The organism is Rheinheimera maricola (assembly GCF_016918075.2).
Taxonomy (GTDB): domain Bacteria; phylum Pseudomonadota; class Gammaproteobacteria; order Enterobacterales; family Alteromonadaceae; genus Alishewanella; species Alishewanella maricola_A.
In genome coordinates this window covers 230,687-436,006 of sequence record NZ_JAERPS020000004.1, presented here as the reverse complement: position 1 = coordinate 436,006, position 205,320 = coordinate 230,687, and the positions used below count along the sequence as shown (strand labels likewise).

Genomic DNA, 205,320 nt, shown 5'->3' with positions numbered 1-205,320 from the left:
ACGAAACACATAATGGTCCGGCAGCAACAATAAGGCAGTGGCATTGTCCCAATTGGCGTCTTCAGCAAACCAACTTGGATCGGTATGGCCGTGCGGACTAACGATCGGCAAGTCTTTAATTTGCTGATATAAACGCCGGGCGATATCGCGCACCACTGGATCTGACGGAAATAACCGGTCCGGGTGCAGTTCTAAGCGACGACTCTGTGCCATATTCAAGTCCTGTTATAAAAAGTGTTTAAATTCAATACGTTTATTTTTAAAGCGTGACGCCATTTTTCCAAATGGCAATTTCGCGGTTATCCGACTGCTCATTGCGCGTGGCTTTGCCTGAAGCGACATCCACCAGATAACGGAAAAAATCATGGCTAAACTGCTCGGCATTCTGACCTTTTTGCAACAGGCCGCCGGCGTCATAGTCGATCCACTGCGGCTTGCGCGCCGCCAGCGAAGAATTCGACGAAATTTTCACCGTCGGTGCCGGAAAGCCCAGCGGCGTGCCACGGCCGGTGGTAAACAGCAATAAGGTAGCGCCGGCAGCCGTTAAAGCAGTGGACGACACCGCGTCATTACCCGGCCCTTCAAGCAGGGTTAAGCCACTTTGGCTGGCCATATCACCATAACGGATCACCTGATTAACCACCGCTGAGCCACCTTTTTGAATAGCGCCAAGCGATTTTTCTTCCAGTGTGGTTAAACCACCGTCTTTATTGCCCGGGCTGGGGTTTTCATACACCGGTTGTTTGTTGTCGATAAAGTACTGCTTAAAGTCATTCACCAAGGTAACAATATCGCCAAACACCTGCTCGTTTTGCGCCCGCGCCATAAACACCTGCTCGGCACCAAACATTTCCGGCGTTTCGGTCAGTACCACTTTGCCGTTACCGGCAGCGACTAAATCGGCAATGCGGCCGACCAGCGGATTAGCGGTTAAACCGCTTAAGCCGTCAGAGCCACCGCATTTCATCCCCATTACCAAATCGGATACCGGGCACGGTGTGCGTTTATCAGTGCGCATCTGTGCGACTAACTCATCTACCGCCGCCAGCCCCTGCTCTATCTCATCTTCTACCTGTTGAGCATTAAACGAGCGGATGCGGCTTAAATCGACACCCGGGCTGGCGGCCAGCAACTTGCTTAGCTGATTGTTCTCGCAGCCCAGGCCCATTACTAATACGGCGCCGGCATTGGGGTGCTGAATAAGCCCGGCCAGTAAGCGGCGGGTGTGGTCTAAATCATCGCCCAACTGCGAGCAGCCAAACGGATGGGTAAAAGCATGGATACCGTCAATCTCATCGCCATAACGCTGGCGTGCCTGTTCGGCCACCCGCATGGCGGCACGGTTAACACAACCGACGGTGTTGATGATCCACAGCTCGTTGCGGGTGCCTACTTTGCCGTTAGCACGGCGATAGCCCATAAATTCTGTCGGTAAGCCAGCCGGAAACGCCAACGGCTGCGCCTGACAACCGCTGTAACGGTAGTCGACCTGGCCGCTTAACAGCGTAGCCAGATTATGCGAGTGAATATGCTCACCGGCTTTAATATCAGCCGTCGCCGCACCGATGGCAAAGCCGTATTTAATTACCGGCTGGCCCTTGGTGATATTTGTTAGTGCCACTTTATGCCCGGCCGGTATTGCCTGCTGAGCGCTTAGCTGCGCAAACGGCTCAGGCAAGGCAACACCTTGCGCCAGCGGTTGCAATGCCACCACTACGTTGTCACGCGGGTGTACCTGCAACACCTGCAGCTGCTCGCCGATATCTGCCGGTGTATCCAGTTTGGTACTGCAACCGGGTTTTTGCTCTGTGCTCATATTCAGCCTTCCTGCACCTTGTCTAGCGGTGGCAAACTGGGGTTAAAAAAACAGTCATAATGTTAATGCTTCACCATTTAAGGTTAGATCGACCGCATCAATCTGCGCCACATTCTCCAGCACCCCAAGGCTGCCGGTTTGGTTAAACTGCACATGGTGCAAGCTAACACCGCTGATTGGCGCGCGCTCAAAACCACGCAGTAAAAAGGCCCGCTGGGCTTTTTGTACGCGTAAATTACTGATATGCAAATTCTTAACCTGCGGCAGGTGGGCCCCGGCATCGCCTTCTTCGTAGAAGAAGTTAATCACGATAGCGTCTTTTACTTCGCCGATATCAATATCGCGGATAGAGATATTCTCAATTAGGCCACCGCGCACCGAATTGGTTTTAATGCGAACACCGCGCTCTAAATCCGGGCTGCTCATGCGGCAGCGGCGGGCAAAAATATTGCGTGCCCCACCGGATATCTCACTGCCTAGCACCACACCACCGTGGCCGGCGCGCATCATACAATCCTGGATCACCACATTTTGTACCGGTGTTGCCAAACGGCGGCCATCGTTATTGCGGCCGGATTTCAGCGCAATACAATCATCGCCGGTATCAAACAGGCAGTTTTCAATTAATACCCGGTTGCTGGACTCCGGGTTACAACCATCGGAATTTGGCCCATGGCTAACGCAGTTTACCCCGCGCACAATTACATCTTCGGACAGCACCGGGTTAATCAGCCAAAACGGCGAGTTACGAATGGTAATGCCTTCAATTAATACCCGCTTACAACGATACGGCTGAATAAACGGTGGGCGTAAATAGTTTTGCTCAAACACGCGTTCTGCGACCGGCACGCCGGCTTCCGCCATAGCAAACAGTGGGTTGCGGGTATTGGCCTGATCGGTTTTCGCGTCCAGCTGCCAAGGCGTATGTTTCCATTGGCCCTTCCACGGCCACCACTGGGTATTGCTGCCGTTGCCTTCCAGAATACCTTCACCGGTTATGGCGATGTTTTCCTGCTCAAAGGCATAAATCAGCGGCGAGTAGCCCATCAACTCTACGCCTTCCCAACGGGTAAATACCGCCGGCAGGTAGCGCTGTGGTTCAGGGTAAAACGACAGTACGGCAGCGTTTTGCAGATGCAGGTTTACGTTAGATTTTAAATGCACCGGCCCGGTGTTAAAGCGCCCGGCCGGCACCACTACGCGGCCACCACCAGCTGCCGCGCAGGCTGCAATAGCTGCACTGATGGCCGTGCTACTGTCAAAGTCTGCAGCAGCTTTGGCACCAAACTCAGTAATAATAAAATCCTGTTTGGCAAACGCCGTTGGCGCGATGCTGGCGATAATTGCATCAGCTTTTTGCCATAACACAGCATCAGCAGCATCACTGGCAGAAGTTGTTAAAGCAGACAGCGACGAGCAGCCATTTAACGACCATAACGACAAGCCCATTCCCGCCAGGCCTAAGGTTTTTAAATGCTGTCGTCTTAATCTGTCTGTCATAGATTTCTCCGCTGCTGCCGGCCGCTACCTTTCCGCGTGCATCTGCTTTACTTCGCAATTGTTACTATAATAACCAATTTGCCACCGGTGGCAAGTAATTCGACAAACTTTTTGCCAACGGTGGCAGAAAATTTTACCAGTGAAATTTTTTTGTCTGCATCAGGCCTGACAAGTTAGTTGCTGTTGCCTGGCACTCTGGCAGTAGACTCACGAACTACCAGCGTTGGTGCTACCTTGGCTGCCACATTGGTCGCTGCTTTATCGTTGTTTTCTATCGACATAATCAGCTTGCTGGTGGCCAATAACGCCATTTGCCGCACCGGCCGTTTAATGGTTGTTAGCGCCGGTATTACCCTGGACGCCAGCATATTGTCATCAAAGCCGGCCACCGATAATTGCTCCGGCACTTTAATGCCCAGGCTATGCGCCACTTTAAGCACCCCAGCAGCCATTTGATCGTTATTGGCAAAAATAGCTGTTGGTCTGGTTTCGACCTGCAGTAATTGGCGTGCACACTCGATACCGGTTTCAAAGGTATTATTGCCTTCAATAATCCAGTCTGGCCGCAATTTAATGCCGTAGGCCGATAAGCCAAGCTGAAAACCTTCCATCCGCTCTGTTGATGATTTATAGCGCTGCGGCCCACTGATAAAGGCGATATGCTCATGCCCGAGCTGAGCAAAATAGCGCGCCATCTCGGCTGCGGCAGCGCGGTCGTCCGATACCACGATATGTTTGGCCTCATCTAACGCCACTGAGCTTAAACGCACATAAGCGCTGCCCGAGTCTTTTAGTGCCAGTGCCAGGGTTTCTGATTCTGACACCGGCGGCAGTACGATAACGCCATCTAGTTTAGAGCGCTGCATAAAGCGCAAACAGTCTTGCACCAGGGTTTCACTGCGATAACGACACGGATGCACTACCAGCTCGTAACCAAGGTTAGAGCACACCTCCAGCACACCGCGTTGTACGTCATCCAGATACAAGGCATCGGGGTTATCGTAAATTAACCCCAACAAATAAGAACGGCTGGATGCCAGGCCGCGCGCCTGAGTATTGGGCGAGTACTTTAATTCGCTAATCACTTTTTCTACCCGGGTGCGGGTAGTTTCACCGACACTAAGTGAGCCGTTAATCACCCGCGATACCGTGCGCTTAGACACACCGGCAATACGGGCTACATCATTTATCGTGGCTTGTTTTTGCATAAGTCTCATCTTATTGACCACGCGCACTATTAGCGACCAACTGTGGCCGGTAGGTACTAAGCGCAATATCAATCGCCGTTTGCTTTACACTGGCGATAAGATCGGTTTGCACCTTTTTGGCGAACAACTGCAGCGGGCCGGTAATGCCAACAGCGGCGACGACGCTACCCTGACTGTTCCGCACCGGCACTGCCAGGCAACGCACATCATCGTGGTATTCCATTTCGTCGCTAGCATAACCGCGCGCTAGTATGCGCTGCAACTCTGTTGTTAACTCATTCGGTTGTACCAGGCTATGTGAGGTGCGCTGCTTGAATAAGCCGGCAGTCGCCAAGCTGTGTATTTGGTCAAAATGATGAAACGCCAGAAACACTTTGCCGGCAGCAGAGCAGTTAAAATCGGCAATTGTGCCTGGCCTGGCGGCCAAGCGCAGCGGGTTTGGGCTGTCACATACCTCTACCAGCAGAGCGCCTTTGGCATGCGGTAGCGCCAAATGCGCACTTAAGCCGGTGCTCAGCGCCAACTGTTGCAACATTGGCAACGCCTGTTGCTGCAAACGTTGTGAACTTAGCAGGCTTAAACCCATTTTAAACAGCTGCGCCCCAACCAAATAACGCTTACCCTGTTTTTCCAGCACCTGCTCCTGGCACAGGGTTTGTAAAATACGAAACGCCGTGGTGCGCGGCACTGCTAAGCGCTGCTCCAGTTCGGTTAAACTCAGGCCCTGGTCCGACTCTGTCACCAGTGACAGAATACGACAAGCATTGGCCAGATTAGGGATCACGTAGCTTACCATCGGTTAACTCCTGAGTTTACCATCTGTTGAAAAATAAGCTGGTTAAAAACCAAATTGCTTTGGCAGCCATTCACTGATTGCCGGCACATAAGTTACCAGCATCAACACCACAAACATTGCCAGATACAGCGGCATTAATGGCCGTATAATCGACTCAAGCTTGGTTTTGGCAATAGCACAACTGACAAACAACACACTTCCTACAGGCGGCGACACCAGGCCGATGGATAAATTCAACACCATCATAATGCCGAAATGCAGTGGGCTCATGCCCAGCTCTACCGCTACCGGTAAAAAAATCGGCGTAAAAATAAGCACTGCCGGCGTCATATCCATAAAGGCACCTACCAGCAATAAGATCAAATTAATCATCAACAAGATCAGCAAAGGGTTGTCGCTAAGTGCCAGCATAGCGGCACTAATGGTTTGTGGAATTTGCTCGTAGGACAAAATCCACGACATGGCTGAAGAGGTGGCGATTAAGGCCATAACGATGGCGGTAGTTTCCGCCGACTTCATTAAAATGCCCGCTAACTCAGTGGTTTTTACTTCCCGGTAAATACCTACAGCTAAAATTAGCGAATACACGACGGCGATAGCACCGGCTTCAGTGGCAGTAAAAACACCGCTGACAATACCGCCAATTACCAGAAATATCATAAACAGGCTGGGCAGTGCTGCCGCCACTTTTTGCACTACCAGCTTTAACGGTAAACGCGCGCCAACCGGGTAGCCTTTTAGTTTGGCGTAGCCAGCACAAACCAGCATTAGCGAAACTCCCAACAAAATACCCGGCACATACCCGGCTATAAACAGTGCCGCTATGGATACGCCGCCACTGGCAATGGCATAGACAATTAAAATGTTACTCGGCGGAATAAGCATGCCGGTAGTGGCAGCCGCGGCCGTAACAGCAGCGCTGTAGTTAACGTCATAGCCCTGCTTTTTCATCTCTGGCAGCATAAAACTGCCAATAGCCGAGGTAGCCGCCACGGCAGAGCCGGATATAGCACCGAAGAACATACAGGACACCACATTCACCAACGCCAGACCACCAGGCAGCATACCTACCAGCGCCATGGCGCATTCAATTAAGCGTTTAGCGATGCCGCCACGGCCCATAATTAAACCCGACAACACAAAAAACGGGATCGCCAATAAAGCAAAGCTGTTAATACCACCTGCCATGCGCTGCGCCATCGTGGTCACCGCTGGCATAACATCAACGCTGAGCAACATCGTTGCCAGCGTGGCTAAACCAATACAAAATGAAATAGGTACGTTTAGCAGCAACAAGCCAAAAAATACCAGTAACAGAACCAGAATCGCCATTTCCATCAGTGCATCCCCTCAACCGGCTGCATCGGTTTATTTATCAGCATAAAATACAGCTGGCACACGCCATAAAACGCGATCAGTAGCCCCGATAGCGGCAGCGCAACATAGATATACGCCATCTTAATATTCAGCGCGGCCGACATTTGGTTCAGCTCCCAGGTGAGCGCCACCAGATTGCCACCACCGACTACCATCACGGCGATAGCAAAAATCACCACTGCAGCGGTCAGCACCATCGCCAACCGGCGCCGTATTGCCGGGTTAAACTTCTGCGTTACGATATCCAGCCCCAGATGCACGCCGGTGCGATAGGCAAAAGCGGCACCCACCATGCCAATCCAAATTAGCAAGGTGCGCGATAATTCTTCAGTAATGGAACTAGGGGCATTTAACACAAAACGTGATACCACCTGCCAGCTCACCACCAAGACGATGGCGGCCATTAACGCGGCGAGAAACCATTTCAGTATGCTGTCTACCCAATGCACTAACTTAGTCATGGCTTGGCTCCATTTGCGCAGCTACATCGGCAATTTGCTGCAATAAAGGCCCGATATCGCTTTGTTTAAGGCTCTGATGAAACGGGGCTACCGCATCGCGAAACGGCTGTTTGTCAGGGTAAATTACCGTAACACCGGCGGCTTTTACCGCCGCTAAGGCATCATCGGATACCTGCTGCCAGGCGGCGCGCTGATAAGCGATTGAATCATTTGCTGCCTGCTGCAGCCATTGTTGCTGCTGCGGGGTTAAATCCTGCCACACCGGCAGACTCATAATCAGCACATCCGGCACGGCGGTGTGCTCATCCAGGGTGTAGTATTTGCTTAGCTCATAATGGCGCGATAAGTAAAAACTGGGCGGGTTGTTCTCGGCGCCATCCACAACGCCCTGCTGCAAGGCAGTATACAGCTCGCCCCAATCTACCGGCGTGGCGGCGCCACCTAAGGCTTCCACCATTTTTACGGCAGTTTGGCTGGCCAGCACGCGAAATTTTTTACCGCGTAAATCTGCCGGCGTGTGAATTTCGGTATTGGTAGAGTAAAAACTGCGACTACCGGCATCATAGTAGCCCAAGCCATGCAGGCGGGCCGGTTGCAGCGCCATTAGCAGCTCTGTGCCAGCCTTACCGTTTAATACCTGCCATAAATGCGCATTGTTGTTAAAAATATACGGCACGCTAAAAACGCGCATTTGCGGTACAAAGCTTTCTACCGAACTGGCTGACACCTTGGTCATGGCCAGGCTGCCAATTTGCAACAACTCAATCAGCTCGCGCTCGTTACCCAGCTGGCCGCCACTGTATATCTCTATTTGCATACTGCCATCAGAATAATGCGCGAGGCGCTCGCCCATTAACACCATGGCTTTGTGCACCACATGTTGCTGATCCAACGTATGCGCTAAGCGTAAGGTGGTCACTTCCTGCTGCGGCTTGCAGCCCGTTAGCGCAGTAACCGTCAGCATAAGCAGGCAGCAGGCCCGCCAGGTAATAGTTTTCATAACGCGTCCTATCCTGTTGCCGTTACTTCATTGCGCTGGCAGGGAATTTGTCCATATCGTGATAATCCAGGTTTTCACCGGCCATGCCCCAAATAAAGGCATAATTGCTGGTGCCACAGCCACTGTGAATAGACCACGCCGGCGACACCACTGCCTGCTCGTTAGCCACCCAAATATGCCGTGTTTGCTGCGGTTGGCCCATAAAGTGACAAACGCGCTGATCGTCAGCGAGGTTAAAATAAAAATAGGCTTCCATCCGCCGGTCATGCTGATGCGCCGGCATAGTGTTCCATACGCTACCCGGTTTAAGTACCGTCAGCCCCATCTGCAACTGACAGGTTTGCACCACGTCATTAATCATCAACTGGTGAATAGCACGCTCGTTCGAGGTTTCCAACGCGCCCATTTGCAGCACGGTGCAGTTATCCATCGTCAGGTGTTTGGTAGGATATGCATGGTGCGCCGGAGCGGAATTCAGATAAAATTTGGCCGGTTTTGCACTATCAGTACTGTGAAAGCTAACCTCACGCGCGCCCATACCAACATACAATGCCTCAGTGTTTTTCAGCTCGTAGTCGCTGCCATCCACACTGACTTTGCCGCTACCACCTACGTTAATAATGCCCAGCTCACGGCGCTGCAAAAAATACTCTGCTTTAAGTGGCTCCGGCGCCTCAAGCTTTACTGCCGCTTTTACCGGCACCGCACTACCCACTATTACCCGCTCGTAATGGGTGTAACACAGTACCAGCTTGTCGGCCTGCATCAGGTTATCTACCAAAAAATGCTGACGCAGCTGGTCAGTGTCGTAATGCTTTACGTCATCCGGGTGAGTGGGATAACGGCTGTCAAATAAAACTGTCATAAAAACCTCAATTGAAAAATTCCGTGGTAAAAATAAGCGCGCTTAGCGCGCCAGCCAGCCGCCATCAACTGCCAGCACATGGCCATTAACGTAGTTAGCCGCATTGGATGCCAAAAACACCGCCGCACCGGCTAAATCTTCCGGCTCGCCCCAACGCCCTGCCGGAATACGGGCCGTAATGGCGGCGTTACGCGCGGTATCCGCTTGCAACGCCGCGGTGTTGTCGGTGCTAAAATAACCCGGCGCAATGGCATTAACCTGAATATTATGCTGCGCCCATTCGTTGGCTAATGCTTTGGTTACGCCGGCAATGGCGTGTTTACTGGCGGTATAAGCCGGCACCGTAATGCCGCCGCTATACGATAGCATTGAGGCGATATTAATAATTTTGCCTTGTTTGCGTTTAATCATCTCTGCGCCCAGACGCTGACTGAGCAAAAACGCCGCATCAAGGTTTACTGCCATCACCTTGTGCCATTCGTTCATTGGAAACTGATGCGCCGGCGCACGAAAAATAGTACCGCCACAATTTACTAAAATATGCACCGGCCCCAGTGCCAGCGCCTGTTCAGCCAGTTGCTCTACTGCCGCTTCATCACTTAAATCAGCAGCCAGAGCGCTGGCTTTGCCGCCGGCGTTGTTAATGGCGGTCACGGTATCATTGCTGCCGCTTGCCGACGAACTGGCACACAGCACTGAAGCACCTGCCTGTGCCAGGGCTACGGCGATTGCCCGGCCTAAACCGCGGCTCGCGCCGGTGACTAAAGCGGTTTGTCCGGCCAGTGAAAATAAGCTTGCCATTGGGCTCTCCTGTTAGCTGGTTTTGCTTGTTGTAGCTTTGAAACTGTTCAAATATGGAACAATTTAAAAATTCAAAATCAACAACAAACCTTAAATATTAGTGACTTAAGTCAAGTTTACATAATTCAGTTACAAATTATACCGATTTAAACTCTATCAATAATTGACAGCTTTTAGTTGATGGTGTTAGCTTTTTGCCATCGGTGGCACAAAATTGCAAGTTTTTTTTGCCACCGGTAGACAAAGGATATAAGCTGAATACAAAACAAGCAAATCGACAGGGAGCAGACTGACATTGCTCCGACAAAATAGCTAAAGCCGGGCATGACTCCGGCTAAGATAACAAGTCAATTCAGGACGAGGTGAACACAGATGGCTTATCGCAACACGCAATTTCGCCCAACTAAACTGGTACGGGCGCTTACCCTGGCCGGTTTAGCAACCATTCTCGGTACAGTACCGGCTTTGCAGGCGCAACAGGCTGAGCAGCAAACACCGGCACAAGTGCAGGAAGAAGATATCGAAGTGATCACCGTTACCGGTGGTTTTCGCGGTAGTTTGGCCAGCGCGCTAAACCAGAAGCGTTTTGAAACTGGCTCTACCGACACCATTAAAGCTGAAGATATTGCCGACTTCCCTGATTTAAACTTAGCCGAATCATTGCAGCGTATTCCGGGTGTGGCTATCAGCCGCGTTGCCGGTGAAGGCCGGCAAATTTCGGTACGCGGCTTAGGCCCGGATTTTACCCGGGTGCGTATCAACGGCATGGAAGCACAGTCTACCAGTGGTGGTACTGATGCAATTGGTGGTGCAAACCGTGGCCGAGGCTTTGACTTTAATACCTTTTCATCCGATTTATTCAGCGAGCTTACCGTGCGTAAAACGGCGTCAGCTAACGTGGAAGAAGGTTCATTGGGTGCCACGGTAGACTTGCGCACTGCGCGGCCGTTTGACTACGACGGCTTCACTTTTGCGGCTAATGTGCAGGCTGGCTACAATGATCTGTCTGAAGAGGTTGACCCAAAAGCGTCTTTCCTGGTAAGCAATATTTTTGCTGACGGCAAATTTGGCACGCTGTTTTCATTGGCGATGTCGGAGCGTAATGTGAAAGACGACGGCGCAAGTACCGTACGTTGGGATAACGTAAATGACTTTGGCAGTTATCAGGGTGCCGCTGATGCACCAGAACTGGCGGGCATTAACAATGGTTTTCGTCCCCGCTTACCACGCTACGATTCTTACACCCACAACGTAAAACGCACCGGCGCTGCGGCGGCGTTTGAGTTTAGGCCGAGCCCGGAAACCCGCTTTAACCTTGATATTTTATATTCGAAAGACGATTCAACCCGCAATGAAATTTTTACCCAGGGCATACTTAACGGTAACAGCCAGGCTGCACGGATGAACGTACTGGATTACGAAGTTGACGATAGCAATACCGTAACTTACGCCGCCTTTGAAAATGCCACCGTACGCAATGAAAACCGATACGACGAGCTGGGTACGGAGTTTTTACAGTTCAGTTTAAGTGGCCAGCATCAGCTTACGGACAACCTTAAGATCGATGGCATGATTGGCCGCGCAACCTCAGAATTTGATAATCCAATCCAAACCACTGTGGTAATGGAAAAAACCGGCGTTGATTTCAGCTACGACTATCGCGGCGCAAAACGCCAGGCACCAGAATTGCTATTTGGCGCAGGCGTGTTTGATGCATCAGGCTGGAGCACTAACAGCGTACGTTTACGTCCGCTAGGCGCTGAAAACACCTTTGACAACGCTGCACTTAATCTGGAATATGTTTTAAGTGAAGCCCTGACACTGCGCAGTGGCTTGCATTACAAAACCTTTGAATTTGAAACCTACGAAGCAAGGCGCTCAAGTGAAAATGCCGGCGGCGTAGTAATGACACCTGATTTAATCATGAGTTACAACTCCGGCCTGGGATCACAAGGTGCCTGGCTGGTGCCGGATCTGGCTGCAATTGACGCTGCTTATGACATCTACAGCAATTCAGGCGATTTTGTCGTAAGTTCAGATTTTCGCCGTGTAGATAACTACACCGCAGAAGAAAAAACCCTGGGAGCCTATCTGCAGCTAGCGTTTGAAACTGAGGTTGGCGATACCACCATCCGTGGAGATGTTGGTGGCCGCTATGTGAAGACTGATCAATCCTCGACTGCTTGGGCAACTCTGGGAGGCAGCAGCGAACAAATTACCGCTGAGCATGAATACAAAGAGTTTTTACCATCGTTAAACCTGGTATTTGAACCACTTGATGATGTTATTATCCGCTTTGGTTATGCCGAAGTTATGTCCCGCGCCGGTATAGGCAGCATCAGACCAAACGTGTCGGTATCTGTTTCCGGTGGTGCTCGCGCTATCAGTGGCGGTAACCCGACGCTGGAGCCAACCAAAGCCAAAACCTATGACTTAGGCTTAGAACTGTACTTTGACAATGAGTCTTTGTTAGGTGTGGCGGTTTTCCGCAAAGATATTGACAGCTATGTACAAGGCTTACGCGAAACCAAGCTATTTACTGAAACCGGCTTACCGATTCAGGCCGCTATCGATGCTTGTAATGCTGGTCCGGGTTACGGCCCGGATTGTAACGAGAACATTGAATGGCAAACCAATACGCCATTAAATGCGCCAGGTGGCAACCTGTACGGCTTTGAAGTGCAATACCAAATGCCATTCAGCTTCCTGCCAGAGGGCTGGGATCGCTTCGGCTTTATCGGTAACTACACTTATGTAAAAGCCCAGATGGACTACATCAACGCTGATGGGCAAATCCTGGCAACCCGCGATTTGCAAGGCTTATCAGAATCAACCCGCAGTGCAACCTTGTACTACGAGGATGACAAGTTCAGTGCCCGGGTTTCATTAACTGACCGTACTGACTATCTGACTAACGCTATCGGCCGTAACAACAATGATATGGAAGGCACAAACGCCACCCGTAATATCGATGCGTCAATGTCATATCAACTGACAGAGAAATGGAAAGTTAGCTTTGAAGCGCTTAACCTGACCGACGAAGTGGACGATCAATGGGTAGACTCAAGCGGTAACCGCTTAACCTACTACCACGCTACCGGCCGCCAGTACTACTTAGGCGCCCAGTACAAGTTCTGATCTAAGTGATGATTAAGCCACCGCTATGCTCTGGCATAGCGGTGTTATTTTTCCAGCAAAACGCAGAGCCACGGAAGGCCCGTTTTATGTAGCATGGAGCTACGAACTGTAATAACAGGTATTTTATGGCCCGTATCCTTTTTGGCAAGACCGTGTTAAGCCTGAGCATAGCCGCTGTTGTCAGCGCCTGCTCGCCACAACCTGAGGCTGAAGCACCTCAGGCAGCCACTAGCGACAACTACATTGCCAGCCTAAGTGTCGCTAATCCCTCTGCCTTTGCGCGTAACGAGCAAACGCTGCTGTTACCCTTTAGTGATCTTGGCGTAACAGCAGACCAGGCAAACGCGCTGGTAGCCGTGGAGGGTAACAATACCGTGCCATCACATCTGATAGACCACAACGGAGATGGTGCCAAAGATAGTTTATTATTACAGTTTGATTTGGCTGCTGCAGCCACGCAGCAGTTACAGATTATAAATGATAGCGCGCGGTTTAATGCGCAACAGCTGGCCAAACGTACCCAGGCTGAAATCTCGCATAAAACCGGCGGCCAGTGGCAGGATAGTAAATATATTGGTGGCGAGTTTCAAAACGTGACTGAACTGACCCCACCACCGCAGTATACCGACCATTCCGAATGGATCCGTTATGAAGGTCCGGGCATAGAATCTGATAAAGTTGGTTACCGTATTTATCTGGATTGGCGCAACGGCTTTGATGTATTTGGTAATAAAACCGGCAAGCCGGTATTGCATCAGGTCGGGCTGGATGGTTATAAGTCGTACCATGAAATGGCCGACTGGGGCATGGATTTACTTAAAGTTGGTAAATCGCTGGGTGCCGGTGGTTTTGGCTATTGGGATGGCGAAAAAGTACAGCTGGTATCCAAACTCAGCGGCCATACCGCTAAAGTGATTGAAAACGGCGCGTTGTATTCTGCATTGCAAATTCAGTATAAAGATTGGCAAATTGCCGGCAAAACCACGCAATTAACCGCTAATCTGTCGATGACCGCTGGCAGCCGTTTAGTACATACCCGCTTAGCCAGCAGCGAAGCACTAGATAACTTCGCTATTGGTCTGGTTAAGTTACCTAATACCAAACTGTTACAGGGCAAGCTGGATATTCCTGGCCACAGCTGGACGTATTTAGCCACCTGGGGCGAACAAACCCTGACCGGCGGTAACGACAAGCTCGGCATGGCGCTATTGTTTAAACGCGGCACCAATAAGCAGCTAACTGGCGATGACAACAGCCATGTTGCAGTTATGCAGCCGTCTGGCACAGAATTGGAATATTATTTTCTCTCGGCCTGGCACGGTGAACCGGGCGGCATTACAACCGAAGCTGAATTTGTTGCTTATCTTGAGCAGCAAGTGGAAAAACTGACGCTGACGCCCAGGCTAACGCTTAAAACCGCGTTATCACAACAGCAAAAAACCGGCGAGCTGACAGCAAAAGCTGCACTGGATTGGAGTGAACGCCTGGCCGCCAGCGAAATGACCCGACAAACGCCGTTTTATGCCTATGGCGGTTGGGATTTTGAGCGCCAGCGCCCCAGCAAGTGGGAATACACCACCGGCCTGCAGCTGCAAGCCTATGATGACTTGCTTAAATTACGGCCAAACCCACAGTGGCAGCAGGTGCTGAGCGATGTTATCGACTCCTTTATTACCCCGGAGGGCGATATCCGCACCTACAAAATCAGCAACTACAATATCGATAGTTTAAACAGCGGCAATATGCTGTTGCGCGAATATCAGCGTGACCCCAAACCTCACTACAAGCAGGCATTGGATTTACTGCGTAAACAGCTGACTGAGCACCCGCGTACCAGTGAGGGCGCCTTCTGGCATAAAAAAATATACCCGCATCAGCTGTGGTTAGACGGCGTTTATATGGGCATGCCGTTTCTGGCCAATTACAGTAAAGCCTTTGAGCAAGGCCATGCCTTTGATGAAGTGGTAAAAGAATTTACCATCAGCCGCGCCAAACTGCGCGATCCCAACACCGGCCTGTATTATCACGCTTGGGACGAAGCCCGTGAGCAAGATTGGGCAGATAAAGACAGCGGCCTGGCAAGTCAGTTCTGGGGCCGCGGCTTAGGCTGGTTGGCGATGGCACTGGTAGATGTGCTGGAAATTATCCCACAACAGCAAACCGAATTGCGTCAGCCGTTACTGGATATGGCAGCTGAGCTGGCCGATGCACTGGTAAAGGTGCAGGATGCGCAAACCGGTACCTGGTATCAAATTTTGGATAAACCTGACGCCCCGGGTAATTATTTAGAGTCGTCAGCCAGCAGCATGTTTACTTACTTTTTTGCTAAAGGCGTAAATAACGGTTATTTGGATGCCAGCTATAAAGCTACCGCAGTAAAAGCCTATAAGGGCCTGATAGATGAATTTATTCTGCTGCATCCGGATAACAGCATTAGCTTAGTGAATACCTGCCAGGTAGCCGGTTTAGGTTTTGGCCGCGACGGCAGCTATGAATACTATATGAGCGAGCCGGTGTTTCGTAACGACGCTAAAGCCAACGGCCCCTTTATTATGGCCGGAGTGCAAATGGCAAAACTGCTTACTACTAACTAAGTTTTCTTCCTGTGTATTAGGCCGGCAGTAGCTGGCCATTTTTTTAGGTACCCAATGAAACAGTTTATTTACCTGCTCGCTATTCTGCTGTCTCCAGTGTGCGTCAGTGACGTGATCACACTCAAGGTAGCACAAAGCGGCGGTGCGCCGTTTCGCAGTATTCAGCAAGCGATTAACAGCCTGCCGGATAACGATAAGCAGGCTATTATCCAGATTGGCCCGGGTGTCTATGCCGAGAAGATTTATCTGACCCGCAATAAAGTCGCGCTGATTGGCGCAGGGGCTGACAACACCGAAATTCGCGAGGCCGAACTGCGCACTAACTGGCTAAAACAGCACCCCAGTGATTGGGGTGCTGCAGTGGTGAATATCCGCGCCAGTGATATAGCACTGCTGAATATCAGCATTGTAAACAGCTATGGCGAACTGACCGGTGATAACGAACATCAATTCGCCGTGCGCGGCTTTGAGCAAGCCACGCGTATTATCACCGCCAATTGCCGTATTATTGCCGGCGGGGCCGATACCCTAAGCCTGTGGAATAAAACCGACGGCATGTATTACCACGATAACTGCTACTTTGAAGGCCATACCGATATGGTGTGCCCGCGCGGTTGGGCGTTTTTCAGTAACTCGACCTTTATGAATAAAAAGACCTACGCTACTTTGTGGCATGACGGTGAGTTAAAAGAGCAGCAAAAAATGGTGGTGCGCGACTCGCACTTTGACGGCGTGCCGGGCTTTATGCTGGGCCGGCGCCACTACGACGCGCAGTTTTTCCTGATCAATAACCAGTACAGCGGTAATATGGCCGACAAGCCGATATTCCGCCACACCTACCCGATAGAACCACAGCGCGACCGCGCCAATTTGTGGGGCGATCGCTATTACTTTAGCCATACAGATAATAAGCAGGTTATTTATCCATGGCTGCAAACTCACTTGCCTGTTGGTGTAACAGCAGAGCAGATCACTGCCAAGTGGATCTTTGCCGGCCGCTGGGATCCGCAGCTGCAACTAAAAACCCTGCTGAAACTAAATGAGGAAAATCAATGAAGCTTTTGGTCTCGCTATTTTTTTGCCTAGCCTTTACTCAAGCTCAGGCTGATGAGCTAAAGCCGCTAAAGTTACATCTGGTAGGCGACTCCACTATGTCTGACAAAGCCAACCTGGCCTACCCTGAACGCGGCTGGGGCCAGCTGTTGCCGCAGTTTTTATTGCCACAACTTACAGTCGTAAACCATGCCGCCAATGGTCGCAGCACCCGGCGTTTTCTCGACGAAGGCCGCTGGCAGTTGCTGTTAAGTGAGCTTGGCAAGGGCGATTATGTACTGATCCAGTTTGGCCATAACGACTCGAAACAATCCGATCCGGCGCGCTATGCCGCCTTTGACAGTGACTATCAAAGGTTTTTAAAACAATTTATCACCGATGTGCGTGAGCGTGGCGCCACGCCAATGCTGGCCAGCTCGATTTGCCGGCGCAACTTCGCTGCAGATGGCAGCTTAACACGTGATCTGGCCGACTACGCTAACGCCGCCTACGACGTGGCCAAAGAGACCAACGTCAGCTTCTTCGACTTGCAGCAGCTCAGCTGTGATTTTTGGCAGCAGCAGGGCCAAGACGGCAGCCAGCCATATTTTATTCAGGTACCCGCCGGGCTTTATCAGAAGTTTCCCGACGGCAAGGTGGACAACACCCACCTGACATTGCAGGGTGCCAGCAGAATTGCCCAGCTTTTTGTGCAGGGGCTAAAAAAGCAGCAACATCCACTTACCGCTTATATCTACCGCGAGCTATTGTAAAAAAACCGGCGTAAAGCCGGCTTTCTCTGTAGTCGAAGGGTAAAGCTTAGTCCGGTGCTTTAGACACACCTACCATGGCTGGGCGCAATAAGCGGCCGTTTAACTCGTAACCTTTTTGCATTACGAAGGTAACGGTGTTCGGCGCTACGTCAGCAGAGGGCTGTATACTCATGGCTTGATGCAACTCTGGGTTAAATGGCTGGCCTTGAGGGTCTACCTGGTTAACACCAAATTTTGCCACGGTATCGAGGAAACTTTTTAGTGTCAGCTCAACCCCTTCAATAATACCTTTTAGCGCTTCATCTTCACGGTCAATAAAACCCAATGCCCGCTCCAGATTGTCGACTACCGGCAATAGATCACCGGCAAATTTTTCCAGGGCAAATTTATGCGCTTTTTCCACGTCCATACTGGCGCGGCGGCGTACATTTTCTGATTCAGCTTTAATGCGCAACATCATATCTTGTTGCTCTGCAACCTGGCTTTTTGCCGCGGCTAATTCCGCTTCCAGTTTAGCGATAATGGCCTGCTCACCCGACAATTCTACGGTATCGGCGTGCTCATTTTGTTGCTGAGGTTGCTCAGTGCTGTTGTCGTTTGGCTGTTGTTGCTCAGTCATGCGTTACTACTCCAAAATTAACTAGGTGTATTATGGGGATGCTTGGCGCCGATTCAAGTTTAAATTTAATTGTCGTGCGCACGCCTCCACTAACGGAATTAATCTGGCGTAGTTCATCCGCCGCGGCCCTAGCAGGGCAATAAAGCGTTTTGGCTGCAATTGATAACGCTGCACTATTACACTAACGTTGGCCAATTCTACAAAACCAGACTCTTTACCCAGCAACAATTTAGGCTGGTCGTCCAGCGTAACGGTGTGCAACAACCGCAACAGCCCTTCGGGTTGCTCCAACATCTGCATCACCTGTTGCAGGGCCGGGTTTTGTTGATACTCCGGTGTCAGCAGCAGTTGATGCTGGCCGTATATTAATGGTTGGTGTTGCTGCAGTTCATCTAAACTAATTTGCCCCAACACCTTTTGCAGCAGTTGCTGACATAAACCTGCTTCACCACGTATCACGCCTGCCAGCCGCTCAATACCATCCTGCCACTGCCCGCCGCCGCCCAAAGCCGCATTTAACAGGCACAATACTTTACTTAGCGTACTACCATCAATCGCCGTTTCACAATGCAATACCCGGTGCAAAATATCACCGTCTTCATCAATTACCACCAGCAACAATCGATCACTGGCCAGACGCACCAAGTCAATTTGCCGCACAATACGGCCATCAGCTTTAGGCGCGCTGACAATAGCAACAAAGCCGGTAAGGTTAGTTAGCAACTGCCCTGCTTGCTGACATAACAGCGACACCGGCAGCTGAGGCGTTAACTTACGTTGCAGCTCATTCTGCCAAAAGCCGGTTAATGGCTGCAGCTGTAGCATTTTGTCGATAAACAACCGTATGCCAGCCGTGGTCGGAATGCGCCCGGCAGAAGTATGCGGCGAACGAATGAGCCCCTGCTGCTCCAGCGCCATCATGGTATTGCGCACCGTGGCTGAGCTTACTGCCAACTGAGCATTATCGGCCAGTAGCTTAGAGGATACCGGTTGCCCGTCCAGCAGATACTGCTCTACGATCAACTTCAATATCAGCTCGGGCCGGCTCAGGGTTAATGTCATACGCCATACTCAATTTATTATTGTGGTTTGATATGGGGGCATTAGTGTGCAATTCAAGCAAAATGCACAGCTAGTGTCTTGCGCGCGCTACCGCTATACTGCCTTAACGTTTTGAAAGGAAACTGCTATGCCACATGCTTTTCACACTGTGGGCCTTATTGGAAAACCACACCATCAAGGCGCAAACAATACCCTGCTGGCCTTGTATCACTTTTTACAGCAGCAAGGACTAAAGGTCTATGTGGAAGAGCGCGTTGGCCAGTCACTGCCACTACCCGATGTCGAAGTATTGGATTTGGTCGAGCTGGGCAAAAAATGTGATCTGGCAATAGTAGTAGGTGGCGACGGCAATATGCTTGGTGCCGCCAGGGTACTGGCCCGGTTTGACGTTGCTGTACTGGGCGTGAACCGTGGCAATCTGGGGTTTCTAACTGATTTAGCACCAGAGAGTTTTCAACAGCCGTTAAGCGAGGTGCTGGCAGGCAACTTTGTCACAGAAAAGCGTAACTTGCTGGAAATCAGCGTACAACGCAATGGCTTAATTAAAAGCAGCAATAGTGCCGTAAACGAAGCCGTGCTACACGCCGACAAAGTAGCGCATATGATAGAGTTTGAAGCCTACATCAACGACGAATTTGTTTACAGCCAACGCTCAGATGGCTTAATTATCAGCACGCCGACCGGCTCCACCGCTTACTCGTTATCGGGTGGCGGTCCCATTTTAACGCCGGATCTGGATGCGGTTACTCTGGTACCCATGTTTCCCCATACCTTAAGCAGCCGGCCGTTAGTGGTGTCGGGTAGCAGCGAAATCCGGCTGAAAGTAGCCAGCACCAACGACGCACACCTGCAAATTAGTTGCGACAGCCATGTTATTCTGGCCGTAATGCCGGGTGATGAGATATACATCCGCAAACACCCCACGCCACTGCGGCTGGTGCACCCGCCGGGTTACAGCTACTTTCATGTGCTGCGCAATAAGTTAGGCTGGGGTAGCAAACTTTATTAACGGCCTGCTTGCTAAGTAGCCAATACCTGTATAAAGTTACTGTATAAATAAACACTGTTATTTTTACCAGTAAACATAACCTATTCAGGTTTGGAGTCTTGCATGCTGTGTCATCTGCATATTAGTAACTTTGCCATAGTACGCGCGCTGGAAATCGATTGGGCCAGCGGCATGTCTACTATTACCGGTGAAACCGGCGCCGGTAAATCTATCGCCATTGATGCGTTGTCTTTGTGCTTAGGTGAACGTGCCGATGCGGGTGTAGTGCGACCCGGTGCGGACAAAGCCGATATTGTCGCCAGCTTTGATATCAGTGCGCTAAAAGCAGCGCAACAGTGGCTGACAGAGCAAGACCTGGCAATGGGTAGCGAGTGTATAGTGCGCCGCGTGGTAAGTAATGAAGGCCGCTCTCGCGGTTATATCAATGGTGTTCAGGTGCCGGCGCAGCAACTCAAAGCGCTGGGGCAGCACCTACTTAGCATTCATGGCCAGCACGCGCACCAGCAATTACTCAAACACGATTATCAACGCCAACTGCTAGATGCCTTTGCTGCTAATAACCCGGTACTAGAGACAACTCGCAGCGCCTGGCGTAATTGGCAGCAGCTACAACGCGAATACAGTGAGCTGCAACAGTCACAGCAACAACGTGATGCACAGCGTCAGTTGTTGGAATACCAAGTCGCTGAGCTGGACAACTTTGCGCCACAAGATAATGAGTATCCGCAGTTAGAAGCTGAACATAGCCGTCTTAGCCACGGTAATACACTGCTTAGCCAAAGTCAGCATTGCCTGCAAATGCTATACGATGATGAACAGCAAAATATCTATCAGGCACTGTCGGTTGCCGCGGCACAAGTAGAGCAATTGTCTGCTCTTGATCCGGCGCTAAGCAACATAAGCCAGATGCTGCAGGATGCATTAGTACAAACCGAAGAAGCCAGTCGCGAGCTGCGCCGTTATGCCGATAAAGTAGAGCTGGACCCGGAGCGATTAGCCCAGGTAGATGAGCGCCTTAGCCAATGGCTAAATTTAGCCCGTAAACATCAGGTGGTGTTTGAACAGCTGCCCACACAGCATCAACAATTATCTGCCCAACTGGCGGCCCTTACCGGCAACGATAAACGCCTGTTGCAACTGGCTGCAGACATTGAACAAGCCAAACAACAGTACTTAAACCAGGCCGGCCAACTTAGCCAGCAACGCCAACAAGCCGCACAGCTGTTAAGCGACAAGATAAGCCATAGCATGCACGAACTAAGCATGGCTAACGCTCGATTTGCCATAGTATTAAACCAATTGAATACAGAGCAAGCCAGTGCAAACGGTATCGATACCATTGAATTTCAGGTATCGACCAACCCCGGCCAACCCCTGCAGCCCTTGCATAAAGTGGCATCTGGTGGTGAGTTGTCTCGTATCAGCCTGGCAATACAGGTAATACTGGCTGATAAAATCACCACGCCGACACTGATTTTCGACGAAGTAGACGTCGGTATCAGTGGTCCGGTGGCGGCCGGTGTAGGTCGCTTGCTACGCCAGCTGGGTGAAACCACACAAATTATCTGTGTAACCCACCTGCCCCAAGTGGCCAGCCTGGGCCACCAGCAACTGTATGTCGAAAAATATACCGACGGTCAGGCCACTGAAACTCGTATGCGCCAGCTAACTGATGAAGAACGTATCAGTGAAATTGCCCGTTTACTGGCCGGTGAAAACATCAGCGCCAGCGCGCTGGCAAATGCCCGCGAACTTTTATGTGCCCCTGCAGTCTGAAAGAAGGTTTTTCAGCAGGCTCGTCATAAGGTATGATGAGCCCATTCAGGTAAAGCAGAAGCAACAGATGAAAGCAGTAATTAAAATAGTCGTATTGGCCATTGGCCTGGCCAGCCTTAGTGCATGCAGCAGCTGGGTGTATCGTATTGACATCCCACAGGGTAACTTTCTCGAACAAAAAGACATTAACAAATTACGGGTGGCGATGACCAAAGAGCAGGTGCGTTATGTTTTGGGATCACCGGTAGCCGACAATGCCTTTGACAATGATACCTGGCACTATTTTTATGCCCTTAGAGGCGGCCGTGGCACTAACTTTGAAAAACAACTGATTGTTGAGTTCAAAGATGACAAGTTGCAGGATATTAAAGGTGATTTTGAGAAATCAGCCGACTTTAATACCCCACTGGATATCTAGCTAAGACGGTTAAGTTAAAAAAACCAGCATACCGCTGGTTTTTTTCATTCTGCTGCCGTTTTCACTTCGTGAGGACGGCCACCGGTTACTTTGTCTGCCCGACCTTCTTCTTTTGCTTTTTCGGCGCGCCGACGGCGTAAATCTTTTGGATCGGCAATCAGCGGCCGATAAATTTCAATTCGATCGCCCGTTTTTACCTTATCATCAAGTTTTACTGGCCGGCTCCAGACACCTACTTTTTGCACACTAAGATCAATATCGCTAAATTGCTGCAAAATACCCGATAATTCAATTATTTGCTGCACAGTGTCGTGCATGTCTACCGACACCGTAAGCAAGCTCTGCCGCTCTGGTAACGCATAAGCGACCTCTACAGTGATCCGTTCAGACATGTTGCTCTCCGTACACTTGTTTTGCCCTTTGGGTAAAGGCCTGCACCATTGAAGCGGCAAGTTCGGCAAATATTTTACCAAAGGCAAATTGAATTAACTTATTGGAAAACTCAAATTCTAATTTCAGCATCACTTTGCAGGCAGTATCACTTAGCGGTTGAAACTCCCAACCACCTTGTAATTGCTTAAATGGGCCATCGACCAGTTGCATGGCAATACGCTGATTAGCATACAAGGTGTTGCGGGTGGTAAAAGTATGGCCGATACCGGCCTTGGAAACCGTAAGCGATGCCACCATCTCTGTTTCAGACCGGCTGACAATGCGGGCAGAGCTGCAACCGGGCAGAAATTGTGGGTAGTCAGGTACGGCGTTGACTAAGTCAAACATCTGCTGCGCGCTGTAAAAAACCAACGCACTGCGCTCAATTTGTGGCATACTCTATCCCCTTTAAATCCGCCGCCGATTGTAACAGAATAACGCGCTGCAACAAGGCTTGAGCCACCGCTGACCAATAAAACAGAGCTGCGACAAATAACACATTATGAGTAAAAAACAAGTTAGTAAAAACAAAAACGGCACCATAGCGCAGAACAGAAAAGCACGGCACGAGTACTTTCTGGAAGACCGCTATGAAGCCGGTATGGCGCTGCAGGGCTGGGAGCTAAAAAGTATCCGCGAGGGTAAAGTTAACCTGTCTGACTCTTATGTCATCCTGCACAATGGTGAAGCTTTCTTGCTTGGCGCACAAATTCAGCCGCTAAACAGCGCATCAAGCCATGTGGTGTGCGACCCCGAGCGCAGCCGCAAGTTATTGCTGCACAAGCGCGAGCTGGATAAATTGATCGGCTTAAAAGAGCGTGACGGTTTTACCCTTATTGCTACGGCCATGTATTGGAAAGCCTGCTGGGTAAAGCTGGAGTTTCACCTGGCCAAAGGTAAGAAGACCTTTGATAAACGTGACGATATTAAAGATAGAGACTGGTCACGCGAAAAAGAACGCATGATGAAACACTCTAAACGCTAAATCAGGGCTTGAACTTTTTGTCGCGCAGCACCATCTTAAGTTGTGCGACATTAAAAACGGTGAAGGTGCAATGCTTGCTTGTGTAACAAGCCTCAGCTGCGTACAATAGCTAAACACTATGGTGTGTAAGTGTTCCATACAGAATTCGGGGCTGATTCTGGATTCGACGGGATTCACGAACTCCTAGGTGCATGCCGAGGTGCGGTAGGCCTCGTAAAAAAACCGCAAAAAACTAGTCGCAAACGACGAAAACTACGCAATCGCTGCTTAATAGGCAGTAGATAGCTCTTCCCCTCACGCATGTCTGTAAGCTGAGACTCTGGAAGATCACCCCTAACAGAATCGCGTCGCGTCTTCGCCTGGAGACAAAACGTTAAAACCAATCAGGCTCGCCCGACGATAGCCTGCCATTCGGCGCTCAGAGGGTTAACTAAATGAATGTGCTAAGCATGTAGTACCGAAGATGTAGGTTTTTCGGACGCGGGTTCAACTCCCGCCAGCTCCACCAAATGACGGACTCAGCCAGTCCCAAACAGGCCACTAACCCAGCGTAACTGCTGGGTTTTTTATTGCTCGCTATTCCCATCTGGTCTACTATCTTCCTACAGATACCCCTGAAATATTAGGGTATCTTTACGGGGTACCAGTATCATCACTCTGACCGGTACCCCAAAACCGATACCCCAAGGCAAATAGGTGCTAATTTATCGGAGGTTAGAACATGCCGTTATCCGCCACCCAGGTAGACAAAGCCAAACCGCTTGAGAAAGATTATAAACTGTCAGACGGCAGCGGCCTTTATCTCTTGGTAAAGCCCAGCGGGGCTAAATACTGGCGCATGAAGTACCGTTTTGCCAACAAAGAGCGGCTATTAGCAATCGGCGTTTACCCTGATATAAGCCTAAAAGATGCACGCTTAGCGCGAGATGAAGCCCGCCGCCAACTGGCGCAAGGTATCGACCCCAGTGCAGAGAAGCAGGCCCGCAAGCTTGCCAGCAACCAATCGGCAGCAAATAGCTTTGAAGTGATCGCCCGTGAATGGCTGGCCGTGAAAATGTACGACAAGAGCGAAAGCCACCGCGACCGCACCAGCTCAGCGCTGGAAAAAGACTTATTCCCCTATATTGGCCGCAAACCAATTGCCGAACTAACCCCGCTCGATCTATTGGCCGCTTTAAGGCGCATAGAGAAACGTGGCGCTATCGAGACGGCACACAGAGCTAAGCAAACCGCCGGTCAAATTATCCGCTATGCCATTGCAACAGGTCGCGCTGAACGTGACATTAGTGCTGATCTAAAGGGCGCATTAAAGAACCCGGTGACAAAGCATTTTCCGGCCATAACTGAGCCGGCAGAAGTGGGCAGGCTGTTGTTGGCAATAGACGGTTACAACGGAACTAATATTGTAAAAGCAGCACTGCAGCTATCCCCGCTGTTATTTTGCCGCCCAGGTGAACTAAGGCACTTGGAATGGGCAGAAATTGACTTTGATAACGCCCGCATTGAGATCCCCGCCGAAAAAATGAAGATGCGGGAAGCGCACATTATCCCGCTCAGTAAACAGGCACAGTCAATACTTGAAGAATTGCACCCGCTGACCGGCCATCTAAAGTATGTTTTCCCTTCACCCAGGGGCCAGAGCCGCCCGCTATCAGAAAATGGCGTCAGAACGGCGCTACGGGCGCTGGGTTATGACAACGACACTTTAACGCCGCATGGCTTTAGGGCAATGGCCCGGACGCTACTGGATGAGGTTTTAGGTTATCGCATTGAATGGATAGAGCAGCAGCTAGCACACGCAGTTAAGGACGCGAACGGCAGAGCATACAACAGAACCAAGCACTTACCCCAGCGAACTGACATGATGCAGCGCTGGGCAGAATATCTGGACACGCTGCGCTTAAGTGCCAGCAGTACAAACGTAATCCCGGCTAAGTTCGGAAGCAGAGCTTAAGGTTCTAATTAAATAGATGGGTGGAAAAATGCAGCTGCTTAAATTGCCGGAAGTACTACAAATTGTAAGAGTAGGAAAAACAACCTGGTACACGATGATCAAACAAAACGAAGCCCCCGCGCCAATAAGTTTAGGGGCAAGGTCTGTGGCTTGGGACAGTAACGACATAGAAAATTGGATTAACAAAAGAAAGGCTATGAGCCAGAAGAATTGATTAAGGAGTCAACATGAACACGCCGCAAACACCAAAAGATAGTTTAGCAGTAACCGAATACACAGTGAGAAGGTTGATCAACAACACCCAGCCGGGTACTAAAATTGCTGGCCCTTTCAGTTCCGAGGGCGAAGCGTGCGAGCATCTAGCACAACACCCTGGATCAGCTGTTTTTATTGAAACTTGGTTGCAATAGACAGGTATAACAATGACAGCTAAGAGCAAAGGGCGGCCACTCCCGCCCCTTTTACCACTGGAATATTGCAAGCTTGATAGAGCCGCGAGAATGCTAAGCTGTGAAGTTGAAGATATTTTGCACTGGGGAGCAATTGGCGCTATTAGGCTGTATCTAATGGTTGATGAAAATAGATATGCTGAAATTGGTGACCATGCCAACTTTATCGCTGACGTTGAGAAAGTACTTGTCTCAGGGGGCGGACGGCCATTCCAAAAAAGCTACAGAATTACCCCTTTTTTGGATGCCATAGTGACAAAAAACAATCCGACAGAACCCGAAGTTCTATTGGCTGGTTTGTGCCAAATACACCGCCAGTTCATCGAGTTTGCATACAATCAGCCACTCGACATTCCATTAAATGAGTGGGTTTGCATAATTCACGGCGATTGGGCAACACAGTATTATGCACTTTGGCACAACGAAGCATTAACTCCTGCTGACTTGTACTTAACAAAAGACGAGCTAAGTGTCTTATATAATGCAATTAACACAGGTCAAACGCTGAAAAGCAAATATAACGATACTGATATAGCTAACAGCATTGCGCAGAACAATGAGTTAATTAGCACAATTAAGCCTGAGCGCAATAGCCCTGGCAGAGCCAAAGCAGTAACTGCCCTGACTGAGCTGGTTCTTAAACTTGCCGGCGAAAGCGACGATTTAATTAATAACCCTCATAAGCTACATAGACGAATTAATGAGCTAATGCTTGAGCATAAAGCTAATGAATGTGGCGGATACGACCTTGGTATTACCGATATAGCATATAGAGATTTAATCGGAGCAGGCAGAGCAGCACTGAAGAAAGGTGGCAAATAATCGAAGTTAACTATTGATCGAAGTTAACAGCATATTCCTCTTAGCTTCGAGACTAATCACCAGCCATTCCACGAACATACCCCCGAAAGCTAAACAATGCCAAAGGGGTGTCAAATGAATTCAGAAATATCTAAACAACGATTAATCCGCCGCTCGGAAGTGTTATCCCGGGTTGGCCTTTCACGTTCCAGCATTTACAGACGAATGACAGACGGAGAATTTCCCCGCCCTATCGATATAGGCGGCGGCCGGGTTGCTTGGTTGGAAAGTGATATTGATGGCTGGATAAACCAACGATTAGCCGAAGCCGGCCGAGCAGCTTAAGGGGGACTTATGACTGACACAAAAAAGGCTGCCCCGGCAGGCAGCCCCATCGATACAGCTTATTGCGGACAAGAGTTTACAAAAATTATAAGCAGAACTGCAACTACCAAACCAGCCAGTCAGATTGAACGTGTACTGCTGGCGCTGTTATACAACGGTAGTCTTAATTGCCAGGAAGCAGAGCATCCACCTGTTAATGCTAGGCACCTGAATAGCGTGATAAGTGAACTATCGAACAGGCATGATCTTGAAGTTGATAGGGAACGTGAACAAGTTAAAGGCTATTGCGGCGTTAATTGCTACCTTACACGCTACAGATTGCCATTTGACCAACTAATTAGCGCTAAAGCCATGGTAAATCAGCTGCGAGCGAGAAGAAAAGCAGCACCAGTTAACTGGGAAAAGCTGTGTTCTACACCACTGGAAAAGCTCCTTAAATCGGCTTAAGGGGTTCTAATGAGCAGAAAAGCAACGGATTGGGCTTGGCGCTTTAAGGCGTCATGCTCAACGGTGAAGCTTGTCCTATTGGCCCTAGCTGATCGCGCTGGCGAAGATTGCGAGTGTTACCCCAGTGTAGAGCGCATAGAAGCTGATACCGGTTTGAACCGTAAAACCGTTATTAAAGCCACTAGGGAATTAGAACAAGCTGGCGCAATTTTAGACACCGGCAAGCGAAAGGGAGCAACCCAACGGGTTAAGGTTTACCGGCTTAACCTTTCATCTGAAACAGTGCCAAAAACGGAATCATTCCAAAAACGGAATCATTCCAAAAACGGTACTTTGAACGATACCAAAAACGGTACTTTGAACAGTACCAAAAACGGTACTCAGAACCAGTCAGTAGAACCAGTCATTGAACCATTAATAGATCAACCGATGGTTGATCCTGTTAATTCGGCCAAAAAATGGTTTGAAATACTATGGAAAGAATACGCAGCTTTAACCGGCGGAGCGGCAGCAATCGGCAGCAAGAAAAAAGCCCTCGCTGCCTGGCTGAAGTTAACCAGGGGCCACGATGAAGCCAAACTAAGATACCAGCTCAACGTCTGCTTAGCCTTTCAGGAAATGCGCCGGGCCAACCCGAACATCTTGGGCAGCAATCAGCACTGCACAACATATCTTAATCAGGAGGTTTGGCTTTCTGATGATAAATGGCTGACTGACTTTAACCAGCAATTCCAGCAACAGTTAGAAAACGAACAATTAAATAGGGCAGCAGATGGAAGCATTAATTAATTTTCAAGCTGAACAGGCAGTGATAGGAGGTGTATTACATGACAGTGGCAGCGAAAACGCCCTTTATGCTATTGAAACTTGTAAGCCAGATGATTTTAGCGTCAGGGAAACTCAAATAGCCTGGCGAGCGATACAGGCGCTTTCAGCACGCGGACGTTATGCAGATATAATAACCGTTACTGAGCTAATCCAAACCAGAGAGCCAGCTTACGAGATCACATATCTGGGCGAATGCTACAAAAACACACCCAGCCAGGCCAACTTAAAAGCCTATGCGAACATAGTTAAAGAGTATGGCCAGCTCCGCCGGGCGGCTGGCGCCTTAAACTCAGCATTAGCCGTTTTACACAACAAAAGCCACGAACCAGCAGAGCGGATCAACTTGGTACTGTCTGAGGTGGGCAGCATTGGCGCAGATGAAACAGATCAGCAGATAACCAACCTAAAAGATCATCAAGCAGCTTTGCTGCAACACCTGGAAGAAATCACCAAAAAAGGCGGAAACATAACAGGGCTTAGCACTGGCTTTGAAAATCTGGATTACATGACAGGCGGTTTAAGAAATGGCGATCTTGTCATAGTGGCCGCCCGCCCATCTATGGGCAAAACAACGCTTGTGCTTAATATGCTTGAGCGTATAGCTATCACTAACAACGCGCCACAATGGGCCTTGTTCTTTAGCCTGGAAATGCCAGCACAGCAGATACTACAAAAGGTTTACGCCAGCATAAGCAGTACACCACTTGCCAAGATACTTAACGCTAGCGTGATGGAGGACAACAACGGATTCGCTCGGATCGGTAACGCTATGGAGCTCATGAAACAATCACGGCTAATGGTTGACGATAAAGGCGGCCAGCACTTAACACAGATACAAGCTCGGGCTAAGCGTATGGCAATCAAGCAAGGAAGCAACCCCGCTGTCATCGTTGTTGATTATCTGCAACTAATAAGGGCAGAGGGTGAAAGCCAAACGATCCGTATTGGTAACGTAAGCGCAGGGCTTAAAAACCTGGCAAAGCTAATGAATTGCCCGGTAGTGGCCCTGAGCCAACTTAACCGCAACCTGACCGGTAAACCAACCCTGGTGAACCTAAGAGACAGCGGCAGCATTGAACAAGATGCAGATATGGTGATCTTTCTACATGATGAGGATTACGAGGGCCAGCGAGACGAACACAGCCTTACAGAAATCATTTTTGCAAAAAACCGGATGGGCAAAACGGGCAGCACATTTTTACAGCCAGAGCTGCATCTGAGCCGTTTCACCGATACCAAACGCTTGCCGGCTCCCAAGGAGCACCAACCAGCCAAACCACTAAAAAAACTGTATCAACTGGATTAGTACTATGAATAAATGGGTTTTACTGCAACCAGGAGAACACCCACCAGCGCTTAATCCGGAGCAGTTCATTTACCTGGCCATGGCTCAGGGTGGAATACTGCGCGTTATGTATCGCTTTATTAGCAACATTAAAGGCAATATAGCCGGCTATCGTGTTGACGATAATCAAACACCACCGGCCACACTATTGCAGAACCTATCACCGGCAGAACTACCTTACTGGGTGAAGTTACGCCAGCACCTAAGGGCCAAACCAGCACGATATAGCAGCAATGTTAATCTGCACTAATGGCCCTACAAAGCTGCTAACAGCTGAATGGTGCAATCACTATGCAGGCATTGAAAAAGCACTAATGCCCCACAAGCCGCACCAATTAAGGACTTCTTAAAATCTGGCACTTTCAGCATAAGAAAGTGCCAAGTAGGCATACCGCAGGCATTGACGATATTTATTAAACACTAAACCAGTATAATTAAAGAGGTAGCGTTTAATCTGGAATTGTAATACTTGAACATTTTAAAGCGGCTCCAACCACAGGCCATATAGCCTGATTTTACAGGCCACGGAATAACACACCAAAAAGGCACAGGCCAGAAATTATAAGGCATACAGAGCATTTCGGCGTTTTACATGGTGGAAACCGCCAAATCAGTTAAGTGATAACTTTTATCAGTCTTATCGATGGGCTATCGATGCTGGCCAGGCTACTGTAGCAGCACCCACTACCCTACCAGCAGCCACACACACCACCATAAGCCCAGCAGTAAGGCTGTAAGGGCGCTTATCATGCCCTACTAACGCTAATCAATTAGTGATTGAACTGACCAAAACACAGCAGCAATCTAAGGCGGCTAGCGCTGGCTCTAACAAATTAAATTGAGAGGGCACCACATGCCTTAGCATTAAAGTTTTAAAACGATTCTGGTTAATTTCAGGCTGATGTAGCCGCAAACCAGCGGAAACAGGCACCGGGAGGGGGGGATCAAATCTCTACTGGTTCAACCAGATGTACCGCCCATTAAGTCAAATTTTTACACCCGCGAAATTAAAAGTTTAAACTCAAACAACTGATAAAAATTTAAATATTCCAGAGAAACCCCATATATTCCCATGCTGACAACTAACTGTAAAATAAGCGAAAAATGGCCGGAGAAGTGCTTTTTTTCATACTGATTTACGTCTATTCTTGCCGGTAATTTGAGCGGAGGCACTATGCTGCAAAAAGGCAGAAAGCAATTAAATAAGTTACCTGGTGAAGCTGATAGCCGGGTCTACCTTGCAAAAATGAGAGCAGCCGCGGAGCTCGGCGATATTAACGCTATGGGTTGGCTTGTTTTTCTTTCTCAGAATAACAAGCAGGCAAAACAAGCATGACACCGAGAGCATCAATCAAAAGCGTAAGAGACTATGAGCATTTTTTGAGGTCGAGAGGGTTCAGCAAAAAAGAGGCTATTTTGCTGGCAACGGCCTACAGGTTAATAAACAAAAATGAAGCTGGCCGCAGGGCTTCGTAGGTACCGCAACAAACCTTAATTGCTAAGTAGCGGCCAGCGCTCCAAATGCAAGCTTAGCAAAGTTGCAAGGCAGGAACCAACGGCGGGAAGCTGGGCCGGTTCCACAATTAACGCTCTGCGTGATGCTGCAGCGTTTGCTTTTAGGAATGTGCGCGATGCAATAGGCCTGAAAGATTGAACAAACAAACCAATCATCAATTTTTTAGGAAACTAACATGAAACAAACAAATTCATTTACTGGTTTTATGCCAGCACAGCTACTAAGCAAATCTGCTGGCAACGATGATGTGTCATCAATTGCACAAAAAATTCATGACAAAGTGTCTGACATAAAGGAGAAACAGTCAGAACTTGAAACACGGCTTGATCAGATGGAAAAAAAAGCGGGACGCCCAGGCGCAACCGGTACCAAAGGCAGTAAATCAGCGGCCACCGAAGCGTTAAGCAAGTATATCCGCAAAGGTGACTTCACCGGCCTAGACGAGTTAAACACAAAGGCTATGGCAACCAATTCCGAACCTGATGGCGGGTATGCTGTGCCAGAAGTTATTGCTCAGGAATTGGAAAAACTGGAATACCAGGCATCTGCAGTTATGCGACTGGCTACCGTAGTCGAAGCGGAAACTGGCACTTACAAAAAGCTGGTAAACCTGCGTGGCACTGGCGCTGGTTGGGTTGGTGAAACTGATGACCGCCCGAACACCGGTACACCTCAACTTGCTTCTGTAGACATCAAGCTGGGTGAACTGTACGCCAACCCACAAGCAACCCAGCAGATGATCGATGACGCGGCATTTAATGTTGATCAGTTTATTACTGAGGAAGTTGGCGAAAAATTCTCTGACCAACTTGGCGAAGCGCTGATCAATGGCGATGGCACCAACAAGCCTAAAGGTATTCTGACCTACCCAAACACCAACGAGAAAGACAAAGTACGCGCGTTTGGTACTTTGCAATTCGTTGAGACAGTAGCAGCCGGCCTAATTAACTTTGATGACGTTAAGGCGTTGCGCTCTGCGTTAAATGCAAAATATCGCACCGGTGCGGCATTCGTGATGAATGACACCACAGCGTTAATTTTAAGTCTTTTAAAAGACGGTAACGGGCGATACATGTGGCAAGACGCAGTATCAGCTGGCGAACCACCAACGCTTTTCGGTTACCCGGTGGAAATTGACGAGAACATGCCAGACATTGCCGCTGGATCAGTTCCGGTTATGTTCGGCAATCTGCAACGGGGTTACCATATCCCGCGCCGGTTTGATATCCGCATGTTACGGGATCCATATACCAGCAAGCCATACGTTAACTTTTACACAACGCAGCGGATCGGCGGCGGCGTAGTTAACAGTGAGTGCATTAAGCTGTTAAAGATCAAAGCCGCTTAATGTTTTTGATTTATTAAGGCCGGTTCTGTAACTGGCCTTTTTTTATGGTGGAACTGCGAATGGCTAGAACTATGATCCACGGCGGCCAGCTGGTTAGAGCGGTAAGGCGCCATCTGGGGTTAACACAGGAAGAAGTCTGAACAGTAACCGAGATTAGCCCGCGGACTTATCAGCGCTGGGAATCACGTTTATCAGAGCCCGGCTTGAGCACTGTTTGTTATATTTGCCAGACCGCTTTCAATATGTCGCTTTTTGATGCCTGGGAAATTGCAGATAAAGCCCTATGAAAATAAAAGATGTTAGACGGTTACTGCAAGACTGGGGGAGCTACTGGGCCAAAATGGAAACCCCGATTGGTTTTTGCCGGGTATCAATTACTGCATCTTTAACCGAATCCGCAAAAACTGGAATATGGGCCGCTGGTGAACGCAAAGGTAGCACCTCCAGTAGTGACAATATTCGCCCCCCAGCATGGGTAGTTCAAATTGATAAAGCCGCTGAACGGTTACCCCCGGCCCAGCGCAGGGCGTTGAACATAGAATATATAAAACGCAGAAAATTGAACACGACTGAGAAGCTAGCACTTCACCATGCCGAGCTTGAAATAATGGCAGTACTTTGAGCTCACCCACAACCAAAATACACACCTAAAGCCCGAAATAGGCAGAACAAGAAAAAAAATATAAAAATATTTTTGCACTGTAACAGAGGTAAAAATGGGGTACTTTTGGGGGTTCATCAAAAACAACCAAACAGCAAAAACCCTATATATCATAAGCATATAGCGCTAGTTCAATAGACGCCAGCCCACCAAATAGCAAAAGGCCAGCAGCAATGCTGGCCTTTTGTTTTTCTGCTGCTGCCACTTTGTCGTTTACTTAAACCGCTGGCTTAGTGGTTACAAATTCTTAATTTTTTATCAGCCGGTTAACCTAACGTTCTGTTATGGTGTGCTATAGCCTTACTTTAACTTACGCACTTGTGCGCCGGATAGCAGCGGAGTATTTAATGAAACCTGTAATCTTATTAACCGGGCTGTGTGTACTGGCGCTGGCCGGCTGCGCTACCAAACCGGTGCAGCCTGAAGCTGTGCCGGTTGACGTTGCGCCGGTTGAGGCATTGCAACCAACAGCAAAGCCTGCAGAGTTGTCGGCGGCAGAGCAGCTTAGTAGTGGCCAAAGCACTACTATTGAAACCTCCCAGGGCAGCATTGAGATTACGCCTACGGTAGTGGATATGGCCGAGCGTGATAACGCCGAAGCTGTCGCTGAAGACAGCGCAGCGCAATACCATGATCCGTTGCAAGGCTGGAACCGCGCCATGTTCGGTTTTAATCATCAGGCCTATACCTATGCCTTATTCCCGCTGGTTAAAGGCTATGAATATGTTCTGCCTGCTGCGGTACGCAGTAAGGTTGGTAATGCCTTTGATAACATTCGTGAACCACTTAGCCTGCTAAATAACCTGGCGGCTGGCGAAGTTAAAGATGCCGGTACCAACCTGGGCCGCTTTTTAATTAACAGCACGGTTGGCTTGCTGGGACTATTTGACCCCGCCACCGCCTGGTTTGAACTACCGGCAGCGAAACAATCACTGGCAGACACGCTGGCAAGCTACAGCGTTGGCCCAGGGCCTTATCTGGTGCTGCCGATATTGGGGCAAAATAATGTACGCGGCTCAACGTCGGTAGTTAGTGAAGTACTGCTAGATCCGCTGCGGCACGTTAGCTCGCCGCCGGATACCTACTATCTGCAGGGTGTCGATGCGATTGACAGCTTTACTGACCGCGTTAGGGTTTACGAAACGCTGTATCAGCAGGCGGAAGACCCCTACTTATATTTTCGTAATCAGTTTATCCAGGGAGTAAAGCGTGATGACGCTTTCAACCAGCAGCCAAAATAACACCGGCATTAGCCTGTGGCTGGCACAACGCATTGTTCATGCTCGCTTTGCGATATTACTGCTATTTAGCTTGCTGCTCGTAGCCGCCGCTTTTTATGCACCGCAGTTTCGAATTGATGCCTCAGCCGACACACTGCTGGTAAAGAACAACGCGTTATATATTAAAACCCAACAGGCTAATCAGCGTTTTTCGCCGGACGAATTTATCTTAGTGGCGTATAAGCCACATAACGGCGAGCTGTTCAGCAGCGCAACCTTTGCCGATTTAACCGCTCTTAGCACGCAATACAGCAAGCTGGAACGGGTGCAAAGTGTTACCTCAATGCTAAACGTTCCGCTGATTAGCGATGCGTCAGCGCTGACAACAGACGTTGATGTAGCGGCTCTGACCTGGCAGAAACAGCAATATTCACCAGCTCAAATGCGGCAATTGCTTAACGACCACCCTATATTTACCGATTTGCTGCTAAACCAGCAGCAAACTGCTGCCGCCATTCAAATTGTGTTTACGCCAGATGCACAACTTGTTGCCCTGGAGCGCGACATGCTGGCGATAGAGCAATACACCCTGCAACGTGAACTGAGCGCCGAAGAACAAGCAACACTGGCGCAACTGCAGCAACAAGCTGATCCGCTACGTCAGGCGTTGGTTAAGCAGCGCCAGCAGGAAATTGCCCAGATAGAGCAAATTAACCAACAAGTACAGCCACGCGCCGACACATTTAGCGGCGGTGGCTATGTGGTGGCACAGCATTTGGTGAATATTATCAGCAGTGATTTAACCCTGTTTGGCAGCGCCATCGCCATTATTATCGCCCTGTTGTTACTGTTGCTTTACCGCAGCCTGCGCTGGGTGCTGTTTCCTTTGCTCAGTTGCACCGTAAGCGTGTGGCTTACCCTTGGCCTGTTTGCGCTGCTGGATATTCGCGCTACCGTTATTTCCGCTAATTTTATTGCTTTACAGCTTATTTTAACCCTGGCGGTGATGATCCATCTTATCGGCACTTATCGCGATGTCGCCCGCAACAATAGCGCTGCAAGCCAACAGCAGCGCATTATTATGACGTTACAGCAAAAATTGGCGCCGTGCTTTTATGCTGCAGCCACTACCTCAATCGGCTTTGGCTCGTTAATTTTTAGCGGTATTCAGCCGGTGGTCGACTTTGGTTATATGATGTTAATAGCCATGCTAATTAGCATCAGCGTTAGCCTGTTGCTATTTCCAGCGTTGCTTAGCCTGCTTAGTAACAAGCCGGAAACAGCCGACTACGCCATATTCAGCCGTGCATTGCAGGCTGTCCGGCGGCTGGCTCAACGTGCACCACTGCGCATGGTGTTTGCCTGCCTGCTGCTGTTTGCGCTGCTGCTACCCGGCCTGGCACGTCTTAATGTTGAAAACAGCTTTATTGATTATTTTGCCAAAGATACACAGGTGTATCGCGAGCTGAAGTTTATTGATCAAGAGTTTGGTGGTTCTACCCCCCTGGACATTGTTATTACTCTTGACCCGGCGCAAGCTAAAACGGATTTACTGCTTAGCGCCGCCCAGTTTAATCAGCTGCATGTCGCCCATGCCGCAGTAGCCGCCTTTCCGGCCACCGGTAATGTGACATCATTGGTTAACTTTACAACTTTGGCCACTCAGCTGAACGATGGCAAGCCGCTGACAGAGTATGAATTAAATTCCATTTACCAGCTGCTGGATGAAAAAGTGGTAAACCAATTGGTTGGCGCCTACCTGGCCGCAGATCCGCTGCAGGTTCGCATCGCCACGCGTATTCAGGACACCACCGAAGGGCTTAACCGCGAATTATTAATGCAGCAGCTGCAGCAGGATTTACAGGCTGTTGGCCTAGCCGCTGAGGATTACAGCCTGACCAATCTGTTTGTGCTGTATCAAGATATTTTATCGCGGCTGTTTGACTCGCAAATTATGACCTTAGGTTTGGTTTACCTGGCGATGGCGGTTATTTTGCTGCTGATCTTTCGCTCAATAAGAATTGCGCTTATCGCCTTAGTACCAAATGTGTGCACTACGCTGGGCATATTGGGGCTTATCGGTTGGTTAGCTATTCCGTTGGATATTATGACCATTACCATCGCTGCTATTGCGATGGGTATCGCCATCGATGACACCATTCACTTTGTACACAGCTATTTGCAGGCACCGGCACAGCAAGCGTTGCAGCAAGCATTTGGGCACACCGGCCTGGCTATGCTGTTTACTTCTGTGCTCGTGGCTGCCGGCTTTGCCGTATTTGGTTTTTCCAGTTTCTTACCCAGCGTGTATTTTGGCTTACTAACTGCCGCAGCCATGCTAATGGCGCTGGCCGCCGATTTAACCCTATTACCGGCGTTACTTAGCCGTTTCATTAAACCTGCTAAGCAAGCAACTTAATGCAAAAGGCCGGCTTAAAGCCGGCCTGAAACTGAAAATAGCGCCAGGCTATTGCTTATCGACACACCGTTACACGCTTACGTGTAAGCGAACCTCGACATTGCCACGGGTGGCGTTTGAATACGGACACACCTGATGTGCTTTTGCCACTAAGTCATCGGCAGCAGCGTTGTCCATGCCCGGCAGGCTAACAAACAAATCCACATCCAGGCCAAAACCACCTTCTATTTTACCGATACCCACTTCCGCACGCAGGCTAAGGTCAGATGGCAGGCTAACTTTTGCAGCCCCAGCAACAAACTTCAGTGCGCCGATAAAACAGGCCGAATAACCAGCAGCAAATAACTGCTCAGGGTTGGTGGCACCGCCTGCCCCGCCCAGCTCTTTCGGTGCTGACAGCTTAACGTCTAATAAGCCATCGTTGGACTTAGCTGCACCATCACGGCCGCCGGTTGACGTTACTACTGCTTTATAAAGAATATCCATGGTTATTTCCTCGGTTAAGGTTGCTTGCTGTTAGTAGACAACAGCATAGTAAAGCCCTTTTATCTTGCGCGCAAGATTGTTGCATATAACTTTATTGCCTGAAATATAATTTCCTGTGCTATAACGCAGCCGGCTAATTTTGGTACACTTGGCTAAAATTGCCGGAAGAATACAGATGAACAAAACCTTGCCGCTGGAAGAGCAGCTGTGCTTTGCACTGTACAGTGCCTCAAACGCTGTGGTGCGGCTGTACCGACCGTTGCTGCAACCGCTTGATTTAACTTATCCACAATATATTGTGATGCTGGCTTTATGGCAGCAAGACAACGTTAGCCTGGGAGCCTTAGGCAACAAAACCCTGTTTGACAGTGGTACCTTAACGCCACTAGTAAAAAAGTTGGAACAAAAAGGCTGGCTAAAACGAATAGCATCTAATCATGATGAGCGAGTGAAGCAGGTAGTACTGACGGCTGCCGGTAAAGCATTTGAAACTGAAGTCTTAGCAGTTATGCCAGCATTACGCTGTCAAATTTCACTTAACAATGAACGCTTGGTGCAACTGCGCACCTTGGCACGTCAAGTTCAGCTGGACATTCAGCAACTTGAAACCTGCGGCAAAATGTAGCGCTGCAACTCCTGCGGCGCAAAGCGGATAGAAAACCTCAAAACACATCGATTAACACTTGGTTACACCCGTTAATTTTTTAATTTTTTTACCTTTTTTAAATCATAGTCTTAGTTTAAGTTGGCGCATTAAACTTATAAATTCATCATACTGACATTTGACGTAAGGCATAATCAATTGCATAGTAAATCCGGTCTTTTGGCCCTGCAATGGAATTGTCAGCACTTAACCTTATGGAAAGCGACTTTTACGCGCACTCTGCAATCAGAATAATAATAAGATCTTAGTTTGCGCAGACAATGAATTTTGGGGCAACATTATGAGTTCTCTCGTTGCGGTATCAGATATCGCTTTTCTCCATTCTGCACCATTACAGCCCGTTGCATCGCAATCAGTCGAACATTATTGCCCGCTACAGTATTTCCCTGACTTTTATCAGGCCAGATTGCCGCGTACAGCAGAGCAATACAATGATACCTTCCGTTTGCGGCATCAGGTTTATTGTGAAGAATTGAGTTATGAACCAGTACGCGCAGACAAACTGGAGCGTGATCAATTTGACCTGCGTGCTATTCACTGCGCTATCACGCAAAATGCGTCAAACAAACTGGCAGGCACGGTTAGGTTAATTACTTCAGCAGCACCAGACCAACTGCTGCCGGTGGAATCCTATTTTGGCACTAACTTTACTAATCCGGCGTTAGCACCATCAAACTTTCCACGGCATAATATTTGCGAAATATCCCGCCTGGCAGTGCCAAAGGATATCAGACGTAGCCAGCTAATAGAGGTGTCAGAGCGACATCCGGGGTTGCCGGCTGTTGAAAGCCAGTGCCGCAAATTAGTGTCTGTTGCGTTGTATTTGCTTGCTACATTGATGTGCGTACGCGACGACCGTTATCATGCCTATGTCATGATAGAACCCTCCTTGGCCAGAGTATTAAAACGCGTGGGGATCCATTTTATACAGATTGGTGATGCTATTGATTTTAATGGCAGCCGCGCACCTTACTATGTTGATATGCGCACTACAAAATCCACCCTTAAAGCCGACTACCTGGCACTGCGCAATGCGTTAGACAGCCAGTTATTTGATGCCAATGAAGAGTACGAGAATATTGGCTTGCAACGCGCGGTTGGCTAACACCTTCTCTTTAACCTGTCGGCGGCAAGCAGCATGGACTCACTAACTCAAGCCGCTCTGGGAGCGACTGTTGCCATTGCTGTTATGGGTAATGCTGATGGCTCTCGCTTGAAAACAGCATTTGCCGGAGCCGTGTTGGGCACACTGCCTGATTTGGATGTCATCATTGATTACGGTGATGTTGTCAGCAATATGGTGTTACACCGCACAGAAAGCCATGCCTTGTTGTATCAAACCTTGTTATCGCCTGTATTGGCCTGGCTGGCCGCCCTGTTTTGCCAGCAACGGACACATTACTGGCGTTGGTTACTTGCGAGCTGGTTAATACTAGTAACACACACTGCAATAGACGCCATGACTATCTACGGCACCCAGTTTGGTTTGCCATTTACCAATACGCCTTTTGCCGTTGGCAGTATGTTTATTATCGACCCGCTGTATACCCTGCCGCTGCTGCTTGGGCTGGGCATGTATATCAGCCGCCATCAGCGCGGCTTTGTTTTTAATAATGCCATGTTGGCTGTATCTACAGCCTACTTACTCTGGTCGGTCATGGCGCAGTGGCATGTTAGTAACTTGGTGCATCGTAGTTTGCAACAACAACAGTTGCAGTATCATCAAGTGTTGGTGACACCAGCACCATTGAATACCGTGCTTTGGCGCATTGTAGTGCAAACAGAACAGGGCTATGCCGAGGGCTTTTATTCCCTGCTGGATGACTCAGATAGCATAAGGTTACATCACATAATACGCGATGAAACGCTCAAACAGCGCCATGCCGCTTTGAAACCCGTGCAACAATTAGCCTGGTTTAGCCGCGGCTTTTATTCATTGCAACAACAAGGTGACCAGCTGCTATTAACCGACTTGCGCATGGGACAGGAAGGTAGCTATGCCTTTGAGTTTGTTGTTGACCCTGACAACCTCACTACGCCACAGCAACTGCCAATGCGCCGCGATATGGCTACGGCACTGCCCTGGCTTTGGCAGCGCATTCAGGGCAAATCGGTGCCGTCGCCTTGGCTGCAAACTAACCAATAACCTTATAACCCGACCAATCCGGACGCATTGGCTGACTCTGGCCGGAAGGTGTTAAATGCACATACCAGCCCTGTAGTTGCTCAATGGCAACGCATTCATCCAGCTCTAGTAAGTCATCTTTATGCGGGCTGTCGGCATCGGTTAGTAGCATACGCTTGGCCTTGGCTTTGGCGTCCTGCGCCGAGCTTGCTACACAAAGCATAAAGTCATGCTGTTCAGCAATTTTATCCGGGTAGTAACCACCAAAATTAACAAAAAACAGTTTATCAGCACATTGTGCCGCTGTGCGTTGTAAGCTGACAGCAAAACCATCAATGTGCGTGATCTGCATATAACTATCAATATGCAAACCTTTAACCGTGCCAAACCATTGTTGGCACAATAAGGCGTGTGTATCTTCAATCTTATCAGCGGCTACAAAGCGGATATCGTGTAGCTCAATATTTGCACCCGGCGCTGTGCCACCAAGGTAAACCAAAAATAACTGCATTTCTTTCTCCAGAGAACATTAGCGCGAGCAACATAATGATGTTTATTATTTGTTGCAACCACTTTCACAGCAGCAATAAGCCGGCGGTACAGCCCAGCCGCGGCACACTACAACCTCACAGTGAGGCCATCGGCAACGGCCTTTCGATAAGCCAGGATACCGGGTATCGCGGCCAAAAATGCCGCCAGTAGTATTACGGCTCCCGCCCAGTACAGGGTAGCCATGCTGATAATATTTAATCGGATAAACAGACCAAACTCTGCCGCCAGGGTATCCTGCAGCAAATATAATCCTAACCACAACAGCGCTGCAGCAGATATCATCGACATTAGCGTGATCAATAAAACTTCTAGTTGCACCAATACGAATAGATACCAGGGATGTGCACCCGCGGCCCGTAAAATGGCCATCTCGCGTTGCCGCTCTTTCATCGACGCTAGCAAGGTGGTAATCATGCCCACCAAAGCGGCTAACAGCACCAGTAAGCTTATTAGCAACAACAGGTTCTCTACCATGCCCAGCATTTGCCACAGCTCTGCCAGCGCCACACCGGGTAAAATAGCCGTTAACGGTTCCTGTTTAAATTCGTTAATTTGCCTCTGCACGGTAAAGGTAGCCATACGCGATTTTAAGCCCAGCATAAAAGCAGTAATCGATTTTGGCGTTAAATCCTGATTAAGGGTTTGCTCAGCGCTTAGCTGCCGCCCGGGTATCGGCGCGCCTTGCTGCCAATCCAGGTGAATAGCTTCTATTGCCTGCAAGCTAACATGCACAGTTTGGTCAACCGGTGTGCCTGTGCGTGCTAATATGCCTACCACCGTAAACGGCTTGTCTTTGTGCTGACTAAAACTGACCGCACCCACGCCATGCGAAAGCTCAATTTGCTCACCTAATCGATAGCCCAGTTTACTGGCAACCTCGGCGCCCAATACTGTCTCAAATACGCCGTTAAACGGCTGCCCGGCTGCAAAGTTCAGTAGTTGGCTATTGGCATAGCGATAGTACTGAAAATAATCGCCAGTAGTGCCCATTACCCGATAGCCCCGATGCGAGTCTCCCAGTGACAATGGGATACTCCAGGCAATTTGTGGATGTTTGATAATACGTTCATAGCTGGGCCAGCTAATGTTGGCCGTGGCATTGCCGATACGAAATACCGAATACAACAGCAGATTGAGCTGCCCAGAGCGGGCACCAACAATTAAATCAGTGCCGGATACGGTGCTGGTAAAACTACTTTTTGCCTCGGTACGTAAATGGTCAATACCTAGCAGCAAAGCGATGCTAATGGTTAACGACAACCAGGTCATCAACACGGTCCCCCGGCGGTTCCATAAACTTAGTCGGGCAAGCTTCATCAGCATGGTTGTGCTCCTAGCTCTAACCGTTGCATATCCAGTTGCAGGTTAAAATACTGCAACAAACTTTGATCGTGGCTAACAAAAATGACGGTGCAACCGTTAGCATCGGCTTCAGCCAGCATCACACGCATAAAGGCGTCACGGTTTTCACTATCCAGTGCCGAGGTGGGTTCATCGGCAATTAACAATGTTGGTTGTGGTAACAATGCCCGGGCAATGGCCACCCGCTGCTGCTGGCCCACACTAAGCGCGTTGGCGGCTTGTCGATGCAAATTATCCGCCAGCCCCAACCGGCGCAGCAACGCTATTGCCCGCGGCATGCTGTCTGCCTTGCATTGGCCAGCAAAATGGCTGCTTAACAGGGTATTGTCCAGCACTGACAAATACGGAATAAGGTTTAGCTGCTGAAACACCACGCCTATTTGCTGCGCCCGCAGCGTATCTCGCTTTCCGCTGCTTAACTGGTGCAATGGCTGGCCGTTAATATACAACTCGCCACTGATCGGCTGCGCGATACCACTAAGTAGATTAAGCAACGTGGTTTTACCGCTACCCGAGGCGCCACGCACAAATAAATGCTCGCCAACCTTTAACGTAAGTGCCGGCAGATTAAGTTGCCAACCCGCAGCCTGGTAGTAGAATCGCAGTTGTTTGAGTTCAATAGCAGGAATTTTCGGCTTGTCAGTCACAGGCGATCTCAGTGTCATGTTATGATATTGACGTTTTTGCCATTATGCCAATTTAGGGGAGCAAGCTCCAATGCTACGGACGTTATCTGTTGCTTTATATCTGACACTGGTCGCAACACTGTCAGCACTATTATTTTCTGCCACACTCGCCGCCAGTGAAGTCAAAACCATTGAATGGACCGACTTAATGCCGGAAGAAGATTTAAAGCTGCTGGAACAGATGCCTGAAGTGCAGCACGATTACAGCCAACCATCGCCGTTTGATGATGACTATAAAGGCGATGATCCGGCAGCGCAGCAATGGCAGCAAATTATGAACTCTGCCAAAGTGGTAGAAAAATACAATAACACCAAGGTGAGGGTACCGGGCTTTGTTGTACCGCTGGAGTTTGACGCCGAGCAAAATGTCACCAGCTTCTTTTTAGTGCCGTATTTTGGCGCTTGTATTCACGTACCGCCACCGCCACCCAACCAAATGATTTTTGTCAATGGCGCTAAAGATTTGAAAGCGGATATGATTTACTCACCGTTCTGGATCAGCGGCACCCTAACAACAGATGTGATGACACATGATTTGGGCCAGGCCGCCTACAGCCTGAAGGTCGACAACATAGAAGAATATACCTATTAATACTACGGCAGCTAAGGCTGCCGTTTTTTTGCGCTAACGCAAGCGCACTGTGCTATTGGTCAAGGTTGTTCGCGCTGCGCCTTGTTGGCCATTAACAATCCACTGCACATCGATTTTTTCCAGCGCCGGCACCAGGTTGAAAACCGGCAGTTGCAGCTCAGTTAGCCGCGCCGGACGCTGACATAACAGCTGGTAATTGGCATAAAAATCGGCGTGGCCTTTGTTAGCCTGCATTTCTGTTAAGTCGGTACTGGCTTCAGCTACTACCAGCTCACAATTGGCATCGGCATTTAGCGTAAACCAACCGCCCTGATTAAACACCGCAATGGCCGCGGCGACTTCCTGATGTTGCTCTGCGGTGTTGGGTTTGTGCTCAAAACCAACAATACTTTGTGCAGCCGCTTGAAACGCCAGCTGCATTTCGTTGCCCTCGAGTATCAGTGTTAACACCGCGTGCCCGTGCACATGCGCACCCAACGTCGGCATATCATCATCGTCGCGATCATGTTCGTGGTCGTGCTGATAGTTATGATCATGCTGATGTTCCGGCTCAACTGCCGCTTGCGCATGCTCTGCCTGTTGCGCCGCCACCACCGCAGTGTTTAAGCCGGCGGCGATCAGTATGCAGGCCAATAAAGATAACTTCATAGCGTAAAGTCCTTCATCCTGTTATTTATGTGACAACATAACACAAAGCAGTTTCTGTCTGCTACGGTCTGATCGTCGCAGCGCTGCCCTGCGTAAAGCTCATATTATGAAAAAATCACGATTACTATGGCTAAACTTATTGTTATTTTGGGTGACCAACTCAGCCCTGCCCTTGCCGCCTTACGTCAGGTAAGCACCGACGATGTGATCCTGCTGGCAGAGGTTGGCAGCGAGGCAAGCTATGTAGCGCATCATAAACACAAAATTATACTTATTTTTAGTGCTATGCGTCATTTCTCGACAGTACTGCAGCAACAGGGCTTGCAAGTGTGCTACCTGCGTTTTGCTGAACACTCCGGCATAGAGAGCATGACAGATGCTGTGAATTATACCCTGCAGCAATATCCGACACTTGATGGCATTACTGTTACTCACTGTGGTGAATACCGCTTGCAGCAAGAAATAAACAGCTGGCAACAACAGTTTTCTCTGCCGCTGAGTATTTTGGACGATGATCGGTTTATTTGTGATGCGCCACGTTTCGCTGCCTGGGCGAAAGATAAAAAGCAGTTACGCATGGAGTACTTCTACCGCGATATGCGCCGCTATACCGGCTTACTAATGCAAGGCGATACACCTGAAGGCGGCAAATGGAATTATGACGCGGAGAACCGTAAAGCCTGCCCGGCTGATTTAGAACAAATTCCGCCACTGCGCTTTGCACCTGACGCTATAACAGCTGAAGTTGTCTGCCTGGTTGAACAGCATTTCCCTGACAATATGGGCAGTAGCGATAACTTTTGTTATGCCGTTACAGGCAAAGATGCTCGGCGGGCTTTTTTGCATTTTGTGCAACAGCAACTGCCGGTGTTTGGTGACTATCAGGACGCAATGCTGCTGAACCAGCCGTTTATATTTCACAGTTTATGTTCCATGTATTTAAACTGTGGCTTGTTAGATGTGCGCTGGATGTGTAACAAAGTACAGCAAGCGTATCAGCAGGGTTTGGTGCCACTGAATGCGGCCGAGGGCTTTATCCGCCAATTGATAGGCTGGCGCGAGTATGTCCGCGGCCTGTATTGGTTACTAATGCCAGACTATAAACAACGCAATGGCTTACAGGCAAAGCGCGATTTACCCGGGTTTTACTGGCACGGGAAAACGCAAATGCGTTGCATGCAGCAAGCTGTGCAACACACCATAGAACATGCTTACTCGCATCATATTCAACGTTTAATGATCACCGGCAATTTCGCGTTGTTGGCGGGTTTATCGGTTAAGCAAGTCACAGATTGGTATCTGGCTGTTTATGCTGACGCCTATGAATGGGTAGAGCTGCCTAACACCCTTGGCATGGCACTGTTTGCCGATGGCGGCGTATTAGCCTCTAAACCCTACGCCGCCAGCGGGGCTTATATTAACCGCATGAGTAACTACTGCAAAAACTGCGCTTACAATGTTAAGCATACCACCGAAGCAGATGCCTGCCCGTTTAATGCACTGTACTGGGATTTCCTCAACCGTAACCAACAACAACTGGCGGCCAATCCCAGGCTTGCATTGCCGTTTGCTAACTGGCATAAGCGCAGCGACAGTGATAAAGCCGCTATATTGGCAAAAGCCGCCGCCACACTACAACAGCTGGAGCAGCTATGAGTGTCAGTTTGATTTTATTAAATGGTACCCTGAGGCTGCATGACAATCCGTTACTTCATGCCGCCAGCGGCCGCAAAGCTGCTGTAGTTATATTAAATAAAGCGGCTTTTTTCGGCCGGCAATATGGTTTGGTACGCGCTAACCTGCAGCGCTTACAGCAGCAGCTGGCACTGATAAACGAGCTGAAAGCCGCATTGGCATCGCAGCAAATTGGCCTGATAACCTTGTTCGGTAACACCGTGGACTGCATCAGCCAACTAGCCGTGCAGTTACAGGCATCAGCATTATATTGTGCGGAGCCGGTAGCGGCCTATGAATGCAGCGCCATACAGCAACTGGCTGGGCGCATTAACGTCGTGCAACTTGACTGCAACTCATTGCTGGGCGACAGATTGCGGCCGGACTTGCACGACTTACCGCACAGCTTTACACCTTTTCGTAAACAACGCGAGCCGCTGCTGGCGGTAAGTAAACCGACAACCAGCTTGTTAAACGCGGCTGACTGGCTCAGTCCCGCTGCGACAGAGCTCTGCAACAGCGTATTCTCTGAGCGGTTGCAGCAATATCAACCGCTGCCACAAAGCGCCCCTGTCGGGGAGTCGGCAGCATTGGCTAGGCTTGAATATTTTATCTGGCAAGGCCAACATATTTTGCATTACAAGGACACCCGCAATCAGCTGCTTGGCACTGACTATGCCAGCTTTCTCTCTGCCTACCTTGCACAAGGCAGCTTATCGGTACGTTGGCTGTGGCAGCAAATTATCGCCTTTGAAACTCAGGTCGCGGCTAATGAGTCCACCTACTGGCTTAAGTTTGAATTGCTGTGGCGGGAGTTTTTCCGCTGGCAAAGTCGAAAATATGCCAACCGTTGGTTTAGCAAAGGCGCCATTAAAGGCCCGCTTAATTTCTCGCCCCCTAACCTTAGCCTTGCACAACAAACTGCATTTAATCGTTGGTGCCAAGCAAACACGGGAGTAGATTTTGTTGACGCGAATATGCAGTTGCTCAACCAGACCGGTTTAATGAGCAACCGAGGCAGGCAAAATGTAGCTAGCTTTTTGATCCACGATCTGGGTATCGACTGGCGCTTGGGTGCGGCGTATTTCGAGCAACGGCTGCTCGATTATGACTGCGCCAGTAATTGGGGAAACTGGGCCTATATTGCTGGTACCGGCAACAGCAGTGAGCGAAAATTTAACCTGCAAAAACAGGCTCAATTATACGACGCAGACGGCAGCTTTGTCCGAGCCATGCAACTGACAACAAATTCGTGAAAACTGCAGCATGACAGCGCTGGTCTGGTTTAAACGTGACTTACGCATTAGTGATCATCAGCCGCTGATCCAAGCGGTAAAAACCGGCGCCGTACTGCCAGTTTATATTGTTGAACCTGATTACTGGCAACAAAACGATGTATCACTGCGTCACTGGCAGTTTATTGCTCCCGCGCTGCAGCAGCTAAACCAACAGCTAACGGCGTTGGGGCAGCCACTTTTGGTACTCAAAGGCCCGGCAACACAGGTACTGCGACAGCTGTGCCAACAATTTAATGTAAGTACCGTATACAGCCATGAAGAAACCGGCAATCTGTGGACGTATCAACGCGACATGGCGGTAAAACGCTTACTGCACGAACTGCATGTTCCGTGGCGGCAGTATCGCCAATTTGCCGTGTTTCGCGGCTTAGCAGATCGCGACAACTGGTTTGAACTGGCAGACAGCTGGTTAAAATCGGCACCGATGCCTGCGGTTAAGCACTTGCCGTTTATTTGCTCCCCACAGCGGAACCTGACAGAACTGGCGCCCAGCCGTCACTTTGACTTACCACTTTGCACCAGGTTACAACCGGCGTTTGCCGCCGAAGATACCTTTGCCAGCTTTATTGGCCAGCGCTGCGACAACTACCGCCAACACATTTCCCTGGCGGCAAAGGCCGCGCATAGCTGCTCCAGGTTGAGTCCCTATATCAGTTATGGCCAGCTCAGTTTGCGCCAGCTACAACAACAAAGTTATCTCGCGATAAAGCATGCTAAAGGCCCGCGCAGACAACAAGGACTGCAGGCTTTTTTTAGCCGGCTGCGCTGGCATTGTCACTTTATACAAAAGCTGGAAGATGAGCCGGCAATTGAGTTTTTTAACATGCATCGTGGTTTTGACGGCCTGCGCGAAGCTGATTTTAAGCCACAGCTGTTTGATGCCTGGCGCAGTGGCACCACTGGCTATCCACTAATTGATGCCGCGATGCGCAGTTTGCTGGCTACCGGCTGGCTACACTTTCGCGCCCGCGCCATGCTGGTGGCTTTTGCCAGTTATCATTTATGGCTGCATTGGCGACCTCTGGCGCTGCATCTGGCACAGTGTTTTGTCGATTATGAACCCGGCATTCATTACCCACAAATTCAGATGCAGGCAGGTACCACCGGTATTAATCCAAACCGGATGTATAATCCGGTTAAGCAAAGTCAGCAAAAAGACGCCGATGGCAGCTTTATCCGCCAGTGGTTACCTGAGCTGCGCCAAGTGCCGGATAGCTGGTTGCATACCCCCTGGCTAATGCCCTTATCGTTGCAACAGCGCTATGGTTGCCGGATAGCTTTGGACTATCCTGCGCCGGTGGTAGATTTGCAGCACGCCCAGCAGCAAGCCCGCGCCAGACTAAGCCATTGGCTAAAACAGCATGACAAACTGCGCTGGCAACAACAAAAACAGGCTGTGGTGGTGCGCCATGCCAGCCGCAAAAGACCGGTAGCACGTAAGATTTCTGCGGATAAGCATCAGCTGTGTTTTGACGGGTTTTAGGCTGCAGGGCTTTGCAAGGTTGGCGGTGCTTGGTGTTCCAGCCACTGCACACTATGCCAGACTGCCTGCATGGCCATATCAAGAAAGGCTTTATCAATACGCTGCCAGGTGTCGTCTGGGGTGTGGTAGTGCGGGTGCTCTTGGCCGCCAAAAAACAGACAAGCCACCCCTGCACGATGGAATGGGCCATGATCACTGGCATTTAGCCAATCGTAACGTGGGTTATCGCGCACCATACGGCCGGGGCCTCGATGATGTAAAAACTGCAGTTTGCTAAATGCCGGCTCAAGCGCGGCAATCAATTGCGGATATCGTTTAGCACCGGTTAAATATAGCCTGCCACGCCGATCTGGCCGGCCAAGCATATCAAGATTCAGGTTCAACACGATATTGCTCAGCGGCACCGGTGCTGCGGCAACAAAAGCTTTGCTGCCATAGAGACCATTTTCCTCGGCATCGGTGGCCAGAAAAATATAGGAATAGACCGGACAATTTTGACGCAACTTGGCCGCCAACGCTAGCATCACCGCGACACCGGACCCATTGTCGTCCGCACCATGAAATATTTTCCTGCCCTGCTTACCAAGGTGGTCATAATGCGCCGTTACGACAACATAGTGCTCTGGGTAACGGCAACCACGTAAATAACCCAACACATTACTACCGGCTTTTTTATCACCGAAACCATAATTAAACACCTGCTGATAACCTTGGCTAAACGCTTTAAGCTGCAACTGGGTATAGCGCTGAATAATAAATTGCCGTGCAAGCTCAGCTCCTGCTGAACCAGTTTTGCGCCCCTGCATAGCGGCTGAACTTAACGTTTCGATATCGGTCATTAAACTGGCTTGTGCTTGAGTCAGCCAAAGACAACAGCAAAACGCCCACAGGCGTATAACGTTAGTTAGGTGCCACACTTAGCTTTGATGCCTCGAGTTTTGCAAAGTAACGCTGCTGAATGTCTCTGCTGCTTGCCAGCTCAGCAATATGAGAAAGGCAGACAAAGATGGCTTGGTTTCAAGCGCACTACTACAGCCGGTTACTACAGCTAGCACCAGGCAAATGCCGGCATATTGGCTACGTTTTATCATCCTTACCACACCATACTAACGTTTGGATCCTTTAGTGGTTATATCGCATCCTCGTCTTCTTCGCCAGTACGGATACGGATCACCCGTTCAACTTCAAACACAAAAATCTTGCCGTCGCCAATACGCCCGGTTTGCGCCGTTTTCATAATAGCTTCAATACAACGCTCTACCTGCTCATCTGGCACCACGATTTCCAACTTTACCTTCGGCAGAAAATCCACCATATACTCAGCGCCACGATACAACTCAGTGTGGCCTTTTTGCCGGCCAAAACCTTTAACTTCGGTGACTGTCATACCGGTTATATTAATATCTGCCAATGCCTCGCGCACATCATCCAGTTTGAATGGCTTTATAATTGCTTCAATTTTTTTCATCTTCATTCCCGTCGATTAGGCTGCTGAGTTATTGGCAGTATAATACAAGCACCTTGGTGGTTCAGCTGTTAATACGCAATAATCACTTGATCCATCAAGGGTAAAGCGCGGTAAGATAGCTACATATTGTCAGCAGAGGACAAATTAGTATGAACGCAGCACAGATCATTGCCGAAATGCGGGTTTTACCAAAAATTGATCCGGCATTCGAAATTCGTCGCCGGGTAGATTTTATTAAGCAGCGCCTTAACGCCGCTGGCATGAAAACACTGGTGCTTGGCATAAGTGGCGGTATCGACTCCACCACTTGTGGCCGGCTGGCACAACTGGCGATAAACGAGCTGAATCAAACTGGTAACGGTTATCAGTTTATTGCTGTGCGTTTACCCTACGCCAGCCAAAAGGATGAAGCTGAAGCGCAAATGGCACTCGATTTCATTCAGCCAACCCAAGCTTTGTCAGTAAATGTGCAAAGTGGTGCCGATGCGATCCACCAGGCAACCTGGAGTGCATTGGCAGCGCAAGGTTTAGCTAACGCTATAGACACACAAGTTGATTTTGCTAAAGGTAACGTAAAGGCCCGTAGCCGCATGGTGGTGCAATATCATATTGCCGCTCTGCTCGGTGGCTTGGTGCTGGGTACAGACCACTCGGCTGAGAATATTACTGGCTTTTATACCAAATGGGGCGACGGAGCCTGTGATTTGGCACCGCTGTTTGGTTTGAGTAAACGTCAGGTACGCTTATTGGGTAAAACCCTGGGTGCCCCGGATTTACTGGTCGGTAAAGTACCTACTGCAGATTTAGAATGCCTGGCGCCGCAAAAAGCCGATGAAGCGGCACTGGGGTTGAGCTATGAGCAAATAGACGACTTTCTGGAAGGTAAACCTGTGCCGACAGATATCAGCGAAAAGTTGATTGGCATATACCTGAGAACACAACATAAACGCCAGCCTATTCCGACAATCTACGAATAACCCAGGAAAAACCATTTATTTTACATTTTATCAATAAATGCTACACTTCTTGCAGGACTTACTCTGCAAGGAGCTGTTTATGCTGCCAAAATCTACCGCCGGCTTTAATTTACCTGAGCTAATGATTACGCTGGCTATTTTGCTGATCTTTTGCACTATAGCCTTGCCGGCTATGGCAGATTTTATTGACCGGCAGCGCGCAAATGCCTATGTCAGACAATTTAGCCAGCATCTGGCGTATGCCCGGGTAGCTGCCACCAGTAGCAACTTGCCGGTGCAGCTCTGCCCTGTGTCGGGTAGCCAATGTGAGCATCAGTGGAATTTACATCCAATACAGTTATCTGTACTGCAACCAAATAACGCGCCGCCAGTACTGCTGCGTGAAATTCCGCAGGTGCATTCTAAACACAAACTGACATATCATCGCCAAGCACTGACATTCCGGCGTGATGGCAGCTTAAACGGTTTTGAGAATGGTACCTTTTACTATTGTGGTAAGGACGGCAGCCAATGGCACTACCAGCTTACCTTGAATCAGGCTGGGCGTAACAGATTGACAGAAGTTTCAGCACCTTGTCCGCTATAATCACTTCCAACATTCAGCGGGATCAACAGAGGCGGCACTACGCTGACCAAATTGATTAAGGCTAAAGTAAGTACAGGCGGTGTCGGCTTGCTGCAGGCCTAAAGCCTCTGCTTTAATTTCAAAAGCCTGCAAACTATTAGATAGCGATATAGTTAAGGCATAACGGCCGGACGGGCTTAATGCGGCATGCCCCAACATAGTAAAGTCATTGCTATAAACACCGTGATCAGCACGATACTGCTCTTGTGCATTGGCCAGTTGTAACAGACTGGCGCTAGCCTCAGCACGATAACTGCGCAGCACATGCTGCTGATAAGACGGATAACTTATCACCAACAAAATCCCAAGCACAGCCAGCACAATCATTAATTCAATTAGGCTAAAACCGCGATATCTGTTTAGCATTTAGTGCGCTCCGAACTCTGTTTGATACGTTGCCAACCGGATCAGCTTAGGAAACTGCTCTGCCCGCAACGGCACAGTGCAGTCTGCGCATTCCTCACTTATCGCCAGCAATTCAGCCGAAATACTTAGCTGCTGTTCGGTATTAGTAAGCATTAGAGCAAGTTGCCCGGCACTGTCTTGCTGCAGCGTTAGTTTGGCTTGTGCCAGTGCTTCAATTTCCCAATTGCGCTGCGCGTATACCGCACCAGCATGATGTAAATGCAGAGCATGTAATGTCATCTCAGCACTATCCAACACACTGCAATCTGGCTGCACAGCCGCAATGTCAGCTGCGGTAAGATAGACCACACCGGCATACACCTGTGGCACCGCAGTGATACGACCATTAAGTTGGACATACCAGCCAGCAGCATGCTGTATTTGTTGCCACAGATGTTCATCAATGCCATGGCGCAACTCGTCATCGCCGATATTCGTGCGCGCCATTAAATCATTCAACTGCAGCGGTGCCAGGCGTTGCGGCTGATGTCGGATGGTAAAAAGAGTATCTCCGGTAGTAACATCACTGCCTACTAACAGCAACATATTTTGCCTGGATCTTGTAACGGAAATATCAGCAGCAAAGGTTTGTACCATTCGCAGTGGCTGCAGGAACGACAAACCACTGTCGCTAAAATCCGCTATGGCAACCGGTGTAGAAAAGCCCGCTGCGGTCAACGGAACAAACCAAACTCTACCATCGATATCAACAACATAAACTGCATCAGCTTTACCGTCATAGTCGTCATCTAATAGCACTGGCTGTGCGTGAATAGTGGCAATGTCCCCGCTGCCGGTCGGCCAGTTAGCCAGTTGATCCAATAGCGCTAAACCATCGGAACTGTGTATCTGCAACACGCCTGCAGCATCGGGTAAATTTAACTGAATGTTGTTACTCAGCAACACACTCCGGACGCTGTCATCAGCAGCCAGTGAAGGCAGTGCTAACGTAACGGGTTCTGGCGAGTTTAAATTACAACTGACCGCAGTACCGCTAACACAAAGTAATGCCCAAAAGAACTGGTATCGCCATCTCATATTAATCAGGCTCCCCATTTAATGTTTGTTTTAGCAGCAAGCTGTTGTAACCAGCATAGAAATGCCTATTGGTAGAAAATGTTTCCGTTTGCAGGTGCAACATTGCACACTGTACGGTGTTCTCGCTCCAGGCGGCATAAGCTGCTGGACAAACAGCGAGTGGCTCGACATCAATAGCGGCGTCAGAAACGGATGCTATAGCGCTGTTGTGCTGAATTAGCGCTTGGTATGTTATCTGCAACTGTTGCTGGCCAGCATTAGCTGCTTTATGACTTAATTGACTTACCACTAACATCGCCGAGATCAACAAACTAATAATCAGCAAATATACCAAAACCATAATTAACACCATGCCACTGGCTTTATTCATTTCAGCCTCCTATAACACCGCATTTTGAAAATAAATGTTGCCACTGACCAGCAACCTACGGTAATGATCTCCCTGCGCTAAAAACTGCTTATTGCCCATCGCATAGCGTTGGTTATTGATATAACGAGGGTCAGGTTTGCGGGCACGTAATAAGGCGTAATAGCGCATATTAATAATACGATTATTACTTTGCAGCCAATAATCTGCAGGCATTTGCTCAGTTGCCAATATGCTGTTTAGCTGGCCATCCATATCTGTATCAATACCAAATTCAAAATGAAGCCTCTCAACACCATCCATGATTGAGTCGGTGCTTATTGACGCGCCTCCAGCATTGTTTCTGGCTAATCTTTTGCGCATTAACACCGGCATTAAGCTGTCACCTACTCGCTGCTGTTGTAGGTAAAATACTAGATGTTGATAAGGAAAATAGTTATAGCCGGCATTTAAACCGCCACTGTTGCCATCGACGAAGCGGCTATGCAACCAATGTGTCTCAAGGTAAAATCGGTTCTGGCGCATGTCTGTCGGCAAGGTCGGCTGCCCCAGCAGACGTTTAAGCTGTAGTATTTCGCTGCCGGCAATTGCTGCAGGGATACAATTAAGCTGACGCCCGCTACCTGCTGTGCTGGCATATAAGGTAACAAAGTCTTTTCCTGCCATAGGAAAACTACCACTGTCTAATACTTCATTTACGCAATCGCCAGCTGGTGGAGCAGGTAACGCTGCACTTAGTGCCAGCTGCGGTGTTGAACGCCCTCCCCAAAAGCCAACATTAGCCAATTCATTTTGCAACAGGCTCATCAGTAACTGGGCATTTTGTTGTAACTCGGATAGTTGCTGAGTCTGACGCAGGGACTGATTCAGACTAGTGAATGCCGTCACTGCCATACCTAGTAGAAACAAGGCGAGCAGCATGCTGATAAGCAGCTCAGTTAAAGTAAAACCGGGAAGCCGTTTCATCACTAATGGCCTCCGTTTTGCAAAGCAAAGCCACTGCGACCGTTACCCACAGCGCAATCTGCAACCACCCCGCTTTGCGCAGAAGATTTTTGCTGCCAGCTAGTGCTGAGGTTTACCCCCGTTGCGGCAGAGCGTAAACAGAATTGTGGCTGTTGTAATGATAAGCGATTATATTGCTGCAGTTGATTTAACCAGCTATGTGCCTGAACCGCAGCAACATCAGTTATTGTGCAGCTTGCACCAACAGAGCAATCCGGTAATGAAGGTAAGGCTATATCAGAGTCAATACGAGGACCAAGCACCTGGCTTAGTTGCGGGTTGGCTCGCATTTCATTTAACAAGCCCTGAGCCAATGCTACCGAAATAGTGCGCTGTGTCGCATCTTGTACTTGACGTATTGCAATAGTCTGGCTGAGTAAAGCGCCCAGCAAGCCAATCTTAAAAATAACGAGGGTAACTAAAACTTCTACCAGACTGAATCCATGCTGTAACCGCATATCCGTATGCCAAAGGTTATTTATTTAACCTTAAAGTTACAACAGGATTTCAAAAAATCAAATTTTTATTGCCAATTACCAGCACGTTCTTACCACGGCAACATCAAAACTACCGTTAGCTCCTCTTGCGCCCGCTTGAGTTAAGGTTAAGGGACCACACTCATCGCGAGTTTGCACGCCTTTTGGCGTTGCCGTTGCAGTAAAGGTTCTGGCAGCTTGATTTGACAATGAGAAAACATATCGCTCATCTAAATCGTCAATGCATTGAATAGCTGGTAATGCTAACCCTTCATAGCTAAACGCTGCCGTGTATCCCCGTTCCATTGATTGCGACATTTCAGTTAAACAAGCTTTTGCCGCCGCTCTATTTGTACCAATAATGTAGTTAACATATGAAGGGTAAGCTATGGCGGCAACAATACCCACTATTGCTACCGCAATCATTGCTTCTATTAACGTAAAACCGCTCTGTTTACTAATCATAATATCCTCACTGATTGGTGATTTCACGCCAAGATACTCGTCCGCGAATAACTTCAGGGGCAACCTCGACATTTTCAATGCGAGTATCCGTCTTACCAAAAACCATTTGGTCATCAAAAAATACCGGCTCGCCAGGTTGGCCATCAAATCGCATACCGCCGACAGATTGCTGTTGACCATCAACTTCTAAACCATCATCGTTATCAACTTCACCATCGCGGTTTCTGTCAAAGAACATATAGTTTAGCTTACTGCCGGTAAACGGGCTCACAGCCATCACCCAACCACTGCCTTGTGGATTACAATCATTATTACCTGGCACTATGGTATTAACCACTAAGCTGCTTCCAATCACTTGAGGACGATTCACGATACGCTCCCGCTCATCAGCCAAATCAATATACCAACCTCTCAAGCCTGTCATGTCATTCGGCGCACCGCTCTCAATCACGCGCGCATTATCTTCTTGGGCAATAATTTCGCGAGCTTTTAAGTCCGAACGGCCATTGATCACCAAACCATCGCGAATACCATACCAAGTATTCTCGTCGCTTCGTAATGGGTCTTCTGCCGAAAGCATTTTACCAGAGCCAAAGAACAGCCATAGATAGCCAGTTTCAAGCTCTGGAGTAAGCGTAACCCCCCCTGTAATTGCCTGCGCGTTACCACTACTGTCAACAGCTGTAAACAACGGCTCCCCGCCATAAGCGACATTCCACATTGCAGTATTGGTAGATGACAAGTCAAATTTCCAGATATTGCCCAATATATCGCCAGCAAAAAACCAATCAGTATTCCCATCACCGTTGGCATCCCAGCCTTCGACCTGACCAACACCATTAGGCACACCGCTAGCTGTTTCTAAACGTTTAATAACATTACCATTTTCAAGATCTATAACCAGTAAACCGGCTTTATTACTACTATTATTGTAACCATAACCAACTATCGCAGCCCATTTGTCGTTATTCAACCTGGCAATGACGGGCTTATTGGTTGTAATACCTAATTCAGCAAAGTCTTTATCCCATAACACTTTATCGCTGCTTAAAGCTCCAGGTGTTGAAACATCGATAGCAAACAAACTATTTCCACCACGCCCCAACGAACCTAACAAAATGGTTCTCCATGACCCAGCTATATAAGCTTCAGACGCTATTGGAGAACCATCAACATAATATTTATGGATATAATCGGGATCGGCATAGGAAGCCAAATCTGCACTTGCCGTTAACATTTGGCGAGGCAGATATGCCATCACTTCCAGTCCATTAGTACCGTTGAAAGCATGTAACATACCGTCATTTGCACCTACATATATAACAGGGGCACGAGCGCTATTTGCTGTTAGGTAAGCGCGATAGCTGCTTGCACCATCCCATTGATAGCGCTGATAATTGCGGTTTGCAGGCGCGGCAACATAAGCCGGCGACGAGTTGGCAATATCACCCAATAACGATGCTCTTCGGCGATATATGCCACCTGTGCCTTCTTCCAGGCTTTTATCTCCGCGTAAATAATTAATCAAAGAAGTATTACCGCTGAGTGCGTTGCCGTCAGCAGTAACTACCGAAGGTGTAAAAACATCCGTTGTGCCATTAGTTCTACCGAATAGAATGTTTCTATCTCCCCACGCTGGAAAATTAGATTCCCACACAGGTGTGTCAACATCATCAATATCAAATGATTTTAGTGAACCACTCCACACGCCAGAATTAAAGCTACCTTGATAGACATAATTCTCTGCCTGCAATGACGTAGTTGTTCCCGCTAAGTTAGATGCCGATGCTACTCGCTCAACGATGGTGTTTAATGTACGTTCAAGCTGATTAGCAAATTCATCCGGTTTATCGGCCGTAAAAAACCCACCTCGACCATTCACAGACGCATGCAGCAAGTCGTCAATTTTAGCACTATTCTTCTGAGCTGTACTTCCAGCAAAAGGACTTGCCCAGTTGATTGTCGTACCATTGTTAATTGCGGCAAACGCATCATCTGGCTGCACGCTACCAAACACGCCAAGCCCAACACCAAAAGTTACCATATGTTGCCAAAATGCCGGGTTAATACTACTGGTTGGTACTCTATTGTCTAAATCACGTAAGTCATTTTTCCAATACTTCATTGCGACATCGGCCAGGGTAGTGCTATGGCTATCTGAAAACGGAGCAATAGGCGAGTAGCGATAGCTCGCACCAGTATCACCGACAGGCCGTAAAATTGTTTCACCGGTAGAACCATCCTGATTGTTTACTCCTGAGGCAGTGTTGCCATCTGACCAGTAACCATCTGTCATCAGTATGGTGAAACTCTGACGACAAGAAATATGATCACTTGGTTGTTCCGTTCCTGAACCAGGATTGAGACCCCATGGCCCCTTACTGTCTTGACGAGAATAATAGCGCCCTGCTGCATCAAGCGCCGACAATAGGGGTGTGCCTGACGCCGGAATATCTCGACCATACAGATCGGAGTAGAAATTAGTCTTTGCTGCATCTTTAAATTCGCGCACACCCCTGACAATTACTGAAGTATTTACCGAATCTACGGAAGAACTTCCTTTATTCAAGGCGCCAAAACCTACACGCATCTTCTCAGACTGCCCAACAAAAGCCCGTCCGATACCCGCCCTGCTTGTCAAAATGCGTGAACGATGATAGGTGTACCAGTTGGCAAAATTCTTTATTTCCTGCGCATAAGTACAAACTCCAGCTGAACAATCTGAGCGCTGATCTCGACCATGGCCATTGTAGGACGAAACGCTACTTTTAATTTCGACCTTAGTATAGTTAGACCATTGCCATGCATTACCGCCGTTGTGGTAAAAGTAAGTCGCAGGCCAGAAACTTCTATTATTGGTGTCATAACTACAGCTGCCAGAAGAGTCACACTTGTACCAGCGGTTGCTGTTATAGCGGCCATTATTTACGGTTAAATCGCGGGCCTTGTCATTAACAGATCCGCTAGGACAAGAGCCTGTTGACATTGGATTGTGCCAGGCACATTCAGGGTTGGCGTCAGGAAAGCTGTCACCACTGGCAGATACCCAGGGTTTATAAGTCACAGAAGGATCGTAATAACTTTTATTGTTCTGTGCTGAGCGTGCAAATGCATTATAGGCTTCGCCGCTTTCTACCGTTGGTACATAATTATTGTAATCACTAGAGCCATAAACACCATCAGCACGCGGGAAAATATAGCGGCTATCAGATTTAATTATTTCATCTGGTAATAGTTCAAAATGCATAGAGCCAGAATCGTCAATAATAAACATTATATTGGGCGGCACTGAACTACCGGTTTGTAACGGCGTATCTGAAATCTCAATTGCCGCATGCGCAGTAGCTGCACCCAATAAGGCACTAGCAATAAAAGCAAGCTTGAGTGACAGGTTAAATATTGGCATTTTCATAATTTTTCCTCAGCGACGCCATACGGTCTGTAAGGTTACTTCTGCCCGACCAGGCGTTGCTGGTACCCGAGCAGTAATGCGAAAAGTGGGTTCCAAACAACCTCGAGCGATAGTCGTAGACCGATCACAACCAGGTGGAAATGCCCATTCTTCCATGTATTCGATAATATAACTTGCCGGATTTGCTAAGCCGTCATTCATAACAGGAGCACCAACCCAGGTTACTAACTGGCCAGGCGCCCAACGATCAGGCAGAGCAGGATCAGGCAGATCGTATACACCTGCATTGTTAATCAGTGCCACAGGTCCACCGGGCAATGGAGCAGCATCAAGCAGACGCTCCGCCACTAACAACGCAGCCTCGGCTTGCTGTAAAGCCAACTGCCTGTCATGCAGATTACCTGTCATTTGCTCTTGCACTGTAGTTCGCTTCATCGTAGTCACTGCCAATAAGGTGATAACGAGTAACAGTAACAAACTGACCACCAGAGCTACGCCCTGTTGTTTGATTAAGTTTTTTTGCATAATCACAACCTATTCCGAAGTGCAACTAAAAAACGTATGGTTTTGGCGTTTGCTGGTACTTCCTGACCGTTAAAAATTCTGTCGTCAAGCGTGACACTAACATTCACCGCGTTTATACGACCCCATTGGCCTGCTGCGGTCGTGGCTGCTGCTGTTTGAAAAGCACCGCTGTCTCGATTACGGTACATAAACTGCAAGTCAGACACTCCAAATAGCACTTCTTCATTGATTTGCGCATCACCAATCAATGAAGCGCGATATAGCGAATTCATCTCTGAATCATCATTGCTAGGCGCAACAAACCATGCGATAGATTCGAAGCGCATGACCATACCATTGCGACTAAATATCCTAGGCGGGGCTAAGCCTGGAGCCCAGTCGATCTCCGGCAAAAAACCAAGATTGGCATCAGCATTTAATCCGGCCAGCTGGTGGGTAACAGTCAAAGCATCAACTTCATTAGCCTGAAAAATAACAGATTCACTGTCATCACACGCCACAGCAACTTCTCCAGCAGCAAGAACAGGCGTTATATTCAAGGTAAACACTGAACCATCGTAGTTACTGATGGCATTACTATCACCAGAACCAAACATTAAACGTAATGCCTCTGTAGCAGGCGTTGTATTTGTACCATTAATCACACCAACCGGAGCGGCAAGCCCTTGAATACCAGCACCTACGCTCCAGGTTGCCCATGCTGGCCGGGTGCCTGCAATCGCAATCGTATTGGCAACTCTGGCATTATTATTACAACCAGAAAAACCGGCATTACGAATATCTTGTGACATCAACTGAAAACTTAACCTGGCGATGTTCTGCATATCGCTCAGCACCATGTTTGCTTTACTTGTTTGCTGATTAGCAAGAAAGACACCGGTAGCACCGCCTATTACCAAAATACCCAATGTCAAACCAACTAACAGTTCGGCTAAGGTAAATCCTTTCATTCTGTTATTCATGGCATCACCTGAGTCACAATTTTACTGTCAGCATTTATTCTTTCATCACCCCACACAATGGTAACGGTGTAACGCTCGTCGTCCCAGCTAACCACAGGACAAGCATCATCACGCGTTGCCTGCTTTACATCCTGCACCCAGGCTGCAGTGCCAAGGGCGGTGTTACCCGCACAGTCAGAAAAGGCATAATCACCTTGTCGGGCAGCAATGGGGTTTGCTCTTAATAACTCAGATAACGTATCAGTTAAAATAACTGCCATGGTCCTTTCCAATGAACTGTTAGTATGGCGCATGCTAGAAGTCTGCAATGCTGCAACACCTAACAGACCGATACTTAACACTAATACTGAAATAAGCACTTCCATTAACGAGACACCGCGCTGTTGCTTAAAACTTGAAATAGGTTTCATTATTTTCTCCCGTTATGCTGGGTTTGCTGGCGCCGGACAACTTTGCCCTGCGCTACTACTAGTTACCCTCGCACGACCACCCGAACGTAATTCAATATCTCGAATATTGTTTTGCAAGTCAGCGCCAGGTAAACAAACGCGCAACACACCATTTAACGGGTTATTTGCACCACCACTGCGGAGTAAACCTTGTGCTGAAAAACGAATAGAGTGGCCTACTCCGTTCATTGTTGCGCCTGCAACATTTGGGCTGGATAACACTACAATTTTTTCTGACCGAATAAAGCCCGTTGCAATAGGTGTATTGTCAATGGTGTCATGAACTAACCAACCAATCCAACCCGCTGCAGGTGGCGCGGAGCAGTTTTCCCCATCAGTACTATGACAAAACACCATATTTTCATTTTGCTTAATAGCTTCTGCCCGTGCCAAAATAACAGCCGAGAGGAAATCATTAGCCTGCGAGGTTAAACGGTTATTATTAAGCAATGAGATAAAACTGGGCACAGCCACTGTAGTAACTATTGAAAGCACTACAATAGCCACCATAAGCTCGACCATGCTAAACCCCAGTGCGTGTTTAACTGGAGTAGGATGTATATTTTCAGGCGTAATCTTCAGCATAATGTCTCTGCGTATACTACAAAAAGTCTATATATAATGACTGTACTGTAATGCGGATGCAATGGAATCGTTTTTTGACCAGCGGCACAATTGCCAGATAAACGGCCAGCAATATTAACAAATACAACCACGGACGTTTACAACTTCACGCCGGCTGACTTCCAACTTTTCAGTGCAGCCATTCAGTGATACCCAATGTTTTCCGCTAATCGACACTAGTCTTGATAGGTGAGCTTTGTTAATCAAAGTCCTACGATGGATCCGAAGAAGCTGGTCCGGGTATTGCTGTAGTAACAGCGCCAAACTTTGTTCTAACAGTGCTTCACCGTCCGTATGCACCATGCGAACATATTTATCCTCCGCGCTGAAATACATTACTTCTTTCAGTTCAAGCTGTCGCTTAATACCCGCCTGAATATAGCTTACCTTCGGTTCTGCAGTTTTACGTTCAATATGTGCTCGCGTATGGGTACCCAAACGTTGTAAGGCATCTGCCAAACGTTGCGGCGACACTGGCTTGAGCAAATAATCTGCTGGCCCGGCTTGATATGCAGCCAGAGCATGCTGTGGATGTGCGGTAACAAAAATTACCGCTGGTGGTGTCGGCAGTGCAGCGATGGCCGTTGCCAATGAAATACCATCCTCACCCGGCATAGCGATATCCAACAGTAATAAATCTGGTTGCAAAGTCTTCGTCAACTGCATCGCTTCAGCTGCATTTTCAGCCTCACCAACACAGCTAAAGTTAGCTTGCTCTGCCAATAATCGCTTAAGCCTGACCCGCGCTAGTGGCTCATCATCGACAATCAATACTTTCATCTGTATGGCTCCTTCGGTAGTACCAACTTAACCCTGAAGCGCCCGTCATTAAGCGCACTATGCAGCTGCGCTGCCTCACCATAATGTAATTCTAAACGCTGGCGAATATTGTTTAATGCAATGCCATTGCCAGCTCTGGACGTATTCTTTGCCGCAATAGGGTTGGTAATAACAAGGGTTACAGCGCGGCGACTTTCTATCAATGAGATATTAAGTATAGCGGTAGCGACAGATTGCTCTATGCCGTGTCGCACCGCATTCTCAAGCAAAGGTTGCACCGTCAGCGCCGGCAGAGTCAAATTGGGCAAATTCGCAGGCAGCTCCCAATTTACTTGCATCCGGCTGCCCAGCCGCCATTGTTCTAACGACAAATACTGCTGTGCCAACTGCAGTTCCTCAGCCAATGTTACAATTTCACCGGCATGCAGTGCAGCCCGGAACAATGCAGATAGATCTAACAATGCCTTTTCTGCCGCATCTGGATTTATCTGCGTTAGTTCTGCGACGGTATTTAAACTATTAAATAAAAAATGTGGCTCTATTCTCGCTTGAAGCGCTGTGAGTTCAGCGCGGCTTTGCGCTTTTACCTGTTGGTTTTTCTCACTATGAATAATAAAGAACTGCACCGCTATAATGGCTACAATCAAACATATCATTAAATTGGCCAGGGTAAATGCTAACATGCCTTGCGGTATAGCAATTGGCTGTGCCGACAGCCAAACATAAGCCGCTAAACTTACCAGGATAGTGCAACTTGCAAAAACAACGGTGCAGAACATCAACAACGGAATCGGTTGCAGTTTATTTAATTGCTGCCGGAAATAGCACAAGCACACAGTTGTTAGCAGCGCGACCCAATGCACGAATAAACTTATCACGCCAAGCCGATACCAGGGATCTGTAGTGATGCCCGGAGAAAAAGCCAGTACCACGGCAATTGCCTGCGCCAGCACTACAAGACGAAGTACAAAACGGCCATGGCACAAGTAAGGTAGTTGTAACGCAGGCAATGACCATTGCAGGTTCATTTTAACGTCCAGCGTAATTTGAATTAGCGCCATAGTACACTGAATGCACTATAGAAGTTAAGCATAGCCTGCCAAACGGCAGACCCGGTTAGCAGCTATCTCAAGTCGGCAGGTATAGCGAACACCACGTTTTCTTCGCGGCCGGGGTTTTCTGTTACCGTTTTACCACCCCATTGCTGCAGCTGCTTTACCACTTGCTGCACTAGTACTTCTGGCGCAGAAGCTCCGGCGGTAACCCCTACGGCTGTAATGCCATCAAGCCAGGCTTGCTGAATGTCGTTAGCGGTATCAATTAAATAGGCTTTGCATCCCATCTTGTCCGCCAATTCACGCAGCCGATTAGAATTGCTACTGTTCTTTGCACCTACCACCAGCAATAATTCAGCTTTGCTGGCCAAATCACGCACCGCGTCTTGGCGGTTTTGTGTGGCATAGCAAATATCGTCTTTGCGCGGGCCTTCAATGTCCGGGAAACGCACGCGCAGCGCATCAATCACATCGGCCGTGTCATCCACAGATAAAGTGGTCTGGCTGCTAAAGCAGAGCTGCTGCGGGTTTTTTACTTGCAGCGTTGCCACATCTTCTGCCGACTCAACCAGATAAATGCCGCCTTCAGGGTTATCATACTGGCCCATAGTGCCTTCCACTTCCGGGTGGCCGGCGTGGCCAATCAGAATACATTCAATACCCTTACGACTGGCACGTGTGACTTCCATATGCACTTTAGTAACCAGCGGACAGGTGGCATCAAATACTTTTAAACCACGCTGTTTAGCGTTTTCACGCACCGCTTGCGACACGCCGTGCGCACTGAAAATCACGATATTGCCATCCGGCACTTCGTTCAGTTCGTCAACAAATACCGCACCACGCCGACGCAGGCCATCAACTACAAAGCGATTGTGTACCACCTCGTGGCGCACATAAATCGGCGGCTCATAAAGTTCCAACGCGCGCTCTACAATGCTTATAGCGCGGTCTACCCCAGCGCAAAAGCCGCGCGGATTAGCGAGTAAAATATCCATACTTTAGCTTACCTGTACTATTTCAACGCTAAACGTCAGCGTTTGGCCTGCCAGCGGATGATTAAAGTCGATAGTAACCGACTCGCCGACAACTTCTCTTACCAGCCCCGGCATTTCAGATCCATCCGGCATGGTAAAACCAATAATCGTGCCGGCTTTGGCCGGCGCGTCGGCTGAAAACTTACTGCGGTCAACATAATAGATATTGTCCGGGTTAGGCATACCGTATGCATCTTCCGGGGCCAGCGTAAAGGTTTTCTTATCGCCGGCTTTAAGGCCACTAAGCTCTGCTTCAAAAGCTGGCGAAATGCTGCTGTCACCCATCTGTAATTTGGCTGGCTTATTGTGCACCCGGGTGCTTTCGGCCGCACTGCCATCAGATAACTTGATATCAAAGTGAAAAATTACTGTGCTGTTACCAGCAATTACTGCGTCTGTCACTTTTTCACCTCATCATTGCTAAAACTATCCCAGATTAACAGTGCCGCACCAATACAAATGGCAGAATCGGCAATATTAAACGCCGGATAGTGCCAGTTTTGATAATACAGATGCAGAAAATCAATTACGTAGCCGTAGACACTACGATCAATCAGGTTGCCAATGGCGCCGGCTAATACCAGGCTTAACGCCAGATTGAGCTTTAACTGGGTTTTACTATTGCGTGCCAGCCAGACCGCCAGCACACAACTTATCACCACGGCAATGATGGTAAAAAACCAGCGCTGCCAGCCACCGGCATCACTTAAAAACGAGAACGCCGCGCCATAATTACGCACATAGGTAAAGTTAAAAAACGGCAACAGATCAATAGAATCAAACAGTTGCATATTGGCAATTACCACCTGCTTAGTTACCTGATCGGCCACCAATACTAATAGCATCAGCCACCATAGCCGCCATCCGGTATCTTTAAACAGCGCCGCCATTATGCAAACGCCCGCTGTTCGCCGTCACCTTCTACGTTGCTAACACAACGCAGGCACAATTCGGCATGCGCCGCATTAGTGCCAACATCGTGGCGATGGTGCCAGCAGCGGCCACATTTAGCCGCTGTCGACGCGGCAACGTGCACACTCAAACCGGCCAATTCGGTTGAGACAGCATCATCCGGGACCGCATCGGTACTGACCTGAGCGGTAGACGTAATCAGCACAAAGCGCAGCTCGTCGCCCAGTTTGGCCAAATCAGCTGCCAGTGCCGCTGAGGCGTATAAAGTCACTTCTGCTTGTAAGGATGCGCCGATCTTTTCTTCGCGCCGTGCCGCTTCCAGCACTTTGTTCACTTCGTCGCGCACCTGCAGCAACTGCTGCCAGAAGGCATCGTCAAACTTACCACTGGTTAAATCGCTAAAACCGGTATACCAGACATCAGTAAAGACAAATTCTTGTTGCTGGCCGGGCAATTCCTGCCAAATTTCCTGAGCAGTAAAACTCATAATTGGCGCCATCCAGCGCACCATCGCCTGGGCAATATGGTACAAAGCAGTTTGACAAGAGCGGCGCGCAACACCATTGGTGTGGGCGGTGTACTGGCGGTCTTTAATTACGTCCAGATAGAAGCTACCCAGCTCTACGGTACAGAAGTTCATCAGCTTTTGGCTCACCTGATGGAACTGATAATTATCGTAAGCATCAACTATTTCTTGCTGCAACTTAGCCGCACGATTTACCACCCATAAATCCAACTCTACCATTTGCTCAAACGGCACTAAATCGGTTGCCGGATCAAAGCCGTTTAAGTTGGCCAGCAAAAAGCGGGCAGTGTTACGGATGCGGCGGTATTTATCGGCAGCACGGTTTAATATTTCATCTGATACCGTCATTTCAGAGGTGTAATCGGTGGTTGCCACCCATAAGCGCAGAATGTCAGCGCCGAGTTTATTCATTACATCTTGCGGCGATACCACGTTACCCAAAGATTTCGACATCTTGCGACCATCGGCATCAACGGTAAAACCATGCGTTAGTACCTGTTTATAGGGTGCTTTGTGTTTAATGCTAACGCCAGTCATCAATGACGACATAAACCAGCCGCGATGCTGATCCGAGCCTTCCAGGTATAAATCGGCCTGATCGGCTCCAGCAAATTCAGGGCGCGCATCCACCACGCAAGCGTGGGTCACGCCGGAGTCAAACCACACATCCAGCGTGTCGCTAACTTTAACGAACTGCTGCGCATCTTCACCTAGCAAGCTTTCCGCGCTTAAATCAAACCAGGCCTGAATGCCGTCTTGCTCAACCAGCTTGGCGACTTGTTCAATCAGCGCCGGTGTATTCGGGTGCAGGGCACCGGTGTCTTTATCAACAAACAAGGCAATAGGCACGCCCCAGGTACGCTGGCGTGAAATACACCAGTCTGGCCGCCCTTCAACCATTTTTTCAATCCGCTGTTGGCCCCAATCCGGGATCCAACGGGTTTGTTCAATTTGCTGTAACGAAGTAGCACGCAGCCCTTGCTGCTCCATGCTGATAAACCACTGTGGCGTGGCACGGAAAATAATCGGCGTCTTATGGCGCCAGCAATGCGGGTAGCTGTGTTTGTAGGCTTTGTGCACCAGCAGCGAGCCGGCCTCTTTTAGCGCATCTACCACACTGTCATTGGCTTTAAACACATGCTGACCAGCGAACAACGGCGTGTCTGGCAGGTAGACACCATTAGCCCCCACTGGGTTAGCCACTTCCAGGTTATATTGCTTGCCCACCACAAAGTCTTCCTGACCGTGGCCCGGCGCTGTATGCACACAGCCGGTACCAGAATCTGTCGTTACATGCTCACCTAAAATAACCGGCACACTAAAGTCATACAATGGATGCTGCAGTTGCACTAATTCCAGTGCTGCGCCTTTGGCAAAACCCAGCGCATGGTAGTGCTCAATACCGGCACGCGCCATCACGTCTTTTACCAGATCAGTGGCAATAATTAAGCGCTCGGCGCCCAAAGGCCCCTGCTCTACCTGCACCAGGCTGTAATCTAATTTGGCATTTACTGCCACCGCGCGGTTAGCAGGGATAGTCCAGGGGGTGGTGGTCCAGATCACTACCGACACTTTACCGCTGCCGCGTTTACCATCAGGGTGGTCAAAGCGGTCTACGGCGCTTTCATCAACTAAGGCAAAGCGTACATCTATCGCCGGTGATACTTTGTCCTGATATTCCACTTCCGCTTCAGCCAACGCAGAGCCGCAATCTGTACACCAGTGCACCGGCTTAAAGCCCTGCTGCAAATGGCCATTGCCGATAATTTTACCCAGCGAGCGGATGATATTGGCCTCAAAACCGTAATCCATTGTGCGGTACGGGTTTTGCCAGTCACCCAGCACACCTAAGCGGATAAAGTCGGTGCGCTGCGCATCAATTTGGGTGGCGGCATAGTCGCGACATTTCTGCCGGAACTCGGCTGGTGTTAACTTAACGCCCGGTTTGCCGTATTTTTTTTCAACTACCAGCTCAATCGGCAGACCGTGGCAGTCCCACCCCGGTACATAAGGAGCATCAAAATCGTCCAGCGTTTTCGCTTTGACGATAATGTCTTTTAATATTTTGTTTACCGCATGCCCAATATGGATATTGCCGTTAGCGTAAGGAGGGCCGTCGTGCAGAATAAAGGTTTTTTTGCCCTTTTTGGCTGCACGAATTTTGCCGTATAAATCGGCCTCGGTCCATTTTGCCAGCATTTGCGGCTCGCGCTGCGCCAGATTGGCGCGCATCGCAAAAGCCGTTTCCGGCAAATTCAGGGTATGCTTGTAGTCGCTCATCCGTTGGGTTCCGTCTTATCAATAGAAGCATGGGCTAAGGCACCATGCTGAAAAAATGCTTTTGCCGCACTGACATCCGCGGCAATTTGTTGCTGTAACTGAGCCAGAGAATCAAACCGTTGTTCACTGCGCAATTTATGCTGCAATAACACTTCTATTTGGCTACCGTATAAATCGCCTTTAAAATCAAACAAGTGCGCTTCAAGTTGTTGCCGCTGGCCTTGCACCGTGGGCCGGTTGCCAATATTGGCCACGCCATAATGCGTGCCAAACACCGTGTTGGCTGTTATGGCGTAAACCCCAGCCACCGGCAACTTACGCCGGTATAAAAACACATTGGCGGTTGGAAAGCCGAGATCGCGGCCTAGTTTACGGCCATGCCTAACCCGCCCGGTTAACGCAAAAGGCCGGCCTAGCATCTCGGCTGCCAGCGTTAACTTATCTTCTGCCAGTGCTTGGCGGATCAGTGTGCTGCTAATACGCTGTTTACCCAGCAGCAAACTAGAGGTGCTATAAAGGCCAAACTGATGCTGTTCAGCAGCCAGTGCCAGCAAGTCAAAACTGCCACTGCGGTTTTTACCGAAACGAAAATCATCGCCTACGATTAACTGCTCTACACCCAGTTGTCTTAACAGCAACTGCTGAATAAATTGCTCCGGTGCCTGCGCGGCAAAAGCCGGGGTAAAATGCACACATAGCAAGCGGTCTACCCCCAGCTGGGCCAGCGCTTCATATTTTTCCCGAAACCGCGTTAACCGTGCCGGCGCAGCATCACCAGCAAATACCTCCAGCGGCTGCGGTTCAAATAGCATCACGCAAGATGGCAACTGCATTTGTCTGGCAATGGCAACCACTTTGGCCAGCACTGCACGATGCCCGAGGTGCACGCCGTCAAAATTACCAATGGTCAATACACAGCCACGATGCTGAGGCTGAATATTGTGTAAGCCGCGAATTAACTCCATGCCTGCCGTATCTGACCTTTGACTACAAACCGCGCATTATAACCACTTAATCAATTGCTTTCAGCAACAGAATTGGTCCGAAAATGCGCTAACCGCACCCCAAATAGCCACAATACACTAAAGTAGCCGACTACAGCCAGGCCACACAGCAGACATAGGCGCCAAACCTGAGTCGTAAAACTAAGCACTACCCAGTCGTTTAACGTTGGCGTTTGCCAATACAGCAACGCAGCCATCATCAGGCTAGCCAGAATTAGCTTCAGTAAAAATAACGCGCTGGTTTTACTTAGTTGGTACACGCCGGCTAATTTTAAACCGCGATACAGTAAAAATGCATTCAAACTGGCCGACATTGCGGTTGCCAGTGCCAGACCAACATAACTTAAAAACGGCGCCAACATCAGGTTAAACAGCATATTGGCAACCATTGCAATAATGCCGATACGCACCGGAGTTTTAATATCCTGGCGGGCATAAAAACCCGGTGCCAGCACTTTTATCAGCATATAACTTAGCAAGCCTGTGCTGTAGGCAACCAAGCTGTAAGACACCATCAACACATCGTTTTGGCTAAACTCGCCGCGCATAAACAGCAGCGCAATAATAGGCTGTGCTAATACCATTAACCCGGCCATCGCGGGTATGCCAAACAAAGCAACGAAGCGCAGCGACCAATCCAGTGTCTGGCTAAAACGCTCGGTATTTTCAGTCGCATGATGGCGCGATAAATTCGGTAAGATAACCGTCGCAATAGCGATACCGAATAAACCCAACGGAAATTCAATCAGACGGTCGGAGTAGTACAACCAGCTCACCGCGCCGGTAAGTAAAAACGAGGCGATCACCGTATCAAGCAATAAATTAATCTGGCTTACTGATACGCCAAACAGCGCTGGCAGCATCAATTTGCGAATTTTCGTGACGTTCTCATCGCGCCAGCCCCACTTTGGCCACACCAACAAGCCGGCTTTGGCTAAAAACGGCAACTGAAACAATAACTGCACCACACCGCCGATAAAGACGCCCCAGGCCAGCGCCAGTGCCGGCTCGTCCAGCGTTGGTGCCAGCAATACCGCGCAGGCAATAATAGCAATATTTAAAAACACCGGCGTAAAGGCAGCCACGGCAAAACGGTTATAGGTATTGAGTACAGCGCCAGACAACGCGACTAAACTAATAAACCAAAGATACGGAAAAGTAATTTTCAGCATCAGGCTGGCCAGCTCGAACTTATGCGCTTCAGGGCCATCATTTAACCATTCCACAAACCAGCCCATACCGAATAACATCGCCACCAGCGGTGAGGCAATCACGCCAAATAAGGTGACCAGCGTAACGACTACCCCTAAACTACCGGTAACTTTAGCCAGTAATTCGCGCACGGCATCATCACCATGTTTGGCTTTCACTTCGGCCAGCAGCGGCACAAAGGCTTGCGAAAAAGCGCCCTCGGCAAACAAACGCCGCAAAAAATTAGGGATCCGGTTAGCAAAAAAGAACACGTCGGCCGCCGCACCAGCGCCGATAAAGTTGGCCACGACCACATCACGCATCAACCCGAGTACGCGGGATATTAATGTCATAAAGCTGACAATCAGGCCTGATTTTAATAACTTTGCTGACACTTACACATCCTTCTATTTACCAGCGGCTATTTTGCCCCGTTAGTGCGACTGATTACCAGTAGGCTGTTAGATTAAAATCTGTGACTTTACCGTTAAAGCATTTGACAACGGGCCATTAAATAGGCATATTATGCGGCCTTTGATGGGTCCGGTTTAGTTTTTTAGGAGTGTTACCTTGGCTAACATTAAGTCTGCTAAGAAGCGCGCAATTCAATCAGAAAAACGTCGTCAGCAAAATGCTTCGCAACGTTCTATGATGCGTACTTTCATAAAGAAAACCTACGCGGCGGTATTAACTGCTGACGTAACTGCTTCAACTGAAGCATTCAAGAAAATGGTGCCTGTTCTTGATCGTATGGCCTCTAAAGGTCTGATCCACAAGAACAAAGCAGCACGTCATAAAGCTCGTTTAAATGCCCGTGTTAAGGCATTAAGCGCCGCTTAAGACACAGTTCCAACAAAAAAGCCGGCTTTGCCGGCTTTTTTGTTGCTCAATTTCGTCTCTCTCAAGCGTTGTCAGAACAATACAACTTGTGCATTAACGCAATTAACGCTTCTACTTCTTTACTATTCAGGCTGTAAAATACGGTTTGCGCTTCTTTACGAGTTTTCACCAGTTTGTTTTTACGTAACAACGCCAAATGCTGAGATAGCGCTGACTGGCTTAATTCCAGTTTCTCGTTCATTTCACCTACTGATAACTCGCCTTCGAGCAAATGGCAGAGGATTAGTAACCTACGCTCATTCGACACCGCTTTTAACAGCTTTACTGCCTTGGCGGAGTTTTTCAGCATGTCTTGTAAATTCATTGCACTTAACTCTGTCTGTCTAGAAGGCTTAATATTACCGATTTAGACTTAAAGCGACAATATAATCATTCTTATTTAACAAAGAATCACAATTTTTCCGTTAAGCTCTGCAAAAATGCACTTAACGGCTAAAAAATGCATTTCAGCTAAAGCAGTTCGATGCATAAAAAAAACCTGTTACATTCAGCACATTCACTATCAATAGGAACCTGTCGAAATGAAACTCTGGTTAACTGGCATTGCAGCATTTTTAAGCCTGCAGCTGTCTGCACAAAATTTAAACTTGGATAACACCTTAGCCTATCAGCTTACCGAATCGCTAACAGTTGAGGTGGGGCAACGCCTTGCGGGTAGCGAGGCTGATGCCAGAGCCGTGGCTTGGGCAGAGAAAAAATTTAAGCAGCTCGGTTATGACAAAGTGTGGGTTGAGCCTTTTACCATGCAGTACTGGCAACGTGGCCAAGCCAGCCTTACTGTCAGTGCTCCCTTTCATCAAAACTTGGTTGTTACTGCACTAGGCGGATCTGTCGGCACTCCATTTGACGGCATTTCAGCCCAGGTTGTCCAGTTTGATAGCCTTGAACAGCTTAAAACTGCAACGTCAGCACAGGTAAAAGATAAGATTGTTTTTATTAACAAAAGCATGGGTAAAGATAAACTGGGTACCTTTTATGGTTCGGTCGTTGGTGCCCGGGCGCAAGGTGCTGTAGAAGCTGCAAAACTTGGTGCTAAAGCTATTATCATTCGCTCAGTTGGCACCAGTATTAATCGTTTTGCTCATACCGGCATTATGCGCTATAGCGATGACGTAGCCCGTATTCCCGCGGCGGCAATCTCAGTTCCGGATGCGATACAGCTTGATAAAATGTTACGTCTCCAACCAGAGCTAAGTTTACAGTTACAAATGCAAAATAAGCTGCCGGGCGAAGTTATTAGCCACAATGTGATTGCCGAGATTACCGGTAGCAAAAGACCTGACGAAATTGTACTGATCAGCGCACATCTTGATTCATGGGACGAAGGCACAGGTGCCTTAGATGATGGCGCTGGTGTAGGCATTGTTATGGCGACCGGTGCTCTGTTAAAACAACAGGCACAACCGGAGCGTACGGTACGGGTGGTATTGTTCGGGAACGAAGAAGGAGGCTTAGTGGGTGCGCGTGCCTACGCCGCTAAACATGCCGACAATCTAAAACAACACGTGTTTGCGTCAGAGTCTGATTTTGGTGCTGGGCGTATCTGGCGTCTTGATACTGGCTTTGGTAACAATTCGTTACCTTTTGGCAGCGCACTACAAAAAAAGCTAGCCCATCTGGGAATAGCCCTGGGTGATAACACTGCGTCTGGCGGGCCAGATGTTTCAGTGTTAAAAGCACAGGGTGTGCCGGTTGCCAGCCTGCAACAAGATGGCACTGATTATTTTGATTACCATCACACCCCAAACGATACCATGGACAAGATAGAGCCTGCAGCCATGCAGCAAAATCTGGAAGCCTGGCTTATCACAACCACTGCAATAGCCAACAGCCAGCTGGATCTGCGCAAATAATGCAGTAGGTTAACTACGATAACGCACCGGCCTTAATGCAATTTTAGGCCGGCTATGCTTACGATAGCTACCACGCAACAACCACAACTGTAGGCCGACAATCATCAAAATCATCGCTGAAGGATAAACATACATGTTGCTGGTCGCACTAAATAACAGCAATGCCAGGATGAAATAACTAAACGGCAGCAGTTCATATAACCAGAAAGGTAGCACACCACCGTACTTCTCTCTGGCGTTTCGCATATCTGAACGCCTATTATCAGAACGCAATACCCAAATAACTGCACCGGCTATCATAATCAGCAAGCCCGACACTAATGCCAGCCATGACTCAACGCTCAGCATAACTGAGCTACCTGCAGCGACATAACCATAAGGCAAAATTTCATACAATTTCATTGGCAGCATAACGAACACCTATCCTTTGTTCAGCTCAGATTAAGTGTAGCTCAGAGTATAAAAAATGCACACCACGACAAAATCGCATCAGTTTAATTAATGTGAATGTTATAAAATTACTCAGTTGAGCATCACTGCTCAGAGCAGCATAATGCGCGAAAATTTCAACCATAGTTTTGCTTAGGAAAGCGGCATGGAAAACATCATCTTTGATATTATTAGCTGGATTGGCCTAACTATATGTATTGGCGCATTTTTTATTAAAGATGTATTTTGGCTGCGTTTAGCGACATTAATCGGTTGCAGCCTGCTATTCGTTTACTATAGCCATATTGATATTCCACAGGGCGTAATTTCAAACTTATTAGTATTATTAATAAATGCGTATTACTTACTCCGTTTTGCTAAAGCACGTAAAACCGCACAAAGCCAGCAGAACACAACAACGTTGCTAAACACAACGACGCAACCAGAATAACTACACGAACACTTTTGTCGCGTATCCGCCCGGGCTATAATCACTGACCCCGAATGACAAGAGTACCCAGTATGCAAAACGACGATTTAGATTTGTTTCTGCAAGAGATGTCTGGTGTTAAACCTATGTCGCAGGACGAAGTATTGCCAGAGCACGGTGAGTTTAGCCCCACTCTGGCACAGCAAGCCAGGCGCAAGGCAGCAGAGCAGGAGATGGAATATGATGCCAACTACCTTAGCCTTGAGTATGTAGAGCTGGTGCAACCGGATGAACCCTTTACTTACAAGAAAGACGGCGTCCAAGATGGCGTTTATCGCAATCTGCGTCTTGGTAAATACCAGACCGATGCTACGTTAAATCTGCTGGGTAAAAGTTTGACCGACGCCAGGCGCGAGTTATTCATTTTTATTGAAGATTGCCACAAACGTGGCATCCGCACTTTGCTTATTCATCACGGTATGGGCCGCAACAGCAAACCTCATCCGGCAATTTTACGCAGTTATGTGTTTAAGTGGTTGCCACAAATGCCCATTGTACTGGCTTGCAACACCGCGCAAAAACAGCATGGTGGTTACTCTGCCACGTACGTATTGTTGCAAAAGAATGCTGAGCAAAAACGCGACAACCGCGAACTACACAGTAAACGCGGCGCCCAGAAATAACTCACCCCCGACATGCGGGGGTGAGTATTAGTCAATCCGTTTGACAGAGTTCGATTCCTGCTATCCACACAACAGGCAGACAGCTTCGGCTTTGGTCAAGAATGCCGATAACGCCATTAAACAAACAACAACAGCGATTGCGGTAAAGCCAAAACCACGACTGGACGCTTTACTCATAACTAACCTCAGTAACATATTTTTATTATTTTAATTAGCAACTTGGTTTAGCTTTCCCCAAACCGACACTGAGTGTAGTTAAGTTGTAATAAAGTTACAATAACTGTGTATTTAACCAGCTCTTTCAATATGATACGTCAGAGCAGAATAAACAAATTCTTCTGCCAGTAACCGGTTATCGTTCAGTAAGGGTAAAGCTTCTGTACTGTGCTGAATATCAGTAATAACAAAGCCGGCTTGCTGATAGTTTTTTAACGCCGACGGATGATCGGCACTGCAGCTATGTAACCAGATACGGCTGGCTTGCCACTGTGCCGCCAGCGTCACAGCAGCCTCGGCTAACGGTTGGCCCAACCGCTGACCTATGAACTGGGGTAATAAACCAAAAAATTTAATTTCTACGCTTTGATCAGTGTGTTTTAACAGTTCAATGTAGCCTGCAGGTGTGCCTTGTACCCACAGCAGCCAGGTACGAACCTGTTGCGTGGTTAAATAGTCGAACCACTGCTGATAGTTCCAACTTAATCGGCTAAACCATTGCCAACGCGCGCCCACGGCACGAAACATAAACTGGCTAAGCTCCGGGCAGGCAATTTTAGCTTCTACCAGTTGCACACCATCTGGCCAGCTGATGTCAGATTTTGCTGCACCTTCAAACTGTAAAAACCAGGTTGTTACTTCAGTTTCTGTCGGCGTTGTTGTCATATTAATAACCTTTGTTCACGTCAACCAAATTAGCCATTGCTTCACCACATTGGCTGCGACGGTAATTGTCAGCAATTTGTGCCACTACAGTACTGACATTGGTCACAGCAGATACATGCGGCGTAATAAGGATTGCCGGATGTTGCCAGAACGGATGTGTTGCTGGCAGCGGCTCCTGGCGAAATACGTCCAGACACGCGGCCTGCACCTGGCCATTGTTTAGCGCTGCTAACAACGCCTCATCATCGACTATGGCGCCGCGGGCCACATTAATAAAAATAGCCCCGGTTTTCAGTTGGCTAAAAAATACCGCATCCAGCAGAGACTCGGTTGCCGGCGTTAATGGCAGTAAACAAATGACGATATCGGCCTGAGCTACCGCCGCCGAAAGCTCTGCTGAGGCACTAAAACACTGAATGTTCGCTAACTGCTTAGCTGTGCGCGACCAGCCCGTCACCTGATAGCCCAAGGCCGCAAAGTGGCCGGCGGCTGCAGCACCTAATTCACCTAAGCCTAAAAGACAAATATGTTGAAAACGGCGCGGGCTTTTCGGTTGCCATAACTGTTGCTGCTGCTGAGCAATAAACTGGTCCAGTCTTAGTCTGTAGTGGTTCACCACGCTATCTAGATAACGCAGCATAGTTTGCGTTAATGTCGGATCGACAATGCGCGCTATTGGCAAAGCCGGCAAGGTGGTGTCTGACAAAATAGCATCTACCCCGGCGCCAAAACACTGAATAGCTTTTAGATTGGGCAACGCCGCCAGACTGCCCGGCGGTTGCTTCCATACCACTGCAAATTCTACCGCAGCGGCGTCTGAAATATCAGGCCAGATTTCAATACGGCTGTCTGGCAGCGCCTGCGTCAGACGTTGTTGTAAGTCTTCCAGTTTTCGGTCGGGAATAATCAGGGCAAGGCTCATGGGTCACCAAAGCTTCAATAAATCGTCATAACACTGACACAGCGGGCCAGCAAGCTAAGCGGGCTTAAAGATAACATGGTAACCCGCTGATGCTAAACTGTCGTACCATCTTTTTATCTGACGTGCATTTAGGCTGTAAAGATTGCCAGGCTGACTATCTGCTGGGCTTTTTACAACAAAGCCAGGCCAATACTATTTATCTGCTGGGTGACATTGTTGACCTCTGGGCCATGCGCAAGCAGGTGCACTGGAAGCCAAGCCAGAACAAAGTTGTGCGCTGCTTATTAGATAAAGCCGAACAAGGTACCGACATTATCTATATTCCAGGCAACCACGACGAAGCATTGCGCCTGTATGCTGGTAAAGGTTTTGGCAATATCAAGGTGCAACTTCGCGCCAGCCATACTACCGCTCAAGGCAAAAAATTATTGCTGTTGCACGGTGATGAATTTGACAAAGAAGTCAATTTTGGCCGCTTACATGCCTGGTTGGGCGATAACCTGTATGACCTACTACTGTTTCTTAATCGCTGGTATAACCGTCTGCGCCGTTACAGTGGTGGCGGCTATTTTAGCCTGGCAGCCTATATAAAGAGCAAAGTACCCGGTGCGCAAAAAGCGATAGCCCGTTATCGTGAAGCCGCAGTAGCAAAAGCGCAGCGCGGCGGTTTTGATGGCATTGTCTGCGGCCATATTCACCACCCGGAGATTCGGCTTGAGCAAGGCATTATTTACTGCAACGACGGCGATTGGATAGACAGTTGCACCGCATTGATAGAGCAGCATGATGGCAGCCTTGCCCTGTATCATTGCACAGAGCAGGCCCAGAAGATTGCCGCCCTGCCGCTTGCCGTCAGCGGCAAGGAAGCGGCATGAAATTTAAGCAAACTGCCATAAATCCGACACCAGAGTGTCATACAAGCGTTTTAGCCTGAGCCCAGCCTATTGCAGTGCAACCGGAGCTAAAAATGATCAATGTTGACCAGGTTCTATCGCAAAACCTTCCAGGCCTAACCAATAAACCCTGGCTTTATAAGCCGGTAAAAGGTGCGCTGCGCCGCTTGCTGCACGAGCAGGATTTTCTCAACTTTGCCGACCGCTACCCACACTTGCAAGGCTTAGAGTTTGTCGAGCAGGTACTGGATCATTTTAACTTCCGCTACTCCGTGCGGGATAATGAAGTTGAGCGCATTCCCGCTAGCGGCAGAGTGGTGATCATTGCTAACCACCCCATTGGCTCGCTAGATGGCCTGGCTTTGTTAAAACTGATCAGTGATATACGCCCGGATGTAAAGGTAGTGGCTAACCAAGTGCTGATGGCGCTAAAACCGTTACACAATTTGCTGTTGCCAGTAAACAACATGAACGGCGGCACCGAGCGCCGGGCGCTGGACAATATTCAGCAGCATTTAGCCCATGAAGGCGCGCTGATCTTGTTTCCTTCAGGCGAGGTATCAAGATTAAGGCCCGACGGCATCCGCGATGGCAAATGGCACAGTGGTTTTTTACGCTTTGCCAGCAATGCCAAAGCGCCCATTTTACCCATTTTTATAGATGGCCGTAACTCCGCACTGTTTTATGGCGCATCCATGCTGTACAAACCGTTAGCCACCATGCTGCTGGTGCAGGAAATGTTTAACCAGCAGCGCAAAAAACTGGAAATGCGCATTGGCGAGCAAATTCCCTATGACTCTTTTGCTAACCTGGCACTGGAGACACAAGCCAAGGTAAAGCTATTCAAAAAACATCTGTATCGACTGGCCAAAGATAAACCAGCCTTGTTTATTACCCAAAGTGCCATCGCTCACCCGGAAGATCGCATTACATTAAAAAAAGCGGTAGAACAGTGTGAATTGCTCGGCCACACCGCTGATGGGAAGCAAATTTATCTGTATCAGCATCAGCAAAGTTCGCCTATTTTACGTGAAATAGGCCGCTTACGTGAATTTGCTTTTCGCGCTGTTGGCGAGGGCAGCGGCCTGCGCCGTGACATAGATCGCTTCGACAGCCACTACGAGCAGCTGATCTTGTGGGATAAAGACGACCTGGAAATTGTCGGCGCCTACCGCTTTGCTAATACCCGCAACATACTGGCGGCGCATGGCGAAAATGGTTTATATACCGCAACCCTGTTCCAGTTTGACAGTAGCATGGCCACTTACCTCAACGCCGGGCTGGAACTTGGCCGCAGCTTTGTGCAACCGCGCTACTGGGGTAAACGTAGCCTAGAGTATTTATGGTACGGCATTGGCGCCTATTTAAAACGCAACCCGGACATTCGCTATTTATTTGGCGGGGTTAGCTTATCGGGTAGCTATCCGCAGGCAGCCCGCGATCTGATGGTGTACTTTTACAGCTTATATTTTAGTGACAACAGCGTTAGCGCCGTTTCTAAACAACCTTATCAGCTACCACAGATTATTTTAACTGAGTTGCAACAGCATTTTAGTGGCCAAAATTACCTGGAGGACTTCACCCAGTTGAAACATTTATTGGCTAACATGGGGCTAAGCATACCAACGTTGTACAAACAATACAGTGAATTATGTGAACCTGGCGGGGTAAAGTTCTTGGCTTTTGGTACCGACCCGGATTTTGCTAACTGCGTTGATGGCCTGGTGCTGGTCGATATACATAAGCTGAAAGCCAATAAAAAAGCCCGTTATCTTGGCAACGCCTAGTCCAACTCTAATCTAGCTAATCCGGCAGCATTACTTGCCGGCTTGGCAATGTAAAGGTTAGGTAAAGTTCAGTTTCAATTCAGCCTCAGCTGCCTATAACCTACACAGCAAACATCAAGCTGTAGGTGCTATTATGCACTGACGGTGAAACTGAGGATCGCATAATGAAAAAGCTGATACTGCAACTAAGCCAAGTGCTGGCAGTGTGTATGCTGCTGGCAAGCCAAACAGTTACAGCGCAAACTGACGACAGTAGCTGGTCTCAGGCGGAACTGGATCAGATGCTGGCGCCAGTCGCGTTGTATCCCGATACCGTATTAACCCATGTACTTATTGCTGCCACCTATCCACTGGAAGTGGTGCAAGCTGCACGCTGGCTAGACGATAACCCAAATATTACTGGTGAAGACGCTGTACGTGCAGTAGAAAATAAGGGCTGGGACCCTAGCGTTACAGCCTTAGTCGCATTTCCGCAATTGCTAAAGCGGCTAAGTTCTGATCTGGATTGGACCCAGCAACTGGGCGAAGCCTTTCTAACTGATGAAACGCAGGTATTAGCCAGCATTCAAAACCTGCGGCAAAAGGCCTATGCCAATGGTTCATTAAACGATAACAAACATGTGTTTGTTGAACGCGAGCGGGAAGTCATCGTAATTGAGCCCGCACGCAAAGAAATCGTTTATGTGCCGGTGTATGATACCCGAGTCGTCTATGGCGACTGGTGGTGGCCATCACACCCGCCAGTATACTGGCACACCGCTGGTGTGTATTACCGTAGTAGCCCTTTTCACTGGGGGGTTAGCGTCAATGTCAGGCCGTGGTTTTATTTCGGCATCTTCGACTGGCATCAGCGTCATGTGGTAGTTCATCATCATTATTACCATACGCCACCGCGTTATTACCCCAAACGTCACAAGCATTATGTAGATGCCCGTCGCTGGCACCACAATGCAGAACACCGCCGCGGCGTACATTATAGGCACGAGCGTTTGAACCGCGATTACAATACCGGCTATGGCTATCACCAGCCAACACGAGAACTACAAGGTAAGCCGGTGCGGCATGCCCGGGCTGACAGCAATGTTACTGTGCGGGAACACAAGCCGCTGTATCAACGCAAAACCGCAGATCAGGTTAGGCTTCGTCAACATGACTGGCAAACGACTGAGCAAAACCCGCGTCAGCGTAATCAAGATTTGCGCCAACAACGCCAAACAAAAACCGAGCAACAGCTGAACAACACAGCAGCAGATCGTGTAGACCAACACCGGAAAGTTCAGCAGCAATTAGCTGAACAACAACGCCCGGCTCAGGTAATCAATACAGCACAATTGCGCCAGCGCGACGCCGTACGTCAACAATCGCAGCGCCAAGCGCCAGTTGAGGCACGTCAGCAAACAGCAGTGGTGCAGCAGCAATTGACAGCTCGGCAACCACGTCAGGCAAACAGTTCTGAGCTGCGCCAGCCACCGCGCGAAGTAAAGCAGCCCCAACGTGAGATGCGCCAACCGCAGCGTGAGGTCGTAGTGAAACAGAAAGAAAGCCGCAGCAGGAGTATCGAGTAACTACCACTTTGTTGATACAAAACAAACAACGGGGCAGAAGTAATATCTGCCCCGTTGTTTATTGATCTAAACCAATAATCATTTGTGATAAACATCGACAATCAACACAGAAATTATCTGTGGAGAACAACATGAAAACAACCTTAACTGCGATAACACTGGCTACTTTACTGGCTTCTACCTCTGCAGCAGCCGAATTCGGCGTAAACATTGGTGCCATTACCGTCGCGCCGGATGACAGTAGTTCCAGCCTTAATGTAGTAGAACAGGTTGCCGGCCTGACAGCCGGATCAACCTCAGTGGCGGTGAACAGCAATACCCAGCTGGGTCTGACGTTTGACTATAAATTTACCCCAAACTGGTCAGTGCAACTAATTGCCGCAACGCCGTTCAGCCATGATATAAAGGTAAAAGGCTCAGCAATTGACGGCCTGAAAGTAGGCAAAACCAAACATTTACCACCAACGTTGCTGGCGCAGTACCATTTTATGCCTGAACATCAGACCTTTGACCCCTTTGTCGGCCTGGGTTTAAATTACACGGTCTTTTTCAATGAAAAAGTCGATGCTCAACTTGAAGGGGCCCTGGACGCGTTAAATGTAACAAGCGGTAATGATCTGGTCGGGTTGAAGCTAAAAAGCTCTTTTGGTTTGGCATTGCAGGCAGGAGTCAATGTGAAATTGACCGATAGCTTGGGGCTGCATTTGATGCTCAGCAAAATGGATATTGATACCTCTGCCCGGGTCCAGGTTAATGGCGATACCATTCAACATGTCGCGGTAAATATTGATCCTTATGTGGCTATGGTGGGCTTGCGCTGGACCTTATAATAACTTGGCCGGCAAATTAAGACTAAAGGCGACTGCAACGCAGCCGCCTTTTTGTTTTACACTAAGTAAATAACTGAATGAGCCAAGCGTGATATGAGCAAAAGCATTGACACTCTTAATTGGCAACAGTTGCTAAAATCTGGCGACCGTATTTTTATCGGTTCGCATGCGGCAACCCCAACCCGGCTAATTGATGATTTAATTACCAATGCTAAACAGCTGCATGATATTGAAATTGTGCAAGTATATTCATTGTCTGACAATAAATGGGCAGAACCGCAGCATCAGCAGTTGTTTAAAGTAAACGCTTTATTCATTGGCGGCGAGCAGGTGCGTCGCGCCGTGGCAGAAGGCCGGGCTGATTACACCCCCTGCTTTATGTCAGATATACCGTCTCTATTCAGTGATGGCATATTACCGCTGGATGCCGCGCTTATCATGGTAAGCCCAGCTGATGAGCACGGCTACCATTCGCTGGGCGTATCGGTTGATATTGTCTCGGCAGCCGCAAAAGCAGCTAAAAAAGTGATTGCCCAGGTTAATCCGTCGATGCCGATTACCTATGGCCAGGCGTTTATTCATAAAGACCAAATCAGTGCCTATTTTTATGCCGAGCAACCAATAGCACAGCTGCCTGTGGTTAAGTTAGATGCCGTTACTGAGCGGGTTGGTCAGTACGTGTCATTGCTGGTTGACGACGGCGCCACCATCCAGATCGGTGTGGGTAAAATGTGTGATGCCGTGCTGCGATACCTCGGCAACCATAAAGATTTGGGTATTCACAGCGAGATGATCACCGACTCGATGATGGAGTTGATTAAAAAAGGCGTGGTTACCAACCGTAAGAAAACTTTTCACCCCGGTAAAACGGTAGCCAGCTTTTGCGTCGGCAGCAAAGCGCTGTATGATTTTGTGCATTGTAATCCGCATATGGGGTTTTACCCCAGTGAGTATGTCAACTCGCCTGCCAATATTGCCCGCAACGACAATATGGTATCGATTAACAGCGCCATAGAAGTCGACTTAACCGGGCAAATCGTCTCCGACTCGATTGGCCACTTGTTTTATAGCGGCATTGGCGGGCAGGTCGATTTTAGCCGCGGCGCCTCCATGAGTAACGGTGGCAAACCGATTATCGCCCTGCCTAGCACGGCGAAAAACGGCACAGTGTCACGCATAGTGGCACACCTTAGTGAGGGCGCAGGCGTCGTCACTTCACGTGGGCATGTGCACTATGTTGTTACCGAGTTCGGCGTTGCATCGTTACGAGGTAAAAGCATACGCGAACGCGCGTTAGAGCTTATCCGGGTAGCACATCCAAAATTTCGCCAACAGCTGTTAGAGCAAATTCGTCGGCACTTTTGGGTGCCGCATTATCAGTTGCATACCCCCACTGAAGTACCGGAGCTAGGCAGTGTTGGCTTTAAGGAACTTGATATCGACGGTGAAGAGTTTGATTTAAGGCCACTTAACCCATCGGATGAGCGCCGACTGCAGGAGTTCTTTTACTCCCATACCAAAGAAACCCTGCAACTGCGTTATAGTGCTGTACCTACCCAGATGAGCCGGGAGAAATCCTGCACCTTGGTTGGTGTTGACCAATCTAAAGATTTGGCGCTTTGTATCGTTAAACAAAAAGGCTCAGCGGTACAGATCCAAGCAGTCGGTCGTTACTATCTGCTAAGCGATGGCAGCAGCTGCGAAGTAGCCTTCGTCACGCGGGAGAAATATCAGGGTAAAGGCATGGCAAAGCGGTTACTACAGGAAATGATTAACATAGCTGAAATGCGGGATCTTAGCTGCATGATTGCCTTTGTCCGCGCAGAAAACAAAGCCATGCTCAGTGTGTTTCAAAAAGCCGGCTTTGGCCGGCTGCCGGGAGACGACCCGACAGAAGTCTATATGCAGTTGCGCTTACCCCGCACTGCCAGCACTGCAGAGGGCAGCTAATGGCCATTACATTAATCAGCCACCCAAATTGTTATCGTCATTTAGCCGGTGACGACCATCCAGAACAACCCGCGCGTTTGAGCGCGATAAATGATCAGCTGATCCGCTCTGGCATGGAATTTATCGTGCAGCAGCGCGATGCCACTGCGGCAAGCAAAAGTGACATCTACCGGGCGCACAGTAATCTATATGTCGATGAAATTTTTGCCAAAGCACCCGCTATTGGCCATATCTGGCTCGACCCCGATACACAGATGATGCAGCACAGCCTGGACGCAGCCCTGCATGCCGCTGGAGCCGGCATTAATGCTGTAGATTTGGTATTGCAGCAGACAAATCAGCAAGCCTTTTGCAGTGTTCGGCCGCCGGGCCATCATGCAACCCGTGATCAGGCTATGGGCTTTTGCATTTTTAACAATGTTGCTATAGCTACCCTACATGCTCTTGAGCAGCATAAGCTTGAACGCGTCGCCATAGTCGACTTTGACGTACACCATGGCAATGGCACCGAGGATATTTTTGCTGGTGATGAGCGTGTATTGTTTTGTTCATCGTTTCAGTTTCCGTTGTATCCCAATACCGGTGATACAGCATTGGCTGATAATATCGAAAACCTGCCGCTGCCCGCACTATGCAAACCTGCCATCTGGCGCGAACAAATTTTGCAGCATTGGTTGCCACGCATTAACGCCTTTAACCCACAGCTTATTCTGGTTTCTGCCGGCTTTGACGGCCACCGTGAAGACGACATGGCGCAGTTTCTGCTAACCGAAAATGATTATCACTGGATCGCCCAGCAGTTAAAACAATTGGCCGATCAACATTGCCAGGGCCGTATCGTTGCTACCCTGGAAGGTGGATATGCACTAAGTGCGCTGGGCCGCAGTGTAGTGGCGTTTTTAAAGGGATTGCTCTAACGCTATAGCCGGGCAGCCTGCACATGCATCCAATCATAGTTACGGCCGCGGCCTAAACTTACCCAGCCTTCGTTTTCCCAACACTGCCACCAATAGTCATATTCCGCACGGGCAAAACTGGCTTTACTACTGTCCCATTTAAGCTGATTATGTTCAGGGTCAAAATCAAAAGCTATGCCCCAGCTATGGGTAGACAAACTGCTACCACCGCGTTTGGCTCGCAGATTGAAACCACCGCCATATAAATCCAGCCGCAATTGCTGTACGGCATCAAAGCCATAGTATTGCAGTACTTGTTCGAGTACTTTTTGTAAACTCGCCGCGACTTTCTGATGGCATTGGGTACTAAGTACTGTGGTGTTGGTATCCCAGGCAAGCCTTAATGGATAAGGCAATTTAATTTTAATCAGCCCACTGCCCGGCTCGCCATAAAACGCGCGCAACTCAGTTTCCCGGTCCAATGGCCACAGGTGAGGGTTAGCCGGGGTACTAAAGCTATCTCGCCAGTTAGCTACTTGGCTGCCCTGCTGCAATGCGGCTAGTTGTTCAGCAGCAAACGCCGTCTGGGGGCCCCACCAGCCATCTGCTACCCCCGGGTTAACACCGGCTTGCTGGCAACACAGCTGCAAGCACAATACGGCCTGGCGCTGCGGTGGCCAACTTTGCCAGTTGACGCCGGTATCAGCGGCGCCGTTTGACTGCAGCCACTGTGTACATGCCGCCAATGTCTGAGTATTCAGCACACCGTCAACATAGTTAGCATTAAGCTTAAGTGCTTGCTGTAAGGTAATAATCGCGGATTTTTGCATTGCCACCTCTGTGACCAGGAAGATAGTGAGCCGAAATGTCACTAAGTGTAGTTGTTGCAATGCAGAGTTGCCGGAATTTAACGCAGCAGGGAAATATCGCAGTATTAAATAGACGGGGCAAAAAAAACTAACCCTGCTTTAGCAGGGTTAGTTATACGGTGCCGCTTAACCTAACCAGACACGCGCGTTGCGGAACATGCGCATCCATGGGCTATCTTCTTGCCAACCATCCGGCTGCCAGGAATTAGCCACCGCGCGGAACACCCGCTCCGGATGCGGCATCATAATCGTTACCCGGCCATCGGTAGTGGTTAACGAGGTGATACCGGCGGCTGAGCCATTCGGGTTGTGCGGGTATTGCTCAGTCACCTTGCCGTAGTGATCAATAAAGCGCATCGCTACCGTGCCGCTGTGGTTGGCTTTCACAAAAGCTTCATTGCTGGCAAATTCAGCATGACCTTCACCGTGCGATACAGCGATAGGCATACGTGAACCGGCCATGCCGCTAAACAGCAGCGACGGGCTTTGCTGAATTTCAACCTGGCTAAAACGGGCTTCAAAGCGCTCAGATTTGTTGCGCACAAAATGTGGCCACAGCTCAGCACCCGGGATCAGGCTCTTTAAGTTAGACATCATTTGACAGCCGTTACACACCCCCAGCGAGAAGGTGGTTTGGCGCGCAAAGAACTCAGCAAACTGTTTGCGGGCAATGTCGTTAAACAACACTGATTTCGCCCAGCCTTCGCCGGCACCTAATACGTCGCCGTATGAAAAGCCGCCACAAGCGACTAAGCCGTTAAAGTCGGCCAGTTTGGCACGACCAGCCAAAATGTCGCTCATATGCACATCGACTGCGTTAAAACCGGCACGATTAAACGCCGCCGCCATTTCGACATGCGAGTTCACGCCCTGTTCGCGCAGAATAGCCACTTTGGGCGCAGCACCTTTAAGAATAAACGGTGCGGCAATATCTTCGTTTAAATCAAAACTAAGCTTCACGCTTAAACCTGGATCAGCGGCATCGGCTTTAGCAGAAAACTCCTGCTTAGCACCCTCTGGGTTATCACGCAGCGCCTGCATTTGGTAGGTGGTTTCTGCCCAGATGCAACGTAAACGGGTGCGGCTGTCGCCCAGCACCAGCGTGTCACCACGGCTAAACACCAGCTCATCTGCGTCAGTCACGCTGCCAATAACATGGCTGCAATCGGCCAATTGATGCTGTGCCAGCACTTGCTGCACATACTCAAGCTCGCTGTTGCTTACCTGGATCACTGCGCCTGGCTCTTCGCTGTACAGCACGGCCATATCATCTGCACCCAGGGCGCTGATGTCGGCACGCACACCGGCTTTACCGGCAAAGGCCATTTCAGCCAGCGTAACAAATAAACCACCGTCTGAGCGGTCATGGTAGGCCAGCAGTTTTTGCTCGCGCGTTAGCTGTTGCACAGCATTAAAGAAGTTAATTAACAGCTCTGGGCTGTCTAAATCAACCGGAGTCTGGCCCAGTTGCTTATACACTTGTGCTAAACAGGACGCGCCTAAGCGGTTCTGCCCCTGCCCCAAGTCGATTAACAGCAGGCTGCTGTCACCTTTGTCAGTGCGTAACTGCGGCGTCACCGTTTTGCGAATATCTTCAACCCGGGCAAAGGCGGTGATCACCAGCGATAACGGTGATGTTACCGCATGTTCTTCGCCATTCTTCTGCCACTTGGTTTTCATTGACATGGAATCTTTACCCACCGGAATAGTCACTTCCAGTGCCGGGCATAACTCTTCACCAATGGCTTTAACCGCAGCGTATAAACCGGCGTCTTCACCCGGGTGACCGGCAGCGGCCATCCAGTTAGCCGATAACTTCACCCGTTTTAACTCGCCAATATCAGTAGCAGCGATGTTAGTAATAGCTTCTGCCACCGCTAACCGGGCTGAAGCAGCAAAGTCGAGTAGTGCCACCGGGGTGCGCTCGCCCATTGCCATAGCTTCACCATGGTAAGTGTCGTAGCTGGCCGCAGTAACACCGCAGTTAGCTACCGGTACCTGCCAGGGGCCAACCATCTGATCACGCGCCACTAAACCGGTAACACTGCGATCGCCTATGGTTACCAAAAAGGTTTTTTCTGCAATCGCCGGTAGACGCAGTAAACGTTCGGCAGCGTCTTTTATTGTTATGCCGGTTAAATCCAGCGCTTTACCCGCGGTTTGCACACTTTGAACATCGCGGTGCATTTTCGGCGCTTTGCCAAGCAGTACACTTAATGGCAAATCAATCGGTGTACTACCAAAATGGCTATCAGTCAGGGTTAAGTGCTGATCGCCAGTAGCTTCACCCACTACAGCAAAAGGCGCGCGCTCACGCTTACAAATCTGTTCAAACAGCGGCATTTTATCCGCCGGTATCGCCATAACATAACGCTCTTGCGACTCGTTACACCAGATTTGCAGCGGCGACATGCCGGGCTCATCGTTCGGCACATTCCGCAGTTCAAATTTACCGCCCACGCCACCGTCATTTACCAGCTCAGGGAAGGCATTGGATAAACCACCGGCGCCAACATCGTGAATAAATACGATAGGGTTGTCATCACCCAGCTGCCAGCAGCGGTCGATAACTTCCTGACAGCGACGTTCAATTTCCGGGTTTTCGCGCTGTACTGAGGCAAAATCTAAGTCTTCGGCTGACTGACCCGAGGCCATCGACGAAGCGGCACCGCCGCCCAAACCGATATTCATTGCCGGGCCTCCCAGTACCACTAACTTAGCACCAACCGGTAAATCACCTTTTTGTACATGCTCAGCGCGGATATTACCCAAACCACCGGCAATCATAATCGGCTTATGGTAACCGCGCACTTCTTCACCGTTATGACTGGCTACTTTTTCTTCGTAGGTACGGAAATATCCGTTAATGGCCGGCCGGCCGAATTCATTATTAAATGCCGCGCCGCCCAGCGGGCCTTCCAGCATAATGTCCAGCGCCGATACGATACGATCCGGCTTGCCGAAATCGGTTTCCCAAGGCTGTTCAAAGCCCGGAATACGTAAATTAGACACCGAGAAACCAACCAAACCCGCTTTGGGTTTAGAGCCAACACCGGTAGCACCCTCATCGCGAATTTCACCGCCAGAGCCGGTAGCAGCGCCAGGATAAGGCGAAATGGCCGTGGGATGGTTATGCGTTTCTACCTTCATCAGCACGTGGATAGGTTCATGGTGATACTGATAGCTATTGTCACCTGGCTGGGCAAAAAAGCGCCCGGCAATTGAGCCTTCCATTACCGCTGCATTATCTTTATAGGCTGACAACACATAATCCGGCGTACGTTCAAAAGTGTTTTTAATCATTTTAAACAGCGATTTAGGCTGTTTTACGCCGTCAATGGTCCAGTCGGCGTTAAAAATTTTGTGCCGGCAGTGCTCTGAGTTCGCTTGGGCAAACATATACAGTTCAATGTCGTTCGGGTTACGGCCCAGTGCGGTAAAATTATCGAACAGGTAATCTACCTCGTCATCAGCCAGCGCCAGCCCCATATCAATATTGGCATTAACCAGGGCAGAACGACCACCACCAAGGATATCGACCGAGCTAACGGGCGCTGGTTCGGCTTGGCTAAATAATGCCTGAGCCTGATGCAGTTCAGTAAACACTGCATCCATCATCCGATCATGCAACAATGCTGTAACTTGACTAAGTTGCTCTGCACTCAACGATGTGGCGGCTTGTACATAATAAGCAATACCGCGCTCTAAACGCTTTACTGAGCTTAAGCCGCAGTTGCGGGCAATATCGGTGGCTTTAGACGACCAGGGCGAAATGGTGCCCGGCCGTGGCGTCACAAGAATTAACTGGCCGTGCGGCTCATGGCTGGCAATAGCCGGGCCATAAGTAAGCAATTTATCCAGTGTTTGCTGCTGGGCGTCAGTCAAGGCGCTGCTAAGATCGGCAAAGTGCATAAACTCAGCGTAAATACTGCTGAGGTTCAGGCCACTTTGGGCGCATTGGTCGAGTAACTTTTGAATTCTGAATTCGGACAGTGCTGGCGCACCACGCAGGATCAACATAGGCTTTCTTTTCCCGTGGGTTTGTCAAAGATGGAACCTGGGGTTAGCCCCCGGACCGGCGCGCCATTATAAAGAAATTTCTGCCCAAGTGGTATGAGTAAACACTGACTGCGCTGCAGAAGTTTGCTATAACAGCGCAGAATGCGAAGATATAGGTTAATTCAGATGTGGAAAAGTTGGCTCTGGTTGCTGTTATTTTGGTGGTTAGCAGGCTGTAGCCCTGCCCCCCTGCAAAGCCAGCTTTATCAGATCTATCAGCGCGATAGCTTAAAGGTTGGCATTTTGCACGGCCCTACCAGCTATTACGTGGGCGTTGATGGCCCAGTTGGCTTCGAACTAGAATTAAGTCAGGCCCTGGCAGATAAATTGGGTGTAAAACTTGAGCTATACCCCAGTTATCACTTGGAAGAGCTACTGCAAAAACTTGACTCTGGTCAGGTAGACTATATCGCTGGCGGCTTGACCGTAACCCAGATCCGTAAAGACAAGTACCGTGCGTCACCGGCCTATCGTTGGATTAACGAAGTATTAGTGTTTAAGCAGGGCAATATCTGGCCACGATCACTCAATGAGTTATCAGATAGTATTATCGTGGTAAAAGACAGTAGCCATGCCGAGACACTGCAGCAACTTAGCCAGGACACACCTGAACTGAATTGGCAGCAACATCCGACATTGGATGCCGATGAAATCTTGCAACAAGTTGTCGATGGCAATATTGCCTATACTCTTACCGATTCAAATCAGTTGGCGTTAAACCGACGTTTTTATCCCAACCTGAGCATTGCGTTTACCGTACGCGATAACCTACCGGTAAGTTGGCTAATAGCAGCAAATAACGACGACTCGTTATATGCCGTGCTGATCGAATTCTTTGGCGCAATGTACCAAAGCGGCGAACTTATCGCGCTGGAAGACAGATACTTTGGTCATGTACAACAATTTGATTATGTAGATACGTTAGCCTATATCGAGGCAATAGAGCAAAACCTGCCAACCTACAAACCCTGGTTTGTTCACTATGCTGGTGAATTGGACTGGCGGCTATTAGCTGCACTTAGTTATCAGGAATCGCACTGGGACCCGAAAGCGAAAAGCCCTACCGGCGTGCGAGGCTTGATGATGTTAACCTTACCGACAGCGCAACAAATGGGTATTAGCAGCCGATTAGATCCAGAGCAAAGCATCCGCGGTGGCAGCCGTTATCTGCACCGGTTAGTCAGCCGTATTCCTGAACGCATTGCAATGCCAGACCGGCTGTGGTTTGCGCTGGCTTCTTATAACGTGGGTTGGGGCCATGTTGAAGATGCCCGTATTTTGACGCAACGAGACGGAGCCGATCCGGATAAATGGTTAGACGTAAAACAACGCTTGCCACTATTACGGCAAAAAAGCGTGTATCAAACTACCAAGTATGGCTATGCCCGTGGTGACGAAGCGGTAAGTTATGTAGAAAATATTCGGCGTTATTACGATACATTGCTGTGGGTAGATGAGCGCCAGCAAGCCGAGCTGCGACTGGAGCAACAAAAAAAGCGCCTGACAGAGCAACTTAGCAGCGAAAACAGTACAGAAATATTGCCAACCAACGATGATGATGGTAATTAAGCTGGCCATTGAAAGCCTGCTGGCAAACCGCCATAGTAGCGTTAATTACGGTAATATCATCGTGGCAGAATATTCAGGTGTAACATGTTAAAACGCAAACGACCTCAGGTTAGGGCTAAACGTCGCCGACTAGTCGATGTCGCATCAAGCCGGCGCCGCATTAAACGCAATATTGCGATAACCAAACTACACCAGCGTCGTCGACATTACACTGGTTTTTTCAATTTGCAGCCAGACTGCGCCTAAGCGCTTTGTGTTCAGCGCGCCGGCGCTGAAAGAATCCCGATAGCTGCGCAGCGCATTCTGCTGCCAACACACCCGATACTACATCAACCTGATGATTAAACTGCGGCTGCTGCAGCAAGTTCAGCACCGAGCCAGCGGCACCGGTTTTGGCATCTGCTGCACCGAACACCAACCGAGTTATCCGTCCATGTACCATAGCGCCAGCACACATACTGCAAGGCTCTAGCGTTACATATAAGGTACATTCAGGTAGTCGGTAATTCGCTAATGTTGATGCTGCAGCGCGTATCGCCAGCATTTCGGCATGCGCCGAAGGGTCGTTAAGGCTGATCATTTGGTTCCAGCCCTCTGCAACCAATGCACCATCCTTAACCAGCACGGCACCTACCGGCACTTCACCCTGTAGCTCTGCTTTACCTGCCAGCACAATTGCATGTCGCATCCAGTCTTCGTCAGTCATAATGGCTTACAATTAATTGCTAGAATAGTGGTTAAGTTTACCACTATATTCTGCAGAAAATGGCTAACTTTTGGTGTATTGTGTATTTTCATCAACCACGAAATAAACACATGCAATTGATATATATACATATTTAAATTGGCATTTTATTTGCAAAAAAACACCACTGAGCTATTTATAGAAATTAACAGGAGCAAACGATGGGACCTTTTGAAATAGCGGCACTGGCCATTATTGGCGGCATTAGCTTGTCAGCGTTTAAGGTGTACAACGACAATAAAGGCAAAGCCGGCAGCGCAGAACTAGACGCACTAAAAGCAGAGCAAGAAAAACTTAAACAGCGCATTGCTACACTGGAAAGCATCGTTACCGATAAGACATATCAACTTAAAGATCAAATCAACCGCCTGTAACGACTACTTTTTTAGCTTCTGCAACAGCGTGGCAGTTAACCCGTGTTATGTTACACTGCCAGCAACTGCTGACAGGAGCTGAAGATGTCGACGGAAACTCTGGTTAACCGTGCTCGTATTATATGCGAACAAAATGGCGCCCGCTTTACTTTAATACGGGAAAAAGTATTCCGCCTGCTGGCCGAACTTGACGGTGGCATTGGTGCATACGAGCTATTGGAACAATTAAAACAAACCGAGCCGGGTGCCAAACCTGCAACCATTTACCGGGCATTAGAGTTTTTAACCGAACAAGGTTTTATTCATAAAATAGAGTCTAGTAATGCCTTTTTACTCTGCCACCACTTTGGTCAGCATCATCCAGCACAACTACTAATCTGCGACCAGTGCGGTAACGTAACAGAGTTGCACTCGCATTTGCTGCAAGAAGAATTTAATCGCCAAGCCGTTGCTCAGGGTTTTGTTATTAAGCAACAAACGATAGAAGCTCATGGCACCTGTGCACGCTGTAAAGTTGCATAATAAATAGACTTAAAACAACGCGATAGCTTGTACATTTGCTAAAAGGTTTCTAATCTTAAACAAGCTGTAGCCCTATTCCCGTATTCAAACAGGCGTTGACATGAATGTTGAATTTATAAATCCGTTTTTATCCTCTTTAGTAAACGTGCTTAGTACCATGGCTAACACCACCATAGTGCCTGGCCAGCCCCGAATTAAAAAAGATGAAGTGGCGCGAGGTGACGTTTCTGGCTTAATTGGTATGGTAAGCCCGCAAACCAAAGGCTCCTTCTCTATTACCTTTGAAGAGTCTTTAGCGGTCGAAATTATGTTTCGTATGCTTGGCGAGCGACCAAAAGGTATTAATGAGGATGTTACCGATATGGTCGGTGAAATTACTAATATGGTTACCGGTGGTGCTAAGCGGGTTTTAGGTGAGAAAGGCTACGACTTTACCATGGCCACCCCAGTAGTAGTATCAGGTAAAAACCATACTATTTCGCATAAATCTGAAGGCGCCAAAATTCTGATGCCGTTTGATTCAGAGTTCGGCAAAGTGCATATCGAAGTCAGTTTCGATAAATAACGACTATTTATACAGCAAAAGCGCCGGTCTAGTGTTAACGCACACTTAGCGCCGGCGTTTTTTATTCTGCAATATCGGTATAACTAAACTGCACCCGGCTGGTGATATTGCATAATAGCTCGTACGGAATAGTATCAACACAACGTGCCAGTTGTTCTACCGGTAAATCCTTGCCCCACAAAATTACGTTATCCCCCACTGCTGTCGCTTCGTTGCCAATATCGACGGTAATCATATCCATCGACACCCGGCCAACAATGGGGAAACGTTTGCCGTTGATTAATACATCCGCATTGTTACCGGCGCCGCGCGGGTAACCATCACCATAACCCATCGCCACTACCGCTAAACGTGTTGGGTGTGCCGCTATCCAGCTACCCCCATAACCTACCGCATCACCGGCCTGCACGTCTCGCACCGCGATAACACTGCTGCTAAGTGTCATCACCGGTTTAAGGCCATGTTCTACACCAACGCTATCTGCCATCGGTGATACGCCATACAGCATTATCCCAGGCCGCACCCAGTCGCCGTGGCTTTGTGGCCAGCTTAGTACCGCAGCGGAGTTGGCCAGTGAACGCTCACCGGCACTTCCATCGGTGATCTGGTTAAACAACGCCAGTTGGTTGGCGGTGGCAGGCTTAGCCAGCTCGTCTGAACTGGCAAAATGGCTCATTAGCCGAAGCGGCCCCTGCACATTGGCACTTTGGCTTAAGCGCTGATACAACTCATTAAATTCATGCGGGTAAATCCCCAGACGGTGCATGCCCGAATCTATTTTTAACCAGACCCTGACCGGTGCATCCAATGCTGCCGCTAACAACGCTTCAGCTTGCTCGCGATGGTGGATCACCAGCTGCAGGTTAGATGCCACCACCTGTTGTAACTCATCGGCATGAAAGAAGCCTTCCAGCAGCACGATAGGCTTGGTAATACCGCCTGCACGCAACGCTAAGGCTTCATCAATGCGTGCCACGCCCAACGCATCGGCATGTTTTAATGCCTGCGCCACCGCCAACATACCATGGCCATAGGCATTGGCTTTTAACACCGCCAGCACCTTGCTGTTTGGTGCCAGCTGCTTTACCCGCTGATAATTATGGCTTAACGCATTAAGATCAATAATGGCTTGCGGCCGGCGGCTTGGCATTAATCGTCCTCGAACCGAGCACTACCGGCGTAGTTATCAAAACGCGAGTAGCGACCATGGAAGGTTAACCGTACCCGGCCAATCGGGCCGTTCCGCTGCTTACCAATGATGACCTCAGCCGTGCCTTTATCCGGGCTGTCGTCGTTGTACACTTCGTCACGGTAGATAAACATAATAAGGTCGGCATCCTGCTCGATAGAGCCCGACTCACGTAAGTCAGAGTTTACCGGGCGTTTATCAGCCCGTTGTTCCAGTGAACGGTTTAGCTGCGACAACGCTACTACCGGCACTTTTAATTCTTTGGCTAAGGCTTTGAGTGAGCGCGAAATTTCGGCAATCTCTAAGGTTCGGTTTTCACTCATGCCAGGCACTGTCATTAACTGTAAGTAATCGACCATGATCATGCTTAAACCACCGTGCTCGCGTGCTACGCGTCGTGCCCGAGAGCGTACCTCTGTCGGCGTTAAGCCCGAACCATCATCGATATACATTTTGCCTTTGGTGTTCAGAAGCTCTATGGCGGATGACAGGCGCGCCCAGTCTTCATCTTCCAACTGGCCGGTACGCACCTTGGTTTGGTCAATGCGGCCTAAAGACGCAAGCATACGCATCATAATTTGTTCGGACGGCATCTCTAAGCTGAAAATCAGCACCGGCTTGTCACTGGTGATGGCAGCGTGTTCGCACAGGTTCATCGCGAAGGTGGTTTTACCCATTGAAGGACGAGCTGCGACGATAATCAAGTCTGACGGTTGCATGCCGTTTGTCATTTTGTCTAAATCGACATAACCGGTAGATACACCGGTAACACCGTCATACGGCGAACGGAACAGCTCATCAATTTTCTCAATGGTTTTCGCCAGGATGCTGTTAATCGGCTCCGGGCCTTCATTGGCATTAGTACGCTGTTCGGCAATTTTAAATACTTTGGTCTCGGCAAAGTCCAAAAGCTCAGCCGAAGTGCGGCCCTGAGTGTCGTAACCGGCATCGGCAATATCATGCGCCACAGAAATCATATCGCGCACTACTGCGCGCTCACGCACGATTTCGGCATAGGCCAGAATATTGGCAGCACTGGGCGTGTTCTTAGCAATTTCGCCAAGGTAAGCAAAGCCGCCAACATCGTCCAGTTGCAGGTTAGCTTCTAAATCTTCAGATACGGTAATAATATCTATCGGCTGGGTAGCCTCAGCCAAACGTGACATGGCAGCGAAAATAAAGCGGTGCGCACGCAGGTAAAAATCCTGCTCGACCACTTTTTCGGCCACGCGATCCCAGGCTTCATTATCCAGCATTAAGCCGCCAAGGACCGACTGCTCAGCTTCTATCGAATGTGGCGGCATTTTAACCGCAGCAACCTGTTTGTCTTTGATACTACTCATAACACCTGTTTCAGTTAGCGAAAACAGTATAATGCTAACCCGCCTAAGGCAGATCACAAAGCAAAGTGTCAGATATTTTTTAGCGGTTTAATTAAACAGAACAACTAAACTACAGCGGGAGAAACGAAGGGAAAAGCGCACTGCAGATACAGTGCGCTTTAAAGCTTATTAAGCTTCTGCGATTACAACAACTTTAACCGTTGCAGTAACTTCAGCGTGTAACTGAACGTCGATATCGTATTCGCCAGTTTCACGTAAAGTACCTGTAGGCAGTTTAACTTCTGCTTTAGATACCTTAACGCCAGCTTCAGTGATCGCATCAGCGATATCACGGGTGCCAACTGAACCGAACAGTTTGCCTTCGTCACCAGCTTTAGAAGCGATAGTCACTTCACCCAGCGCAGCAAGTTTGGCAGCACGATCATTTGAAGCAGCTAAGTCAGATGCTAATTTAGCTTCTAATTCAGCGCGACGTGCTTCGAATTTTTCGATGTTAGCCTTGGTTGCCGGAACTGCTTTACCCTGTGGGAATAAGAAGTTACGTGCATAGCCAGACTTAACAGCTACATTGTCACCTAAACCACCAAGGTTAGCGACTTTGTCTAACAGAATAATTTGCATTACTTATACCCCTTCTGTATTAACTGTGTGAGTCGCTGTAAGGCAGCAGAGCCAGGTAGCGTGCGCGCTTGATAGCACGAGCCAGTTGGCGCTGATACTTAGCGCTGGTACCAGTAATACGGCTAGGTACGATCTTGCCGCTTTCTGTAACGTAGTTTTTCAGAACAGCGGTATCTTTGTAATCAATCTCTACAGTGCCTTCTGCAGAAAAACGGCAGAATTTACGGCGACGGAAAAAACGTGACATTTGCCTGTCTCCTAACTTATATGTTCAATTTGTTGCGCATGCAGCACCAGCTTTGCTTGTCCGCTGCGGCTTTGGTGGCGGTTTAAAAAGCCGCTTACCTTTACCATGTTGCCCAACGTTAACTGTCGGGTATGTTGTGTTAGTGCAGTTCCGGTAAGTACTACCTGTATTCTGACATAAGCCTGGCGGTTTAAGCCTGCTTCCATCTGATTACTGCGGTGCTCTAACACCAGAACCGTATGCGGGATGCCCGCAGGACTTTCGCTGTGCTCCGGTTGACGGCAGATACTGCCAACCAGTACGGTGCTATTGTCCATTAACAACAACTTACTCTTCGTTTGCTACTTGCTCTTCATGTTCACGAGGAGCGCGTTCGCGACGTTCATCACGTACTTTAGCCATTGGTGATGGCTCAACTACGGCACCATCGGTGCGCATAATCAGGTTACGTAATACCGCGTCGTTGTAGCGGAAGTTAGTTTCCAGCTCATCAATCACTGTTTGTGGTGCTTCTACGTTCATCAGAACATAGTGAGCTTTATGCAACTTCTGGATTGGGTAAGCCAGTTGACGACGGCCCCAGTCTTCCAGACGGTGAATAGAACCACCCGCTTCTTTGATTGCGCCAGTGTAACGCTCAATCATGCCAGGTACTTGTTCACTCTGATCAGGGTGAACCATAAAAACGATTTCGTAATGACGCATTGTAGCTCCTTACGGTTAGTAAGCCTCGGGGGAACTCGGCCGGGGTTCTCATGGAGGCAAGGAACGTTAGTGTATGGCCGAAGGTCGCGTATTTTACGGACTCGGCGGGCAAATAACAAGCAGAAAGCGTCGTGATTAGCAGATTAAACAGGTAAAAGTGAGTGATAGCACAGCCACAAACCCATTTCGCGTTAGCGAAGGCGGCGGACAAATTCGTCGGGAACGAATTTGGTAAGCTTGCTGAGCCGCCTCACTGAGGGTAGGATTGCCCGAAGTGTCGTTGTGGCGAGCATAGCACTCACTTTTACCTGCAACGTCAAATAAGGCTAGCTATTTCGCTGTGCTCGCCACAGCAACTCGTTCGCTGCTTGCGCACTCACTCAGACACTCTGTGGCTGCGCAATCGAAACACCTAACCTTTGCTATCGCCCAAAAGCAATGGAGCGCGAAGTTTACTGACGCTGGCGCACGGCCTCGAACAAGCAAATGCCGGCAGCAACCGACACGTTAAGGCTGGAAACCGCACCGAACATTGGAATTTTTACCAAGCTGTCGCAGGTTTCGCGGGTTAAGCGGCGCAGGCCTTCACCTTCAGCGCCCAGCACTATCGCCAACGGGCCTTTAAAATCAGCCTGATAAATCGTCGTTTCTGTTTCACCGGCAGTACCCACCACCCAGACACCGGCATCCTGCAATTCGCGCAAGGTACGGGCTAAGTTGGTTATGGTAATAAAAGGCACGCTCTCTGCGGCGCCGCAGGCCACTTTACGCACTACAGAGGTAAGCTTTACTGAACGATCTTTTGGTGAAACCACCGCATGTACACCGGCAGCATCGGCACTGCGTAAAATAGCACCCAGGTTATGCGGATCGGTTACGCCATCGAGAATAAGAAGAAACGGCTTTTCATGCTGCGCAACAATCGCAGCTAAATCGGCTTCGCTGCCGCTACTTTGTAAGCGGGCTTTGGCAATAATGCCCTGATGCTGGCCGCCAACCATATCGTCCAGAGTTTTACGGTTGCAAAACTGCACTGATACGCCGTTTTGCCGTGCTTCCTGAATTAACGGCTGCATGCGCTTATCATCGCGATCTTTCATCACGAACAATTCCAGCACATCCTGCGGTGCACGTTGCAGTAATGCGCCTACCGCATGAATACCAAAGACCAGATCTGCGTTCATTGTTAACCCTTAATGCCGACACTTAAAAAAGGCCGGCAGTTTACCTTATTACTTAGCCTTACGCCGTGGCTTTTTACGCGCGGTAATATTGCGCGCACCTTTAGGTTTAGCTTCAGCACCTTTCGTTGCCGGTGCTGCTTTACCGGTCGCGCGTTTGCCGCCTTTAGCTGCACCTTGCTTGGATGCCTTAATCTGCTCTTTGCTGACAATACGCTTGGGCTCGCCTACTAACACTAAATCAATTTTACGTGCTTCCAGATTAACCGCCGCCACCTTCACTTTAAGTAAATCGCCCATACGGTAAGTGACTTTGCCATGCTCGCCACTTAGCGTATGGCGCTCGGCATCAAAATGGTAATAGTCGTTTTGCAACGAGGTGACATGCACCAGGCCTTCGATATATAGCTCGGTTAAGCGTACAAACAGGCCAAAGCTGGTAACAGTTGCCACTACGCCGTCAAACTCAGCGCCTAAATGGTCCTGCATATACTCGCATTTTAACCAGTCTGCTACTTCGCGGGTGGCGTCATCGGCGCGGCGCTCTGTCATCGAGCACTGCTCGCCCAGTGGCGTAATTTCCGCTTCGGTGTATTCGCGCGCGCCGGTCACTTTCTGGCCTTGCTTGGACAGTAAAGCTTTAATACCGCGGTGCAGTACTAAGTCCGGATAACGGCGAATCGGCGAGGTAAAGTGTGCATAGGCTTCCAGTGCTAAACCAAAGTGGCCCTGGTTATCGCCCTGATATACCGCCTGCTTCATCGAGCGTAGCATGGTGGTTTCAATCAGCTCGCGATCCGGCCGGTCGCCGATTTTGGCCAGCGTCTCGGTTAATTCAAGCGGGGTAGGCTCGGCGGATAAGTTCGCATCGATACCCAGCTCTGCTAAAAAGCGGCGGAAGTTATCAAAGCGGTCGGCATCGGGGCGCTCGTGCACGCGAAACAGCGTATGGGCTTCGTGCTTTTCAATAAAGCGTGCAGCCGCCACATTGGCCATGATCATGCATTCTTCAATGATCTTATGCGATTCAACGCGGTGCACCGGTACAATTTGCTCAATTTTACGGTGGCTATTAAATACAAAGCGGGTTTCAACCGTTTCAAATTCAATGGCACCACGCTGGCCACGTACTTTAGCCAGCTTTTTATACAGGCTGTTCAGGGTTTCGATATTGGTTAAATTCGCCGCATATTGCTGGCGCAACTCTGGGTCACCCTGCAGTATTTTATGCACCTTGTTATAGGTTAAGCGCGCGCTGGAGTGCATGACCGCTTCATAAAACTGGTAGCTGTCAAGCTTGCCGCTGGCGCTGATATGCATGTCAGCAACCAAACACAGGCGGTCGGTATGCGGGTTAAGCGAACATAAACCATTGGATAATGCCTCTGGCAACATCGGCACCACGTGATCAGGGAAATAAACCGAGTTACCGCGCTCTATTGCGGAATTGTCCAACACGGTATAAGGCAATACATAAGCACTGACATCGGCAATCGCCACCCAAAGGCGCCAGCCGCCGTTTTCTTTGGCTTCTGCGTACACCGCATCATCAAAGTCGCGGGCATCTTCACCGTCAATGGTAATTAAGCCCAATTGGGTTAAATCGACCCGGCCTTGTTTGGCTTCTGCGGGCACTTCTTCGCCGTACTTGGCCACTTGCTTTAGCACGGCATCAGAGAAAACATGTGGAATTTGATGGTTGCGAATAGCAATTTCAATTTCCATACCCGGCGCCAAATGCTCGCCCAGTACTTCAGTCACTTTGCCTATACCGTTAACCCGCTTGGATGGCCGCTGGGTTATCTCCACCAACACCACCTGACCATGACGGGCTTCGCCCTGCTCACCGTCGGGAATAACAATATCCTGGGTAATGCGCGGGTCATCCGGCACCACTACACCTAAAGCGAAGTCTTTGTAGTAACGGCCGACTATTGGCTCGCTACGCGGTTCTAGCACACGCACCACGCGGGCTTCAATTTTATCTTTACTGTTTACGCTTTGTGCTGTTGCCAGCACAATATCGCCGTGCAGCAAGCGCTGCATCTCAAAATTGGGGATAAACCAGTCGGGCCCGCCCTGCTCCAGCTTTAAAAAGCCGAAACCTTCGCGGTGGCCCAATACCGTACCTTTAACCAGGTCCATATTATCGACCAGGCCGTAGCGACGGTTTTTGGTATAGATTAACTGACCGTCACGCTCCATAGCGCGCAGGCGTTTTTTCAATGCAAAAATAGTATCGTCATCGGTTAAACCCAGCTCGGCAACTAATTCTTCAAAATAAGCGGGGCTTTGGCGTTTTTCGATGTGCTCGAGAATAAATTCACGGCTGGGGATAGGGTTATCATATTTTTCCTGCTCACGCGCAAGATGCGGATCATTTACCGTCATTAAGTTATCTTTTGTGTCCTAAATTGTGTTAAGTGTAACAGTTAAACCGGCAAATGCGTATGAACTTCATTTTACCGGCCGTCTGGCATTTGCTACCACCCGAGGCGGCATTTTTTGTGCTAACTGGCTAAGTACTTGCTGTATTTGTTTATGTGTCGCGCTATCGGCCGTAATGGCATTGTGCAACCAGCGGTAGCTTTGTTCAAAATCAACCGGGCTGCCATGCCCATCAACCAAAATTTTTGCTAAGCGTAGTTGAGCCTTTAAGCTCCCCATCGCAGATGCTTCCCGCAGGTAGACAATTGCTCTATCAATGTCTGGTTGCACAAAACGGCCAATATGATAATAGCGGCCAACTTGCTCCAAGCCTTCTGGCAAACCTTGGGCTGCCGCTTGCAGCATTAAATCCCAGCCGCGCTCAACATTGCGCGGTACGCATACCGCATAAGCCAGCATATCGCCGTAAAGGAACTGATAAGCCGGCAACTTCATGATATCGGCACGGGCATCAATATCCCGCACTAATTGACAATCGTCTTCCTGTACTCGTTTTAAATGGCTATTGCTGCGGATCAATACCAATAATTCATCCTGACTGTACAGTTGAATCGCTTCCAGCTCTTGCGCTTGAGAAGCCGGTACTGACAACAGCAATATAGTAAGCAGTAAACCAAGAGTCTTAATCATAAAATGTGCCTGAAAATTGTCGTCATAGCCTTTATCGGCCAAAGATAACAAATTTAAAGCAAGTTTCAGGCCTTTTATTGCTCATTGTTCATCATCCAGGGAGCAACTAATTTCGGTGTTACACGTTCGCTCTGAAGAGCAGCGAACGCTTGTGTGGTATCGCTGCAACTTCCTGTAGCAATATAGCTTAGTGCCTCAGCGTATAAAGGATCCTCTGCGACACCCCAATCACCTGTAATTGCATCTGTTACCGGACAATTGGGCTGCAAGCCGTCAAAATACTCACCTTGACCTAACGCATTGACTGTTTGAAAATTAATAGCGAATAATACGTAGTCAGCAATTATATCCGGTTGTTGACCTACCGGCTTGCCACAAGTTGTGCTGCCAATTTGTACCACCTCAATAAAGGGTGCCAGAGAATTTATTACCAACTCACTGGACGAGCAGCTGCTGGCCGTAGTTAACACAATAACTCTGTCAAGATTCAACGCACTGCGCCCAGCCCCAAGAGAAAACAACGTGGTGCTATTTTTCGCCGTATTTTTATCGTTGTATTGGTATTTAAGGAACACTTCACCCTGCACTGCATTACGCGCAATCTGCGAGCTTAGCTGGTTGGCAACGCGGATCAAACCGCCGCCGTTGTAGCGTAAATCCAGTACCAGCTCATTTACGCCTTGTGCGACAAACTCGGAAAACGCTTGCTCTAACTCGGTTTCAGATAATTCAATAAAGGTGTTAAACACCAGATACCCGATCCGCTTATTGCCCTCGTCCCTAACCGAGCGGTGCATTACTGTGTTGGTGGTAACTTCACTTTTAATGAAATCTGACATTAGTTGGCTACCATCCGGTTTGCGCCAGACGAAGTTACGCATTACGCCTGCTTCATTCGGACCGTATATATCATTGCTAGTTACCGTGCCAGCGTCTAAATCACTTAGCCATTTCGCTACACTTACGCCTTCAATTTCAATAATTTTGTCACCGCGCCGTAAGCCATTCTGCGCTGCAGATCCATCGTCATAAACAAAGGCAATTTGTAGCGTGGTATCGTTGTCGGCGCGAATGCTGGAAAAACCGTAACCAAAAAAAGTGGCATTGATAAACCGGTCTTCATACTCTTGTCGGGTCAATATGAAGCTGTAGCGATCCTGTGGCGCGGCTACCGCCTGAATTAACGCTGCAGGCGAACTATAAGTGCCAGGGTCAATACCCGAGGGCATATCGCGATACCACAGGTAGTCTTGCTGCATCGCACAATACACCTGCGAATTAATGTCTGTACGCTGACAAATACTAGTGTTGCCGGCATTACCGCTGTCATCACTACTACCGCCACCACAGCCAATCAGGCTGCATAAAGCCGTTAGTATTATTAGTAATCGCATCGAAGCATCTCCATCTTTCACTATTTGACCAGCATAAAACAAAAACGCTGCCTGTGGGCAGCGTTTTTTTATACGGCATTAACTATCAACTGGATGCTTCAGGCAAACGGGTGACGTAACACAATAGTTTGTACCCGGTCTGGTCCGGTCGAGACTATATCAACCGGTACTCCGGTCAACTGCTCTAATCTGCTGATGTAATTACGAGCAGCTTGCGGCAACTGCTCTAATTTCTGCACGCCAAAAGTGCTGTCTTGCCAGCCTGGCATTTCTTCATATACCGGCGTAACCAGCTCAAAGCCTTCAGCTGCCAGTGGCGGTACTTCAGAGATATTACCGGCCGCATCTTTATAACCAACGCAAATTTTAATGCTGTCCAGGCCGTCCAATACATCAAGCTTGGTCAAACAAAAGCCAGAAATACTGTTTAATTGCACAGCACGTTTCACGGCTACAGCATCGAACCAACCACAACGCCGCTTACGGCCGGTAGTCGCACCAAATTCATGGCCTTTCACACCTAAGTGCTCACCCACAGCGCAATCCAACTCAGTTGGGAACGGGCCAGAACCAACCCGGGTGGTGTAGGCTTTAACAATACCCAGCACGTAATCAATATAACGCGGGCCAAAACCAGCGCCAGTCGCTACACCACCAGCGGTAGTGTTAGAAGACGTCACATAAGGGTAAGTACCGTGATCAATGTCCAATAAGGTGCCTTGGGCGCCTTCAAACATAATCTCCTGGCCGGCTTTGCGCGCGCGATCAAGTAAATCGGTAACATCGACGACTAGTGGCTGCAAAATTTTAGCAATGGATAAGGCGTTGTCCAGCGTGGTTTGATAATCCACAGCAGGCACTTTGTAATATTGTGTCAGGGTAAAGTTGTGTAACTCCATCAGAGTTTTCAGCTTCTCAGCGAATAACTCTGGGTTAAACAGATCGCCAACCCGTAAACCGCGACGTGCCACTTTGTCTTCATAGGCCGGACCAATACCACGGCCTGTTGTGCCGATTGGTTTGTCACCACGCGCCAGTTCACGCGCTTTATCCAGCTCAACATGAAATGGCAGGATTAACGGACAGGCTTCGCTTAGCAGTAAACGTTCTTTAACCGGCACGCCACGCTGTTCAAGCATGGTCATTTCCTTTAAGAACGCTTCCGGAGATAACACTACACCGTTACCTATCACACATTTGACGTTGGCACGTAAAATACCTGATGGAATTAAATGTAATACGGTTTTTTCACCGTCAATTACCAACGTATGGCCAGCGTTGTGTCCGCCTTGATAGCGCACGACAAAGCTTGCCTTGTCTGTTAATAAATCGACGATCTTACCTTTACCTTCGTCACCCCATTGGGTGCCGAGCACTACGACGTTTTTGGCCATGGTTCCTACATCGTGGGAAAAAATGAGGCGTGGATTCTACCAAATAGCTAACCAAGTTTCAGCCGTCTGGAATAAAAAAAGCCGCTTTTTTATGCGCGGCACAATTAATAGCTTTTATTCAGAGAGTTAAACCAGGTTTCAAGCCAAACAACTCAGGTCATACTCTGCGGCATTATGGTACAGCGCAAAGCCAAAACGCAGCCGGTCACCACGATAGTCAGTTTCTATACCTGCACGTTTTAATAAAGCTGCCAATTCAGCAACCTCAGCTGGGGTGCCGAAACGGAAAGTAAGAAAATGTCCATGCTGGTCAAGCCGATGCGCCAACAAGTTGTCCTGATTTAGTCGGGCATGCTTGAGCGTGGTCAATTGTGACAAAAAAGCTTGCTGCAACTGCTGCACATATTTATGTATGCGACCAACACTAATACCTTGTTGTTTGAATAAACGCAGCACTGAATTGAGTCGGTATAAAGCAGAATAATCCATGGTTGCCCCGGCAAAGCGATACCCATCTTCGCTGTAAAGTACGGTCGCAGATTTTTCCGCTGCCAAAGTACCAAACTCAGCAAACCAGCCAGTGTAGAGTGGTCGCTCGCTGCTACCAACCGGCACCGCCATAAAGCAGCAACCTTCACCGCCCTGAGCGTATTTATAGCTGCCCGACAAGTAAAAAATTCGCTCTGCGATAGTCGATAAGTCAGTGGGCAAGGCCATAAAACCGTGATAACCATCTATTACAATCATGGCGTCACTGCTGCCCGCTAATTGCCCGACAAAGGCCGGTAAATCTGCGATAGCAAAACCAGAATTAAAAAATACCTGACTACAGAAAATCAACTGATGCGGCTGCGCTGCAGCTGCGGCAGCGAAACGCTGTTCAAAACTGGCAAAAGGCTCTGTGGCAACAATGTCCAGCTGCACATTATCATATTCTGCCAGTCGTTTTACCTGCCGGGAGAAACTATGAAACTCACTATCAGTGGTCAAAATACGCAATGGCTGGCGTAAATCGAAGCAACTTAACAATCGCATCACTAATTCGTGTGTGTTAGGGGCAAATACAATTTGTTCAGGTAGAGGCAACTGTAAAATATCGGCAATTAACTGCTGAGTTTGCGGTACTTTTTCGGCAAAAATATAGCGCCACTTGTCATCCACCATGCGGGCCGTATCATCCCAATACTCCAGCATAGCATCACGGGTTATGTCGGGCCAGTAATGGTGAGAGTGACAGGCAAAGTGCTGCTTGCCTTTATTTTCTGCCAGAAAACGCTGATAAAACTGTTGGTACATAACTCCTCCACCTTTGAAACACCACAGACAAAAAAGGCCCTGACGGGCCTTTTATCAAATGCAATGCTTAATTTTGCACCTTGTCAGACTTCATATATTTAAAGAAGTCATTATCAGGCTGCACTACCAGGATGTCATCCTTGCTATTAAAGCTATTTTTATACGCTTCCATACTGCGTATAAATGAATAGAACTCAGCATTTTTATTATATGTTTCAGCGTAAATGTTAGCAGCGGTCGCATCACCTTCACCACGCACGCTACGTGAATTTCGCTCGGCGTCTGCCAGCATTACCGTAACACGAGCATCTACATCAGCACGAATAATCTCAGCCTCTTCCATACCTTTAGAACGATGTTCACGGGCAACAGCATGGCGCTCAGCTTCCATTCGGGCAAAGATTGAACTGCTGACTTCTTGCGGCAAATTAATTTGTTTTACCCGCACATCAACCACTTCAATACCCAATTCTTTTGATGCCTGGCCAGCTTGCTGCAAAGCACTTTGCATCAATTGAGTCCGTTCACCAGATACAATTTCCTGAATAGTACGCGCACCGAATTCAGTACGCAGACCATTGTTAATATACTGCTTTAACAACACCTCAGCCTGCGCCGTGTTACCGCCGGTAGATAAGAAATACGCGCCAAAATCGCTTATGCGCCACTTTACATAACTGTCTACCAGCAAGTCTTTTTTCTCTGCAGTTACGAAACGGTCCTGCGCGTCGTCCAAAGTTTGTACTCTGGCATCCAGCTTACGTACTGTTTCAATAAAAGGCAGTTTAAAATGTAGACCTGGTTCGTAAACCACTACTTTTTGCTCTGCATCACGTTGTATCTTACCGAATTGGATCACAATAGCTCGCTGGCCTTCAGGCACAACAAACAAGGCTGATAACACGATAAAACTAATAACGACAATAATGGCTACGGTAAAATTTTTCATAACTTATCCCCTGCCGCTACGTGTCGATGTCGTACGTGAACTATCAGTACGATTTGAACTGCTGCTGTCTGTGCTGCTGCGCGTTGGCGTAAACGGTACTGCACCAGAAGGCGTAGTAGCACCTGAGCCTTGATTCAACATTTTATCCAGCGGTAAATACATAATATTATTGCCATTTTTTACATCCACCATTACCTTGGACGTGTTGCTGTATACTTGTTCCATGGTTTCTAAGTACATCCGATCGCGCGTCACTTTAGGCGCTGCCAGATACTCTGGTAACAGCTTATCAAAGCGGGCAACTTCACCCTGGGCCTTCAACACAATTTGCTGTTTGTAAGCTTCAGCTTCTTGCATAACGCGGTTTACCTGACCACGTGCACGAGGTTCAATCTCCCGGGCGTAGGCTTGGGCTTCCTGGATAAAGCGTTCCTGATCTTCCTGCGCCTTAATGGCGTCATCGAAAGCGTCACGCACTTCCTCTGGTGGCCGCGCGTCGCGGAAGTTTACATCGACTAACGCAATACCCATTTTGTATGGTTCTATAATACCCTCTAATTCCTGACGGGTATTTTGCCTAACCACTTCACGGCCGCGGGTTAATACGTCATCCATGATGGAGTGACCAATAACATAACGCAGCGCTGCATCTGTGGCCTGATGCAGGCTACTGTCAGCATCAACTACAGAGAACTTATACAGGCGAGCGTCGAAAACCCGGTATTGAATTTCAAAGGTAACGCGTACCAAGTTTTGATCCTGCGTCAACATAAAACCATCACTACGCAGTGACCTTACGCTGGTAACATCAACGGGTAATACGGTATCAATAAAAGTGGGTTTCCAGTGAATACCAGGCCCTACTTCGCTGTTGTATTGGCCAAAGCGCAACACCACACCACGTTCTGATTCTTTAATGGTGTAGAAGCCGCTAAATGCCCAAACGAGAGCCGCAACAATAAGCACCAACACTATAGCCGCGGAAGCTCCACCGCCATTGTTGCCGGATGACTTACCGCCACCGAACATACCACCAAACTTCTTACCAAAATTACGAAATACTTCATCTAAATCAGGCGGGCCCTGATCACGACCACCCTGTTTCCAGGGGTCGTTATTCTTGCCGTTATTGCCCGGCTCATTCCAAGCCATGGTTTACTCCACTTTAAAGTTACAAATTATTAAGGGTTAATGTATCAAATAACTGCCGCAGTGACGATATAGTTTTCCAACGCGCCTTCTGATTGCTTGACGCAGCGACGCCACAAAGGCTCACTCAGTTTTAATCTAAGCTGGCAGTTACCGTCGGTATCAAACTGCTCGTCTATAATGCAATGCTGCTGATGAAATCTGGCTCGCCAAAAAGCAAGCTCTGGTGGCAGCCTTAATTGCACCTCAATATAACGCTCAGACAACAGCTGGGTTATTGCATCAGCCAGCAGCTCCAATCCGCTACCAGTAACGGCAGAGACGTAAACTGCAACAGGCTGTTGATCGGCGTTGTACTCAATACGCGGCGGCTGAGCTAGCAGGTCAATTTTATTGTAAACCACCAGTTGCGGTAACTGATCGGCATCTATCTCCTGCAAAACTGCCGCAACCTGCTGCATGTTGTCATCTTTACGAGGATCAGACAGATCAACTACCTGTAGTTGCAAATCGGCGTCACGGGTTTCTTGCAACGTTGATTTGAAAGCAGCAACTAAATCATGAGGTAAATGCCGGATAAATCCGACTGTGTCAGCCAGAATTATGTCACCTACACCTTTCAATTTTAATTTACGTAAGGTTGGGTCAAGCGTGGCAAACAGCTGATCAGCGGCATAGACATCGGCATTGGTAATACGGTTGAACAGGGTAGATTTGCCGGCATTGGTATAACCGACCACCGACACAACCGGTACTTCAGCCCGTTGACGCGCACGTCGACCTTGCTCACGTTGTTTTTCCAACTTAGCCAAGCGCCCCTGTAAAGCTTTTACCCGTTCACGCAATAGCCGTCGGTCGGTTTCCAGCTGGGTTTCGCCAGGTCCGCGCAAACCAATACCGCCTTTTTGCCGATCTAAACTGTCCCAGCCCCTCACCAGGCGCGAAGCGAGGTGCTTTAGCTGTGCCAGCTCTACCTGCAACTTACCTTCGAATGTGCGGGCTCGTTGGGCAAATATATCCAAAATCAGTGTTGTACGGTCAATGACGCGCGCTAAACACAAACGTTCCAGATTACGGGTTTGCGCCGGGCTTAATGCATGATTGAAAATAACTACCGATGCCTGAGTCTGCTCAACCAAATCAGCAATATCTTGAGCTTTGCCGGAACCGACAAAAAACTTAGGGTCTGGCGCGCTGCGGCTTGCAGTAACAACCTGCACGCTTTGCACGCCAGCTGAAGAAACCAGCAATTTCAGCTCGTCGAGATCCTCGCTGACATGCTGCTGTGAAAAATTCACATGGACAAGGATCGCTTGTTCCGGTACCACGCTAATGTCAGACAAGCGATTTGCCCCTGAAATTATTCCACGTCCTCGTCGTCATTCTGGCCATTGCTGTGCGCAACCATAGTGTTAACTGCACGCGCTGGCACCACAGTAGAGATAGCATGTTTATACACCATCTGGCTCACCGTGTTTTTAAGCAGAATAACGAACTGATCGAAAGATTCGATTTGACCCTGAAGTTTGATGCCATTCACCAGATAAATTGATACCGGAATACGTTCCCGTCTCAAGGTGTTTAAAAATGGGTCTTGTAAAGATTGGCCCTTTGCCATGTGCCGCTTTCCTTTTTTTATTAGTCCGACTTATATTGGTATTATTTTTTTTATTTCAAGTTGTTAAAACGTCTTTTTTATCCATCTTGTTTAGCTTAGCGAAGATAAAACGGCTTGCAAGTTTTCCGCAAGCGGCGCATCACTATCAAGCCAGTTTAACTGCGGCCAACTCCGTAACCAGGTTAATTGCCGCTTTGCCAACTGTCGCGTTGCTGCAATACCCCGCTCCTCCATGTCTTCAATACTGCACTCTCTGTCCAGATACTGCCACATCTGGCGATAGCCAACACAACGCATCGCCGGCAAATCTGGATGTAAATCAGCGCGTAACTTTAGCTGATGCACTTCTTGCTCAAACCCGGCAGCCAGCATCTGCTTAAATCTAAGGGCTATGCGCTGGTGTAGCTCGGCGCGATCCTTCGGTGCGATGGCAAATTGGTGTACAGGAAACGAAAAAGGTTCCCCTTTCTGCGCAGTTAAATCGGTAAGGCTGCGACCGGTAATCCTGAAAACCTCCAGCGCACGGTTGATCCGCTGCGGGTCATTCGGGTGGATCCGTTGTGCTGACACTGGATCAATCTGAGCCAATTCATGGTGCAAAGCAGACCAACCTTTCTCTGCAGCTTCACGCTCTATCTGGGCACGCACTTGTGGATCCGCTTCTGGCAACGGCGAAATCCCTTCCAGCAACGCTTTAAAATACAACATAGTACCACCCACCAAGATGGGGATGTTACCACGATGTTGTATTTCAGCAACTAATCTCAGCGCGTCCGCTCTGAAATCTGCCGCAGAATAGCTTTGCGACGGATCTCGGATATCAATAAGATGATGTGGTGCCAGCTTAAGCTCCGCCGACGTCGGCTTGGCAGTGCCTATATCCATCCCCCGGTAAATAAGCGCACTGTCTACGCTTATTAACTCTGCAGGCAGCCGCTGATACAATTCGGTTGCCAGCGCTGTTTTGCCTGATGCCGTCGGCCCCATCAGAAATATCACGGCTGCTTTAGTCGGAGTCATTATGCCATCTCCGCTAACGCGCTAAGTGAGGCATCAAGTTGCAATGGCACATAAACCCAATGCTGCGGCGCGCTTAACATGCCAGGCACGGATTTTAGCAGGGTATCCGCCGTCACCCCATTAGCATTAAGTAGCATAGACAATAAGCTGACAATAAGATTCTGCCGCTCATGGGAACGTATTGCATCCAACCACAGTGGTAACCAGTGACTAAGCACACTGTGTCGCAGCCAAGCTGGCACCGCTCGCACAATCAAAAGCTGATCTGCCAGCAGTAAATCGAACCCTGCCTGGCTAAGTAACTCTGCTTGTTGCGTTAGTTGTTTTACCTGCGTCGCATTTACGCTAATACGCTGCGGCAACAAAATAGCCGTAGCTGACTGAGGCTGTGCAGCAACATAGGCAGCCAGAGTCGGCACCAGATCTATCACAACAATTTGCTCCATGTGCTGTTGTAACAGATAACGGTTTTGCGCTATCAGCTTACCAACAGTGCCGCTCTGCCCAGCCGAATTGTGGTTGCTGGCAGGTGCCGTTATTTCACACGCGTTTGCCGTTTCTGAGCCAACCGGGGTCTCAACACCATGGCTTTGCTGCCAGTAGCCCAGCTCGCGCTTAACTGCTGCGGCTGAATTATGCTGTGGCTGGTAACTGTATTGCGAGGAAGGCCGGTATGATTGCGCGCTATGCTCTCGTACCGCATGCACTGCTGCGTCGTGGTTTGAAACGGCATCAACACCAAAGGCTAGTGGGTTTAGCTGCGTAAGGGCATCATTTAATGCCGAGACAACAAAATCATGAATAAGCCTGGCTTGATGAAAACGCACTTCATGCTTAGCAGGGTGAACATTCACATCAACCTGACGTGGGTCCAGCTCGATATACAACACAAAAGCCGGCTGCTGATCTGCTAGTAAACTATCACCATATGCCTGGCGGATAGCATGGTTTAACAACTTGTCGCGCATCATGCGGCCATTAACGTAACTATATTGGCATTGCAATTGTGCCGAGCAGGCAGCGGGATGAACTATCCACCCCCAAATACGCACGTCACCATATTGGTTTTCGATAAAGGCTGCATGCTCTGCAAAAGTACGACCACAAAGGGCTGCAACCCGTTTAAGTCGCTGCTCATCCGTGGTAGCAGCTTTTAACCGCCGTACCGTCTGGCCGTTATGATTCAGCTGCCAGCTCACATCATACCGACTCAGCGCTAATCGCTTTAGCAGCTCATCGATATGGCCAAACTCGGTTTTGTCGCTGCGTAAAAACTTGCGCCTTGCTGGGGTATTAAAAAATAAATCCAACACTTCTATACTAGTGCCAACTGGGTGTGCCGCCGGTCGCACACTAACTTGCATATCACGCCCTTCAGCATTAGCTTGCCAAGCCGCTTCCTGCCCGGCGGTGCAAGATGTCAACGTTAAACGAGATACTGAACTGATACTGGCCAGCGCTTCACCACGAAAGCCCAGGCTACTAATCGCTTCTAAGTCATGTAAATCAGTAATTTTACTGGTAGCGTGTCGGCTTAATGCCAGCACCAGTTCTTGCTCTGCAATACCGCTGCCGTTATCACGCACGCGAATGAGCTTGCTGCCGCCTTTTTCAATATCAATATCTATATGGCTGGCCTGAGCATCCAGGCTATTCTCTACCAGCTCTTTTACCACCGATGCCGGACGCTCAACTACTTCACCGGCTGCAATCTGGTTAGCCAGCTGCGGCGGCAAAATTTGAATAGGCATAATCAAGGGATCCGTAAAGTCTGGCCGACACGGATGCTGTCAGAGGCTAACTGATTAATATCGCGCAAATCGGCAACTGACACATTATAACGCTGCGCCAACAGCGACAACGATTCGCCAGCACTGACCCGATGCTCGCGAGCACGTTGCTGGGCAAATAACGAATCTGCTGGTGGTGACGTCTCAAAATGTCGTTTTAGCGCGGTAAACAATGATTTGGCCAGCTGGGTTTGGTGTGAAGCAGACTTTAGCTGCTTCTCTTCTTGTGGGTTAGAAATAAAGCCCACTTCAACCAGAATCGATGGGATATCCGGTGCTTTAAGCACACCCAAGCTAGCTGCTTGCGGCTCCTTTTTATGCAAGTGCGCTACCTTGCCAAGTTCATCAAGTACTTCGCCGGCGACCTGATACGCAGTAACCATGGAGTGATTCATCGATAAATCCAGTACCGTTTGCGCCAGATAGCGCTCATTAGCTGAATCTTTAATAATCTCCGCTACACCACCGAGCAATTCAGAGTGGCGTTCGGTTTGCTCGAGCATTCGGCCTACTTCGGTGGTAGCGCGACGTAAAGAAAGTACCCAGACCGAAGCACCACGCGGCTGAGGAGACGTAAAGGCATCTGCATGAATAGAGACCAACAAATCGGCTTGCTGACCACGGGCTATTTCTGTACGCCGGTTGACGTGAATGTAGTAGTCATTAGTGCGCACCATCATCGATTTCATACCTGGCTGCCGGTCAATTAATTGCGCCAGTTGCCGGGCTATCGGCAGAGTGATATTTTTTTCATAGAATCCACTGGGACCAATCGACCCTGGGTCCTCACCACCGTGACCAGCATCGATGGCAATAACTATATCCCTCGCAGCGCGTATAGTCGGCGGAGGTAAGTTTGGTTCAGGCTGATTATTGGGCAAATCGACCACCAAACGATGGCCGTAGGGTGGTGTCGGGGGTAGCGAGAATACATTGGCGTTAGTCGCTTTGGTTAAATCCAGCACAATGCGCATACTATTGCCGTCACCGCTGCTGCGTATCGCTTTAATTACGGACGACTCTCCGGTTACAGCGGGTAAATTACTACTACCTTTAATATTTTGTAAATCAATAACTAACCTGTCCGGCTTGTCCAGACTAAAGCTTTTATGTTCTGGTGCTGCGGCCATATCAAATACCACCCGGGTATTATCCGGTGACGGCCATACACGCACACCCTGCACTTGATTAGAGGCCAATGTGGCAACACTGGTCAAAGCCAGTAACAGTAGCGCAACGTTCTTGAACTTATAATAATTATTTTTCATCATCCGTCAGGGCTTTTATTATAGTGGCGCCAGCTGGCGTTTGGCTGTGCAGCACAATGCGCCGATGTTCAGCTACAAATGTTAAGTGTATGTCGAGATCCGGCACAGGTAAATAACCCTGTCCCTGTTCCGGCCATTCAATCAGACACAAGGTATCGCTACGAAAATAATCACGGATCCCCATAAACTCCAGCTCTTCGGCATCACGTAGTCGGTATAAATCAAAATGGAACACAGTTAATTGGCTAAGGCTATAAGGTTCAACCAAAGTATACGTCGGGCTTTTTACCGTGCCGCTATGGCCCAGAGCATTAATTAAACCACGACTAAAGGTTGTTTTTCCGGCGCCAAGGTTGCCATGCAAAAACAGCGTCTGCCCGCCACCAACACAAGCTGCCACTTTGGCCGCCAGCTGCAATGTTGCCGCTTCATCCTTTAACACTGCCTGATATTGCGCCACCTGTCACCACTCATAGTTACTAAGGTTTAAAAACCACGCCATGTTAACAAAATATGCCATTGCTGAGCCAGAAAAACTGCGCATCGCCGTTCAGACCCGGCCGCATTAGCACAAGTTCCCATCACAGTAGGCGAAACAGCGCTATATATGTTAACTTATGGCGTATTTTCTGATGGCTTACTACGCAATGAACTACGCCGAACTCGCGCTGCAAATAAAGCTTTGGGCAAAACAGCTGGGGTTTGCTGAGCTTGGCATTGCCGGGGTGCAGCTAGCTGATGCCGAACACCAACTGCAGAAATGGCTTGATGCCGGTTATCACGGTGAAATGGACTACATGGCCAGCCACGGTATGCTGCGTGCCCGCCCGGCCGAACTGGTGCCCGGCACGCTAAGAGTATTAAGTGTCCGCATGGATTATCTGCCCGAAGGCGCCGGTTTTGCAACCAACCTGGCCGACCCAACTCAGGCATATATTAGCCGTTATGCGCTGGGCCGTGATTATCATAAACTGATCCGCAATCGGCTAAAGCAGCTAGGCGAGCGCATTAACCAACATGTTGCACAGCTCGGTTACCGGCCTTTTACCGACTCAGCGCCAATATTGGAGCGCCCTTTGGCACAACAAGCCGGGCTGGGCTGGGTAGGCAAACACAGTTTACTGCTTAATCATGAAGCCGGCTCCTGGTTTTTTCTTGGCGAGCTGTTGATCAATTTACCCCTGCCCATTGATACCCCACACCAGGGTGATTGCGGCAGCTGTGTTGCCTGTATTACTAGTTGTCCAACTGGCGCTATTGTTGCTCCCTACGTGGTCGATGCCCGCCGCTGCATCTCTTATCTGACAATAGAACTGAAAGGTGCGATACCGGAGCAATTCCGCCCGCTACTTGGCAACCGCATATATGGCTGTGACGATTGCCAACTGGTGTGCCCGGAAAACCGCGACGCACCGTTATCGATTGAAGGCGATTTTCAGCGCCGGCCGCAGTGGCAAAGCCAGAGCCTGCTCAGTCTGTTTTCCTGGCAGGAACACGAATTTCTGCGCTATACCGAAGGTAGTGCCATTCGTCGTATCGGCTATGAACGCTGGCAACGCAATATCGCCGTAGCGCTGGGCAATGCGCCCTATGATGCAGAGATTGAACAAGCCTTAGCAGCAAGGTTAAGCAGTGCTTCTGAGATGGTAGCGGAACATATTAAATGGGCTCTAATGCAACAAAAACGCAAAAGTTGGCAGGCAGAATCAATACTGCCGCGCGCAACTGAGCGGTTAGTGCGGATTATTCAGAAGGGGTTACCACGCGATGCCTGACGTTTACGGCATTGCCACGTTCGGCAAGCCTCGCTTGTGCCAATTCTAAGATCTGCTCCCGCCGCAGCGCATCAGCACTATGCCACTCAATAATTTCATCCAGCAAGCGGCCGCATCCCAAACAGCAGTTCTGCTGATCTAAACAACAATTGCGCACACAGGGAGAGTCAGACATGTTTTATGCTAATTTACGATGGCATAACGTAACTATACTGCAGCAAACAAAAAACCGCACTAGCTTGCGCAAGTGCGGTTTCTGTCGAATTTGGAGCGAGTAACGAGGTTCGAACTCGTGACCTCGACCTTGGCAAGGTCGCGCTCTACCAGCTGAGCTATACTCGCATCAGTCGTCGCTGCTATTACTAACGAAGCGTCGTGATGGCGCGCATTTTACAAAATTAGTCGGCCGTTGCAAGTGTTTTTTACGGTAATTTGAAAAAATGCGTGCGATAGGTTACTAATTCAGCAATTGACTCCCGAATATCGTCCAGCGCTAAGTGACTGCCGGCTTTTTGTACTTGTTTCAGCACATCTGGATGCCAACGTCGCGCCAACTCTTTTACCGTGCTGACATCTAAATTACGGTAGTGAAAAAACGCCTCCAATGCCGGCGCATATTCCGCCAGAAAACGCCGGTCCTGACCAATACTATTACCACACATTGGTGATTTACCTTTGGCCACATACTGGCTCAAAAAGGCGATAGTTTGCTGCTCGGCATCAGCCAGTGTGGTAGTGCTGGCGCGACAACGGGCCGTTAAACCACTTTTGCCGTGCTGCTCAACACACCAGGCGCTCATATTATCCAGCACCTCATCGGATTGCTTTATCGCAAACACCGGGCCTTCAGCCAAAATATTTAATTGGCTGTCAGTCACTATCGTAGCCATCTCCAGGATCACATCAGTTTTTGGCTCCAACCCAGTCATTTCCAGATCCAGCCAAATCAAATTATTGTCATTTACACTCATTAAAAGCCCCTAAGTAGTGTGCTGCTTTGTTCATTTACAGAATACGGGTATCATACACGCCCTAAGCTTAGCAGTAATAGCATCCTTTACCTCAGAGCGATAACAACAGCAGTGACGAAGAAAAAGCATCTTACCCAGCGCCAGCAACAACGCATTGTTGACAATGCCGGCAAACGGCTGCGCAGTGCCAAAAACAAAGGTGTCGAATCGGTTGATGACGCCAGCTTTGCGCCGGTCGAATCAGGCCTGGTGTTAAGCCGCTTTGGTCAACACGCTGACGTGGAAGACAGCAACGGCGACGTTATTCGCTGCAACATGCGCCGCTCTGTTGCATCACTGGTTACCGGTGATCGCGTGGTGTGGCGTCGATCGCTACAACCGACTGGCGGCGTTGATGGTGTCATTGATGCCGTAGAAGAGCGCACGTCAGTGCTGTTGCGGCCAGATTTTTACGACGGCTTAAAGCCGGTAGCGGCCAACATTGAGTTAATGATTATTGTTTCTGCGGTGTTACCGGCATTGTCGCTAAACATTATCGACCGCTATTTAGTTGCTGCGGAAATGACTGGCATCAAGCCTTTGCTGGTAATTAACAAGGTTGATTTACTCAGCAGCGAAGAATTGGCAGAAACAGAGCAACAATTGGCGCTGTATCGTAAACTTGGTTATGACTTCTTAGCGGTCAGCGCTAAAAGCGGCATGGGTATGCAGCAGCTGCTAGATTATTTACACAGTGGTACCAGTATTTTTGTCGGCCAGTCCGGCGTAGGCAAATCGTCGCTGATGAATAACTTAATGCCGGGGCTTGAAGCGCACACGCAGGAAGTGTCAACTAACTCCGGCTTGGGACAGCATACTACAACGGTATCGCGACTGTATCATTTGCCAGATGGCGGCGATTTAATTGACTCACCCGGTATTCGTGAATTTGCCTTATGGCATTTGACAGCAGAAGAAGTTACTAACGGCTTTACCGAATTTTCGCCCTGGCTTGGTCGCTGCAAATTTCGTGACTGCAAACACATTAGCGACCCAGGTTGTGCCATTATGCATGCAGTACAAAGCGGTGATGTAAGCCAGGAACGTTACGACAGCTATTTAAAAATCCTCGCCAGTATGGCGCAAGACAAACCAAATCATTTTTAACTTTTAACCATGATCAACTTACTACAGAGAGCACAATGGATAATTTAAAAATTACCCTGCAGTACCTAATGCCAAAGCATTTAATTTCACGCCTGGTCGGCAAGCTGGCCGCCGCTAAATTAGGCTGGTTGAGTCACTTTTTAATTAGCCGTTTTATCAAAGCCTACAACATTAATATGGCTGAGGCGCAGTTTGAACGGGCAGAAGACTACGCCAGTTTTAATGAATTTTTTACCAGGCCGTTAAAAGACGGTATCAGGCCACTAGCTACAGAGGACAATATCGTTGCGCATCCGGTAGATGGCTGTATCAGCCAGTTAGGGCCAATAGTGCAAGGCCAGCTGGTGCAGGCAAAGAACCACAGTTACTCACTGCAGGCTCTGCTGGGCGGCGACATCGCTACTGCTGAGCCGTTTATTGGTGGCGAATTTGCTACCATCTACTTGGCACCGAAAGACTATCATCGTATTCATATGCCGCTAACCGGCACCTTACGCCAGATGATTTATGTGCCAGGCGATTTATTTTCAGTAAATCCGTTAACAGCCGAAAACGTGCCTGACTTATTTGCCCGTAACGAGCGCGTGGTCACAATTTTTGACACTGAACTGGGCCCGATGGCGCTGGTATTAGTGGGCGCAACCATCGTTGCCAGCATTGAAACCGTCTGGGCTGGCACCGTTACGCCGCCGGCCGGTAAGAATGTATTCCGCTGGACTTATCCGGCGCAGGGCAAAAATGCCATTACGCTGAAAAAAGGCGCAGAAATGGGCCGCTTTAAGTTGGGTTCAACCGTAGTATTGGCATTCCCTGCCGATAAGCTGCAATTTCTTGAAGAGCAGCAGCCTGGCACAGTAACCCGCATGGGTGCGCCTTTTGCTAAAGTAAACTGACAACGAGGCACACTGCCGGCGTACGCAGACATGGAGAATGCACTATGCAAATCATTGCTCATCGTGGCGCCAGCGGCGACTATCCGGAAAACACCTTACTGGCCATTGAACAGGCCATAGTTCAGGGTGCAGACGCTATAGAAATAGATGTGTTCGCCGTAGATGGCGAACTTATTGTTATTCATGATCATCATCTGGCGCGCACTACCAATGGCAGCGGCAGTATTTATCAATACACTATTGAGCAACTGATGCAATTGGACGCCGGCCGCGGCCAGCGCATTCCAACACTCTGGCAAGTGCTGCAATTGCTAGCGCCAACTTCGTTGTGGCTGAATATCGAGCTTAAAGGCGAAGACACGGTAGCGCCGCTACTAGTTTTACTAGACCAGGCACAGCGCGAGCTGCATTTCGACCCTAACCGCTTGCTGATATCATCTTTTAACCATCACTTGCTGGCAGACCTAAAACGGCAGCAGCCAGATTTACAACTGGGCGCCCTAACCGCCTGCTTAGCTGTCGACTACGCCGCCTTTGCCCAGCAGCTGCAGGCTTACTCTATTAATTGCGATGTCAGCTTTATTAATCAGGCATTTGTTACAGATGCCAAAGCGCGTGGTTTAAACGTGTATGTGTATACCGTCGACCAGGCAGATGATATCGCCAGACTGCAGCAGTATGGTGTGGATGGTATCTTTAGCAACTATCCGGCGAGAAGCAAAGCGCTGTTGACAGATAATAGCTGAACCTTAAAGCAAAAATCCCGCCACGGCGGGATTTTCCTAATAGGTATCGCTAATGCGCGTCTTCACAACTATTGCAGCTGTTACATAGCCGCATATTCATTACGTGGGCTAGCACCACCAAGGATGCACCTACAATAAGCACGGCGTGCTCGTATTCATGGCCCCAGACATCTTTTTGCCAATAAATAAATACGCCTAAGAACAACGAGTAAAATGGATACAGCTTTCGATGATAGCGGTGAAACCCGATAAACAACGCAATAAAACCCAGTACCATTGTTGTTAAAAGCATAATACGCTCAAAGGCGTGATTATGGCCAACGCTTAAGCCCAGCAACGGCAGCACAGGTAAAATGACAGGCAGCAGTATGCAGTGAATGGCGCAAAGCGACGTCACGGTAATACCTACTTTATCAAATACATTTCTTACAATGGCTAACACGTTACTCACTCTAAACGCTAAATTGCGAGGAACGAGATAATATAACAAAACATCATACAAAGAAATGGTCAGCTCTAAAAATAACGTTAAAGCGGATCCGCTTTAAGCGGCTGAAGCATGGCCGGCGTTATGGCATAATAGCGCTACATTTATCAGTAGTAGCCGTTTTATGGACACCTTACTTAATCAACTTGATGACAATTTAAAAGAACTGTATCGCAAAGCGCTGGATGCCGATGCTTTGTTAGATAGTCTGCAACAACAGGGCCAGGCCAAGCATCAGCGCATTTTTGCCGATAACACGCTGTTCCAGGCGTCGAGCAACCGCTTTATGCCGTACCTGGGCGAAACAGCAGAGCAGATAGCTGCTATGCGGCAAAGCCAGCAGTTTAACACCGCCACATTAGAGCGGGTTGTTAAGCAACTGAAACAACTGCATCAAACTTTAGCGAGTTTCCGCGCTGTTATAACAAAATAAAATAAGGCAACTTTATTGTTCACAAAATAATCTAATGCTGGCTACCGGCTCCACTACGCTATAGCTAAATGGAGGTCGGTATGTCGGTAATAGGCAATTACGTGAACAGCGTTAATCAAATAACGGCAGATATTGGCCGGCAGTTCAGCACAAGTGTTGAATCAGCCGCGCCGGCTATCAGCAGCACGCTAGCGTCAACAGCTGTTGCAAAGGCAGCAACAGAAACGCAAGCCGAAAGCGAGCGCGACTTCGTCAGGGTAACTAGCAGCATCGGTAAGGTTGCATCTACCGGTCAGTTGAGCCGGCAGGAAGCCGTCGATATTTACCGGCAAATTGCCAGTTTTCTGTAGCAAACAGCCTTTTAAGGCGTTGGCCCGCTTACTTTAGGCAGCGACTGGGCATACTGCTCTACTTTAGGCTGTAACTCTTTTTTGAACCAATCCTGCAACATTTGTTTTTCGTAACGAAACTCTTCATTACTGTTGCTAGACCGCAACTGTTGCATAAAGCTCATATCACGCAGCTTTTCTTCACCGTTAGCAACTTCTTCGCCATGCTTGTCACGCAGTACGTAATTAAATTTGATTGCAGGTGAATATATATCTTTAACAATACGCAATGCGTTGCCTGCGCCACCGGCAAAATAGTCTACATCACCAGCTAAATCGATATCAGTTACCGTAATGTCCCATTGGTAACCTTGCGGCAAGTCAGATGCCATATCGGTAAAAAAGCCTTCAAACTTTTTTATCACTCTGGCGCGATATGCTTTGCGATTGTCATTAGCAGGGCGGATATCGGTGAATTTTTCCGGTTCCTGCCACGTAACTTTCACCTCACCAGCTTGCACCGCTGTGGTAGCTAACACGGTTAAACCACACAACAATAATATTTTACGCATTGTCAGTCTCCTACTTCAATTGCCACTTTATCCGCCATCAACATTAAAACCAGCCGATGGTGTTAAGTTTAGTGAATTAACTAACTATAGCGCTATTGCATGAGCGTTAGCTGAACTGTTTTGTATAAAAATGTAGCCAGCCAAGACATATTGCCTGGCAGAAAAAGCAAAACCCCAGCTTTTATCTGGGGTTTTGTAGTAAGTGGCCACTTACATAGGGTTTACATCATGCCGCCCATGCCACCCATGCCGCCCATATCAGGCATTGCAGGAGCATCAGACTTTGGTAACTCAGTTACCATGGCTTCAGTAGTAATCATCAACGAACCAACCGATGCCGCAAACTGCAGTGCAGAACGGGTTACTTTGGTTGGGTCCAGAATACCCATTTCCAGCATGTCACCGTAAACACCGGTAGCCGCATTGTAACCGTAGTTACCGTTGCCAGCTTTAACGTTGTTTACTACCACTGATGGCTCTTCACCGGCGTTATCAACGATTTGACGCAGCGGTGATTCCATTGCACGCAGCGCAATTTTAATACCGTGATTCTGATCTTCGTTAATACCACGCAAGTCAACCAGTTTGGCCGCTACACGCACCAGCGCCACACCACCGCCAGGCACCACACCTTCTTCTACCGCTGCACGGGTTGCGTGCAGTGCATCTTCAACGCGGGCTTTCTTCTCTTTCATTTCAATTTCAGTAGAAGCACCAACTTTGATTACCGCAACACCGCCAGCCAGCTTGGCCAAACGCTCTTGCAGTTTTTCTTTGTCATAATCTGAAGTAGCGTCTTCCATCTGTTGACGAATTTGCTTCACACGACCGTCAATTGCACCTTGCTCGCCTGCGCCATCAATGATGGTGGTATTGTCTTTGGTGATCACAACACGCTTAGCAGTACCTAATTCTTCCAGGCCGGCTTTTTCCAGTTCCATGCCAATTTCTTCAGAAATTACTGTACCACCGGTCAGTGTAGCAATATCTTGCAACATGGCTTTACGACGGTCGCCGAAGCCTGGCGCTTTAACCGCTGAGATTTTCACGATACCGCGCATGTTGTTCACTACCAACGTTGCTAAGGCTTCACCTTCTACGTCTTCAGCGATGATCAATAGTGGCTTGCCAGATTTAGCCACACCTTCTAGTATCGGCAATAATTCACGGATATTAGAAATTTTCTTATCAACGGTTAGGATGTATGGGTTGTCCAGTTCTACCTGGCCAGCTTCCTGATTGTTGATGAAATAGGGTGATAAGTAACCACGATCAAACTGCATACCTTCAACCACGTCCAGCTCGTTGGCTAAACCCTGGCCTTCTTCAACAGTAATTACGCCTTCTTTACCCACTTTGTCCATGGCGTTGGCGATGATCTGACCGATTTCATCATCTGAGTTGGCAGAAATAGTACCAACCTGGGCAATGGCTTTGCTGTCGGCACAAGGCTGAGATAATAATTTCAACTCGGCCACTGCAGCAATAACCGCTTTGTCGATACCGCGCTTTAAATCCATCGGGTTCATGCCCGCAGCAACGGCTTTAACACCCTCGTTAATGATGTTTTGCGCTAATACCGTAGCGGTAGTGGTACCGTCACCGGCTTCATCATTGGCTTTAGAGGCAACCTCTTTAACCATTTGCGCGCCCATGTTTTCGAACTTGTCTTCCAGCTCAATTTCTTTTGCTACTGATACACCATCTTTAGTGATCATCGGTGCGCCGAACGACTTGTCCAAAATAACGTTACGGCCTTTCGGGCCTAAAGTTACGCGTACAGCGTTTGCTAAAATATTAACGCCTTTGAGCATTTTGTTGCGGGCTTCATCGCCAAAACGTACGTCTTTTGCAGCCATTTTATTAATCCTTAAATTCTGTTAATCGGGGAAAGTTTTACCGGAGAATTAATCCAGAATTACACCTAAAATATTGTCTTCTTTGGTGATAACATATTCTTGACCGTCTATTTTCTCGGTGCGCTCTACGTAGGCACCAAACAGTACCTTGTCACCCACTTTAACGTCTAACGGCTTAACATCACCGTTATCTAACACGCGGCCTAAGCCAACTGCGACCACTTCACCACGGCTAGATTTTTCCGCTGAAGCGCCAGTCAACACGATGCCACCTGCTGATTTACTCTCAGCTTCTAAACGTTTAATGATGACACGATCATGTAAAGGACGAATATTCATGCTCTATCTCCTAAAGCTATTTTGTGTTTTAACATGGGTGTTAAATTGTCTGGTCGGTATATGGGGTAAGACGGAAAAAAATCCAAGGGGTAATTTGAAAATTTCTTAATTTGTGCTTAAGCCACAACAGCTATTTTATTGCAGACTGAAATAGACTGCGTCTGGCACTGGTCTGTAGCACTGTGCACTTAGTCGCATAGCTAAAACCGGCTGGTCGCTATCGTCGTATAGCACAGTCATGTTAGTGTAACGCCAAAACCACGCACGGCGTTTTTAAGGAAGTATAAGCTGATGTTTAAAGTGTTTTTATTGCCATTTCTTTTCTGGTGCACCCTGTTTACGTCGCCATCGCAGGCACAACAGAGTTCGGTGCTCGACAGTTTGCTACAAGCTGATGATAAATTTCTACCTGTTGAACAGGCGTTTGTATTTGATTTTGTGCAACGTGAGGATGAGCTGATAGTCAGCTGGACCATCGCCGATGGCTATTATCTATATAAGGACAAAATCAAACTTGGTGGTATAGCGGTTAGTTTCTCCCATCCAACCTACCCAGCAAGCATGACAATAGAAGATGAATTTTTCGGCGTGACCGATGTTTATTTTCATCAGTTGAAGCTGCGTATTCCGCTTACCGACGTAAGTGAAGATGCAGTATTTAAAATCCAGTATATGGGCTGTGCCGAGGCAGGTTTGTGCTATCCGCCGGTTACCAAAGAGCTACCGATATTACCACTTAAAACCGATAATGCTGCAGACACTACCACAGCAGAAATCAGTGGTAACACATTGGTATCAAGCCAGAATACCCTGGCAGCAAAGCTTAGCGATGGTGCAAGTTTAGCAACCCTGGCTGGCTTTTTCTTACTTGGCTTAGGCTTAGCATTTACGCCCTGTGTGTTTCCAATGTACCCCATTTTAACCAGTATTATTGTTGGCCAGGGTAAGCAGTTATCCAGCAAACGTGCCTTTACACTGTCGTTTTCTTATGTCCAGGGTATGGCTATTACCTATTCATTGCTGGGTCTGGTTGTTGCCAGCCTGGGCGTGAAATTTCAAGGCTATATGCAGCACCCGGCAGTGTTAATTGTTGCCAGTGTTATTTTTGTCTTACTGGCATTAGCCATGTTTGGCGTGTTTAATCTGAGCCTGCCCTCCAGCTGGCAGGAAAAAATCAGCAAGGTTAGCAACAACCAGCAAGGTGGCTCACACAAAGGTGCCTTTACCATGGGTGCGCTATCCGGCCTTATTGCCTCCCCTTGCACTACCGCGCCGTTATCAGCAGCCCTGCTCTATGTGGCTCAAAGCGGCGATTTAGTGCTAGGTGCTATCACTTTGTATATTCTCAGCCTCGGCATGGGTCTGCCATTGCTGCTGTTGGGCAGCTCAGGCGGTAAATTACTGCCCAAAGCCGGTAACTGGATGAATGCGGTAAAAACCACGTTTGGTTTCCTGCTGTTAGCGGTGCCGCTGATTTTACTCGAGCGCATGCTGCCGTTTAGTTATGTGCTGGCCGCGGGCAGCATTTTGCTGCTGTGTTTTGTAGTTTACCTTTATCGCACCCTGTTTAGCCTACAAAGTGCTACAGCCAAAGCCAGCGTGTTAATTGCTGGCCAGCTACTGCTGATTGGCGCCGTGTTACTGAACGTGCGCTACTGGTGGCCAAGCTCAGCAACCCCAGCAACGGTGGCGGGCGTAACACAGCAACAAGGCTTTGAATTAGTCAGCACACTGGACGAACTTAAACAGAAAATTGCTGACAGCAACGGGCGCTACACGCTGGTTGATCTTTATGCTGAGTGGTGTATCGCGTGTAAAGAGTTTGAACACCTGACCTTTCCTAAAGCCGAAGTACAAGCACAGATGCAAACTATGCAGTTAATAAAGGTTGATGTGACGAAGATGACGCGTAAAGATCAGGCCTTACTGGATAACTATCAGGTACTGGGGCTGCCCACACTATTGTTTTTTAGTCCAGAGGCTGAAGAGCTTAGCAGTGCCCGCGTCACCGGTTTTATGAATGCTACAGAGTTTGCCGCGCACCTCAAACAGCTGCAACAATAACTTTATCCAACCTTCAGCCGGCGGCGCTTTCTGACAGCGCCGCCTACTGCCAGCTACACTCTGGCTGATAAGACCAGTATTTTGCTGCCATTTGTCACGATTTCACTATAATAAGGCGCTATCGTTAAGCCAATGCCGCTGTTAATGACCTATTTTAGTCAAACAGATGCAATTACCACTTAGCTTTGGCAAGATAGTGCCGGATCACAACAAATAGCGGGAATAACGCACAAATGGCGGCAACTTATCGAATTTTAGTTCTAAATGGCCCTAATCTAAATATGTTGGGCGTGCGTGAGCCCGCAGTGTATGGCGCCGCCACGCTGGATAATATTATTACCGACCTGACGGAACAGGCCGCAGCGAAAAGTGTCGAACTGACGCACATACAATCGAACGCTGAGCACGAATTGGTAACGGCTATTCAACAGAGTCTGGGTAAGCAGGATTATATTCTGATTAATCCCGCGGCATTTACTCATACCAGCGTCGCTATTCGTGACGCGCTGCTGGCGGTGGCAATACCGTTTATTGAAGTACATTTATCTAATGTACATGCGCGCGAGAATTTTCGCCGCCACTCGTATTTAGCTGATATCGCCAAAGGGGTGATCTGCGGTCTGGGGGCCAAAGGTTATCACTACGCTCTTGATGCGGCGGTAACAGCACTACAAACAACCAAACAGTTATAACTAAATCAGGCTAAAAAGACATGGATATTAGAAAGATTAAAAAATTGATCGAGCTGTTAGAAGAGTCAGGCATTAACGAGCTTGAGATCACCGAAGGTGAAGAATCAGTGCGTATTAGCCGCAATGGCCCGGCACAACACTATGCGCCAATGCAGCACTACGCTCCGGCACCACAGCAGTATGCTCCGGCTCCTGCTGCCGCGCCTGCCGCTGCCGCTGCACCAACGGTAGACGCACCTAAAGCTATTAGTGGTCATGTGGTAAAATCACCGATGGTAGGCTCATTCTATCGCGCTGCATCTCCCACGGCTAAAGCCTTCGTTGAAGTTGGCCAGAGCGTAAAAGTCGGTGACACGCTGTGTATTATTGAAGCAATGAAAATGATGAACCAAATCCAGTCTGACAAGGCTGGTGTGGTTAAAGAAATTCTGGCAGAGAATGGCGATGCCATCGAATTTGACCAGCCTCTGTTCGTGATTGAATAACGCAAAAGGCAGACTGATGCTAGAAAAAGTACTGATTGCCAACCGCGGCGAGATTGCACTGCGCATCTTGCGCGCTTGTAAAGAACTGGGCATTAAAACGGTGGCGGTGCACTCCACAGTAGACCGCAATTTAAAACATGTGCTGCTGGCAGATGAAACTATTTGTATTGGCCCGGCACCCTCACCACAAAGCTATTTAAATATTCCGGCGTTAATTGCCGCAGCGGAAGTGACCAATGCGCAGGCTATTCACCCGGGTTACGGCTTTTTAGCCGAGCGCGCCGACTTTGCCCAACAGGTAGAAGAAAGCGGCCTGGTATTTATTGGCCCGCACCCGGATTCTATCCGTTTAATGGGTGATAAAGTCAGTGCCATTGAAGCGATGAAAAAAGCCGGTGTACCTTGCGTACCAGGTTCTGACGGCGCTGTCGGTGATGATGCTGCGACCAACAAAGTGATAGCTAAACGTATTGGTTATCCGATAATCGTTAAAGCTGCTGGCGGCGGCGGTGGTCGTGGTATGCGTGTGGTTCGCAGCGAAGAAGAATTGGTTAGCTCTATTGAAATGACCAAAGCTGAAGCTAAAGCGGCCTTTGGTAATGACATGGTATACATGGAGAAATTCCTGGAGAACCCACGTCATATCGAAATTCAGGTGTTAGCTGACGGTCAGGGCAACGCTATCCATTTGGGTGAACGCGACTGTTCGATGCAGCGCCGCCACCAGAAAGTGGTAGAAGAAGCGCCAGCACCGGGCATTACGCCAGAGCTACGCGCCTTTATCGGTGGCCGTTGTGTTGATGCTTGTAAGGTAATGAATTACCGCGGTGCCGGTACCTTTGAGTTTCTGTTTGAAAACGGCGAGTTCTTCTTTATTGAAATGAACACCCGTATTCAGGTAGAGCATCCGGTGACCGAGATGATCAGCGGCGTCGACTTAATTAAAGAACAGCTTCGTGTCGCCTCAGGTATGCCGCTAACTATTAAGCAGGAAGACATTGTTATTCGCGGTCATGCCGTGGAATGCCGTATCAATGCTGAAGATCCGAAAACCTTTATGCCATCACCGGGAAAGATCACCCGCTTCCATCCGCCTGGTGGTAACGGCATTCGCTGGGATTCGCATATTTACGCCGATTACAGCGTACCGCCGAACTATGATTCCATGGTCGGTAAGCTCATTACTTACGGTGAGACGCGCGATATCGCCATCGCTCGGATGCGTAATGCGCTGGACGAGTTGCTGGTAGAAGGCATTAAAACCAACATCCCACTACATAAAGACATTATGCGTGATGAAGGTTTTTGCAAAGGCGGCACCAATATTCACTACCTGGAGCATAAACTAGGTATTAAGTAACTTAGTAAGCTACAGATTAAAGGCCGCATTTGCGGCCTTTTTGCTATAATGCGGCAAATTTTTGTAAGCGAGACTGATTATGCCCTGGATCCAACTGCGCATTAGCACCACTGAAGAAAAAGCCGAGCAGGTTAGCGATATGCTAAGTGGCTGGGGCGCCCAAGCAGTAAGCTTTGTTGATGCGCACGACACCCCTATTTACGAACCGATGCCAGGCGAAGTGATCTACTGGACCAATACAGTAGTGGTGGGGTTATTCGACGCTGAACATCCAATGGATAAAGTGATTCAGCAACTAAAGCAGGTGGCGTTTTTTAAAGGCCAACCAGATTACAAACTAGAGCAGTTGGAAGATAAAGACTGGGAACGTGAATGGATGGATAACTTTCATCCGATCAAGTTCGGCAACCGGCTATGGGTTTGCCCCAGCTGGCGTGATATTCCAGACCCGGCAGCAGTCAATGTCATGCTAGACCCCGGTTTAGCTTTTGGTACCGGCACCCACCCTACTACAGCGCTTTGCATGCAATGGCTGGATGCCACTATTCAACCAGAGCAAACCGTAGTCGACTTTGGCTGTGGCTCGGGCATTTTGGGCATAGCCGCATTAAAACTGGGTGCAAAACGGGTTGTGGGTGTCGATATTGACCCACAAGCTATTGAAGCCAGCACAGCCAATGCCAAGCGAAATCAAGTTGAAGGACAGATAGAGCTGTATTTACCGCAAAATCAGCCAAAAGACTTTCAGGCAGACGTCGTGGTGGCTAACATTCTGGCCGGTCCCTTGGCTGAGCTAAAAAACATTATTAGTGCTTATGTAAAACCCGGCGGCAAACTGGCGTTATCGGGCATATTGGAGAGCCAGGCGCAAAGCGTTATTGACGCTTATAGCGACGAGTTCAGCTTTGACCCTATCGCCGTACAAGATGAATGGGTGCGCCTGAGCGCAACAAAACATCAATAATATTTTTCAATAACGGCGTGCTGTAGCGCGCCGTTTTTTATCACGGTACATCTCTTCATCTGCCCGCTTTAGTACATGGCTTATTTTCTCACCTGGCTCGGCAATCACTATGCCGACACTGCCACCTTTATAGTGCAGTAACGTATCTGCAATATCAAAACGGCCCTCAGTGCTGTTAAAAATCTGCTCACGCAGAGCCTCGGCAGCATGCGTAATATCATTACCCGTTAACAAACCAAAAACAACAAACTCATCACCGCCAACACGGGCAATAAAGTCACCTTCCCGACGGCCTTTTTTTAAGTTGGCGGTTATCGCTAATAACAATCGATCACCTGCATCATGGCCATACTGATCGTTAATCGTTTTGAAGTTATCTAAATCAATGTAGGCTACAAAGATTGCGCTGCCACTGCGCTGGCTATTTGCTAACTGTACACGTCTGTAAGCACTGCTATTAAAGCTAACACCACTTTTTAGCGCTGGCAAACCTAACTTTTATAGGCAAGTGGCTGCTTATAAAGCCCAGGTAAGATCTGTTATTTACAGCAATACGCCAGACAACAAAAAGTAGTGTCACCTAATATAATCTACTATAACGCAGCGAAAAAACGCTCACTGCGAGGTAAGAAGTAGTTATCGTAATCCAGTGAAAACAGCACCGTACTGGCTCGGCCAACAATCTCGTTGCGCGGCACGAAACCAATTACCCTGGAATCTGCGCTATTATCGCGATTATCGCCCAATACCAAGTAACTGTTGTCGGGCACGGTTACCGCATTAAAGCTGTCACGGCCGGTAGAAAATGGCGCTAATTTCACCTGATGCGTAATCGCGTCCAACTGTTCGGTTAACACCATCGCGTTATCGGCAACTGCAGTTTGTACGGCATAGTCTAAACGTTTGCCATTGATGCTAAGCACATTGTTATGCATTGCAACCACATCGCCGGGTACACCAATAACCCGCTTAACCAAGCGATCACCTGCCACTTCAGACATAAAAATAACAATGTCACCACGCATAGGATCGGCACGTTTAAATAATGATTTAGTGGTAAAGGGTACTCGCAGATCGTAGGCCATTTTATTCACTAAAAGACGATCGCCAATTTGAATAGTCGGCTGCATTGAGCCAGTTGGTACATCGTTCCAATCCGCTACTGCACTTCTGAACACAAACATACAACACAAAAATACGATAATGCCGCAGTTTTCCCGCCATAGTTGTTGTAATTTTTTCATGCCTTACTCCATTAAGTTAACAGCAACTACGACCATAGCATTAGCATTCGGTTCCTCGGGCTATAACAATTTGCCGTTACCTTCATTTTACTCACGCAGGGCTTCAAAGCCCGAGAGCACATCAAACAATTCCTCGTCGATATCGCTTTGACGAAGACGATGAAAAGTTTGCTTTAATTGTGCTTGTAGCTCGTCGATATTCTTCTCTGCCCGCTGCATTGCCGCCAAACGGCTGGCATTCTCACTGGCCAGCGACTCAGCACAAGCTCGGTACAGGCTGACAAAAAGAAACTCCCTAACCAGTGCTTTGAGTGTTCGCTCCTTGCTAAACACCACCTCGGGTAGCATTGGGGTTGGCCATTTCTTGCTGACAAGGCCGCGTTGCCAGCCGTAGTCTAAAGGCAGCAGTTGCTGCGATACCGCAGAATAGATGGAACCCGACTTAGGACGATGATGAAAAACATACACTTTGCCTATCTTGCCTTGATCTCGTTGTGTATCCACCTCTAACAGGATTTGGCCAACCAGCGCCGTTATGGCATTAATTGAGCCGGGTAATAAAAAGTCAGCCAATGGTAATAGTTGTACTTCTGCCAGGCGTGAGCGTAACCGTTCTCCTACCGACCAGACTACTTTTTCACCCGGTAAAGAAGCCAGTGTTTTGGCGACGAAATCAACCATAGCCTCGTTAAATTGGCCTACCAGCCCCTGATCAGAACCAAATACAATAACACCAATAGCCGTGTTGGCACGCTACGGCATCGCTGCCGTATAATGCATTAGCGGTTGCTGCGCCAGGCAAGCCCGTAATCCTAATTGCACCGTATCGTAATAGGTGTCTAAGGACCGCACGGCATGTTCGTACTGGCCAATACCTGATGCGGCCATGGCTTTCATGGTGCGCACCACCGATTGCAGCTCTGTGGCGCTGGCGATGCTGTGCCGCAAGCTGGCAATGCTGTCACTCACCTGCTGCCTCAGAGCTATCAGCGATGGCGATATAAGGCGCTAGCGCGTCACGTGCCAGCTGCAGCAACGCTGCCCGGTCTGCGTCGGTTAATTTATCGGCACTCTCTAACGTTGCTACCTGTTTATCAGACAGTGCTGCACCCGCGTGGCGAACTGCCAGTTCAGCAGCGGGCATATCCGCTAATGGGATCTCATCAAACAGTTTTTCACTTAACGCCAGCAATACAGTAACTTGCTCTTGCATTGGCACCGGACTGAATTCAGCTTGCATCAGGCAAGCCCGAATACGTCTGCCGTGTTCAATCGTTTTTAACGTGCTGTCATCTAACCTGGCACCAAAACGGGCAAAGCTTTCCAGCTCTTCAAATTGGGCATAAGCCAACTTAAGATTAGCCGCCACGGCTCGGTACGCTGCCCGCTGGGCTTTGCCTCCCACTCGTGACACCGATTTACCCACATCAACCGCGGGCAATACCCCCAGCTCAAACAAGGTTGGCGACAGATAAATTTGCCCATCGGTAATTGAAATAAGGTTGGTTGGAATATAGGCGGAAATATCCTCCGCTTCGGTTTCAATAATCGGCAGAGCGGTTAACGAACCGCCACCGAGCTCAGCATTTAAATGCGTGGCTCGCTCTAACAAGCGCGAATGCAGATAAAAAATATCGCCTGGAAAAGCCTCACGCCCCGGTGGACGGCGCAGCAGCAACGACAGCTCGCGATAGGCTCTGGCATGATGAGTAAGGTCGTCATAAACAATTAATACATCCCGTCCCTGCTGCATAAAGTATTCGGCAATGCTGGTAGCCGCATAGGGCGCAACGTAAGCAAGGCCGGGCGGGTCATTACCTTCGGTTACCACCACAACGGTATAATTAAGGGCACCCTGTTCTTCTAGCCTGGCGATCACTTTCGCCACACCAGAAGCTCGCTGACCAATAGCGCAGTATACGCATAGCACGTTTTGCTCACGCTGATTCAATATGGTATCTAATGCTATGGCGGTTTTGCCGGTTTGCCGATCGCCAAGAATTAATTCACGTTGGCCCCGACCTACCGGGATTAGCGCATCTATGACCTTAATACCGGTTTGCAGCGGCACACTTACCGGCGCGCGGGCCATAATTGCCGGTGACGGGCGTTCTACTGGCAGTCGCTGCGTTGACACCAGGCGGCCTTTACCATCCAAGGGTTGCCCAAGCGGGTTTATCACACGGCCAATCAAGCCATCCCCTGCGGGGACATCAACCAAATGGCCGCGCCGTTCTACCTTGTCGCCAGCTTGCAAATGCCAATAGTCGCCCAGCAATACCACGCCAATTTCGGCTTCATCAATATTAAAAGCAATGCCATAAATATCTCCGGGAAAGCGCAGCATCTCTTCAAAACCAACGCCCGGCAAGCCAGACACTTTGGCAATGCCGGTAGCAATACTGATAATGTGCCCCACCTCATGCAACTGCAGTTGCGGTGTAAACGACTGCCTGGCCTGCTGTAAACCAGCAAAGGTGTCGTTGTAGAGCCTTTGTAATAGGTTAGTCCCGGCTTTCATGGCTATCCTGAATCACCGGTAGCGGCGGTGCTGCGTCAGCGCTAGCTAAGCTGTCGCTTGGTTCGTTTTGCTCAGGTTTTAGTATATCGTTAACACCCTTGCTCATTGCAGTAAGATACTCGGCAATATTCCATGCTATTTTCTGGCCGGTTGCGCTAATTTCAATGCCACAGGCTAATTCTGCATCCTGGCTAAATTCAATGGTAAGCGCATCCCCCAGAATGTCGTTACACGCCGCTGCAATAAGTGCCTGCTGCTCGTCTTGCAACTCAAAAGCAGAACGTACCAGCAAGGTTTGATTTGCCGCTGCAAAACCGGCCTTTAGTGCCGCTTTTTCTTTCTCGCTAAGTGCGCGTAAGCGTGTAATAAACCGGGCGGCAATTTGCGCCTCCAACGAGGTGTCGGCAAGCTCGCTGAGTGCTTTGCGGGAAATGGCAAACACTTCATCTTTTACATAACCACTAAGCTGGTGCTGCAAACTGCGTTGTTCATTTTCCAATGTCTGCGCCAAGCGTTGCTTTAACGCATTAGCTTCAGATTTAATCTCATCCAGCATATGGGCACGATCGGCTTTGGTATCTTGTTCCAGTTGATGCAAACGGGCTGATTTTTGCTGTTCAAAAGCGGTATTTTTTTGCTCGTAGTCTTGGCGTAATTGTTCTGCTTCACTTTTTTCCGCTTTAGCACTTGCCAGCTCATCAGCAATGCGTTTTTCACGCGCATCAATGGCGTCCAAAATAGGCTGGTACAAAAAGCGCTTAAGTAGCCATGCCAGCAGCAAAAAGTTGATCAGTTGCGCTCCAACGGTAAACCAGTCGATTAACATGGCTTAGTTCCCGGTTGCCTGAGCAATAACGTAATTCCAAAATGGATTAGCAAACAGCAAAATCATTGAAACCACAAAACAGTAAATTGCCGTCGATTCAATCATCGCCAGCCCGACAAACAAAGTACGGGTAATGGTCGCCGAGGCATCGGGTTGTTGTGCTAATGATGACAGTGCAACGGCCACTGCCTTACCTTCACCAAGCGAAGGCCCGATAACGCCAATGGCGATAGTAATACCGGCCGTAATAATAGATACCACGGCAATAATCGTCATGCTGTCCATATAACCTCCATAAAAATTGCTGCTGTTAAACCTGCTCTATGCCAGTCTTATCGCCACACTGCCATGTTGTGCTAATGGTTTTATGCTGCCGGCGCAGGCGTGCGTGACCGCGTAGCGGCCGCGATATACACCGTAGCCAGAATAAAAAAGATATAGGCCTGGACTATGCCGGTTAGCAAACCCAGTAATGTCAGTACAATAGGAAACAAAAATGGCGTAATGCTCAGTAAAATGCCGATAATCATCGCACCACTCATCATGTTGCCAAATAAGCGTACTGCCAGCGCCAGAGTGCGGGACACTTCACTGATAATATTAAACGGCAGCATAATAAAAGTGGGTTGAGTATACGAATACAGGTAGGCACCAATACCTTGCTGACTAATGCCAAACACCGGCACAGCAACAAATACGCACAGTGCCAGCGCAACCGTGCTGGACAGTGAGCCAGTAGGCGGTTCAAAGCCGGGAAACATCGTGCCCAGCGCTGAAATAGCAATAAATAAGAACAACGAACCAAGAAAACTCAGGTATTTCTCTGGCTGGCTAAGGCCAACATCTTTAATTTGTTTGCTAATATTCAGCACCACCACTTCCAGCACATTTTGCCAGCGCGAGCGATGCAAGTCTGTCGACAACTTGCGCGTTACTAACCAGGATCCCAGTACCAGAACCAGGATCACCAGCCAGCTAAACACAATAGTTGCGTTAAGTTTAACGAAACCCAGTTGCCAAAAAATAATTTGATCAGGACTTAGCCGCATAGCGACTATTCTGTCTGATTGCATCAGCTTGCTCTGTACGCTGGGCAACACAGGTAACAAAAAGGCGTGCCAAAACAAAACCCAGCAATGCCACCATTGCGCTGAATACACTTACCACAAGCAAGAAATAGAAGCCCAACATTACGCTGCCTAGCCGAACTAGCAGGCTGCCACAACATAGTAAGCCTGGGTATTTACTATTACCAAGCTGACGTACGGTCCACCAAAGGCCGGCAAAATACCCTACGCCAAGCGCAACGCCTGCCAGTAGCGCAAGCACAGCGTAAATAACCGTAATGCTGATATCATTAATCAACATCGTCATTGCCGCCGTGTTGATGTATATCATGGTCTTCCTTTTCCACCCAGCGCCAGGCATTAAAGCAGCCTAAACATAAGCCAGCGACCAACAGCATTAACGTCCAGGACTGAGCTGATGGGTAGCGTTTGTCCAACCACATACCCAAGGCAGCACCCAGTAACGTTGGCACCACTACTGACCAGCCAATTAACCCCATCATGCCCAAACCCGACCAAACGTTTTTTGTTACACTTTGCTGTGCCTGCAATTTACGCGCGGCGATATCACCCACTTTTTGGCTAAAACCAGCACCTCGCCGCTCTGAGGCCGCCGCTTGAACACGCGCTGTTTTTGCGTGGTCTGTTTTAGCGCTTACCGCTTTGCCGCCTTTGGCGTTGATGCTATCGGCTTTAGTGCTGCCAGGCTTGGGATCCGCCTTGTTGTTCATAGCCAAATCTTTTTCATGATAGGCTCTTGTCTTGTTCAAAGCCGGCCAAGCGGCGAATTAAGCCACCTTCCATTTTCGCCAGCACTGCGCGTACCTTTTGCTCCTGCGCATCTAACTGAATAAACTCTTGCTCTAATGCCTCGCGCAGCTTGTCCAGCCCCATACCCGCCATAGCATTACGCACCGAAACCAGCACCTCTAAACCGGTTTTTACCAGTATGCCCTCATCAACCGCGACGTAGGCTTCTTCTTTACCTTCCACCACAAACGCCAGGATGCCAGCTGACAACGCAGCGACACAATCAAGCCGGTGCGGCAAAATACCCATAGCACCGTCATGTGTCATCGCAACGATGCTTTTCACCTGTTGCTGCTGTGAAAATACTTTATAGGGCAACAAGATTTTAAGCGTAATCAGGGTGGTTGGCATCCTGTGGCTCTCCCGTGCTTAATGGTTTGTTGGCATCGTTCACGCTGCCAGCGACCTTAGTCGCACCCTCATTTTTAGCGTTGTTAACGTCTTTCTTTTTAGCCTCGTCAATGGCTCCAATCATATACAGTGACGTCTCAGGATAATCTTTAAACTCATCCTGCAAAATGCGCTCGCAGCCATCCAGAGCATCGTTAAGGCTGACTAACTTACCCGGCATACTGGTAAACTGCTCGGTGGTAAAAAAAGGTTGGGTTAAAAAGCGTTCTAATCTGCGGGCACGGCCTACCACATTGCGATCTTCTGGCGATAACTGCTCCATGCCCAACATAGCAATGATGTCTTTAAGCTCAGCGTAATGGGCCAAGGTACTACGTATACGCTGCGCTAAATCATAATGGCGCTGGCCTATTGCGCCCGGAGTCGCCATTTTCGAGCTGGACTGCAGGGGATCAATAGCCGGATAAAGTCCCTCACTGGCCCGCTTGCGCGACAGGACAATAGAGGCCGACAAATGCGAAAAGGTATGCACCGCAGCGGGGTCGGTAAAATCATCGGCTGGCACGTATACCGCCTGTATTGAAGTAATTGCGCCGCTGCCAGTGTTGGCAATGCGCTCTTCAAGCTGCGATAGCTCTGTGCCCATCGTGGGCTGATACCCCAGTCGAGCTGGCATCTGGCCCATTAAACCTGACACCTCCATACCCGCCTGAATAAAACGAAAGATATTGTCTATCAGTAACAGCACATCGCGGTGTTCATCGTCACGGAAATACTCTGCCATAGTCAGTGCTGCATGCCCCACACGAAACCGTGCGCCCGGTGGTTCATTCATCTGGCCAAACACCATCACCATGTTGTCCAGCACGCCAGCGGCTTTCATTTCACGGTGTAGCTCTTCACCCTCCCTACAACGCTCGCCAATACCACAAAAAATACTGACACCGTCATGTTGCCCCACCATGTTATGAATCATCTCGGTTAACAGCACCGTTTTGCCCACGCCCGCACCACCAAACAAGCCGGCTTTGCCTCCTCTCTCAAGCGGCATTAATACATCAATGACTTTAATGCCGGTTTCAAACACTTCGGTTTTCGTCGCGCGCTCTGAAAGTGCAGGGGGTAACTTGTGTACAGAGCGCCACGAAATGTCGGTGGGTTGCGGTTGTTGATCAATTGCCTGACCAAAGACATCAAACATACGTGACAAAATAGCCTTGCCAACCGGTGCTTGTAATGGTGCGCCGCTATCGTGTACCACCATACCTCGCGCCAGCCCCTGGGTAGGCGTAAGCGCAATACCGCGCACACGCTGCGTGTCCAGTTGCGAAAACACTTCAATTAATATGAGGCTGTCTGCACCCGTTTTAAGTACGGTACGAATTGGCGGCAATCGCTGTGTAAACACGATATCCACCACACTGCCGCGCACCGATATTACCCTGCCAACATTGTTAGGCATGGTGATCTATGTCCAGTTAGCGAGCATTTGAGATGTCGGCAACAAATGAATGCCGATAAGATGAGTTCACTTCAAACAATAGCTGATAATGCGAGATTAGCTACTTTGTGTGATGATTAGCGCTAATGAAATGACAACACACTCACCAAAGTAGCTGGATAAAAAATAGCTTCAGCCTAAACAAAGCCGCCACAGCATCGACTTAGCCCTGCTCGCATAACAGCTTGAGTCTTTCGAGCGCTTTCGGCCAGGTATCCAACATATATTGCTCATACTCCGGAGCAATCTCCTGCTCAATATCCAGTCGCGCACCCGTTTCTGTTTCAGTAAAACGGTAATTTTCAAACGCTGGTGCCCAGCTGGTCACCTTGTCGCTGGTAAAATCATCTACACCTGCAACAATAAACCCCAAATGTTTAATCGAGATAAACTCCAACGGTTGATGCTCCGCAATAGTGGCTACCATGCCATCACCGGAGGGAGATAAAAACCGCATTGTTTCGCCTTGCTGCCAACTGCCTTTAAAATACGAGCCTTCGCAAAAAGCGGAAGTCCAGTTACGGTAACCCACATCTGACAACATGCGTTGCCACACCGTTTGCACCGGCGCATTGATCACAATACTGAAATTAAGTTGTTTTACGTTGCGCATGTTTACTCTTCTTAGTTGTGTTGACCAGCGCGATAATAATCTAGTATCCGCTGCTCTATCCTGTTTATTCTGGCTTATACTTTAGCCATAAATTGAGCGGGAGCCAAATATGATAAACCGGCGCGGTAGCCTCTTACTATTGGTAATAGTTATGTGCCAGGCGGCAGTCGCTGCACCAAAGCAACATTTAGTGTTTTCACATTCCGGTCATCCGGTTACCCGCGATCGGTTGATACCGCTGTTACAAGAGGTGTATGGCAACCTTGGCTACCAACTAACTTTTCAGGAAGCAGACGGCGCCAGAGCATTAAAATTGTTAAATGATGGCCTGGTAGATGGGGATGTTGGCAGGTTAGCCCCGTTGCTAAGCAAGCTGGATAACGCTGCCCCTGTCGTGCTGTTAGACACAGTACAAGTTGTACTGTATTGCCGGCCAGACCTGCCTTGTGACAGCGCCGTGCTGTTAGATCCTAAACAACGTGTGCTAGTACCAACCCAGGATGCGACGTTACAAATACTTACCAGCGACATTCAGGCAAAACGCTATTTCAATAGCGACTGGCATAACATAATTGTGATGTTTAATGCTGGTAAAGTGGACTATCTGGTGTGGATAGAAAGCGATTTACTGCAACCGCCTAAGCTGGAAAACGCCAATAGATCCGAAACGAACATTGGTCCTTTCGGGCTATATCATATACTGCATAAAAAACATCAACAGCTGGGTAGCTCCATTGCTGTAATGCTTAGTAAACAGTTAAACCAACTTGGTTTTAATTTGGAACAGGCTCAGTAGTTTGCTCGTTTGCCCCAAGGCAGCCATTAGCAAATACGCTAATGGCCGGTGCTGAACACCGGCTATATAGCCATTATTCTTCCGTTTTAAATACACAATGCTTGGCAAAATCGGTAGCTTCGTTGGCTGTCCAATCGCCTTTGGGCTTTTCCTTCATGCTGTCACACCATTTTTTGCTACCCACTTCAGGCGCACAAGCGGTTAAAAATGCACAACACGCCAGCAGTAATCCTAATTTTTTCATGTTAACTCACTCCTTCAGATTAAAAATACCGGTATATAGTGCCAAATATCAGCTGAACCGCAACTTGATAGCTTATAAAAAAGGCCAGCATTGCGCTGGCCTTTTTGTATTTAGCTTGGGAAAGTTATTCCCACTCAATTGTCGCTGGTGGTTTACCGCTGATATCGTATACCACGCGGGAGATACCGTTAATTTCATTGATAATACGGTTAGATACTTTACCCAGTAGCCCATATGGCAGATGGGCCCAATGCGCGGTCATAAAGTCGATGGTTTCTACTGCACGCAGTGATACTACCCAGTCGTACTTACGCGCATCGCCCATTACACCTACCGATTTTACCGGCAAGAATACCGCAAACGCCTGGCTTACTTTGTTGTAAAGGTCGGCTTTGTGTAGCTCTTCGATAAAGATGGCATCGGCGCGGCGCAGGATATCGCAGTAGTCTTTTTTAATTTCGCCCAGTACGCGCACACCTAAACCAGGGCCAGGGAACGGATGACGGTAAAGCATGTCGTATGGCAGGCCCAGCTCTAAGCCCACTTTACGCACTTCGTCTTTAAACAGCTCACGCAGTGGCTCTACTAAGCCCAGCTTCATATGCGCGGGCAAACCGCCGACGTTATGGTGCGATTTAATCACGTGCGCTTTACCGGTAGCAGAACCGGCAGATTCAATTACGTCAGGGTAAATGGTGCCCTGTGCCAGCCACTTGGCGTTTTCCAGTAACTGCGATTGCTCGTCGAATACTTCAACAAACACCCGGCCGATGATCTTACGCTTGGCTTCCGGATCGTTCTCGCCGGCCAGTGCCGATAAGAAACGCTCCTCGGCGTCAACTTTAATAATGTTCAGGCCAAAATGGTCGCCAAACATATCCATTACCTGCTTGCCTTCGTTTAAGCGCAGCAGGCCGTTATCAACAAATACGCAAGTCAGGTTTTTACCGATAGCACGGTGTAGCAACATCGCCACCACAGAGCTGTCAACGCCGCCGGACAAGCCTAATATAACGCGGTCATCGCCAATCTGTTGCTTTAAGCGGATAACAGCGTCTTCAATAATCGATGCCGGTGTCCACAGTTTGTCACAACCACAGATATCCACCACGAAATGCTCCAGCATACGCAGCCCCTGACGGGTGTGGGTAACTTCCGGGTGAAACTGCACGCCGTAGAACTGACGGGCTTCATCTACCATGCCGGCATGCGGGCAGGTGGTGGTGCTGGCACAGGTAATAAAACCTTCCGGAACTTGCACTACCTTGTCGCCGTGGCTCATCCACACGTCTAACAAAGCATTACCGTTACCGCCAACGTGGTCTTCAATTTTGGCAAATAAATCGTTCGCTGCGACCACTTCAACCTGAGCATAGCCAAACTCGCGCATGTCCGAGCCCTGCACCTTGCCGCCTAACTGCTCGGCCATGGTTTGCATGCCGTAGCATATACCCAATACCGGCACGCCCGCTTCAAACACATATTGAGGGGCCCGCGGAGAGTTGGCTTCGTGTACACTTTCCGGGCCGCCGGACAAAATAATACCGGTTGGGTTAAAGTCACGAATTTGCGCTTCGGTAACATCCCAGGCCCACAGCTCACAATACACGCCAATTTCGCGCACGCGGCGGGCAATCAGCTGAGTATACTGCGAACCAAAGTCGAGGATTAAGATGCGGTGGTGATGAATGTTTTTGTTCATAGCGACCTTTAAAAAGTAAAGCGGCCGGGGTGAGCCAGCCGATAAAACAGTAAACAGTTAGCCTAAGCGGTAGTTTGGCGCTTCTTTGGTAATTTGCACATCATGCACATGCGACTCGCCCATACCGGCCGAAGTTACCCGGACAAACTCTGGCTTAGTGCGCAGCTCGTCAATGGTAGCGCAACCGGTTAAGCCCATGGCGCTGCGCAGGCCACCCATTTGCTGGTGAATAATGTTTTCCATCGGGCCTTTATACGCCACGCGGCCTTCGATACCTTCCGGTACCAGTTTCTCGGCGTTGTTGCTGCCTTGGAAATAACGGTCAGACGAGCCGTTACGCTGTGCCATGGCACCTAACGAGCCCATACCACGGTAAGACTTATAGTAGCGGCCCTGATATAGCTCAACATCACCCGGCGCTTCTTCAGTACCGGCAAACATCGAGCCCACCATGACCAGGTTTGCACCGGCAACCAAGGCTTTGGCTACATCACCGGAGAAACGAATACCGCCGTCGGCAATAATGGTCACATCGGTACCGGCTACGCCCATAGCGGCTTCAGAAATAGCGGTAATTTGCGGCACACCACAACCGGTAACAATACGGGTAGTACAAATAGAGCCCGGGCCAATGCCCACTTTTACTGCGTTGGCACCCGCAGCTGCCAGCGCCTTGGCACCTTCAGCGGTGGCCACATTACCGGCGACAATTTGTAAATCCGGGTACTGGGCACGGGTTTGTTTAACACGGTCAATTACACCTTGTGAATGGCCGTGCGAGGTATCAATCAGCAGAATATCTACGCCGGCTTCTACCAGCGCAGCAATGCGCTCGTCGGTGCCTGGGCCGACGCCCACTGCCGCGCCAACACGCAAGCGGCCTAATTCGTCTTTACAGGCGTTAGGCTTGCTGGCAGCTTTGTAGTAGTCGCGTACGGTAATTAAACCTTTTAATTTAAATTCGCTGTCGACCACCAACACTTTTTCAATGCGGTGCTGGTGCATCTTTTTAAAGGCTTCTTCACGCGGGGCAGTTTCAAGCACTGTGACTAAACGCTCGCGTGGCGTCATTAGGCTGGAGACTTTCTCGTTGTTATTCGCTTCAAAGCTCATATCGCGGCTGGTTAGCATGCCCACCAGGTTGTTGCTGGCATCGACTACCGGAAAGCCAGAGAAACCGCACTGCTGCGCTAACGCCTGCACTTCGCGGATACTCATATCCGGCGTTACCGTTACCGGGTCAGACACTACGCCACTTTCGAACTTTTTAACTTTGCGAACGTTAGCGGCCTGCTCTTCGATGGTCATGTTTTTATGAATAAAACCTAAGCCACCTTCCTGTGCCAGCGCTATGGCTAATCGGGCTTCAGTTACCGTGTCCATAGACGCAGAAACCATAGGAATATTCAGCGTGATGCTTTTAGTCAGTCGGGTGCGTAAATCGGCTGTGTGAGGTAGTACACTAGAGTGCGCCGGTACCAATAACACGTCGTCAAAGGTAAGGGCTTCTTGTTTGATCCTGAGCATTGCAACAATCTCGCTGTGGCTGAAAAGATGGGGAATGTTGCGGCGCAATTTTAACGGTTTTGCGCGCGTATCACAAACGCTTTTTTGTTTTATGTTACTCTACCGCTTTCGTTGTCAGGCCAGCTGCCGGTACATTTTTTATGCAAAACCCCGATATCTATAGTGTTTCCAGGTTAAACAGTGAAGTACGCCTTACGCTGGAGCTGCAGTTTCAAACACTGTGGTTGCAGGGCGAAGTGTCTAATTTTGTCGCTGCGGCATCGGGCCACTGGTATTTCTCGTTAAAAGACAGCGCCGCCCAGGTTAAGTGCGCCATGTTTAAAATGGCTAACCGCAACAGCAGCTTTCGGCCGCAAAACGGCCAGCAGGTGCTTATTCGTGCCCGCATCAGCGTGTACGAGCCGCGGGGCGAGTATCAGTTATTGGCTGAATTTATCGAAAGCGCCGGCGCCGGCTTACTAAAACAGCAGTTTGAACAGTTAAAAGCCAAATTACAGGCCGAAGGTTTATTTGACCCGGCCGGCAAAAAACCACTGCCGGCACAGGTGCAGCGTGTCGGGGTAATTACCTCGCCCACCGGCGCTGCCGTGCGCGATATTGTTACCGTGTTAAAACGCCGTGCGCCAGGCATTGAGGTAATTATTTACCCGTCGCAAGTGCAGGGCGAAACGGCAGCCGCGCAATTACGCAATATGCTAAGCACAGCGATACGCCGCAACGAAGTGGATGTACTCATAATCGGCCGTGGCGGTGGCTCGTTAGAAGACTTATGGTGCTTTAACGATGAAGCCTTATGCCGCGCGGTAGCCGCCTGCCCTATTCCGATTGTTAGCGCAGTAGGCCATGAAATCGACTTTGCCCTTACCGACTTTGTCGCCGATGTGCGCGCGCCCACACCCTCTGCTGCGGCAGAGCTGGTATCGCCGGATCAATCGCATTTGCTTGAGCGCATTATGCGATTGCGCAGTGCGCTTATTCAGGCCCAGCGTGCCCGCATGCAACACGCCGCGCCCAAACTGTTAAACCTAAGCCAGCGCCTGTTAGCCCTGCACCCGAAACGGCGTTTACAGCAACAACAACAACGGCTGGATGAGCTGCAACTGCGCTTAAGCGCCAGTGCCAAACGCACGCTGCAAGGCGCGCAGCAACAGCAGCAGTATCTGGATAAAAGTCTGCGCCAGTTATCGCCGGTTAAAACTTTACTGCAATACACTCAGCATATTACTCAGCTGGAACGCCGGCTTATAAATGCCCAGCAGTTGCAGTTAAAGCAAAGCAAGCAACAACTGGCGCAGTTAAGCAGCCAGCTAAACACCGTAAGCCCGCTGGCAACCCTGGCCCGCGGTTACAGCATTACCTTTGACGATAAACAGCAGGTAGTCACCAGCAGCAGCCAGCTAAAAGCCGGCGATAAAGTAGCTATTAAACTGGCGGAAGGCAGTTTTGATGCGCAAGTGACAAAGCTGAATGAGGTTAAGTAATAAAAGTGCGTTAATAAGATCTACCGACAACAGTTATACGTAAACCGGAACTGAATACTCTCGTTGCACTCTGCCCTGCTGATACAGCTAAGGTTTTATATGAAAAAGTTTACCGGTTTACTGTTGGCCATTTTACTACATGGTTTTTTCCCTCAAACCGCATTAGCGCAAAACGACAACGCAGCGCTGGTACCTTTGCCGTCAGTTGACGACTTTACTAAAGGTAATGATGGTTGGGCTTTCGCGCTGGGTGCGGGTATCGAGTATGAAACCGCTTACGAGGGCTCAGACGAATTTGGTTTTGAAGTACAGCCAGCCGGCGCGGTGCAGTGGCGCAGCGGTAATGACATTTTCTATTTTGCCGGTGAAGCTCTGGGTTGGCGCGGCCTGCGCTCAGACACCTGGCTACTGGAGGCCTTAATTGGCTTTGATGAGGGCCGGGAAGAAAATGACTCTGACGATGGCCGCCTTGATGGGCTGGGTGACACCGAAGAGGGCTTTGAATTAGTGCTGCAGGCACGCCGGGCGTTTAACAACGACTGGCGTTATTGGTTGGTAGGCCGGCTGGTCAGCGGAGACAACGGCAACCTTGGCCTGTTTGGTGTGGGGCGACGCTTCGGTGATAAAACCGACGGTTCCGGCTCTGAACTTAATCTGGTGGCGGTATTTCACGACAGCAAATATGCCAATACCGGTTTTGGTATCACCGCAGAGCAATCACTGGCATCGGGTTTAGACGAAACCAACCTGAGTGGCGGCTTACGTTCAATCGGCATTGATTACAACTACCGGCACAATATCAACGACAACTGGCAGATTTTCGCCGAGGCACTGTATGAGCATTTCAGCAGCGACGTGCGCAACAGCCCCATCGCCCGCAGCAACTATGAAGCCGAAATAGGTATTGGGTTTATTTATATCTTTTAGATTCACTTTGCTGCAATTGACGGAGGTATTCTTTTGCAGCATATTTAGGCAAAACTACGCCAATGACGCATATATTGATGAAAGATAAACTGTTCGACCAACTACTGGAAAGCGTTGAAGAAATGGGTGAGATTGTTCGCGGTGAACGCCAGCCATCGCGTGAAACTTTCGTTGCGGCTATAAAAGTGAAAGAAATTCGCCAGAAAACGAACCTGACACAAGCAGCATTTGCCGATCTGATTGATGTACAGCTGGGTACGCTGCGTAACTGGGAACAAGGACGCCGCGAGCCTACCGGCCCGGCTAAAGCTTTGCTGCGTGCAATTGAGCGTGCTCCAGAGAACGTACTGGCGGCACTCAATTAATACCGTAGCCTTTCAGCTACCAGATGGCCGCTTGTGTTACTAAATAGCAGAAGCCAGATAATTATCAGATCAACATCACAAGTTAATTTTGTTCTACCCTTAAAATTCACAGCTTAATTTCGAAAAAGAAGCTTCATGTCACATAACACCATATCTTTGAATAAACAACGCCAGCCGTTGCATCACCTGGATTCAGTGTGGCTGTTTGGCTATGGCTCGCTGATTTATAAAACTGACTTTGAATATCTGGATTGTAGGCCAGCCTGCATTTATGGCTGGGAAAGGCGGTTTTGGCAGGGATCGCATGATCATCGTGGTACGCCACAGGCGCCAGGCCGGGTGTTAACCCTTGTTGAATCGCCCGGTGCGCGCTGTGTAGGTATGGCGTATCAGGTAACGCCCGATACCTTTGAGCATTTAGACCATCGCGAGAAAAACGGTTATTTGCGCGTGTTTACCCCACTACACTGGCTAAACGATTCTGACCACAGCGAACCAGACGAAACAGAAGGCGTAGTATATTTAGCCGCTGCCAATAACGAGGCGTATTTAGGCCCGGCCAGTGATGTTGAAATTGCCGTACATATTGCCCAAAGCACAGGCCCAAGTGGCCCAAACAGTGAGTATGTATTGAAACTGGCGCAGGCACTGCGTGATATGAATGAGCAGGACGAACATGTATTTGCTATTGAGCGCGAGCTGTTAAAGCAATTAGATCGATAGTAAAGTGAGAACCGGCAGCACATTACCGTTTTCGGTTGATTGGAATTGTGTAGCGCCCCTTTATGCCGGAAACACCTCAGGGTAAGGACTTCATAATTGACTTTTGTGGGGGCAAGCAAGACGCAACCTCAATATTTCCAGAGTATTGAACACCCTCACTAATGTTTTCGCCGGATTAATTCTGATTTTAAAAACGCTAATGCCTCTTCAATGAATTCTTCATTTTTACTATTCGTTTTATTCAAGTTGTTTTGCAAAAACACAATTCCGTCTGCAATTTGAATAGCATGTAAGCTGCTCATATTTTCAACAACCAGAGCTGAAGTCATTGAGACTTCGTATTCTCCAAATACAATTAACTGGAGAAAAAACTCCAAGTATTTGGAACAATCAAATGTTTCACAAGTAAATACAAAAGTGCCAATATAGCCGTGATTAACCTCTTTGCTTATCTCTGCAACTAAATGATCGACGATGCGTGGCTCATCAAAGTCTGAGAGTATCATAGCAATGGCATGCTTGAGCTTGATATCTGCAGATGTGTTTAGCTCAAATAATAACTCGTCGATAGATTTCGTAGCTGAATTAATACCATCAATAAACGTTGCCATTTTATCCTTTAGGTTTCCCCTGATGAATTCACGCAGCCTATGCTTTATGAGTTTGTAGGCCCGAGGAATTTAACAAAATCTATAACTCACAAATCTGCCTGGACAGAGGCAGTGCAGCGCTAGTTACAGCACTTTTTACCACCCCGCTAACACTACCTTACCTATGGCTTTACCGCTTTCCAGCAGCTGGTGTGCCTGACGTAAGTTGGCGGCGTTTATCGTACCTAGTGTTTGTTTTAATGTGGTTTTGATTTGGCCTTGTTGAATAAGCCGGCTTAAATCAGTAAGCAACTGATGCTGCGCGATAATGTCTGGCGTGTTGAACATGGCGCGGGTAAACATAAACTCCCAGTGCAGCGATATACTCTTTTGCTTTAGCGGCATAATGTCGATGCCGTCTGCGGGGTCGTCTATCAATGCCAACTTGCCCTGCGGGGCCAGCAATTGCACTAACTCGGCGTAATGTTGATTTGTGTGGGTTAAGCTGGCGACATGGCTAACACAGCTTAAATCCAGCGCCTTTAGCTGCGGTAACAACGGTTGGCTGTGATCTACAACATAATGTGCGCCCAGCTCGGTTACCCATTGTTTGCTTTGTGGCCGTGAAGCGGTGGCAATAATGGTTGCGGTGGTGAGTTGCCGCGCCAGTTGCACTAGTATTGAGCCAACACCACCGGCGGCGCCGATGATCAATAACACTGGCCTGGGGTGTTTTAAGCTAGGCTGTTGTATTTCAAGCCGGTCAAATAGCAATTCCCAGGCGGTAATGGCGGTTAATGGTAAGGCAGCGGCTTCGGCATAACTGAGGCTTTCGGGCATAATGGCAACCAAACGCTGATCCACCAGCTGATATTCGCTGTTACTGCCCGGGCGGGTTAACGAGCCGGCGTAATATACCTTGTCACCTGGCTTAAACAGATTAACGTCATCTCCTACCGCGACCACTTCACCAGCAGCATCCCAACCTAATACCTTAAATTGGCCGGCTTCAGGCTGCGCGCGCTGGCGCACTTTAGTGTCTACCGGGTTTACGGATACCGCTTCTACCCGCACTAGAATGTCCTGGCCGCTGGCAACAGGTTGCTCAAGTGCTATATCTTGCAGCGCCAGCGGATTGCTGGCCGCTAACGCGTGTTGGTAGCCTACTGCTTTCATTGCTGTTCTCCCTATATTTGCCACTACCTTAGACGCTAAGCTGATAGCGGTCAATTTTCTTCAGCAAGCCCTGCCGTGACAAACCCAGTAGTCGCGCGGCAAGGCTTTTATTGCCTTTACTTTGCAGCATGGCCTGCTTAATCAAGCGAATTTCAAGTTGTTGCACTGCCGGCTCTAACTGTAGATTGTTGACGTCGGTCGCTAGCTCCGCATGGCCTGCATTAACCGCCTCAGGGTGCAGCAGGCTGATATCTGCCATACTAATTACCCCGCCTTGTGCCACCGCCGCTACGCTTTCTAAGGTGTTTTTTAGCTCACGCACATTACCCGGCCAGTCACGCTGTAAAAACCAGCTAAGTGCGGTACTGTCTAGCCGCAACGATTGCCCTTGCAGGCGCATATGCTGCTCCAGAAAAAATTGCAATAGCAGCGGAATATCCTGCCTGCGCTCACTTAATGCAGTGGTTTCCAGCGTAATGCCTTTGATGCGATAGTATAAGTCTGCCCGGAACAAGCCTTTGTTAACCAAGTCTGGTAAATTGGCATTGGTCGCCGAAATTAACCGCAAATCAATTTTCTGCTGCTCACGGCCACCCACAGCAAAAAAAGTGCCCTCTTGTAGCACCCGTAACAATTTTACCTGCATTGGCAGCGGCATTTCGCCAATTTCATCCAGAAACAACGTGCCCCCGTCCGCCAATTTTAACAAGCCGGGCCGGTCTTTGTCGGCACCGGTAAAGGCACCTTTAACATAGCCAAACAGTTCACTTTCCAGTAAATCTGCCGGAATAGCCCCACAGTGCACTGAGACAAAAGGTTGCGCGCCGCGCCGGCTAAGCTCATGCAACGCTTTAGATATCACTTCTTTGCCGGTGCCAGACGGCCCGGTAACCAGCACCCGCACATCGGTTGGTGCTATGCGCTGAATTAAGGTGCGCATGGCCTCCATCGGAGCTGATACACCAATTAAGCGTGCCACGCCGGCAGTATTATGCTGCTTAAGTTGCTTTAGCTCAGTGTCGAGCTGATGCTTACTTAGTGCCCGTTTAATCACTACGGCCAGTAAATCGGGGTCGACTGGCTTGGCGATAAAGTCCCAGGCACCCAGCGCTATAGCATCTAACGCCAGTTGCCGCTCGGCATGGCCGGTTAGGATAATAACCGGGCGGCTATTAAATTCGGCCAATGCTGCCAGCGTATGCTGCGGATCAAACTCGGGTGGCAGTGACAAATCCAGTAGTATAAGGTCGGCATCAAAGCCACTTAGCGCGGCGCGGGCGCTGTCTAAATCTGCTGCGGTTTGCACCAGATAGCCACTGCCTTGCAGCCAGCTTTGCGCCAGTTGGCGAAAGGCCGGCTCATCGTCTATCAGTAAAATCCGGCCATTAGCCATGTGTATTGTCCTGCAGTTGATAAGTAGAAAGGTTCAAGCTTTGATTAAATTGCAGCTCAAACGTGACCGGCCAGCCCAGATCGTCGCGGTGCCTTACTGCGCCGCCATGTGCCTGCATAATGCGTCGGACTATGGCCAAGCCCAGGCCACTGCCGCCGGAACGTTTACTAACAAAGGGCTGAAACAAGCTGGCTTGTTGGTTACTGGCAATCGCCGGGCCATTGTTGTGTACATACAGCAGTAGCTGATGTTGATTTTGATTGGACTCCAGGCAGATTTTTGCATCCACTTGGTTGCGGCAGAACGCCAACGCATTGTCCAACAAATTGATTAGCACTTGCTGCAGCCGGTAGCTGTCGGCATACACGGTTAAGCCATCGGGGATCTGCAACACACACTGCACTCCTTGCCAGTCTTGTTGGCTAACAATGCTTTGCAGCAGCGGTTTTAATGATACCTGGCTACACTGCAGCTGCAACTGGCCAGAATAGCTTAGCAAGTCGGCTATTAGCCGGTCGGCACGTCTCAGCTGCTGCTGAATGTGCTGTCGCGTATCGGCATTAGTGCTGGCGGCGGCCATAGCAATAATATTCAGCGGGTTACGCAGCTCATGCGCCATAGCGGCAGATAATGCGCCTAACTCAACTAAATGTTGTTGATCCAACCGTTTACGTTCAGCTTCAGCCAATTTTAATGATTGCTCCAAAATACGGCAACTGCTTAGCAGCAAAGCGGCTAACACTTCGCCCTGCAAACGGTAACCCGGAGTAACATCATCCCAGCCCTGCAACTGGTAACTCCAACCTTGAGTATCGCGTAAGCAGGTAATTTGCAGCGCTGCGGCGGCGGTCTGTGCCTGTGGTAATTGAACTGCAACCTGTTGCCGCAGCTGGCCAGACAATAACTGACTTGCCAGCAAAGCCAGGCCCTGCCAGCTGTCTGATTGTTGCAGCTGCAAACGCCAGTGCGCCAGCAACGGCTCGCTCAACTGCACTCCCGGGTAGATCAGCCGTTGCGCCAGCACCGCCAGCGGCCGGTAACATGCCGCAGACAACAACAGTAATAACGCCGAGTACAGCCATAGCTGCGTAGCCGGCACAGCTGCCAGGGCTTGCATGCCTAACTGCCCCAACAAGGCACTTACCAATGCCATCAGTGCCAGCACCAGCAGCAGCATGGCTAACCACAACAACGCTTTGTTAGCAAATGCATTAATTGCCAGTACTTGATAGCGCACCACACCATACACCAACAACAGTAGGTAACTCGGTAGTAACAGCATTGGATACGGGAACCAGTTTAGCCCCAGCGATGGAAACACAAAGCTGGTAGCCAGCAATAAACCCCAGCCGCCCGCCAGAAACATAGCGACAATAGAGCGGCGTTTATTACCACTATGCTGCCGCCAGCCCTGCCACAGCACCAGATGCGCTGCCACCCCTAACGCCACGGTGTAAAGCAGGTTAAACCAGCCAATACCCGCAAAAATAAAAAACGCGTCAAAACCAGCAGTGCGGCTAATTGCGGCGCCACCACCCAGCCAACTCATTGCAATGATTAGCAGGCTAAAGCCATATAGATAGGGTAGCCACTGCCGCCAACGCGGATTGGTATCGGTACTGACAAACTGCAGAGCAAAATGCAGAAAAAACATCGGCATCAGCGGATTAGCCAGTACCAAAGCCATACCCAATTCAGGCCAATGCTGCACAATAGCAATATGACCACTGCACCATAGCGCCATCATGGCGGCAAAACCGGCCAAGGCAGGCATCGCACGCTGACGTTGCCCTTGCCAACCTAGCCAGCCGGCTAGTAATACCGCGCAGGCGCTGGTTAACCCCATGCTGATTTCAAACGCTAACGACAATGCCACCGTAAACCCCGTTTACACCCAGACTAGGTCAAAATCGTAAACCCGGTTAACACAAGACGCAAGTTAAAAATTAAAATCGTTATAAAACAAAGACTAAACTCCGCACTTACAAGGTGGTAAGCATCTTGCTATATCACAAGCAAATCAGCGAATATTTAATGTAGCAAAAGGCACTCAGATGAACAGCAGTATGTTGGTTAACGAAATAATCGCATTGGGCCTGATGATGGCGGTGGCGCTGCTTCCCGCCATATGGCGTTATTTACAGCAGCGTCGGGGGTAATATGGAACTGGATGCCGCCCTACTTTCGCGCTTACAATTTGCCTTTACTGTAAGCTTTCATATTATTTTTCCATCCATCACCATTGGCCTGGCTACCCTTATTGCTATTTGGGAAGGTTTATGGCTGAAAACCGCTAATCCGGTTTACCTACAACTGGCCAAATTCTGGATAAAGCCCTTTGCTATTACCTTTGGCATGGGCGTAGTGTCTGGTATCGTATTGTCGTACGAGTTTGGTACCAACTTTTCAGAGTTCTCACGCATTACCGGTGCTGTACTTGGGCCACTAATGGCCTATGAAGTGCTAACCGCGTTTTTTCTAGAAGCTGGTTTTTTAGGCATTATGCTGTTTGGCTGGCAACGGGTGGGGCCAAAACTACACTTCTTTGCCACGGTGGTGGTGGCTATTGGTACCTGGATCTCTGCGTTTTGGATTATTGCCGCCAACTCCTGGATGCACACTCCGGCCGGACACATCATTGTTGATGGCGTATTTCAGGTAGATAGCTGGTGGCAGGTTATTTTTAACCCCTCCATGCCCTACCGCTTCAGCCATATGCTGTTGGCAGCGTTTATCACCGCCATTTTCGTGGTGCTGGCAACCAGTGCCTGGCAATTGCTGCACAGCGAGCACAAAACTATGGCGCGCAAAGGCCTGTCGATGACACTGTGGCTGGCACTTATTCTGACTCCGTTGCAGGTGTTTGTCGGCGACTTGCATGGCTTAAATGTTAAGCAGCATCAACCGGTTAAACTGGCCGCAATGGAAGGACTTTGGGCCGAACGCGAGGCCGGTGTGCCATTGTTATTGTTTGCCATCCCGGACAGAGCAGCAGAGAAAAATCATTTTGAAATTGCAATACCAAAACTGGCCAGCCTGATTTTAACCCATGATGCCGATGGCGAACTAATGGGGCTAAAAGCGGTACCTGCCGATGAGCGGCCCAATGTGGCAGTGGTATTTTTTTCATTCCGTATCATGGTGGGCATTGGCATGCTGATGCTTATGGTGGCGCTGCTCGGCGCTTATCTGCGCTGGCGTGGCAACTTGTATCACAGCCGCTGGTTTTTAACCGCCTGCAGCTATCTGGCGCCCAGTGGCGTTATTGCGGTGTTAGCTGGCTGGTATGTTGTAGAAGTAGGCCGCCAGCCTTGGCTGGTACAGGGTTTGCTGCGCACTATTGACGTGGTGTCGCCGCTGCCGCCAGAGCGGGTGCTATTTTCACTCACCTTGTTTGTCATCACTTACAGCTTGCTGTTTGGCGTCTATCTGTATTTTATGCGCAAGCTAATTAAAAAAGGCCCGCCGGCGCTAGAGCAACTGCAACAACAACTAATTGGTGTTAAAGCGTCCGGCTATGCCGTCGCGCTGGTCAAACAGTTAACACCAGCACAGGAGAAAAACTGATGGAACTGCAATTAGGCTTACCGCTGTTTTACTTTCTGCTATTGGGCTTTGCTATTCTGATGTACGTGTTGTTGGATGGCTTTGATCTGGGCATCGGCATCCTGTATCCCTGGTTTAACAGCGACGCCGAACATGACCATTTAATGCGCTCTATTTCGCACGTTTGGGATGGCAACGAAACCTGGCTGGTATTTGGTGGTGTGATCTTATTCGGTGCTTTCCCTGCCGCTTATGCCAGCATCGCCTCGATGCTGTATCTGCCAATTATGTTAATGCTAATTGGCTTGATTTTCCGCGGTGTCGCTTTTGAATACCGCTTCAAATCACAACGGTCAAAAATCTGGTGGAACCGCTCTTTTGCTATCGGCTCCAGCCTGGCCGCATTTTGTCAGGGCCTGATGCTGGGTGTTTTGGTGCAGGGTGTCGATGCCAATAACCTGGCCTTGTCGAGCTTGCAATGGCTAACCCCCTTTAGCCTGTTTACCGGTTTGGCCGTTATGGCCGGCTATGCACTACTGGCCTGTACTTATCTGACCATGAAAAGCCGCGGCGCAATACAACAAAAAGCGGCACGATACGGCCAGCGGTTACTCCTGTTTGTAATGTTGTGTATGCTGCTGGTGAGTTTATTTACCTTGCTCACCCAACCCGAAATCCGTGTACGCTGGTTTGCTGGCGGCTACAGCCTGCTGTTGATGCTGTTGCCACTGGCTGCGGGGCTGACAGCAAGGTTGCTGTTTCGCGACCTTGGCCGGGTACAACGCCAGTTTGCTGCCGACACTGATATCAACTCTCGCCATGAAAGCCGACCGTTTTGGTTAGCCGCGACGTTGTTTTTGTTGGCGTTTGCCGGTTTGGTGGTAGGGTTATTTCCGTATTTACTGCCACGCCAACTGAGCTTTTATGCCGCGGCGGCACCCAATAGCAGCCTGACCTTTATGCTGCCTGGCATTCTGATCTTTGTGCCGTTAATTCTGGCCTACACCTTGTGGGGCTATCATATATTTCGCGGCAAGGTGGAAGATTATCAGGAGGGTTACTAATGCCTAAGCCAGCAATTACAGCAAAACACCGGCTAACCAACTTTGGCTGGTTTATGCTGCTGTATCTGGCAGGAATAGCCAGCCTAAGCCTGCTGGCATTGCTATTAAAATACACACTTAATCTGCTATAGCTAAGCTGTATCGTGCAAAAATTGCCGTTAATCGCAATTAGCGGCAATTTTTACTTACACAGCTTGCAGTGACGGGTTTAAGTGCCCATTATCAGCGTACGCAATTTTTGCAAACACAGCTGTTGCAAACAGTATTCCAAAGACCCGAGGGTGTATGCGTTGGCTAAGTAGTTTTGCCTTACTACTGTATATTTGCCTTTTGTGCACGCCGCAAGCCTTTGCCGTGCACGACCAACGCTTATCGCCGCTGGCCGACACTCAGTTCCATGCTGTTACTCCTGCAAGTCCCTGTTACAGTTTTTACTCAGAATCAGATAATAGCGACGAACCACCACCGGTGTTGCCACTGGCTGTAAGCATTAGCCCTGCGCCGGTACACCATAGCCGATTATTCAACCGCCTTATTACAAGCAAAGCCGGCTTTCTCAGCGCCGTTAAAGCCCGTGCACCACCAGCTACATCCTCAAGTTAAACAACGTTTGCACAGCTTCGCTGTGAAATAACCTTATTTATGTGAAAAACCGGTATGGCCTCTGCTTACCGGTATTGAGGAAACACCATGAAAACATTATCTCTATATGCCGTTGAAGCCATTGATCATTTAGTACAACCTGCCGACTTTGACGACACCACGTTACTCTCGCCAGCACTCAGTGTGGTTACCGATTTCAAACATAGCCAACCTAATATCCTCAGTGCGGCTACCAAAGCATGTGATGCTCAAGATATGATGCAACAGGAACATAGCCGGTTAAAGCTGGTAGTAGATGACAGCAGTGAGCTGGTTGGCTTGCTGCACCTTGAGCAGTTGTCAGAGCAAACATTAATGCGCCATATTGCTTTAGGCGTAAACCGCGATGATATTCGGGTAGCAGATGTGATGCGCCCACGCGAGCGCATTAAAGCATTGGCTTATCAGCAGTTGCAGCATTGCAACATTGCTGATGTCGTTAATACATTACAATCGAGTGGCGAGCAACATTGTGTGGTCATTGACCGCGAAAGCCATCAAATACGAGGTGTTATTAGCGCGCAGGACATTGCCAGGCGCTTAAAAGTTCAACTTACCATCGCGCAAACACCGACGTTTTTGCATATTTTTGATAGCTTAACCGCCTAACCCGCCAGGCTAACCCGGCTGACTAAAAAACTGCAGCCGGGTTAAAAAGTTGTAATCGGCTTCTATGGCCATCAGTGCAATCAGCACCAAGATGGCCGCGGGCGGCACAAATAACACCAACTTCAGTGCTAGCCGCTCCCAGGCAACATGCATAAAAATGCTAATAATCAGCCCGGCTTTTAGCAGCATAAACAGCAAAATCAAACTCCAGCGCAAGCCGCCTTGTAGTTGCATGTAGTCAACAGAATACGATAGTGCGCTTAGTACAAACAGCCAGCACCAGACTTTAAGGTATAAACCAATAGGATGCTGCTGATTATCTACACTGTGTGCCATAACTCACCTCACCATAAGTAGAAAAAGGCAAAAATAAACACCCAAACCAAATCAACAAAGTGCCAGTACAGGCCGGTGATCTCGACAATATCGTAGCCTTTGCGCTCGTAATGACCACGGCGAACCCGGTTAGCAATAACCAGTAGGTAAATAACACCGGCGCTAACATGTAAACCATGGAAGCCCGTGATCATAAAAAAAGCCGCACCAAACTGAGCCGCTCCCATAGGGTTGCCCCAGGGTCGCACGCCATCAGCAATGAGCTTGCTCCATTCAAAGGCTTGCATCGCAACAAACAACACGCCCAACACCGCCGTAATAACCATTAACCAGAAAGTCGCTTTGCGCGCACCGCGATAAGCAAAATTCACCGCCATGGCCATAGTGCCGCTGCTGGTAATCAGTACAAAGGTCATAATGGCAATTAACAACAACGGAATATGCTGTCCTGCCACCGTTAAGGCAAACACGTCGCTGGTGTTGGGCCAGTCGACTGTAGTAGACATACGCACATGCATATAACCCACTAAAAAAATACTAAAAATAAAGGTATCACCCAGCAGAAAGATCCACATCATCAGCTTGCCCCAGGGCATTGCAAAGGCTTGCTTATCGCTCGACCAGTCGGCGGCTACCGTGCGCCAGCCGCTGTCGGCTTCAATTTTGCTGTCTGTTGTCATCATTCACCTCAAAAGCCGCACATGGCAGCGAGGGTGTTATAGGTATCCGCTGAACGGGTAAGCAGCGCAAATAACACCAGCCACAGCAAGAGTAAAAAGTGCCAGTAAGTGGTGCATAACTGCAGACTGCGGCTTAGCTTTAAAGGCTGCCGCCGGCTATGCCACCAAACACGCAGCAGCGCTATCACACCGGCCATCACATGCACCCCATGCACCGCAGTAAACAAATAAAAATAACTATTAGCCGGATTAGTGCGCAAGCCATAGCCTTGTGCTAGCAACTGCTGCCATACCAGCCACTGCCCGGCCAAAAAAAAGCCAACCAGCAACGTTGCTAATACCAGCCAGGGGCCCACCTTTTTGTGCAGGCGTCGCGATTGCCGCAGTGACAGCTGCATAGCCAAGCCACTTAATGCCAGCCACAAGGTGTTAAGCCATAACATTACTGAGTTAGTTAACGGTTGCCATGGCATGCCCGCAAGCGGCTGAAAATCTGGCAGTTGGGTGCGGCCTAAAAAAGTGATCGTAAACAGAAAAAATAACACCGTGCTTATCGCCAGCATAAACATCAACGCGGTGTGCTCCGGCCAACGTCTCCGCGCTCGTTGCAGTGCAGGGTCCATACCCGCTGGCTGTGCCAGCCAGGGTTTCTCGCGTAACCGGCTAAGCACACTCATTGCTGTGACTCCTCATAGCGCTGCTTATCGGTAAACTGCAGCTGCTCATTCGGTACATTTTGCGGAATAAAATCCTCTTTAACCCCAGGTACGCTGTAGTCATAAGCCCAGCGATACACCACAGGTACCGTTTTACCCCAATTGCCATGGCCAGGTGGCGTGTGTTCTGTTTGCCATTCCAGCGTTGTTGCTTGCCAAGGATTATTGCCGGCGGCTTTGCCGTGGCGCACACTCCAAATTAAATTAACAATAAACACCAGCTGTACCACGCCAACAATAATGGCTGACACGGTGATACTGGCGTTTAGTGTCTGAGCCGACTCGGGAATAAAGTCAGTGCCGGCCATCGCAAAGTAGCGTCGCGGCACGCCAAGAAACCCCAGATAGTGCATCGGTAAATACACCGCATAGGTGCCAAGAAAGGTGGCCCAAAAGTGAAACTTGCCCCAGCCCTCATGCAAAAAACGGCCCGTCGCTTTGGGAAACCAGTGATAAATCGCGGCAAATAGCACCATGATCGGCGAAACACCCATTACCATATGAAAATGCGCCACAACAAAATAAGTATCTGACAATGGCAGATCGACGACCACATTGCCCAGAAATAACCCCGTTAAGCCACCATGTACAAAGGTAAAAATAAAGCCAATAGCAAACAGCATCGGCGTCGTCAGGTGAATATTGCCGCGCCATAATGTTAGTACCCAGTTGTACACTTTCAGTGCCGTAGGCACCGCAATAATCAGTGTGGTTGTAGCAAAGAAAAAACCAAAATACGGGTTCATGCCGCTGACATACATATGGTGCGCCCAGACAACAAAACTTAAGCCACCAATGGCAACAATGGCCCACACCATCATGCGATAACCAAAAATATTCTTCCGGGCATGGGTAGCCAGCACATCTGACACCATGCCAAATGCCGGCAAGGCTACGATATACACTTCAGGATGGCCAAAAAACCAAAACAAATGTTGAAACAGAATCGGGCTGCCGCCGCTGTAATCCAGTTGCTCTCCCAGCGATAGCAGCGCCGGCATAAAGAAGCTGGTGCCGGCCACTTTATCCAACAGCATCATAATGGCGCTAACCAGCAAAGCCGGAAAGGCCAGCAGACCCAGAATAGTGGCAATAAAAATACCCCAAATCGTCAGTGGCATGCGCATTAATGTCATGCCTTTGCTGCGAGCCTGCAAAATGGTGGTGACATAATTTAAGCCGCCCATGGTAAAAGCGACAATAAAGATGGCCAGCGATAATAGCATTAACACTATGCCGCCATCGGCACCGGGCGTACCTGGCAAAATGGCTTGTGGTGGATACAGCGTCCAGCCGGCGCCTGTGGGGCCACCTACCACAAAAAAGCTCGCCAGCAGCAGCACTACTGATAACAAATATGTCCAGTAACTGAGCATATTCAGGTAGGGAAACACCATATCCCTAGCGCCTATCATTAGTGGAATAAGGTAGTTACCAAAACCGCCCAGCAATAACGCCGTTAGCAGGTAAATCACCATGATCATGCCATGCATGGTGACAAATTGCAGATACGCAGAGGGGTCGATAAAGGAAAATCGGTCTGGAAACCCCAGCTGTAGGCGCATTAGCGCCGACAGCAATAGTGCCACCAGTCCGACAAAAATAGCCGTAATAGCGTACTGAATGGCGATAACTTTGTGGTCCTGACTCCAGATATATTTCGTTATGAAGCTATGCGGATGTTTTGACTCGTCAGGCTGATCGGTCACGGCAATATGACTCATGGCGCACTCCTAAGCGTGGCGTCATCACTGATGGCAGCATCAGCCGATAAAGAAGCAATGTAGGCAATAACGGCAGCAGAATCTTGTTCGCCATGTAGCGACTGAGCCATGAGCTGCATTTGAGCACCGTAAAAATCGCTTTTATGGCTACCACGAATACCTTGCTTAAAGTAATTTAATTGCCGCCGCAAGTAAGCGCCGTCTAAAGAGGTAAGCGCCGGCGCATTCATTGCATATATGCCCTGAGCCTGGCTGCCATGGCAATAGCTACAGTTACGGTACAAGCTGCGGCCACGCTGCAGGTCGCCCTGCCTGGCTTTAGGTTGTGGCGGCGGCAGGCTATCAATAAAGCTCAATACATTGGCCAAATTGCGTTCATCGCGCAGCATATTGGCCATGGCCACCATTTGTGCGCCGTATACGTCACCTTCGCTGCTACCGCGAATTCCTTGTTGATAATGTTGCAACTGGCGTTTTAAATACCAGCGACTCTGTCCTGCCAGCGCCGGAGCATTTAGCTGTGAGTTACCCTCGCCGACCGCGCCATGGCAAGCAGCACACACCTGAAACAATGCCTGGCCCTGGCTGGTATCACCGGCATAACGGCTCTGGCTTTGCGCGAATGTGGGCTGTGCCGCCAGCCATTGTTGGTACTCGGTTTCAGCAGTTACCCGCACCTTACCGCGCATAGCAAAATGTGCCACACCACACAGTTCTTCGCACATAATGTCAAAACTGCCTTCGCGGGTGGGTGTAAACCACAGGTACGTTACCATACCAGGCACTAAATCCATTTTTACCCGAAACTGCGGTACAGCAAAGTTGTGTAGCACGTCTTTGGAACGCAGCAAAACCTTGACCGGTTTATCCAACGGTAACACCAGCTCGTTACGCTGAATTAAAATATCGTCCTGGCCGGCCGGATCTGCAGAATTAATACCAAACGGATTCTGGTCGCTAACCAGCCGGGAGTCTACTTCACCCAACTTGCCGTCAGCGCCGGGCAGACGAAAGCTCCAATGCCATTGCTGGCCAACAGCTTCAACCTCTGTGGCGTCAGCTGGCACATCAACAAATTGGCCCCAAACGTATAATCCGGGAGCCAGCATGGCGACGATGCCAATAGTGGTAAATAGCGTGAGCCAAGTTTCCAGCTTTTTGTTTTCTGGTTGATAATCTGCCTTGCGGTCTTTATTAAAGCGATAGCGAAACACGGCATAGGCGAGAAACAGATTCACCGCTACAAACACAAAGCCGGTCACCCAAAAGGTAATCTCAATTGTAGTATCAATGGATTGCCAATTTGATGCTATCGGGGTAAACCACCAGGGGCTGATAAAATGAAAGGCAATAGAACCCAGAACCAACAACACTAAAATTATTGTTATGGCCATACCCTGTTAATCCTTAACCAGTAAAGTGAACGGGTACTGCTAATGCGATGGTGACAAAAACACCACGCCCGTTAGGGCATGGTTTTTACAAAACGACGGAACATTTGCTGACTGCGCACCACCCAACCAGGGGTTGCTTCGCCCTCACCAGAGCTTTGTAAACCGGGATGCTTGCGGATCACTTTACTCAGTACCGCTTCCTGCTCGGGCGTGATGTCGATAAACAACACATGTTTGCCTTGATGCAGCAAATCCTGAAAGCGCTTAAAATTGACATTAGGTTGCTGAATGCCAATAAAACCGCCTTCCCAGGTACAAAAGCCCAGTACTACCACGGCGAGGAAAATAAAGGGTACCCAGCCGGCGGCAGTGTCAGTCCAGCCCATAATATAAGCCAATGCCAATACCAGCAGTGCACCTATAACACCCACAATGGCGCCAATTTCAGTAGCATGTACTACATCACTTTTCAGTACCGGTGCCACTTCATGTAAATGGCGTAGCTCTACTTCCGCATCGTTTTCACTTAATACATGAATTTGTGGCGTATCTATGCCTTGTTGCTCCAGTTCCTGCTCTATCTTTGCTAAATCATCTAAATCATCGCTGATAAAATAACGTCTTAACATCAGGTTGCCCTCCAATTAGAGCCAAGCGGTTAACTGCCCTGCAGCAAAACGGCTGACAGGATTCAGAATTCAAGTATAGGCAGTAATTTGCAGATCTGTATATTTAATAACCAATTCGTTGTTTTTGTACTGCTTTAATCAAATTGAACTGTGCCGCTTAAAACCTGCCTTTGGCCGCTATCGGGTTTGTACTGCCAGCCACTTCAGGGTAGCTTAACGGCACATCAGGTTAACATCGCATGTATTCGGGAGAACTATGTCCATATTTATCCGCTCCACCCTGACCGCCGCTATCAGTTTATTGGCTAGCGCCAATATGGTTTTCGCTGACACGCATAGCGCCAGCAGTGCTTATTTTCAAGCAGAAGATATTTTTGCGCTTGAATATGCCAGCGAAGTCCAGATCTCTGCCGATGGCAGCAAAATTGTTTATGTGCGAGCTAGCAACGATATTATGACGGACAGCACCCGTAGCAGTTTGTGGTTATTGGATGTAAAAACCGGTCGTCAGCTGCCGCTATTTGCAGACAAATTTAATTACAGCCAACCACGCTGGTCTGCCGATGGTAAACAGTTGGCCTTTATTGCAGATATCAGCGGTAGCCGGCAAATTCACCTGCACTATCTGGCAGAAAACAAAACCGCCCAATTGTCGAATTTACGCCAGAGCCCCTCTAACCTAACGTGGTCACCAGACGGCAAACAACTGGCATTTACTATGAACGTTGATGCCAGCGAAGCAGATGTTAAAAAGCGGGTAAAAAAAGTGAAAAAGCCTGCCGGCGCAAATTGGTCAGAGCCGGCAACAGTACTGGACCGCGCCCGCTATCAAGCCGATGGCCAGGGCTTCTTAAAGCCGCAATTTCGTCAGGTTTTTATCTTACCCGCTAGCGGCGGCAGCGCACGTCAACTCACTGCAGGCGATTTTCACTACGGTAGTGACTTAAGCTTTACACCCGATAGCACTGGCTTGGTATTTTCAGCCAATTTAGACCCGGACTGGGAATTCCAACCGCGTGACAGCAACCTGTACCGGCTTGATTTAGCCAGCAGTGAACTCACTACACTAACCAACATGGCTGGCGATGAATCTGCGCCGGTATTCTCTCCCGATGGCAAACAACTGGCGTTTTTATGGCAAGGCAATGCCTTAGTGCCTTACAACAACAGCAAATTAAAAGTACTGACGCTGAGTAATAACAGTATCAGCGATATTGCGGCTGATTTTGATCGCAGCATCGACAGCCCCAGTTGGTTGAGTAATAGCAGCTTTGTGGTGCAGTATGATGATCGCGGCCAACGTAAATTAGCCACACTAACTAACAAGGGCAAATTAACCGAACTTACGGCGAGCTTAGGCGGTGTGTCACAACCTCAGCCTTACCTAAGCGGCAGTTATTCAATGTCTGACAACGGCGTTATTGCATACACCTATGGAACCAGCCAGCGCCCGGCCGAAGTTGCTGTACTGCAAAAAGGCAAAAGCACAGTACTCACATCACTGAATGAAGACCTGCTTGGACACAAAAAGCTAGCCCAAGTGCATGAAATAAAATACAAATCGTCATTCGACGGCGAGGAAATTCAGGCCTGGTACATGACGCCACCGGATTTTGATCCAAGCAAAAAGTACCCGTTGTTGTTAGAGATACACGGAGGCCCACACCTGGCTTATGGCCCACAATGGAGTGCGGAAATGCAACGTTATGCCAAAGAAGGCTATGTGGTGTTTTATGATAACCACCGTGGCAGCTCGTCGTATGGTGAACGCTTTGCCATGTTGCTACACAACAAATACAGCTCACCAGAAGACTACGCCGATCACGACAGCGGCGTTAATGCGATGCTGAAACTGGGCTTTATTGACGAAAACAACCTGTTTATTGGCGGTGGTTCGGCCGGCGGTATTGCAACCGCTTATGCCATTGGCCTGACCAACCGTTATAAAGCCGCTGCAGTGGTAAAACCAATTATTAACTGGTTAAGTAAAGTACTCACCGGCGACAGCTACCTGTATCAAACGTTTCATCAATTCCCGGGAGTGCCTTGGGAACATGTAGAACATTACTGGCAGCGCTCACCACTAAGCCTGGTTGGAAATGTACAAACGCCTACTATCCTTATCACCGGTGAACAAGACCGCCGTACACCTATTTCAGAGTCAGAGCAGTTTTATCAGGCACTACAAATACGCCGCATTGATACTGCGCTGGTTAGGATCCCGGGCTCACCACATGGCATTTCCAACAAACCCAGCAGGATGATTGAAAAAGTGGAATATATGCTGGCGTGGTTTGAAAAATACCGCACGCCGTCTAATTAAAATGAGGGCCGAAAGGCCCTTTTTTTTGTTGAGGACACCGTAACTGCATGCTAGCGTAGCGCACTTTTACCGGAGTGCTGTTTATGGCCGCTAAACTGGCAATTTTTATTATCCGCTCACTGATATCACTGCTGCTCGGTGGCGCCCACCTGTACTTTGTTATTTTGTGTTTTGGTTATCTCAGCAGTATTAACCCGTTACCAGCCTGGCTCCTGACAACGTCAGACTGGCAAAAGTCTGCCCTGCTGATATTATCGGTTGCCGACCTGCTGTTACATATCCTGTTAGCAGTACCTGCTGTAGCGGCACTACTGTATTTACAAGCCCAACTACGGCGCTATCACTTATGTTTACTAACATTACCTATGTTGGCTGTTGCGTTAAACAGCCTGTGGCAGCTGTTCAGTTCCCGCCAAGAGCTTCATCTGAGTTATTTAAACTATATCAACACCTTAGTTCCAGCTGTTGCCTTAGTACTGGTTGGCTTACTGGCAATTAAACATTTTGGCCATCTCAAGGCCCGGCCAGCATCGCTGTCGCTTTAGCTACGGCTGAAATAGCGATCGAGTATCGCCAAGGTAGCGCGGATATACCCAAGCCGGCAGGCAATGTCGGCGCTGTGTGGCCGAATGCCTATTTTAGCGCCCAACACTAGCAAATCCGCAGCATCAGACGCCGCCAAACAACGGTGCATTGCTTGTTCGGTCATCCAACTACCCGGTTCGCCAGCATTCACCAACTCGCTGGTTTGTGGTGGCTGATGGCTATCACGCCAGGCGCCGTATTCACTGTCCTGATCCGATACACCAGAGAACATTAAACCGCTTAACACGCCTGCCGCTTTTGCTGCTGCAATATGCTCAAGCGCGCCTTCGGTGCGACGGGTTTCAAATACCGAACGGCCCCAGTTAATAACCATACCTAAGTGCTGCGCGGTGCTGAGCTGGGTATTTAACTGGATGATGACCTCAAGCTCATCATCCAGGGTTAAAAAACCCTTAGAGGGCGCGTGTTCAGCGACATAAGCATCACAGTGTTCAATTACAATACGTGCGCCGTGCCAGTCCCACTCAAGCATGGTTTGCAATGAGGCTTTCAGTGCCGCTTTAGATGCTGCCGCTTTGTGCCGTGCCGGCGCGGTTTGTATTTGAATTGCTGTTACCGCCTGGCGCCCCAAATGGGTATTGAGTTTGCTAATCGCAGCGCAGGCTTGTTGCATAAAGGCTAAGGCTTCGGCCCGGCCGTTGCCATCTTCTGATGCCAGGCCAAACATCGGGTTTTGCCCCAAGGCAGTCATAATGCCGGGAATACAGGTAAACACGTAATCCCAGTCTGGGTGAATATTAGCTAAAAACCAGTTGTCATCATGCTGGTGCAAGCGGCCTAAAAATGGATGTTCCAGGCCTTTTACATTCGGCAGCGCTTTTAATTGGTTATAAAACTCGGTTTCAAGCTCCGGGTTCCAACCGTTGTGATTCGGCGAAGCGGCATAAGCGCCAAGAGTGTATTTCATTGTTGTTTGGTCCTTTTCACACTTAATCGTCCGGGCCGGGCTATTCATCAGGGCTATTTAGCGTAAACACCAGGTGCTTACGCATATCTTTAAGCACAATGCCCTTTTTAAACAATAAAGCGCTTAAGCGCTTTTGCCACACCAGCAGCTGTGGCTGCGCCGTATCCAGCAAAACCTGCTCAGTAAATTGCAGCCGCACCAATAGCGACAACGGAAAGGCTTCATATTCCATACTAAACCAGCACTGCACAGCACCAGGTAAGTCTGCCAACGCCTGCTGCTCCAGCGTAGTAACCGCATCCAGCACCGCGGCCTGTTGTTTAAGTTGTACTTTAGAGAGTTTTTTCATTTTGATATTTATCTCAACAATACTGCCCTGCTACCCAGCCGCTGGCCCAAGCCCACTGGAAATTATAGCCGCCTAACCAACCGGTAACGTCGACTACTTCGCCGATAAAATACAAGCCGGGTTGCTGTTTGGCTTCCATGGTTTTTGAGGATAAATAATCGGTGTCTACCCCACCAATAGTCACTTCTGCAGTGCGATAACCTTCGGTGCCATTGGGTTTAAATATAAAGCCATGCAGACTGTCGGCTATTTGCTTAATGGTTTTCAGATTCAGTGCTTTTAGCGGCTGGTTAACTAATATTTTCAGCTCCAACAGTTTTTCTACCAGCCGTTTGGGTAAGAGCTTGCCCAGTGCTGTTTTAACTTCCTGCTCGGGGTGAGCTTGCTGCTGTGCGTTTAAAAAGTCCACCAAGTCGGTTTGCGGTGCCATATTCACTACAACCTCATCGCCCGGTTGCCAATAGCTGGAAATTTGCAGTATCGCCGGCCCGCTTAAGCCGCGATGGGTAAACAACATATCTTCCGGGAATAGCGTGCCATTGGCCTCGGCCGTAACCGGCAGCGACACACCGCTGATTTCCTCAAACACAGCTTTGTCACTGGGTTGCCAGGTTAATGGCACCAACGCAGCGCGCAGTGGCAGTACTTTTAAACCAAACTGCTCGGCTAGCTGAAAGCCAAAGGTGGTCGCACCTAGATTAGGCAGGCTTAAACCACCGCTTGCTACCACTAAACTATGACACTGCCGGCTAAGCTCAGCCGTAGTAACGGTATATTGACCATCGGCAAAGCTGACGCCAGTAATAGTTTGCTGCAGCGCTATCTGCACATTGGCGGCTTTGGCTTCAGCTAGCAGCATATCGACAATATCTTTTGCGGTATCGTCACAAAACAGCTGGCCAAGGGTTTTCTCGTGATAGGCAATAGCGTGTTTTTGCACCAGCGTAATAAAATCCCACTGCGTGAACCGGCTTAACGCCGATTTACAAAAATGTTTGTTTTGCGACAGGAAGTTTTCTGAGCTGGTATACATATTAGTGAAATTACAGCGGCCACCGCCCGACATTAAAATTTTACGGCCCACACGCTTGCCGTTGTCTAACACTAATACTTTACGGCCACGCTTACCCGCCTCAATAGCACACATTAAGCCAGCTGCACCTGCACCTATTACAATTACATCCCACTGCTGCATATCGCCTGTTTACCTGTCGAATACCAAGGCCGCTATTGTCGGCGACATTGCTCAACAGTGCAATGTTGTAAAATAGTGCGTCATCCTAAATTATATTTATACATAAGTTATAACTAAAGGTTATAGTTAACAACTGTAACTATTTGTAGCACAACTCAACGGCCATGCCTGTTCGCTGCCGTTAGCAGAAAATGTAAATTTTGCTAATAATCCTTTTCCGGAAACAGTCATTCACATTAATCCCCATTACAGAGAATGCGGGCGATTTTCGCCGGTTTACTTCATGTGAGCTTGCGGTTAAAAATCGAACGCAGCCCTGCGCCAGCCGGGTAGTAACATCACTATAACTATAACGATTTGAATGAGAGCACAATGAGAAAAAATCCCTTTGTTTTAACCAAGATAGCCCTGCTATGTGTACCCGCCATAGCATTGTCCATGCCTGCCATGGCAGACCAGGCCACTAGCTACACGGCCAACCCGGCGAAAAAAAGCATCGTAGCAGAACGTAACAACAGCGACGCCAAGCGCTACATCATTAAATACAAACAACAAAGTTTAGCGCTGCAACAAAATGGCAATGCCGGCTTTGCCCTGCAACGGGTTGCTAGCAATCTGCAGCAGAAAGGTTTGCGCGTGCATCATGTGTTGGCACAACAATCTGCAGTTGCGGCTGACTTAGCTGCTGCCGATCTGGCCGCACTTCAAGCCGATCCGAGTGTAGAATACGTTGAAGAAGATCTTAAACGTTACCCCATGGCACAGCAGGTACCTTTTGGTTACACCATGGTACAAGCAAACCAGGTAAGCGATCAGTATGCTTCAAACCAAAAAGTTTGTGTTATCGACTCTGGTCTGGATTTACCGCATGAAGATTTCTTAAGCAGCAATATCACCGGCACAAATAACTCAGGCACTGGCAATTGGTATGACAATGGTGGCCCGCATGGTACCCACGTAGCTGGTACTATCGCTGCGATGAACAATAATGTTGGTATCGTAGGTGTATTACCTAATGGCAACCTGAAACTTCACATTGTTAAAGTGTTTAACGAAGCCGGGTGGGGCTATAGCTCTACATTAGCCAGCGCCGTTAATACCTGTGTAAGTAATGGCTCTACTGTTATTAATATGAGCTTAGGTGGCTCTGGCTCCAGCACCACCGAAAGCAACGCGATGCAAGCTGCGTTCGATCAAGGCGTATTGTTGATTGCTGCTGCGGGTAATGACGGCAATACCGCCATGTCATACCCAGCGTCTTACAACTCTGTGGTATCTGTGGCCGCGATAGACAAAGATAAAGTACTGGCTGACTTTTCTCAGCGCAACAGCCAAGTAGAGCTTTCTGGTCCAGGTGTTGATATACGTTCGACCTACCCTGAAGGCACAGGTCTGGAATCTATTCTGAGTGTCGGCAGCAGTAACTATGACAGCAGCCCAATGACTAACTCATCAGATGGTAGCGCTAATGCAGCACTGGCCAATTGTGGCCTGGGTGAAACCACTTGTACCAGCGTGGCGAATAAAATCTGTCTTATTGAACGCGGTAATGTCAGCTTTGTACAAAAAGTACAATCTTGCGAAGCTGGTGGTGGTTTAGCTGCAATTATCTACAACAACACTACCGGTGATTTCGGTGGTACATTAGGCGACAACCCGGGTACGACTATTCCTGCACTGGCTGTTACGCAGACGGTTGGTCAGGCGTTAATGGCTAAGTTGGGACAAACCTCATATATTAGCTCAGGCGCCAGCAACTATGGCCTGATGAGTGGCACCTCAATGGCGTCTCCACATGTTGCCGCCGTGGCAGCGTTGGTATGGAGCCATCACCCACTATGCACTAATGCTCAAATCCGTAATGTACTGGCAGTAACAGCTGAAGACTTAGGCACCGCTGGGCGTGACAGTTCATATGGCCATGGTTTAGTCAGAACTAAAACAGCCATTGATTACATCACTCAAAACGGCTGTGATGGATCAGGTAGCGGCGGTGGTGGCACCGAGCCACCAGTTGGCGATAACGCACTGACTAAAGGCGTAGCTAAAACCAATCTGTCTGGTGCAGCTGGTTCTAACACCTACTACACGATTACCGTGCCAGCCGGTGCTACCAACTTAAGCTTTGCTATGTCTGGTGGCTCAGGCGATGCCGATATATATGTGAAATTTGGCAGCCAACCTACCAGCTCTAGCTATGATTGCCGGCCTTATAAAGGTGGCAATGCCGAAAACTGTAGCTTTGCTACTGCCCAAGCAGGTACTTATCATGTCATGATAAATGGCTATAGTGCTTATGCTGGCGTGTCTCTGCTGGCAGATTACACGGCAGCCGCAGGTGGTGGCGGTGGTGGTCAGGGTGCTACCTTGACTGAAAGCAACATCAGCATTGCCCGTCGTGCCTGGAAGCACTATACCGTTACTGTACCAGCAGGTATGAGCAACCTTACCGTAACCACATCTGGTGGTAGTGGTGACGCCGACTTATATGTACGTCGTGGTGCACAGCCTACTACCTCAAGTTATGATTGCCGGCCGTATAAATCAGGTAATGCTGAAAGCTGCAGCTTCACCAACCCACAAGCTGCTGTTTGGCATATCTCGGTATATGGCTACAGTGCTGTGAGTGGTTTAACCCTGACCGCTACTTATCAGCCATAAATCGCTGATTAAAAACCAAGGCCAGCAAATGCTGGCCTTTTAATTGGTTAAGACAAAAACCTCAGTTACTTAGTTTAATAAACGGCTCAGCTGAGCCTGCGCCAGGGCTTCGTTCTGCGCCGCAGCCAGCTGATATAAATCGCGTGCTTTAACCAAATCTTGTTTTACACCACGGCCGTATTCATACATCCAACCCAAATTATATTGCGCATTGGCATAGCCTTGCTCTGCCGCGTCGGTAAATAATTCCACCGCTTTTTTATCGTCGGCTTTAACTTGTCGGCCATTTTTGTAAAACAGTCCCAGTGCAGTAAGGGCTCGCGGCACTTTGGCCGGTAACGCTTGCTGATAAAGCTGCAACGCTTTACGTTCGTCCATGGCGACGCCGTAACCTTTTTCGTACATATAGCCTAAATGCGCCACGGCTCTTTGATGCTGTTGCTCAGCCGCTTTTTGATACCATTGCACCGCAAGACGATCATCCTGCGCTACACCACGGCCTGTTTCGTAGCGCAAGCCTAAATTAAACTGCGCATCGGCGTCGCCCTGCTCGGCCACTTTTATATACCAATACAACGCCTTGCTATCGTCTTGGGCTACGCCGCGACCCGCACCATACATAAAGCCAAGGTTATATTGGGCAAACAACACTCCCTGCTCTGCCGCCCGTTGATACCACGCTACAGAAGCCTGATCATTCTGGCTGGTGCCCAGGCCATTTGCCAAACGTAAGCCAACCAAATACTGAGCTTCGGGCTGGCCCTGCTCTGCCGCTTTTAATAACCAGCTAAAGGCTGCACTGTCGTCGACAGCAACACCCTGACCATTTGCGTACATCAAGCCAAGCCGGAACTGTGCATCAATACTGCCCGCTTCGGCTACTTGCTGCAGCAGAACAATTGCCCGTTTAGGATCGGCCTTTACGCCACGTCCGTCATTAATATGCAGGGCTAAATAGTAACAAGCGGTGTAGTCTTTTTTGTCGCAAGCCCGCTGTAAGAAATCAATGGCTTTACGATCATCATTACGCACACCTCGCCCCAGCGAGTAGCTTATGCCCGCTTCACGCTCGGCCTCAGTTAAGCCGCGGTTTGCTGCCTGACTAAACAAATCAAAGGCACGGCTGTCACTCTGCTTAACCGTGTTACCTTGCAGATAATATTGTGCCAGCTCAAACGCAGCGCGCAGGTGGCCTTGCTCAACAGCACGCTGGTACCAGCTTATGGCTTGGGCACCATCTACCGGTGAACCCCGCCCCTGGCGATAGCGTTCTGCGACAACAAACTGTGCATCGACATCGCCCTGTGCAGCAGCCTTTTCGTACCACAGCAATGCCTTGCTTTCATCCAATGCGACACCGCGGCCGTTAGCATACATATAGCCCAGGTTATATTGCGCTAACACCTGCTGTTGTTCTGCCGCCTTTTGATACCAATACACTGCTAAGGCATCATCCCTGGTTATACCCTTGCCATTAGCATGCAGCACGGCAAGATGGTATTGCGCTTGCGCCATACCTTGCTCAGCTGCGGCGCTAAACCAACGTGCGGCGGTTAGGTTGTCGGCCGTCACACCCTGCCCATTGCTATACATCGCTGCCAGATTAAATTGAGCATCTACTTCGCCGTTTTCAGCCAGCGGATGCCAATGGCTAAAAGCCTCAGCATAATTTTCTCGTTCAAATGCCCGCATTCCCAGCGCAAAGCTCGCTTCTGCTAAGGCTTTAACTGCCAGCTCAGGTTTGGTAGCAGCAGGCTCGGTCCTAGCCATTGCCGTGCTGGTTTGGTTAACGGGTTCAGCCAGTTCGGCTCTGGCTATTTCTGGCTCAGGTTCTGCTGCAGGCTCTGCAGAGCGCATTATCGGCGCTGCTACCACGGCACTTTCCGCTTCAGTTACAACCGCTTTTGGCTCATCTGCCGCCCTGCGCTGCTGTAACAAGGCATTTTGAATATCCCGTTGCGCCTGGGCAGATTCAGCATAATCAGGGCTGTTAGAAGCGGCCTGCTCTAACCAATACGCAGCTTGCAATGCATCTTGCGCTACACCTTGTCCCATAGAATAGAGCTTTGCCAGCTCAAACTGTGCTTTAACATGTCCCTCGAGAGCCAGCGTCTGATAGATTTCAGCTGCTAAAGTGTGATCGCCCTGCAGATACGCCGCCTGTGCCTGCGCCATTTGCTGTTGCGGTTCGGCTGCCAGCATAAAGCTGGTAACCATTAAGCCTGTTATTATTTTATTTAGCCGCATAGATGCCCCTCCGTAGTCTGATGTTATATCAAAGAACGGCGAACACACCAAGGGAGAAACCAAGATAAAAAGTGAACACTGAGTGAATATGTAGCAAAAAACTGCGACTAACAGCCAATTTTATCCGGCAAGCTGTTGATTGTAGCCTTGCAGCAGGGCCAGCCATTGGCTTGGTTGCCAGTAAAATGTGGGCTGTAAACTGCGCTCTTTATTTAACGATCGTAACAGCCTGGCCAAATTAGCCTGTTGCCAATTGCCGGCTGGGCGCAAAGCACATTTGTCGAAATCTATCAGCCAAAAGTCTGCGTTAGCATCAAGCAAGATGTTGTGACAGTTTAAGTCCGAATGATACACACCATGTTGATGAAATCTGGCGATGAGCGCACCCAATTGCTGCCATTTGTCGTCATTTAAACTACCTACTGCGCTCAACACGCCTGCAAGATCACGGCTTTGCGGCACCAGTTCAATAATTAAATCGCTTTTATAATGCAAACCATGGCGCTGATACTGCGCGGCCAGGGGCCTGGGTACTGGTAAATTAAAGCGCCGCAGTTGGCGTAGCAGGGCAAACTCTTGCATGGCACGACTGGCTAATGTGGCTTGAAAACTAAATTTGTCTTGCAGCAGCTTACCAATCAAGCCTCCACGATAATAATGCCGCACAACAAACTCATGACTATTATGCCGGACAAACCAAGCGGTATTTCGTCCCTGCGACTGGCCAATAACAGCCTGCTGCTGTTGCCAAAAAACCGGATCAAAGCTTAGCTCTGTAGCATGCGCAAATACACTGCGCTGAAACCAACTGGTGCTATCGCTATTGACAGCCACAGCAAAATCAGATGTGTTTTCCGCTAACAGCTCGGTTATGGCCTGTGCCATACGGTAACTGGCCCCACCATGCTGCTGATACAAAGTTTGTGCTGCTGCGCCTTGATGAAGCGCCAGTATGGGGTTATTTAGCAGCTGCGTCGTGCTATGCACCAGCGTGGCGACATCACTTACCCAACTCACCGCACTGGCGTTATTCAGCCATTGGTAAGCAGTAGCAAAATTAAAAACATGTGGGCCACTTTGGATTGGCTTGGCAAACAGCATCGCTTCAAGTGGGTTATGACCACCACGCGAAATTAAACTGCCGCCAATAAACACCACATCCGCAAGCTGATACCACGCCAGCAGCTCGCCCATGCTGTCGCCCAGCATCACATCAGTTGCTGCAGTTATGTACTCGGCGCTACTGCGCCTAACACAGCTTAATCCGGCCTGCTTAGCCAGCAAGGCTACCGCATCAAAGCGCTCGGGGTGGCGCGGTACTAATATCAGCAATAGCTGCGGGCACTGCTTTTTTACCTGCAGATAGGCTTGCAGCAGCAACTCATCCTCTCCGGCATGCGTACTGCCGGCAACCCAAACTTGTCGGCCGCAAAACTGCTGGCCAAATTGTGTCACCAATGTCTCTAACTGAGGCGGCAGCGCCATGTCATATTTCAAATTTCCGCAAACGTTAATCTGGCCCTTACAGCGCAATGCAACAAACCGACGCGCGCTGGCGCGGTCTTGGGCCAGTAACAGGCTGATATTATCCAGCGCCAGCCGGCTAAACAATTGCCAACGTCGATACCCCCGCGCCGAGCGCGCCGATAGTCTGGCGTTTACCACTATGCTGGGGATCAGCGCCCTACGGCATTGCTGCAGTAAGTTAGGCCAAAGCTCTGTTTCGAGGATAATAACGGCTTGCGGCTGCAGTTTGTTCAGCCAGCGGTTGATTGCACCCGGTGTGTCAATTGGCAGATAACAGTGATACACACTGTCAGCAAAGCTACTAACAATGCGCGCAGAGCCAGTAGGCGTAGTGCATGTTACGGTGATAGTGAGTTTGGGGTAGTGCTGCTGCAAAGCCTTGATCAGCGGCGTCGCGGCAACTATTTCACCCACCGACACCGCATGTACTACTATGCCACCAAGCGCATGTTGCGGTATTGCTTGCAGCGCCAAGCGCTCTGCTAACCGTTGCCGATACGCCGGCGCCTTGGCAGAGCGCAGCAAAAAATACGCCATTAGCCATGGCAACAATAACCATAGCAACAGATTATACGCATACTGTGCCACGCGCCTTGTCATAATGCGCTGTCACTGCTAATAAGTGGTCGCAATAAGGGTAACAATCTGCGGTTGCCCCATTCACTCAAGTGGTTGTCATCGGTATACCATGGCCGGTGTGCTTGGCTACCATAACATTGCTGCTGGTCGCATAGATAGCTGGCTGGATCTAATACCGTGGCACCGCATGCTTTAGCCGCATCCTTGATCAGGCTGATGCTAAATGCCTGAGCCTGCTGATGATCAGCAAGTTGAATGCGCACATCGGCATCTTGTTGCCCTCGGTGTAATGCCCGGGCCACAGCCGCAGGTACCTCAACCGGCATCTCTGGCATGGGCAACATAATGTATACCTGCCGTTTGTTGGTTAGCTCGCAAACCGAGGCCGTATAGCGCTGACTAAACTCAGTTAACCACTGCGCAGATACCTCAGTATACGGCTGCTCAAAATAGCTATTGGGTGCTGTCTGCCCTGGCGCAGCTAACGGATAAAATGCGCTGCGGTTTATCAACAATACCGGGGTATCGGAGTGCTGCGCTGTCAGCATCGCAAATGCCTGCTGCCGGTGCCGTTCACACTTGGCATTACTACGCTCACTGCGACTGGCTACCTGCAAACCGCGAATTGTCGGGCAAGCCGAGTGAATGAAATAACCGACACTTTGGCTGGCCGGGTCAATAGCTGAATGCAAAGCGCCCATAACTGTGCCAGCATGACTGTCGCCAAAAACGATTAATTCAGGAGCGCTATCTGCCGCACCCAGTCGGCACATCACGGCGTTGCCACCAGAGTCTTCACATGCCGAGGGTAAACGCAGCCGGTTTTCAGCCTCAGCATCGGCCAGCTTGACCGCCTCGTCTACTCTGAACGGCAATCCTTTTAGTAACAACAACACTAAACACAGTGCAAACACCGCAGCACAGGCTTGCAACAAACGCGGCGCTCTAAACACGCCGTTCCGATGCCGCGCCGGTGTTTCAACCCAACGATAGGATGCATAGCCCAACAAAAAAGACAGCGCAATGCCTGCACTAAGCCAAACCGGATCAGCCAGCAACTGGCGCTGGTATAGCCAGACCACGACCGGCCAATGCCACAAATAACTGGAATAGGATGTATTACCCAGCCATTGCACTACTGTACCACCCAATAATGGTGCCTCCAGCCGGCCACTAAACAACAGTGTCACGGTCGCCAAAACAGGGATCAGCGTATACCAGCCCGGCCAGGCGGCTTGTGCGGGGATCAGCAGCAAGCTAGCCAGTAATACCAGCAAACTTATCGCGTAGAGTAATTTGCCTGCGCGTGCAGACAGTGACAACGGCAGTAAAAATACCAGGCCACCCGCCAGCATTTCCCAGGCCCGCGGTGGGAAAAAATAAAACGCGGCTTCGGGTGAGCGCGGCGTTAGCCAAAGTGCCAGCACAAAAGACGCGGCAGCCAGAAGCGACAAAACGGCAGTTAAATACCGGCCAGCGGTTATGCGCCACAACATCGCCAATATTAACGGATATAGCAGGTAAAACTGCCACTCTACCGACAAAGACCAGGTGTGCAGCAACCACTTGTCATGCGATGCCGCGGCAAAATAGCCCGCTTCGGCAAAATAAACATGGTTAGAGATAAATAAAAGTGATGCGCCAGCATGCTTGGCCAGGCTCGCCAACTCAGACGGAATGAGCAACCAGCATGCTAACAAGATCAGTACTAAGCACAGCACGGTAAGGGCTGGCACAATGCGCCTTGCCCGGCTTAAGTAGAATTGCCAAATCGAAAAATTGCCTTTTTGCAACGACGTGACAATAATACCGGTCATCAGGTAGCCGGATAGCACAAAAAATACATCCACCCCGGCATAGCCAGCAGCAAAGCCAGGCACGGCAAAGTGAAACATAATAACGGCGATGACGGCTATCGCCCGTAAACCGTTAATATCGAGTCTGAACTTCATCTGACATCCAAAAATTGCATCGGCAACGCCGTCATACTTCTTTTGCGTATGATGCCAAACTTAACGCAGTTACGCTAAAAAAACTTCTCCGGCGGAAGTGGAAATGCTACGCTTATCGCTGTTTTTGGTGCCAAGCCAGCCAATACCCATTGTGCTTTGCCTATCTGATAAGGTTGCTCTCATGTCTGCAGAACCTACTGCGAATCCTCTGGATAACATTAAAGAAATTTTACTGCGTTTTGCCGCCTCGGGTTTTATTCCTGGCCGCTGGTTTAGTAAAAACGTCCCCGAAAAGGCAAGTTTACGCCCGGCTACGGCGCCGGCTAAGCTGGAAATTGTTAGCCACTGCTGGAATTATGCCCGCTTTTTTGTCTACCAATTAAGCTCATTGGTAAAGTATCCGCCAAGTAATATGCAGCTTACATTTACCGTATATTACTCTGAAGAAGACAAAGATACTGCTCGTTTACTGCAGCATTATCAGCAAATTGACGTGCCAAACCTGCGCTGGAACTTTGTGGCTTTAGCCACACCAAAATTACTGCGCCGTGCCATAGGCCGCAACATCTCGGCAAAAGCTACCACCGCTGACTGGGTGTGGTTTGCCGATTGCGATTTGGTTTTCCATCAGGATTGTCTGGAAACCCTGGGTAATTTATTGCCCGGTTGTCAGGAGCTGTTGCTGTTTCCTGACACCTTGCTGGTAACACCACTGCTGACAGAAACTGACCCAATGATTTCAGCAGGGAAAGACAGCAGCGAGCTGCTTGAGGTAGATAAAACCAAGTTCAACCCACGTAAGTTTGACCGGGCAACCGGTGCTATTCAAATTTTACATGGTGATGTGGCACGTGCTTGCGGTTACTGTGATGATTTAGCGGTATACCAGCAACCGAAATATCACTGGACCAAAACCTATGAAGACCGGGCGCTGCGTTGGCTAATTGGCACCCATGGTTGTGCCATCCAGTTGCCCAACTTGCTGTTAATACGCCATGCAGAAAAAGGGCGCTATCAGCAAGGCAGTAAGATTTCAGTGTTACGTAAAGCGATTCGGAAAATTAAATCGGCACTTATCAACAAATAGCAGCGAATTGGCTCCCCGTATCGAGTATGCGGGGAGCAAAAATTTTACAACGCCGCTAAAATCACTTCTGCTTTGCTTACTTCAAAGGTTTTTGGTGCTTCTACATTCAGTAACGTCACCACACCATTTTCCACTACCATAGCATAGCGCTGTGAACGTAAACCGCCGAAATCGCCCGTTTCCATGGTTAAGCCAATTGCCTGATGAAATGCAGCGCCACCGTCGGCTAAAAACACAATTTCTTCGGCATTCTGGCTTTTTGCCCAGGCACTTAGCACAAACGCATCGTTAACCGCAGTGCAGATAATCGCATCGACACCTTTGGCTTTAATTTGGTCAGCCAGCGTAATGTAACCGGGCAAATGCGCCGCCGAGCAGGTTGGCGTAAAAGCGCCTGGCACAGCAAACAACACCACTTTTTTATTGGCAAAAATCTGGCTGGTGGTTGGGTTCATTACACCCTCTTTGGTCAGTTGTGAAAAACTCACCTCGGGTAATTTATCGCCGATCTTAATCATAGTGTTTCCCTTGTTAATTTAATCGTTAGCAAAATAGCATTAAATTGCTGCATTAATATACACATCAAAACGGTTATTTTTGCCGGCTACGGTCATAGTTGGCGCCTGCTGCGCCAATACATCAGCATAACCAGGCCGTTTTACCACCACGCGTTTTAATGCCAACTGCAGTGCTGGCGCCAGCAGTGCATCGGCATCGGTATCGCTGCCGACCACATCATGAAAGGCACGCATTTCCTTTTTCACCAGTGCGGTTTTATCGCGAGGCGGAAACATCGGATCTAAGTACACCACATCGACCGGCTCATGCTGCTGCAACGCCTGCAAGGCACTGCTGTGCAGCAATTGCATACGCTCACCCAGCCAGCTAAGTTCAGCGGCCTCGTTAGCGCGGCGCAAACCGTCAAACAGCAGCGCTGCCACTGCCGGGTTGCGCTCTACCAAAGTAACTGTCGCGCCCAGACTGGCCAGCACAAAAGCATCGCGGCCCAAACCGGCGGTAGCATCCAGAATGGTTAAATCGCGTTTTTTCGTCAAGCCACAGGCTTTGGCGATAGCTTCGTTTTTACCGCCGCCGTGCAACCGGCGGTAACTCGCAGCACCGCTGGCAAAGTCGACCAGAATATCGCCCTGCTTGGGGATATCACTATTGCGCAGCACCAGGGCGTTGTCTTGCCATGCCAGATGCCAGCCGCTGGCGTTCTCGGTTAAACCTAAGCCAAACTGCTGACAGAGCTGTTCAGTATAGACGGCATCGTCGCCAGGCTGGTTGAAAAAAGATAGCATCACAACTCGCTAAAAAAAAACAGGAGCACAGTGTAACTGGGCTCCTGTCTGTTTTGCCAGTATTAGTATTAACTACTGGCTATCCACCCGCAGAATATTGTCGGCGCCGTCACGGTCAATCAGATTGATATAGGGGTCAACACCGGCATACACCGGCAGTTGTTCAAGCACTATCTGCAACTGATTCTCACCACTTTGTAACAGATGCTGCTGTAAATACAGCTGGCCACCTTCAGCGTTAATCTTGTCAGGATCTGCACTGAACAAACCAATACTGACTAGCTGTTGCATTGGCTCAGGGCTTTGATTGCCACGTTCATCAGCACGCAGTTTTTCAGCATAAATCGTTAAGCTGATTTGATAACGGCCATCGTCCAACTGCACTGCCTTAGCCTGTTGCAAGCGCAAGTCATACAGGGTAATGTTTTCGAACTGATCGCGGATAAATGCCGCCTCCTCTGCGCTGGTGTTCTGCGTTAAATATTGCAGTAAATCCAACGTGGTAGGAAAAGGGTCATTGCGAAACCGATACCGAGCATTAAAAGCTTTAAGGTTGGCATTTAGCCGTGCCTCACCCAGTAAGTCTTTAATTGCCATCATCACCACCGAGCCTTTTTGGTAATGAATATAGGCTTGATTTTCTGCCCGCAGCAACGGCATTTCAGCGATACGTTCTGCCGAGCGGCCCCGCAGATAATCATCCAACTCATGCTTCATAAATTTACGGATTTTATCGGCGCCGTATTTATGCTGCATGACCATTAGCGCCGCATATTGCGACAAGCTTTCTGATATAACCGCACTACCCTGAACATCAGCTGCACCCACCTGATGCCCCCACCACTGGTGGGCCACCTCGTGCGCGGTAACATAGTACACAGGGTCAATATTGTCGCTATCACGTAAATCGGTGGTAAAGCCTATGCGCTCAGAATACGGCACGGTATTGGCAAAACTCTGGGCGAAACTGCGATAGCCCGGAAACTCAATAATACGCATCTGCTTATGCTGATAGGGGCCAAATTCGGCGGTAAAATAATCCAGCGAGTCACGCACTGATTCCATCATGCGATCGACATTCCAGTGGTGAGCCGGATGATAATATACCTCTATTGCTACGCCATTATGCTGCTGCGTTTTCACAGCATAGCGCCCCGACGACACCGAGTAAAAGTTCACCATCGGCTGGTCCATTTCATAGCGGAAATAATTGCGACCATCTTGCTGCCATTGCCGTTGCAGGTAGCCTGGTGTAATGGCGGTTTGGTCGCCAGCAGTTGATACGGTGGCAGAAAACTGAATAAAGTCACCGTCGGCACCGAAAAAGCTCTGGTTGTAAAACCGGCTGTCTTCCAGTTTGTTTGCCCGCTCATTCGGCTGCAAATCGCGTTTTTGCCGCTCATGCCGATCTTGCAGCTCGTAGCGCTGTTGATAACCAAAGCTGGGTAGTAATTCCCAGTTATTGATAAAGGTACCGTTTTCTACCACAGTGCTGTCAAAATTAGTTTCACGTAAGCCGACAGACTGGCGCACCAGCTCAATTTCGCCCGATACCGTTTGGCCCGGTTGTAGCGCAGGTGCAAACGTCAGCCAGCTGGTACGGAACTGGTCATCGCGCTCGCTCAGGCTGGCACCGGCAATGCGGATCTGCATATCTGCGGTATTTTCCGGCCAGTTTACCAACACCTTATCGATGGGCTGGTCAGATTTATTTTGCCAACTCAGTGCCACCTTCGCGACCACTTTTTGCTGCTCAGGATACAAATCCAGTGCCGCATCTACCTTGGTCGTCACCGGAAAAGCCATCTCGGCGTATTGCACAAACTGCTTCTCATAGCCCGCCTGTTGGTCTCGGCGCTGATCGGCAGTTTGATAGCTATTCAGTACAGTGGTTTGCTGCCACAAAAATGTGCCAGTACCACAGGCAACCAGTACTGATGCGACAATAATCGTTTTCCCAGTCCCGCCTAATTGATAGCCGATTTTACGCCAGCGCTGGCGAAGGCTTTGTGCCGGCCCGCGATGGTATAAGCCATAGCCCAGCGTAAACAGCACCAGACTAATCGCGCCCCAATACAACATGTACCAGCTGTGCGTAACCAGATTAGGACCGTATTGATTTAAATCAGAAAAGCCGACATTGGGCGACATGGCAAAATTCAGCAGACTGTGCCCCAACCCCCAATTCGACATCACTAGTGATAACAAGTAATAGCCGACAAACAGGCCCATACCAACAAATTTGTTCGGGCTAAGTACTTGCAGGAAAAACGCCAGCATCACAGTTAACAGTGTCGGTAAACCATATTGATAAATCAGCCGGATCAGATACTGGCTAAGCTCAACATCAACCACGCCTTTTAACAGCTGATACCCTATAGTACAAACCATGCCCAGTAACATCAGCAGCAGCATCACCGCTGCCACGGCTAGCAATTTAGCCAGCCAGAACGTTAGATTAGGCACCGGCATGGTGTCGATAATATCGCCCATACCAGAGTTGCGCTCACGCCAAACCACTTCCGCGCTGTAATACACCGTGACAATAATAATTAGCAAACTCAGTGCTTCAACAATGTGCATCACCAACGTTTGCGTTACTGGCCATTCTGAGGTGCCATACCAGCCAAAGTCGGCAAACAGTGGGCCGATAAGCTGCACCATCGAAATTACCAGCAGAATAAAAAACGGTGCAGTCCAAAGCACCTGGCGCATTTCAAATTTAATCCGGCACCACAAGGCACTGCTAGTGCTATAAAGCGTGCTTTTTTGCTGCACGCGGTTTAGGTCAATTTGCGGGATCAGCGCCACTTTGGCGCTGGCTTTTTTCGTGTCTCGCTGTTGTAAGCCTGGCAAGCGGAATAAACCGGCCAGCGCCAGCAGACCAAAAGCAATCAGCGTCCACAACACCCGGTTTTGCAGCAATACGCCAGCGAACGGCACTAACTGGCTATTTTTTTCCTGAATGGTCCAGTAGCGTGTCACATCCATAAAGGTGCGCAAGCCAAATGGGTCGGCTAAAGCAGCCAGCGTACGAAATTCTGGTAAGCGCGCGAAGCTGCCCGACACGGCGTACAGCACCAACAGCACTACCGCGATTAGATACAACGGCATTAACGAGCGAAAACGCACCGCCGCAGCATAAAACAGCGCGGACAGCACAAACAGACCCGGTACCGACAGCGCCACAAAATTATAGATATAGGCTTCCAGCTGCGTAGGACCAAAGCGGCTGGCATCTACCCAGGGCATAAAACTGCCCAGCAACATGCCCGCGGGCACGGCCAGATAAACCAGTAACACCACCAGATAACTGCCAAAGAAACGGCCAAACTGATAACTAAACGCCGGTAGTGGCTTGGTGTAAATCAGCTCTTCCATCTGATGCTGGGCATTACGCACTGCACCACTACCGACAAAGTTCACCACCAAAAACATGGCAAAAAGACTCAGCAAAAGCAGGGTTTGTGCTATCGAGTAGGGGCTATTTTTAAATACCTCACCGCCACCACCCAGCACGACATTGTCGGAGGCTACTGAAAAAAAACTGATTAAAAACAGTAAAAAACTCACCACATAAAAAGACGGCTGGCGCAAAAAATAGCGCAGCTCAAAGCGCAACATGGCTAAAAACATAATGCCCCCTTATGCCGCTTGCTGTCTGTGCGAAGACAAGGTAGAGAAATACACATCCTCTAACCCCGCTACCGCAGCAGTAAAGCCCTCGGGTGCCTTCTCCGCGTAAACATGCAGCACGGTGCGACCCGCCAGCAAGCGTTTGGCGATAACCGGCAAGTGTTGCTCCAACTCGGCAGCTTCAGCCGCCGACACGGTTTTATGCCAGATCTGGCCTTGCACCTGGGTAATCAGCTCGGTCGGATTACCCTGCAACAGAATTTGGCCACTGGCCAGCACTGCCATAGCCGGACACAGCTCGGCCACGTCATCTACAATATGGGTAGATAAAATAATCACTTTTTGCTCGCCCAAACTGACCAGCAAGTTATGAAAGCGGTTGCGCTCTTCAGGGTCCAGGCCGGCAGTCGGCTCATCGACAATTAGCAGATCCGGATCGCCCAGCAACGCCTGAGCAATACCAAAGCGCTGGCGCATACCACCAGAAAAACCACTAACCGCTTTGTCTTTATGCTGATACAGGTTGGTGTGAGCCAGCAGGCCGTCGACCATTTCTTTACGTTGCTTTTTTTGCGCAAAACCTTTTAGCACCGCCAGGTGATCAAGCAAGTCGGCCGCGCTAACCCGCGGATACACACTAAAGTCTTGCGGTAGATAACCCAGCGTTTTGCGCAGAGTTTGTGGGTCATTTAGCACATCAACACCATTGAACTGGATAGTGCCGCTGTCGGGTTGTTGTAAGGTGGCAATAGTGCGCATTAACGACGATTTGCCTGCGCCATTCGGCCCCAGCAAACCAAACATACCATTGGGCACAGTTAAATTAACATCGTTTATGGCCTTAACACCATTAGCGTAGGTTTTGCTCAGCCCTGTTATTGTTAACATTGTATCTCTCCATGTAAAAGTTACTTACACGCTAACATACTGGATGAGAAACAAAAATCAAATAAGCTGTTACAAAACAGGCTGAAATGTAAGCAGCCGTTACATTACTACTGCTGCATCCCTACCAGGTTTTCGCCAACGCTAAGCGCAATAATCTGGCTGATATGCGCCAGGCTGCGGCCAGATTGCTGCTGCCACAGATTAAACTGCTGCTGAATTTGCGCCAGGCTGCGCTTGCTGTTGATACCCCCATCAAACACCTTGGTAGCGCGCAGGTACGCTTCTACATCGGTACTGAGAATAAAAGTGTCTTTGCCCATTGCTCGCAGCGCGTAAGGCCCGGTATTACCGCCTAAGCGGGCGCCGTGCTGTTTTAAATAGGCCCACAAACCAATAATATCGGTTGTTGGCCAGTCGGCTATAAAACGTGCGAAGCTGCCGTGTTTGCGGGCGACATCATCTATCATCATGGCGTTATGGCGGATGGTAAACACTTTGCCGGCGTTGCGGATAATACGCTCGTCGCGCGCCTTGGCTTCAAGCATCTCATCACTCATCAACAGTATTTTTTCAATATTAAAGTCAAAAAACACCTCGCAAAAACCTGGCCATTTTTGCCGCACTACCCGCCAAACAAAACCGGATTGAAACACCTTTTTAGTCAACTCACCTAGCAGTAAGTTATCTGCTATAGTGGCAAGTTCAGCCGCACTGACGCTTTCGCCCAACAAGGCGTCCAGCGCTTTACGGCCGCCCTTGCGATCACAGGCACGCTGGTAGATACGGTCAAAGGGTTCTGCTGTTGTCACAATAACTACCTGTCTCAGATAAAAATAAGGCAACAGTGTACTGTTGCCTTAGCTTGGTAACCAGCGTAACGGCTAAAATTCAGTGTTGCCGCCACCGGCTTGCAGGGTACAAACGCCGTTTTGTAGCACTACTGTTGGTTTAGGCACTACGGCACAATCAGACATGCGGCCTAACCGCTCATTCTCTGCCTTAGCGGCTGCATTGTAGTTAGCAATACGTGCCATTAGTTCTGTTTCGTTGCTGTCTTTAACCGACAAGGCAATATAACTGGCTGGACCACCACAAGGCTTGCTGCCAAAACCAACTACCCGGCATTGCTCAATAGAATCGGCTTTAGCGTCACCTATTAAGGCAATGATTTCACCGCGCATAGCATTTAGGTTAACGTCGTTTACCATCAACTGTTTCCTCGCTTTAACTGCAGCCACGGGATCTTTAACCGGATCAACCGGTTCAACCAGCGGTGCTGGCGCCACACGCTGGTTTGCCGTTTCACTATTGGCCTGCCCCTGCTGACAGGCCGCCAGCACCAAAGTGCCAAGCAGTAGTATTGCTGTGTTCATCCGCATAAAACCTCCTGTATTTTGCGAACCAGCTTGGCAGAGTGTGGCTGAATTGGCAATGAATTGTTAACCAGCAATACCCATGTGCCGCAACAAGGCCTCGTTTGACGGCTCTCGGCCGCGAAAGCCTTTAAACAATTCCATTGGTTCAGCGCTGCCGCCTCGCTCTAAGATCCAACGTAAAAAATCCCGGCCGGTATCAACATTAAAAATGCCTTCTTCTTCAAAGCGGCCAAAGGCATCGGCTGACAATACCTCTGCCCACAGGTAGCTGTAATAACCCGCGCCATAACCGCCAGCAAAAATATGACCAAAACCATGCTGAAAGCGGTTAAAACGCGGCGGAATAATCACCGACACTTCGCTACGCACTTCATCCAGCATTTGTTGCACCCGGCCACCCAGCGCAGGGTTGTACTCGGCATGCAGGCGGAAATCAAACAGCGCAAACTCGAGCTGGCGTACTAAAAACATCGCCGACTGGAAGTTTTTTGCTGAGAGCATTTTCTCCAGCAAGTCCTGCGGTAACGGTTCGCCAGTTTGGTAATGCCCGGAAATGATGGCCAGCGCTTCGCTTTGCCAGCACCAGTTCTCCAGAAACTGACTTGGTAGCTCTACCGCATCCCAGGCCACACCATTAATGCCGGCAACGGCAGCAGCGTCCACCTTGGTGAGCATATGATGAATACCATGGCCAAACTCGTGGAACAAGGTAACCACTTCATCATGGGTAAACAGCGCAGGCTTGCCGCCGACAGGTTTATTAAAGTTACACGTTAAATAGGCTACCGGGTTTTGCACACTGCCATCTGGCAGAATACGCCGGCCCTGGCAGTCATCCATCCAGGCACCACCGCGCTTACTGGCTCGGGCGTATAAATCTAAATAGAAGCTTCCGCGCAGCTCTCCGGTTGTATCAAAGATATCGTAAAATTTAACGTCGCTGTGCCACACATCTACGCCATCACGTTGTTTAACGTTAACGCCAAACAACTTATTCAGTACCACAAACAAGCCCTGCACCACTTTGTGTTCCGGAAAATATGGCCGCAATTGCTCATCGGAAATACTGTATTTCGCTTGTTTGAGTTTTTCTGCGTAGTAGGTTACATCCCAGGCAGCCAGTTCAGCCACACCATATTCATTTTGCGCAAAAGCACTGAGCTCAGCCAAGTCTTGCTCGGCCTGCGGTTTGGCACGGCGGGCTAAATCGTGCAGAAAATCCAATACCTGTGCCGGGCTTTGTGCCATCTTGGTAGCGAGTGACTCCTCAGCGGCATTGTTAAATTCCAGCAACTGTGCCACTTCGTGTTTTAATGCCAGTGTTTCTTCAATAATGACACTGTTGTCAAACTGGCCGGCTGTCGGGCCCTGATCCGACGCCCGCGTGCAATAAGCGCTATACAGCTGTTCACGCAATTCGCGGTTATCAGCGTACGTCATTACCGCTATGTAGCTGGGGAATTCCAGCGTAAACACCCAGCCTGCCAGCTCACGGTTTGCTGCTTCTTCAGCAGCAGCGAGCCTGGCGTCATCTGGCAAGCCGGCTAAATCAGTCTCGTTGGTTACATGTTTAAACCAGGCTTGGGTGGCATCCAAAGTGTTGTTAGAAAATTGCGAGCTTAAATCCGACAACCGGCTTTGAATTTCACCGTAACGCTGCTTTTTTTCTACCGACAAACCGATGCCCGACAGTTTAAAATCACGCAACGCATTTTGAATGACTTTTTGCTGTGCCGCTGTCAGGTTGGCATACTCTGCGCTTTGTGCCAGTTGCTGATACTTTTGGTACAGGCCTTCATGTTGCCCAAGCCAGGTGCTGAAATCTGACAATAACGGCAGGCAACTTTCATAGGCTTCACGCAGTTCGGCACTATTTACCACCGAATTCATATGTGACACTGGTGACCACAGTTTACTTAAACGCTCACTGTCGTGCTCCAGTTGTTCAACCAGACTAGCCCAACTAACCGTTGCTGAAGCTACGGCCTGCTCTACCGCTGCCCGCGCCTGCAATAATGCGTGTTCTACCGCAGGTTTAACTTGTGCTGGCGTGATCTGTGAAAACGGCGGTAAACCGCCAAAGCTGAGTAATACGTTGTCGCTAACAGACATAACAATCCTTTTTTAGCAAAATTATCAATCACAAAAACCATAGTGTTAATGTTGGGGCGCTGCCAGCTATTGTCAACGGACCAAGGAAGCTGGTGGCAGTAAAGTATGTGCTTAGCTATACTGTGCTGAATTTGTTAACTAAGGGAATGAAGCTAAATGAAAATGTTGCAAAAAACCATACTAACTAGTTTGTTGTGTGCCAGCCTGCAGCTTGCTGCCAGCGAGGGGGAGATCAAAGAAGCGATAAGTACAGCCACCAAACATTATCAGGCTGGTGAGTTGTCGCAAGCCATAGCCCAGCTGGACTACGCCAGCACCCTGATACGCCAGGAAAAGGGTGAGCAGGTAAAAAAAGCCTTTCCTGATGCGCCCTCTGGCTGGCAGGCAGAAGATGCCGACAGCGAAGTTGCCGGTTCCGCCATGTTCGGCGGTGGCATAACGGCATCCCGCAATTACTACAACGACCAGCAGCGTATTGAAATACAACTTATGATGGACTCGCCGATGCTGCAGGCATTCTCTATGATGCTGAGTAACCCATCAATGATTGCCATGTCAGGCGGTAAATTAACCAAAATTCAAGGTGTTCAGGCGGTGCAAAAAATAGAGGGTGAGCAGTTGGAAATTCAATTTTTAGCCCCCGGCGGCGCTATGATCACGTTAAACGGTGACAAAACTGCGCAAAGCACCATGCTAGCACTGGCCAACGCCATCGATCTGAAAAAGCTGTAGAGCTATAGCATTTGCCCGGCACAAAGCGTCGCCGGGCTTGTAAAACAGCCGTCAACGCCCTATAACCTGTACCATGTTTTACTTTGGAACTGTGTTATGACCCGCCATTTTAATTATTTAGCCATCGGCGCCGGCAGCGGCGGTATTGCTGGTGCTAACCGCGCTGCCCAGCGTGGCGCCAGCGCCGCCGTTATTGAAGCTAAAGCCGTGGGCGGCACCTGTGTTAACGTCGGCTGTGTGCCGAAAAAAGTGATGTGGTACGGCGCGCATATTGCTGAAGCCCTGAAATACAGCACCGACTATGGCTTTAACGTCACACAAAATAGCTTTAACTGGGCCACGCTGGTAAAAAATCGTGAGGCCTATATTCAACGCATTCACAAAAGTTATCATAACGGTTTTGCCAGTAACGGCGTAACCCTTATCGAAGGCTTCGCCCGCTTTGTTGATGCCCATACCGTAGAAGTTAACGGCGAGCGCATCACCGCCGACCATATTACTATCGCTACCGGCGGCCGCCCTACCCGGCCAGATATTCCCGGTAGCGAGCACGGTATCGACTCCGACGGTTTTTTTGCCTTAATCACGCAGCCGAAAAAAGCCCTGGTAATAGGCGCCGGTTATATTGCCGTGGAAATTGCCGGCGTGCTGCATGCACTGGGCACAGACACGCACCTGCTGGTGCGTAAAGACCGGCCACTGCGTAACTTTGACAACGACATTACCGATATGCTGCTGGAGCGCATGGCACAGGATAAACTGAATTTACATCGCCAAACTAATGTTATCAAGGTTGAAAAAGTCAGCGACGGCAGCTTGAGCGTGCATTGTGATAACGGCAGCGTATTTACCGGCGTAGACTGCCTGATCTGGGCCATTGGCCGCGAGCCGGCTACCGATAAGCTTAACCTGGCCGCGGCTGGCGTAGTATCCGATAAAGACGGCTATATCCGCAGTGACAAATACCAAAATACTAATGTTAAAGGTATTTATGCCGTAGGCGATATTACCGGCGAAGCCCAACTGACACCAGTAGCGGTAAAAGCTGCCCGCCTGCTAGCCGAACGCTTGTTTAACCCCGCTATGCCAGACGCGCATATGGACTATTCGCTTATTCCTACAGTGGTATTTAGCCACCCGCCTATTGGCACTATCGGCTTGACTGAAGCAGAAGCCTGTGAGCAATACGGCGCCGATAATATCAAAGTATACCGTTCGAACTTTGCGGCTATGTATAATGCCATAACCAGCCATCGGGCGCTTAGCCGCTTTAAGCTGGTGTGCGCTGGCACAGACGAAAAAGTCGTTGGCCTGCACGGTATTGGCGAAGGCATGGACGAAGTGCTACAAGGTTTTGCTGTAGCGATAAAAATGGGTGCAACTAAAGCCGATTTTGACAACACTGTAGCGCTGCACCCGACCAGTGCCGAAGAATATGTCACTTTACGTTAGTGCATAGCGCAGCAGCCGAGTCTACAACAGATAACACCCTGCCACTGGTTTTGGCCGGGCCAATACTGCGCGCTTTAACGCCCAACAGTTTTACGCTGTGGCTGGCAACCAGCCGCCCGGTACAACTGCAGCTAAGCCTGCTGCCAGATAATAGCGAAGCACGGCATTTTACGGCGCTGCAAATGCAGCATTACACCCAAAGCGTACGCTGCGCCGGCAAACTGTTTTTGCAGCTGATACATATTCCTCTGCAACAAGCCCTGCCAACCGGTAGCTGGATTGGTTATAACTTACAACTGGCGGATAAATCTACCGGCCCACAACCCAACTGGCTGGGCTGGCAGCAGTGGGCGCCGGATTTAACCTACCCGGGCCGCAACAAGCCGGGCTTTGTTATTCAGCCGAAACTGACGCGGTTATTACATGGCTCTTGTCGCAAGCCGCATTTCGCTGCAGATGATGGCCTGCTGGCAGCCGATTTATACCTGCAACAACACGCGCCAGAGCAATGGCCAGCGCTGTTATTGCACAGTGGTGATCAAATATATGCCGACGATGTAGCAGCGCCGATGCTACGGGCAATTCATGCGCTTATCAATCAGCTGGATTTTAGTGATGAAGACCTGCCATGCTCAATTGTCAGCCAGTCTGCCGAATTACACAGCAGCAAACCTTATTATTACCGCCGCGATACGCTACTGCCGAAAACTGACGCCAGCCAGGCAATGCTAAGCCAGGTATTTAAAGGCGTTAAAAAACCTGTGTTTACCACCGACAGTGCGCGCAATCACCTTATCAGCCTGGCCGAAATGCTCGGCATGTATCTGCTGGTGTGGTCACCGGCTGGCTGGTTAGCTGATGCTAACGTGCTAAGCGAAGAGCTAAGCGCCGAACTCACTGACGAACAGCAGCAAACTTATCAGCGACATGCCGATATTATTCAGCAGTTTGCTGGCGGCCTTGGTAAAGTCAGGCGGGTATTGGCGCACTTACCCAGCGCAATGATTTTTGATGACCACGATGTAACCGATGACTGGAATCTCACGGCCGAATGGGAGCAAACCGCCTATAACCATGATTTCTCTCGCCGCATTATTGGTAATGCGTTAATCAGCTATCTGTTATGTCAGGGCTGGGGCAACACGCCACAGCGGTTTAGCCCAGATTTACTGCACCAGGCTGAGCTGGCATTGGCCAACAGCGGTTCCAGCCAGCATCAGCAATTAATCACTGATTTATTGCGTTTTAACCAGTGGCATTATCAATGGCCAACCGAGCCGCCGTTGCTAGTGCTGGACACCCGCACCCGGCGCTGGCGCTCTGAGATCAACATTGGCAAACCTTCAGGCCTGCTCGACTGGGAAGCCATTACTGAACTGCAGCAAGATCTTATCGGCCATGACGCCGTAGTGCTGGTATCAGCGGCACCGGTGTTTGGTGTGAAACTCATTGAAGGCATCCAAAAGCTGTTTAGCTTTGTTGGCAAACCGTTGTTAGTGGATGCCGAAAACTGGATGGCACACCGCGGCACCGCCTATGCGCTGATGAACCTGTTCCGCCACCCGAAAACGCCAAAACACTTTGTTATTTTATCCGGCGATGTGCATTACTCTTTTGTCTACGAAGTTAACCTGCGTGGTCAGCAAGGCGGCCCCGATATTTGGCAGATTACCAGCAGCGGCCTGAAAAACCAGTTCCCGACCAAGTTGCTAGACGTGTTAGACCGGCTAAACCGTTGGCTGTATTCACCACGCTCACCTCTTAACTGGTTGACTAAACGCCGTAGTATGAAAATAGTGCCGCACAAACCTGACAATGCTAAAGCCGGCGAGCGCTTGCTTAATCAGTCAGGCATTGGCCTGGTAGAGCTAAACTCTGACGGCTCCCCCAAGCGCGTACTGCAGTTAACGGTTAAAGGTGAGCAGATCGCCTTTAACATAAGCGAGGATGACGCCCGCTGGGAGTAACTATCAACAAACTGCGGTAGTGGTGGTTAGTGAAATACATTTTTGTTTCTATTTTGCTCTCACTTGCGCGGGATCTTGGCTAAGCTGACTGTTAACCACCACAGCGACCTGGATTTGAAAATGGAGTTTATCAATAACTTACTTGATGGCGACTTTATGCCGCATGGCCATTGTTTGTTATGGCGTACCGATTTACTCATCCTACATGTTGGTGGCGACACGTTAACCTTTATCGCTTATATGCTAATCCCTGTAGCCTTGGTCAGACTGGTAAAAGCCAGAGATGACCTGCGTTTTGATTGGATGTTTCTGCTGTTTGCCGGTTTTATCTTTTTTTGCGGTGCCACGCATATCCTTGGCATTATCAATGTGTGGCATGGCTACTATTATATTCACGGTATCATCAAATCAATGACCGGCATTATTTCAATGCTGACCGCAATTTCACTCTGGTACTTGCTGCCAGAAGCCATAAGCCTGCCCAGTAAACGCATTATGTCGGCAAAAATAGTTGAGTTAATGCGTGCCGAACAAAAACTGGCTGATGCCAATCAACATCTGGAGGCGGAAGTCCAGAAGCGTACCGCACAGTTGGAAAAGATGGCCACCACTGATGAACTAACCGCACTGCTAAACCGGCGCGAAACTATGCGTTTGCTGGAGCTGGAAATTGCCCGCGCCGAACGCCAGGGCAGTGTGCTGAGCATTATGATGCTGGACTTGGATGACTTTAAAGCAGTTAACGACAATCATGGCCATCAGGCTGGCGATCGCGCGTTAATCAGTGCGGCAGAAAGCTTTAAACAACTGCTGCGTAAAACCGACTTTATTGGCCGTGTTGGTGGTGAGGAATTTCTGGTAATTCTGCCTGACACCGACATTAATAATGCCTGTGAGCTGGCAGAGCGAGTCCGTCAGGCTTTGCAGCAACACACCACTGACAACCCATCGATACCTGCCTGCACCACCAGCATCGGCGTTGCCGAGTGTAGTGCAGGTGACAACCTGCACAGCCTGATCCAGCGTGCCGATGAAACCCTATATCGGGCCAAATCCAATGGCCGCAATTGTGTCTGTCTGGCTACTAGCTAACACTGGCATTATAACCTGGCCGGTAGTAGCTTTATTCTTAGCAAATAACTGCTGGCGGTAATATACAGCCAGCTGTTGTCGCTACTTAGTGCCACATTAGCCGCCGCCACGCCGGTTTGAATAGTGCCTATGTGTTGCCCCTGTGGCGATATTGCCCAGACGCCACCGGGGCCGGTAGCTAGCAAGATGCCGGAGGGCAGCACTTTTAAGCCATCAGGTAAGCCGCTGGCGGTTTGGGTAGCCGCAGTGGCATCAAAAAACAGCTCGCCTTTAGCCAGGCTACCATCTGCTTGAACCGCATAGCGCCACCACTGGGCAGCGTTTTTATCCGAGTTCGCCACATATAGCCACTTTTCATCTGGCGAAAACGCCAGGCCATTGGGCCGGCTTAGATGCTCTACCAATAGCGTCAGCTCACCTTGGCTGTTAAGACGATAAACACCATTTACGTTTTGCTGTTTTTCTGCTGAATTGTCACCGCCGGCTAAGCCATACGGTGGGTCGGTAAAGTAATAAGCGCCGCTGCTGTGCTGCACCACATCGTTCGGGCTGTTTAGCAGCTTGCCATTAAACTGCGTAACCAGGGTTTGATACTGTGGCACACCCTTGTCAAAGCCAGTAAACAGCGCTAAACGCCGGTCGCCATGTTGCGCCAGCACCAGTTGCTTATCACTGTTAAAAATCAGCCCGTTAGCACCCTGCTGGCGGTTATTTTCCGGGTACAAGCCGGTATAACCAGATGGCTGCAGATACACCGTTAAGCCCTGAGCTTGATTCCAGCGATAAACAATATTTTTCGGCACATCAGAAAACAGTATATCGCCAGTAACGGGTTCAGCTATCGGCCCTTCAGACCAGCTAAAGCCCTCGGCTAATTGCTCCAGCTTGGCATCCACCGCCACCACCTGCTGCATGGTTGGGTGAAGCGTCAATACCGGTTGAACCGGCACGGCGTTGCTCGCCGCTAATATCGGACTAAACAGAATACACAAAACAGTTGCTGAAAAACGCATAAGCATGGCCTGATAAGAAAAAGTCACCACACGCTAGCACTATTAGCGCACTGAATAAATGGCCAATTTCACGGTTGTGCTTGTGTGTCTTGCTGCAGTAGTGCTTGCTCTTCCGCCCGCAGGGTTAGCACTTCAACGCCGCTGTCGGTTACCGCGATGGTATGCTCCCACTGCGCCGACAGCTTTTTATCACGAGTGACGACGGTCCAGCCGTCTTTTTTGGTTTTTACTTTGGCACTGCCCTGGTTAAGCATTGGCTCTATGGTAAACACCATGCCAGGCTTTAACAGCATGCCGCTACCGGCCGCGCCGTAATGCAGTACCTGTGGCGCTTCATGCATTTCACGGCCAATACCATGACCGCAGTATTCGCGCACCACGCTGTAGCCTTTGCTGCGGGCAAACTGCTCAATTGCAAAGCCGATATCACCCAGCCGCGCATCGGGTTTTACCGCTTTAATACCCAACCACAACGCCCGGTAGCAATCATCCACTAATTGTTGCGCGGCAAAGCTCAGCTCACCTATGCCATACATTTTGCTGGAATCTGCGATAAAGCCATGTTTTTCCAGTGTAATGTCAACATTAATAATATCGCCGTGCTTTAACAGCTGCGTAGCGGATGGCACTCCATGGCACACCACATCATTAACCGAGGTATTTAACACATAAGCAAAACCGTACTGACCTTTGCTGGCCGGTCGCGCCCGTAATTCATCAACTATATAACGCTCAGCCAATTCATTAATTTGCAGCGTCGACATACCGGCGACTATTTTATCGTCCAGCATGGCAAATACCTGTGTCAGTAAACGCCCGGCCTCACGCTGCAGCGCAAGTTCGGCAGCAGTTTTAAGCTGAACGCCGCTCATCGCTACCTCCGGCCAGTTTAAACTCTGCCTGCTGCAGCAGCATATGCACCAACTGCTGATAAGTGTGCGTGGGGTGCAACTCGGCCAGCATGCCCATTTTCAGCCAGAACTCCGCCTGGGCATTGATAGAGCGCGACATAGCGCCACTGGCTTTACGAATTTCTTCATGTAGTTCATCGGCTATTTTAACGATACCCAAGCTGATACTCCGCTGCTGCAACATTACAATATACGAATTATATATGAAACATATATTTCAGTAAATCACCGCGGGTTGGCACGCCACTATAGCGTGCCATATTGCCAATTCCGCCGTTATCGTTGACACTAGTGCATGGTGTAGTTTAACAAGGACATACTATGGCCCGCTTCGCGTTATACACGATACATTTTCTGGCGCTACTGTGCGCGCCTCTTCCCACAGTGGCGCAGTTTAACCAATGCAACATTGACACCCCATCAGCGGTTTACGGCGCGCAAACCTGGCTGGAGCTGGGCCATCCGCTGAATATGACCACAGAACGTCTTGGCCGCTTGCCCGACAGCGCCGGCGCCAAGCTAATTGCATTGGCTTATCAGGGCTGGCAGCAAGGCAAAACTGAACAACAAATCAGCACTGACGTAATGGCATTGTGTAAAACCTTTAGCGAGGATGAATTGTTTGCCGATGTAATTGAAAGCCCCTGGCCGGTGCTGCGCACAGTATGCAGCGATGCCAGCGAAAATCTGGTTATGGCACTCAATGAAGCCGGCAGCGCCAGCGCAGCGGTAGTGTTATTTCAGCTTAAAGGTGAAGAGCCAGCACCGAACTTGTTACCAATGGCCGAGCAAGCCGCAGCCCTTAAACAGCAAAATACTGCTGACATGCAGATCCTTGAGCAGCTGTATGCCAGTTGCGCTGCAAAAACCGATAGTGCCAAGTTAGCCTTAGGGCAGGAGTTTTATATGCAGTAGCGGTGCGGGCTACTACTCCGCCCAGCGCTGTTTTATCGCCAAAATCGCTGGCAGTTGCTGTTCCAGCAATTCAATCAGCTGCGGTTCAAAATGCAGGCCTTTTTGCGCCTGCATGTGCGCCATAGTGTCTTCGATGCTCCAGGCTTGCTTATACGGCCGGGTGCTGGTTAGCGCATCGAATACATCTGACACCGCCACGATGCGCGCTTCCAGTGGGATAGCGTTGCCCGCCAGGCCGTGCGGGTAACCGCTGCCATCCCACTTTTCGTGATGATACAGCGCCACCACTTTGGCCATTTGCAACAACGCCGACTCGCAGTCGCCAATAATTTCCGCGCCAATCAATGGGTGCTGTTGCATTTCGCGGTATTCGTCTGCGGTAAGCTTACCGGGTTTAAGCAAAACACTGTCAGCGATACCAATTTTACCAATGTCATGCATCGGCGCGGCATGCAGTAAATCTTCGGCTTGTTGCTCTGTGAAGCCGTAAGCCAGCGCCAGTATCTGCGCGTAATGGCTCATGCGCATCACGTGCAGGCCGGTTTCGTTATCTTTGTACTCTGCCGCGCGGCCTAAGCGCTGTATTACTTGCAGCCGGGTTTGCTTGAGCTCGTCTGCTTGCACTAACGACAAATGGGTTTTTACCCGGGCCCGCACTATGGCCGGGCTAATCGGTTTGGTTATGTAATCTACCGCGCCAACGTCGAAGCCGGTGGCTTCGTCCATTTCATCTTTTAAGGCGGTAACAAAAATAACCGGTACTGCGCGGGTAGCCGGGTTAGCTTTTAGCCGGGCGCAGACATCAAAACCGGTTAAGCCGGGCATCATCACATCAAGCAGGATAAGATCAGGTAAGTCTGTTACCACCAGTGCCAGCGCCTCTTCGCCGCTTTTTGCAAACAGCAGGCGGTATTGTTGCTGCAGCACGGTGCGCAATACCTGTAAATTTGTCGGCTCGTCGTCTACCAGCAGTATGGTTCTTTTTTCGCTCATGTTGCCCCCTGGTTCAGTTGCTGTTGCAACTGCGTCAACCGCTTCAGCGCCAGATTAAAATCAAAGTCATTTACTGCATCAAGCAGTGATGCGATCACCGCCTGATGCTCACCACGATAAACATGTAACTGCTCAATGACTTCATCCGCCAGCTCATGCCGCTGCAACGCCTGCTGCAAGGTATTTAGCATGGTAAGCAGCTCAGTATTATTCAGCCCCAATAGGGCGGCGTTCTGGCTACTGACCAGCTCGCTGTGTAACTGCTGCCAACACAAGTCGTACCCGGGCCAGCTGTGCACAATGTCGCGCAGCGCATTTTCTGCGCGCTGCTTTTGCTGCTGCCGTGCGGCCTGCTCTAACTCAGCACAGAGTTTACTTAGCTGCTCCAGTGCCAGATTAGCCGCAACCCCTTTAATGGCATGTGCTGCCGACTGCACAGCGCTGAAGTCTGCGGCCTGTAGCTGCACTTTCGCCTGCTGTAGCGCAGGCAATTGCTGTTGCAAAAACTGCTGCAGCTGCGGCACATAGGTGGCTAAATTGCCCCACAATAACAAGGCTTTATGCCGGTTAAACAACTGTTCTGGCGCTATCTGCATGTTGCTGCGTAATGGTGGGCGAATGTCCAATTGCAGCACATTAGCGATTTCGGTACACAACAGTGCAAAATCTATTGGTTTACTGGCAAAGCCCTGCATGCCGGCTTGCTTGGCGGCAACTTTGTCTTCGTCTAAAACACTGGCAGTTAGTGCTATCACGGGCACTTGTGGCACACCGTGTTGAGCTTCCCAGGCGCGAATGTGCTGGCAGGCGTGCAGCCCATCCATATTCGGCATCTGAATGTCCATAAGTACCAGATCAAAGCGCTGCTGTTGCACGGCAGCTAACGCCTGCACACCATCTGCAACCGTGGTCACGCTATGCCCAGCACCTTGCAGCAATAACGTTAGCAACTCCAGATTTTGGGCAATATCATCCGCTATCAGCACATTCAATGCCGGTAATGCCGGCGCACTACCGGCACTCAATGCTGCGGTGGCTTTACCGGGCAGCAGCGGCACCGTGAAACGAAAACAACTGCCCAGCTCCTCAGTGCTTTGCACACTTATCTGCCCGCCCATTAGCTCAACCAGCTGTTTACTGATGGTAGTGCCTAAGCCTGTGCCGCCAAAGCGACGGCTCATGGACGAATCCGCCTGAGTAAAGGCATCAAAAATAAACGGCAAGCGCTCAGCTGCTATGCCAATGCCGGTATCGCTGATGCTAAATTGGATGTGCTGCTGAGTCGTTAAAGTTACCGTAACCGTTACACTGCCCTGCTCGGTAAATTTAATGGCATTACCTATCAGGTTGGTCAGCACCTGGCGTAACCTGTCGGGGGCGCCCAGATAAAACTCACCCAGCTCACTGTCCAGGTGCAACGTCAGTGCCAGTGATTTTTTCCGCGCTTGCAACCATAAAGTAGACACCACGGTATCTAACAACGCCGGCAATGAAAAATCGCTTAACTCTAGCTCTAACTTACCTTTGTCTAACTTGGCGCTGTCCAAAATATCGTTAAGTAAATGCAATAAAGAACGGGCCGCACTGTGCACCGTTTGTAAATGCTTACGCGGTTGCTCTGGCAAATCAGACGCCAGCAGCAAGTCGCTAAAGCCAAGAATAGCATTCATCGGAGTACGGATTTCGTGGCTCATATTGGCCAGAAACGCTGAGCGGGCTTCAGCGGCTTGTTCAGCCTTATTCTTTGCCAGCAGCAGCTCTTGCTCCATCAGCTTGCGAGCACTGATATCCATTAAAAAACCATCAAGCCAGACAATCTCGCCTTGCTCTGATCGTATTGCTTCGCCATGTTCTAAAATCCAGCGGCAACTGCCGTCTTTATGCCGGATACGATATTCCAGTGTAAAGCTACCCTGATATAAATCCAGTTGTGTCGTGATAGCGATATCATCCGGATGCACTAAATCTGACCAGCTGCGTTTAACATGCGGCAACATAAAATCGCTGGCCGGATAGCCAGACAGCCCTTCAATCGCATCACTGATAAACAGCATGTCCCAGGTGTCGTTGTACAAACAACGATAGGCGGCACCGGGTATGTTGCCAATTAATGAGCGGTATTTTTCTTCATTCTCTCTGGCGAGAGATTCTTTGGCATTAACTTGTTGGTTTAACTCGCGGTATTTCAGCAGTAAATTTACCGCCACCACTAAACCAGTGATCACCAACGTCGTAAAGGCGACCCCGAGTGCCAGCAACCAGGATATGTCTGTGTTGTCACTGGTAGCCGTAAAACCCGCAGGTGGCACAAAACGCGCAGCTGCCATACCGGTGTAGTGCATACCGCTAATGGCAGCGCCCATCACGACACTGCTTAACAAGGTTAACCAATGCGGTGCCAAATTGAAGTGGCGTAAACCAAAGCGCACCCACAGCGCAACAACCGCCAGTAACACTGCCACAAAAATGGATAACAAAAACATGGCTAAATCGTAGCGCAGCGCTACCGACATCTGCATTGCAGCCATACCCAGATAATGCATGGTGCCAATACCAGCGCCCACCAGTACGCCACCGGTAAGCAGTTGCAGATTGCCCAGCTGTTTTTTGCTGATCAGATCCAACGCCACCCAGGACGCCGCAATGCTGGGTAACATGGATAACAGTGTTAACCCCGGCTGATAGGTTACGCTGGTACATAAAGCAAACGCCAGCATACCGATAAAATGCATCGACCAGACGCCGCCGCCCAGCGCAATGCTGCCAGTACCGAGCATCAGCAAGCGTAGGCTTTTTTTCTTTACGCTAATAGCCTGAGCGGTAATGTGTATGGCAATAGCTGATGAAAATACCGCGATAACAAATGACAACAAAACCAGGCTTGGGTCATAGCTGCCGGCCAGCAGCAAAGGGTCGGCCGGATATTCAAACCACTTGCGTAACCAGTCCATCACTTTACCCCATACTACTTGCGGCTATATCCTGCTGATGTTAGCAGACAGCAGCTACCTAAGGCTATGGGCTTGCGTTGGGCGTGCTGCCGTGCTGGTCAAATAGCCTTTACAACATGCTTAACGCCGCCAGCGTGCGTTCAATCTCCTGTTCATTATTAATCAAGCTTGGCGCAAAGCGGGCGTAGGATTTGCGATAGGGTGTACTGCTCATAATAATGCCTTTGGCGTGCAGTGCTTTTACCACATCATCCGGTGACATTTGTTTGTAATCAAAGCAAACTAACCCCGACGATAGCTCAGTTGACATCGGTGTATATAGCTTCACGCTTTTCATCGTAGCCAACCCTTGTTTTGTTTGGCTGTTAAGCTGATGAATACGCTGCTGCACCTCTGCCTTACCCAGTTTTAAATGTAATTTAAAGGCTTCGGGCAAGGCCCAGCGGTGTTCAAACGAGTGAAAGCCGCCCGGTGTCATATGCTCACCCATCGGCACCTGATCCTGAGTGCTGCCGCCTAACCAAACATCGTAGGAGCGGCTGAAGCTTGGGATCACGGCTTTACACTGCGCCCAGCCTTTATCACTGCCCCAAATAACGCCGGTACCACGCGGGCCAAAGATCCACTTATGCGTACCGGCGATAAAAAAATCACAGCCTAGCGTCGACACGTCAACGTTTTCTATACCAAAACCGTGTACGCCATCGACACAAAACAAAATGTGATCAGCCTCTGCACGTTGTGTATTTTGCTCCGCCAGCATATCGGCAATAGCACGAATGGGCAGCTTAACGCCATTGGACGAATGTACCCAGGTTACGGCCACCACTTTGGTAGCAGGCTTAATTGCCGCTTTCAGTTTGCTTAGCACTTCATCAACCGAAACCTGGGCCGGGTTATCATACAAGGCTACCCGCCGCACTATGGCACCGGTACGCTCAGCACGCAGTTGCAGCGATAAGTCGGTGGCATAGTGATCATGCACCGTTTGCAAAATTTCATCCCCCGGGCGCAACGTCAGGCCACTGTATATCAGCGCCAAACCCATAGTCGTGCTATCTGTCAGCGCTATTTGTTCACCCTGCCCGCCCATATACTCCGCTGCCGCGGCAGCAATCTGCTGATCTATCGTCATAAAATGCTCATGCCAGTAATCAGCTGGGTTTTCATCAAACGCCTTACGGTGCCGTTCTATGGCTTCTGCTACGGGTTTGGGATGCGATGCCAGCAAGAAAGTGGCTAAATGGATATAGTCATAACTTAGGGAAAACTGTTTACGTAAGCCGGCCCAGTCGCCCGCCGTTAACACGGGCGCAGCGGCGGCTTGCGCCGAGCCAACCTGCGCCATAGCAGGGAAGGGAAGCAAGCTGCTGCCGAATAAAAATGAGGTTTGAGTAAGAAAGTCGCGACGTTTCATTATCAAGTATCCTGATTAAATTTTAATCAGCTTAGTCGATAATCCACGCCGCAGCGTTGTTATAACGGCAGCTTGGCTAAAATATCCTCATCAACCCGGTTAGCCAGCGTGACTTTAAGCTTGGGCGTGCGTGCCATTTCGCGCTTAATGGCAAAATCGGCCTCAGCGTTACGGGCCCAGCTGCGCCGGGCGATGCCATTATTCACATCAAACATCAGCATGGATTTTAACCGCCGATCGGCATCGGCTGAGCCGTCCAGTAACAAACCAAAACCGCCGTTGATCACTTCACCCCAGCCGACACCGCCGCCGTTGTGAATAGACACCCAGGTCGCACCGCGGAAGCTGTCACCAATCACGTTATGAATAGCCATATCGGCGGTAAAGCGGCTACCATCATAAATGTTGGAGGTTTCGCGGTATGGCGAATCGGTGCCGCTAACATCATGGTGATCGCGCCCCAGCACCACAGGGCCAATCTCGCCGCGGGCAATAGCATCGTTAAAGGCACTGGCGATTTTCATCCGGCCTTCAGCGTCGGCGTATAAAATACGCGCCTGCGAACCCACCACCAGTTTGTTTTGTTTAGCCTCTTCAATCCAGGTAATGTTGTCCTGCATTTGTTGCTGAATTTCTGCCGGCGCTTCGCGCATGATCTGCTTTAACACCGCAGCTGCTATGGCATCGGTTTTATCTAAATCGTCAGCGTTGCCCGAAGTACACACCCAGCGGAACGGGCCAAAGCCGTAGTCAAAACACATCGGCCCCAGAATGTCCTGCACGTAAGATGGGTATTTAAAATCAATGCCATTATCGGCCATCACATCGCCACCGGCGCGCGAAGCTTCCAGTAAAAAGGCATTACCGTAATCGAAGAAGTAAGTGCCTTTAGCTGTGTGTTGGTTTACCGCCTCGGCGTGGCGCTTTAGCGTTGCCTGTACTTTGGTTTTAAACAACTCGGGTTCATCGCGGATCAAGCGGTTGGCTTCGTCATAGCTTACCCCCACCGGATAATAACCGCCCGACCAGGGGTTATGTAATGAGGTTTGATCTGAGCCTAAATGCACAAAAATATCGCTCTGGTAGAAGCTTTCCCACACTTCAACTACGTTGCCAATGTAGGCAATAGACACTACCTCTGTGTTGGCCTGCGCTTGCTTAACCCGGGCAATTAGTGCATCCATGGAGTCGATAAGCTCGTCTACCCAACCTTGCTGGTGGCGCTTAATGGCGGCTTTCGGGTTAACCTCGGCACACACGGTAATACAACCGGCAATATTACCGGCCTTTGGCTGCGCGCCGCTCATGCCGCCTAGCCCGGCGGTTAAAAAGATTTTGCCCTTGCTACTCTCACCTTGCTGCAGCACTTTGCGAAACGCATTCATCACAGTAATAGTAGTGCCGTGCACTATACCTTGCGGGCCAATATACATGTAGGAGCCGGCCGTCATCTGGCCGTACTGGGTTACGCCTAAGGCGTTAAACCTTTCCCAGTCATCTGGCTTTGAGTAGTTCGGGATCATCATACCATTGGTGACAATCACCCGTGGCGCCTCAACAGATGACGGAAACAATCCCATTGGATGGCCGGAATACATATGCAAGGTCTGGTCGCTGTGCATCTCGCTTAAATACTGCATGGTTAGCCGGTACTGCGCCCAGTTCTGGAATACGCCACCATTGCCACCATAGGTAATCAGCTCTTCCGGGTGCTGGGCTACAGCCGGGTCGAGGTTGTTATCAATCATCAGCATAATGGCTGCGGCCTGCTGGCAGTGGGCCGGGTATTCACTGATTGGCCGCGCTTTTATGGAGTAATCTGGTTTAAAACGGTACATGTAAATACGGCCAAAATCGTTTAGCTCTTGGGCAAACTCTGCCGCCAGCTCGCTGTGCCAGGCTTTGGGGAAATACCGCAGCGCATTGCGCACCGCCAGCTGTTTTTCTGCTTTAGTCAGAATATCTTTGCGCTTGGGGGCACGGTTGGCATCCAACGGATAATCCTGAGCGGCTGGCAGTTTTGCAGGTATACCCTGCTTAATTTGGTCCTGAAATGTCATGCAAATTCCCCTGTTAATTAAGTGCAAAACTAACACTAAAGGCCTGGCTGGTGACTAGCTTAATCATGGCGTCGATATCCGGTTTTAACAGCCGATCTTCATCCAACTTGGCCACTTTGCTGCGAATCAGCGCAAAATTGTGCTCAATCAGATCTGAACACTTGTTTGGCCGGCGAAACTCAATCGCCTGCGCCGCGTACATCAGTTCAATAGCGAGAATTTTCTCCAGGTTGCCTAAGATCTGGTTTAGTTTACGGCCGGAGATACTGCCCATCGACACATGGTCTTCCTGCCCCATTGACGTCGGCACGCTATCAGCTGACGGTGGGAAACACAGCGATTTATTTTCAGTGACCAGCGCCGCCGTAACGTACTGCGGGATCATTAAACCCGAGTTTAAACCGCCTGATTTCGTTAACAAACGTGGTAGACCATGCAAGCCTTCCAGCATCAGATAGCAACGCCGATCAGAGATGTTACCCAGTTCAGCCGCGGCAATAGAGTTGTAATCCAGCACCATCGCCAGTGGCTGGCCATGGAAGCTACCACCAGATATCGCTTCTTCGCTGCTGATCACGATAGGGTTATCGGTAACCGAGTTCATTTCAATTTCGGCCAGTTCTTTTAAGTGGTTATAGGCGTTACGCGAGGCACCGTGCACCTGCGGAATACAACGCAGCGAGTAAGGGTCCTGCACCCGGGCGCACCCGGTGTGGGAGGCCATATTTTCTGAGTCTTTAAATAAGCGGCGCATACGCGCGGCCACTTCAATATTACCGGCAAAGGCACGAAGCTGGTGCAGCTCTGGCCGAAACGGCGAGCTACTGCCCTGCATACCTTCGATGCTCATGGCACCGGCCACATCGGCCAAGTCCAGCAAGTAACGCATTTTGGTTAGTGCGGTAATGGCATGTGACAAAATAAACTGGGTGCCGTTAATCAGGCCGAGCCCTTCTTTTGCTTGCAACTCAATGGACTCCAGACCATGTTGCGCCAACGCTTCTGCGGCGCTGATGCTGCCGTTACCGTGCCAGAATTCACCTTCCCCCAAAAGCGGTAAAAATAAATGCGACAGCGGCGCTAGATCGCCGGACGCGCCTACCGAGCCTTGCTCCGGCACCACCGGAATTAAATCCAGCTCGATAAATTTCAGCATCCGTTCAACCACTTCGAGGCGCACGCCGGAATAACCCTGGCTTAACGCATGTACCTTAGTAATTAACATTAATTTGGAAATGGCTTTGGCTATGGGCTCACCTACGCCAACAGCGTGGGTAATAAGCAGGTTTTTTTGCAACAGCGCGGTTTCAGCGGCGGAGATTTGCGTATCGCACAGCGGGCCAAAACCGGTATTAATGCCGTAGATGGCTTTGTTCGACACGGCCATAATTTCAACGTTGTTGCGACTCTGATTAATTCTGGCAATAGCTTCTGCACATAGCTCTGCTTTAATGCTGCCATCGGCGATACCGTTAACGATATCTAAATCCATTCGATCTATACCATAGCGAAACGTCATTATGCTCTCCTCAACGCAGTTATTCCGGGCCTCTGGGCCACATTGGCTTTATGCTAGCTTGCTCTGGTTGTTTTATAAATACATAATAACCGTAACTTATTCCGGCTTTATCGAACTAAAGAGTGCCTATCTATGCAAGTGCATGATGTCGACCTGCGTTTACTGCGCATTTTCGTCACCATAGTGGAATGCGGCGGTTTATCGGCCGCTGAATCGCGGTTAAATATTGGCCGCTCGACGATTAGTGCGCATTTATCTGATCTGGAAATCCGTTTAGGCTTAACACTGTGCAAGCGCGGCCGCAGCGGCTTTGAACTGACTGAGCCCGGCCGCATTACCTATCAGGCCTCATTAGAATTGCTGCAGCAATGCGAAGCCTTTGCCAGCACAGTGGCCGGCTCCAAAAACAAGCTCTCCGGCCGGGTCAGCATCGCCATTATCGATACGCTGGTCAATGACCCACGCTGCGGTGTGGCACAAGCCATAGCGGCATTAAAGCAAAAAAGTGACAGTATTCAGTTTGATATTTATGTTTGTGAAGCACGCGAGGTAGAAACCGCAGTAGCCAATGGCCGCTCTCTGCTGGGTATAGGGGTTAGCCGCCACCATATTCGCGGCCTGGACTACACGCCACTACATAACGAAACCAACTATCTGTATTGCGCCACCGGCCACCCGCTATTTGACTGCCACGAGCAAGACATTAATAAACTGCTAGCCCGCGCTGAAATGATCACCAGCAACTACCTGCGTGACAAAGAGCGGCGCAACGACAACTTAAACTACCAAAATAACGCAACCGCCTATCACGACGAGGGCATAGCGCATTTAATTTTATCCGGTAAATTTATTGGCTACCTGCCCGAGCACTACGCCAGCCAATGGGTAGACAAAGGTCGGTTTAAGGCCATCTTACCGCAGCAATACTGCTACCAAATCCCGGTGGTGTTAATCACATCAAAAAACCATGCCAATACGCCACTGGCACAAGCGATGATAGAGCAAATAAAACGTTGTCACTTGCTTGAGAACTAGGAGGGATTGGGAATCAATGCCACTGCCTCACTTATGCTGCATTTTTTCTTACTCGTAACTTGCCTGCAGCTGTTTAAAAATGATTTCAGGCGGTTGGGGACGACTGAAAAAGTAGCCCTGGAATCCTGAGCAACCCAGTTCGTGCAAAGCCTGCCATTGCTCTTCCTGTTCGATACCTTCCGCTATAACATCTAATTTCAGTGCGTCTGCTAACAACAAAATAATTTTTACGATCGAGCGGGTTTCCGAATCACTCAGTAGAGTATTGACAAAACTTCTGTCAATCTTCAGTTCATCAATCGGTAGCTGTCGTATGTAAGATAAGGAGGAATACCCCGTGCCGAAATCATCTAAAGAAAAACGCACGCCCATAGCCCGAAGTCGGCCCATTTGCTGAATACTGGCAGCAATGTTTTCTGCAATAACGCTTTCCGTAACCTCAAGTATCAATGCCGATGCCGGCAACCCGGTTTCAACCAGTGTTTTAGCGACTTTATCCGGGAAGTTACCCATCGCAAGCTGGCTTTGGCTGATGTTAACAGAGACTGTTAGGTTGTCTATGGAGAATTGCTCACGCCAGCTATTCATTAACCTGCAGGTTTTCAATAGTATCTGGTCACTAAGTGGCACCATCAGGTTCTTCTTTTCAGCAAGTTCGATAAAACTTATTGGGTTAAGCAGCCCGCGTTCAGGATGTTGCCATCGGGCTAGTGCTTCAAACCCGATAAATCTGCCGTTCCTATCCACTTTGGGTTGAAACCACGGCACGATTTCATTCTCCGCCAATAAGGCTCTGTTAAGGTCTGCCGTGAGCTCATGCTCTTCTACCAGCTCTTTTTGCATGATGTCGTCAAACAGACTGAAATGGTTCTTCCCCTTTTTCTTGGCATCATACATCGCAATGTCGGCCATCCTCATCAACTCGCTGGCGCAGGTGGAATCATCGTTAAAAAGTACCAAGCCGATGCTGGTTGATATTGGCGGTGCATGGCCTAGAGTATCGGTAGGCTGCGCCGCCGCAGTCAACAGCTGCTTCGCTATGTAGCTAACTTCATCGAGTGCAGCACTGTAGTCCTGGTGGCGGGTATTGATAACCACTAAAAATTCATCGCCGCCCAATCTTGAAATAGCATGGCGATCACCCAGCACATTGGCAAAACGGCTAGAGATTTCAATCAAGAGCTGGTCGCCATCGCGATGCCCCAGGGTATCGTTTATCGATTTAAAATCGTCCAGGTCGGTCAGCATAACGGCGCCAAAAAAGCCAGTTTTGGCACAGTTGCGCAGACAATTCTCCAGCCTTATCGCAATCAGGCTGCGGTTTGGTAGATTAGTCAACGGGTCGAAATATGCCAGGTGTTCTATTGCCTCCTTATATTGCTGCTGCACGGTTATGTCCCTGACAATGGCGATGAACCTGGCGGACTCGCCTTCCAGTTTGACATACTGCAACAAGATATCCACTGGCAACTCGTGGCCATTTTTGTGGCGATGAACCGTTTGAAAATTCAGGCGGGGAACCTCTCCGCTTACCAGTGGCGCTATCATCTTTCTGAATTCAGGTTCCGGATAATGCGGTTTTATGTCATACGGATGCAGTTTAAGCAGCTCGGTTGGGGTATAGCCCAGCTGGTCTACAGCCCCCTGATTTACATAGAAAAACTGCAGGGTATCTGCATCAAACATAAAAACGCAGTCCAGTGTACTATCGAGTGTTTTGCGAAAGCGCTTCAGATTTAATCTGGCTTCTTCACTTTCAGTAATGTCCTGCAAGGCAGCGACCAGAAGGCGTTCAGCCCCGACCCTGGCTTCGGTTACAGCAATCTGCAGAGTAAAGCGGCTGCCATCGGCTCTAAGCCCCGTTACGGCGCGCACATTACCCATAATTTTTCCTGCTGTTTTGCCCTCAGCGTAGGCAAGCATGTAGTCAGGATGATGATGTGCTACTTCAGGTGGCATTAGCTTGGTAATCGACTCGCCAATCAGTTCATTTTCCGGATAGCCAAACATTTTCTCCAATGCCGGATTCACACTCTGAATATGCCCCTGCAGATCTGTCATAACAACCGCATCATAAAGCGTATTGAGGATCGCGCGGTTGATATTAAAACTATGCTCCAGCGCTTGCTGGCTCTGATCTTCTAAGGTACCGGCAGAGATAAACTGTTCAGCAAGTTGAGCAATGCGCGGCAGTGCGTCTTCTTTCAGATTGTCGGACTGTTTTGGCGTAACACTAAGCGCAACCAGTAACCCCTGATGCTCCCCCTTGGCATTGAATAGATTCACGGCTTTAAGCGTCCTGGCGGTCATAAAGGTTGAACGGGAAGTTTCACCGTTCAATACCGCTACCGTTTCTTGTAGCTCAATCTTGATAAGTTCTCTGGATTGTCTGTCAATAAGCTGCTCGGCAGCTTGTAGATACGAACTGATTTCTGCTGCATCAGCAGTCGAGTGTATCAATGGCTCGAGCGAATCATCCACCACCAGAGCAAGCCACTTATTACTGCTGGTGCTGGCAGCAAGTTCAATAAGATCAGCAATAGCTTGTCTGATTTTGTAATTCATACACCGCCCCTATCCCTAGTTTTTGCTTGATAACGTGCCGCCTGGCAGTAGTTTTCGATGATAATGCCCTGGATGATAATCCTCTGCATGGGAAGGTCAGTATAGACCATTGCGTCAGAATAAATAGTAAAGTTAGGAACATTGATTTTTCAATACGCAGAGGATAATGGTGGGCTCGCCGGGGGGCTCTGGCCAGCAAGCTGGATGCGACAAAACTAAAGTAGCTCTTTACGTACAATTTCAGCCCCTGCAGCCAGGGCGTTTAGCTTGGCGCTGGCAACCTCACGCGATAACGGCGCCATTCCGCAGTTAGTACAGGGGTAAAGCTTGTCAGCATCGACATACTGCAGCGCTTTTCTCAGTGTAGCCGCTACTTCTTCTGCGGTTTCAATGCGGTTGCTTGCTACATCAATGGCACCTACCATCACTTTTTTGCCACGTAAAAGTTCCAGTAACTCCATCGGTACCCGCGAGTTATGACACTCTAGCGAGATAATATCGATATTGGATTTTTGCAGCTGAGG

At 49.3% G+C, this 205,320-nt stretch carries 198 protein-coding genes, 1 tRNA gene and 1 other RNA gene (1 of these 200 running past the window's edge); 77 read left to right on the top strand and 123 right to left on the bottom strand.

The features are described from left to right. From I4W93_RS13395 to I4W93_RS13350, 10 genes are all read right to left on the bottom strand, one after another. The coding region (locus tag I4W93_RS13395; RefSeq protein WP_224673441.1) for a glucuronate isomerase at positions 1–213 on the bottom strand (213 nt) is incomplete at its 3' end. A 46-nt stretch (positions 214–259) separates the two neighbouring features. Beyond that, positions 260–1,816: a UxaA family hydrolase gene (locus tag I4W93_RS13390; protein ID WP_224673439.1), complete on the bottom strand. Its 1,557-nt coding sequence runs from the start codon at positions 1,814–1,816 to the stop codon at positions 260–262. A gap of 54 nt (positions 1,817–1,870) precedes the next feature. Then, positions 1,871–3,316 (bottom strand): glycoside hydrolase family 28 protein, encoded by a 1,446-nt coding sequence (locus tag I4W93_RS13385; protein ID WP_224673436.1) that lies wholly within the window; start codon positions 3,314–3,316, stop codon positions 1,871–1,873. A gap of 173 nt (positions 3,317–3,489) precedes the next feature. Continuing rightward, positions 3,490–4,524, bottom strand: coding sequence for a LacI family DNA-binding transcriptional regulator (locus I4W93_RS13380; protein WP_224673435.1), 1,035 nt, complete (start codon positions 4,522–4,524; stop codon positions 3,490–3,492). A gap of 10 nt (positions 4,525–4,534) precedes the next feature. After that, positions 4,535–5,320, bottom strand: a complete 786-nt coding sequence (locus tag I4W93_RS13375; protein WP_205311297.1) for an IclR family transcriptional regulator — start codon at positions 5,318–5,320, stop codon at positions 4,535–4,537. Positions 5,321–5,362: 42 nt separating this feature from the next. Continuing rightward, complete coding sequence (locus I4W93_RS13370) at positions 5,363–6,658, bottom strand: TRAP transporter large permease (RefSeq protein WP_205311298.1); 1,296 nt, start codon at positions 6,656–6,658, stop codon at positions 5,363–5,365. Then, positions 6,658–7,158, bottom strand: a complete 501-nt coding sequence (locus I4W93_RS13365) for a TRAP transporter small permease (protein WP_205311299.1) — start codon at positions 7,156–7,158, stop codon at positions 6,658–6,660. The genes I4W93_RS13370 and I4W93_RS13365 overlap by 1 nt, the downstream gene beginning before the upstream one ends. Next, complete coding sequence (locus I4W93_RS13360) at positions 7,151–8,158, bottom strand: TRAP transporter substrate-binding protein (RefSeq protein ID WP_205311300.1); 1,008 nt, start codon at positions 8,156–8,158, stop codon at positions 7,151–7,153. The genes I4W93_RS13365 and I4W93_RS13360 overlap by 8 nt, the downstream gene beginning before the upstream one ends. A gap of 22 nt (positions 8,159–8,180) precedes the next feature. Continuing rightward, the gene (gene kduI / locus I4W93_RS13355; RefSeq protein WP_205311301.1) at positions 8,181–9,023 is read right to left on the bottom strand and encodes a 5-dehydro-4-deoxy-D-glucuronate isomerase; all 843 of its coding nucleotides are present in this window, start codon (positions 9,021–9,023) and stop codon (positions 8,181–8,183) included. Positions 9,024–9,065: 42 nt separating this feature from the next. Beyond that, positions 9,066–9,824, bottom strand: coding sequence for an SDR family oxidoreductase (locus I4W93_RS13350; protein ID WP_205311302.1), 759 nt, complete (start codon positions 9,822–9,824; stop codon positions 9,066–9,068). Positions 9,825–10,196: 372 nt separating this feature from the next. Between I4W93_RS13350 and I4W93_RS13345 the strand changes: the two genes are divergently transcribed. The 4 genes from I4W93_RS13345 to I4W93_RS13330 all read left to right on the top strand — a co-directional run bounded on the left by I4W93_RS13345 (position 10,197) and on the right by I4W93_RS13330 (position 17,361). Continuing rightward, entirely contained in the window at positions 10,197–12,962 is a 2,766-nt protein-coding gene (locus tag I4W93_RS13345) for a TonB-dependent receptor (protein ID WP_205311303.1), read from the top strand. Positions 12,963–13,087: 125 nt separating this feature from the next. Further along, complete coding sequence (locus I4W93_RS13340) at positions 13,088–15,556, top strand: glycoside hydrolase family 88 protein (RefSeq protein WP_205311304.1); 2,469 nt, start codon at positions 13,088–13,090, stop codon at positions 15,554–15,556. A 54-nt stretch (positions 15,557–15,610) separates the two neighbouring features. Further along, complete coding sequence (locus tag I4W93_RS13335) at positions 15,611–16,612, top strand: pectinesterase family protein (protein ID WP_205311305.1); 1,002 nt, start codon at positions 15,611–15,613, stop codon at positions 16,610–16,612. After that, on the top strand, positions 16,609–17,361 hold the full coding sequence (locus I4W93_RS13330; RefSeq protein ID WP_205311306.1) for a rhamnogalacturonan acetylesterase: 753 nt from the start codon (positions 16,609–16,611) through the stop codon (positions 17,359–17,361). Before I4W93_RS13335 ends, I4W93_RS13330 begins: the two co-directional genes overlap by 4 nt. Before the next feature lie 46 nt (positions 17,362–17,407). On the opposite strand, the gene grpE is transcribed toward I4W93_RS13330, so the two are convergent. Further along, positions 17,408–17,980 carry a nucleotide exchange factor GrpE gene (gene grpE, locus I4W93_RS13325; RefSeq protein WP_205311307.1) on the bottom strand — a complete coding sequence of 191 codons (573 nt, stop codon included), beginning with the start codon at positions 17,978–17,980 and terminating at the stop codon, positions 17,408–17,410. A gap of 30 nt (positions 17,981–18,010) precedes the next feature. Further along, entirely contained in the window at positions 18,011–19,042 is a 1,032-nt protein-coding gene (gene hrcA / locus I4W93_RS13320; RefSeq protein ID WP_205311308.1) for a heat-inducible transcriptional repressor HrcA, read from the bottom strand. 127 nt (positions 19,043–19,169) lie between these two features. Between hrcA and nadK the strand changes: the two genes are divergently transcribed. The 3 genes from nadK to I4W93_RS13305 all read left to right on the top strand — a co-directional run bounded on the left by nadK (position 19,170) and on the right by I4W93_RS13305 (position 22,245). Beyond that, positions 19,170–20,051 (top strand): NAD(+) kinase, encoded by an 882-nt coding sequence (gene nadK / locus I4W93_RS13315; RefSeq protein ID WP_205311309.1) that lies wholly within the window; start codon positions 19,170–19,172, stop codon positions 20,049–20,051. Positions 20,052–20,153: 102 nt separating this feature from the next. After that, on the top strand, positions 20,154–21,827 hold the full coding sequence (gene recN, locus I4W93_RS13310) for a DNA repair protein RecN (RefSeq protein ID WP_205311310.1): 1,674 nt from the start codon (positions 20,154–20,156) through the stop codon (positions 21,825–21,827). A gap of 67 nt (positions 21,828–21,894) precedes the next feature. Continuing rightward, positions 21,895–22,245 carry an outer membrane protein assembly factor BamE gene (locus I4W93_RS13305; RefSeq protein WP_205311311.1) on the top strand — a complete coding sequence of 117 codons (351 nt, stop codon included), beginning with the start codon at positions 21,895–21,897 and terminating at the stop codon, positions 22,243–22,245. A 44-nt stretch (positions 22,246–22,289) separates the two neighbouring features. Here I4W93_RS13305 and I4W93_RS13300 read toward each other — a convergent pair whose 3' ends face one another. Further along, on the bottom strand, positions 22,290–22,637 hold the full coding sequence (locus I4W93_RS13300) for an RnfH family protein (protein WP_205311312.1): 348 nt from the start codon (positions 22,635–22,637) through the stop codon (positions 22,290–22,292). Next, positions 22,630–23,073 (bottom strand): SRPBCC family protein, encoded by a 444-nt coding sequence (locus I4W93_RS13295; RefSeq protein WP_205311313.1) that lies wholly within the window; start codon positions 23,071–23,073, stop codon positions 22,630–22,632. The genes I4W93_RS13300 and I4W93_RS13295 overlap by 8 nt, the downstream gene beginning before the upstream one ends. 106 nt (positions 23,074–23,179) lie before the next feature. Between I4W93_RS13295 and smpB the strand changes: the two genes are divergently transcribed. The 16 genes from smpB to I4W93_RS13215 all read left to right on the top strand — a co-directional run bounded on the left by smpB (position 23,180) and on the right by I4W93_RS13215 (position 36,995). Next, positions 23,180–23,662, top strand: a complete 483-nt coding sequence (gene smpB / locus I4W93_RS13290; protein WP_205311314.1) for an SsrA-binding protein SmpB — start codon at positions 23,180–23,182, stop codon at positions 23,660–23,662. Between the two features lie 147 nt (positions 23,663–23,809). Next, positions 23,810–24,170: a transfer-messenger RNA gene (gene ssrA, locus I4W93_RS13285) on the top strand. A 213-nt stretch (positions 24,171–24,383) separates the two neighbouring features. Beyond that, positions 24,384–25,616 carry a tyrosine-type recombinase/integrase gene (locus I4W93_RS13280; RefSeq protein ID WP_205311315.1) on the top strand — a complete coding sequence of 411 codons (1,233 nt, stop codon included), beginning with the start codon at positions 24,384–24,386 and terminating at the stop codon, positions 25,614–25,616. A 16-nt stretch (positions 25,617–25,632) separates the two neighbouring features. Beyond that, positions 25,633–25,830: a helix-turn-helix transcriptional regulator gene (locus tag I4W93_RS20550; protein ID WP_369408127.1), complete on the top strand. Its 198-nt coding sequence runs from the start codon at positions 25,633–25,635 to the stop codon at positions 25,828–25,830. A 13-nt stretch (positions 25,831–25,843) separates the two neighbouring features. After that, on the top strand, positions 25,844–26,026 hold the full coding sequence (locus I4W93_RS13270) for a hypothetical protein (protein WP_205311317.1): 183 nt from the start codon (positions 25,844–25,846) through the stop codon (positions 26,024–26,026). 12 nt (positions 26,027–26,038) lie between these two features. Then, on the top strand, positions 26,039–26,887 hold the full coding sequence (locus tag I4W93_RS13265) for a hypothetical protein (RefSeq protein ID WP_205311318.1): 849 nt from the start codon (positions 26,039–26,041) through the stop codon (positions 26,885–26,887). A 114-nt stretch (positions 26,888–27,001) separates the two neighbouring features. After that, positions 27,002–27,211: a helix-turn-helix transcriptional regulator gene (locus I4W93_RS13260; protein WP_205311319.1), complete on the top strand. Its 210-nt coding sequence runs from the start codon at positions 27,002–27,004 to the stop codon at positions 27,209–27,211. Positions 27,212–27,220: 9 nt separating this feature from the next. After that, on the top strand, positions 27,221–27,658 hold the full coding sequence (locus I4W93_RS13255) for a hypothetical protein (RefSeq protein WP_205311320.1): 438 nt from the start codon (positions 27,221–27,223) through the stop codon (positions 27,656–27,658). A gap of 9 nt (positions 27,659–27,667) precedes the next feature. Continuing rightward, a complete protein-coding gene (locus I4W93_RS13250; protein WP_205311321.1) occupies positions 27,668–28,447 on the top strand; it encodes a helix-turn-helix domain-containing protein in 780 nt (259 codons plus the stop codon). Continuing rightward, positions 28,431–29,792: a replicative DNA helicase gene (locus I4W93_RS13245; RefSeq protein WP_205311322.1), complete on the top strand. Its 1,362-nt coding sequence runs from the start codon at positions 28,431–28,433 to the stop codon at positions 29,790–29,792. The genes I4W93_RS13250 and I4W93_RS13245 overlap by 17 nt, the downstream gene beginning before the upstream one ends. A 4-nt stretch (positions 29,793–29,796) precedes the next feature. Next, positions 29,797–30,081 (top strand): hypothetical protein, encoded by a 285-nt coding sequence (locus tag I4W93_RS13240; RefSeq protein WP_205311323.1) that lies wholly within the window; start codon positions 29,797–29,799, stop codon positions 30,079–30,081. 924 nt (positions 30,082–31,005) lie between these two features. Beyond that, positions 31,006–31,167, top strand: coding sequence for a hypothetical protein (locus I4W93_RS13235; protein WP_205311324.1), 162 nt, complete (start codon positions 31,006–31,008; stop codon positions 31,165–31,167). A gap of 355 nt (positions 31,168–31,522) precedes the next feature. Then, on the top strand, positions 31,523–32,695 hold the full coding sequence (locus I4W93_RS13230) for a phage major capsid protein (RefSeq protein WP_205311325.1): 1,173 nt from the start codon (positions 31,523–31,525) through the stop codon (positions 32,693–32,695). Between the two features lie 283 nt (positions 32,696–32,978). After that, positions 32,979–33,317: a hypothetical protein gene (locus I4W93_RS13225; RefSeq protein WP_205311326.1), complete on the top strand. Its 339-nt coding sequence runs from the start codon at positions 32,979–32,981 to the stop codon at positions 33,315–33,317. A 386-nt stretch (positions 33,318–33,703) separates the two neighbouring features. Then, entirely contained in the window at positions 33,704–34,597 is an 894-nt protein-coding gene (locus tag I4W93_RS13220; protein WP_205311327.1) for an MlaA family lipoprotein, read from the top strand. Then, on the top strand, positions 34,569–36,995 hold the full coding sequence (locus I4W93_RS13215; RefSeq protein ID WP_205311328.1) for an efflux RND transporter permease subunit: 2,427 nt from the start codon (positions 34,569–34,571) through the stop codon (positions 36,993–36,995). The genes I4W93_RS13220 and I4W93_RS13215 overlap by 29 nt, the downstream gene beginning before the upstream one ends. 69 nt (positions 36,996–37,064) lie before the next feature. On the opposite strand, the gene I4W93_RS13210 is transcribed toward I4W93_RS13215, so the two are convergent. Then, entirely contained in the window at positions 37,065–37,481 is a 417-nt protein-coding gene (locus I4W93_RS13210) for an organic hydroperoxide resistance protein (protein ID WP_205311329.1), read from the bottom strand. Positions 37,482–37,656: 175 nt separating this feature from the next. Here I4W93_RS13210 and I4W93_RS13205 point away from each other — a divergent pair, with 175 nt between their 5' ends. From I4W93_RS13205 to I4W93_RS13195, 3 genes are all read left to right on the top strand, one after another. Continuing rightward, complete coding sequence (locus I4W93_RS13205; RefSeq protein WP_205311330.1) at positions 37,657–38,106, top strand: MarR family winged helix-turn-helix transcriptional regulator; 450 nt, start codon at positions 37,657–37,659, stop codon at positions 38,104–38,106. A gap of 319 nt (positions 38,107–38,425) precedes the next feature. Further along, a complete protein-coding gene (locus I4W93_RS13200) occupies positions 38,426–39,250 on the top strand; it encodes a PEP-CTERM/exosortase system-associated acyltransferase (protein WP_205311331.1) in 825 nt (274 codons plus the stop codon). 33 nt (positions 39,251–39,283) lie between these two features. After that, the gene (locus I4W93_RS13195; protein ID WP_205311332.1) at positions 39,284–40,291 is read left to right on the top strand and encodes a metal-dependent hydrolase; all 1,008 of its coding nucleotides are present in this window, start codon (positions 39,284–39,286) and stop codon (positions 40,289–40,291) included. Here I4W93_RS13195 and I4W93_RS13190 read toward each other — a convergent pair. The 3 genes from I4W93_RS13190 to I4W93_RS13180 form a co-directional block, all read right to left on the bottom strand. Next, positions 40,281–40,781, bottom strand: a complete 501-nt coding sequence (locus I4W93_RS13190; protein WP_205311333.1) for a DUF1543 domain-containing protein — start codon at positions 40,779–40,781, stop codon at positions 40,281–40,283. The two genes, I4W93_RS13195 and I4W93_RS13190, sit on opposite strands and share 11 nt — an antisense overlap. 107 nt (positions 40,782–40,888) lie before the next feature. Beyond that, positions 40,889–42,145, bottom strand: coding sequence for an ABC transporter permease (locus I4W93_RS13185; RefSeq protein ID WP_205311334.1), 1,257 nt, complete (start codon positions 42,143–42,145; stop codon positions 40,889–40,891). Next, a complete protein-coding gene (locus tag I4W93_RS13180; protein WP_224673434.1) occupies positions 42,139–42,831 on the bottom strand; it encodes an ABC transporter ATP-binding protein in 693 nt (230 codons plus the stop codon). The genes I4W93_RS13185 and I4W93_RS13180 overlap by 7 nt, the downstream gene beginning before the upstream one ends. Positions 42,832–42,901: 70 nt before the next feature. On the opposite strand from I4W93_RS13180, the gene I4W93_RS13175 reads away from it, so the two are divergent. Further along, positions 42,902–43,462: a DUF3299 domain-containing protein gene (locus tag I4W93_RS13175; RefSeq protein WP_205311336.1), complete on the top strand. Its 561-nt coding sequence runs from the start codon at positions 42,902–42,904 to the stop codon at positions 43,460–43,462. Between the two features lie 33 nt (positions 43,463–43,495). Here the strand turns inward: I4W93_RS13175 and I4W93_RS13170 are convergent, their stop codons facing one another. Beyond that, positions 43,496–44,110, bottom strand: coding sequence for a ZrgA family zinc uptake protein (locus tag I4W93_RS13170; RefSeq protein ID WP_205311337.1), 615 nt, complete (start codon positions 44,108–44,110; stop codon positions 43,496–43,498). A 126-nt stretch (positions 44,111–44,236) separates the two neighbouring features. Here I4W93_RS13170 and I4W93_RS13165 point away from each other — a divergent pair, with 126 nt between their 5' ends. From I4W93_RS13165 to I4W93_RS13155, 3 genes are read left to right on the top strand one after another with little or no spacing between them, the layout of a single operon-like run. Further along, on the top strand, positions 44,237–45,766 hold the full coding sequence (locus tag I4W93_RS13165; RefSeq protein ID WP_205311338.1) for a cryptochrome/photolyase family protein: 1,530 nt from the start codon (positions 44,237–44,239) through the stop codon (positions 45,764–45,766). Next, positions 45,763–47,040, top strand: coding sequence for a DASH family cryptochrome (locus I4W93_RS13160; protein ID WP_205311339.1), 1,278 nt, complete (start codon positions 45,763–45,765; stop codon positions 47,038–47,040). Before I4W93_RS13165 ends, I4W93_RS13160 begins: the two co-directional genes overlap by 4 nt. A gap of 10 nt (positions 47,041–47,050) precedes the next feature. Then, on the top strand, positions 47,051–48,565 hold the full coding sequence (locus tag I4W93_RS13155) for an FAD-binding domain-containing protein (RefSeq protein WP_205311340.1): 1,515 nt from the start codon (positions 47,051–47,053) through the stop codon (positions 48,563–48,565). On the opposite strand, the gene I4W93_RS13150 is transcribed toward I4W93_RS13155, so the two are convergent. Further along, positions 48,562–49,404: a M28 family peptidase gene (locus tag I4W93_RS13150; protein WP_205311341.1), complete on the bottom strand. Its 843-nt coding sequence runs from the start codon at positions 49,402–49,404 to the stop codon at positions 48,562–48,564. The two genes, I4W93_RS13155 and I4W93_RS13150, sit on opposite strands and share 4 nt — an antisense overlap. Before the next feature lie 290 nt (positions 49,405–49,694). Next, a complete protein-coding gene (gene glnB / locus I4W93_RS13145) occupies positions 49,695–50,033 on the bottom strand; it encodes a nitrogen regulatory protein P-II (RefSeq protein ID WP_132584989.1) in 339 nt (112 codons plus the stop codon). Between the two features lie 149 nt (positions 50,034–50,182). Between glnB and nadE the strand changes: the two genes are divergently transcribed. Both nadE and I4W93_RS13135 read left to right on the top strand, forming a co-directional pair. Next, entirely contained in the window at positions 50,183–51,010 is an 828-nt protein-coding gene (gene nadE, locus I4W93_RS13140) for an NAD(+) synthase (RefSeq protein ID WP_205311342.1), read from the top strand. 79 nt (positions 51,011–51,089) lie between these two features. Further along, entirely contained in the window at positions 51,090–51,596 is a 507-nt protein-coding gene (locus tag I4W93_RS13135; RefSeq protein ID WP_205311343.1) for a GspH/FimT family pseudopilin, read from the top strand. On the opposite strand, the gene I4W93_RS13130 is transcribed toward I4W93_RS13135, so the two are convergent. The 19 genes from I4W93_RS13130 to murJ all read right to left on the bottom strand — a co-directional run bounded on the left by I4W93_RS13130 (position 51,597) and on the right by murJ (position 70,543). After that, positions 51,597–52,001 (bottom strand): type IV pilin protein, encoded by a 405-nt coding sequence (locus I4W93_RS13130; RefSeq protein WP_205311344.1) that lies wholly within the window; start codon positions 51,999–52,001, stop codon positions 51,597–51,599. It abuts the gene before it with no gap. Beyond that, a complete protein-coding gene (locus I4W93_RS13125; RefSeq protein WP_205311345.1) occupies positions 52,002–53,078 on the bottom strand; it encodes a hypothetical protein in 1,077 nt (358 codons plus the stop codon). A 1-nt stretch (position 53,079) separates the two neighbouring features. Then, entirely contained in the window at positions 53,080–53,448 is a 369-nt protein-coding gene (locus I4W93_RS13120) for a type II secretion system protein (protein WP_205311346.1), read from the bottom strand. A gap of 9 nt (positions 53,449–53,457) precedes the next feature. Further along, positions 53,458–54,411 (bottom strand): PilW family protein, encoded by a 954-nt coding sequence (locus I4W93_RS13115; protein WP_205311347.1) that lies wholly within the window; start codon positions 54,409–54,411, stop codon positions 53,458–53,460. Positions 54,412–54,413: 2 nt separating this feature from the next. After that, entirely contained in the window at positions 54,414–54,908 is a 495-nt protein-coding gene (gene pilV, locus I4W93_RS13110) for a type IV pilus modification protein PilV (protein ID WP_205311348.1), read from the bottom strand. A gap of 75 nt (positions 54,909–54,983) precedes the next feature. Next, positions 54,984–55,418: a type IV pilin protein gene (locus I4W93_RS13105; RefSeq protein WP_438646777.1), complete on the bottom strand. Its 435-nt coding sequence runs from the start codon at positions 55,416–55,418 to the stop codon at positions 54,984–54,986. Next, positions 55,399–58,803 (bottom strand): pilus assembly protein, encoded by a 3,405-nt coding sequence (locus I4W93_RS13100; protein WP_224673433.1) that lies wholly within the window; start codon positions 58,801–58,803, stop codon positions 55,399–55,401. Before I4W93_RS13100 ends, I4W93_RS13105 begins: the two co-directional genes overlap by 20 nt. Positions 58,804–58,812: 9 nt before the next feature. Beyond that, positions 58,813–59,328 (bottom strand): pilus assembly PilX family protein, encoded by a 516-nt coding sequence (locus I4W93_RS13095; protein ID WP_205311349.1) that lies wholly within the window; start codon positions 59,326–59,328, stop codon positions 58,813–58,815. Between the two features lie 2 nt (positions 59,329–59,330). After that, positions 59,331–60,290 carry a PilW family protein gene (locus tag I4W93_RS13090; RefSeq protein WP_205311350.1) on the bottom strand — a complete coding sequence of 320 codons (960 nt, stop codon included), beginning with the start codon at positions 60,288–60,290 and terminating at the stop codon, positions 59,331–59,333. Next, a complete protein-coding gene (pilV, locus tag I4W93_RS13085; protein ID WP_205311351.1) occupies positions 60,287–60,700 on the bottom strand; it encodes a type IV pilus modification protein PilV in 414 nt (137 codons plus the stop codon). The genes I4W93_RS13090 and pilV (I4W93_RS13085) overlap by 4 nt, the downstream gene beginning before the upstream one ends. 12 nt (positions 60,701–60,712) lie before the next feature. Continuing rightward, positions 60,713–61,324, bottom strand: a complete 612-nt coding sequence (locus I4W93_RS13080) for a GspH/FimT family pseudopilin (RefSeq protein ID WP_205311680.1) — start codon at positions 61,322–61,324, stop codon at positions 60,713–60,715. Positions 61,325–61,438: 114 nt separating this feature from the next. Then, entirely contained in the window at positions 61,439–62,143 is a 705-nt protein-coding gene (locus I4W93_RS13075; protein ID WP_205311352.1) for a LytR/AlgR family response regulator transcription factor, read from the bottom strand. Further along, complete coding sequence (locus I4W93_RS13070) at positions 62,140–63,204, bottom strand: sensor histidine kinase (RefSeq protein ID WP_224673432.1); 1,065 nt, start codon at positions 63,202–63,204, stop codon at positions 62,140–62,142. Before I4W93_RS13070 ends, I4W93_RS13075 begins: the two co-directional genes overlap by 4 nt. 62 nt (positions 63,205–63,266) lie before the next feature. Further along, complete coding sequence (gene ispH, locus I4W93_RS13065; RefSeq protein ID WP_205311353.1) at positions 63,267–64,196, bottom strand: 4-hydroxy-3-methylbut-2-enyl diphosphate reductase; 930 nt, start codon at positions 64,194–64,196, stop codon at positions 63,267–63,269. A 3-nt stretch (positions 64,197–64,199) separates the two neighbouring features. Continuing rightward, the gene (gene fkpB, locus I4W93_RS13060; RefSeq protein WP_224673431.1) at positions 64,200–64,637 is read right to left on the bottom strand and encodes an FKBP-type peptidyl-prolyl cis-trans isomerase; all 438 of its coding nucleotides are present in this window, start codon (positions 64,635–64,637) and stop codon (positions 64,200–64,202) included. Continuing rightward, positions 64,634–65,125 carry a signal peptidase II gene (lspA, locus tag I4W93_RS13055; protein WP_205311354.1) on the bottom strand — a complete coding sequence of 164 codons (492 nt, stop codon included), beginning with the start codon at positions 65,123–65,125 and terminating at the stop codon, positions 64,634–64,636. The genes fkpB and lspA overlap by 4 nt, the downstream gene beginning before the upstream one ends. Next, positions 65,125–67,953 carry an isoleucine--tRNA ligase gene (gene ileS / locus I4W93_RS13050; protein WP_205311355.1) on the bottom strand — a complete coding sequence of 943 codons (2,829 nt, stop codon included), beginning with the start codon at positions 67,951–67,953 and terminating at the stop codon, positions 65,125–65,127. The genes lspA and ileS overlap by 1 nt, the downstream gene beginning before the upstream one ends. Then, positions 67,950–68,918 carry a bifunctional riboflavin kinase/FAD synthetase gene (gene ribF / locus I4W93_RS13045; RefSeq protein WP_205311356.1) on the bottom strand — a complete coding sequence of 323 codons (969 nt, stop codon included), beginning with the start codon at positions 68,916–68,918 and terminating at the stop codon, positions 67,950–67,952. The genes ileS and ribF overlap by 4 nt, the downstream gene beginning before the upstream one ends. A 50-nt stretch (positions 68,919–68,968) precedes the next feature. Further along, positions 68,969–70,543 (bottom strand): murein biosynthesis integral membrane protein MurJ, encoded by a 1,575-nt coding sequence (gene murJ, locus I4W93_RS13040; protein WP_205311357.1) that lies wholly within the window; start codon positions 70,541–70,543, stop codon positions 68,969–68,971. A gap of 175 nt (positions 70,544–70,718) precedes the next feature. Here murJ and rpsT point away from each other — a divergent pair, with 175 nt between their 5' ends. Then, positions 70,719–70,988, top strand: coding sequence for a 30S ribosomal protein S20 (gene rpsT, locus I4W93_RS13035; protein WP_205311358.1), 270 nt, complete (start codon positions 70,719–70,721; stop codon positions 70,986–70,988). 61 nt (positions 70,989–71,049) lie between these two features. Here the strand turns inward: rpsT and I4W93_RS13030 are convergent, their stop codons facing one another. Continuing rightward, complete coding sequence (locus I4W93_RS13030) at positions 71,050–71,352, bottom strand: ArsR/SmtB family transcription factor (protein WP_205311359.1); 303 nt, start codon at positions 71,350–71,352, stop codon at positions 71,050–71,052. A gap of 217 nt (positions 71,353–71,569) precedes the next feature. Between I4W93_RS13030 and I4W93_RS13025 the strand changes: the two genes are divergently transcribed. Further along, entirely contained in the window at positions 71,570–72,901 is a 1,332-nt protein-coding gene (locus I4W93_RS13025) for a M20/M25/M40 family metallo-hydrolase (RefSeq protein WP_205311360.1), read from the top strand. A 9-nt stretch (positions 72,902–72,910) separates the two neighbouring features. Here the strand turns inward: I4W93_RS13025 and I4W93_RS13020 are convergent, their stop codons facing one another. Further along, positions 72,911–73,312, bottom strand: a complete 402-nt coding sequence (locus tag I4W93_RS13020; RefSeq protein WP_205311361.1) for a hypothetical protein — start codon at positions 73,310–73,312, stop codon at positions 72,911–72,913. Positions 73,313–73,496: 184 nt separating this feature from the next. Here I4W93_RS13020 and I4W93_RS13015 point away from each other — a divergent pair, with 184 nt between their 5' ends. Together I4W93_RS13015 and smrA are read left to right on the top strand one after the other, a co-directional pair. Next, the gene (locus I4W93_RS13015) at positions 73,497–73,781 is read left to right on the top strand and encodes a hypothetical protein (protein WP_205311362.1); all 285 of its coding nucleotides are present in this window, start codon (positions 73,497–73,499) and stop codon (positions 73,779–73,781) included. A 71-nt stretch (positions 73,782–73,852) separates the two neighbouring features. After that, positions 73,853–74,443, top strand: a complete 591-nt coding sequence (gene smrA / locus I4W93_RS13010) for a DNA endonuclease SmrA (protein WP_205311363.1) — start codon at positions 73,853–73,855, stop codon at positions 74,441–74,443. A gap of 288 nt (positions 74,444–74,731) precedes the next feature. Here the strand turns inward: smrA and I4W93_RS13005 are convergent, their stop codons facing one another. Continuing rightward, on the bottom strand, positions 74,732–75,325 hold the full coding sequence (locus I4W93_RS13005) for a GNAT family N-acetyltransferase (protein WP_205311364.1): 594 nt from the start codon (positions 75,323–75,325) through the stop codon (positions 74,732–74,734). Between the two features lies 1 nt (position 75,326). Beyond that, positions 75,327–76,247 carry a 2-hydroxyacid dehydrogenase gene (locus tag I4W93_RS13000; RefSeq protein WP_205311365.1) on the bottom strand — a complete coding sequence of 307 codons (921 nt, stop codon included), beginning with the start codon at positions 76,245–76,247 and terminating at the stop codon, positions 75,327–75,329. A gap of 89 nt (positions 76,248–76,336) precedes the next feature. On the opposite strand from I4W93_RS13000, the gene I4W93_RS12995 reads away from it, so the two are divergent. The 6 genes from I4W93_RS12995 (at position 76,337) to I4W93_RS12970 (ending at position 84,189) form a co-directional block, all read left to right on the top strand. Beyond that, positions 76,337–77,122 (top strand): UDP-2,3-diacylglucosamine diphosphatase, encoded by a 786-nt coding sequence (locus I4W93_RS12995; RefSeq protein ID WP_205311366.1) that lies wholly within the window; start codon positions 76,337–76,339, stop codon positions 77,120–77,122. Between the two features lie 92 nt (positions 77,123–77,214). Next, complete coding sequence (gene olsF / locus I4W93_RS12990; protein ID WP_205311367.1) at positions 77,215–78,927, top strand: bifunctional ornithine lipid synthase OlsF; 1,713 nt, start codon at positions 77,215–77,217, stop codon at positions 78,925–78,927. A gap of 164 nt (positions 78,928–79,091) precedes the next feature. Continuing rightward, complete coding sequence (locus I4W93_RS12985) at positions 79,092–80,492, top strand: DUF3300 domain-containing protein (protein ID WP_205311368.1); 1,401 nt, start codon at positions 79,092–79,094, stop codon at positions 80,490–80,492. A 131-nt stretch (positions 80,493–80,623) separates the two neighbouring features. Beyond that, positions 80,624–81,322: an OmpW/AlkL family protein gene (locus tag I4W93_RS12980; protein ID WP_205311369.1), complete on the top strand. Its 699-nt coding sequence runs from the start codon at positions 80,624–80,626 to the stop codon at positions 81,320–81,322. A gap of 93 nt (positions 81,323–81,415) precedes the next feature. Then, entirely contained in the window at positions 81,416–83,272 is a 1,857-nt protein-coding gene (locus tag I4W93_RS12975) for a bifunctional acetyl-CoA hydrolase/transferase family protein/GNAT family N-acetyltransferase (RefSeq protein ID WP_205311370.1), read from the top strand. Continuing rightward, positions 83,272–84,189, top strand: coding sequence for a histone deacetylase family protein (locus I4W93_RS12970; protein ID WP_205311371.1), 918 nt, complete (start codon positions 83,272–83,274; stop codon positions 84,187–84,189). Before I4W93_RS12975 ends, I4W93_RS12970 begins: the two co-directional genes overlap by 1 nt. A 2-nt stretch (positions 84,190–84,191) precedes the next feature. Here I4W93_RS12970 and I4W93_RS12965 read toward each other — a convergent pair whose 3' ends face one another. Further along, positions 84,192–84,998 (bottom strand): M15 family peptidase, encoded by an 807-nt coding sequence (locus I4W93_RS12965; RefSeq protein ID WP_205311372.1) that lies wholly within the window; start codon positions 84,996–84,998, stop codon positions 84,192–84,194. A gap of 165 nt (positions 84,999–85,163) precedes the next feature. Next, the gene (purL, locus tag I4W93_RS12960; protein ID WP_205311373.1) at positions 85,164–89,057 is read right to left on the bottom strand and encodes a phosphoribosylformylglycinamidine synthase; all 3,894 of its coding nucleotides are present in this window, start codon (positions 89,055–89,057) and stop codon (positions 85,164–85,166) included. 165 nt (positions 89,058–89,222) lie between these two features. Here purL and mltF point away from each other — a divergent pair, with 165 nt between their 5' ends. Continuing rightward, positions 89,223–90,665, top strand: coding sequence for a membrane-bound lytic murein transglycosylase MltF (gene mltF, locus I4W93_RS12955; RefSeq protein ID WP_205311374.1), 1,443 nt, complete (start codon positions 89,223–89,225; stop codon positions 90,663–90,665). A 220-nt stretch (positions 90,666–90,885) separates the two neighbouring features. On the opposite strand, the gene tadA is transcribed toward mltF, so the two are convergent. Beyond that, positions 90,886–91,371 carry a tRNA adenosine(34) deaminase TadA gene (gene tadA, locus I4W93_RS12950; protein WP_205311375.1) on the bottom strand — a complete coding sequence of 162 codons (486 nt, stop codon included), beginning with the start codon at positions 91,369–91,371 and terminating at the stop codon, positions 90,886–90,888. A gap of 200 nt (positions 91,372–91,571) precedes the next feature. Here tadA and I4W93_RS12945 point away from each other — a divergent pair, with 200 nt between their 5' ends. The 3 genes from I4W93_RS12945 (at position 91,572) to I4W93_RS12935 (ending at position 92,871) form a co-directional block, all read left to right on the top strand. Continuing rightward, entirely contained in the window at positions 91,572–91,784 is a 213-nt protein-coding gene (locus I4W93_RS12945; protein ID WP_205311376.1) for a hypothetical protein, read from the top strand. Between the two features lie 84 nt (positions 91,785–91,868). After that, the gene (locus I4W93_RS12940; RefSeq protein WP_205311377.1) at positions 91,869–92,306 is read left to right on the top strand and encodes a transcriptional repressor; all 438 of its coding nucleotides are present in this window, start codon (positions 91,869–91,871) and stop codon (positions 92,304–92,306) included. A gap of 100 nt (positions 92,307–92,406) precedes the next feature. Further along, on the top strand, positions 92,407–92,871 hold the full coding sequence (locus tag I4W93_RS12935; protein ID WP_205311378.1) for a chemotaxis protein CheX: 465 nt from the start codon (positions 92,407–92,409) through the stop codon (positions 92,869–92,871). Positions 92,872–92,932: 61 nt separating this feature from the next. Here I4W93_RS12935 and alr read toward each other — a convergent pair whose 3' ends face one another. The 20 genes from alr to tsaE form a co-directional block, all read right to left on the bottom strand. After that, on the bottom strand, positions 92,933–94,021 hold the full coding sequence (gene alr / locus I4W93_RS12930) for an alanine racemase (protein WP_205311379.1): 1,089 nt from the start codon (positions 94,019–94,021) through the stop codon (positions 92,933–92,935). Further along, the gene (gene dnaB, locus I4W93_RS12925; protein WP_205311380.1) at positions 94,021–95,403 is read right to left on the bottom strand and encodes a replicative DNA helicase; all 1,383 of its coding nucleotides are present in this window, start codon (positions 95,401–95,403) and stop codon (positions 94,021–94,023) included. The genes alr and dnaB overlap by 1 nt, the downstream gene beginning before the upstream one ends. A 168-nt stretch (positions 95,404–95,571) precedes the next feature. Then, on the bottom strand, positions 95,572–96,024 hold the full coding sequence (gene rplI, locus I4W93_RS12920) for a 50S ribosomal protein L9 (RefSeq protein WP_027672331.1): 453 nt from the start codon (positions 96,022–96,024) through the stop codon (positions 95,572–95,574). 19 nt (positions 96,025–96,043) lie between these two features. Then, positions 96,044–96,271, bottom strand: coding sequence for a 30S ribosomal protein S18 (rpsR, locus tag I4W93_RS12915; RefSeq protein WP_008218940.1), 228 nt, complete (start codon positions 96,269–96,271; stop codon positions 96,044–96,046). 11 nt (positions 96,272–96,282) lie between these two features. Further along, positions 96,283–96,588, bottom strand: a complete 306-nt coding sequence (gene priB, locus I4W93_RS12910) for a primosomal replication protein N (RefSeq protein WP_205311381.1) — start codon at positions 96,586–96,588, stop codon at positions 96,283–96,285. A gap of 10 nt (positions 96,589–96,598) precedes the next feature. Further along, positions 96,599–96,976, bottom strand: coding sequence for a 30S ribosomal protein S6 (rpsF, locus tag I4W93_RS12905; RefSeq protein WP_205311382.1), 378 nt, complete (start codon positions 96,974–96,976; stop codon positions 96,599–96,601). A 452-nt stretch (positions 96,977–97,428) separates the two neighbouring features. Then, the gene (gene rlmB / locus I4W93_RS12900) at positions 97,429–98,160 is read right to left on the bottom strand and encodes a 23S rRNA (guanosine(2251)-2'-O)-methyltransferase RlmB (protein ID WP_205311383.1); all 732 of its coding nucleotides are present in this window, start codon (positions 98,158–98,160) and stop codon (positions 97,429–97,431) included. A gap of 48 nt (positions 98,161–98,208) precedes the next feature. Beyond that, a complete protein-coding gene (gene rnr, locus I4W93_RS12895; RefSeq protein ID WP_205311384.1) occupies positions 98,209–100,548 on the bottom strand; it encodes a ribonuclease R in 2,340 nt (779 codons plus the stop codon). Between the two features lie 66 nt (positions 100,549–100,614). Beyond that, entirely contained in the window at positions 100,615–101,235 is a 621-nt protein-coding gene (locus I4W93_RS12890) for a tetratricopeptide repeat protein (RefSeq protein ID WP_205311385.1), read from the bottom strand. A 74-nt stretch (positions 101,236–101,309) separates the two neighbouring features. Beyond that, on the bottom strand, positions 101,310–102,629 hold the full coding sequence (locus I4W93_RS12885; RefSeq protein WP_205311386.1) for a S41 family peptidase: 1,320 nt from the start codon (positions 102,627–102,629) through the stop codon (positions 101,310–101,312). 98 nt (positions 102,630–102,727) lie between these two features. Next, positions 102,728–104,023, bottom strand: coding sequence for an adenylosuccinate synthase (locus I4W93_RS12880; RefSeq protein WP_205311387.1), 1,296 nt, complete (start codon positions 104,021–104,023; stop codon positions 102,728–102,730). Positions 104,024–104,161: 138 nt separating this feature from the next. Then, entirely contained in the window at positions 104,162–105,319 is a 1,158-nt protein-coding gene (locus tag I4W93_RS12875; RefSeq protein ID WP_205311388.1) for an aminotransferase class V-fold PLP-dependent enzyme, read from the bottom strand. A gap of 67 nt (positions 105,320–105,386) precedes the next feature. Beyond that, complete coding sequence (gene hflC / locus I4W93_RS12870) at positions 105,387–106,268, bottom strand: protease modulator HflC (protein WP_205311389.1); 882 nt, start codon at positions 106,266–106,268, stop codon at positions 105,387–105,389. 3 nt (positions 106,269–106,271) lie between these two features. After that, complete coding sequence (gene hflK / locus I4W93_RS12865) at positions 106,272–107,420, bottom strand: FtsH protease activity modulator HflK (RefSeq protein WP_205311390.1); 1,149 nt, start codon at positions 107,418–107,420, stop codon at positions 106,272–106,274. Positions 107,421–107,464: 44 nt separating this feature from the next. Then, positions 107,465–108,760, bottom strand: a complete 1,296-nt coding sequence (gene hflX, locus I4W93_RS12860; RefSeq protein ID WP_205311391.1) for a ribosome rescue GTPase HflX — start codon at positions 108,758–108,760, stop codon at positions 107,465–107,467. Positions 108,761–108,777: 17 nt separating this feature from the next. Next, complete coding sequence (gene hfq, locus I4W93_RS12855; protein ID WP_205311392.1) at positions 108,778–109,035, bottom strand: RNA chaperone Hfq; 258 nt, start codon at positions 109,033–109,035, stop codon at positions 108,778–108,780. Positions 109,036–109,125: 90 nt separating this feature from the next. Next, a complete protein-coding gene (miaA, locus tag I4W93_RS12850) occupies positions 109,126–110,055 on the bottom strand; it encodes a tRNA (adenosine(37)-N6)-dimethylallyltransferase MiaA (protein WP_205311393.1) in 930 nt (309 codons plus the stop codon). After that, positions 110,055–111,806: a DNA mismatch repair endonuclease MutL gene (mutL, locus tag I4W93_RS12845; RefSeq protein WP_205311394.1), complete on the bottom strand. Its 1,752-nt coding sequence runs from the start codon at positions 111,804–111,806 to the stop codon at positions 110,055–110,057. The genes miaA and mutL overlap by 1 nt, the downstream gene beginning before the upstream one ends. 2 nt (positions 111,807–111,808) lie before the next feature. After that, positions 111,809–113,116 (bottom strand): N-acetylmuramoyl-L-alanine amidase, encoded by a 1,308-nt coding sequence (locus tag I4W93_RS12840; RefSeq protein WP_224673430.1) that lies wholly within the window; start codon positions 113,114–113,116, stop codon positions 111,809–111,811. Next, complete coding sequence (gene tsaE, locus I4W93_RS12835) at positions 113,103–113,573, bottom strand: tRNA (adenosine(37)-N6)-threonylcarbamoyltransferase complex ATPase subunit type 1 TsaE (RefSeq protein ID WP_205311395.1); 471 nt, start codon at positions 113,571–113,573, stop codon at positions 113,103–113,105. Before tsaE ends, I4W93_RS12840 begins: the two co-directional genes overlap by 14 nt. 172 nt (positions 113,574–113,745) lie before the next feature. On the opposite strand from tsaE, the gene queG reads away from it, so the two are divergent. Continuing rightward, positions 113,746–114,888: a tRNA epoxyqueuosine(34) reductase QueG gene (gene queG, locus I4W93_RS12830; protein WP_224673429.1), complete on the top strand. Its 1,143-nt coding sequence runs from the start codon at positions 113,746–113,748 to the stop codon at positions 114,886–114,888. Here queG and I4W93_RS12825 read toward each other — a convergent pair. The 3 genes from I4W93_RS12825 to orn form a co-directional block, all read right to left on the bottom strand. Beyond that, positions 114,857–115,063, bottom strand: a complete 207-nt coding sequence (locus I4W93_RS12825) for a DUF1289 domain-containing protein (protein WP_205311396.1) — start codon at positions 115,061–115,063, stop codon at positions 114,857–114,859. The two genes, queG and I4W93_RS12825, sit on opposite strands and share 32 nt — an antisense overlap. A 91-nt stretch (positions 115,064–115,154) precedes the next feature. Continuing rightward, positions 115,155–115,230 (bottom strand) — tRNA-Gly (locus tag I4W93_RS12820). An 80-nt stretch (positions 115,231–115,310) separates the two neighbouring features. After that, positions 115,311–115,859 (bottom strand): oligoribonuclease, encoded by a 549-nt coding sequence (gene orn, locus I4W93_RS12815; protein ID WP_205311397.1) that lies wholly within the window; start codon positions 115,857–115,859, stop codon positions 115,311–115,313. A 111-nt stretch (positions 115,860–115,970) separates the two neighbouring features. On the opposite strand from orn, the gene rsgA reads away from it, so the two are divergent. The 3 genes from rsgA to I4W93_RS12800 are packed head-to-tail and all read left to right on the top strand — an operon-like array spanning position 115,971 to position 118,644. Continuing rightward, positions 115,971–117,005, top strand: coding sequence for a small ribosomal subunit biogenesis GTPase RsgA (rsgA, locus tag I4W93_RS12810; protein WP_205311398.1), 1,035 nt, complete (start codon positions 115,971–115,973; stop codon positions 117,003–117,005). A gap of 35 nt (positions 117,006–117,040) precedes the next feature. Next, complete coding sequence (asd, locus tag I4W93_RS12805) at positions 117,041–117,898, top strand: archaetidylserine decarboxylase (RefSeq protein ID WP_205311399.1); 858 nt, start codon at positions 117,041–117,043, stop codon at positions 117,896–117,898. Between the two features lie 44 nt (positions 117,899–117,942). After that, positions 117,943–118,644, top strand: a complete 702-nt coding sequence (locus I4W93_RS12800; protein ID WP_205311400.1) for a glycerophosphodiester phosphodiesterase — start codon at positions 117,943–117,945, stop codon at positions 118,642–118,644. A 49-nt stretch (positions 118,645–118,693) separates the two neighbouring features. On the opposite strand, the gene I4W93_RS12795 is transcribed toward I4W93_RS12800, so the two are convergent. Beyond that, on the bottom strand, positions 118,694–119,095 hold the full coding sequence (locus tag I4W93_RS12795; RefSeq protein WP_205311401.1) for a MerC domain-containing protein: 402 nt from the start codon (positions 119,093–119,095) through the stop codon (positions 118,694–118,696). Positions 119,096–119,255: 160 nt separating this feature from the next. Here I4W93_RS12795 and priC point away from each other — a divergent pair, with 160 nt between their 5' ends. Together priC and I4W93_RS12785 are read left to right on the top strand one after the other, a co-directional pair. Beyond that, a complete protein-coding gene (gene priC / locus I4W93_RS12790; protein ID WP_205311402.1) occupies positions 119,256–119,564 on the top strand; it encodes a primosomal replication protein PriC in 309 nt (102 codons plus the stop codon). Positions 119,565–119,644: 80 nt separating this feature from the next. Further along, complete coding sequence (locus tag I4W93_RS12785; RefSeq protein ID WP_205311403.1) at positions 119,645–119,914, top strand: hypothetical protein; 270 nt, start codon at positions 119,645–119,647, stop codon at positions 119,912–119,914. Positions 119,915–119,925: 11 nt separating this feature from the next. Here the strand turns inward: I4W93_RS12785 and I4W93_RS12780 are convergent, their stop codons facing one another. The 3 genes from I4W93_RS12780 to I4W93_RS12770 form a co-directional block, all read right to left on the bottom strand. After that, positions 119,926–120,465: a DUF3016 domain-containing protein gene (locus I4W93_RS12780; RefSeq protein WP_205311404.1), complete on the bottom strand. Its 540-nt coding sequence runs from the start codon at positions 120,463–120,465 to the stop codon at positions 119,926–119,928. A gap of 221 nt (positions 120,466–120,686) precedes the next feature. Continuing rightward, entirely contained in the window at positions 120,687–122,324 is a 1,638-nt protein-coding gene (gene groL / locus I4W93_RS12775) for a chaperonin GroEL (protein WP_205311405.1), read from the bottom strand. 48 nt (positions 122,325–122,372) lie between these two features. Next, entirely contained in the window at positions 122,373–122,663 is a 291-nt protein-coding gene (locus tag I4W93_RS12770; protein WP_205311406.1) for a co-chaperone GroES, read from the bottom strand. A 291-nt stretch (positions 122,664–122,954) separates the two neighbouring features. Between I4W93_RS12770 and I4W93_RS12765 the strand changes: the two genes are divergently transcribed. The 5 genes from I4W93_RS12765 (at position 122,955) to prmA (ending at position 128,228) form a co-directional block, all read left to right on the top strand. Then, positions 122,955–124,727, top strand: a complete 1,773-nt coding sequence (locus I4W93_RS12765; RefSeq protein WP_205311407.1) for a protein-disulfide reductase DsbD — start codon at positions 122,955–122,957, stop codon at positions 124,725–124,727. A gap of 233 nt (positions 124,728–124,960) precedes the next feature. Further along, on the top strand, positions 124,961–125,419 hold the full coding sequence (aroQ, locus tag I4W93_RS12760) for a type II 3-dehydroquinate dehydratase (protein ID WP_205311408.1): 459 nt from the start codon (positions 124,961–124,963) through the stop codon (positions 125,417–125,419). A gap of 20 nt (positions 125,420–125,439) precedes the next feature. Then, positions 125,440–125,904, top strand: coding sequence for an acetyl-CoA carboxylase biotin carboxyl carrier protein (accB, locus tag I4W93_RS12755; protein ID WP_205311409.1), 465 nt, complete (start codon positions 125,440–125,442; stop codon positions 125,902–125,904). A 16-nt stretch (positions 125,905–125,920) separates the two neighbouring features. After that, entirely contained in the window at positions 125,921–127,264 is a 1,344-nt protein-coding gene (gene accC / locus I4W93_RS12750; RefSeq protein WP_205311410.1) for an acetyl-CoA carboxylase biotin carboxylase subunit, read from the top strand. A gap of 79 nt (positions 127,265–127,343) precedes the next feature. Beyond that, the gene (gene prmA, locus I4W93_RS12745) at positions 127,344–128,228 is read left to right on the top strand and encodes a 50S ribosomal protein L11 methyltransferase (RefSeq protein ID WP_205311411.1); all 885 of its coding nucleotides are present in this window, start codon (positions 127,344–127,346) and stop codon (positions 128,226–128,228) included. A 6-nt stretch (positions 128,229–128,234) separates the two neighbouring features. Here prmA and I4W93_RS12740 read toward each other — a convergent pair whose 3' ends face one another. The 13 genes from I4W93_RS12740 to I4W93_RS12680 form a co-directional block, all read right to left on the bottom strand. Then, on the bottom strand, positions 128,235–128,717 hold the full coding sequence (locus tag I4W93_RS12740) for a GGDEF domain-containing protein (protein WP_205311412.1): 483 nt from the start codon (positions 128,715–128,717) through the stop codon (positions 128,235–128,237). Between the two features lie 104 nt (positions 128,718–128,821). Next, positions 128,822–129,472 (bottom strand): signal peptidase I, encoded by a 651-nt coding sequence (gene lepB, locus I4W93_RS12735; RefSeq protein WP_205311413.1) that lies wholly within the window; start codon positions 129,470–129,472, stop codon positions 128,822–128,824. A gap of 87 nt (positions 129,473–129,559) precedes the next feature. After that, complete coding sequence (locus I4W93_RS12730) at positions 129,560–130,210, bottom strand: F0F1 ATP synthase subunit gamma (RefSeq protein WP_368735633.1); 651 nt, start codon at positions 130,208–130,210, stop codon at positions 129,560–129,562. Between the two features lie 15 nt (positions 130,211–130,225). Continuing rightward, complete coding sequence (locus I4W93_RS12725; RefSeq protein ID WP_224673427.1) at positions 130,226–130,441, bottom strand: F0F1 ATP synthase subunit gamma; 216 nt, start codon at positions 130,439–130,441, stop codon at positions 130,226–130,228. After that, entirely contained in the window at positions 130,434–131,993 is a 1,560-nt protein-coding gene (locus I4W93_RS12720; protein WP_205311414.1) for an alternate F1F0 ATPase, F1 subunit alpha, read from the bottom strand. The genes I4W93_RS12725 and I4W93_RS12720 overlap by 8 nt, the downstream gene beginning before the upstream one ends. Continuing rightward, on the bottom strand, positions 131,977–132,819 hold the full coding sequence (locus I4W93_RS12715) for a F0F1 ATP synthase subunit B family protein (RefSeq protein ID WP_205311415.1): 843 nt from the start codon (positions 132,817–132,819) through the stop codon (positions 131,977–131,979). Before I4W93_RS12715 ends, I4W93_RS12720 begins: the two co-directional genes overlap by 17 nt. Positions 132,820–132,822: 3 nt before the next feature. After that, positions 132,823–133,104, bottom strand: coding sequence for a F0F1 ATP synthase subunit C (locus I4W93_RS12710; protein WP_205311416.1), 282 nt, complete (start codon positions 133,102–133,104; stop codon positions 132,823–132,825). An 80-nt stretch (positions 133,105–133,184) separates the two neighbouring features. Further along, positions 133,185–133,892, bottom strand: a complete 708-nt coding sequence (locus I4W93_RS12705) for a F0F1 ATP synthase subunit A (protein WP_224673425.1) — start codon at positions 133,890–133,892, stop codon at positions 133,185–133,187. After that, positions 133,852–134,217 (bottom strand): ATP synthase subunit I, encoded by a 366-nt coding sequence (locus I4W93_RS12700; protein ID WP_205311417.1) that lies wholly within the window; start codon positions 134,215–134,217, stop codon positions 133,852–133,854. The genes I4W93_RS12705 and I4W93_RS12700 overlap by 41 nt, the downstream gene beginning before the upstream one ends. Next, positions 134,177–134,617: an AtpZ/AtpI family protein gene (locus I4W93_RS12695; protein WP_205311418.1), complete on the bottom strand. Its 441-nt coding sequence runs from the start codon at positions 134,615–134,617 to the stop codon at positions 134,177–134,179. Before I4W93_RS12695 ends, I4W93_RS12700 begins: the two co-directional genes overlap by 41 nt. A gap of 13 nt (positions 134,618–134,630) precedes the next feature. Next, positions 134,631–135,047: a F0F1 ATP synthase subunit epsilon gene (locus I4W93_RS12690; RefSeq protein ID WP_224673423.1), complete on the bottom strand. Its 417-nt coding sequence runs from the start codon at positions 135,045–135,047 to the stop codon at positions 134,631–134,633. Then, positions 135,022–136,509 (bottom strand): F0F1 ATP synthase subunit beta, encoded by a 1,488-nt coding sequence (atpD, locus tag I4W93_RS12685; RefSeq protein ID WP_205311419.1) that lies wholly within the window; start codon positions 136,507–136,509, stop codon positions 135,022–135,024. Before atpD ends, I4W93_RS12690 begins: the two co-directional genes overlap by 26 nt. A gap of 202 nt (positions 136,510–136,711) precedes the next feature. Continuing rightward, a complete protein-coding gene (locus tag I4W93_RS12680) occupies positions 136,712–137,161 on the bottom strand; it encodes an SRPBCC family protein (RefSeq protein ID WP_205311420.1) in 450 nt (149 codons plus the stop codon). Between the two features lie 109 nt (positions 137,162–137,270). On the opposite strand from I4W93_RS12680, the gene I4W93_RS12675 reads away from it, so the two are divergent. Continuing rightward, positions 137,271–137,957, top strand: a complete 687-nt coding sequence (locus tag I4W93_RS12675; protein WP_205311421.1) for a hypothetical protein — start codon at positions 137,271–137,273, stop codon at positions 137,955–137,957. 73 nt (positions 137,958–138,030) lie between these two features. Here I4W93_RS12675 and I4W93_RS12670 read toward each other — a convergent pair whose 3' ends face one another. From I4W93_RS12670 to guaB, 3 genes are all read right to left on the bottom strand, one after another. Then, positions 138,031–138,201 (bottom strand): DUF3012 domain-containing protein, encoded by a 171-nt coding sequence (locus I4W93_RS12670; RefSeq protein WP_205311422.1) that lies wholly within the window; start codon positions 138,199–138,201, stop codon positions 138,031–138,033. A gap of 124 nt (positions 138,202–138,325) precedes the next feature. Next, a complete protein-coding gene (gene guaA, locus I4W93_RS12665; protein ID WP_205311423.1) occupies positions 138,326–139,903 on the bottom strand; it encodes a glutamine-hydrolyzing GMP synthase in 1,578 nt (525 codons plus the stop codon). 57 nt (positions 139,904–139,960) lie between these two features. After that, a complete protein-coding gene (guaB, locus tag I4W93_RS12660; protein ID WP_205311424.1) occupies positions 139,961–141,430 on the bottom strand; it encodes an IMP dehydrogenase in 1,470 nt (489 codons plus the stop codon). Between the two features lie 140 nt (positions 141,431–141,570). On the opposite strand from guaB, the gene xseA reads away from it, so the two are divergent. The 4 genes from xseA (at position 141,571) to I4W93_RS12640 (ending at position 144,926) form a co-directional block, all read left to right on the top strand. Beyond that, complete coding sequence (gene xseA / locus I4W93_RS12655; protein WP_205311425.1) at positions 141,571–142,911, top strand: exodeoxyribonuclease VII large subunit; 1,341 nt, start codon at positions 141,571–141,573, stop codon at positions 142,909–142,911. Positions 142,912–143,010: 99 nt separating this feature from the next. Beyond that, positions 143,011–143,838 carry a MipA/OmpV family protein gene (locus I4W93_RS12650; protein WP_205311426.1) on the top strand — a complete coding sequence of 276 codons (828 nt, stop codon included), beginning with the start codon at positions 143,011–143,013 and terminating at the stop codon, positions 143,836–143,838. Positions 143,839–143,915: 77 nt separating this feature from the next. After that, positions 143,916–144,203, top strand: coding sequence for a NadS family protein (nadS, locus tag I4W93_RS12645; protein WP_205311427.1), 288 nt, complete (start codon positions 143,916–143,918; stop codon positions 144,201–144,203). A 135-nt stretch (positions 144,204–144,338) separates the two neighbouring features. After that, positions 144,339–144,926 carry a gamma-glutamylcyclotransferase gene (locus I4W93_RS12640; protein ID WP_205311428.1) on the top strand — a complete coding sequence of 196 codons (588 nt, stop codon included), beginning with the start codon at positions 144,339–144,341 and terminating at the stop codon, positions 144,924–144,926. A 158-nt stretch (positions 144,927–145,084) separates the two neighbouring features. Here the strand turns inward: I4W93_RS12640 and I4W93_RS12635 are convergent, their stop codons facing one another. The 4 genes from I4W93_RS12635 to I4W93_RS12620 form a co-directional block, all read right to left on the bottom strand. Continuing rightward, entirely contained in the window at positions 145,085–145,537 is a 453-nt protein-coding gene (locus tag I4W93_RS12635; RefSeq protein ID WP_205311429.1) for a hypothetical protein, read from the bottom strand. A gap of 135 nt (positions 145,538–145,672) precedes the next feature. Further along, positions 145,673–146,692, bottom strand: a complete 1,020-nt coding sequence (locus I4W93_RS12630; protein WP_205311430.1) for a zinc-binding alcohol dehydrogenase family protein — start codon at positions 146,690–146,692, stop codon at positions 145,673–145,675. A gap of 28 nt (positions 146,693–146,720) precedes the next feature. Further along, entirely contained in the window at positions 146,721–148,085 is a 1,365-nt protein-coding gene (locus tag I4W93_RS12625) for a sigma-54-dependent transcriptional regulator (protein ID WP_205311431.1), read from the bottom strand. Then, positions 148,078–149,961 carry an ATP-binding protein gene (locus I4W93_RS12620; RefSeq protein ID WP_205311432.1) on the bottom strand — a complete coding sequence of 628 codons (1,884 nt, stop codon included), beginning with the start codon at positions 149,959–149,961 and terminating at the stop codon, positions 148,078–148,080. The genes I4W93_RS12625 and I4W93_RS12620 overlap by 8 nt, the downstream gene beginning before the upstream one ends. A gap of 284 nt (positions 149,962–150,245) precedes the next feature. Between I4W93_RS12620 and I4W93_RS12615 the strand changes: the two genes are divergently transcribed. From I4W93_RS12615 to I4W93_RS12600, 5 genes are all read left to right on the top strand, one after another. Then, the gene (locus I4W93_RS12615) at positions 150,246–151,652 is read left to right on the top strand and encodes a cytochrome ubiquinol oxidase subunit I (RefSeq protein WP_205311433.1); all 1,407 of its coding nucleotides are present in this window, start codon (positions 150,246–150,248) and stop codon (positions 151,650–151,652) included. Then, positions 151,652–152,695, top strand: coding sequence for a cytochrome d ubiquinol oxidase subunit II (gene cydB, locus I4W93_RS12610; RefSeq protein WP_205311434.1), 1,044 nt, complete (start codon positions 151,652–151,654; stop codon positions 152,693–152,695). The genes I4W93_RS12615 and cydB overlap by 1 nt, the downstream gene beginning before the upstream one ends. Beyond that, entirely contained in the window at positions 152,695–152,826 is a 132-nt protein-coding gene (locus I4W93_RS20380; protein ID WP_255604848.1) for a hypothetical protein, read from the top strand. Before cydB ends, I4W93_RS20380 begins: the two co-directional genes overlap by 1 nt. Before the next feature lie 154 nt (positions 152,827–152,980). Next, complete coding sequence (locus I4W93_RS12605) at positions 152,981–153,298, top strand: hypothetical protein (RefSeq protein WP_205311435.1); 318 nt, start codon at positions 152,981–152,983, stop codon at positions 153,296–153,298. Between the two features lie 87 nt (positions 153,299–153,385). Further along, on the top strand, positions 153,386–153,946 hold the full coding sequence (locus I4W93_RS12600; protein WP_205311436.1) for a CBS domain-containing protein: 561 nt from the start codon (positions 153,386–153,388) through the stop codon (positions 153,944–153,946). Between the two features lie 9 nt (positions 153,947–153,955). Here the strand turns inward: I4W93_RS12600 and I4W93_RS12595 are convergent, their stop codons facing one another. The 6 genes from I4W93_RS12595 to I4W93_RS12570 form a co-directional block, all read right to left on the bottom strand. Then, positions 153,956–154,282 carry a cytochrome C oxidase subunit IV family protein gene (locus tag I4W93_RS12595; RefSeq protein WP_205311437.1) on the bottom strand — a complete coding sequence of 109 codons (327 nt, stop codon included), beginning with the start codon at positions 154,280–154,282 and terminating at the stop codon, positions 153,956–153,958. 8 nt (positions 154,283–154,290) lie between these two features. Further along, positions 154,291–154,962: a heme-copper oxidase subunit III family protein gene (locus tag I4W93_RS12590; protein WP_205311438.1), complete on the bottom strand. Its 672-nt coding sequence runs from the start codon at positions 154,960–154,962 to the stop codon at positions 154,291–154,293. Between the two features lie 8 nt (positions 154,963–154,970). Continuing rightward, a complete protein-coding gene (locus I4W93_RS12585; RefSeq protein WP_205311439.1) occupies positions 154,971–155,639 on the bottom strand; it encodes a cytochrome c oxidase subunit 3 in 669 nt (222 codons plus the stop codon). Beyond that, on the bottom strand, positions 155,636–157,402 hold the full coding sequence (locus I4W93_RS12580; protein ID WP_205311440.1) for a cytochrome c oxidase subunit I: 1,767 nt from the start codon (positions 157,400–157,402) through the stop codon (positions 155,636–155,638). The genes I4W93_RS12585 and I4W93_RS12580 overlap by 4 nt, the downstream gene beginning before the upstream one ends. Continuing rightward, positions 157,399–158,796 carry a c-type cytochrome gene (locus I4W93_RS12575; protein ID WP_205311441.1) on the bottom strand — a complete coding sequence of 466 codons (1,398 nt, stop codon included), beginning with the start codon at positions 158,794–158,796 and terminating at the stop codon, positions 157,399–157,401. The genes I4W93_RS12580 and I4W93_RS12575 overlap by 4 nt, the downstream gene beginning before the upstream one ends. Positions 158,797–158,867: 71 nt before the next feature. Further along, complete coding sequence (locus I4W93_RS12570; RefSeq protein ID WP_205311442.1) at positions 158,868–159,425, bottom strand: NAD/FAD-utilizing enzyme; 558 nt, start codon at positions 159,423–159,425, stop codon at positions 158,868–158,870. Positions 159,426–159,681: 256 nt separating this feature from the next. On the opposite strand from I4W93_RS12570, the gene I4W93_RS12565 reads away from it, so the two are divergent. Both I4W93_RS12565 and I4W93_RS12560 read left to right on the top strand, forming a co-directional pair. Then, a complete protein-coding gene (locus tag I4W93_RS12565; RefSeq protein ID WP_205311443.1) occupies positions 159,682–161,748 on the top strand; it encodes a S9 family peptidase in 2,067 nt (688 codons plus the stop codon). An 83-nt stretch (positions 161,749–161,831) separates the two neighbouring features. Then, positions 161,832–162,293 (top strand): hypothetical protein, encoded by a 462-nt coding sequence (locus I4W93_RS12560; protein WP_205311444.1) that lies wholly within the window; start codon positions 161,832–161,834, stop codon positions 162,291–162,293. Here I4W93_RS12560 and I4W93_RS12555 read toward each other — a convergent pair. From I4W93_RS12555 to I4W93_RS12545, 3 genes are read right to left on the bottom strand one after another with little or no spacing between them, the layout of a single operon-like run. Further along, positions 162,290–163,261, bottom strand: coding sequence for a DUF4862 family protein (locus I4W93_RS12555; RefSeq protein ID WP_205311445.1), 972 nt, complete (start codon positions 163,259–163,261; stop codon positions 162,290–162,292). The two genes, I4W93_RS12560 and I4W93_RS12555, sit on opposite strands and share 4 nt — an antisense overlap. 40 nt (positions 163,262–163,301) lie before the next feature. Next, complete coding sequence (locus I4W93_RS12550) at positions 163,302–163,610, bottom strand: hypothetical protein (protein WP_205311446.1); 309 nt, start codon at positions 163,608–163,610, stop codon at positions 163,302–163,304. Between the two features lie 13 nt (positions 163,611–163,623). After that, on the bottom strand, positions 163,624–164,805 hold the full coding sequence (locus I4W93_RS12545) for a BaiN/RdsA family NAD(P)/FAD-dependent oxidoreductase (protein ID WP_205311447.1): 1,182 nt from the start codon (positions 164,803–164,805) through the stop codon (positions 163,624–163,626). 372 nt (positions 164,806–165,177) lie between these two features. Between I4W93_RS12545 and I4W93_RS12540 the strand changes: the two genes are divergently transcribed. Further along, the gene (locus I4W93_RS12540; protein WP_205311448.1) at positions 165,178–167,466 is read left to right on the top strand and encodes a S8 family serine peptidase; all 2,289 of its coding nucleotides are present in this window, start codon (positions 165,178–165,180) and stop codon (positions 167,464–167,466) included. A 69-nt stretch (positions 167,467–167,535) separates the two neighbouring features. On the opposite strand, the gene I4W93_RS12535 is transcribed toward I4W93_RS12540, so the two are convergent. The 3 genes from I4W93_RS12535 to I4W93_RS12525 form a co-directional block, all read right to left on the bottom strand. Continuing rightward, positions 167,536–169,713, bottom strand: coding sequence for an SEL1-like repeat protein (locus I4W93_RS12535; RefSeq protein WP_205311449.1), 2,178 nt, complete (start codon positions 169,711–169,713; stop codon positions 167,536–167,538). A gap of 120 nt (positions 169,714–169,833) precedes the next feature. Then, on the bottom strand, positions 169,834–171,840 hold the full coding sequence (waaA, locus tag I4W93_RS12530; protein ID WP_224673421.1) for a lipid IV(A) 3-deoxy-D-manno-octulosonic acid transferase: 2,007 nt from the start codon (positions 171,838–171,840) through the stop codon (positions 169,834–169,836). Beyond that, entirely contained in the window at positions 171,837–173,771 is a 1,935-nt protein-coding gene (locus I4W93_RS12525; RefSeq protein ID WP_205311450.1) for an acyltransferase family protein, read from the bottom strand. The genes waaA and I4W93_RS12525 overlap by 4 nt, the downstream gene beginning before the upstream one ends. Before the next feature lie 181 nt (positions 173,772–173,952). Between I4W93_RS12525 and I4W93_RS12520 the strand changes: the two genes are divergently transcribed. Then, on the top strand, positions 173,953–174,858 hold the full coding sequence (locus I4W93_RS12520; protein ID WP_205311451.1) for a glycosyltransferase family A protein: 906 nt from the start codon (positions 173,953–173,955) through the stop codon (positions 174,856–174,858). Positions 174,859–174,902: 44 nt separating this feature from the next. Here I4W93_RS12520 and I4W93_RS12515 read toward each other — a convergent pair whose 3' ends face one another. The 7 genes from I4W93_RS12515 to prlC form a co-directional block, all read right to left on the bottom strand. After that, positions 174,903–175,376: a peroxiredoxin gene (locus I4W93_RS12515; RefSeq protein WP_205311452.1), complete on the bottom strand. Its 474-nt coding sequence runs from the start codon at positions 175,374–175,376 to the stop codon at positions 174,903–174,905. A gap of 39 nt (positions 175,377–175,415) precedes the next feature. Then, entirely contained in the window at positions 175,416–176,162 is a 747-nt protein-coding gene (locus tag I4W93_RS12510; protein ID WP_205311453.1) for a class I SAM-dependent methyltransferase, read from the bottom strand. Positions 176,163–176,234: 72 nt separating this feature from the next. Beyond that, positions 176,235–179,798 (bottom strand): ABC transporter permease/M1 family aminopeptidase, encoded by a 3,564-nt coding sequence (locus tag I4W93_RS12505; protein WP_205311454.1) that lies wholly within the window; start codon positions 179,796–179,798, stop codon positions 176,235–176,237. Positions 179,799–179,807: 9 nt separating this feature from the next. After that, positions 179,808–180,686 (bottom strand): ABC transporter ATP-binding protein, encoded by an 879-nt coding sequence (locus I4W93_RS12500; RefSeq protein ID WP_205311455.1) that lies wholly within the window; start codon positions 180,684–180,686, stop codon positions 179,808–179,810. Between the two features lie 107 nt (positions 180,687–180,793). Then, entirely contained in the window at positions 180,794–181,495 is a 702-nt protein-coding gene (locus I4W93_RS12495; protein ID WP_205311456.1) for a DNA-3-methyladenine glycosylase I, read from the bottom strand. Between the two features lie 72 nt (positions 181,496–181,567). After that, positions 181,568–182,059: a hypothetical protein gene (locus I4W93_RS12490; protein ID WP_224673419.1), complete on the bottom strand. Its 492-nt coding sequence runs from the start codon at positions 182,057–182,059 to the stop codon at positions 181,568–181,570. 66 nt (positions 182,060–182,125) lie between these two features. Then, complete coding sequence (gene prlC / locus I4W93_RS12485) at positions 182,126–184,174, bottom strand: oligopeptidase A (RefSeq protein WP_205311458.1); 2,049 nt, start codon at positions 184,172–184,174, stop codon at positions 182,126–182,128. A gap of 156 nt (positions 184,175–184,330) precedes the next feature. Between prlC and I4W93_RS12480 the strand changes: the two genes are divergently transcribed. The 4 genes from I4W93_RS12480 (at position 184,331) to I4W93_RS12465 (ending at position 189,417) form a co-directional block, all read left to right on the top strand. Next, positions 184,331–184,906, top strand: a complete 576-nt coding sequence (locus I4W93_RS12480; protein WP_205311459.1) for a hypothetical protein — start codon at positions 184,331–184,333, stop codon at positions 184,904–184,906. A 96-nt stretch (positions 184,907–185,002) separates the two neighbouring features. Then, positions 185,003–186,358 (top strand): glutathione-disulfide reductase, encoded by a 1,356-nt coding sequence (gorA, locus tag I4W93_RS12475; RefSeq protein ID WP_205311460.1) that lies wholly within the window; start codon positions 185,003–185,005, stop codon positions 186,356–186,358. Further along, on the top strand, positions 186,358–188,325 hold the full coding sequence (locus I4W93_RS12470; RefSeq protein WP_205311461.1) for a metallophosphoesterase family protein: 1,968 nt from the start codon (positions 186,358–186,360) through the stop codon (positions 188,323–188,325). Before gorA ends, I4W93_RS12470 begins: the two co-directional genes overlap by 1 nt. A gap of 120 nt (positions 188,326–188,445) precedes the next feature. Further along, positions 188,446–189,417 carry a GGDEF domain-containing protein gene (locus I4W93_RS12465; RefSeq protein ID WP_205311462.1) on the top strand — a complete coding sequence of 324 codons (972 nt, stop codon included), beginning with the start codon at positions 188,446–188,448 and terminating at the stop codon, positions 189,415–189,417. Positions 189,418–189,425: 8 nt separating this feature from the next. Here the strand turns inward: I4W93_RS12465 and I4W93_RS12460 are convergent, their stop codons facing one another. The 3 genes from I4W93_RS12460 to I4W93_RS12450 all read right to left on the bottom strand — a co-directional run bounded on the left by I4W93_RS12460 (position 189,426) and on the right by I4W93_RS12450 (position 191,501). Continuing rightward, on the bottom strand, positions 189,426–190,430 hold the full coding sequence (locus I4W93_RS12460; RefSeq protein WP_205311463.1) for an SMP-30/gluconolactonase/LRE family protein: 1,005 nt from the start codon (positions 190,428–190,430) through the stop codon (positions 189,426–189,428). Positions 190,431–190,498: 68 nt separating this feature from the next. Beyond that, positions 190,499–191,302 (bottom strand): type I methionyl aminopeptidase, encoded by an 804-nt coding sequence (gene map, locus I4W93_RS12455; RefSeq protein ID WP_205311464.1) that lies wholly within the window; start codon positions 191,300–191,302, stop codon positions 190,499–190,501. Continuing rightward, positions 191,283–191,501 carry a ParD-like family protein gene (locus I4W93_RS12450; RefSeq protein ID WP_205311465.1) on the bottom strand — a complete coding sequence of 73 codons (219 nt, stop codon included), beginning with the start codon at positions 191,499–191,501 and terminating at the stop codon, positions 191,283–191,285. Before I4W93_RS12450 ends, map begins: the two co-directional genes overlap by 20 nt. A gap of 161 nt (positions 191,502–191,662) precedes the next feature. Here I4W93_RS12450 and I4W93_RS12445 point away from each other — a divergent pair, with 161 nt between their 5' ends. After that, on the top strand, positions 191,663–192,256 hold the full coding sequence (locus I4W93_RS12445) for a hypothetical protein (protein WP_205311466.1): 594 nt from the start codon (positions 191,663–191,665) through the stop codon (positions 192,254–192,256). Between the two features lie 12 nt (positions 192,257–192,268). Here the strand turns inward: I4W93_RS12445 and I4W93_RS12440 are convergent, their stop codons facing one another. The 5 genes from I4W93_RS12440 to hutH form a co-directional block, all read right to left on the bottom strand. Continuing rightward, positions 192,269–193,249: a response regulator gene (locus tag I4W93_RS12440; RefSeq protein WP_205311467.1), complete on the bottom strand. Its 981-nt coding sequence runs from the start codon at positions 193,247–193,249 to the stop codon at positions 192,269–192,271. Continuing rightward, positions 193,246–196,200: an MHYT domain-containing protein gene (locus I4W93_RS12435; RefSeq protein WP_205311468.1), complete on the bottom strand. Its 2,955-nt coding sequence runs from the start codon at positions 196,198–196,200 to the stop codon at positions 193,246–193,248. Before I4W93_RS12435 ends, I4W93_RS12440 begins: the two co-directional genes overlap by 4 nt. Before the next feature lie 109 nt (positions 196,201–196,309). Further along, positions 196,310–197,617 (bottom strand): aminotransferase class V-fold PLP-dependent enzyme, encoded by a 1,308-nt coding sequence (locus I4W93_RS12430; protein WP_205311469.1) that lies wholly within the window; start codon positions 197,615–197,617, stop codon positions 196,310–196,312. Between the two features lie 59 nt (positions 197,618–197,676). Beyond that, positions 197,677–199,677, bottom strand: a complete 2,001-nt coding sequence (gene hutU / locus I4W93_RS12425) for a urocanate hydratase (protein ID WP_205311470.1) — start codon at positions 199,675–199,677, stop codon at positions 197,677–197,679. Positions 199,678–199,690: 13 nt separating this feature from the next. Beyond that, the gene (gene hutH, locus I4W93_RS12420; protein ID WP_205311471.1) at positions 199,691–201,196 is read right to left on the bottom strand and encodes a histidine ammonia-lyase; all 1,506 of its coding nucleotides are present in this window, start codon (positions 201,194–201,196) and stop codon (positions 199,691–199,693) included. A gap of 132 nt (positions 201,197–201,328) precedes the next feature. Between hutH and I4W93_RS12415 the strand changes: the two genes are divergently transcribed. Further along, positions 201,329–202,231 (top strand): LysR family transcriptional regulator, encoded by a 903-nt coding sequence (locus I4W93_RS12415; RefSeq protein ID WP_205311472.1) that lies wholly within the window; start codon positions 201,329–201,331, stop codon positions 202,229–202,231. A gap of 48 nt (positions 202,232–202,279) precedes the next feature. Here I4W93_RS12415 and I4W93_RS12410 read toward each other — a convergent pair whose 3' ends face one another. Both I4W93_RS12410 and I4W93_RS12405 read right to left on the bottom strand, forming a co-directional pair. Next, on the bottom strand, positions 202,280–204,796 hold the full coding sequence (locus tag I4W93_RS12410; RefSeq protein WP_205311473.1) for a putative bifunctional diguanylate cyclase/phosphodiesterase: 2,517 nt from the start codon (positions 204,794–204,796) through the stop codon (positions 202,280–202,282). A gap of 215 nt (positions 204,797–205,011) precedes the next feature. Further along, positions 205,012–205,320: the 3' portion of a methionine synthase gene (locus tag I4W93_RS12405; protein ID WP_205311474.1), read on the bottom strand. The gene runs 735 nt beyond the window's last position; only the last 309 of its 1,044 coding nucleotides appear in the window; the start codon falls outside the window, past its right edge; its stop codon occupies positions 205,012–205,014.

What these genes read in the sequence shown, in the direction of transcription:
- I4W93_RS12590 (WP_205311438.1), bottom strand. Translation starts at nt 154,962, where the DNA reads ATGACAACAGACAGCAAAATTGAAGCCGACAGCGGCTGGCGCACGGTA.
- I4W93_RS12980 (WP_205311369.1), top strand. Translation starts at nt 80,624, where the DNA reads ATGAAAACAACCTTAACTGCGATAACACTGGCTACTTTACTGGCTTCT.
- I4W93_RS12690 (WP_224673423.1), bottom strand. Translation starts at nt 135,047, where the DNA reads ATGCCAACCACCCTGATTACGCTTAAAATCTTGTTGCCCTATAAAGTA.
- I4W93_RS12780 (WP_205311404.1), bottom strand. Translation starts at nt 120,465, where the DNA reads ATGCGTAAAATATTATTGTTGTGTGGTTTAACCGTGTTAGCTACCACA.
- orn (WP_205311397.1), bottom strand. Translation starts at nt 115,859, where the DNA reads ATGAGTGTAAATGACAATAATTTGATTTGGCTGGATCTGGAAATGACT.
- I4W93_RS12445 (WP_205311466.1), top strand. Translation starts at nt 191,663, where the DNA reads ATGGCCCGCTTCGCGTTATACACGATACATTTTCTGGCGCTACTGTGC.
- I4W93_RS12630 (WP_205311430.1), bottom strand. Translation starts at nt 146,692, where the DNA reads ATGAAAGCAGTAGGCTACCAACACGCGTTAGCGGCCAGCAATCCGCTG.
- I4W93_RS13365 (WP_205311299.1), bottom strand. Translation starts at nt 7,158, where the DNA reads ATGACTAAGTTAGTGCATTGGGTAGACAGCATACTGAAATGGTTTCTC.
- I4W93_RS13120 (WP_205311346.1), bottom strand. Translation starts at nt 53,448, where the DNA reads ATGAATAAAGCCAGTGGCATGGTGTTAATTATGGTTTTGGTATATTTG.
- I4W93_RS13070 (WP_224673432.1), bottom strand. Translation starts at nt 63,204, where the DNA reads ATGGCGCTAATTCAAATTACGCTGGACGTTAAAATGAACCTGCAATGG.
- I4W93_RS12765 (WP_205311407.1), top strand. Translation starts at nt 122,955, where the DNA reads ATGTTTAAAGTGTTTTTATTGCCATTTCTTTTCTGGTGCACCCTGTTT.
- I4W93_RS13375 (WP_205311297.1), bottom strand. Translation starts at nt 5,320, where the DNA reads ATGGTAAGCTACGTGATCCCTAATCTGGCCAATGCTTGTCGTATTCTG.
- I4W93_RS13225 (WP_205311326.1), top strand. Translation starts at nt 32,979, where the DNA reads ATGAAAATAAAAGATGTTAGACGGTTACTGCAAGACTGGGGGAGCTAC.
- mltF (WP_205311374.1), top strand. Translation starts at nt 89,223, where the DNA reads ATGTGGAAAAGTTGGCTCTGGTTGCTGTTATTTTGGTGGTTAGCAGGC.
- I4W93_RS12550 (WP_205311446.1), bottom strand. Translation starts at nt 163,610, where the DNA reads ATGAAAAAACTCTCTAAAGTACAACTTAAACAACAGGCCGCGGTGCTG.
- guaA (WP_205311423.1), bottom strand. Translation starts at nt 139,903, where the DNA reads ATGAACAAAAACATTCATCACCACCGCATCTTAATCCTCGACTTTGGT.
- I4W93_RS13345 (WP_205311303.1), top strand. Translation starts at nt 10,197, where the DNA reads ATGGCTTATCGCAACACGCAATTTCGCCCAACTAAACTGGTACGGGCG.
- I4W93_RS13090 (WP_205311350.1), bottom strand. Translation starts at nt 60,290, where the DNA reads ATGAATAACAGAATGAAAGGATTTACCTTAGCCGAACTGTTAGTTGGT.
- miaA (WP_205311393.1), bottom strand. Translation starts at nt 110,055, where the DNA reads ATGACTCCGACTAAAGCAGCCGTGATATTTCTGATGGGGCCGACGGCA.
- I4W93_RS13175 (WP_205311336.1), top strand. Translation starts at nt 42,902, where the DNA reads ATGCTACGGACGTTATCTGTTGCTTTATATCTGACACTGGTCGCAACA.
- I4W93_RS12520 (WP_205311451.1), top strand. Translation starts at nt 173,953, where the DNA reads ATGTCTGCAGAACCTACTGCGAATCCTCTGGATAACATTAAAGAAATT.
- I4W93_RS13280 (WP_205311315.1), top strand. Translation starts at nt 24,384, where the DNA reads ATGCCGTTATCCGCCACCCAGGTAGACAAAGCCAAACCGCTTGAGAAA.
- I4W93_RS12505 (WP_205311454.1), bottom strand. Translation starts at nt 179,798, where the DNA reads ATGTTTTTAGCCATGTTGCGCTTTGAGCTGCGCTATTTTTTGCGCCAG.
- dnaB (WP_205311380.1), bottom strand. Translation starts at nt 95,403, where the DNA reads ATGAGTAGTATCAAAGACAAACAGGTTGCTGCGGTTAAAATGCCGCCA.
- I4W93_RS12490 (WP_224673419.1), bottom strand. Translation starts at nt 182,059, where the DNA reads ATGAACACAGCAATACTACTGCTTGGCACTTTGGTGCTGGCGGCCTGT.
- I4W93_RS12640 (WP_205311428.1), top strand. Translation starts at nt 144,339, where the DNA reads ATGTCACATAACACCATATCTTTGAATAAACAACGCCAGCCGTTGCAT.
- I4W93_RS13250 (WP_205311321.1), top strand. Translation starts at nt 27,668, where the DNA reads ATGAGCAGAAAAGCAACGGATTGGGCTTGGCGCTTTAAGGCGTCATGC.
- prmA (WP_205311411.1), top strand. Translation starts at nt 127,344, where the DNA reads ATGCCCTGGATCCAACTGCGCATTAGCACCACTGAAGAAAAAGCCGAG.
- groL (WP_205311405.1), bottom strand. Translation starts at nt 122,324, where the DNA reads ATGGCTGCAAAAGACGTACGTTTTGGCGATGAAGCCCGCAACAAAATG.
- nadS (WP_205311427.1), top strand. Translation starts at nt 143,916, where the DNA reads ATGAAAGATAAACTGTTCGACCAACTACTGGAAAGCGTTGAAGAAATG.
- I4W93_RS13165 (WP_205311338.1), top strand. Translation starts at nt 44,237, where the DNA reads ATGGCTAAACTTATTGTTATTTTGGGTGACCAACTCAGCCCTGCCCTT.
- I4W93_RS12600 (WP_205311436.1), top strand. Translation starts at nt 153,386, where the DNA reads ATGAAAACATTATCTCTATATGCCGTTGAAGCCATTGATCATTTAGTA.
- I4W93_RS12615 (WP_205311433.1), top strand. Translation starts at nt 150,246, where the DNA reads ATGGAACTGGATGCCGCCCTACTTTCGCGCTTACAATTTGCCTTTACT.
- I4W93_RS13360 (WP_205311300.1), bottom strand. Translation starts at nt 8,158, where the DNA reads ATGAAAACTATTACCTGGCGGGCCTGCTGCCTGCTTATGCTGACGGTT.
- I4W93_RS12965 (WP_205311372.1), bottom strand. Translation starts at nt 84,998, where the DNA reads ATGCAAAAATCCGCGATTATTACCTTACAGCAAGCACTTAAGCTTAAT.
- rpsF (WP_205311382.1), bottom strand. Translation starts at nt 96,976, where the DNA reads ATGCGTCATTACGAAATCGTTTTTATGGTTCACCCTGATCAGAGTGAA.
- pilV (WP_205311348.1), bottom strand. Translation starts at nt 54,908, where the DNA reads ATGCGGTTACAGCATGGATTCAGTCTGGTAGAAGTTTTAGTTACCCTC.
- ileS (WP_205311355.1), bottom strand. Translation starts at nt 67,953, where the DNA reads ATGAGCGACTACAAGCATACCCTGAATTTGCCGGAAACGGCTTTTGCG.
- I4W93_RS13215 (WP_205311328.1), top strand. Translation starts at nt 34,569, where the DNA reads ATGACGCTTTCAACCAGCAGCCAAAATAACACCGGCATTAGCCTGTGG.
- I4W93_RS12720 (WP_205311414.1), bottom strand. Translation starts at nt 131,993, where the DNA reads ATGAAAGCCGGGACTAACCTATTACAAAGGCTCTACAACGACACCTTT.
- I4W93_RS13130 (WP_205311344.1), bottom strand. Translation starts at nt 52,001, where the DNA reads ATGCTAAACAGATATCGCGGTTTTAGCCTAATTGAATTAATGATTGTG.
- prlC (WP_205311458.1), bottom strand. Translation starts at nt 184,174, where the DNA reads ATGTCTGTTAGCGACAACGTATTACTCAGCTTTGGCGGTTTACCGCCG.
- I4W93_RS13125 (WP_205311345.1), bottom strand. Translation starts at nt 53,078, where the DNA reads ATGAGATGGCGATACCAGTTCTTTTGGGCATTACTTTGTGTTAGCGGT.
- I4W93_RS13200 (WP_205311331.1), top strand. Translation starts at nt 38,426, where the DNA reads ATGAGTTCTCTCGTTGCGGTATCAGATATCGCTTTTCTCCATTCTGCA.
- cydB (WP_205311434.1), top strand. Translation starts at nt 151,652, where the DNA reads ATGGAACTGCAATTAGGCTTACCGCTGTTTTACTTTCTGCTATTGGGC.
- lepB (WP_205311413.1), bottom strand. Translation starts at nt 129,472, where the DNA reads ATGAAAAAATTACAACAACTATGGCGGGAAAACTGCGGCATTATCGTA.
- queG (WP_224673429.1), top strand. Translation starts at nt 113,746, where the DNA reads ATGGCTTACTACGCAATGAACTACGCCGAACTCGCGCTGCAAATAAAG.
- accC (WP_205311410.1), top strand. Translation starts at nt 125,921, where the DNA reads ATGCTAGAAAAAGTACTGATTGCCAACCGCGGCGAGATTGCACTGCGC.
- xseA (WP_205311425.1), top strand. Translation starts at nt 141,571, where the DNA reads ATGCAAAACCCCGATATCTATAGTGTTTCCAGGTTAAACAGTGAAGTA.
- mutL (WP_205311394.1), bottom strand. Translation starts at nt 111,806, where the DNA reads ATGCCTATTCAAATTTTGCCGCCGCAGCTGGCTAACCAGATTGCAGCC.
- I4W93_RS13295 (WP_205311313.1), bottom strand. Translation starts at nt 23,073, where the DNA reads ATGCCACAAATTGAGCGCAGTGCGTTGGTTTTTTACAGCGCGCAGCAG.
- purL (WP_205311373.1), bottom strand. Translation starts at nt 89,057, where the DNA reads ATGTTGATCCTGCGTGGTGCGCCAGCACTGTCCGAATTCAGAATTCAA.
- I4W93_RS12440 (WP_205311467.1), bottom strand. Translation starts at nt 193,249, where the DNA reads ATGAGCGAAAAAAGAACCATACTGCTGGTAGACGACGAGCCGACAAAT.
- I4W93_RS13150 (WP_205311341.1), bottom strand. Translation starts at nt 49,404, where the DNA reads ATGACCGATATCGAAACGTTAAGTTCAGCCGCTATGCAGGGGCGCAAA.
- nadK (WP_205311309.1), top strand. Translation starts at nt 19,170, where the DNA reads ATGCCACATGCTTTTCACACTGTGGGCCTTATTGGAAAACCACACCAT.
- I4W93_RS12580 (WP_205311440.1), bottom strand. Translation starts at nt 157,402, where the DNA reads ATGAGTCATATTGCCGTGACCGATCAGCCTGACGAGTCAAAACATCCG.
- I4W93_RS12560 (WP_205311444.1), top strand. Translation starts at nt 161,832, where the DNA reads ATGGCCGCTAAACTGGCAATTTTTATTATCCGCTCACTGATATCACTG.
- I4W93_RS12565 (WP_205311443.1), top strand. Translation starts at nt 159,682, where the DNA reads ATGTCCATATTTATCCGCTCCACCCTGACCGCCGCTATCAGTTTATTG.
- I4W93_RS12770 (WP_205311406.1), bottom strand. Translation starts at nt 122,663, where the DNA reads ATGAATATTCGTCCTTTACATGATCGTGTCATCATTAAACGTTTAGAA.
- I4W93_RS13115 (WP_205311347.1), bottom strand. Translation starts at nt 54,411, where the DNA reads ATGAAACGGCTTCCCGGTTTTACTTTAACTGAGCTGCTTATCAGCATG.
- I4W93_RS13000 (WP_205311365.1), bottom strand. Translation starts at nt 76,247, where the DNA reads ATGAGCCTTGCCCTGATTATTCCCGACCGAAAACTGGAAGACTTACAA.
- I4W93_RS13135 (WP_205311343.1), top strand. Translation starts at nt 51,090, where the DNA reads ATGCTGCCAAAATCTACCGCCGGCTTTAATTTACCTGAGCTAATGATT.
- I4W93_RS13300 (WP_205311312.1), bottom strand. Translation starts at nt 22,637, where the DNA reads ATGTCTGAACGGATCACTGTAGAGGTCGCTTATGCGTTACCAGAGCGG.
- pilV (WP_205311351.1), bottom strand. Translation starts at nt 60,700, where the DNA reads ATGAAACCTATTTCAAGTTTTAAGCAACAGCGCGGTGTCTCGTTAATG.
- I4W93_RS13160 (WP_205311339.1), top strand. Translation starts at nt 45,763, where the DNA reads ATGAGTGTCAGTTTGATTTTATTAAATGGTACCCTGAGGCTGCATGAC.
- lspA (WP_205311354.1), bottom strand. Translation starts at nt 65,125, where the DNA reads ATGGCGGCGCTGTTTAAAGATACCGGATGGCGGCTATGGTGGCTGATG.
- I4W93_RS13260 (WP_205311319.1), top strand. Translation starts at nt 27,002, where the DNA reads ATGAATTCAGAAATATCTAAACAACGATTAATCCGCCGCTCGGAAGTG.
- smrA (WP_205311363.1), top strand. Translation starts at nt 73,853, where the DNA reads ATGCAAAACGACGATTTAGATTTGTTTCTGCAAGAGATGTCTGGTGTT.
- hflK (WP_205311390.1), bottom strand. Translation starts at nt 107,420, where the DNA reads ATGGCTTGGAATGAGCCGGGCAATAACGGCAAGAATAACGACCCCTGG.
- I4W93_RS12625 (WP_205311431.1), bottom strand. Translation starts at nt 148,085, where the DNA reads ATGGCTAATGGCCGGATTTTACTGATAGACGATGAGCCGGCCTTTCGC.
- map (WP_205311464.1), bottom strand. Translation starts at nt 191,302, where the DNA reads ATGAGCGGCGTTCAGCTTAAAACTGCTGCCGAACTTGCGCTGCAGCGT.
- olsF (WP_205311367.1), top strand. Translation starts at nt 77,215, where the DNA reads ATGATCAATGTTGACCAGGTTCTATCGCAAAACCTTCCAGGCCTAACC.
- ispH (WP_205311353.1), bottom strand. Translation starts at nt 64,196, where the DNA reads ATGGATATTTTACTCGCTAATCCGCGCGGCTTTTGCGCTGGGGTAGAC.
- I4W93_RS12570 (WP_205311442.1), bottom strand. Translation starts at nt 159,425, where the DNA reads ATGTTAAGACGTTATTTTATCAGCGATGATTTAGATGATTTAGCAAAG.
- kduI (WP_205311301.1), bottom strand. Translation starts at nt 9,023, where the DNA reads ATGACAGTTTTATTTGACAGCCGTTATCCCACTCACCCGGATGACGTA.
- I4W93_RS12710 (WP_205311416.1), bottom strand. Translation starts at nt 133,104, where the DNA reads ATGGACAGCATGACGATTATTGCCGTGGTATCTATTATTACGGCCGGT.
- I4W93_RS13380 (WP_224673435.1), bottom strand. Translation starts at nt 4,524, where the DNA reads ATGCAAAAACAAGCCACGATAAATGATGTAGCCCGTATTGCCGGTGTG.
- atpD (WP_205311419.1), bottom strand. Translation starts at nt 136,509, where the DNA reads ATGCCTAACAATGTTGGCAGGGTAATATCGGTGCGCGGCAGTGTGGTG.
- I4W93_RS13220 (WP_205311327.1), top strand. Translation starts at nt 33,704, where the DNA reads ATGAAACCTGTAATCTTATTAACCGGGCTGTGTGTACTGGCGCTGGCC.
- I4W93_RS12585 (WP_205311439.1), bottom strand. Translation starts at nt 155,639, where the DNA reads ATGAGTGTGCTTAGCCGGTTACGCGAGAAACCCTGGCTGGCACAGCCA.
- I4W93_RS13170 (WP_205311337.1), bottom strand. Translation starts at nt 44,110, where the DNA reads ATGAAGTTATCTTTATTGGCCTGCATACTGATCGCCGCCGGCTTAAAC.
- tadA (WP_205311375.1), bottom strand. Translation starts at nt 91,371, where the DNA reads ATGACTGACGAAGACTGGATGCGACATGCAATTGTGCTGGCAGGTAAA.
- I4W93_RS12555 (WP_205311445.1), bottom strand. Translation starts at nt 163,261, where the DNA reads ATGAAATACACTCTTGGCGCTTATGCCGCTTCGCCGAATCACAACGGT.
- hutU (WP_205311470.1), bottom strand. Translation starts at nt 199,677, where the DNA reads ATGACATTTCAGGACCAAATTAAGCAGGGTATACCTGCAAAACTGCCA.
- gorA (WP_205311460.1), top strand. Translation starts at nt 185,003, where the DNA reads ATGACCCGCCATTTTAATTATTTAGCCATCGGCGCCGGCAGCGGCGGT.
- I4W93_RS12995 (WP_205311366.1), top strand. Translation starts at nt 76,337, where the DNA reads ATGCTAAACTGTCGTACCATCTTTTTATCTGACGTGCATTTAGGCTGT.
- I4W93_RS12785 (WP_205311403.1), top strand. Translation starts at nt 119,645, where the DNA reads ATGTCGGTAATAGGCAATTACGTGAACAGCGTTAATCAAATAACGGCA.
- rpsR (WP_008218940.1), bottom strand. Translation starts at nt 96,271, where the DNA reads ATGTCACGTTTTTTCCGTCGCCGTAAATTCTGCCGTTTTTCTGCAGAA.
- I4W93_RS12635 (WP_205311429.1), bottom strand. Translation starts at nt 145,537, where the DNA reads ATGGCAACGTTTATTGATGGTATTAATTCAGCTACGAAATCTATCGAC.
- I4W93_RS12515 (WP_205311452.1), bottom strand. Translation starts at nt 175,376, where the DNA reads ATGATTAAGATCGGCGATAAATTACCCGAGGTGAGTTTTTCACAACTG.
- I4W93_RS12410 (WP_205311473.1), bottom strand. Translation starts at nt 204,796, where the DNA reads ATGAATTACAAAATCAGACAAGCTATTGCTGATCTTATTGAACTTGCT.
- I4W93_RS12415 (WP_205311472.1), top strand. Translation starts at nt 201,329, where the DNA reads ATGCAAGTGCATGATGTCGACCTGCGTTTACTGCGCATTTTCGTCACC.
- hfq (WP_205311392.1), bottom strand. Translation starts at nt 109,035, where the DNA reads ATGGCAAAGGGCCAATCTTTACAAGACCCATTTTTAAACACCTTGAGA.
- I4W93_RS12540 (WP_205311448.1), top strand. Translation starts at nt 165,178, where the DNA reads ATGAGAAAAAATCCCTTTGTTTTAACCAAGATAGCCCTGCTATGTGTA.
- I4W93_RS13095 (WP_205311349.1), bottom strand. Translation starts at nt 59,328, where the DNA reads ATGCAAAAAAACTTAATCAAACAACAGGGCGTAGCTCTGGTGGTCAGT.
- I4W93_RS13025 (WP_205311360.1), top strand. Translation starts at nt 71,570, where the DNA reads ATGAAACTCTGGTTAACTGGCATTGCAGCATTTTTAAGCCTGCAGCTG.
- I4W93_RS13335 (WP_205311305.1), top strand. Translation starts at nt 15,611, where the DNA reads ATGAAACAGTTTATTTACCTGCTCGCTATTCTGCTGTCTCCAGTGTGC.
- I4W93_RS13350 (WP_205311302.1), bottom strand. Translation starts at nt 9,824, where the DNA reads ATGGCAAGCTTATTTTCACTGGCCGGACAAACCGCTTTAGTCACCGGC.
- I4W93_RS13390 (WP_224673439.1), bottom strand. Translation starts at nt 1,816, where the DNA reads ATGAGCACAGAGCAAAAACCCGGTTGCAGTACCAAACTGGATACACCG.
- I4W93_RS12705 (WP_224673425.1), bottom strand. Translation starts at nt 133,892, where the DNA reads ATGCAATCAGACAGAATAGTCGCTATGCGGCTAAGTCCTGATCAAATT.
- I4W93_RS13155 (WP_205311340.1), top strand. Translation starts at nt 47,051, where the DNA reads ATGACAGCGCTGGTCTGGTTTAAACGTGACTTACGCATTAGTGATCAT.
- I4W93_RS13075 (WP_205311352.1), bottom strand. Translation starts at nt 62,143, where the DNA reads ATGAAAGTATTGATTGTCGATGATGAGCCACTAGCGCGGGTCAGGCTT.
- I4W93_RS13385 (WP_224673436.1), bottom strand. Translation starts at nt 3,316, where the DNA reads ATGACAGACAGATTAAGACGACAGCATTTAAAAACCTTAGGCCTGGCG.
- I4W93_RS13265 (WP_205311318.1), top strand. Translation starts at nt 26,039, where the DNA reads ATGACAGCTAAGAGCAAAGGGCGGCCACTCCCGCCCCTTTTACCACTG.
- I4W93_RS13255 (WP_205311320.1), top strand. Translation starts at nt 27,221, where the DNA reads ATGACTGACACAAAAAAGGCTGCCCCGGCAGGCAGCCCCATCGATACA.
- I4W93_RS12890 (WP_205311385.1), bottom strand. Translation starts at nt 101,235, where the DNA reads ATGATTAAGACTCTTGGTTTACTGCTTACTATATTGCTGTTGTCAGTA.
- I4W93_RS12670 (WP_205311422.1), bottom strand. Translation starts at nt 138,201, where the DNA reads ATGAAAAAATTAGGATTACTGCTGGCGTGTTGTGCATTTTTAACCGCT.
- I4W93_RS12675 (WP_205311421.1), top strand. Translation starts at nt 137,271, where the DNA reads ATGATAAACCGGCGCGGTAGCCTCTTACTATTGGTAATAGTTATGTGC.
- I4W93_RS12975 (WP_205311370.1), top strand. Translation starts at nt 81,416, where the DNA reads ATGAGCAAAAGCATTGACACTCTTAATTGGCAACAGTTGCTAAAATCT.
- I4W93_RS20380 (WP_255604848.1), top strand. Translation starts at nt 152,695, where the DNA reads ATGCCTAAGCCAGCAATTACAGCAAAACACCGGCTAACCAACTTTGGC.
- rlmB (WP_205311383.1), bottom strand. Translation starts at nt 98,160, where the DNA reads ATGAACGCAGATCTGGTCTTTGGTATTCATGCGGTAGGCGCATTACTG.
- asd (WP_205311399.1), top strand. Translation starts at nt 117,041, where the DNA reads ATGGATAATTTAAAAATTACCCTGCAGTACCTAATGCCAAAGCATTTA.
- I4W93_RS12525 (WP_205311450.1), bottom strand. Translation starts at nt 173,771, where the DNA reads ATGAAGTTCAGACTCGATATTAACGGTTTACGGGCGATAGCCGTCATC.
- priB (WP_205311381.1), bottom strand. Translation starts at nt 96,588, where the DNA reads ATGGACAATAGCACCGTACTGGTTGGCAGTATCTGCCGTCAACCGGAG.
- I4W93_RS12480 (WP_205311459.1), top strand. Translation starts at nt 184,331, where the DNA reads ATGAAAATGTTGCAAAAAACCATACTAACTAGTTTGTTGTGTGCCAGC.
- I4W93_RS13185 (WP_205311334.1), bottom strand. Translation starts at nt 42,145, where the DNA reads ATGCTGATGAAGCTTGCCCGACTAAGTTTATGGAACCGCCGGGGGACC.
- I4W93_RS13100 (WP_224673433.1), bottom strand. Translation starts at nt 58,803, where the DNA reads ATGAAAATGCCAATATTTAACCTGTCACTCAAGCTTGCTTTTATTGCT.
- I4W93_RS13005 (WP_205311364.1), bottom strand. Translation starts at nt 75,325, where the DNA reads ATGACAACAACGCCGACAGAAACTGAAGTAACAACCTGGTTTTTACAG.
- I4W93_RS12700 (WP_205311417.1), bottom strand. Translation starts at nt 134,217, where the DNA reads ATGATATACATCAACACGGCGGCAATGACGATGTTGATTAATGATATC.
- aroQ (WP_205311408.1), top strand. Translation starts at nt 124,961, where the DNA reads ATGGCGGCAACTTATCGAATTTTAGTTCTAAATGGCCCTAATCTAAAT.
- I4W93_RS12465 (WP_205311462.1), top strand. Translation starts at nt 188,446, where the DNA reads ATGGAGTTTATCAATAACTTACTTGATGGCGACTTTATGCCGCATGGC.
- nadE (WP_205311342.1), top strand. Translation starts at nt 50,183, where the DNA reads ATGAACGCAGCACAGATCATTGCCGAAATGCGGGTTTTACCAAAAATT.
- I4W93_RS12535 (WP_205311449.1), bottom strand. Translation starts at nt 169,713, where the DNA reads ATGCGGCTAAATAAAATAATAACAGGCTTAATGGTTACCAGCTTTATG.
- I4W93_RS12435 (WP_205311468.1), bottom strand. Translation starts at nt 196,200, where the DNA reads ATGGACTGGTTACGCAAGTGGTTTGAATATCCGGCCGACCCTTTGCTG.
- I4W93_RS12945 (WP_205311376.1), top strand. Translation starts at nt 91,572, where the DNA reads ATGGGACCTTTTGAAATAGCGGCACTGGCCATTATTGGCGGCATTAGC.
- accB (WP_205311409.1), top strand. Translation starts at nt 125,440, where the DNA reads ATGGATATTAGAAAGATTAAAAAATTGATCGAGCTGTTAGAAGAGTCA.
- I4W93_RS13245 (WP_205311322.1), top strand. Translation starts at nt 28,431, where the DNA reads ATGGAAGCATTAATTAATTTTCAAGCTGAACAGGCAGTGATAGGAGGT.
- I4W93_RS13270 (WP_205311317.1), top strand. Translation starts at nt 25,844, where the DNA reads ATGAACACGCCGCAAACACCAAAAGATAGTTTAGCAGTAACCGAATAC.
- I4W93_RS12430 (WP_205311469.1), bottom strand. Translation starts at nt 197,617, where the DNA reads ATGAAACGTCGCGACTTTCTTACTCAAACCTCATTTTTATTCGGCAGC.
- I4W93_RS13340 (WP_205311304.1), top strand. Translation starts at nt 13,088, where the DNA reads ATGGCCCGTATCCTTTTTGGCAAGACCGTGTTAAGCCTGAGCATAGCC.
- I4W93_RS13210 (WP_205311329.1), bottom strand. Translation starts at nt 37,481, where the DNA reads ATGGATATTCTTTATAAAGCAGTAGTAACGTCAACCGGCGGCCGTGAT.
- I4W93_RS13080 (WP_205311680.1), bottom strand. Translation starts at nt 61,324, where the DNA reads ATGCTGAAGATTACGCCTGAAAATATACATCCTACTCCAGTTAAACAC.
- I4W93_RS12825 (WP_205311396.1), bottom strand. Translation starts at nt 115,063, where the DNA reads ATGTCTGACTCTCCCTGTGTGCGCAATTGTTGTTTAGATCAGCAGAAC.
- I4W93_RS13330 (WP_205311306.1), top strand. Translation starts at nt 16,609, where the DNA reads ATGAAGCTTTTGGTCTCGCTATTTTTTTGCCTAGCCTTTACTCAAGCT.
- I4W93_RS12800 (WP_205311400.1), top strand. Translation starts at nt 117,943, where the DNA reads ATGCAAATCATTGCTCATCGTGGCGCCAGCGGCGACTATCCGGAAAAC.
- I4W93_RS12510 (WP_205311453.1), bottom strand. Translation starts at nt 176,162, where the DNA reads ATGCTATCTTTTTTCAACCAGCCTGGCGACGATGCCGTCTATACTGAA.
- I4W93_RS13015 (WP_205311362.1), top strand. Translation starts at nt 73,497, where the DNA reads ATGGAAAACATCATCTTTGATATTATTAGCTGGATTGGCCTAACTATA.
- I4W93_RS13240 (WP_205311323.1), top strand. Translation starts at nt 29,797, where the DNA reads ATGAATAAATGGGTTTTACTGCAACCAGGAGAACACCCACCAGCGCTT.
- I4W93_RS12875 (WP_205311388.1), bottom strand. Translation starts at nt 105,319, where the DNA reads ATGTACCAACAGTTTTATCAGCGTTTTCTGGCAGAAAATAAAGGCAAG.
- I4W93_RS12935 (WP_205311378.1), top strand. Translation starts at nt 92,407, where the DNA reads ATGAATGTTGAATTTATAAATCCGTTTTTATCCTCTTTAGTAAACGTG.
- waaA (WP_224673421.1), bottom strand. Translation starts at nt 171,840, where the DNA reads ATGACAAGGCGCGTGGCACAGTATGCGTATAATCTGTTGCTATGGTTA.
- I4W93_RS12545 (WP_205311447.1), bottom strand. Translation starts at nt 164,805, where the DNA reads ATGCAGCAGTGGGATGTAATTGTAATAGGTGCAGGTGCAGCTGGCTTA.
- grpE (WP_205311307.1), bottom strand. Translation starts at nt 17,980, where the DNA reads ATGACTGAGCAACAACAGCCAAACGACAACAGCACTGAGCAACCTCAG.
- I4W93_RS12500 (WP_205311455.1), bottom strand. Translation starts at nt 180,686, where the DNA reads ATGTTAACAATAACAGGGCTGAGCAAAACCTACGCTAATGGTGTTAAG.
- I4W93_RS20550 (WP_369408127.1), top strand. Translation starts at nt 25,633, where the DNA reads ATGGGTGGAAAAATGCAGCTGCTTAAATTGCCGGAAGTACTACAAATT.
- hflC (WP_205311389.1), bottom strand. Translation starts at nt 106,268, where the DNA reads ATGAAAAATTTTACCGTAGCCATTATTGTCGTTATTAGTTTTATCGTG.
- I4W93_RS12680 (WP_205311420.1), bottom strand. Translation starts at nt 137,161, where the DNA reads ATGCGCAACGTAAAACAACTTAATTTCAGTATTGTGATCAATGCGCCG.
- I4W93_RS12695 (WP_205311418.1), bottom strand. Translation starts at nt 134,617, where the DNA reads ATGAACAACAAGGCGGATCCCAAGCCTGGCAGCACTAAAGCCGATAGC.
- I4W93_RS12605 (WP_205311435.1), top strand. Translation starts at nt 152,981, where the DNA reads ATGCGTTGGCTAAGTAGTTTTGCCTTACTACTGTATATTTGCCTTTTG.
- I4W93_RS13230 (WP_205311325.1), top strand. Translation starts at nt 31,523, where the DNA reads ATGAAACAAACAAATTCATTTACTGGTTTTATGCCAGCACAGCTACTA.
- I4W93_RS12650 (WP_205311426.1), top strand. Translation starts at nt 143,011, where the DNA reads ATGAAAAAGTTTACCGGTTTACTGTTGGCCATTTTACTACATGGTTTT.
- I4W93_RS13195 (WP_205311332.1), top strand. Translation starts at nt 39,284, where the DNA reads ATGGACTCACTAACTCAAGCCGCTCTGGGAGCGACTGTTGCCATTGCT.
- I4W93_RS12885 (WP_205311386.1), bottom strand. Translation starts at nt 102,629, where the DNA reads ATGCGATTACTAATAATACTAACGGCTTTATGCAGCCTGATTGGCTGT.
- glnB (WP_132584989.1), bottom strand. Translation starts at nt 50,033, where the DNA reads ATGAAAAAAATTGAAGCAATTATAAAGCCATTCAAACTGGATGATGTG.
- I4W93_RS12840 (WP_224673430.1), bottom strand. Translation starts at nt 113,116, where the DNA reads ATGATGAAAAATAATTATTATAAGTTCAAGAACGTTGCGCTACTGTTA.
- I4W93_RS13205 (WP_205311330.1), top strand. Translation starts at nt 37,657, where the DNA reads ATGAACAAAACCTTGCCGCTGGAAGAGCAGCTGTGCTTTGCACTGTAC.
- I4W93_RS12940 (WP_205311377.1), top strand. Translation starts at nt 91,869, where the DNA reads ATGTCGACGGAAACTCTGGTTAACCGTGCTCGTATTATATGCGAACAA.
- alr (WP_205311379.1), bottom strand. Translation starts at nt 94,021, where the DNA reads ATGCCAAGCCGCCGGCCGCAAGCCATTATTGATCTTAATGCGTTAAGC.
- rnr (WP_205311384.1), bottom strand. Translation starts at nt 100,548, where the DNA reads ATGACGGTAAATGATCCGCATCTTGCGCGTGAGCAGGAAAAATATGAT.
- I4W93_RS12985 (WP_205311368.1), top strand. Translation starts at nt 79,092, where the DNA reads ATGAAAAAGCTGATACTGCAACTAAGCCAAGTGCTGGCAGTGTGTATG.
- I4W93_RS13020 (WP_205311361.1), bottom strand. Translation starts at nt 73,312, where the DNA reads ATGCTGCCAATGAAATTGTATGAAATTTTGCCTTATGGTTATGTCGCT.
- hrcA (WP_205311308.1), bottom strand. Translation starts at nt 19,042, where the DNA reads ATGACATTAACCCTGAGCCGGCCCGAGCTGATATTGAAGTTGATCGTA.
- priC (WP_205311402.1), top strand. Translation starts at nt 119,256, where the DNA reads ATGGACACCTTACTTAATCAACTTGATGACAATTTAAAAGAACTGTAT.
- I4W93_RS13370 (WP_205311298.1), bottom strand. Translation starts at nt 6,658, where the DNA reads ATGGAAATGGCGATTCTGGTTCTGTTACTGGTATTTTTTGGCTTGTTG.
- guaB (WP_205311424.1), bottom strand. Translation starts at nt 141,430, where the DNA reads ATGCTCAGGATCAAACAAGAAGCCCTTACCTTTGACGACGTGTTATTG.
- hutH (WP_205311471.1), bottom strand. Translation starts at nt 201,196, where the DNA reads ATGACGTTTCGCTATGGTATAGATCGAATGGATTTAGATATCGTTAAC.
- I4W93_RS12970 (WP_205311371.1), top strand. Translation starts at nt 83,272, where the DNA reads ATGGCCATTACATTAATCAGCCACCCAAATTGTTATCGTCATTTAGCC.
- smpB (WP_205311314.1), top strand. Translation starts at nt 23,180, where the DNA reads ATGAGTAAAAAACAAGTTAGTAAAAACAAAAACGGCACCATAGCGCAG.
- I4W93_RS12715 (WP_205311415.1), bottom strand. Translation starts at nt 132,819, where the DNA reads ATGTTAATCGACTGGTTTACCGTTGGAGCGCAACTGATCAACTTTTTG.
- I4W93_RS13235 (WP_205311324.1), top strand. Translation starts at nt 31,006, where the DNA reads ATGCTGCAAAAAGGCAGAAAGCAATTAAATAAGTTACCTGGTGAAGCT.
- ribF (WP_205311356.1), bottom strand. Translation starts at nt 68,918, where the DNA reads ATGGAGTTAATTCGCGGCTTACACAATATTCAGCCTCAGCATCGTGGC.
- I4W93_RS12460 (WP_205311463.1), bottom strand. Translation starts at nt 190,430, where the DNA reads ATGCGTTTTTCAGCAACTGTTTTGTGTATTCTGTTTAGTCCGATATTA.
- I4W93_RS12880 (WP_205311387.1), bottom strand. Translation starts at nt 104,023, where the DNA reads ATGGCCAAAAACGTCGTAGTGCTCGGCACCCAATGGGGTGACGAAGGT.
- I4W93_RS13305 (WP_205311311.1), top strand. Translation starts at nt 21,895, where the DNA reads ATGAAAGCAGTAATTAAAATAGTCGTATTGGCCATTGGCCTGGCCAGC.
- I4W93_RS12595 (WP_205311437.1), bottom strand. Translation starts at nt 154,282, where the DNA reads ATGGCACACAGTGTAGATAATCAGCAGCATCCTATTGGTTTATACCTT.
- recN (WP_205311310.1), top strand. Translation starts at nt 20,154, where the DNA reads ATGCTGTGTCATCTGCATATTAGTAACTTTGCCATAGTACGCGCGCTG.
- I4W93_RS13030 (WP_205311359.1), bottom strand. Translation starts at nt 71,352, where the DNA reads ATGAATTTACAAGACATGCTGAAAAACTCCGCCAAGGCAGTAAAGCTG.
- I4W93_RS13190 (WP_205311333.1), bottom strand. Translation starts at nt 40,781, where the DNA reads ATGCAGTTATTTTTGGTTTACCTTGGTGGCACAGCGCCGGGTGCAAAT.
- I4W93_RS12575 (WP_205311441.1), bottom strand. Translation starts at nt 158,796, where the DNA reads ATGGCCATAACAATAATTTTAGTGTTGTTGGTTCTGGGTTCTATTGCC.
- rplI (WP_027672331.1), bottom strand. Translation starts at nt 96,024, where the DNA reads ATGCAAATTATTCTGTTAGACAAAGTCGCTAACCTTGGTGGTTTAGGT.